Genomic DNA, 227,563 nt, shown 5'->3' with positions numbered 1-227,563 from the left:
CTTCATCGAATGCGATGATCTTGGCCATTCGGGTGGTTCCTCCCACGCGAATCGTGTGCGGCGGCCAGCGGGCGCCCGCGACGGACGGACCGGCTCGCACGGCTCACGTCGCCGTGGTCCCCGGACCTCGCCTTGACTGGCCAGGATTGTCACTCTCAGGCTGAGAGTGCTAACGCCATTATTGGCACTCTCGGGGGGAGAGTGCAAACGGCTCCCACCCCTGACTGCGGCGCCCTCGATGGCGCCGGCGCACGTGCCGGCGCAGGCTGGCGGAACGGCATACCGATCCGTGGGCAGGATCGTCCGGGTCAGGACACGGACGAAGCTGCCCACGGCGCCGCTTCGGTCAGGTCGGCGGAGCCGCCGGGTCGAATGCCGACGGAAAGGCGTCGCGGTACGACCGCAGCTGCACTTCCCCGATGTCCACCGACTCGGCGGACAGCATGGCGTGCCCGACGGCGCGGGTGACGCACTCACTCGCCGCCACCATCACCGCATGCAGGGCCGGCAGGTCGAGGGGCGAGCCATCGCCCACCGCGAGGGTGAAGAGCGTGTCGCCGTCCAGCAGGGTGTGCACGGGTGCGATGGCTCGCGCCAGACCGTCATGGCCCAGCCCACTCACCTTCTGGCACTGCGCCTTGGTGAGGGGGGCGTCGGTGGCGATGACCCCGATGACCGTCGCCATTCCGGGTCGCACGGGGTCCTCGGCGTATGCCGCGAGCGCGCGTTCGCGTGCCGCCTCGGCCTCGGGCGGGCTCGGGACCCCCACCTGGTCGAACTCACCGGCGAGGCCGTGGCGCCGGGCGAGCAGCTCACCGGTCCGCACGTCGCAGGCATCGCCGAAGGCGTTCACCACCACGAGTGCCGCGACCGTGGTGCCGTCCTCGAGGACGACGCTGGCCGAGCCGATCCCGCCTTTGAAACCCCCGGCTCTCGCGCCGGTGCCCGCGCCGACACAGCCCTGCTCCACGGGACCGTCGCCGGCTGCATCGAAGGCTGCACGGCCGTCGGCAGCGGTCGGCACGTGGCCGAAGTCGCCACCGCGGCCAAGGTCGAACACCACGGCGGCGGGCACGATTGGGACCACCTGCCCGGGTTCGCCGACCGGCCACCCCAGCCCGGCGGCATACAGGGCCTGCATCACCCCGTCCGCTGCGGCCAGCCCGAACGCGCTGCCGCCCGTGAGCACCACGGCGTTGACCCGGTCGACGAGGTTACGCGGGTCGAGCAGGTCGGTCTCACGCGTGCCGGGAGCGCCTCCGCGGACGTCCACCCCGCCCACCGCACCCTCAGGTGGGGCCACGACCACAGTCGTCCCCGTCAGCCAGCCGGGCTCGCGCCGAGTGGCGTGCCCGACGAGCAGACCGGGTACGTCGGTGAGCGAGTTGTGCGGCCCGGGCCGCATCTCAGGCACCACTGGCATCGATGACGCAGAACCGGTTGCCGTCCGGGTCCTCCAGGACGACGAAGTCGTGCGCCTCCGCGGGGTAGGGCCAGTCGTCGACGCGGCGGGCACCCAGACCAACGAGCCGGTCGACCTCGCGCGCCTGGTCACGGGCATAGAGATCCAGGTGGAGGTGCGGCGCGGGCGCCGGGCGCGTCTCGCCGAGGTTGAGGGACAGGTTGGGCCCGACCTCGCCACGGGGCTGCAGGATCGCCCAGTCCGGCTCCGGCTCGTAGCGCGGCTCGTAGTCCAACGCGGGCATCCAGAACGCCATCGCCCGGGCCACGTCGCTGACGTTCAGCACGATCGATCCGATCCGCAGGTCGCTGCTCATGACCAGCGCAGCTCCATGGCAGCGTCCGCAGGCGTGAAGCCGACGCGCTCGAGCATCGGCCGAGTCCGCAGGCCCGCGGACATGGAGACACCACTGAGGCCCGAGCTGCGCGCCCACTCGATCGCCGCGCTCACGAGCTGTTCACCGATGCCGTGGCCCCGGTGCTCGGGTCGCAGGTAGAACGTCTCGACCACGAGCGTGCCGGCGCCCGCGGGGCGCCCCGGCCAGGGCAGTGTGTCGATGACGGCCGCCTGGAGGTGTCCGGCGTGCTGGTCTCCAGCCTCGGCGATCCAGACCGGGTGGGCGTGGTGCTGCGCGGCCCACGCCCCGGCGAACCGGTCGAGGAAACCCGGCTCCCCGCTGCCGCCCCGGTCGCGGGCGCACTGCAGGGTGAGGGCAGCGACGATCAGGGCATCGTCGGGCCCCGCCATCCTGATCCGTGCGTCAGCCACGCCCGAAGTCAAGCACGTGGGCGCCTCGCCCGTGCAGAACTGTCGACCCCGGACGTGCCGACGCCCGCGCCGTCAGCTCGACGCAGGCGTCGGATGACCCGTGGGCCTCAGAGCTGGATGCCCAGGCGCCGGGCGCTGCGGGCGCGCTGGCGGGACGCGCGCAGGCGGCGCAGTCGCTTGATCAGCATGGGGTCGGCCTCGAGGGCGACGGGCGAGTCGATGAGGCCGTTGAGGACCTGGTAGTACCGGGTCGCACTCATGTCGAACAGCTCGCGGATCGCCTGCTCCTTGGCGCCGGCGTACTTCCACCACTGGCGCTCGAAGGCGATGATCTCGCGGTCGCGCTCGCTGAGCGACCCCGTGGCGGCGCCGACGTGCTCCTGCTCGTGTGCGACGTTCACTCTCGACTCTTCCCTCGGCTGGCTGTTCCCCCTGTGCTGCGCCTCCACTATAGGGACCGAATCACATGCTTGTCATTCCCTTGCCCGAAGGCCAGGGAGGTGTTCAGAGTCGTCGTGTCCCAGCAGTCCCAACGGCCACAACAGGGGTCTTACGCCTCACGCCATCGTGTCCAGGATCGCGCTGATGTCGTCCTCCGAGGTGCGGGGGTTGACGATGGCGAACCGGGTCAACGTCTCTCCCGCGTGGGAGGTCGGCACGACGAACGCGAACTGGTCGGCGAGCAGCCGGTCCGACCACTCCTGGTACTGCCCGGCGCTCCAGCCGAGCCGCCGGAACACCACGACCGACAGGTCAGGCTCACGGACGACCTCGAGGTAGTCGCGTCGAGCGATCTCGGCGGCGGCGAACCGGGTCACCTCGAGGGTCCGCTCGACGGCCTCGGTGTAGGCCTTCGTGCCGTGCGTGGCCAGGGAGAACCAGAACGGCAACCCGCGCGCCCGGCGGGTCAGGCCCACCGAGTAGTCCGTGGGGTTCCAGTCGGGGGCGTCGTTGAGCACGTCGAGGTAGGACGCGTGCTGGGTGTGGGCGGCCCGAGCGAGGGCCGGCTCGCGGTAGAGCAGCGCGCAGCAGTCGAACGGCGCGAAGAGCCACTTGTGGGGGTCGACGATGAACGAGTCGCAGTGCTCGATGCCGGCATACCGGTCGCGCACCGAGGGCGCAGCCAGACCCGCCCCGCCATAGGCGCCGTCGACGTGGAACCAGATCCCGAACTCGCGACACACCTCCGCCACGGAGGCCAGGTCGTCGATGATGCCGAAGTTGGTCGTGCCGCTCGTCGCGACCACGGCGAAGAACGTCTCCGGGCCGTGCGCGACGAGGACCTCGCGGAGGTTCTCGCCCGTCAACCGCGACTTCGAGTCGACCTCGACGCCGACGAGCTCGGCGTCCATGACGTCGCACGCAGACTGGATCGAGGAGTGCGCGCCGTGCGTGGCCGCGACGCGGAAGGGACGCGCGCCCGGGCCTGTTCGGTCCTCCCGGGCTGCCCGCATCCGAGCCGTATGCCGCGCGGCGACGAGCGCGGACAGGTTGCCGATCGTGCCGCCCGGCACGAACACGCCCCCGGCCTCGGGCGGCATACCGGCGAGGTCGGCGATCCAGCGCAGGGCCTGGTTCTCGGCATACACCGCTCCCGCGCCCTCGAGCCAGGAACCGCCGTAGATGGAGGACGCGCCCACGACCAGGTCGAACATGGCGGCGGCCTCGGTGGGGGCGCACGGGATGAACGAGAGGTACCGCGGGTGGTCGGTGGAGATGCACGCCGGTGCGAGGTCCTCCTCGAACAGCTTGAGGGCGGCAAGGCCACCGATGCCGTCGGTGGTGATGGTCGCGCCGGCCGCGGCATCGAGCTCGCCGAGGGTGCGAGGTCCGTCGAGCGGGACCGGATCGAGCTTCAGCCGGTCGGCGGAGTAGGCGAGGATCGCGTCCCCGAGGGCTTCGAGGGTCTGGTCGCTGTAGCCGTGCACGCGGCGAGTCTAGGGCCGCTCGCCGGGGAGCAGGATGGCGCGCAGCTCGGCGACGTCGCCGACCAGCGCATCCGGCTCGGCAGCCTCCAGCGACGCGGTCTCGCCAGCGCCCCAGGTCACGGCGACCGCTCCCATGCCCGCGGCGCGAGCGGCCTGGACGTCGACCACCGCGTCGCCGATGTAGACGCAGTCGCGGGGCGCGACGCCGAGCTGCTGCGCGGCGTAGAGCAATGGGGCAGGGTCGGGCTTGTGGCGGTCGGTGTGCTCCTGCCCGGCGATGACGTCGATGCGGGTGTCGAGCTGGACGGCGCGCAGCCCGAGGCGGACGGTCTCGGCCTTCTTGGACGACACGACGCCGGTGCGCGCCCCACCGGCATGCACCGCGTCGAGCAGGGCGGGCATGCCCTCGACCTCGAGGATGAGGTCGTCGTGGTTGGCGAGGTTCCAGGCGCGGTAGACGTCCGTCAGATGGGCTCCGCGCCCCGGGTAACGCTCCTCGAGCACGGGCTGCAGCGGGCGGCCGATCCACGACCGCACCTCACGCTCCTCGGCCCGCTCACCGAGGGTGCCGATCGCGTGGTGGTACGAGGCGACGATGAGGGGGGATCGTGTCGGCGAGCGTGCCGTCGAAGTCGAACAGGACGACGGGCCACCGAGGAGTCACGGGCACCGAGGCTAGCGGTCGGCGCGGTCGGCCGGCTCGACGCCGCCCTCGATCGGCCCCACGCCGAGCTCGCGCAGGAGCGTCTCGACCCGCCTGCGGATCTCGTCGCGGATCGGGCGGACCGCCGCGAGACCCTGGCCTGCCGGGTCGTCCAGCACCCAGTCCTCGTAGCGCTTGCCCGGGAAGTACGGGCAGGTGTCGCCGCACCCCATCGTCACGACGACATGGGACTCCTGGACGGCCTCGGCGGTGAGGACCTTGGGCACCTCGGCGGCGATGTCGATGCCCTCCTCGGCCATCGCTTGGACTGCCGACGGGTTGACCTGGTCTGCGGGCGCACTGCCCGCCGACCTCACCTCGACCGCGCCGCCGGAGAGCTGCGAGAGGTAGGCCGCGGCCATCTGGGAGCGCCCCGCGTTGTGGACGCAGACGAACAGGACACTCGGGCGATCGGTCATGACGCAATCCTGTCTGGGTGGGGGTCCGGTTGGGGGGCTGGTCGTGGGACGAGGGCCGCGGCGACGAGGACAGCCGCGCCTGCGCCGACGAGCTGGGCGAGCACGAACGCGGGCGCGGAGGCGGGCGCGATGCCCGCAAAGGTGTCGCTGAGCGTGCGGGCCACGGTCACGGCCGGGTTGGCGAAGGACGTCGACGAGGTGAAGAAGTAGGCCCCGAGGATCCAGGCGGGAATGACTAGCGAGGCACGGTCGCCACCCTCGCGCACGAGCGCGATCGCAAGGACCAGGCCGGCGGTGGCCACCGCCTCGCCCAGCCAGAGCCCCACTCCGCTGCGGTCATGGCGTGACCAGTACAGAGCCGGCAGACCGAACATGAGGTTGGCCAGGGCGGTGCCCGCCACACCCCCGGCGAGCTGGGCGGCGAGGTAGGGCGCGACGTCGCTCCAGGGGTGCTCACGGCGCACGGCCTGGGCCAGGGTCACCGCCGGGTTGAAGTGGGCTCCACTCACCGGGCCCAGCGAGGAGATGAGCACACCCAGCACGGCTACGGTGGCCACCGCGTTGACGAGCAGCTGCACGGCCACGTCACCGGTGAGGCGCTGGGCCATCACGCCGGAGCCGACGACGGCAGCGACCAGCCCGGCGGTGCCGAGGAACTCCGCACCGATCCGGGCTGAGGGGGTGGCCTTCAGCAACACGCGGCCCCCTCGCGCTCGACCACAGGGTTGTCGTCCGTGACGGTGTAGACCTCCCACGGCGCCCCGGCAGGGTCGTGCACCCACACCTTGTCCTGCAGCGCGTAGCAGCAGGTGGTGTCGCGCTCGTCGAAGGTCGCCAGGCCAGCGTCACGCAGCCGCGCCGCGCCGGCCTCGACCTCGGCCGTGCTGTCGACCTCGATGCCGAGGTGGTTGAGGGCTTGGGCGGTCCCCTCGCCGCGGGCATCCGCAGGCACCTCGATGAGGACCAGTTTGAGCGGGGGCTCGGCCACGGCGAAGTTGGCGTACCCCGGGCGGCGCTTGTGGGGCTGGGTGCCGAACAACGTCGAGTAGAACGCCACCGACGTGTCGAGGTCGGCCACGTTGAGCGCCAGCTGGATGCGTGACATGGGACCACTCTTCCTTTCATCGACTATTGTCTATGCAGGAAGTGAAACCGTAGCATCGACGTTTGTCAATATCGAACCTTATCGATGTTGAGGAAGGACCGCACCATGTCCCCGCCCACGCTGCTGGCGACCCTCACCACCGACTCCGCAGGCGTCGTCTGCTGCGGGTCGCTGGCCGCGGACGCCGCCATGAGCCGCGAGCAGGCGGAGGCTACTGCGCAGCTGCTCAAGGCCGTGGCCGACCCGGTGCGGCTCCAGCTGCTCTCGCTCATCCGCACCTCCAAGGACCACGAAGCCTGCGTCTGCGACCTCACTCCAGCGGTCGGCCTGTCCCAGCCCACGGTCAGCCATCACCTCAAGGTGCTCACCGAGGCAGGTCTGCTCACCCGCGAGCGCCGGGGCACCTGGGCGTGGTTCCGGCTGGTGCCGGGGCGGCTCGACGACCTCGCCGCCATCTTCCGCTGAAGGCACGTTAGTTTTCGGGTATGCCGGCCGCTGCCCTCACCGCGCTCGTCCACCCCTCGTGGGCGGCTGCCCTCGAACCGGTGACCGAGACGGTCGCCAGCCTGGGCGAGTTCCTGCGCGGCGAGGTCGCGGCCGGGCGGGGATACCTGCCGGCCGGCGGCCACGTGCTCCGGGCGTTCGAACAGCCCCCTCGACGCGGTGCGCGTCCTCATCGTGGGCCAGGACCCCTACCCCACGCCTGGCCACGCCGTGGGGCTCTCCTTCTCGGTTGGTGCTGAGGTCCAGCCCATCCCCCGGAGCCTGGCGAACATCTACCAGGAGCTGCACGCCGACCTCGGCCTGCCGAAGCCGTCCACCGGCGACCTGTCACCATGGGCGGACCAGGGGGTGCTGTTGCTCAACCGCGTCCTGACCGTCGCCCCGGGCAAGCCCGCAAGCCATCGCGGCAAGGGCTGGGAAACCGTGACGGCACAAGCGATTTCGGCTCTGGTCCAGCGTGGCGGTCCGCTGGTGGCCATCCTGTGGGGCAGGGACGCGCGCAACCTCGTGCCGCACCTGCACGGCATACCGGCGGTGGAGAGCGCGCACCCCTCTCCGCTCTCGGCACACGCCGGGTTCTTCGGCAGCAGGCCGTTCAGCCGGGCCAACGAGCTCCTCGCCCAGCAGGGCGCCACCCCGATCGATTGGAGACTGCCGTGAGCGAGGCGATGACCGCCAACAACCTCACCCACCTGCCCGAGCGAGGCAAGGTCTGGCACCGCTACGTCGCGATCGGCGACTCGTTCAGCGAAGGGATGTCCGACGAGGACCCCGCAATGCCTGGCGTGTACGTCGGGTGGGCCGACCGGCTCGCCACCCACCTCGCGGGAATCGCCCACGCGGCGGGCGGAGAGTTCGCCTACGCCAACCTCGCGGTGCGGGGCCGGCTGCTGGCAGATGTCGTCGGGCCGCAGCTCGACGCGGCCCTCGGCCTGGGTCCAGACCTCGTCTCCATGGTCGGCGGCGGCAACGACATCCTGCGCCCTAAGGCTGACCTCGACGCCATCGCCGCCCGGCTCGAGCAGGCCGTGGTGCGGTTGCGCGAGGGCGGTGCCGACGTGCTGCTGGCGACGCCGACCGACCCGGCCGGGGCGCCGCTGCTGCGTCACCTGCGCGGGCGACACGCGATCCACTCGGCCAACCTGTTCAGCATCGCCCAGCAGCACGGCTGCTACGTCATCAACCAGTGGGGTATGCGCGCCCTGCGCGACTTCCGGCTCTGGTCCGAGGACCGCATCCACATGACGAGCGAGGGACATCGCCGGGTGGCGCTCAACGCCCTCTCGGCGCTGGGCCACGACACCGACCGGGCCGACTGGAGCACCCCGTTGCCGCCGGCTCCCCCGCTCGCCCGCCGCGAGGCGGCCGCTGCGAACGCCGCGTGGGCGCGCACGCACCTCGCGCCCTGGGTGCAACGCCGGCTCCGGGGTGAGTCCTCGGGAGACACCGTAATGGCCAAGCGGCCCGAGCTCACCCCGATCGACCCCGCCTGACCTCTCCCCGGCTCCCCGCCTCCGCGCTGCCTGGGTGACCTGCGCGATTCAAGTAGTAGGACGTCCTACTACTACCATCGAGACCATGCCCGCGACCCGACTCATGCCGACCGAGGAGGGCCACGACCTCATCGACCTCACGCGCGAGATCTGTGACAAGGAGCTCCGCCCCCGGGTCGACGACGCCGAGCGCGCCGCCGCCACCACCCCCCCAGCTGCCCCGCGATGCCTTCCGCACGCTCGGTCGGGCTGGCCTGCTGTCGCTGCCCTACCCCGAGGAGTTCGGCGGCGGCGGCCAGCCCTACGAGGTCTACCTCCAGGTCGTCGAGGAGATCGCCTCGGCCTGGATGAGCGTGGCCGTCGGCGTCTCGGTGCACTCGCTGACCTGCTACCCAGTCGCCCAGTTCGGCTCCCGGGCCCAGCAGGAGGCGCTGCTGCCCGGCATGCTCTCCGGCGACCAGCTCGGCGCCTACTGCCTGTCCGAGCGGGGCGCCGGATCCGACGTCGCCTCGATGAGCGCGCGGGCGACGCCAGACGACGACGCCGCACCCACGGCATACCGGCTCAAGGGCACCAAGGCCTGGATCTCGCACGCCGGGCACGCCGACTTCTACACCTCCTTCGTGCGGACGTCCGACGACGGCCCCCGCGGCTTGTCGTGCTTCGTGGTGCCGGGTGACGCGCCCGGCCTCGCGTTCGGCGCGCCCGAGAAGAAGATGGGGCTGCACTGCGACACGGTGAGCGAGGTGCACTTCGAGGGGGTCGAGGTCGACGCGGACCGCCTTGTCGGCGAGCGCGGCCAGGGCATGACCATCGCGCTGTCGGCCCTGGACTCCGGCCGCCTCGGCATCGCCGCGGCCGCCACCGGCCTCGCCCAGGCAGCGCTCGACCAGGCGGTCGCCTACGCCCAGGAGCGTCAGCAGTTCGGCCGCCCGATCGCCGAGAACCAGGGGCTCGCGTTCCTGCTCGCCGACATGGAGGCCGCAGTGACCTCCGGCCGCGCGGCCTACCTGCACGCAGCACGCCTGCACGACGCCGGGCGCCCGTTCACCAAGGAGGCCGCGGTCGCCAAGCTGGTGTGCACCGACAACGCCATGCGGGTCACGACCGACGCGGTCCAGGTGCTGGGCGGCGCTGGCTACACCCAGGACTTCCCCCTCGAGCGCTACCTTCGCGAGGCGAAGGTGACCCAGATCTTCGAAGGCACCAACCAGATCCAGCGGCTCGTCATCAGCCGCCAGTTGCTCCGCTGACCGAAAGGCCCACCCCAGTGCAGATCACCGACACGACCGTCGCCCTCGTCACCGGCGGCGCATCCGGGCTCGGCGGCGCCACCGTCCGCCGACTCCACGCCGACGGGGCTGCCGTGGTCATCGTCGACCTGCCGTCCTCCCCCGGTGCGGCCCTCGCAGACGAGCTCGGCGACCGGGTCAGGTTCGCCCCGGCCGACGTCCGCGACGAGGCGCAGGTGCAGGCTGCCATCGACACCGCCCGCGAACTGGGCACCTTGCGAATCGTCGTCAACTGCGCGGGAATCGGCACACCTGGCCGCGTCGTGGGCAAGCGCGGGCCGCTGCCGCTCGAGGACTTCGCCACCGTCGTCACCATCAACCTGATCGGCACCTTCAACGTGCTCCGGCTCGCCGCCGCGGCGATGCTCGAGAACGAGCCGCTCGACGGTGACCGGGGTGTCGTGGTCATGACCGCGTCGATCGCCGCCTATGACGGTCAGATCGGCCAGGCCGCGTATGCCGCGAGCAAGGGCGGCGTCGTCGGCCTCACCCTGAGTGCGGCGCGCGACCTCGCCGACAAGGCCATCCGGGTGATGACCATCGCCCCCGGGACGTTCATGACGCCGATGCTCGCGGGACTGCCGCCCGAGGCGACCGCAGTGCTCGAGGCGCAGGTCCCGCACCCCTCGCGCCTCGGCAACCCGGTCGAGTACGCCAGCCTCGTGGCCCACGTCGTGGACAACCCGATGCTCAACGGCGAGGTCATCCGCCTCGACGGCGCGCTGCGCATGCCCCCGCGCTGAGGGACCTGCCGCAAGGAGCTACCGGACCAGCCGCTCCTCAGCGATGCTGTTGCCGCCGTCGACGACGATGAGCTGACCGGTCACGTACGCCGCACCCGGGCTCGCCAGCCAACCGATCGCCGACGCCACCTCATCTGGAGCGCCGGATCGGCCCAGCGGCGTGACCTGCGCCTCGACCCGCTCGCTCTCGGTCTGGCTGCCCGTGGCGATCCACCCGGGCGCCACGGTGTTGACGGTGACCCCGTGCCGCGCCTCGTCGACGGCCATGGCCCTCGCCAGCCCCAGCATCCCCGCCTTGGCCGCCGCGTAGGCCACCTCGCCGCGCATCGCCATCACCGGGCCGGTGACGCTGGCCACCATGACGACCCTGCCCGCGCCACTGCTGCGTAGCTGCGGCAGCGCCGCCCGGCTCACGAGGTATGCCGTGTCGAGGTTGCGCCGCAAGGACGCGTTCCACCGCTCGGGGGTCGTGCCAAGCAGGTCGCCCTCGAGGTAGTCGGGGTCGCTGGTCGACACCATCCCGGCCGCGTTGACGAGGATGTCGAGCCGACCGAACTCGCCGTACGCCTGCGCGACCAGGGCGTCTGCGTCAGCCTCGAGGGTCAGGTCGCCGACCCACCCGCGCGCGTCGGTCCCTGCGTCCTCGAGCTCTCGCGCCCGGTCGTGCACCCGGCCAGTCGTGGCCGCCACCACCACCTTGGCGCCGAGCGCACCGAGGTGGCACGCCGCGGCATACCCGATGCCCGTGGGGCTGCCCGCGCCGGTCACCACGGCCACGCGCCCGCTGAGATCGAGGATCCTTGGCAGTGTCATGACGGGCAGTCTGTCAGCGCCGAACCCGGTCGGAGCTCCCATTGCTGGCCCTCAGGGGCGGGTGTAGCGTCCAAAAGTCAGGACAATCCGGGCCGACGACGTCCCCCGCTGGCGAGATTTGCCATCGACCTGGTTCGCACGAACAGCTGCCCCCTCAGCGTCGAGTGCGGCAGCAGTGAGGTCGAAGACATGTCTCGCAGACTCATCACCGCGATCTCGGCTGTGGCCCTCGGCACCTCCATGGCTGCTTGGCAAGTGCCCGCCAGTGCAGGTGTCCAGGCAAGAGCGGGCACCGCGACCCAAGCCACAGCGACCCCCTCCGAGCTCTCCGAGACAACGCGCCTCGCCGACCGCCGCGAGGTGGCCGCGGGCACGAGGGCGTACTCCATCGGTTTCGAGGACGGGGGCTTCTACGCCAACGGCTGGCACATCACCGGCGAGATGGGCGGCGTGTGGACCCCTCCGATGAAGATGCTCGACGGCGTCTGGTTCGGGGTCGACGGCCAGTGGCTCGGCGCGGCCACGAAGTTCACCAGCGGCTGGGGTTACACCCACTACGACTTGCCCAGCACGACGTCCGGGCTGCAGGTCCAGCGCACGGACTTCGTCCCCGACGGCACCCGGGCGGCGCTGTTCGGCATCACGGTCACCAACCCGGGTGCGGCGCGGACCACGTCCCTGTCGGTCGACGCGCACTCCGAGCTCATGGGCCAGTACCCCTGGGGCTTCTCCACGACGCCCAACGCCAAGGACAACCTGCCCGACTCGGGCTCCTTCGACGGCAAGAACCTCGTGTTCACCGACGACGGCCACCTGCCCGGCACTCCTGACCACCACTACGCAGCGCTCGTGGGCACGGCGGCCACTCCTGACTCCCACGCGCTCGGGCAGGGGTTCTGGGGTCCGCGCTCGGGCCACGTCTGCACCGGCACCGAGCCCGGCGCGCCGGCGGAGCCCAAGCCGTCACAGTGCGACGACGGACCGTTCGGTCGCGGCACCGGCGGCGAGCTGACCTACTCCCTGTCACTGCCTGCCCACGGCTCCACCACGGTGTGGCTGGCAGCCGCCGGCTCCGACGCCGGCACGGCCCAGGCCCAAACCGAGCTCACGAGGGCCCTCGCCGACCCGGCCGGCCAGCTCGCTGCGAAGAAGGCGGCGCGCGCCCAGCTGGCCTCCATGACGCAGCTCTCACTGCCCGGTAACCCGTTGGTGCAGAACGCCATCGACTGGGGAAAGCAGAACATCGCCGACCTCACCCAGACCGCCGACAACCTGCAGATCCGGTGGACCAACCAGGGCAAGCAGTTCCCCGCCGCGCTGGGCACCGTCGCCAAGGCGAGCTGGATCGGCGCCGGCTACCCCGACTACCCGTGGATCTTCGGCACGGACGCCGAGTACACCGCATTCGCCGCTGTCTCGGTCGGTCAGTTCGCGGCCATCGAGGACCATCTACGGGCCTTGCGCGACGTCTCCGACATCCTCAACAACCGCTCGGGCGTGGTCACCCACGAGGTGGTCTCGGATGGGTCGATCTGGTACGGCCATGACTCGCGACAGACCGACGCCAAGGGCGTGACGACCTACGACTTCAACACCGATGAGACGGTGAAGTTCCCCAGTGCCGTGGCCCTGTTGTGGCGGTGGACCGGCGACAACGCCTTCCGCGACGAGATGTACGACTTCACGGTGCGCAACCTGCACTACGTCGTGAACCAGCTCGACGCCGACCACGACGGTTGGCCCGAGGGGCTGGGCAACGTCGAGCGCACCGGGATGGGCCAGGAGAAGCTCGACAACACCGTGTACTTCATCCGCGGGCTCTACGACCTCGCCGACATGGCCCGGTCCAAGCGCGACGGCGCAACCTACGCGTGGGCGACCAACCTCGCCCGCATGCTGAACCAGCGCTTCGACGGCACGTGGTGGTACCAGGCAGCCCAGCAGTATGCCGACTCGCTGAACGACCCGGGCAACGTCCAGTCCTTCCAGAAGCACTGGATCGGGCAGACGCCGATGGAGGCCGAGCTGCGGATCGCGGGTCAGAGCGTGCCCGGTCTCGCACCGTTCGACCACGGCACTGCGGCGCTCGCCGGTCGTGAGGACCCGTGCTACAGCGGCACCCCGCCATTCAACCCCGGGCTGTTCCACACCGCCTGTGGTGGTGGGCCCGAAGGCAAGGGTGAGAGGGTCATCTTCGGCCTGACCACCTCGATCCAGTCGATCGGCGAAGGCAACTACGGACGGCTCGGGGCGACCCAGCAGGGTCGGTACCTCCAGGCGCTGGCCGAGCCGATGTTCAGTGAGCCCGCCACTAACGGCACTCCCGACGAGCAGCCGGGCGCGATGCCGGAGATCTTCCCCTCGCCCGACCAAGGCGCCAACATCGACCGGTGCTGGACCTGTCGCTCGATGTTCATGCAGGCCTGGGGCAACTACGGCACTGCCTGGGCGGTCGTGCACCAGTGGCTCGGTGTGCAGCCTGACCTCGGGAACCAGCTCGTCGCGTTCGTCCCCCAGGTGCCCGACGGGCAGAGCACCGTGCAGGGCACGTCGATCCGCCTCGGGGCGGGCACGGGCGACGTCACCGCGACCCACACCGGCAACGTCTACCAGACGGTGATCGACACCCAGCGTGTCGGCGCCCGGACCGTCGTCATCGGCCACACGTTGCCCCGCGGGACCAGCCCGGTGACCGTCGTCCTCGACGGGCGCCAGGTGCACAACTACACGGTGCGCCAGACCAACCGCGGGACGGAGGTCACCATCGCGACGACCGCGGGCGCACACACCCTCACCATCACGACCTAGACAGGAAGCATTTGACCCGGCCAACTCATACTTGGCCGGGTCAACTCTGTTCTAACAGGGCTGACCCACGCCGCGGATGAGCGACACGCAACCACCTGATGAACAGTGAGGTCACGAACAGTGAGGTCACACAGACTGGGCGAACGCGTCCTCGAGGATGTCCAGGCCCTCTGACAGCAGCTCATCGCCGGAGGACAGCGGCGGCAGGAACCGGAACACGTTGCCGAAGGTGCCACAGGTCAGGGTCACCAGGCCCTGCGCATGGCAGGCCTTGTTGATGCGCCCCGTGAGGTCGGCATCGGGAGTCTTGCGCTCGAGGTCCGACACGAGCTCGACGGCCAGCATCGCGCCACGGCCCCGGATGTCGCCGATGACGCCGTACTTGTCGGCGAGAGCCTCGAGGCGCGGACGGAACAGCGCCTCCACGGCGCGCGCCCGCCCGGCGAGGTCGTCGGCCTTCATCGTCTCGATCGCGGCCAGGGCGCTGGCGCAGGCGACCGGGTTCCCGCCATACGTGCCCCCGAGGCCACCGACGTGGATGGCGTCCATGACGTCCGCGCGCCCGGTGAGGGCTGCGAGCGGCATACCACCGGCAATGCCCTTGGCCGTCGTGATGAGGTCGGGCACGACGCCCTCGTGCTCGGACGCGAACCAGTCACCGGTGCGACAGAAGCCGGTCTGCACCTCGTCGGCGATGAACAGGATGCCGTGCTCGCGGCACCAGTCGGCAACGCGCTTCGTGAAGCCGGGCGCTGGCACGATGAACCCGCCCTCGCCCTGGATGGGCTCGAGGATCACGGCCGCCGTGTTGTCCTCGCCGATCTGGGCGTGGACGTCGGACACGAAGGCCTCGAACGCCTCGTCGGCGCAGCGGTCGGGACCGGTGGGCCAGCGGTACGGGTAGGCCATCTGCGCGCGGTAGATCTCGCTGGCGAAGGGGCCGAAGCGGTGCTTGTAGGGCATGTTCTTCGCGGTCAGGGCCATCGTCAGGTTGGTGCGCCCGTGGTAGGCGTGGTCGAAGGCGACGACGGCCTGGCGCCCGGTGAAGTGGCGGGCGACCTTGACGGCGTTCTCCACCGCCTCCGAGCCGGAGTTGAACAGTGCCGAGCGCTTCTCGTGCTCGCCGGGGGTGACCTCGGCGAGAGCCTCCGCGACCTCGAGGTACTCCTCGTAGGGCGTCACCATGAAGCAGGTGTGGGTGAAGTCGTTGATCTGGGCAGTGACGGCGTCGATGACCCGCTGGTTGCCGTTGCCGACCGTGGTGACGGCGATGCCCGAGCCGAAGTCGATCAGCTGGTTGCCGTCGACGTCGCGCAGGATGCCCCCGGCGGCCTGCTCGATGTAGACCGGGAGCCCGGTGCCCACGCCCGCAGAGACCGAGGCCAGCTTGCGCCGCTGGAGGGCCTCGGACTTCGGGCCGGGGATGCTGGTGGCCAGGACGCGCTTCTGCTCGAGCATAGGGCGAGCATAGTTGCGGCCCGACCTGACCGCGATGGGGTAGGTCGTCCCGGCTCAGCCGAGCCCGGCCATGAGGTACGGGGCCAAGGACACGGCGAACTGGTTCGTCATGTGGTCGAAGTCGTAGTACACCGGGACGCCGCCCACGACGGCGTAGCAGGTCGACCGGTCGCAGAAGTACCGGGTGAGGTCGATGAGCTCGACGGGTCGGCCCGAGTCCGCAGCCAGTCGCACGGCCTTGTGCAGGTCGTCGTCGACCACCGCCACCCTGCGCGGGGTCGAGCAGGCGATCGGGTTGTCGGGGTGGATCGACAGGCACTGCGGCCCGTGCTTGCCCCCCGTGGTGGGGATGTCGCTCACTGCGACGACCTTGGTGAACCGCTGCCACTGCCGCCACACGTCGACGAAGCCCTGAGGGCCAGACCCGACGGGCGCGAACACGCTCGCCCGGACGAAGGCCGTCGTGAGAACCATGGCGGGCCGTAGCTGCGCCAGACGGGTGGTCACGCCTTGGGTCCAGACGCGGCAGCCGCCAGGCTCCTCTCGCGGGTGCCCCTCGAACTTCACGATGTCGGCGTTGATCGCCGGGCAGCCGCCGGCATACATCTCGACGAATGCCCAGTTGCGCTGCTTCGCCACCACCTCGAGGGCGTGCCGCCAGTGCTCGGCATGGGAGTCGCCGACCAGGGCGACGGTCTTGGCTGGCGTGCCCTTGCCCCAGTAGCAGCGCAGGGCCGCCGGGAGCCCAGGCAGAGGTCGGCAACCGGCCATGGGCGCCCACGGGGCATCGGTCTTCACCACCGGGGTGAGCGCGGGTGCGGTGAGCGCGGCGGGGCACTGTGCGCCGTCGGCGCGGGCCGCAGCGCCGACGCAGGGCGCCACCCTGCCCTGCGTCAGCGCGGCCAGCTGGTTCTCCTGGTGCTGGACCAGGGCGATGGCACCGCCAGAGCCGGCCGCCAGCACGAGCATGCCCACAACGGCGGCTGACAGCGCCAGCCGCGGGCTGCGGACCAGGGCCGGCGCGAACCGGGTCGCGTCCTCGACGTACCGCTTGCTGAGGTGCGCGAGGACGAGGGTGATTGCGACGATGGCCAGCTTGCTGCGCCACGTCGTGGTGTGTCCGAGCAGGTAGGGGGCGAACACGATGAGCGGCCAGTGCCACAGGTAGACCGAGTAGGACACGTCGCCCAGCCACTGGATCGGACGCCAGCGGAACAGCCCCGTCAGGGGGTCTCGGCGCCCGGTGTCACCGGCGAGGATCACCGCGGCGGTTCCGAGGCACGGCAGCGCCGCGGCATACCCGGGGAAGGGGGTCGCCTCGGTGAAGGTGACGCCGGCGTAGACCACGGCGGCCAGCCCGGCCCACCGGAGCACGAGCGGCAGCGGGCCGGTGGGGACCCATCGGCGCATGCCCAGGACGACGAGCGCCCCCATGCCGAACTCCCAAGCCCGGGTAGGGGTGATGAAGTATGCCGCGGCGGGGTGGGTGGCCGTCGCCCACACGGAGCAGCCAAACGAGGCCACGGTGAGCACGACCAGGGTCACGCCGATGGTCGTCGTCGTTCGGCGCCGCAGCCAGCGTCGGGCGGCCACCACGGACCCGATGATCAGACCGGGCCAGACGAGGTAGAACTGCTCCTCCGCCGACAGCGACCAGAAGTGCTGCACCGTCGATGCGACGTCGTTGGATGCGGAGTAGGTCACGGCCTTGGTGGCCAGGTAGAGGTTCTGGACGTAGAAGGCCGAGGCCAGGATCTCCTTGGCGTTCGCGTCGGCCAGCTCGACGGGGAGCAGCACGGCAGCCGCCACGAGGGACACCGCCAACACCGTGAAGCTGGCGGGGAGCAGTCGGCGGGCGCGGCGTGCGTAGAACGCCGCGAGCCCGAGCCGGCCGGTGGCGTCGACCTCGCGCAGCAGGTGGCTGGTGATGAGGTAGCCAGAGATGACGAAGAACGCGTCGACCCCGACGTAGCCGCCGCCGACGCGGTGCGGCCACAGGTGGAAGAGCACGACGAGCCCGACCGCGAGGGCGCGCAGCGCCTGGATCTCGGGGAGGAAGCCTCGATCGCCGCCACTGACTGAACGGGTGCGAGACACCACGCGGTTGATCCTCCTCACGACGACGCCTGGGACTGGCCTGCTGACCAGGCGGCGGGGAAATGGTAAGGCAGGCGGGCTATGTTGGGCACATGCCGGGGCCCAAGGCGAGTTCTCCAGCGGTGGAAGTCGAGGTCGGCGACCGGGACGTGCGGATCAGCAACCCCGACCGCGTCTACTTCCCGGCCCGGGGTGAGACCAAGCTCGACCTGGTCAACTACTACCTCTCCGTGGGGGACGGGATCGTCAACGCGCTGCGGGAGCGGCCGTGCATGCTGCACCGGTTCCCCGAGGGCGTGGCCGGCGAGAAGGTCCACCAGAAGCGCGTCCCTCAGGGCGCGCCGCCGTGGCTGGAGACCGTGCGGGTGCACTTCCCGCGGTACAACCGCAACGCCGACGAGCTGTGCGTGACCGAGCTCGCGCACGTGATCTGGGCCGTGCAGATGTCGACCGTCGACTGTTCTAAACCGCTCCCGGTGGCCGTCCTACCGCACTCGCTCGACCGGGCGACCGTGCCCTACCAATGGAGGGCCTGCGCGCGGACCTCAACCGACCTCATCTGACTTTCGAGTAGCGCTGCGTTTGGAAGCAGGTTCTGACTACGGTACGCAAATGGGACGAACCGAGAGATGGCCAGAAGCGACCCAGATCAGGCCCGTGTTGAGCAATCCGAAGGCCAACCCAGCCCTGACAGCCGCGCTGCACGAGGCAATGGCGAAGGCTGACCTGCCAGATTCGGGGGTCCAGAATGAGATCATTCAAGCTGCTCGTGAGTTGATCTTCTGGGAGGAAGACGACGGGATTCACTTCGAAGTCATCGGCTTCAGTCTTGATATGGCGACCGGGTGCCTCATGTTAGGGAGGTCGTTTGAGGTTTACGGGTTCGCTAACGATGAAGACGCAAAGCGAACTCTTGCAATCGCGGTTGCCGCTGATGTTCCTATTTACCCCCAGGATGAGTCCAACGTCCAGCGCCTTGTCGAACTTTACGAATCGCTTTTCACAGACGGCATCAAAGTCCCGGACGGGGAAGGAAACGAGGTGACGCTGCTCCCGAGATTCAAAGCCGCACATAGCGTCGAGGCAACTGGCATGGCCAACGCGAACGCCAGGTTCCAACCCGCCGATCTCTACATGAGGGAGCATTCCTATCAGGAGCGACTTCGCCAACTCGTCGAGGCCGAGCGAGTCGTCACAAACCTCCGGCACGCGATCCGTGCGTTAGAGGTCGAGTTAAATAGGGGCGTCCGGGATGAGAATGCCCTTCAACGCATACTTACGGAGCGGCCCAGTCTTCTAGGCATTGAGTACCGCCAGATACTTCCGAAGCACTCCCTTGGCGGAGAGTATGAACTTGACTACGCGGCCGTAACCAACAATGGCTTCGTGCACTGCATTGAAATCGAGCCAAGTAGTCTTTCGCTGTATTCCAAGGCCGGGAACCCGCGCGCAGAACTGGTGCACGCTGAGCAACAAGTCCTTGACTGGCTGGACTGGCTCGATCGTCACTCCGAGTACGCCGCCTCGAAACTCCCGACGTTGCTGCGGCCAACGGGTACCGTCGTAATTGGAAGGCGTCCCGACCTAAGTGATGCAGACGTCAAGCGCCTCGAGCGCCGGAACGCGGCATGGGGCGGCACACTGCGGGTTCTCACATACGACGACCTCCTGGAGCAAGCGCGAGCGATCCTGCTCTGGCTGACTGGAGGTTTCGGTCATGAGAATGATCTCCGGGAAGGGACCCCCGAGACCCGTTCGCAAGTTTGAGTCGACTTAACAGGAGCGGGGGCGGAGACATCGATTCGCATAGCGTTAATAGCGCCGGTTGGCGAGTCGTTCAGAGTGTGCGGAATCCTTGGGGCCAAGTTCCGATGACCGGCGGCGGCCGAGCACTATCCCCAGCCGCCGAGGAATACTTTGATCGGCTGCTGACGGAGGCGGGGAGGGCCGACTCGCCGAGCCGCCGCCATCATTACGTGCCACGCACATATCTGCGGCAATGGGCCTATGACGAACGGCGCATTTGGGCGCTGAACACGTCCACTGGCATCGCGAAGCCATTGGGTATTTCGGATGTCTGCGTGAAGGAGAATTTCCACCGCGTCGTTGGGCCCGACGGCCCTCACAACCGAGTTGAATTAATGTTCGGCGTCGTCGATTCCGAATTGCGCCGAGTTCAAAGCGTGCTGCTCAGACTTAGCGATCCAGACGACCTGTCATTTGACGATTACATGGCACTCGGCGTAACCATGGCCGTCCAGCGAATGCGGACGCTCCAGCAGCGACGCTTGCACCAACAGCAGGCGGCCTGGCTCGAAGCCCAAAACCCCAACGACTTCCAAAGGCTGCAAGATACCCCGAACAACCCCCATCTTGTCGCGGGATTTCATACTGAGACCCTCTTCCGAGCCATGTGGGAGGCCGCCGATGTCCTAACGGGCCGCCAACTCGAGATATGGGACGACTCGCAGGGACGGATCGTCACCTCGGACGTACCAGTGGTTGTTCCGTTCCGCGCTGGCGCGCGCCCCAACCTCCTGGCCGCCCCCCAAATCTTCTGGCCGATCAGCCCGGACCGGGTAGTTGTCCTCTCCAACGAGGATCGTGGCGAGAAGGCGGTCTTCCGAAGGGTCACGGCGGCGATGGCAGCGGCCCTCAGGGGCCATGTCATTCAGGGGCGGGAACAGATGATCTTCGCAGGCGAGAGCCAACTCCGCTACCTGCCGGTCGGCAAGACGCTCCCTCGCCGTGCCCAGGCACGTCTGCGCTGTTCCCAATGGTCGCCGCAAGGTGAGTACGTGCCGCCACCTGGATGCGTAGTCGAATGGACGGACGGTTACGGAGCGACGCCAGACGTGCAGCTTTGCGACCAAGGGTGGCATCGCAACGCGCCCGGAATGCTGGATTACATATGAACCGATGACATGCCCCAGTGCGTCGACTGGCGATCTATGCCGGAAAGAGGTCCCTCGCACGCACGGCGAGCGCCTCAGCCAGCGCATAGATGTTCTTCAGGCTCACGTTGCGTTCGCCGCGCTCGACAGACCCGACGTAAGTCCGATGGACACCTGCGCGCTCGGCTAAGACTTCCTGTGACCAGCCACGTTCCTCACGGAGTTCCCGCACTCGCGCCCCGAAGTCGACCAAGCGAGGCTCGCGGGTAGAGGGAGGCACGCCCAGAGGTTGCCAACGTGCATCTCTTGAGTCGACAGACTATAAGTAGCATCCTGCTTGCATGACCAAATGGGTTCAACGGAGACGAGGTTGCGGGCCGCCGCCCCTGGAGACCGGACCTGACTTGCCAACCAAGGAGGAAGCATGGGCCGAGTTCTGGGACATCCTGGTCCCAGCGCTCGTCCAAGCACATCGTCGCGGAGAACTCCCGCAGGACCCTGTCGAGTACGCCGCCCTCAGGGCCCAGAGGGAGGAGTCGAGCCGCTCGCGCCTTCAAAAACTTGGATACTGCAGCGCGGACATCAGGGCCTGGTTGGCGGCCCAAGGCCGCCCGGTTCATCGCGTGGGTCGGTTGTCCAACGACTTGCTCGCTGAATACGAGGAGGCGATGGGTCACTCGGTCTCGAAGTCCGCGCCCACCGATGCCCAGCCACCGTAAGGGGAACCCGGCTATGTTGGCCCCGTGGCCGGATCCAAGGGCTCTCCCGCTGTAGACATCGAGGTCGGGGAGCGTGACGTGCGAATCACCAACCCCGACCGCGTCTACTTCCCCGCTCGGGGTGAGACGAAACTCGACCTCGTTAACTACTACCGATCGGTGAGCGACGGGATCGTCAACGCGCTGCGTGATCGGCCGTGCATGCTGCATCGCTTCCCTGAGGGGGTCACGGGCGAGAAGGTGCACCAAAAGCGCGTGCCGCAGGGCGCGCCGCCATGGATTGAGACGGTGCGGGTCAAATTCCCCCGATACAACCGCACAGCCGACGAACTATGTGTCACCGAAATTGCACAAATTGCGTGGGCTGTGCAGATGAGCACCGTGGAGTTCCACCCCTGGAACTCACGCCGTGCCGACGTCGAGAAGCCCGACGAGTGGCGCATCGACCTCGACCCCGGGCCGGCCTGCCCGTGGTCGAGGGTGCAACGCGTGGCGCACGTGGCCCACGAGGTGCTCGACGAGCTCGGCGCCGTGGGGTGGCCGAAGACCAGTGGCGGCTCCGGAATGCACATCTACGTGCGCATCGCGCCGGAGTGGGGTTTCAAGGACGTTCGCCGCGCGGCCCTGGCATTCGCTCGAGAGGTGGAGCGGCGGATGCCCGACGACGTCACGACGACGTGGTGGCGCAAGGACCGCGACCCTGCCGACCTGTTCGTCGACTACAACCAGAACGCCCGGGACCACACCATCGCCAGCGCGTACTCGGTGCGCGGCAACCCCGAGGGCACGGTGTCGACCCCCATCCAGTGGTCGGAGGTCGACGACGTGACGCCGGGCGACTTCACGATCGCCACCGTTCCCGCTCGGTATGCCGAGCTGGGCGACCTCCACGCCGGCATCGACGATGCGGTCTTCTCCATCGATCCCCTGCTGGAGTGGGCGCAGGGGGACGAGAAGGCCGGGGCCGAGGAACCGCCCGACCCCGCAGAGGCGGGCTGAAACTCACGCCACGACCGCATCTGCGGATCTATGCTTCACTCTGTGACGCAACTACGGATTAGGGATGCCGCTTCCTTCCTGGGGGTCAGCGACGACACCGTGCGCCGGTGGGTGGACAGCGGGGCGCTCCCCGCCGAGGCCGACGACGCCGGTCGCAAGGTCGTCGACGGCTATCAGGTCGCCCTGCTGGCGCGCGACCAGGCGCGCACCGCCACCGACCCGACAGGCGTGGGCCGGTCGGCGCGCAACCGGTTCGTCGGACTGGTCACCGACATCGTCCAGGACAAGGTCATGGCGCAGGTCGAGATGCAGTGCGGGCCGTTTCGGGTGGTGTCGTTGATGAGCAGCGAGGCAGTCCGCGACCTCGGGCTAGAGCTGGGCTCGGTGGCCATCGCGGTGGTCAAGTCCACCACGGTCATCGTCGAGACGGCCGAGGGCGTGTCATGACCCGCCGTCTCGCGGCGATGACCGCCGTCGCGTCCCTGAGCTTGGTGTTCGGCACGTCCGCGTGTGCGGGATCGAGCGGGTCGAGCGCCTCTAGCGGGTCGGGGTCGAGCACGTCAGGGTCCGCCGCGGTGACCGGTGAGCTCACGGTGTTCGCGGCGGCCTCGCTCAAGAAGACCTTCACCAGCATCGGCGCCGCGTTCGCCAAGGCCCACCCGGGCGCCAGGGTCATGTTCAGCTTCGCCGGGTCATCCGACCTGGTGGCCCAGCTCCAGCAGGGTGCTACCGCCGACGTGTTCGCCTCAGCCGACACGGCAAACATGGCCAAGGCAGTCCGCGACTCCCTCACCGCCGCTCCCCCAGTGGCGTTCGCGACGAACACGCTCGAGATCGCCGTGCCGCCCGACAACCCTGCCAAGGTCACCGCACTGGCAGACCTCGCGAAGCCTGGGGTCAAGGTCGTCCTGTGCGCGCCCGTCGTGCCGTGCGGCTCGGCGGCGGCCAAGGTGGAGGCGGCGGCCGGCATACGGATCAGGCCGGTGAGCGAGGAGCAGTCCGTCACCGATGTCCTCGGCAAGGTGAGCTCGGGCGAGGCCGATGCGGGACTCGTCTACGTCACCGACGTCAAGGCGGCTGGGTCGACGGTCCACGGTGTGCCGTTCGCCGACTCGTCGAGAGTCGTGAACACCTACCCCATCGCGCCGCTCAAGAGCAGCCGGAACGCCGCCCTCGCCCAGGCCTTCGTCGATGCGGTGACCGGCGAGCTGGGTCAGCGGGTGCTGGCCACCGCGGGGTTCGGCAAGGCCCCGTGACGCTGACCCGCACGACGACTGGGGAGCTGACCCGGGCCCCACGGCTCGGCTTGCCTTCGTGGGTCTTCCTGCCGGCCGCGCTCGGCGGCCTGTTCGTCGCCCTGCCGCTGGTCGCGATGCTGACGCGGGTCGACTGGGCACGGTTCGGCGCCCTGATCTCGAGCGACTCCTCGCGGGCTGCCCTCGCGCTGAGCCTGCGCACCTCGGTCGCCAGCACCCTCCTGTGCGTGCTGTTCGGCGTCCCCATGGCCTTGGTGCTGGCGCGGACGAGCTTTCGTGGGCAGTCCGTCGTCCGTTCGCTGGTGCTGTTGCCCCTCGTGCTGCCTCCCGTCGTCGGCGGCATCGCCCTGCTGTACACGTTCGGGCGACGTGGGCTGCTGGGGCACACCATCGAGGTACTCGGCCTGCAGATCGCCTTCTCCACGACTGCCGTGGTCATGGCGCAGACCTTCGTCGCACTCCCGTTCCTCGTGGTGAGTCTCGAGGGCGCACTGCGCACCGGCGGGCAGCGCTTCGAGGAGATCGCTGCAACCTTGGGGGCGAGCCCGACCAGGGTGTTCCTCCGGGTCACACTGCCGTTGGTCGCGCCGGGGTTGGCCTCGGGTGCAGTCCTCGCTTTCGCCCGCGCCCTCGGTGAGTTCGGCGCCACGATCACGTTCGCCGGCAGCCTGCAAGGAGTCACCCGGACCCTGCCGCTCGAGATCTACCTCCAACGCGAAACCGACCCGCAGGCAGCGGTGGCGCTCTCGCTGCTCCTGGTCGCCATCTCCGTCCTGGTCATCGGGCTGACGAAGCGTGCCAGGTGGGCGTTGTGAGCCTCAACGCCCACCTGCGACTCGCCACGAGAGATCTTGAGGTCACGCTGGCGGTCCAGCAGGGGCGGACCGTCGCGGTGCTCGGCCCCAATGGCGCGGGGAAGTCCTCCTTGCTCGGCTGCATCGCGGGACTGCTCCGGCCGGACGCGGGACGGATCGACCTCGACGGCCGAGCGTTGTACTCCGACGAGGGCGTCTGGGTGCCGGCCCACCGGCGCGGAGTCGCCCTCCTGGCCCAGGAGCCGCGGCTGTTTCCTCACCTGTCCGCAGCAGACAACGTGGCCTTCGGCCTGCGCAGCGCTGGTATGCCGCGTGCCCAGGCTCGCGATCGGGCGGCGCACTGGCTCGGCGAGGTGGGCGCCAGCGAGCTGGCGGACCGCCGGCCGCATCAGCTCTCCGGCGGCCAGGCGCAACGGGTGGCTGTTGCACGGGCGTTGGCGACCGACCCACGACTCCTGCTTCTCGACGAGCCGTTGTCGTCGCTCGACGTCGAGGCCACGCCCGCCGTGCGCCAGCTCCTGCGGCGGGTCCTGGCTGGCCGCACCACCGTGCTGGTCACCCACGACATCCTCGACGCCGTCCTCCTGGCTGACGAGGTGGCGGTGGTCGACCAGGGCCGGGTCGTCGAACATGGGCCGACGACCCAGGTGCTGACCCGGCCGACCAGCGCCTTTGCGGCACGCAGCGCCGGACTGAACCTCGTGCGCGGCACCGCAGACCGGTCGGCCGTCGTCACCTCGGCCGGTCTGCGGGTCGAAGGCCTGCACGACGATCCGCTGGTCGACGGCCAGGCCGCGGTGGCGGTGTTCAGCCCGAGCGCGGTGAGCGTCTTCCGCCAGGCCCCGTCAGGCAGCCCCCGCAACACGATCAGAGCCGTGGTCACCGAACTGGAGCCGCACGGACACCAGATCCGCGTGCGCACGGCATACATCGCCGCCGAGGTGACGCCGGCCGCAGTCGCGGAGCTCGATCTGGTGCCCGGAACACCGGTCGTGCTGTCGGTCAAGGCCAGCGAGGTTGCCGTCTACGCCGCGTGAGATCGCCGCCTCGAGGCGAGCACCGCCCGTGTCACCAGCGCGAGGCCGCCCACGCCGAGCAGGGCCAGCGCGGTGACGACAACCGGCCACGGGGCCGCACCGGTGAATGCGAGGGCCGAACCCGTCACCTCAGCCGCCGCGGAGGTGGTGCTCTGGACGGTCGGCGTCGAGGTCTGCGCGCTGGGAGTGACCGGCGGATGGGTCACCGTCGGCGCAGCCCCCGAGGGCGTCGTCGTCGCGGTGGTACTCGGCGTTGGGCTGGTGCTGGGCGTTGGCCTGGTGCTCGGCGTTGGGCTGGTGCTCGGCGTTGGGCTCGGGGACGGAGTCTCACCCGAGGCCGTCCCGCCACCGTCGGTCCTGGCCAGCTCACTCTGCACCGGCACCGTGACCCCGTTCAGCGTGACGACGCCCGTGTTGGTGTAGCGCGCCAGGGTCGGTTCGGTGATGGCGCTCTGGACGTTGACCTCGGTGTACTCGCCTGCCGGGACGCCCGTCCAAGTGACGCTCAGGCTCGTCGGGCTGCACACCACCTGCGGCGGATAGAGCCCTGCGTCGCCCGGTTGGATCACAAGTCCGTCCGCGCCCAGCGATCGCCCGATGCGTGGGACGACCGTCGCGCAGTCCAGGGCCAGCCCCGCTTGCGGCGTGTCCGTCAGGGTCACCGTGGTGACGTCGCCCGTCGTGGGCGGCGCCACGATCCGCGATTCCGCCCGCTGCTGGGTCCCGTCACTCCACCAGGTCGTCTTGAACGCCTGGGTGTGGCTGGGGACGCAGTTCTGGGTACACGGGGCACCGGTCTTGATCACCAGCGGGATGACCGTGGACCCGACCGCGAACTGCACGGTGACGTCGTGACCCGTGCCCGCGAGGACGTACTGCGTCGAGAAGGCGCAGTCGCCGTGCACGTTCAGCGGATGGGTGCGCACGAAGTCCGTGAGCGTGAAGGTGACCAGACCGCTCGGGCTGGCCTGGGCAGTGGCGACGACCTCACCGGACGGCGCTTTGAGGGCAAAACTGGACGACCCGAACCAGCGGAGCTCAGGCGGCAGCTGCATCGTAAACGTGTCGCCTGGTGACGAGCCGTCGGGCACCGCCCACGTGCAGGCGATGTCCACCCGGTCGTACTGCTGGGTGTTGGTGGACGTGGTCGTCAGCGAGGTGATTGCGCCGGCGATCACGGACGCGCGGGCCGGCACGGCGAAGACGCAGACGGAAAGGACGGCCAGAGCCACCCCGAGCGCCGCCAACACCCCACCGCGCGGACGCTCGCCGGATGGTCGACGCGAGGCCCGTCCCGCACCCGCGGCAGGCAGAGATGAATGATGCATGGTCTTTCCCCCGTTTGCTGTGGTTTGAATGTGTTCCCCTAGTGGAGGGAGCCCACAGCCACGGAATCGTGACGCGGAGAGTCCAGCTCGTTACGGCAGGAGGCCCCGGCCTCTCACGCGCATCTGCCAGCGTCCGTCATACACGCCGGTGCGAGTCGTCTCCAGAGTGTGAGGTGGTCAGGCGTGTCGTGACCCCTGGCCACCTCACCCGAGAGGGCGACATGCCGGAGCAGCACGGGTTCGGACGCTGGGCACGCCTCACCGGATCTCGGCATCCTCACGGTGACGCGTCGCGTCAGCGAGGGCAGCGCCTTCCGATTCGGCAGCCGCGCCCTTCCATCCGCAGTCGGCGCATGGACCAGCCGCCCACCAGTGGTCGCCGTAGGGTCCGCGCCACCTGCGCACGGTGGTCTCGTGAACGATCCCACCCGGGGTCGCGTCGGCCGCGCTCATCCGTGCCAGCCAGTGCCCGCGGCTACTTGGTGCCTGTCACGACGGACGGGATGCACAGCAGACCATCACCGGATCCGGTGTAGAGGTGGTCGAACTTCACGTCGACCGACTTCCCGGCCTCGAGCACGAAGTCAGCCTGCTTGGTACCGACGACCGTGAAGGACTTGGCCTTCACCACCGCCACCCGGACCTGGTAGGTCAGGGTCGACTTGCCGGTGTTGGAGAGCTTGCCAGTGGCGTTCCACGACTTGTCCGTGGCCTTGCACCTGAAGTCCGAGAGCGATGTCGCCGCGCCCTTGACATTCTTCAGGCTTGTCGAGCTCGCCGATGCCGAGGTGGACGGCGACGAGGTCGAGCTAGGCGAGGATGACGAGCTACTCGAGGGCGAGGACGTGGTGCTCGGTGCAGGCGCGCCCCCTCCCCCTGAGCATGCGCCAAGCGCGAGGGATGCGGCGACGAGGGCGCACCCCATCATGGAGGTACCCGAGCGAAATGAATGAGAATTCACAACCAACCTTCAATCTGTGCTGCGTGATGATCACTGCGTGAGTGTCAGGAACGGTGCTTTCCGGCCCCCTGCGGTCGACGCCCGATCCAGACGAGGAGCAGGCCCATCAGGAGGGCCACTAGCCCGACCAGGCCCGCCATGAAGAGTCCCGGGGAGACCCCGGTGAAGGCCAGGACCGTGCCGATCGCACTGTTCGCCGGTGGATCCGAAACCACAGGCGTCAGCGTGCTGTCGGGGGGCGAGACCACCGGTGTCCCATGAGGAGTCGTGCCGCGGCTCACTGCAGTGTTGGCCACGTGGCCTGCGTCCGCGTCGGCCTGGGTGATGGTGTATGCCGCGCTCGCGCAGGTCATCGCCTCTGCCGGCGCCAAGGTGCTCTTGGGGCACGACACGACGATTCCTGCATCCGTCAGCAGTCCGTCGTTGATCGCGACACCCCGCAAGGTCACATTGCCGGTGTTGCGGACAGCAAACGTCCACTGGATCGTGTCGCCGACGTCGGTCAGGTGATTGTGGTTCGCGTCGCTGATTGCCGAGACCTTCTTGTCCAGGGACAGACCTGGGTCAATCAAGGCCGGGGTGGTCGTGGTCGACGGCGGGGTCGTCACCGGCGGACCGGTCGGCGGGGTACCCGACGCGGTGGCCGAGTTGGCCACGGACCCGGCGTTCACGTCGGCCTGGGTCACCGTGTAACCCGAGCTGGTGCACGTCATCGAGGCGCCCGGCGCCAGGGTGGTGCCCGGGCAGGACACGGACACGGCCGGACCGGCGGGAGCCACCAGCTGGTCGGCCACGGACACGTTGTGCATCGTCACACTGCCCGTGTTCGTCACCAGGAACGAGAACGTGATCGCATCCCCGACCCCGGCCTTGCCGTCGTTGTTCGCGTCCGTGGTCAGGGCAGCGGACTTGGTCAGCGACAAGCCGGTCGTCGTGGGCGTGGGCGTCGTCGTGGTCGACGGCGGGGTCGTGACCGGCGGACCGGTCGGCGGGGTACCCGACGCGGTGGCCGAGTTGGCGACCGACCCGGCATCCACATCCGCCTGGGTCACCGTGTACGGCGAGGACGTGCAGGTCATGCTCGCGGCCGGCGCGAGGGTGGTGCCCGGGCAGGTGACACTCACGGCCGGACCCGCGGGGGCGACCAGCTGGTCCGCCACCGCGATCCCACTGATGGTGACGTCACCGGCGTTCTGGACCACGAACGAGAACGTGATGACATCGCCAACGCCGGCCTTGCCGTCGTTGTTCGCGTCCGTGGTCAGGACAGCAGACTTGGTCAGCGACAAGCCGGTCGTCGTGGGCGTGGGCGTCGTCGTGGTCGACGGCGGGGTCGTCACCGGCGGACCGGTCGGCGGGGTCCCGGACGCGGTGGCCGTGTTGGCGACGGACCCGGCGTCCACGTCAGCCTGGGTCACCACATACGGCGAGGACGTGCACGTCATGCTCGCGGCCGGCGCCAACGTGGTCCCCGGGCAGGTGACACTCACGGCCGGACCCGCGGGGGCCACCAGCAGGTCCGCGACGGACACGTTGTGCATCGTCACGCTGCCCGTGTTCGTCACGAGGAACGAGAACGTGATGACGTCCCCAACGCCGGCCTTGCCGTCGTTGTTTGCGTCCGTGGTCAGGGCAGCGGACTTGGTCAGCGACAAGCCGGTCGTCGTGGGGGTGGGAGTCGTCGTGGTCGACGGCGGGGTGGTCACCGGCGGACCGGTCGGCGGGGTCCCCGAAGCGGTCGCGCTGTTCGCGACCGACCCGGCGTCCACATCCGCCTGGGTCACCACATAGGGCGAGGACGTGCAGGTCATGCTCTCGCCGGGCGCCAACACCGTTGCCGGGCAGGTGACGCTCACGGCCGGACCCGCAGGCGCGACCAGCTGGTCCGCCACGGACACGTTGTGCATCGTCACGCTGCCCGTGTTCGTCACGAGGAACGAGAACGTGATGACATCGCCGATGCCGGCCTTGCCGTCGTTGTTGGCGTCCGTGGTGATCGCCGCGGACTTGGTCAGCGACAGGGTCGCCCCGTTCGGGGTGGGGGTGGTCGTGGTCGACGGCGGGGTCGTCACCGGCGGGCCGGTCGGCGGGGTCCCGGACGCAGTGGCCGTGTTGGCGACCGACCCGGCATCCACATCCGCCTGGGCCACCACATAGGGCGAGGACGTGCACGTCATCGACGCACCCGGCGCCAACACCGCAGCCGGGCAGGTGACACTCACGGCCGGACCCGCGGGGGCGACGAGCTGGTCCGCCACGGCGATCCCACTGATGGTGACGTCGCCGGTGTTCGTGACCGCGAACGAGAACGTGATGACATCGCCAACGCCGGCCTTGCCATCGTTGTTCGCGTCCGTGGTCAGGGCAGCGGACTTGGTCAGCGACAGGGTCGCCCCGTTCGGGGTGGGGGTGGTCGTGGTCGACGGCGGGGTGGTCACCGGCGGACCAGTCGGCGGGGTCCCGGACGCGGTGGCCGTGTTGGCGACCGACCCGGCGTCCACATCCGCCTGGGTCACCACATAGGGCGAGGACGTGCAGGTCATGCTCGCGGCCGGCGCGAGGGTGGTGCCCGGGCAGGTGACGCTCACGGCCGGACCCGCGGGCGCGACCAGCTGGTCGGCGATGGCGATCCCGGTCATGGTGACGTCGCCGGTGTTCGTGACCGCGAACGAGAACGTGATGACATCGCCGATGCCGGCCTTGCCGTCGTTGTTGGCGTCCGTGGTGATCGCCGCGGACTTGGTCAGCGACAGGGTCGCCCCGTTCGGGGTGGGGGTGGTCGTGGTCGACGGCGGGGTCGTCACCGGCGGGCCGGTCGGCGGGGTCCCGGACGCAGTGGCCGTGTTGGCGACCGACCCGGCATCCACATCCGCCTGGGCCACCACATAGGGCGAGGACGTGCACGTCATCGACGCACCCGGCGCCAACACCGCAGCCGGGCAGGTGACACTCACGGCCGGACCCGCGGGGGCGACGAGCTGGTCCGCCACCGCGATCCCACTGATGGTGACGTCACCGGTGTTCGTGACCGCGAACGAGAACGTGATGACATCGCCAACGCCGGCCTTGCCATCGTTGTTCGCGTCCGTGGTCAGGGCAGCGGACTTGGTCAGCGACAGGGTCGCCCCGTTCGGGGTGGGGGTGGTCGTGGTCGACGGCGGGGTGGTCACCGGCGGACCAGTCGGCGGGGTCCCGGACGCGGTGGCCGTGTTGGCGACCGACCCGGCGTCCACATCCGCCTGGGTCACCACATAGGGCGAGGACGTGCAGGTCATGCTCTCGCCAGGTGTCAACACCGTTGCCGGGCAGGTGACGCTCACGGCCGGACCCGCGGGCGCGACCAGCTGGTCAGCCACGGCGATCCCGGTCATGGTGACGTCACCGGTGTTCTTGACCACGAACGAGAACGTGATCACATCGCCGATGCCGGCCTTGCCATCGTTGTTCGCGTCCGTGGTGATCGCCGCGGACTTGACCAGGGACAGGCCGGTCGTTGTGGGCGTCGGGGTGGTGGTCGTCGAGGGCGGGGTGGTCACCGGCGGCCCGGTCGGCGGGGTGCCCGACGCGGTCGCGCTGTTCGCGACCGACCCGGCGTTCACGTCGGCCTGGGTCACCGTGTACGGCGAGGACGTGCAGACCACGGTCGCGCCGGGAGCCAGACTCCCCGGCGGGCAGGTCACCGACACCGCCGGCCCGGAGGGGGCCACCAGCTGGTCCGCTACGGACACGTTGTGCATCGTCACACTGCCCATGTTCGTCACGAGGAACGAGAACGTGATCACGTCCCCGACGCCGGCCTTGCCATCGTTGTTCGCGTCCGTGGTCAGGGCAGCGGACTTGGTCAGCGACAGGGTCGCCCCGCTCGGGGTGGGGGTGGTCGTGGTCGACGGCGGCGTGGTCACCGGCGGACCCGTCGGCGGGGTCCCCGACGCGGTGGCCGTGTTCGTGACCGACCCGGCATCCACGTCAGCCTGGGTCACCGTGTACGGCGAGGACGTGCACGTCATGGACGCACCGGGCGCCAACACCGTTGCCGGGCAGGTGACACTCACGGCCGGACCGGCGGGGGCGACGAGCTGGTCGGCGATGGCGATGGCCGACATGGTGACGTCACCGGTGTTCTTGACCGCGAACGAGAACGTGATCACGTCCCCGACGCCGGCCTTGCCGTCGTTGTTCGCGTCCGTCGTGATCGCCGCGGACTTGACCAGGGACAGGCCGGTCGTTGAGGGCGTCGGGGTGGTGGTCGTCGAGGGCGGGGTCGTCACCGGCGGACCCGTCGGCGGGGTCCCCGACGCGGTCGCGCTGTTCGCGACCGACCCGGCGTTCACGTCGGCCTGGGTCACCGTGTACGGCGAGGACGTGCAGACCACGGTCGCGCCGGGAGCCAGACTCCCCGGCGGGCAGGTCACCGACACGGCCGGACCGGCCGGGGCGACGAGCTGGTCGGCGATGGTGATGGCCGACATGGTGACGTCACCGGTGTTCTTGACCGCGAACGAGAAGGTGATCACGTCCCCGACGCCGGCCTTGCCATCGTTGTTCGCGTCCGTCGTGATCGCCGCGGACTTGGTCAGGGTCAACGCAGGGTTGCTCGCTACGCAGGTGGTGTGTGCCGACGTGTCATTGCTAGCCGTGGGGTCGCTCTCGTTGCCCAGCACGGAGGCCGTGTTCGTGAGGCAGCCATTGGTTGGCGGCGCGTTGGCGGTGAGGGTGATGGTCGCGCTGGCACCGACACCCAGCACTCCGCCGAGGCACTGGACGGAGTTACCGGTCACGGTGCACCCTGGGGTGCTGCTGCTGACGTTGGTGTAGCCCGCCGGGACCTGGTCGTTGACGACGTAGCCTGAGCTGATGTTGGGCCCGTTGTTCGTCACGGTGAGCGTCCAGGTGACCTGTCCGCTCGGCAGAACGGTCGCGGGGCCAGTCTTGGCGATGGACAGGTCGACCGGGCCAGGGACGCATGAGGTGCCATCGTTGGCGGTCGAAGCGGGTCCTGAGCCGGACGCGACGAGGCTGAAGGTCGGAGCGGCCGCGCTGGGATTGGTGACGGCGATCTGGAACACGCCACCGGAGTTTCGATCGAAACCCAGGTTGCCATTGCCGTAGGTCCACGCGGCGCCATACCGGTCGAAGGGGAGCCCGAGGCTGGCCATGCTGAAGCTGCTCACGACCTTGTTGACGGGGTCGATCCGCACCATGACCATCGCGCCGGAGGCGGGCTGGTTCAGACCCCACAGGTAGCCGTTGGCGAAGGTGAAGTCGAACATGTTGAGGAATGGGTTGTTCATCACCAGCGTCGCGACCCGGGTCGCCACATTGACCTGGTAGATGTTGCCCGAGTTCACATCCTCGATGTAGTAGTTGCCGGAGGCGTCGATCGCACCCACGACGACGTTCGGGGTCGCCGGGAGACCGCTGATGACGCCGGTGTTCGTGACGGCACCGGTGGAGTCGATGATGAGCAGCTGCGCGCCGCTGACCGCATACATCAGTCGACTCGCGCTGTCGAAGCCGATCGCGTTGTAGACGCCACCCGCCCAGGGCGGTCCGACCGCGGTGAAGGTGGACCCGGTCGGGGTCTGGGTTTGTGCGAACAGTTGGGTGTTGGGCGTGCCTGCAGCGTCGAAGACGGTCGGGGTCGTGCAGGCGAAGGGTGCTGGACCTGCGACTGCCAGGAGGTAGTCCTCGACCTCGCCGGCATCCGATGCCCCGATCGGGCTCTGCGTCTGGGCGGCGTTGTACCCGACCCGGAACCGCGCGTAGGTGTTGCCTGCGGTCAGCCCGCTCAGCCCGGACCAGGTGAGGGTCGCGCTGGTGGCGCCGGCCGCGAATGCGGCGCAGGCGCGTTCGCCGGTGTCGAACACCCCGTTCTTGGTGAAGTCGATCCACCCGCACGCGGTGCCGGGCTTGCTTGCTCCGCTGATGGCCACGGTGGTGCTGTAGCTGGTCATCGAGGTGCTGAGCGGGCCCAGGGTGACTCCGTTGTCAGCGCCGTCGAGGGCAGCGGTCGCGCTGGCGTTCGGGGACACCGTCCCGTTGGCCACCGTCGCGTTGTCCTCGGTGACGCTGGGGCCGAGCTGCACGTCGGACAGCACCGCGCGGGCAGCGTTGCCCTGGTCGTAGGACGAGGGGGAGTCGCCGAAGTCCTCAGGCGCGGTGACCGCAATCGCGAAGCCGTCCGCGTTGTGCGTGGGGTCGGAGCTGGTGTTGTTGGTGTATGGCGGCACGCTCGCCGTCGTCTGGGTGAAGATCGCGCTCACGCTGAACGTCACCGAGGTGACCGTGCCGTTGATGCGCACTGACCCGCACGCCGCAGTGGCTCCCGCGGACGGCAGGGTCGTCCCGGTAGGACCGTCGGTCTGAGCTGTCGTTTCACACCGGTAGCCGGTGCTGGCGTTGTTGGCTGTGATCTGGGTGCCGGAGACGGCGAGGTTGCCACCGCTCAGATCGGTCAGGGTGACGCCCGGCGTGGTCAGGGTGAGGATGTCGTGGAGCTGAGATATCGCCGTCACGACGTTGCTCGAGTCGAGGTGGTGGACCTCTCCCCCGATGCCGGCGAGACTCAGCACAGGATTGGTCACCGGCTGGCTGAACGTGATCGTGACAGTGCCCAGCCCGGAGCAAGTCCCCACCGAGGGGCAGTTGTTGGTCGCGTCCGTGAGCACGTTGACGGCGGGCGTGGTCGTCGCCAAGCCGGGGGTGTAGTCGCTGGCGACGTAGCCGCGGCCACCGAGGGTGGTGCCACCGGTCACCGAGGTGAGCCCCGATGCCGATACCGATGCGGCCAACCCGGAACCGGGCATGGTGAGCGTGCCCACGCCGCCCGCGACGGTCGGGGCCGAGGTTGCCACCTGGTATGCCGATGCCGGTGCGGCGATCGCCACCACGAAGGTCGCGAGGTAGACGAGGACGGCGAAGATCGACAGCCCCTTGTGCCCGCGTGAGCCCACGTCGAAAGCTCGGGCCGTCGTCGACTGCTCCGTGTACAAGCTCCACACCCTCTATCGCCACAGCTGGGCGCGACCCATCGATGCGAAGGTCGCCTTCCTAGATGGGGAGAGCGGTGACTCTTCAAATCGTGACGCTGGGGGAAGGACAAACTTGAGGGACCTCGACGGCTCGCGGCATTCGTCCTGGTTAGTGCTCCCGTCCGCGGCGATGGGCCCAGGCGATCAGGGTTCACGCGTCATCATCTCGGGCCGTCGGTCTCTCATCACCAGGCGCCGGACCGCGGTCCTCGAGCGCCCCTTCGACCCACACCTGCGAAAGAGAGCCCAAACGGTGTCGCCTCGGCCTGCCGCGCCTGACCTGGACCCGCGCATCTGGCGCAGCCGCCGCAATCGCAAGCTCGCGGCATTCCTCTGCCTGCCCGGTCTGACGTTGGGCACGGTCACCTTGGTGGGTGCGAATGCCGCCGGACTCCTTGACAGCAGGGTCGACCGGATCTGCACCGCCTCAGCGCACGTCCTCCCGAAGGCCGGCTCCGTGAGGGTGGGGGTCTACAACGCCTCGGGTGTTGCCGGAATGGCCTCGCGCACGGCTGCGCAACTGGCAACGAAGGGATTTCGGGTCGTGTCCATCGGCAACGCACCGGAGACGCGGTGGTTCACGGGCGCCCCCCGGGTCATCCACGGCACAGGTGGAACGGACCAGGCTGCCCTGGTTGCCTCGAGCCTGCCGGGCGCGGTGCAGGTGTCAGACGGCCGAGGCGACAGCAGCGTGGACGTGCTCCTGGGTGCCGGCCCGGCGGTCAGCGCGATGCGCCCTGCCGCCACACACTCAACTGCCCCCGCCTGCGGCTGACCCGCTCCGCGCCATTGCGGGGCCCCCACCCCTGTGAGGACCCCGCAACCACCCTGCATATGGGAGACGCCGTGACGGGGCGTTTGTGACGCGATCGGCCGACATCAGCCCACGGTTCCGCCCACGGTGCTCGACTCGCGCTTCACCAATCGTTGGGATGCCGCGTAGACGTCGCACAAGGCGTCGAGGAGGCACATCGGATCACCGCCCTCCGCCCGGGCCTCGCTCTCCGTGCCCAGCCACTGCAGCCGCTCGACGGCGACAGCAAGGTCGTCGAGGTAGTCGGCTGGCACAACAACCATCCCGTGAAGCATCGAACCTCCTCAAAGTGGAAGGAGACGTCGGCCGAAGCCCAGCCGCGGACCCCCGCGCACCCAGTCCGTCACGGGGGTGGCCACCGAGTCGCGGCCCTCGCGGAGGCCGCAGACCCGGATCGATACGTGCCAGTGACGACGGCGCTCACGGCCCCACTGGCTCCGGCGGCCCACCGCGTCGAGATCGTTCCGGACCACGACTGACCGGTCGCTGCCGGAGCCGCCGATGCAGTACACGTGATGGTCGTGCCGCTCTGGGCACACCCGTGCCACGATCCGGAGGAGCTGACCAGGACGACGCCTGTAGGCACCGACAGACTCAGGCTCAGGCCCCCGGCCACTTCCTGCCCAGAGGCAGAGACCTGGATGAAGGGGGACGTCGTCGGGCCGCCCATCGCCAATCCGGCGGCGAGCTGCCCCAGGGGCTGCGTAGTCGTCGAGGTCGTGATGGAGGTCGAGGTAGCCGACGGCACCGACGGAGGAGGCGCAACCACCGGCCGCGGAGTAGTGCTCCGTGGAGACGGTGGGCTGGACGGGCGCCGTGACGGTGTGGGAGCCGGGGGCCGCGTGCTGGTGGGCGGCTGCGTGGCCGTGGTGGGAGGGCTGCTGGTCGGCGTCGAGGTCAGCGTCCGCGTCTGTGCCGCCTTGACCTGATCGACGACGGGCCGCTCTGGCCACAGGGCCCAGGTGAGCAGGCTCCCGCCGACGACCGCGGCCGTGGCCAGCGCAACCCAGTTGGCGGAGCCCGACGCGGCAGGGCCGCTCGTGGCAGGCCCGCTCGTGGCAACTCCGCTCGTGGCAGCTCCGCTCGTGGCAGCGCCCGCGCCAGCGGGAGCGGCTGCCATCAAGGTGCCCAGGCCACCCGGCAGCAGCGCGAGCAGTGCCGGGCTGAGCACGCCGGCGAGGTTCTGGTCCACTCTCCTCAGTTCGGCGAGCCGCTCGGTGCAGCGCGCGCAGCCGCGGACGTGCTCGGCAGTGGCCGTCGTCCCCTCGGACGTCGTCAGCATCGCCGCCAAGCCCCCGATGTAGGGCGCGCACCCGGGCTCGACCGCCCCCCGTGAGACGTGCACCTGCACGTATGCCGCTCGCAGCCCTTGTCGGGCACGCCGCGCCAGCGCGGCCACCGCGTTGGCACTGACCCCCAGTTCGGTGGCGACCGCGATGTTGGACTCGTGGTCGACCGCGGTCCGCCACAAGACGTGCTGCCAGCGCGTCGGCAGGGTGGCGAACGCTTCACGCATCAGGCCTAGCTCGCCAGCGGCCGCGACCGGATCCGGGGGCACCCTGGCGGCGTTCTCGAGGACGGAGTCCTCGTCGGTGAGGATGTCGGAGGCGTTGGCCCTCCGGGCGCGCGTCGTCACACCGTTGCGAACCGAGGTCAGCAGGTATGCGCGGACGGACCCGGTGGGACCTCCGCCCGAGCTCAGCGCCGCCAACATGCCGGAGAACGCGTCGGATGCGAGCTCCTCGGCGTCGCGCGGCTGTCGAGCGACGCGACGAGCCGTCGTCAGGGCCGCGGGATAGTGCCGCGTCCACAGCTCAACGACGGCGCGCTCGTCGCCCTCGCGGGCGCGAGAGGTGAGCTCGACGTCGTCGACCTCGGAGAGATCAAGGGGCACGGTCATGCTGGTCGCTCGCCCGACGCCGGGCGCAGAGCTGGGTAGAGGGCCGCGACGTGGAAGGTCAAGGCGTCAGAGCCGTCAGCCTCCGCCTCGATGCGCTGCTCGAGGTCGGCTGCGACGAGGGCCTCGATCGCTGAGGGGTAAGGCCCCGAGAAGGATGCCGTGGTTCCCCGGCGGTCCTTGCACAGCACGATGTGCGGCAGGTCCATCTCGGCGACACCCATGTCGACCACGAAACTGCCCAGGGCAGCGGGCACCCAGCCGTTGTCGGAGTCATCTCTCCAGGCCTCGACGCTCATGCCCATCCCTTCACCATTTGCCGGCCCACTACAGCCGGCTCACTACAAGGGGACGTCTAAGCAGGCCGGCCGTGACGCGGGTCCAACCAACCGCGCGAGCCGTTCGTCGCAGGACGCCACATCGGCGTCCGAAATGTTCGGGTCGACCCGATCTGAGTGGACGGCGCGCTGGGGAACGTCACCAACCAGGCAGCCACGCCTCACATAGAAGGACGCCCAGGGTGACAGAGCCTCCTGGGCCAGAAACCGACTTGGAGACCCGTGGCGAGCCTCACCCGACTTTTCACGACCATCGACGAGGCGATGCGAAGGCCGGGGGCCAAGGCGCCGTGCGCCGACCAGGACCCCGGGCTGTGGTTCTCCGAGAACTGGCAAGACATCGAGCGCGCCAAGCGCTTCTGTCGGGCTTGTCCGGTCCGCGAGGCCTGCCTCGACGGGGCTGTCGAGCGCCGCGAGACGGGGGTCTGGGGTGGCCAGCTGCTCGACCGCGGCCACCTCTCGAAACGATTCGCGCTGCGCCGGTCAACCGGCTAGCTTCGCGCCGGTCACCCCCCGTCCAGCTCACCGCTCAGCGCCGGGTACAGCGCTGCGATGTGGAACGAGAGGGCGTGGCCGCTGTCGACCTCGCGCTCGATCTGTTGCTCGATGTCCGCCGCCACGAGGGCCTCGAGCGCGGTGGGGTACGGCCCTGAGAACGAGTCCATGCAGCCGCGCGCATCGCGGGAGAACACGATGTGAGGAAGGTCCATCTCGGCACGAGCCATCTCGACCATGAAGCCAGCGAGCCTGGCGTGCAAGGGATCTGGCTCTGCGTCATCTGCAGGGATCTGCACGATCGGCCCCTCCTGTCCGCCACCGTTGACCCACACCGTGAATGACTGCATAGGGCTGGAATTGTGACGATGAGGGGCACGCTCGCGGGCGCCTCGCGTCCTGATTTCGAGTGCGCGTCACGAATCGCATCACGTTCTGGGCGTGTCGGAGTCCCTACAGAGAGGAGCCCACAGCAGTGGACACGCTCCGTGGCGATCACGACAAGGCAAACCATGGAACTGGCCGACTACCTCAGGGTCGCGCGGGCGTACTGGCGCGGGGTTCTCGCGTGCGTCCTTCTCGGCGCAGCCCTGGCCGTCGCAGTCAGTCTCGTCCAGCCCAAGGTCTACCAGGCTGACGCGAGCGGCTTCGTCAGCACCGGGACGAGCACCAGTGCCTCCGACGCGTCGATCAGCGACCTGCTGGCCAAGTCGCGGGCTGCGTCCTACGTCGACCTTGCCACCTCGCGGCCGACAGCACAGACCGTGATCGACGCGCTCCACCTCAAGGTCGACCCCGCCGCCCTCATCACGATGGTGACGGTGACTCAGCCACTCGACACCGTGCTCATCAAGGTCAGCGCGAGAGCCGACACGCCGCGCGCCGCCCAGGCCCTGGCCGACGCCTGGGTGGAGGCAGTGAAGACCCAGGTCGACGCCGTCGAGAACCCCTCGGGCGCGGCGTCGCAGGCGCTGCACATTGTTCCGATCGAGTCCGCAGAGCTGCCCACCTTCCCGATCTCGCCGAATCCCACCCGGAACGTCGCCGTGGGGAGCACGGTCGGCCTGCTGCTGGGTCTGGGGTATGCCGTGGTGCGCAGTCAGCTGGATCGAAGGCTGCGGCGCGCGGAGGATGTCGAAGGAGCCTTCGGCGTGACCGTCGCGGCCACCATCCCCACCAGCCCGGCGATGGTCCGACGGGTCGGATCGCGGGTCTCCCTCGTCGTGTCCCGGGGGTTACGGCACGCCGACGACCCTGCCCACTCCGCCGAGGCCTTTTTCAAGTTGCGCACCAATCTGCAGTTCATGGATGTGGACAACCCGCCGCGGGTGATCGTGGTGACCAGTCCACTTCCCGGGGACGGCAAGTCCACCATCGCCGCCAACCTCGCCGCGGCCCTGTCCCTTGCCGACCGCGACGTCGTCCTCATCGACGGCGACCTGCGGCGTCCCGTCGTCGCCGAGTCCTTCGGCCTGGTCGAGGGCATCGGCCTGACCGACGTGCTCATCGGGCGGGTCGAGTTCGACGAGGTCGCGCAGCAGGTGGTCGGGCTACCCCACCTGCGGGTACTCGGCGCCGGAGGCACGCCTCCCAACCCGAGCGAGCTGTTGGGCTCGCGCGCGATGCAACGTCTCCTCAAGAAGCTGGCCGAGCGCGGCCTCACCGTCATCATCGACGCGCCCCCGCTCCTGCCGGTTACGGACGGCGCGCTCCTGACCGCATCCGCCGACGGCGCCCTGGTCGTGGTCTCTGCGGGACGCACCCTCGACACCCAGCTCCGCGACGCCCTGACCAGCTTGACCGCCGTCCAAGGACACACCCTGGGGGTCGTCCTCAACCGCGCCGCGCCCAACTCGTCCGCGACCGGCTACTACGGCGCGTACTACGGCGCCGATACCCGGGCCTCACGGATCCGTCTACGGCGGGCCGCGGGGTGAGGACGCCCGATCACCACTCGCCGCCACAGCAACTGACCGCATTGTCCCAAGGGGTACGAATGGCAACGGATCCACCTGGCCTGTCGAGGCGGTTGGTGGTCAAGGGCGCAGTCTGGACGACCCCAGCCGTCATCCTGGCCACCGCTGCCCCGGCCGCCGCGGCGTCAAACGCCTGCACGCCGGCCCAGCTCGTGACCGACTGGACGTCCGCGGCATACACACGGACGAGCCCCACCACCGGCGTCTACACCTGGGTCAACCCGCTCGGAAACGGGTCGGTCCCAGTTCTCACCTTGACCGTGACCGCGACGATCGTCGGGCCGACCTTCTCCACCGTGAATCCCAACAACCTGTCGGGTACGGCTGGGCCGATCGGCGGGACACCCGGGCCGGGCCTCGACCTGGGTCTGACCCGGCTGCGGAACACGACGAACACCACGGTGACAGGCGCCGACTACAGCTTCGCCTTCAGCCAACCGGTCCTCAACGCCTCGTTCACGATCGCCGACATCGACGGGACGGCGTTCAACGGCAACAGCAACAACGCAGGCGCCGAACGCGTCTTTCTGACCTCAACCTCGGCGATGGCGGGAACCGTGCAAGACACGGCGTACCTCACCGGCACCGGCACCTCCGCTGATCCGTGGCGACGGCGGCCCAACTCCGTCCCCACCATGGCCTCGCTGCCCAACACCTCCACGGCGGGCGACGTCCCCGTCACCGCGGCCGCCCTGTCGCAGTTCACCGTTGGCTACCGGCTGCTCGACAACACCTCAACCGGCGCGGCCAACTACAACGTCTGGCTCACTCCCATCCTCGTCACCTTGCCCTGCCCCTGAGCCAGAAGAACGAGTCCGGACTTTCCCGGAAATGGGTGGCGGCTTCCTGTGGATTCTGCCGATACCCGCAGTCGAGCCACGCGGCCACCGCGATACTCGGTGAGCGCCTGGACTGGCGCGCACGCGCAGGGAAGACCGCAAGGGGATGGCCATGGTCCAACTCACCTTCACGGAGCCCGGGCAGGCGGCGACCGTTGAGCAACTGATCGAGAATGCCCGCTGTGGCGACCGCGAGGCATTCGCCGAGCTGTATGCAAACCACGTCCGGCAGGCGCGGCGCTACGCACGGCGGCTGGTCCTCGATGACCACCTCGCTGAGGAGCTGGTCGCCGAGGCGTTCGCACGGACGTGGCAGCAACTAGCTGCAGGCGGCGGCCCTCGGGTGGCCTTCATGGGTTACCTACGGGCCGTCGTGCTACGCCTGCACGTGAACCGGCTCCGCGCTGACCGCCGCCTGCGCTGGGTCGCTGACATTGAGGACGCGGCCCTCGCCAACCCCGACCTCGCAGCCCGGATCCTCGAGGAGTCCCCGGAGCACCTTGTGCTCGAAGCACTGTTCAACCAGCGGATGCGAGAGGCCTTGGCGACGCTACCTGAGCGGTGGCAGCGGGTCCTGGTGATGGTCTACGTGGAGAACCTTCCCTACCAGGACGTCGCCGACGAGCTCGGACTCAGCGTGGGCGGCGCGCGCCAGCTCGGCCTGCGGGCCAGGCGCGGCATGCGCAAGGCGTTGACGGACCTCGCCGATCAGGTCGCCGCTGCCGCCTGACGATCCCGCCCACCGACCCGAGTGCACCGGGAAGCGGACGGCAGGCAACCCGTGTGGCCTGCCGGTGGGGCGCCTGCCGTCCGGTGACCGGTCATTCCCCGACCAGTCACCGGTGAGACGCGCAGGCGCCGACATCGTGACGCGGCGATGAGCCGGTGAGCTCCGCACCTCGTGTTCCGATGGCCGCACGGCGCGTTTTTGCTGGTCAGAGAGCCGACGAGGGGACTTGAACCCCTAACCCCCTGTTTACAAGACAGGTGCGCTGCCAATTGCGCCACGCCGGCGAGCCCGCCTCAGGCGGGCGGGGACGATCGTACCCAAGGCGACGACGCGGCATACACACGCCGGTGGTGCCCGGGCGCGCGATGGCCCGGCGTCCGTGAGGGAGCCGGGCCATCGGAGCTACGGGGTCAGTGCGAGTTGAGGTACCTCTGCAGCGCCATGACCGTCGCGCGGTCGAGCGAGTGCGAGCCGTTCGCGCGCGCGCCGATCTTCGCCTGGAGGGCCCGCACCGTCTTCGGGCCGATGACGCCGTCGGGGACTGAGCCGACCTTGCGTTGCAGCGCCTTGATGTCGGCCCGCGACAGGTTGCCGTCGACCGACCCGCCGACCCAGCGCTCGATCGCGGCGTTGGTCTTCGGGCCACGGATGCCGTCGACGACGAGCCTGCCGACCGCGACGGAGGAGTGGTGGACCACCGAGGAGCGGTAGCTGGGCGGAGCCGTCCGCACCGCCGACCGAGACGCCTCAGGTGCCGAGGTGCGGGCAGCGGCAGCCACGACACCTCCGCCACTGGCGCGGCTCAGGCCGGCGCGGGCTCCGCACGTCGGCCACGCGCCTGGACCCTGTGAGGCCAACACGCGCTGGGCCACCGTGATCTGCTCGCTGCGGCTCGCGAGGTCGGCCCGCGGGGCGTAGGCGCCGCCGCCGTAGGCACGCCAGGTGGAGCCGGAGAACTGCAGTCCACCGTAGTAGCCGTTGCCGGTGTTGATGGACCAGTTGCCGCCGCTCTCGCACGACGCCACGCTGTCCCAGACGCTGCCTGCGGCCGACGCAGAGTTCGCGGCGGCCAGGCCACCCGCGACGCTGGCGACACCGGCCGCGGCGCTGCCGACGATGCGGCGCTTGACGGGGTTGATGCTCCGGGCAGAGTGCTTGGGGGCATAGAACATGTGCCTAGGTCCTTTCCTGACCTGCGCCTGCGAGGTGAGCTGTCGGGTTCGGGCTGTCAGGTGCCCGGCCGGCGGACCGGCTTCACCCCAAGGCCGCATGCGGCCGCATTGGGTCCCCCGCCCTCGTCTGCCCGGAGCCATTCCGGCGATGTCACCCGCCTGACGAGGCTCGGCGCTGCGGGTGTGCGTGTGGGTATGCCGTGTTCAGTTGTGGGTACCGGACGGCACCAAGGGTCCACCGTAAGGGCGGTGTGTGATCGACCACAAGAAAAACGGCAGAAATGGCACCCGTCAGCGGCGGCGAGCGCGTCGCTTCTGGACGATCCCGCGGTCGAACGGCGCGGCGAGGAACTCGCCCAGCACGCTGCCCGCCGCGATCGCCAGCAGCACGGCCATGGCCCCGAGCAACGTGGTGATACCGCCTTGCAACGACAAGGACCCGGCCGCCTTGGAGGACCCGTTCACCATCTCGTAGAGCCCTCGGAAGATCGCCAGCCCGGGCAGCAGGCCGTACGACGCCGGGACGACGAGCACCATGGCCGGGGCGCCGAGCCGCAGGGCGATCAGCCGCCCAGCGAACCCCAGGACCATGGCGGCGCACCCTGCGGCCGCCAGTGGTCCCAGCCGGTCGACCCGCGCCACCGCGAGCGACACCCCCACGCTCACTGCGCACAGCACCCCCGCAGGCAGCACGAGCCGGCGCCGACTGCGGAGCGAGACGGCTCCCGCCACACCGACGATCGTCGCACCGACCAGCGCGAGGTCGACCGGTGCGTTCAGCGCCCTGGTGGCGACGATCGACGGCGAGGCCAGCTCCAGTCCGAAGACCTCGGTGAGCGACAGGGTGAGCGACAGCCCCGTCGCCACGCCCAGGATGATCCCGGCCGTGGTGAGGAAGACAGCGAACATCCGGCCGGCACCGGTGACCGAGTAGCCGGAGATGGCGTCCTCGAAGGCCGACGCGACCGTTCGTCCCGGCAGGAGCACGGTGATCCCACCTGCCACGATGAACGCGAACTCCGAGGAGCTGACCGGCAGCCAGCCCCGCGCCCCGAGGCTGAACGCACCCCACGCGATCACCGTGGCGAGAAACCCACCGATGGCGCACTGGTAGAACTCGGGCAGTCCGCGGCGCCCCAGCGAGCGAGCCGCCAGACCGACCACCAACGCCGAGACGCCGGCGACGAGCGCCGCGACCAGCCCGGCCCCCAGCATCGTCGCGATGGCGGCCGCGACGACCCCCAGGGAACCGCGCACGGCCCAGCTCGGCCAGAACCGTGGCGCCCGGCGAATCTCGCGCAGTCGCGCGGCCGCAGCCTCGCGGTCGTACCCATCGGTCACGAGCGTCTCGACGAACTCGTGCACCGCCGTGAGCCGGGCGAAGTCGCGGCTGGCCGAGCGCACCACGCGCAGCATCGTGATCGGAGCGCCCGACGCGGTCGTGCACTGGACCAACAGCGACTGCAGGGTGATGTCCACCTCGAGGTTGTCGAGCCCAGCGGCGGCGGCGACCGCGATGACCGAGGACTCGACCTGGGGGGCACCGGCGCCGCACCGCAGCATCAGCTCGCCCACCCGCAGGGCAAGGTCGAGCGAGGCCCGAGCCTCTCGTTCCTCCGCAGCAGCCTTGCGGATGCGCACGTTGCGGTAGGGCGTGTGGCGCAGCGACTCGACCATCGGGAGCGTCTCGGTGAGCTCCTCCCCGCGCCAGATCCGGCTCCGTCGCAGGTCGGGGCGGCGCGAGTGCGGCGGACGCGGGGTGGGGTCCCCTTGGTTCATCCGGTCAGGCCAGTGACGGGCACCAGCGACGTCGGCGCCTTGGACGGCCACCACTGGGGTACGCCGGAGTGCTGGGCCGCCCACGCGGCCAGTCCCAGCGCGAGCACCAGGGCGATGCCGACGGCGATCCGATGGGCCGTTGGACCGGGGCTCGTGCCCCGGACGATGCTGCGGGTGCCTCGTCGCAGGCCGGAGCCGCCAGGACCCCACCAGGCCATCAGCACGGCGATCACGCCCCCGACGGCCAACGCGGGCGAGGTGTCCGGATGCGGCGATCCGCCGGTGACCGCCACCATCGCCAGAGCAGTGCTGAACACGGCACACACCCCGACCACCAGCGGCAGGATCGCGCTGACCACGGTGGCCAGGGCGCCCACGACGAGATGCCACGGACTCGCGACCACGGCCACCGGCACGTCGCTGCGGCGCCGCCCGCGGTGATGGCGGCGCAGCACCAGCGAGGTCACCGACCGGTCGACGGTTCGAGCGACCCAAGAGATGAGCACTGCCACCGCAATGGCGACGATCGGGAACGCTGCGACACCCGCCACCAGCGCCAGCATCAGGGCGATGAGCGTGCCCGTGCGGTTGGGGCGCCCGATGCGCGGGTCCGGCTCGCCCGGTCCACCCTCCCAGGCCGCCTGCCAGTCGGAGACCTCCTCTTCCGGCGCGTCCCAGGGCAGCACGTCGTCCTCGGGCGGCGCGGGCGCAGCTGCCACGGGTGACCGGTCCCAGTGCGCGGTCCCGGACCGCTCGATGACCTGGGTATGCCGAGTCGTGACCGGCAGCGCGCCCGTGACGGGGCGACCGTCGGCGTAGCGCCCCAGGGCTTCGACGACCTCCTCGGCATCGGGGCGCTCGCTCGGCACGGGCGACAGCGCGGCATACAACAGGGGCGCGAGCCGCGGGTCGACGCCGGACAGGTCGGCGTCACCACGACTCACCCGCGAGAGCACGACGTCCATCGGGCCGCGACCGAACGGTGGGGCGCCACTCGCGGCGAAGGCGAGCGTGGCGGCCCATCCCCACCAGTCGGTGGCCACGGTCACCGGCGCACCCTCGACCACCTCGGGCGAGAGGTAGCCAGGCGTGCCCATCACCAGCCCGGTCAGGGTGATTCGCACGTCGTCGGCCACGTGGGCGATGCCGAAGTCGATGAGCACGGGGTCCCCGTCGAGCATGAGGACGTTGCCGGGCTTGAGGTCGCGGTGGATCACCTCGGCGTCGTGGATGGCGTGCAGGGCTGCGGCCAGCCCGTCGCCCAGACGCAGCAGGTCCTGGCCACGCATGGGGCCGTGCTGCTTGACCACCTCGTCGAGAGCGGGCCCGGGGACGTAGCGCGTGACCAGGTAGGGGCGGTCCCCGTCAAGGTCCGCGTCGACGACAGCCGCTACTCGTGGGTCGCGGATGCGGGTGAGCACGTCGACCTCGCGCCGCAGCCGCGTTCGGGCGTCACGGTCGTGCGCCACGTGCGGACGCAGCAGCTTCAGGGCGACGGCGCGCCCGTTGGGGTCGAGGGCGAGGTGGACCACGCCCATGCCGCCCTCACCCAGCTGCTGGATCAGGCGGTACGGACCGATCTGGGGCCCGCCGGGCGCGCCGAAGCCGCCGTCGTTCCCCTCGATGGCCTCCGTCGTCATGCCCCTACGGTAAGTGAACGGCCTGTGCGAAGCCGGGAAGGCTACTGCTGGATGTACCCAACAAGTTGGTCACGCTCGGTCTGGAGCTCGTCGATCCGGTGCTTGACGATGTCGCCGATGCTGACGATCGCGCGCAGCCGGCCGTCCACCACCACCGGCACGTGGCGGATGCGCAGCTCGGTCATCGTGCGAGCCAGCTCGTCGATGGGCTCGTCGAGGTCACAGGTCTTCACGTCAGCCGTCATGATCTGCGAGATGGGCGCCAAGAGCACTGCCGCGCCATCGCGGTGGAGATGGCGCACGACATCGCGCTCACTGACGATTCCCCCGACGGTCTCGCCGTCCTCGCTGACCACCAGGGCGCCGATCCTGTGTTCCTCCAGCAGGGCGAGGAGCCGCTCCACGGTCTCGTCCGGCTTCACCGTCACCACCATGTCGCCCTTGCGGCGAACCACATCGGAGATCCTCATGCACCGACCGTAGACCGGCCCGGGGGTCGCCGCCAGAGGGATGCGCTTTAGGCTGGGGTCGTTGACCACCCGTGGAGCTGATTGCCCGTGCACCGAACGCCCGAGACTTTCGACCTGGTCATCGCCGCCAACCGGCTGCCGGTCGACCGCGTGGTCGACCCATCCGGCGAGGTCTCCTGGCGGACCAGTCCTGGCGGCTTGGTCACCGCGATGGAGTCGGTCATGCGCAGCCGCGAGGGCGCTTGGGTGGGCTGGGCCGGTGAGCCCGGTGAGGCTCCGGAGCCGTTCACCCAGGACGAGATGTACCTGCGACCGATCGCGCTGTCGGACGAGGACATCGCCGACTACTACGAGGGCTACAGCAACGACACCCTCTGGCCGATCTACCACGACGTCATCGTGCCGGCGACCTTCCACCGGTACTGGTTCACGGCATACGAACGGGTGAACCGGCGGTTCGCCGAGGCGGTCAGCGAGGTCGCCGCGCCGGGCGCCACGGTGTGGGTCCACGACTACCAGCTCCAGCTCGTGCCCGCCATGCTGCGCGAGCTGCGCCCGGACGTGCGGATCGGGTGGTTCAACCACATTCCGTTCCCCCCGGTCGAGCTCTTCGCCCAGCTGCCCTGGCGTCGCGCCCTGCTCGAGGGCTTGCTGGGCGCCGACTACCTCGGTTTCCAGCGGGTGGCCGACGCCCAGAACTTCGTCCGAGCCTGCCGTCAGCTGCTCGGCCTGCCCACCAAGGGTGACACCGTGTCGGTGGCCCGTGGCGAGAACGCGCGCCGCGTCCGCGCCAGTGCCGTGCCCATCTCGATCGACTTCGTCGGGCTCCAGGAGCTCGCGATGCTGCCCGAGACCCAAGCTCGCGCCAAGGAGATCCGGGCCTCGCTCGGCGACCCCGACACCCTGCTGCTGGGGGTCGACCGGCTCGACTACACCAAGGGCATCGGCCACCGCATCAAGGCCTACGGCGAGCTGCTCGAGGAGGGCAACGTCGCGCCCCCGCGAGAGACGTTCGTCCAGGTGGCAACGCCCAGCCGCGAGCGCGTCGCGGCATACCGCGAGCTCCGCCAGGAGATCGAGGGCGAAGTCGGGCGGCTCAACGGCGACCACAGCCGCATCGGCTCGCCCGCCGTCCACTACCTGCACCACTCCTACCCTCGTCAGGAAATGGCCGCGCTCTACCTGGCCGCGGACGTGCTGCTCGTCACGCCGCTGCGCGATGGCATGAACCTCGTGGCCAAGGAGTACGTCACCTGCCGCCACGACGAGGGTGGAGCGCTGGTCCTGTCGGAGTTCACCGGGGCCTTCCACGAGCTGCACCAGGCCTTCGTCTGCAACCCCCACGACATCGAGGGCCTCAAGCAGACGATCATGCGCGCCATCGAGACACCAGCCAAGGACAAGCGCCGGCTCATGCGCGCGATGCGCCGCCGGGTCGCCGACCACGATGTCCAGCGGTGGGCGCACCGGTTCCTCGAGAACCTCGCCAACGCCCCCGAGCGACCGACCCGCTCCACCCGCGAGCGGGAGGACGACGAGGTGCTCGCGAGCGCCGACCGCCAGGCAGAGGACCTGCACCACGCCGCCAACCCGGGCGGGCAGCGCTGATGGTGCCCGAGACCGTGGCCGCCGCCCTTGGCCGCGCGGCCACGGCGCCAACCCTGCTCGTGGCCACCGACTTCGACGGTGTCCTGGCCCCGCTCGTCCTGGACCCGTCGCAGTCCCGGGCCCTGCCGGGCACGCTCGAGGACCTCGAGTCCCTCGCCTCGCTGCCCTCGACCCATGCGGCCGTCGTGTCCGGGCGGGACCTCTCGACGCTGACCCAGCTCACCGGCCTGGCCGACAGCGCCGTGACCCGGATCGGTAGCCACGGCGCGGAGTCCAGCGCCGACACCAGTTCGAACGACCTCGACGGCTCCCGCGCCGACGCCCTGGCCGCCTTGGTCGACGATGTCGCAACGGTCGCCGCCGAGCACCCCGGGTCGGGGGTGGAGCACAAGCCCGCAGCGGTCGTGCTGCACACCCGCGGCATGGAGGCCGGCCCCGCACGGGCCGCCGAGGACGCGGCCATCAAGGTGGCGGCCCGGCATACCGAGGCGCACGTGATGCACGGGAAGCACGTGGTCGAGATGAGCGTGGTCCGCGCCGACAAGGGCACTGCCCTCATGGCCTTGCGCGATGCCGTGAGCGCGGATGCCGTTGTCTACTTCGGCGACGACGTCACCGACGAGGACGTGTTCCGACTCCTGTCCGAGGCCGATGTGGGCGTGAAGGTCGGTGACGGACCGACCGCGGCGGCGTATCGCGTGGACACCCCCGAGGACGTCGCAGACGCCCTGTCGATGCTCGTCGCCCGACGCAACCCCACGGCCTAACGCGAGGGCACCGCTCCTGTCGACGCCCGGACCACGAGCTCGGGGCGAAACACGAACTCTGCCCGAGGGGCCGGCTCACCGGCGATCTCGTCGAGCAACGCCCGGACCGCGGCCTCGGACATGGCCTGGACGCTCTGGCGGACCGTCGTCAGCGGCGGGTCCGTGAACGGGATCAGCGGCGAGTCGTCGTAGCCGACCACCGAGAAGTCCTCGGGCACCCGCAACCCTGCCCGACGAGCCGCGCGGATCGCGCCGAGGGCCATCAGGTCGGAACCGCAGACCACCGCCGTGCAGCCCTTCTCCAACAGTCGGGCCCCGGCGGTGTCGCCACCCTCGACCGAGAAGAGGGTGCGCTCGATGAGCTCCTCGACATCCTCGCGTCCCAACAGGCTGCGCATGGAGGCGCGGAACCCGGTGATCTTGCGGATGACGGGGACGAACCGGTCGGGGCCGACGGCCAGGCCGATCTGGGTGTGCCCGAGCTGGACCAGGTGGGTCAGGGCGAGCTCCATCGAGGCCACGTCGTCGTTCGAGATGAAGGGGGCGTCGATGGCCTCGTGGTAGCCGTTGACGAGCACGATCGGCAGGCCGCGCTCGCGCAGCCGCAGGTAGCGCTCCGGGTCGCTGGTGGTGTCGGCGTGCTGCCCGGAGACGTAGATGATGCCGGCGACGCCCCGGTCGAGCAGCATCTGGACGTAGTCGTCCTCATGAACGCCCCCCGGCGTCTGGGTGCACAGCACCGGGGTGAACTGGTGGCGCGCGAGCGCGGTCTCGATGATCTGCGCGAACGCCGGAAAGATCGGGTTGGTCAGCTCGGGCACGATCAGCCCGACGAGGTCGGCGGTGCGCGGTCGCAGTCGAGAGGGCCGGTCGTAGCCGAGCACGTCGAGGGAGTTGAGCACGACTTCGCGGGTGGTCGCCGCCACCCCGGGCTTGCCGTTGAGCACGCGGCTCACGGTCGCCTCGCTGACGTCGGCGTGCGCCGCGATGTCCGCCAGTCGTGCCTTCACAGGGTGACCGTAGCAAGAAATTGCAGCGTGCTCGGACCGAATGCGCAAGATCTTTCACACAGCGCGGACGGGCTATGGCGCAACGGCGTGGTGTGGGCCAGACTGACCCCACCGCGACACCGACGTCTGCGGCGGCACCACCTTTACAACGGATCGTCCGGCACGTTCCTGCCGGTGAAGGAAAGGCAACGAAGCCATGGCAACAGTCAAGTTCGACGAGGCAACCCGGCTCTACCCGGGCAACGACAAGCCCTCCGTGGACAAGCTCAACATCGACATCGAGGACGGCGAGTTCCTCGTCCTCGTTGGCCCGTCCGGGTGTGGCAAGTCCACCTCCCTGCGCATGCTCGCGGGCCTCGAAGAGGTCAACGCCGGCAAGATCTGGATCGGTGACCGCGACGTCACCAACCTGTCACCCAAGGACCGCGACGTCGCGATGGTCTTCCAGAACTACGCGCTCTACCCCCACATGACGGTCGCCGACAACATGGGCTTCGCGCTCAAGATCGCCGGCGTCGACAAGGCGGAGATCCGCAAGCGCGTCGAGGAGGCTGCCAAGATCCTCGACCTCGAGCAGTACCTCGAGCGCAAGCCGAAGGCCCTGTCCGGTGGCCAGCGCCAGCGTGTCGCCATGGGTCGCGCGATCGTGCGCTCCCCCCAGGTGTTCCTCATGGACGAGCCGCTGTCGAACCTCGACGCCAAGCTCCGCGTGCAGACCCGCACCCAGATCGCGTCGCTGCAGCGCCGCCTCGGTGTCACCACCGTCTACGTCACCCACGACCAGGTCGAGGCCATGACCATGGGTGACCGCGTCGCCGTGCTCAAGGACGGCCTGCTCATGCAGTGCGACACCCCGCGCCGCATGTACGACCACCCGGACAACGTCTTCGTCGCCGGCTTCATCGGCTCGCCCGCGATGAACCTCCTCGACGTCGACGTGGCCGACGGCGGCATCAAGGTGGCCGGCAGCGTGATGCCCGTCGACCGGGCCATCCTGGCGGCCGCGCACGGCAAGTCCATCACGTTGGGCGTGCGCCCCGAGGACCTCGAGCTGACCACCGAAGGTGGCGGCGGCATCCCGGTCAGTGTCGACGTCGTCGAGGAGCTCGGCGCTGACGCCTACATCTACGGCTCGGCCAAGGTCCACCAGCACGTCGAGGCCGACGAGGACAGCGACGCCCCCGAGCGCCCGTTCATCGCCCGGGTCGACGGTCGGCGCCCCCCGAAGAAGGGCGAGACGGTGTTCCTCGCGCCGAAGCAGGGTCACGTGCACCTGTTCGACGCCGAGAGCGGCCTGCGCCTCGCCGACTGACAACCGCCTTTCCCGTATGCCGCGTGGCCGGCACCCCTCCCGGGGTGCCGGCCACCGGCGTGTGCGGCCACCGGCGTATCCGCGCTGTGGGGTCGGGCGGCGCTGACACGGACCACCGGGTTGACCCGTGATCTGGGAGCATGAAGTCGTGGCCCTCCAGATCACCGCAGCGCGACCCGACCCGGCCCTGCTCGACCTGCCTTGGGAACTGCCACTCGAGACTTGGCCCGAGGAGGTCCTGGCGGCTCTCCCCCGAGGCATCTCGCGTCACGTCGTCCGTTTCGTCAAGCTGTCCAAGCGCGTCCTCGCGGTCAAGGAGATCAAGGCCGACATCGCGGTGCGCGAGTACCAGATGCTGCGAAACCTCAACCGGCTCGAGGTGCCGTGCGTCGAACCGTCCGGGGTCGTCAGCGGACGCGTCGGGGTCGACGGCGAGCCGCTGGACGCCTGCCTGATCACCCAGCACCTGCAGTTCGCCCTGCCCTACCGCGCCCTCTTCAGCCAGTCGCTGCGCCCTGACACGACGACCCGCCTCATCGACGCCCTGGCCGTCCTGCTCGTGCGCCTGCACCTGATCGGCTTTTGGTGGGGCGACGTGTCCCTGTCCAACACCCTCTTCCGTCGTGACGCCGGCGCGTTCGCGGCATACCTCGTCGACGCCGAGACCGGTGAGCTGCACCAGTCGCTCACCACGGGGCAGCGCGAACACGACCTCGAGATCGCCCGGGTCAACATCGCCGGCGAGCTGATGGACCTCGAGGCGGGCGGTTACCTCGAGGCCGGCACCGATGCGATCGACACCTCCAACCGTCTGGTGTGCCGCTACCGCGACCTGTGGGACGAGCTCACCGGACTCGAGCGGTTCGAGCGGGGCGACCGGTGGAGGGTGGACGAGCGCATCCGGCGGCTCAACGAGCTCGGATTCGACATCGACGAGCTCGCGATCACCACGGACTTCGACGGCACGCACATCCAGATCCAGCCGAAAGTCGTTGATGCAGGCCATCATTCGCGACGTCTACTGCGGCTCACCGGACTCGATGTCGAGGAGAACCAAGCCCGCCGGCTGCTCAACGACCTCGACTCCTACCGCGCATCCCAGGACCGCCAGAACGACGACGAGGAGATCGTCGCCCACGACTGGTTGTCGCGCATCTACGAGCCGATCACCCGGACCGTTCCGCGCGAGCTCGCGGGCAAGCTCGAGTCGGCTGAGCTGTTTCACGAGGTGCTCGAGCACCGGTGGTACATGTCGGAGCGCGCGGGTCACGACGTCCCGATCGAGGACGCCATCAGGGACTACGTCGCAACCGTGCTGCCGGGCAAGCCCGACGAGGCGACCGTAGTCGGCGTCGACACAGTGGAGATGCCCGTCGTCGCCATGTTCGACGACTGAGGTGTTCGACCGTCAGGCCGCGCCTCCCGTTGGCTAGCACACCCGGCCGGCCCGGGTCAACGAGCCATAGGAACCTCGAATAGCCGTAGCGACGGCGTCGGATCGCTCGCTAGCGTCACCCCGGCAGCAACCGATCCGCGGGAGCTGTCGGGTGTGGAGGCTTGGGGAACATTCCGAGGGGAAGGGCGGCCTTCTTGCGACGTAACCCGCGCACGGCGCTGACGCGCGTTGCCTTCATCCTCACGGCCACCGGGCTGGCAGCGGTGATGGCGCCGGCCGTCTCCGGAGCCGTCAGTCGAGCAGGGTCGCCATCGGCCACAGCGCTGGACGACGGCTCCGCCCGCAGCGGGCTGCAGATCGACTCGGTCGACTCGCGTGGTACCGGCAAACCCTTGACCGCCAAGGCAATCGCTGCGATGCGCGCGATCCCCGGTGTGCAGGACGTGAGACCCGCTGCGCAGTTCGGGATCTCGATTGTCGGCGCCGCGGGGTCGAGCCCGGCCGGAGCGTTCTGGGCGACTCCGCGTACGCCGTGGATACAGCCGCGCGTGACGACCACCGTCCCGGGGATCCCCCCTGAGCACCTGCCCGTTGACGACGAGATCTACCTCCCGGACTCGCATGGTGGCGCGACCACAGCGGCTCTACTCGGCAAGCACCTGACCATTCAGTACACGAAGGCAACAGGCCCCTCACGGGGCGAAGCGGCAGAGACGACGGTGCGTGTCATCGGGCTCTTCGACAACTCAACGCCGGGGGCCGATGGTGAATCGGCCATCTACATCAGCGATTCGCTGTTTCGCACGTTGCTCTCGGCACAGCTCGGGTTGGCGCGCGGGAGTTCGGTTCCTGATCGATACGCATATCCCACGGTCTATGTGAAGGCCTCCTCCACGCGCGACGTAGCGCGGGTTCAGGCGGCGCTTGCGCGGATGGGCTTCAACGCCCGAGGTCGGGCCGCCGGGGTCCACGAGATCCTCGGCGCTCTGCTGCTCGTCTTCTGCCTAGGAGGCTGCCTCACGGCGCTTCTCCGCTTCGGGCTGCGGTCAACGCGGCTAGGGCCTGCTCTCTCCACCCGTCCGACCACGAGCTCGACGATCACAGGGGAGGCTGGGGAAGCTCGCTGAGGGTGTGGTGGTACCAGCCCCAATGTCGACCCAATGATGCGTCGGTTGACCCATCAACCTGAGGCCCCCGAGGTCGTGACCCAGATGGCTCGTCGTCAGACACGCCGTGGTGTCCATTCGGAGTTCGCCTGCTACTCCCCCCAATCGGCCCGGCAGGACGACACGCTCGCGGACCCAACCCCGTCGGGACTCACGCAGGTTGCAGCCGATCGGTGCGCTGCTGGCGTTCGGGCTGCCACCCTCAGGCGGGCGACAGCCAGGTCCAGCCGGGCACGTTGCGCAGCACCCAGAAGGCGATGACCATGCCCAGCAGTCCGTAGAGCAGCCATGGTGGCGCGGCCCAGGTGCGCGGCTGCCCGCGCCAGAGTCGCCTGGTCCAGGCCAGGTATCCAGCCACCAGGGCGGCCACGGCAATCACCGCCAGCGGGTTGCGGGCCAGTGCCCCTGTCAGGTCGCCGTGGGCCAGGTCGTGGACCGCCCGCAGCGAGCCGCACCCCGGGCAGTAGAGCCCGGTGAGGGCGAGGAAGGGGCACGTCGGGTAGTGGCCCGGCTGGTTCGGATCCACCACCGCCACCACGCCCACGGCGCACGCACCGGCAAGCGCGACGAGGGCGGGCAGCACCACGGCCTGGCTGCGGCCCCCTGGCCGCAGCGCGACGCGGTCACGCACCAGCATCGATCCTCGCCTCGTCACGCGCACCGGGTGGTGCCGGTGTCCAAGTCTGGCACGGCCCGAGACGCGCAAGCGCGCCACCCGCTCGGCGGGTGGCGCGCTCAGCGCGATGCTCGCTACCGGTCGGCTAGACGCGCGGAGCCGACTGGGCTGCGTAGTACTGCGTCGACTCCGGACGGTAGAGCAGGTAGATGATGTAGGCCCCGAGGACCAGGGAGATGATGCTGACGACGAGGCTGAGCACCGGGGGGTGCTGAGCGAGCGAGCCCAGGGTGCTGAGCACACTGCACGCGAAGAAGATCGTGGCCAAGATCCGAGCCCACTTGCGACCCTTACCGTTCGCCGCAGCCATCCAGAGCCACAGCGCGACGCCAACGAGGCCCGACACGACGCCCAAGCCCACGGCCACGCCGACAGCAGCATCGACCTGGGAGCTGGTCAGGTGGGTCGTCGAGGTGTCGGACGCCTTCTGGACGGCATCGCGGATGGTGCCGCGCATGAGGAAGGTGCTCAACAGGCCGACGAGGCTCAGGGCCGCACCCACGTACATGAGCTTGACGGCCATCGCGATCGAGGCGGGTTGTGCGACCGGAGCTCCAGCGACGGGGGCCTGGTAACCCGGCATGGACTCCATGCCGGAGTACTGCCCAGGACCGTCGCCCGGAGGCGGTGGTGGCGGAGTGCCGTAGTCAGACATGCGGTCGTCCCTTCAGACGGTGAGCCGCTCCCCCTTGGGCGCGACGGGGCGAACCTACCGGACTCGCCCCGCTTTCGTGCTCAGATCGCCCGTCGCCGCGCCACCTCGTAGAGCACGACCCCGGTCGCCACGCCTGCGTTGAGTGACTCGACCGCGGACGACATCGGGATCGACACGATCTGGTCGCAGGTCTCGCGCACCAGCCGCGACAGGCCCTTGCCCTCGGACCCGGTGACGATGACGATCGGCTCGGTCGCCAAGGCGAGATCCGGCAGCGAGACGTCGCCGTCCATGTCGAGACCGAGGATGAAGAAGCCCGCCTTGCGGTACTCCTCCAGGGCGCGCGTCAGGTTCGCGGCCATGGCCACCGGCACCCGCGCGGCTGCCCCGGCCGATGTCTTCCAGGCACTGGCGGTCAGGCCCACCGAGCGGCGTTCCGGCACGACGACGCCGTGCCCGCCGAAGGCCGCGACGGACCGCACGATGGCACCGAGGTTGCGGGGGTCCGTGATGCCGTCGAGCGCGACGACCAGTGGTATGCCGGGTGCCTGGGGGTCGATGAGGTCGCTGGGGTGGGCGTACTCATAGGGAGGCACCTGCAGGGCGAGCCCCTGGTGCACTGCGCCGTCGGTGAGGCGGTCGAGCTCACCGCGTGGGGTCTCGAGGATGGCGATCCCGCGCTCGGTGGCGATCTTGAGCGCCTCGCGGACGCGGTCGTCCGTATCGATGCGCCCAGCCACGTACATCGTCGTGACGGGTACGTCAGCACGCAGTGCCTCGACCACGGCGTTGCGGCCCGCGACCATCTCGCTCGATGCCTTGCCACCACGCCGCGACGGTCCTCGTGACCCGGACCCGCGGCCGCCGGTGGCGGTAGCCGGACCGCCGCGCTTGGCGGCGGCCTTGGCCAGCTTGTGGGCCTTGTGGTTGGGGCGCTCCTCCGCCTTGGGCGTGGGACCCCGACCCTCGAGGCCACGTCGTCGCTGCCCGCCCGATCCGACCGAGGCGCCCTTCTTGGAGCTGCCCTTGCGGACAGCGCCGCGGCGCTGGGAGTTGCCTGCCATGAGTGTGCCTCTCAGCTTTCGCGGCGGGCGAGCGACCAGTTCGCTCCCGACGCCGTGTCTTCGATGACGATGCCTGCCGCACCGAGGTGGTCGCGGATGGCGTCCGCGGTCGCAAAGTCTCGTGCGGCCCGCGCCTGGGCGCGCGCCTCGAGCTGCACCTGCACCAGCGCGTCCAGCGCCGCGTGGACGTCGTTGCCGCTGTCGCTGCCGTGACCCCAGTGTGGGTCCAGCGGGTTCACGCCGAGCAGGTCGGTCATCGCCACGACCTGGGCGAACGTCGTCGCCACGGTCTGCTCGTCGCCGTCGTCGAGCGCGGTGTTGCCCGCGCGCACCGTCTCGTGGACCACGGCGAGCGCGCCCGAGACGTTCAGGTCGTCGTCCATCGCGGCGGCATACGCCTCGGGCACGACAGAGGGGTCAGGCGTCACCGAGGTGCCCTCGGGCAGGACGCGCAGCGCCCGGGTGAGGAACCCCTCGATGCGCTCGACGGTGGCCTCGGCCTCAGCCAGCGAACCCTCGTGGTACTCGATCGTGGAGCGGTAGTGCGCGGCCGTGAGGTAGTAGCGCAGCGTGAGCGGACGCGCGACCTTGGTGATCTCGGAGACGATCAACGAGTTGCCCAAGGACTTGCTCATCTTCTCACCGCCCACGGTGACCCAGGCGTTGTGCAGCCAGTAGTTGGCGAAGCCCAGGCCGGCCGCGTGTGACTGCGCCTGCTCGTTCTCGTGGTGTGGGAACCGGAGGTCGACACCACCACCGTGGATGTCGAAGGCGTCGCCGAGGTACTTGCGAGCCATGGCGGAGCACTCGAGGTGCCAGCCGGGGCGCCCGTCGCCGAAGGGAGTGGGCCACGATGCCGTCTCGGGCTCCGACTGCTTGTGTCCCTTCCACAGCGCGAAGTCGCGGGGGTCGCGCTTGCCCCGGGGGTCGGCGTCCTGCGCCGCCTCCATGTCGTCGAGCTTCTGGTGGGTCAGCGAGCCGTACCCGGGGAAGCTGCGCACGTCGAAGTACACGTCACCGCTCGAGTCGGGCGCGGCATACGCGTGGCCCTTCTCCACCAGGGTCTCCATGAGCGTGACCATCTCGGGGATGTGACCGGTGGCGCGCGGTTCGTAGGTGGGCGGCAACACCCCCAGGGAGGCGAGGGCGGCGGTCGTCGCCAGCTCGTTGCGGTAGGACAGGGCGAACCAGGGCTCACCCGCGTCGGCGGACTTGGCGAGGATCTTGTCGTCGATGTCGGTGACGTTCCGCACCAGGGTGACGTCGTAGCCGTAGCGGCCCTCGAGCCAGCGGCGGAGGACGTCGAACGCCACGGCGAAGCGGACGTGCCCGATGTGGGGAGCCGCCTGCGTGGTGAGCCCACAGATGTAGATGCCCACGCGACCCGGCTCCAGGGGGGTGAAGTCGCGCAGCTCGCGCGCGGCGGTGTCGTACAGGCGAAGGCTCACGGGCGCAAGGCTACCTGCGGGGGTCCCCACCGACCGAAACGACGACGCTCCCCCCGGTCACGGGCTGTTCGACTCTGCGCCCGTCGTCGTCGCGCGACGCGCCGTCAGCCGTCGAGGGCGAACACCAGGGCCGTCGCGACCGCGGCGACACCCTCGTGTCGACCGGTCAGCCCCAACCCGTCGGTCGTGGTCCCGCTGACCGACACGGGCGCCCCGGCCGCCTGCGTCATCGCGGCCTGGGCCTCATCGCGCCGGGTGCCGATCTTGGGGCGGTTGCCGACGACCTGGACGGCGACGTTGCCGATCGCGAAGCCGGCCTCACGAACCAGCCTGGCGGCCTCGGCCAGCAGGTCGAGGCCGCTCGCCCCTGCCAGCTCGGGGCGGTCGGTGCCGAAGTGGGCGCCGAGGTCGCCCAGACCCGCAGCCGAGAACAACGCGTCGCAGGCCGCGTGACACGCGACGTCGGCGTCAGAGTGCCCCGCCAGACCAGGCTCACCCGGCCAAGCCAGGCCGGCCACCCGCAGCTCGCGCACCGGTGCGTCGGCGAAGGCGTGCACGTCGACACCGATGCCTGTGCGCGGCATACCGGGAAGCACCATGGCGCCCATCCAACCACCGGTCGCGACGAAAACCCCGTGGGCCCGCGCCGCTGCGCGCACTAGCGTTGCGCCGCATGAGCGAGCTTCTCGCGGTCCCGGTCCTCGACGGCACGCTGGTCACGCTGCGACCGCATCGGGTCGAGGACGTCGATGCCGTGCTCGAGCGCTGCGTCGACCCGGACAGCCGACGGTTCACGACCATCCCGCTGGACTACACGCGGCAGATGGCCGAGGAGTACGTCGCTGGGCAGCTCGAGCCCGTCGCCCACCAGGTGTCGTGGGCGATCGAGGTGCGCGGCTCGTATGCCGGCACCGTCGACCTCCGGGTGCTGCCGATCGACGCCGGTGGCGGCAGCCTCGGGTTCGTGACCCACCCTGCCTACCGCGGGCGGGGCGTGATGTCCGACGCGGTGCGACTCGTCGTGGCCCATGCGTTCGACACTCTCGGCTGGCAGCTCGTGCAGTGGAGGGCGCACGCCGGCAACTGGGGCAGCGCCAAGACGGTGTGGCGCAACGGGTTTCCGGTGCCGACGTTCGTTCCCGACTTCCTGGTGGAGCGCGGCCGCATGGTCGATGGGTGGATCAGCACGCTGCACACCGGGCAGCGCCGCGAGCCCGTGGCCGCCTGGGAGCAGGTGTATGCCGCGCTGGCCGCCGCCTCCGCGAGCTAGCGATCCGACAGGTGACGTTCGGCGAGGGCGAGGTCGTCGGGGGTCGTGATCTTGAACGCCAGCGGCTCGCCGGGCACCACCCGGACGTGCCCACCGACCGCCTCGACCAGGGCGGCGTCGTCAGTCGCGTCGGCCCCCGTCGCGTGGGCGTGCTGGAGCACCTCACGCAGGAAGGCCTGCGGGGTCTGGACGGCGCGCAGGCTCGAGCGATCCGGGGTCGAGACGACGACGCCGCGGGCATCGACCTGCTTGATCGTGTCGGTCACCGGCAGGCCCGGCACGACGGCGGGGTGTCCCGAGCGGACCTCGTGGACGAGCCTGGAGTACAGGCTGGGTGGCGCCAGCGACCTGGCCGCGTCATGCACGAGGACTATGCCGTCCTCGGGGCGTAACGCGGCGAGTCCAGCCGCCACGGACTGGGTGCGCTCGGCGCCGCCGGGGACGACGTCGACGTCGGCCGGCCGCGCGCTGCGGGACGCGATCGCGCCCGCCTCCGACAGGTGGGAGGCGGGCGCGACGACGACGATGTGCGAGACCTCGTCGGCCTCGAGCGCGCGGCGAACCGCGTGCTCGAGCAGCGAGACCCCGGCCAGCGCAACGAACGCCTTGGGCTGGGCCGCGCCGAGTCGGGTCCCCTGGCCAGCGGCCACGAGGATGACGGCGACGCTCAGGAGGCGAGGACCTCGTCCAGGATGGCCTCGGCCTTGTCCTCGTTCGTCTTCTCGGCCAACGCGAGCTCGGAGACGAGGATCTGGCGGGCCTTGGCGAGCATGCGCTTCTCGCCGGCGGACAGGCCACGGTCCTTGTCACGACGCCACAGGTCGCGGACGACCTCGGCCACCTTGATCACGTCGCCCGAAGCGAGCTTCTCGAGGTTGGCCTTGTAGCGGCGCGACCAGTTGGTCGGCTCCTCGGTGTGGGGGGCGCGCAGGACCGAGAAGACCTTGTCGAGGCCATCCTGGCCCACGACGTCGCGGACACCGATGTCCTCGCAGTTCTCCGCGGGGACCTCGATGGTCAGGTCGCCCTGAGCCACCTTGAGCTTGAGGTAGATCTTCTCCTCGCCCTTGATCGTGCGGGTATTGATTTCTTCGATCAGTGCAGCCCCGTGGTGGGGGTACACGACCGTCTCGCCGACCTTGAAAACCATGTGCTGTTTTCCCCTTTCGCGACTACCAGAATAACACGACACGCCGATGTCGGGAAAGCGGAGAAAACCGCGTTTGCGCTGGTCAGAGGCTCGAAAAGGCGTTGCACTCCAAGGAATTCGGTCTTGACAGCGGGCATGCCTTCGTGCAACGCGCAGGGGTGCGCGCGCTCCATGACGGTGCCGCTAGGCTGTCTGGCGTGATGCGCCGAGCCCTGCAGGCCCCCTCCCCCAGCGGTCGATCCACCACGATGCGACGCCCCTTGCGCGCCGTGCTGCCCCTGGCAGCACTGGGCGCAGCGCTCGCGCTGTCCGCGTGCCAGACCCAGTCGCCGATCCAGACGAACGTCTCCTACGTCCCCCTCGGACGGCGTGCCGGCCGACCTCGGGGCGGTGCAGTTGCGCGACCTCGTCGTCATCAGCAGCGGCAAGGACCAGCCCGGCGTGATCAGTGGCGCGATGAGCAACTCAGGGGGCAGCGAGGCGCGCGTCGGCTTCGCCACCGACACCGGTCAGGCCGTGTACGCCTCGGCGCAGCCACACTCCGCGCTGCAGCTGTCCGGTCCCGGCCAGACTCAGGTGCAGCTCGCGAGCGTGCCCGCGCCCGGTGATGTCGTGCGCCTGACCGTGCAGACGTCCTCGGCCCCGGCCGTCGTCGTGTGGGTGCCGGTCCTCTCGCCGCACGGGTACTACGCCACGTTGGCGCCCACGAGCTCATCGACCAGCTCGACCAGCGCGCCAACCAGCTCGTCGACCACCTCGACGGCGACCCCGAGCCCGACGACCACCGCCACCCCCTGACGACAGTCGAGCTCGGTCAGTCGACCTCGAACTTGTAGCCCAGCCCGCGCACCGTGACGATGTGGCGCGGCTCGGCCGGGTCCGGCTCGATCTTGGCGCGCAGCCGCTTGACATGGACATCGAGGGTCTTGGTGTCCCCGACATAGTCGCTGCCCCACACCCGGTCGATGAGCTGCATCCGGGTGAGCACCCGGCCGGTGTTGCGCAACAACATCTCGAGCAGCTCGAACTCCTTGAGCGGCAGCTGGGTCGCCTCGCCCGCCACGGTGACGATGTGCCGCTCGACGTCCATGCGCACCGGGCCCGCCTCGATGGTGGCCGGCAGCAGGTCCTCGGGCTCGGCCAACCGCCGCAGCACCGCCTTGATGCGGGCCAGCAGCTCGCGCGAGGAGTACGGCTTGGTGACGTAGTCGTCGGCCCCGATCTCCAGCCCCACGACCTTGTCGATCTCGCTGTCCTTCGCCGTGAGCATGATGACCGGCACGTTGGAGCGCTGTCGCAGCGCACGGCATACCTCGGTGCCTGACAGGCCGGGCAACATGAGGTCGAGCAGCACCAGGTCGGCACCGGCGCGGTCGAAATCCTCGAGCGCCTCCGGCCCGGTCTCGGCGACCGCCACCTCGTAGCCCTCCTTGCGCAGGAGGTAGGACAGCGGGTCGGAGAACGACACCTCGTCCTCCACCACCAGGATGCGGGTCATGCGCGGTTGTCTCCTCGAGTGGGTGGAGCGGGGTATGCCGGGGAGCCGGCGACGGGCGCCGGTCCCGATGGGGCGGGGGCGCCGGGTTCGCCGGCCTCCGCGGAGGTGGGCGTGCCGGTGCGGTCGGCGGCTGCGGGAAGCCGGATGGTGAAGGTCGAGCCGCGGCCCTCCTCACTCCAGACCGCGACATCGCCACCGTGGTTGGCGCAGATGTGCTTGACGATGGCCAGCCCCAGGCCGGTGCCACCAGTGGCCCGCGAGCGCGCTTCGTCGACCCGGTAGAAGCGCTCGAAGATGCGCTGCTGCTCGGACTCGGCAATGCCGTGCCCCTGGTCGGTGACGGTGATCTCGACGACGTCACCCGCACGGCGACCCGCCACGGCGACGCGGGTGCGGGGGCCGGAGTACGCGACCGCGTTGCCGATGAGGTTGCGGACGGCGGTCACGAGCAGGTCCTCGTCACCGAACACCTTGAGGTCGGGCGCGCACGCCTCGGCGATCTCGATCTGCTTGGCGTCCGCCCCCACCCGGGAGTAGTCGATGGCCTCGTGGATCGCCGCGGTCACGTCGACCAACCGGGGCTCGTGCAACGTGTCGGCCACCTGGAGCCGCGACAGGTCGACGATCTCCTTCACGAGCTGGGCGAGCCGGTGGCTCTCGACCTGCATGCGGCTCGCGAACCGGGCCACGGCCTCGGGGTCGTCCTTCGCGTCGAGGATCGCCTCGGCGAGCAGCCCGAGCCCACCGACCGGGGTCTTGAGCTCATGGCTGACGTTCGCGACGAAGTCCCGCCGAACCTCTTCGACCCGCCTGGCCTGGGTGTTGTCCTCGACGAGGAGCAGGACGTGGCTGCTGCCGAGAGGGGCCACGCGCGCCTGCATGATGGACCGGCCCCGACCCAGCGGACCCCGGGCGAGCTCGAGCTGCGCCTCGCGGATCACCCCGTCACGACGGACCTGGCGCGCCAGATGGCGCAGCTCGGCGTGCACGAGGTCCTTGCCGCGCACCAAGCCGTAGGCCACGGCCGACGGGGAGTTGTTGATGACCTCGTCGGCGGAGTCCACGACGATGGCGCCCGAGCGCAGCACCGCGAGGACGTCCGCCACCCCAGCGGGTAGGGGCGGAGGCGTCACCGGATCGGGGACGTGCTTCTGCTGGCGTTCGGAGTAGCGGACGGCCACGACGGCCACGGCGCCGGTCAGCAGGCCGGCGAACCCGGCCAGGACTGCTGCGCTGGTGGCATCCACGTGGTCAAATGTACGCAACGGACTGGACGCCTCTGCGCAGGTTGGGGCAGGCTCCTGCGGGGCCGTTCCCAGATGTTCACCTGGGTTCCCCCGACCGTTCACGCCATCGTGCGAGCCTCTGGCTCGTACAACTCCGGCACTTCGCGTGCCCCCACCCAGAGGAAGCAATGCGCGACGCCTTTCATGAGGACCTCGACACGATCTCCGACCAGCTCGTCGAGATGACGCGGCTCGCGGGGTCGGCGATGTCCAGGGCCACCACCGCACTCCTCGACGCCGACATCCAGGTCGCCGAGTCCGTGATCGAGGCCGACAAGGAGCTCGACCGCCTGCGCGAGCAGCTCGACGCGTTGTCGATCGACCTGTTGGCCCGCCAGCAGCCCGTGGCCACCGACCTGCGCATGGTCGTCACCTCGATGCGCATGAGCGCGGACCTCGAGCGCATGGGCGACCTCGCGCGCCACGTGGCCAAGGTCGCGCGACTGCGGTACCCGGAGTCGGCCGTGCCGGCCGACATCAGGGCCACGATCCTGCAGATGGGCCAGGTCGCCGAGCGCATCGTCGCCAAGTGCGGCTCGGTCATCGCCGCCAAGGACGTCGAGGACGCCAAGACCCTCGAGCGTGACGACGACGCCATGGACGAGCTGCACCGCACGCTGTTCAGCCACCTCATCGACGGCACGTGGAAGCACGGCACCGAGGCCGCAGTCGACATGACCTTGGTGGGCCGGTACTACGAGCGGTTCGCGGACCACGCGGTCTCGGTCGCTCACCGCGTCGTCTACCTCGTCACCGGCGAGTGGGATGTCGCCGAGGACCACGAGGACCAGGAGGACGGCGCAGCGCCGCTCGGCTGACCTGGTTCCAGCCCGCCTGGGCTGACCGGTCCTAGCGCCCCTGCGCTGCCACGGCGGCCGCGGCCTCCGCGGCGGCCTCCGGGTCGAGGTACTCGGCCGGCTGCGCCGGCATGAAGTCCTCGTCCAGGGTGTAGACCAACGGCTGGCCGGTCGGGATGTTGAGCGCCGCGATGTCGTCATCGCTGATCTGGTCGAGGTGCTTGACCAGCGCGCGCAGGCTGTTGCCGTGCGCGGTGACCAGGACGGTCTCGCCGGCCCTGAGGTCGTCCTGGATCGGCCCCTCCCAGTACGGCATCATCCGTGCGATGACGTCCTTGAGGCACTCGGTGCGCGGAACCTCGACACCGTCGTAGCGCGGGTCGCCGGTCTGGTCGAACTCGCTGCCGACCTCGATGGGCGGCGGTGGTGTGTCGAACGACCGGCGCCACAGCATGAACTGCTCGTCGCCGTACTTCTCCCGGGTCGCGGCCTTGTCGAGACCCTGGAGCGCGCCGTAGTGCCGCTCGTTGAGGCGCCAGTCACGCCGCACCGGTATCCAGTGACGGTCCGCCGCGTCGAGCGCGAGGTTGGCGGTCGTGATCGCACGGCGCAGCACCGAGGTGTGCACGACGGTCGGCAGAACGCCCTTGTCCTTCAACAGCTGTCCACCGCTGACGGCCTCGTCGCGACCCTGGTCGTTCAGGTCGACGTCGACCCAGCCGGTGAAGAGGTTCTTGGCGTTCCAGTCGGAGTGCCCGTGACGGAGCAGGATGAGCGTGTAGGCCATGGCGCCAGCCTACTGAGCCTGCTCCGGACCCGGGTCACCGTCCCGCTGGAGGATCGACCGGAAGGCCTCGAGGTTGCGCAGCGACTCGCCCCGCGAGACGCGCCAGTCCCACTCCTTGCGCATCGAGGAAAGGGAAGCCGATCGCCAGCAGCTCGTTGAAGTGCGCGTCCGCCGCCTCGAGCAGCGCGCCCAACAAGCTGGTCGAGGTATGCCGCGTCGACGGCGGCGGCGGGCAGCCGGCCGGTGACGTAGACGTCACCGGTGGTGTCGACGGCATACGCCAGGCCGGGGAGGCGGAGGTTCTTGCGCAGGAGGTAGCGGTAGAACGTCTCGTGGTTCTCGTCCGGGTTGCGGATGACGAAGGCCGACACGGACAGGGTGTCGGCGCCGGCAACCAGCGAGGCCACGGTCTTGAGCTTCTTGTCGCCCGGCAGCGTGAGCACGAACTCGCCGTCCCGCGCCCCTGGCTCCCACTCGATCTGGGCGTCCGCGAGGTAGGACTCGATGGTCATCCCGAGCCCGGCGGCGTGACCGTTCGCTGCCCCGCTCACGGCGTGACCGCCGCGGGGATGCCGGCCAGGGACCCGTTGGGTGATGGGGTGTCCTTGGTGAGCGCACGGGCCCGGCAGGCCTCGACGTACACCTCGTAGAGGCGCTCCGTCGTGCGGTCCCACCCGAACAGCGCGGCGTGCTCGACCGCCTTGCGCGACAACGCCTCGCGACGCTCCGGGTCGTGCAGCAGTGCATCGAGGGTGTCGGCCCAGACGTGCGGGTCGTGACCGTCCACCAGGACACCTGCCTCGCCCACAGCGGTGGGCAGGCCACCCACCCGGGCCGCGACGACCGGGGTGCCACAAGCCTGGGCCTCCACGGCCACCAGACCGAAGGACTCGGAGTGCGAGGGCACGACGACGAGGTCGGCAGCTCGGTACCACTGCGCCAGCTCGGTGCGAGGCACCGGCGGCACGAACCGCACCTGCGGCGCGACTCCCAGCCCGTCTGCGAGCTCCTGCAGCCCCTGCGGGTGGGCCAGGCCCGACCCTGAGGGGCCTCCCACCACGGCGATCACGAGCTCGCCGCGCCAGTTCGGGTGGCGCGCGAGGAGCTCGGCCCCGGCCTTGATGAGCACCTCGGGCGCCTTGAGCGGCTGGATGCGTCCGACGAAGAGCAGCACCTTCGCGTCCTGGGGCAACCCGGTCGCCGCTCGGGCAGCGCGCGTGTCGCCGGGAGAGAAGAGCGAGAGGTCCACCCCTGGGGGGACGACGACGACCTTGTCGGGGTCGGCGGCATACAGCTCGATCAGCTCGTGACGCTCGCCCAGGGTGTTGGCGATGAGGCGGTCCGCCGCCTCGACGACCTGCACCTCACCGATCTCGCGGCCAGCGGGCTCCGGGGTGTCGCCCTCGGCAAGATGGAGGTTCTTGACGCGCGCCATCGTGTGCATCGTGTGGACCAGCGGCACCTGCCAGCGGTCAGCGGCGAGCCATCCCACCTGACCCGACAGCCAGTAGTGCGAGTGCACGAGGCTGTAGTGCCCCTCGGGCTCGTGGGCGCCGGTGCGCATCACCCCCGCTGCGAACGCGCAGAGCTGACCCGGCAGGTCCCCCTTGCCCAGGCCCTCGTAGGGCCCGGCCGTCACGTGGCGCACGAGCACGCCCGGCTCGAGCTCGACGGTGGGCGGCAGCTCGGCCGTGGTCGTGCGGGTGAAGATCTCGACCTCGACGCCGCGGCGCGCGAGCTGGCGGGCGACCTCGACGACGTAGACGTTCATGCCGCCCGCGTCACCGGTCCCGGGCTGCTCCAGCGGCGAGGTGTGCACGCTGAGCATCGCGACGCGGTCGATGCGGTCGCAGCAGCCCATGTCGCGAGTCTGCCACGCCACGATGCGGGCGCTACGACGTGGTGGGGCTCGGACGCGGCCTGGCCTGGGAGGACACCGTGAGGAATCCCGAGTCGGTCCAGATGTGGACGTCGGTGCGACCCGCCGAGAGCAGGTCGACGCCGCGCGCCACCCGTTGCGGACCGGCTCCCACGTCCGTTCCGAGAACCGTCGTGAACGCGGCTCGACCCTCGGGCGTGCTGGGCGCGATCCAGGCAGCACGTCCCCGCAGGTTGGTTCTGCTGATCGCCGGCCGCAGCCCCGTCGTGCCCGTCTGGCGGTTGAGGTGCCAGACCACGGCGTCGGCGCCGTTGATCGAGGCTCCGATCCGGATCGACGAGCCAGCGAGCTCGATGCGGAGGGTGAACGGCACGGACCCCGCGTCGTCGTAGGCGTGGCCGAAGTACGTCGCGCGGCCGGGCAGGAACACGAGCTCGTCGATGGTGACGTTGTCGAGCTGTCGGTCGACGTGTTCGCGGGTGTCGGCGCCGGTGCCGGTCGTGTGGCCCTGGACGGCGGACAGCATGGAGCCGCCGATGACGGTCTGCAGGAGCATGTCGTTGTCGCGGGTGATCCGCATGCCGTCCGAGTACAGCGACACCGCGACACCACCCCCGAGGGTGGCGACCCCTCTCGCCTCGGGAGCCACGGTCAGCAGCCCGGGTGCCACGTTGGCGAACCCCTCGTCATGGCCGAACCACCGCGGTGCGTGGGTGGCCAATCCGAGCAGGGCCAGCGCACTGAGCGAGGTCACCAGGGCCACCATGCTGCGGCTGATGTCACGCCCGCGCCAGATCACGCCCTCACCCTAGAGCCGCTGCCGCCGCGTAGGCTGCCCGCGTGGCTGGACCGCGGCCGGTAGGCACCATCACCCGGGGAACGACCAACCCCAACCGCCTGCGCCGGGTCGACCGTTGGCTGGCCGGGCCGCAGTCGTGGCGCCTGGTGCGCAGTACCGAGCCGCCCGTCGTCGTGGACCTGGGGTACGGCGCGTCGCCCGTCACCGCCGTCGAGCTGCACGACCGGCTCCGACGGGTGCGGGCCGATGTCGAGGTCGTGGGGATCGAGATCGACCCTGACCGGGTCACCCGCGCCGCGTCCCTCGAGCGCGAGGGCCTGTCCTTTCGGCGCGGCGGTTTCGAGGTGCCGCTGCCGGACGGGCGGCAGGCGACGGTCGTGCGCGCCTTCAACGTCCTGCGTCAGTACGACGAGTCCGAGGTGGCGGGCGCCTGGTCGACGGTCCAGGCCCGTCTCGCGCCGCACGGGGTGCTCGTCGACGGCACCTGCGACGAGCTCGGCCGCCTGAGCACATGGGTCGCCGTGGACCGCTCCGGGCCGCTCTCGCTGACACTGTCGTGGCGGCTTCGCGGGTTGACCAGCCCGTCGGCGATCGCCGAGCGTCTGCCGAAGGCGCTCATCCACCGCAATGTCCAGGGGGAGCCCGTGCACGCGTGGCTCGGCGCGCTCGACCGGGCCTGGGCGCATTCGGCGCACCACGCGAGCTTCGGCGTGCGTCAGCGCTTCCTGGCGACCGTGGCGGCTGTACGCGACGAGGGGTGGCCCGTCGTCGACGGCCCCGCACGGTGGCGGCTGGGAGAGGTCACCGTGGCCTGGGACGCGGTGGACGCGGTGCGTCGTCAGCGCGCGTAGTCGTCCTCGAGGCGCACGATGTCGGCCTCGTCGAAGTCCCCGAAGGCGATCTCGAGCAGGCGGCCCGGGCGGTCGCCCTTGTTGGCCATGCGGTGGATGGCGGTGCAGGGCACCCAGACGGCCTCACCGGGCTCCGCAGTCCAGGTGCGCTCCCCGACCGTGACCTCGATCGGCACGTCGAGCACCTGCCAGAACTCACCCCGGTGGTCATGGGTCTGCAGCGACAGCCGGTGACCCGGGTCGACGGTGATGATCTTGACCGTCACGCGCTCGTTCGACACGAACTGCTGGAAGTTCCCCCAGGGCCGCTCGACGGTGAAGATGCCCTCGCGCGGGTCAGTCAGCTGCGGCACCTCGGTGGCCTCCCCCATGTCGTTCACCATGGTCCGTAGGGTCCCATGTGCTGGCCTCGGCCCGTCCCCCGAACCTGCTGCAGCGCGGGGCGCACGTCCGCGAGGTAGATCCCCGAGCCCACGATCGCGATGATGCCCACGGAGAACAAGCGTGATCGAGTTGGCGATCGAGATGAACCCGAGGACGACGGCGACCGCGTTGACGATGGCCCAGAACTTCTTGGTGCGCTTGCTCGCGGCCACGAAGGCGTCCGGGCGCGTGCGCAGGGTGTCGACCAGCGCGAACACCTCGGCCGCGAAGGCGGCCACCGAGAGCAGCAGGATCACGATTCCCTGTGCCGAGCCAAGTGCGTAGAACATGCAGACAGCCTAAGGGTCAGACGTCGACGACCACCGTCACTGGGCCATCGTTGACGAGTTGGACCTCCATCATCGCGCCGAACCGCCCGGTCGCCACCTCGACACCGAGCTCTCGCAGACCATCGACCACCGCCTCGACCAGCGGCTCGGCCACGGAGCCGGGCGCGGCGTTGCTCCAGGACGGGCGCCGGCCCTTGCGCAGGTCGGCATACAGGGTGAACTGGCTGACCACCAGGACGGGAGCAGCGTCGTCGAGCACCGACCGCTCCTCCCGCAGGATGCGCAGCTCGCTGATCTTGCGCACCATGGCGGCCACCTCGACCGGGCCGTCCGAGTGCGTGACGCCGACGAGCGCCAGCAGACCTGGTCGCTCGATCGCTCCGACGACCTCGCCCGCCACCGACACCGAGGCCGTGGTGACCCGCTGGAGGACCGCGCGCACGGGTCAGATGCCGACGGCGACGATGGCCCCGACAGGTTCGCCGTGGCCGAGCACCGGTGCGTTCTCGAGCTGCGCGAGCGCGTCGGACTCGACCCCCAGGCGGCGCAGCACGGCGGCGAGGATCACCGGTTTGGCCCGGGGGTAACCGTCGGCGACCTTCAGGGCGATCCCGCGGCCGTCGGCGAGCCCCACGGCGTACACCGACTCGGCGCCGTCCTTGGCGATCAGACCGGGCGTCTTGGCGATCAGGGCAGTCACGTCGCGACCGGTGCCCCCGAGGTAGGCAGGGTGGGCGCGGATCGCGTCCGCGACCTGGGCCTCGACGGTGCCAGGCGCTGCGGAGGCGAGGCGACCGAAGGCGCGGGCGAGGCCTGCGAGCGTGATCGCCATGACCGGTGCGCCACAGCCGTCGACCGCCACCGCCCCGATCTGGTCCCCCGTGAGCTCGCTCAGGGTGGCGGCAATGGCCTGTTGGAGCGGGTGGGCGCGGTCGAGGTAGGTCGTGGTGTCCCAGCCGTTCGCGACGCAGGTCGCGAGCATCGCGGCGTGCTTGCCGGAGCAGTTCTGGGTGACCCGGAGCTTGCTGCCGCCAGCGCGGATCACCGCCTCGCGGGCCTGGTCGTCGACGGGGTAGTCAGCGGTGTTCTGGAGGTCGGTCTCGTCGAGGCCCGCCGACGCGAGCATGGCCCGCACCCCCGCGACGTGAAAGTCCTCGCCGGAGTGGCTGGCCGAGGCGAGCGCAAGGTGCTCCGGCGGCAGCTGCAGCCCGGCGCGGACCATCGCGACGGTCTGGATCGGCTTGTTCGCCGAGCGTGGGAACACCGGGTCGTCCACGGCACCCAGGGCCAGCAGGTGCTCGCCGTGCGGCGCCGTGGCGACGACGGACGCGCGGTGTGCCGACTCGACGAAACCGCCCCTGACGTAGTGGGCGAGGACCGGCGCCTCGCCGAGAGCGGGTGGCGTCGTGGTGGTGGTCGTATGCCGCGTAGTCACCTGACAACCCTAGCGACGCGAACGGCCCCCGCCGGGAGGGGCGGGGGCCGTTCGGGTTCAGCGTGAGGGTCAGTCGCCGACCTTGGTGGCAGCCGCCTCGGTGGCCTTCTTCGTGGCGGACGCGGTGTTCTTGGCACCGGTGGTCGCGCGCTTGGTCGCCGTCTTGCTGGCGCTCGTCGACTTCTTGGCCGTGGTGGCCGTGCGCTTGGCGGCCGTGCGGGTGCGCGCAGCGGACTGCTTCACCTCGGCGGCCGTGGTCGCCGTCTCGCCGATGATGGAGCCGGCGACGGTCTGGGCGGTGGTGGCGGCCTCGCGACGGCCCGTGGTCAGGGTGGCCTTGGCGGAGCGCTGGATCTCGCTGGCCGAGTGGCGGACCGTGGTCACGGCACCCTTGCCGAGGGCGAAGGTCGCCTCGGCCTGGGCGATGAGGTCCTTGGTGGACTTCTGGGTGCGGACGCGCTTGACGAGGCGCTCGCCCCGGGCGGCCACGGACTCGTAGGACTCCTGGGCCTTGACCTGCAGCTTGGCGGGCTCGAGCTCGAGGCGAACCGCGGCAGCGCGGACGCGGGCGTCGCGGACCTTCTCGACGGCCAGGTCGGTCAGGCCGACGGCGGCGAACACGGGAGTGGTGTCGGTGACGGTCTTGCGGATGTCGGCAACGAGTGCCATGGGGATCTCCTTCATTTGCGGGGGGTTGGGGTGGTCTTGGCGGCCTTGACGGCTGGACGCTTGCGGTCCGGCGCTTCCTGGGCTGCCACGAACGAGTCGTAGATGTCCAGGAGGGCGGCCTTCTGGCGTGCGGTGAGCTGCGGGTCGGCGCCGATGACGGCCCTGGTGTCGAGCGGCTCGGCGTCGTGCCCCTGCCGCTCGTCGAGAATCCCCGCCCGGACGTAGAGCGACTCTGCTGAGACCTCGAGGCCCTTGGCGAGCTGCTGGAGGATCTCTGCGCTGGGCCTCTTGAGGCCACGCTCGATCTGCGACAGGTAGGGGTTGGAGATGCCGGCCAGCTCGGAGAGCTGACGCAGCGAGAGCCGGGCGGTCTGACGCTGCTCGCGCAGGTAGTCGCCCAGGTTGTTGCCACTGAGGGGTCCCAGCGGAATTCGGCTCATGCCCCCATACTGCTTGCTCTAGTTAGCAACATGCAAACTGAAGGCAGCGTGTTCCCCATCACACGGCAAACTCTGGCCACCTGGCGGGGTCAGGCGCGACGGTCCTTGACGCCCAGAAGGGTGCGGGCGGCCTCGGTCGACAGGGCGGGACGTTGCATCACCTCGGCGAGGTGCGCGGCCCGCTCGACGAGCTGGCGGTTGTGCTCCACGGGGACGCCCCGCGCGAAGACCACGTTGTCCTCCATCCCCACCCGCAGGTGGCCCCCGGCAGCGAGCGCCGCCGCCGCGATCGGCAGATGGGTCCGGCCGATGCCGGTCGCCGCCCAGGAGGTGACCTCGGGAGGCAGCATGGCCACGCCAGCCAGCAGCGCGGCCGGCGTGCCCGGCATACCCCCTGGCACCCCCGTCACGAAGTCGACGTGCACCTTCCCCCCGAAGGGCAGTCCGTGCGTGTCGACCAGACGGGCCAGCGAGGCGACGTGGCCGAGGTCGAACAGCTCGAACTCGGGGACCACCTCACGCTCCTGGGCCTGGACGTAGAGGTCCGACATGAAGCCATAGGGGTTGAGGAACACGTCGTCGCCGAAGTTCGTCGTGCCGCACGTCAGTGAGCACGAGTCGGGCTCGGCGTCGAGCACCGTGAGCCGCTGGTCGAGCGGGTCGTGCACGCTGCCGCCGGTCGAGAGCTGGATGACCAGGCTGGTCTGCTCGCGCAGGGCCTGGACGGCCGCCTTGAGGTAACCGTGATCGAGGGTGGGGCGGTGGTCCGCGTCGCGGATGTGCAGGTGGATCATGGCGGCACCGGCCAGCTCGCACGACTGAGCCGTCTCAACCAGCTCGTCCAGGGTCGTCGGCAGCTGGGGAAAATCGGACTTCGCCAGCTCAGCGCCCGTGGGCGCAACGGTGATGAGTGTTCCGGTCGTGCGAGCCATGGGCGTCATCATGGCAGCCACGCTCCGCACCAGTGCGCCCAGCCTGTGAAAGACTGTCGCGGTCCACGCGTGCGCTGGCAGCCCGTGGCGACTCCATGCAACAGCAAGTGAAAGCAGGACCGTGGACCTTCACGACTACCTCCGCGTGGTGCGTAAACGGTGGCGCGCCATCACCGTGGCGACTCTCCTGATCGTCGCGTTCGCGGCGCTGTTCACCCTCTGGAGCCCCAAGGTCTACGAGGCCCGGACCCAGCTGTTCGTGTCGACGTCGGGAGGCCAGGACTCCAGCCAGCTGCTGCAGGGCAACACGTTCACCCAGCAGCGGGTGAAGTCGTACTCCGACCTCATCTCCACGCCGACCGTGCTCGATCCCGTGATCAAGCAGCTCGGGCTCAACACCACCCCCGATGACCTCGGCCAGCGCATCACGGCAAGCGTGCCGCTCGACACCGTGCTCATCGACGTCTACGTCGACGACGCCAGCGCCCAGCGCGCGGCGGCCATCGCCGAGGCGGTCGGCAAGCAGTTCTCCACGAGTGTCGTCGACCTCGAGCGCGTGTCCGACAAGACCCCGAGCCCGGTGAAGGTGTCGGTGGTGCGACCAGCGTCGGTCCCGACCACACCGATCAGCCCCATGCCTGCCCGCAACCTCGGCCTCGGCCTGGTCCTCGGCCTGCTGGTCGGCCTCGGCGTGGCCCTGCTGCGCGACACCTTCGACACCTCGATCAAGAGCGAGCGGGACGTCAAGGACCTGAGTGACGAGACGATCATCGGCACCATCGCCTTCGATCCCGACGGCGGCAAGCACCCGCTCATCGTCCAGTCCGACCCGCACGGCCTCCGCGCCGAAGCCTTCCGGTCGCTGCGCACCAACCTCCAGTTCGTCGACGCAGCCAACCACCCCCGTTCGATGGTCCTGACCAGCTCGCTGCCCGGCGAGGGAAAGACCACGACAGCGGCCAACCTCGCCATCAGCATGGCGGCCGCCGGAGCGCGGGTCTGCGTCATCGAGGGTGACCTGCGTCGACCCCGGCTGCTGCGCTACATGGGCATGGAGGGGTCCGTTGGGCTCACGAACGTGCTCATCGGTCAGGCCGAGCTGCTCGACGTGCTGCAACCGTTCGGTGACAGCGCGCTGCAGGTTCTCGGCGCTGGCCAGATCCCGCCCAACCCGAGCGAGCTGCTGGGCTCCGAGACGATGGCCCGGCTGATCGGCACGCTCGAGGAGATGTTCGACTACGTCGTCATCGACGCGCCCCCGATCCTGCCGGTCACCGATGCGACCGTCCTGAGCACCCTCACCGGCGGCGTCGTGCTCGTCACCGGGTGCGGCGTGGTCAACCGCGAGCACGTGACGCGCTCGCTCGAGGCCCTGCGCGGAGTCAAGGGCAACATTCTCGGCATCGTCGTCAACCGCGTCCCCACGCACGGCGCCCACGCCGAGAGCTACTACTACAGCGACGGCTACGCGCCCCTGCCCGAGGACCGTTCGCGCCGGGAGCGTTCTCGCGAGCGACAGTCCGCATAGCACTGAGCCTCCGCGGCGACGGGCGGCACACGGCTGCGGCCGTTACGGCGCGACGACCTCGTCCTGGGCGGCACTGATGCCGCCGATGGCCAGGGCCGCGTCGACCGGAGTGTTCCGCTTGACCAACGCGAGCGCGATCGGGCCGTCCACGTGGTGGCGCGCGACCGAGGTGAGCTGACCGACCTGCCGGTCGCCGAGCATCACGGCCTCGCCCGCCCCCGGGAGCGTGTGACCGGACCCGTCGAGGTGCAGGAAGACCAGACGCCGCGGCGGGCGCCCGAGGTTGTGCACCCGTGCCACCGTCTCCTGACCGCGGTAGCACCCCTTGTGCAGGTGCACCGCCGTGCGCAGCCAGTCGACCTCGTGCGGGATCGTGCGGTGGTCGGTCTCGAACCCGAACCGCGGCCGCCACGCAGCGACACGCAGGGCCTCACTGGCCCAGGTCCCGGCGAGGTCCCGCTCGCCGACGGCTGCCGCCAGCTCGGGACGGGGTACCAGGAGCTCGCGCCAGGCCCGGTTGGTGGCCGGGTGCCCCTCCACTGGGCCGTATGCCGCGGTGTCACCCACGAGACCGGGCCACGGGTCGCGCCAGGCCAGCGGCTCGCCGGGCTGGGACTCCTGGCCGGACGGCTCGCCGAGCACGGCCCAGTCGGCAGTCACGTCGCTCACCTCGACCCGGAGCATGAAGCGCATCGAGTCCAGCCACCTGACGAGGGCAGGAGCATCGCCCGGCTCGGTGGTGATCCACGTGGCCACCCCGTCGTCGACGAGGTGCAGGCTGTGCTCGATGTGCCCCTTGGGCGTGAGGACGAGCGACTCGGCGGACACCCGTGGCGCCAGGGCCGTGAGCTGTTGGGTCGTGATCGAGTGGAGCCAGGACAGTCGATCTGGACCCGTCACCGTCACCACCCCCCGGTGCGACAGGTCGACCACGGCCAAGCCCTCGGAGAGCAGACGCTGCTCGCGCAGCGGATCGCCGTAGTGCGCCGCCACACCCGCGTCCACACCGTCGCCGTCCACCGCGCCCGGACGGGTCAGCAGGGACGACCGTTCTGTCGTCATCTCTGTCGTCATCGTCTCGTCGCGCACGAGCTGCACCGTCCGTGGATCGCCATGTGTGTCACATCAGCAACAAAGCCGTTGAGCCGCAGAACATTCCCCGCGAACGGGTCGGCGAGCTCGCGCGGGCACTGTTCGACTCGCCCACAGTCGCGACAGACGAGGTGGATGTGGTCGGCGTGGTCGGCCAGGTGATAGCTCGGCGCCCGGTGGTCGAGGTGGGTGTGGCTGACCACACCGAGCTCCTCCAGCGCCTCCAGGGCGCGGTAGACGGTCGATGGTGCCAGCCCCGCGGCGCCGTCGCCGGCGACGGCCGACACGACCTCCTCGGGGGTGGCGTGACCCAGGCGTGCGATGGCGTCGACGACGCGCTGGCGCTGCTGCGTCATGCGCCGCCCGTGGGCCCGCATCTGCTCGCCGACGTCGTGCACCACCCCACTCTACGGTTGCGTGGGCAGCGCTCAGCCGCTCTCCCTACACTGACGGGGTGCTGGAGACCTTTGACGAGATCGACGAGACCGACGCCGACCCGCCCCGTAGCCGCGGCTCACGGGTGCGCCGCGCCATCGCCGCCACCGTCGCCCTGGTGCTCCTGCTCCTCGTCGGTGCGGTCGCGGCATACCTGCTGTTCCTCAACCACGAACTGACGTCGAACGTCAAACACAGCGCCCTGCTGCCCACCCCCGGGGTGAGCGGCGCCGCCGCACCGCCCGCCCGGAAGGCCGCGGCCAAGGACGCCCAGAACATCCTCTTCATCGGGTCCGACTCGCGCACCACCGTCGCCGACGGTCGCTCGGACGTCATCGTGCTCATGCACGTGGCCGCCGACCGCAAGACGGTGACGCTCGTGCACTTCCCCCGCGACCTCTACGTCAGCGTGCCGGGGCACGGCAAGGACAAGATCAACGCCGCCTTCGCCTATGGCGGCGCCCCGCTGCTGGTCGAAACCCTCCAGAACCTGGTGGGCGTGCCGATCGACCACGTCGCCGTCGTGGGCTTCGAGGGGTTCAAGCGCATGACGGATGCCGTGGGCGGCGTCAACGTCTACGTCGAGGAGGCTGGCAGCACCTCGGAGTTCACCTTCCACAAGGGCTACCAGATGATGAACGGCGAGATGGCACTCGCGTTCGTCCGCGAGCGCCACGCCCTCAGCCAAGGGGACATCTCCCGCGGCAAGCGGCAGGAAGCGTTCATCAAGGCGCTTCTGCTCAAGTCGCTGAGCCGCGACGTCCTCGCCAACCCGGTGCGGCTCGCCCAGTTCGTCGATGCCGGCACCAAGAACCTCACGGTCGACCAGGCGTTCAGCATCGGTGACATGCGCTCAGAGGCCTTCGGCATGCGCAACCTGCGCGGCTCGGACATCGCCTTCGTCACGGCGCCGTTCACCGGGTTCGGCACCGCCCCCAACGGCGGGTCGATCGACATCGTCGACGAGCCGGGGATGCGGCTGCTCGGCGATGCGCTCCAGAACGACGCGATGAGCGGCTACAAGGACCAGACCCACACCCCCTGAGGGCCCGCCGGTCGGGTCAGGCGGCCTTCCACGTCGCGAGCGAGCTGTCGGCCCGGAACACGCGCTGACCCACGCGCAGCCAGCCGCTGTCCGCGGACATGCTCAGGGCGACCGAGCCCGGTCTGACGCTGCCCAGGTCGACCTGGACGCAGCCGACGACGGTGCCCGGCGAGTCCGGCTGGACCACCGCGAGGCCGGCGCACGAACCGGCCCCGGGCAGCACGGCATACGGGTTGGCCTTGCCGTCGAGTGCGACGGCAAGGGCTCCGGGCACCATGCCGGCGCGATTCCACTGCGCCCCGCTCGTGCTCACCAGCACCGCGCCGGTGGCACACAGGGCGCCGGCGCCCGCGTCCACGACCGCGAGGTCGATGACCTTGGCGCCCGGGCACGGCGTGCCCGTACCGCCCTTGGCGAGGCCGATCGTGTCGGGCTTCTGCGGGTCGCGGAACCAGACGTCGGTCGCCGCCACGGCGTCGCCCCACGCCTTCGTCAGCCCCGGGGCCTGGCGGATCGCGGGCGCGCAGCCGCTGCTCTGGTTGGCGCCAACCGCGAAGGTCGACTTGTCGGCACGTACCCGAATCCGCATGACGGCGTCGAAGGGCGCCGGCCGCGTCTTCCACGTCGAGCCACCGTCCGTGCTGACCTCGACGCTCGATCCGGCCTTGGCGCAGGACCCGACGGTGAACCGGATCGCGGTGCTCTGGTCGACCGCCGCGATCCCGACCGCCAACGGCGCGACCGCCACCGTGGGCTGCGGCGCGCTGGTGGTCTTCGTGGCAGTCGGCGACGTCGACCCGGTCCCGGACGTCGACTGCGCGCCGCCCGTGTGGACCGTGGGCGACAGGGCGGCCCCGTTGACCGAGGCCCGGGTGCTGTTGAGCGCCATGACGACGAGCAGCACGTCGATGACGAGGAAGGCGGCCAGCCCGATGATGCCGACCCGGCTCGAGACCTGGCGCATCAGGGGCGCCCGAGAGCCCGGGCCACGGTGGGGAGGGCGGCCATGATCTGTCCGGTCATCTGGTCGAAGACCTCCGCTGCGCGGCGATACGGGTCGACGATGTCTGCCTCACTGTCATCCAGTGGCGGCCTGGCACCGCGCTGGGCAGCGGCCAGGGCGACGACGCGGCGGATGTGCTCGCCCGCGTCGGCACTCGGCACCTGCAGGTCGTCGTCCGAGACACCGGTGACGAGGTCCGCGAACTCCCGGAAGGCGAAGACGTAGCGCAGGGCCCGGGGGTGCACTGCCGCCACCTTGCCCCGGTGGGCGCGGGTCGCGGTGAGCACGAGGTCTGCCCCAGCCACCAGGTCCGCGGTCAGGTCACGAGCGACGAAGCCGTTCGCGGCATACCCCTGGGCTTCGAGGCGCGCACGCGCCTCGGGGTCCATCGCCGACCCGGTCAGCGCACCCGTGCCGGCGCTGTGCACCTGGACCTCGCCCGGCCCCCAGGAACGGTCGAGCTCGGACTGGAGGGTGCGCTCGAGGAAGGGCGAGCGGCAGATGTTGCCGGTGCAGACGGTGAGGATGCGCGCAGAGGAGCTCAAGGGTGCCTACGCGACGCGCTTGAGCTCGGCGGAGACGTGGCTCTGCAGCGACTGGCCCACAGCCGCCATGTCCATCGCCCAGAGCAGGTTGGAGTTGACGAGGCCGTAGAGCCGGGTTGCGGCGTTGTACTCCTTGGCACGGGGGCTGCGGAGCACCCCGTCGGTGCGCAACGCGATCTTCGCAGGCTCGGCCGTCCCGTAGTAGAGCTCGACGATGCCGGTGGGGTGGGCGAGCAGCAGCTCGACCTCGCCGCCCTCGACCGGGCGCCAGAAGCCCGTCTCGGTGGCCAGCGGTCGCACCTTGTCACCGGCGTCGTTCAACAGCCAGGTGCGACTGTGCCACTCCAGGAACGGGCGCCCGTCGTGGCTGACCTCGACCTCCTGACCGAAGTTGGCCGACTCGATCGTGGGGTAGCCCACGACGCCGGCACCCTCCCAGCGGCCGACCAGCCACGCCAGTGGCGCGAGCTCGGGGGGCAGGTCGAGGTCGAGGTTGAAGACCATCAGCGGGGCGTCTTCACCAAGCGGTAGACGACGAACCCGGCGAACCAGGTCACCACCACAGCCGTGAGGACCAGCAGGGACAGGAAGAACGTGTGCACGGCCCAGATCGTAGCCTGTGCCCATGCCCGATCAGCGCGCTCGTCTCGTCGTCAAGGTCACCTGTGGTGTCGAGGCCCCCGAGCGCCTCAACCAGGCGCTCTCCGTGGCGGCGACCGCGCTCGCCGCCGGAGTGGAGGTGAGCCTGTGGCTCACCGGCGAGGCGACCTGGGTTGCGGTGCCCGGGCGGGCCGGGGACCTCGACCTGCCGTATGCCGCGCCGCTGGCGGACCTGCTCGACGCCCTGCTCGCCGAGGGCCGGGTCACCGTCTGTGGTCAGTGTGCGGCGCGGCGCGAGCTGACCGAAGCGGACCTGGTCGGAGGAGCGGAGATCCGGGGAGCTGCGGCCTTCGTCGAGGAGGTCATGGCCGAGGGGGCCCGCTCCCTCGTCTACTGATTGACCACCGTGGTGGCTCAGGCGACGAAGCGGCGGACGACGACGTAGGCCACCACGCCGATCAGCATCGACGAGGAGGCGGCCACTGCCAGCTGGGCCCGGGCGCCCCCGGCCGCGGGCAGCGCGGCCATCACCCGGCGCGCCGCGTGCGACACCCCGGCAGCGAGCAGGCCTAGCAGGGCTGCGGTCGCGGTCTGGGGGTGGCCGGTGATGAGCGCGACGAGGAAGGCGGCGAGCCCACCGAGCACCATGGCCACGAACAGGGCCCACTGCCGCAACCGCCCGATGCCGATCATCGGGTCGACGAGGGCCGAGACCGCCAGACCGGCCATGGTGGCCGCGAGCGCGTCCGCACCACCGAGGACGTGCGGCAGCGGCGCGAGGGCCACGCCGGAGGAGATGATCGCGAGACCCGCCGTGGTGGCTGCCACCGACTCGGTCAACCGCGGCCGGCCGTCACGACGCAGCAGCTGGTGGAGGAACGCCACCACCACGGCCACGGCCATGCCGGCCGGGACCCACGCGAGGAACGGGTCGTCGCTGGTGAGCACGACGGCGCCGGCCATGAACACCGCTCCGGCGGTCAGGACGGTGGTGGTCCCGCGCGGGCTGGGCAGCCCCAGGAGCGCGGGCCAGCCCCAGGCGAGCACGAACCCCCCGAGGGCGATGGCGACCGCGACCAGGGCGGGGCCGGCGTAGCCCGTCAACGCCACCAGGCCGGCGAACGCGACGGTGGCGATCATGGTGATCGTCCTCGGGACGTAGACCCGGCCCGGGAACCGCGAGGCAGCGGCACCCACGGCCCGTCGCTCGCGACGGGTCAGGGGCGCAGGGGTGCTGGGCGCCTGCTCGGGGAGGTCGGACACAGCCCGCATCCTCCCATCACCCACCGGCGAAGGGCGGCAGCACCTCCAGGACGGCCCCGGCAGGCAACGCGGTGTCCCCGCTCGTGGCACGACCGTCGAGCAGGAGAGTGCTCACCGGGACGACCGCCACCAGCCCCGGGTGGAGGCGCACCACGGCGGCAGCAGCCTGGGCGACGGTCGCGCACCCGTCGAGGACGTCCTCGTCGACCCCGGCAACCGCGCGGGCACCGGCCCAGTACCGCACGGTGACTGGCGACCTGGTCTGCTCACCCGGCATACGGCATCCTCCGACACTTGCTGTTGGTGAGACAACGGTCTCATCATGTGTTCACCCACCCGGCACCACCCTCGGCGCCGTATCCTTCATGGGCATGGCCCGTCTGCTGCTGCTGACCAACTCCCTGGCGCCCAGCGCCGAGGTGTTGCCTGCGCTGGGCCTGCTGAGCCACCACGTGCGCATCATCCCCGCCGAGCCCACCGCGCTGGTCGACGCACCCCCGTGCGACGCCGTCCTGGTCGACGCGCGGCGCGACCTCGCCGTGGCGCGGTCGCTGTGCCGCGTGCTGCGCGTCTCGGGCATGTCGGTCCCGCTCATCGCGATCCTCACCGAGGGCGGCCTGGCGGGTCTGACGGCCGAGTGGGGCATCGACGAGGCCCTCCTGGAGTCCGCAGGCCCGGCCGAGGTCGAGGCGCGGTTGCGGCTGGCCGCGGGGCGGCTCCAGGGCGAGCCCGAGGCCGAGGACGTCCAGATCACCTCGGGCGACGTGACCATCGACGAGGCGACCTACTCGGCCCGCGTGCGCGGTCGGCTGCTCGACCTCACGTACAAGGAGTTCGAGCTCCTCAAGTACCTCGCTCAGCACCCGGGCCGCGTGTTCAGCCGAGCCCAGCTGCTCCAGGAGGTCTGGGGGTACGACTACTACGGCGGCACCCGCACCGTCGATGTCCACGTCCGCCGTCTCCGGGCCAAGCTAGGGTCCGAGCACGAGGTCCTCATCGGCACCGTCCGCAACGTCGGCTACCGCTTCGTGCCGGCCGAGCACACCCCGGTCGACGCCTGACGGAACCCCGGGGCTGCACAGGTCCGTGATCCAATGTCTGCCGTGCCCCCACCATCCGTCGAACAAGCGCGCGACCCTCACCCCCGAGACCGCCGAGCAGGTCCGTGACCTGAGCGCTGCGGCCGCGCGCACGGACGGTGTCGCCCCGCTGTCCGAGCAGACGCTGCTGTGGCTGGGCGACGCCGAGGGGCGCGCCACCCACCTGCTCACGTATGCCGAGCACACCCTCACGGGGTACGCCCAGCTCGCTGAGCTGGACCCTGCAGAGCCCTCCGCCGAGGTCGTCGTCGACCCCGCCCACCGCCGCCACGGCCTCGGACGGGCCCTGCTCGAGACGGCGCGGGAGCGGTCCCCGCTGGTCCGGGTCTGGGCTCACGGCAACCTCGAGCCCGCGCGTTCCCTCGCGGCCACGGACGGGTGGACGGCCGTGCGCGAGCTGCACAAGATGTCCCGGCCGCTCTCCGCGGCCGACACCGACCCGGCGAGGTCGGCCCTGCCGCCGGGGTTCGCGGCGCGCGCGTTCGAGCCGGGCCGCGACGAGCAGGCGTGGCTCGAGGCCAACGCGGCGGCGTTCGTCCACCACGCGGAGCAGGGGCGCATGACGCTGGCCGACCTGCGCGAGCGCGAGGCCCAGCCGTGGTTCGACCCGGCCGGCCTGCTGCTCGTCGAGGCACAGGACGCACCGGGGCGGGTCGTGGCATTCCACTGGACCAAGGTCGACCCCAGCCAGGCGTCGAGTGTGGACCCGGGCGCAGCGGCAGGCGAGGTGTACGTGGTGGGCGTCCACCCGGCATACCAGGGGAAGGGGCTGGGCCGGCCCGTCACCGCCTTGGGCCTGGCCCACCTGGCCGCCCAGGGGCTCCCCGAGGTCGTGCTCTACGTCGACGGCGACAACGAACCGGCGATCCGGACCTACACGGGGCTGGGATTCCGCAGCATCATGGTCGATGTCATGTATTCGCACCCCGTTCATCAAGCACTGTCAGGATGACCGCATGAGCGTCACCACCCGCGCCGACACCGACACGGCAGTCCCCGACGGCGACCTGCCCGGTCAAGAGGTGTCGATCGCCAGCGCCCAGCCGAGGGCGTCGAACGGCCGGTTCATGCGCGTGGTGCCAGCCGGTGCGGGGGTGGAGGCCGACGGGCTGCCCAACGACCGGTTCCTCGACCGCGAGATCTCGTGGCTGCAGTTCAACGAGCGGGTCCTGCAGCTGGCCTCTGACGAGTCCGTGCCCCTCCTCGAGCGCGCCCGGTTCCTCGCGATCTTCACCTCCAACCTCGATGAGTTCTTCATGGTCCGGGTCGCCGGGCTCAAGCGCCGCATCGCCACCGGGCTCGCGGTCCGGTCGGCCTCCGGGCTGGAGCCGCGCGAGGTGCTCGAGCAGATCTCGCTGGTCGCCCACGAGCTGCAGGCCATGCAGTCGACCGTCTACAAGGAGCGCGTCCAGCCCGCCCTCGAGGACGAGGGAATCTCGATCGTCCGCTGGGACGAGCTGAGCGACGACGAGCGGACCATCCAGTCCGAGCTGTTCGCCGCCCGGGTCTTTCCCGTGCTGACCCCACTGGCCGTGGACCCGGCCCACCCGTTCCCCTACATCTCCGGGCTGTCGCTCAACCTTGCCGTGCTCCTGGTCAACCCCAAGACAGGCAAGGAGCACTTCGCGCGAGTCAAGGTGCCGCCCCTGCTCCCCCGCCTGTTGCACATCGAGCCCGAGGTGGGCGAGCCGGCCACCGCCGACCTCTTCAACACCCGCTTCGTCCCGCTCGAGGACGTCATCGCGGCGCACCTCGACATGCTGTTCCCGGGGATGGACGTCCAGGAGCACTTCACCTTCCGCGTCACCCGCAACGAGGACCTCGAGGTCGAGGAGGACGACGCCGAGAACCTCCTCACCGCCCTCGAGAAGGAGCTCACCCGGCGCCGCTTCGGACCGCCGGTCCGGCTCGAGGTGGACGAGTCGATCGACGACCACGTCCTCGACATGCTGGTGCGCGAGCTCGGTGTGAGCGACAGCGAGGTCTATCGCCTTCCTGCTCCCCTGGACCTGCGCGGGCTCAACCTGGTGGCGGACCTCGAGCGGTCCGACCTGCGCTACCCGGCGTTCCGCGGCATGTCCCACCCCGACCTCGCGCCCGCCGAGTCCTCGAAGGCGTCCGACATCCTGTCCGTCATCCGCGACAAGGACGTCCTGCTCCAGCACCCCTACGACTCGTTCTCGACCTCGGTCCAGGCCTTCATCGAGCAGGCAGCGCTCGACCCCAGCGTGCTGGCCATCAAACAGACGCTCTACCGCACCAGCGGCGACTCGCCCATCATCGACGCCCTCATCGACGCCGCGGAGACCGGCAAGCAGGTGCTCGCGATCGTCGAGATCAAGGCCCGGTTCGACGAGCAGAACAACATCTCCTGGGCACGCAAGCTCGAGCACGCCGGGGTGCACGTCGTCTACGGCATCGTCGGTCTCAAGACCCACGCCAAGCTGTGCATGGTGGTCCGCCAGGAGAACGACGGGTCGCTGCGGCGCTACTGCCACATCGGCACCGGCAACTACAACGGCAAGACCGCCCGCCTCTACGAGGACTTCGGCCTGCTCACCTCCGATCCGCAGGTCGGCGACGACCTGGCGCGGCTGTTCAACCAGTTGTCCGGGTACGCCCCGCGCAGCAAGTTCAAGCGCCTCCTGGTCGCCCCTCGCTCCGTGCGCAGCGGTCTCATCGAGCGCATCGAGGCCGAGATCGAGCACGCCGAGGCCGGGCGTGGGGGGCTCGTGCAGCTCAAGGTGAACTCCATCGTCGACGAGCAGCTCATCGACGCGCTCTACCGGGCGTCCGAGGCCGGCGTGCACGTCGACATCTGGGTGCGCGGGATCTGTGCGCTGCGCCCCGGGGTCGAGGGGCTCTCGGAGAACATCGAGGTCCACTCGATCCTCGGACGCTTCCTCGAGCACTCCCGGGTGTTCCTGTTCGGCGGCGGGGGTGAGCCCGAGGTCTACATCGGCAGCGCCGACATGATGCACCGCAACCTCGACCGCCGGGTCGAGGCACTCGTCCGCATCGTCGAGCCACGCCACGTCGCCGACCTGCAGTCCCTGCTCGCCCGGGGCATGAGTGCCGACTACTCGCACTGGCGCCTCACCAGCGACGGCCGGTGGACCCGCGTCCACCTCGGGGCCGACGGCGAGCCCCTCGCCGACCTGCAGGCCACGATGATCGAGACGCACGGCAAACGACGCCGCAAGGCCCGCCGACGTTGACGTCGCCGATTCCCGCCGCGGGAACCGTTCCGTGGCGTCGCCGACGTGGGCAGCTCGAGGTCGCGCTCGTCCACCGACCCAAGTACGACGACTGGTCCTGGGCCAAGGGCAAGCTCGACCCCGGTGAGCAGTGGCCCGTCGCAGCGGTCCGCGAGACCCACGAGGAGACCTCCCTCGAGGTCACCCTCGGGCGGCCGCTGCCGGGAGCCGAGTACACCGTGCTCGACGGCACCGGCCAGCCCGCCACCAAGGAGGTCCGCTACTGGGCTGCCGAGGCGAGCAAGCCGGCCGGCCCGCTCCGCAACGAGATCGACGAGGTGCGCTGGCTCGACGTCATCAGCGCGTCGGACCGCCTCGACTACGCCCGCGACCGCGACCAGCTGCGGGCCGTGGTGCGTGCCGACAAGGCCGGCACCTTGACGACCTGGCCCCTCGTCCTGGTGCGGCACGCGCACGCCACCGGTCGGGGGTCGTGGTCCGGCGACGACCAGCTCCGGCCGCTCACCAGCTCCGGGCGCCAGCGCGCCGCGGCGCTCGCCCCGGTGCTCGCGGCATACGGCGTCACGCGGCTGGTGAGCTCGCCGTCGCTGCGCTGCGCCGACACCCTCCGACCGTACGCCGCGCTCATCGGCGCCCCGCTGCGCACCAAGGACGGGTTGAGCGAGGAAGGGTATGCCGCCGACCCGGCCCGCGCGACGCACCACCTCCACCGGCTGGTCGAGCGCGGGAAAGCCGCGGCGGTCTGCAGCCACGGTCCGGTGCTGCCCGACCTCCTGCGCGGCCTGTTCGGGCTCGTCAATCTCGACGAGCCCACCGGGCCAGCGACCGCGCAGGCGCTGCGCGACGCGGCCGACTGCACGATGGCCAAGGGTGAGGCCCTCGTGGCGCACCTCGCAGGCAGTGGCGACACGGCCCGGGTGGTGGCGGTCGAACGCCACCTGCCCTGATCGGCCCTGATCGGCCCTGACCAGCCCTTGACCGCCCCGAGAGCAGCCGTTAACCGGGCGCTCGCCACGCGGACGCAGGGGCGTCGGGGAATGTCAGGCTGGTGTTCACCTTGCGTTCACCCGCGACGGACCGCCGCGTCATGAACGCTGCCTAACTTCGCACCGTCGGGCACACCGCCCGCCACCGATTTCCCCTGATTTCCCCCTGTGGAGAGGTTTGACACCGTGAAGATCCAGCGTCTTGGCCAGCTGGCCAGCGTCGCCCTGGTCGGCTCTCTTGCGCTGACCGCGTGCGGTTCCGACAACAACAACGGCAGCAGCGCTGGTTCGGGCAGCGCGTCCAGCAGCGCGTCCAGCAGCACATCCGCCTCCTCTGACTGCCCCAAGGGCGGCACGCTCAACGGCGAGGGCTCCTCGGCCCAGAAGAACGCCATCGAGGAGGCCATCAGCTCGTTCCAGAGCCAGTGCGCCGGCACCACCGTGAACTACAACCCGACCGGCTCCGGCGCGGGCATCAAGCAGTTCATCGCCGGCCAGGTCGACTTCGCCGGTTCGGACTCCGCGCTCAAGACCAAGGTGGTCAACGGCAAGGTCGAGGCCGACGACGCGGCCAAGACGTGCGGCTCCCCCGCGTGGGACCTGCCGATGGTGACCGGCCCGATCGCGGTCTCCTTCAACGTCAAGGGCGTCAGCAAGCTCGTCCTGACCCCCGCGGTCATCGCCAACATCTTCAACGGCAAGGTGACCACCTGGAACGACCCCTCGATCGCCAAGCTCAACTCCGGCGTGACCCTGCCGAGCGAGCCGGTCAAGGTCTTCTTCCGCTCTGACGAGTCGGGCACCACCGAGAACTTCACCAAGTACCTGGCTGCGGCCGCTCCCACCGACTGGACCGCCGCGCCGGCCAAGAAGTGGACCGGCAAGGGCGAGGGCAAGGAGAAGTCGGCCGGAGTGGCCAACGCGGTCAAGACCACCGAGGGTGGCATCACCTACGCCGAGTGGTCCTACGCCAAGGACAACAAGCTGAGCGTCGCCCAGGTCGACAACGGCGCGGGCCCCGTCGAGCTGAGCGGTGACGCCGTCGGCAAGGCCGTGGCTGCGGCCAAGATCTCCGGCATGGGCAACGACCTGAGCCTCAAGCTCGACTACGCGACCAAGCAGGCCGGCGCCTACCCGATCCTCCTCGTGACCTACGAGATCGTCTGCTCGAAGGGCAAGGACGCGGCCAAGACGGCGCTGCTCAAGTCCTTCCTCAAGCACTTCGCCTCCTCGGACACCCAGCAGTCCCTGGAGAGCATCGGCTACGCGCCGCTCCCCGACGCGGTCCGCACTAAGGTGGACGCGGCGATCGCCGCACTGTCCTGACACCCTGTATGCCGGGGGGCGGGCTCGTGCCCGTCCCCCGGCATACGCCGTTTCTGACCCTGCACGCACCGAGAGGCGCACCACGTGAGCTCCGTGACCGGCCGGTCCATCGCTGACCAGGTTCCCGGCCCCCACGGCGAGGCGCCGCTGAGCGGCGACCGGGCCGGGACGGGCCGGCTCGGCGACCGCCTCTTCGGTGGCGCGGCGCGCGGTGCCGGCATCCTGGTCATCGGGCTCGTGACGCTCGTCGGCGTCTTCCTGCTCTGGCAGGCGGTCCCGGCCCTGGCCAAGGACAACGTCAACTTCCTCACCTCGCGCGCGTGGTCTGTCGACGGACCAACCCCGAGCTTCGGCATCACCGAGCTGCTGTGGACGACCGTCATCACCGCCGTAATCGCGATGCTGATCGCGGTGCCCGTGGGCGTCGCCGTCGCCCTGTTCATCACCCAGTACGCGCCCCGCTGGCTCGCCAGGCCGGCCGCCAGCACGATCGACCTGCTGGCCGCCGTTCCCTCCATCGTCTACGGCCTGTGGGGGCTGCGGACCCTCGGCCCGGCATACCAGCCCGTGCAGGACTTCCTCCAGAGCAAGCTGGGCGCAGTCCCGATCTTCAGCAAGACCAGCGTGAGCGGCTTCGGCACCATCCTGTTCATCGGGATCGTCCTCGCCATCATGGTGCTGCCCATCGTGACCGCCCTGTCCCGCGAGGTCTTCGCCCAGACGCCGGTGACCCACAAGGAGGGCGCGCTCGCCCTCGGCGCCACCACCTGGGAGATGATCCGCACCGCGGTGCTGCCGTTCGGTCGACCCGGCGTCATCTCCGCCTCGATGCTCGCCCTCGGTCGCGCGCTCGGCGAGACGGTCGCCGTGACCATCATCGTGTCGACGCTGGCCGACGGCACGGCCTGGTCCTGGTCCCTGCTCAACGGTGGCGAGACCTTCGCGTCGCGGATCGCCAACAACGCCGCCGAGTTCGACACCCCTGAGAAGGCCGGCGCCTTCATCGCCGCCGGGTTGGTGCTGTTCATCCTCACGTTCATCGTCAACGCGATCGCCCGCATCGTGATCGACCGCCGGAAGGCCTTCACCGAATGAGCGCCATCGACACGACCGGGCCCGCCCGAGGCGCCGCGCCACAGAGCGCGACCCCCTCGCCCGCCCTCGGCCACCCGGCTCGGGCGCGAGAGGTCAAGGACGTCCTCGCCCGGGTCATCGTCTGGTGCGCGTTCCTGCTGGCGCTCGCGCCGCTCGTCTGGATCCTGTGGACGGTCGTCTCGCAGGGCTACCACCTGCTGCTGCAGGCCTCGTGGTGGCTGAACTCCCAGAAGGGCATCACGGCCCGGCACGAGGGCGGCGGCGCCGTCCACGCCATCCAGGGCACCCTGATCCAGGGGCTCGCCACGTCCGTCATCTCGGTGCCGATCGGCGTGATGACCGCGATCTACCTCGTCGAGTACGGCCGGGGGCGACTCGCCCGCGCCGTCTCGTTCATGGTCGACATCCTCACCGGCATCCCCTCGATCGTGGCGGGACTGTTCATCTACGCCGTGTGGGTGACGACGTTCCACTTCCAGCGGGTCGGCTTCGCGGTGTGCCTCTCGCTCGTGCTGCTCATGATCCCGGTGATCGTGCGCTCCACCGAGGAGATGCTCAAGCTGGTGCCCAACGAGCTGCGCGAGGCGTCGTACGCGCTCGGCGTGCCCAAGTGGAAGACGATCGTCCGCGTGGTGCTGCCGACCGCGTTCTCGGGCATCATCACCGGCATCCTGCTCGGTCTCGCCCGAGTCATGGGTGAGACCGCGCCGCTGCTGATCCTCGGCCCCTACACCAAGTCGATCGCGACCGACCTGTTCAGCGGGCTGATGCCGACGCTGCCCACCATGATCAACCAGGACCGCACCGAGAGCCTTCAGCCGGCCGTCGACCGCGTCTGGGCTGCCGCGCTCACGCTGATCCTCCTGGTGCTCCTGCTCAACCTGGCCGGCCGCCTCATCGCGCGCTTCGGCTCCGTCAAGAAGTAACCGGGCCACCCGGCATACCCCTGAGAAGGACGAACCCACACCATGGCCAAGCGAATCGACGTCAGCGACCTGAACGTCTACTACGGCGCGTTCAAGGCCGTCGAGGGCGTGACGATGACGGTGGAACCCCGCTCGGTGACCGCCTTCATCGGCCCCTCCGGCTGCGGCAAGTCGACGTTCCTGCGGACCCTGAACCGCATGCACGAGGTGATCCCCGGTGGGCGCGTCGAGGGCAAGGTCATGCTCGACGACCAGGACCTGTATGCCGCCGGCGTCGACCCCGTGGCCGTGCGCCGGACCGTGGGCATGGTGTTCCAGCGACCGAACCCGTTCCCGACGATGTCCATCTACGACAACGTCGCGGCGGGGCTCAAGCTCAACGGCGTCAAGGGCAAGAAGCGGCTCGACGAGGTGGTCGAGAGGTCCCTCAAGGGCGCGAACCTGTGGACCGAGGTCAAGGACCGGCTGAACAAGCCCGGGGCCGGTCTGTCGGGCGGCCAGCAGCAGCGCCTGTGCATCGCCCGAGCGATTGCCGTCGAGCCGCAGGTGCTGCTCATGGACGAGCCCTGCTCTGCGCTCGACCCGATCTCGACCCTCGCGATCGAGGACCTGATCAGCGAGCTGAAGAGCAAGTACACGATCGTCATCGTCACCCACAACATGCAGCAGGCGGCCCGGGTGTCTGACCGCACGGCGTTCTTCAACCTCGCCGCCACGGGCAAGCCCGGTCAGCTGGTCGAGATCGACGACACCCAGCGGATCTTCAACAACCCGTCCGTGAAGGCCACCGAGGACTACATCTCCGGCCGCTTCGGCTGACCCGACCCCCCTCCCCTTCCCCTCCCCCGACTTATTGCCCTGAATCCACCTGTTTGGGCGGCTCGGGGCCCTCAGACGGTGGATTGAGGGCAATCAGTGAGGTCGAGTCGGTGGCAGACGCAGAGGAACTGCGCACGAACCCGGCTCGGATCGGCGACCCACGCCGCGTTCTGCCACCGTCTGACGACCCGGTGCGGGCTGGAGACGATCTCGGTCGTGTCCCATCGAACGACCTGCAGGCCGAGGTCGCGTAGCCGGGTCTCCCGCTGCGCCGCGGCAATCACTCGCCGCGCGACGTCCTCAGGCTCGCGGCCGAGCCCATCCTCGAACTCGCCGAGATACTTCCCCTGACCGTCTGCCTCGCCCACCACGCCGCGATCCGGCCACGCCACGTCGACCCGGGCGACGAACTCGCCGGCCCAGTCGAGGACGATCACCTGGGGCACGCCAACCGGGATGTCCCGCTGGAAGAAGACGGCCGCCGAGTACGACTCGAGCCAGCTCTCGCGGCGCCCGTCGATGATCGGTATGCCGCGTGCGGCCTTCCGCACGCCGGGCCAACGCCGCTCGTGGTTGCGCAGCTCGACCAGTTCGGGGACGGTGACCAGGCCCTTGCGAACTGCCCCGTCCGCGATCGCGACGCCGTCGGGGAACGATTCCTCTCGAAAGCAGTCAATGACGGTGCGCGCTGGCGTGGTCAGCCGAACCCCAGCGATCTGGACGTGCTCCGGGGGTGTCTCGCCGCGGTGGAACTGCACCCAGGCTTTCGTCCGGCTCGTTCGGTCGTCATCACGAAGGGTCATCCGGGGAGCGCCGAGCCGACCGCGCGGATGGGGCAGGCCGAGAAGCAGGCCGGCACTGCGATGACTGAGCGTCGCTTCGGGGAACGCGCGGGCGGCGGCCCGCGCCAGCGCACTGTGCTGCGCGCGAGGTGAGAGCTGCGACCACGCCGCCGAGGCGGCATACACCCCCCGGGCCAGACGGAGGACTTCACCGCGCCCCACGGCTCCGGTCAGGACCCGGTGGGTGATGGCTGCCCCCGAGATCTCGGCGGCGAGGAACGGCTGGGGCAGGTCGTCGATACGGCCGGACATGACGCCACCGTCGCGGAGGACGCCTCAGCGCGCCGCAGGACTGGGAGGGCCCTGTGGACGGCCCTCGCGGGAACCACAACCTCTGTGGACCCGCCTCGACTTCTTGCCCCGAATCCACCATTTCCGGGCCTCCAGGGGCCGGATCCGGTGGATTCGGGGCAAGAAGTCGGGTCAGAGGAAGAGGTGGATTACCCAGAACGTCGCGGCGGCCACCAGACCAGCGCCCGGGAAGGTCAGCACCCACGCGCCGACGATGTTCCCGGCAACACCCCAGCGCACGGCCGACAGGCGCTTGGTCGCGCCGACGCCCATGATCGCCGAGGTGATGGTGTGCGTGGTCGAGATCGGCGCGCCATAGCCGATGCCGGCTACGTAGAGGATCGCGGCCGCCGTGCTCTCGGCCGCGAAGCCGTGCGGTGGGTCCAGGTGGATGATCCGGCGGCCGAGCGTGCGCATGATGCGCCAACCACCGGCATACGTGCCCAGGGAGATCACCACCGCCGACAGGACGAGCACCCAGAGCGGAGCCTTGTCGCTCGTGTAGTGCCCGCCCACCGTCAGCGCGAGCAGCACCACGCCCGCGGTCTTGGCGGCATCCTGGAACCCGTGCCCGACGGCCATGGCGGCTGCAGAGATCGACTGAGCGTAACGAAAGCCGCGCGACACCTTGCCGGGGTGGGCGCCCCTGAACACCCAGAGGATGGCGGCCATGACGACGTAGCCGCCCAGGATGCCCGCGATCGGCGACAGGACCATCGGGATGATGACTTTGTCGAACACGCCCGCCCACTTCACCGCGGCACCGGCCGCCAACGCGGCGCCACCGAGGCCCCCGATCAGGGCGTGCGACGACGACGACGGCAGGCCGTACCACCAGGTGAGCAGGTTCCAGCCGATCGCGCCGATCAAGGCCGCGGCACAGATGGCCAGCCCCTCGCTACCTTGTGGCGCAGCGATGATGCCCTTGCCGACCGTCGTGGCCACCTGACCGAACTTCCAGACGATGAGACCGCCCACGAGGTTGGCGACAGCGGCCATGCCCAACGCGACGCGAGGCGTCAGGGCGCGGGTCGAGACCGAGGTGGCGATCGCGTTGGCGGCGTCGTGAAAACCGTTGGTGTAGTTGAAGCCCATCGCCAGGGCGATGACGACTGCGATCGGGAGCCAGTCCATGAGGCGACTCAGGACTCCTTGACCGCGATGCTCTCGACCTTGTGAGCGACCGCCTCGAAGGCATCCGCGGCGGCCTCGAGCTCCTCGATGACCTCCTTGAGCTTCATGATCGTGATGGCGTCGGTGCCGAACTCGCCGTTGAACAGCCCAGCCAGCAACCGGCGGTAGACCTGGTCGGCCTGGTTCTCGAGGCGGTTGATCTCGATCCAGTACTCGGACAGGTCCTTCATCGAGCGCAGTCGCGGCATCGCATCGGCGGTGAGCTCGGACATGCGCGAGAGCACCTCGACCTGGTCGGAGACGCCAGCCGGGAGGTCCCCGATGCGATAGAGCACGATGAGGTCGACGGTCGCGTCCATGAGGTCCATGCAGTCGTCGAGCGCCGACGCCAGGCCGTGGATGTCCTCACGGTCGAACGGCGTGATGAACGAGCTGTTGACCTTGCGGATGATCGCGTGGGTCGCCTCGTCGGCGTCGTGCTCGATCTCGCGCATGCGTTCGGCGATGGACTCCCGCTCACCCACGCCTGCTCCGAGGATCTTCGTCAGCTCGCGCGAGCCCTCGATGAGGTGCCGTGCCGACGTCGCGAAGAGGTCGTAGAAGCTGTTCTCCTGGGGGGTGAGGCGAAAGCCCACGGTTCTCTCCGGTCAGGCGGGGGGATGGCCGTGGACGATGCTACGGCCATCTACCGCGCCCAGCGCAACCTGGTGTTCAGGTGGCGTCCGCAGGGGAGCCATCCCCGGCTCACTGCCCGGTCACTGCCCGGTCACCGCCCGGTCACGGCAGACCGACGGCGCTCAGGCGTCCTGCCGGCGCAGGGACCGGTGCGCTGCGACGTCCCGGTGCTCGTCGTGGCGCGCACCCTCGATCCCGAGGACCCGGTCGATCTCCTCGTCGGTCAACGGCCGTTCGCTCGCGGAGGCAGCGACGACCAGCTCACCCACGAGCTCGATCTCGTCCTGCAGGGCGCCATCGGTGAGCTCCCCTCCGCCCGTGCGCTCCGTTGCCATGGGAAAACGCTAACGGAGCATGCACGTGATCGGACCACCTGTTTGCGATCTCTTGACCGCGCGGCGTCACGAACTACCCATCTGGGTCATGCCTGGACCATCCGGACTAGTCATTTGGACCTATGCCCGATGATGGTTTCCATGGTCCACCCACCAGTCGGCGCCGAGTCGGGCGCCGACGTGCCGCGCGAGTCCGACGTCGGGTCGGCCATCATCGACAAGGGTTCCTTCAGCCATGCCGTATGCCGTGCCTGCGGCTGGCGTGGGCCGGGCCGGCGGTCGCGGCGAGTGGCCGGCGTGGACGCCTCCAGCCACGTGGCTCACTGCCCGGGGCGCGTCGCGGTCACCTAGAAGGAAGGTCAAACGCACAGGGCGGGACCCGCCACCGAAGTTGTGCGTCGGGCCGGGAGCGCCTCACGGCGCGTGGCCGCTCGTAGCGGCTTCAGTTGGGACCCGGGGCTACCGCGGCCCGACGCACGTCCGACTGTAACCCGCGATGGTGGTCGGATGTTCCCGATCCACAGGCTTGTCGGACCCGATTCAGAGCAGGTCCGCCGTCAGCCACAGGCGCGCGCTCGCCTCGAGGTCCTCAGCGGTGGTGAGCATGGACGCTGCCCGGCGTGTCTGGGCGGCTGCGGCGTCGGGGTCCTGGACGTCGGTGGTGTGGGCCCGATCGGCGCGTCCGGCGGCCACGACGCGGCAGAAGGCGGCTGCACGCTGCAGCGCCACGGCCAGGTCCCCCTCGAAGACGCCGCGCAGGATCGCATCGGTGAGCTGACGCAGCTCGTCCGGGCCCGGCGGTTCGGCGACGCCGGCGACCGCGTGGTTGACATCCGTGAACCGCATGCCAGCGGCGTAGTCCGCGCTGGCCTCCTCAGGGCAGCGCTGCACCCATTCCCGCAAGGCGTAGAGCCGCCAGAGCGCACCCGGCAGCGAGCGGGCGGGCCGGTCGGCCCACAGCTCGGCCACGGTCGACAGGCCGAGCTCGTCGACCAGCGCGACGAGGCGGGCGGTCAGGACCGGGTCCTCGGCGGCGCGCCCGGTGCCGACCAGCACCGAAGCCGTCTCGTGGGCGATCTCGGTGACCTCGGCGGGATCGGGCACGGTGCCGCCCTGCGACTCCATCGCCGCAGGGCTGAAGAATGCTGGACGGCGGGGACCGGGGCGCCCGCTGGGCTCGTTTCTCATCGGCTCCAGTGTCTCAGCGTTCGCTGGTCGGCGCGCTACCCGAGGCACTCGTCGTGCGAAACAGCTCGGGCGGCATCGCGTAGTGCAGGACATCGGAGCCCCGACGGGCGCACCATGGAGGTTGAGCACCAGCAGCGGAGGAAGTGGTTCCATGGCAGAGTTCACCGAGGCTGAGCGGGCCTACCTCAGTCAGCAACGCCTCGCCCGGGTGGCCACCGTCGGCGCCGACGGCATACCGCACGTGACACCGGTCGGCATGTGGCGCCTCTCGGCGGACGCCAGCCACGTCGACATCACAGGCCGGGACTTCTCGGCCAGCAAGAAGTGGCGCGATGTGGCTGCGACGGGACACGCCGCGCTCGTCGTCGACGACCTCGCCTCCACCGACCCGTGGCGACCCCGAGGTGTGGAGATCCGCGGTACGGCAGAGGCACTCACCGACCCCGAGGAGAGCATCCGCCTCCACCCGACCCGAATCATCAGCTGGGGCCTCGACGACAGCCCGTGACGACAGCCCGCGGTGACGGTCAGGCGCGTGAGCGTCAGGCGCGAGACGGAGGAGGCACCGTCGCGGTCACCCTGGTCACCTCCACGTAGGCGGAGCCGTAGCAGGCCATCGCCGCGATGAACCCGGCCGCCATCACGAACGAGAGCCATCCGCTGCCCGACATCAGGGTCCCGACGCCGGCCAGGAACGTCACGGCCACCGTCGCCAGCCCCACGGTCGTCATCCGGGCGACCAGCTGGACCCGGCGCGCGGACGTGTACGCGATGACCGCGACGGTGACGATGCCTAGCGCCAGCAGTGCGTGGAGCCCGATCAGCGTCAGCGTGGCGACGCGTGAGCTGCCGCTGACCTCAGATGGCAGTCCGATGAGGTTCGCGCCCATGCCCAGCAGGAACTCGGCGCCCAGCATGGCCAACAGCTGCCGCAATGTGCTGCGCAGGCGCAGGGTGGTCGCCAGTGTTTCGCCCTCGGTCATGGTGGTTCCCTTCTCGACGTCGTCTGGTCGTTCCCGAGCATGTCAGGTATGCCGTGCGGTTTCGTCATCCCGGGGGCGTCACCGCACGTACTCTCGTCAGACGGGCACAGCGAAGACGACGACGTTGTCGAGGTAGCTGCGGGCCGTCGCATCGAACGGGCCGCCGCAGGTGATGAGAACCAGTCGCGGCGGGCCGTCCGCGCGGAAGAGATCAGGCGGCAAACCTTGGCGCTTGAGGAAGCTCCGCCGGGCGGTGACGACGTAAGACCGGACCTGACCTGAGGTCGTGGTCACCCGGACCACTGCACCGGGCCGCAGGTCGGTGAGGTGGAACAGTGCCCCGGCGCCGGTTGCGGCGGAGTCGACGTGACCGTCGATGGCGACCGTTCCCGTGACAGCACCCACCCGCGCGCCGTCCGCCCACCAGCCCAGCTGCTGCGGATCAGCCGGCACGCCGAGCACACCCTCGACCGCGTGCACGGGCAGCACCACGGCCCGGACGCCCAGCGCCGGGATGTCGACCCGAACCGGAGCAGCCGGTGCGACTGCGGTCGGCGCGACCGTCGCTGAGGGGGCCGAGGATGGCACGACCGCAGGAGGTGCGACCGTGGCTGGCGGTGGTGCGAGGGCCCCAGTGGAGCCGAAGTCGGACGGCGCGGGTCGACCCTGCCCTGCCAGCGCAGCCGCGACGACGAGGGCGGCCCCGACGGCCGCGACCACGACCGATCCGCGCCGCACCAGCTGGCCAGACCGGCCTGACACGACGGCCGTCGCCCTACCGACGGGTCCGCTGGCGCGCGATACCGAAACCGCCGAGCAGCACCAGCAAGCCGCCCACCGCCGCCAGGCCGAGCTGAGGGGCTGACCAGCCGGAGCCAGTCGCCGCCAGGCCGCCGGTCCCGGCAGGGACTCGGGTGGGCAACGACGATGCCGAGGTCACCACGAGGGTCGCGGTCACGCCGAGGTTGCCACCACCGCAGCGGGCCGACACGGTGTAGCTGCCGGGTGTCCTGCTGGCGGGGATCGTGGCGGTCGCCGTGAAGGCGCCCGTGCTGTCGGTCGTGAATGCCACCGCGCCCACGCCGGCGAAGTCGTGGGCCGAGTCGTGCAGGAATGCCGGCGAGATCGCGAACCCGGAGGTGTTGGCCTCACAGGTCCCGTTCACCTGAACGGACCCTCCCGCCTGCTGCGTGGCGGGCGAGACTCGCAGGGACGCTGCGGGCGCTGCGTGTGCCGGTGCAACCATCCAGAACGCCGCGACCGTGGCGATCGCCAAACCCAGAACCTTGCGCATCGCTTCCTCCTCAGAAATGGATGACATCCCATAGACGAAGGAGGGGTCGCATCGGTTGGTCCCCGGGCGCGCCGCTCTGCGGACACCGGGCCGGTGAGCCGTTACAGGACGCATCCCCCTCAACCGTGTTTGGGGGGCGAACGGGAGGGGGCGCGCCCAGGCTGCCTCGAGCCTGACGACCCCCGAGCGCTTCGAAGCCCCGGCGGGTCAGGCGACCAGGGTCCGGGGCAGCGACGCCACTCTACGCCCGCCCGCCGGCGATGAGAAGATGCATGCCGCGGCCGCCCGGACGGCGTGAAGACTCGGCGCTAGGGGGCGCTGGGAGCCGGCGTGGTCAGGATGGGGTGGCTGGCCGGGTCGTGCAGAACCGCCACCGCAACGTCGCTCAGGCGGTAGTGGTGCTGCCGGCTGTAGTTGCGCAGCATGTCGAAGGCGGCATCGGGGTGGGTCGAGTGGATCTGCGCCAGGGCGCCCTTGGCCTGTTCGATGGTGATCCTGCTGTTGAGGGCGCGCTGGAGCTGCTCGGTCAGCACCTCGCCACGTCGGATCGCGCGCTCCTGAAGGATGCCGATCGTGGCCACGTCGGCGAGGGCCTGCAGGACGTTGGTGTCAGAGTCGGTGAACTGCTGGGGCGTCGTGTCGAACAGGTTGAGGGCCCCGATGATGGTCTGGTTGTGGCGCAGCGGAAAGGCGTGGACGGATCTGAACCCGGCCGCAACGGCCTGCGGGGCGAACAATGGCCACCGGTCACCGGCCTGCCCCAGGTCGGGGTGTGACACCGGGCGACCCTCCCGGAAGCAGTCCTGGCACGGACCTTCCTCGCGCTGGACCTGGAACAAGCTCGAGGATCCTGGCGGACTCCTGCGATGCCGCCATGAACTGCAGGTGGCCGTGCTCGTCGCTCAGCAGCAGGCCCGACGCCGACGACCCGGCCAGCTCGGCCGCGCGTTCGGTCAGCAACGTGAGGAAGTCGATGAGGTCGAAGTCGTCGACCAGGGTGTCGGCAACCTGGACAAACGTGACGGCCAGCCGTTCGCTGGAAATGGTGCTCATATGGTGACTCCCGTCGATTTTGCCAGGACGATCGACCTTGCCCTGCTCACAGGTCATCCCCTGCAAAGGCAATCGTACCGTCGAGAACGTCGCGTGCGACGTCCATGATCGGTCGGTCGGTCGCATAGGCATGGGCCCGAAGACGCACCATCGCGTCCGCGAGAGAAATTCCCAGCTGCACCATGATGGCGCCCTGCGCCTGGTACGCCTCCGAGCTGAGTGCGAAAGCGGCGCCCAGACCGTCGGCCAGATCGCCCCCGGACCGGGCGACGTCCGCACCGAGGAGCGTGTCGAGGCAGATCCGGGCCAGACCCAGGGCGTCGGCCAACGCCTCCGGCGCGAGCGGGGCAGCCTCGAACCGGTACAGGTCGAGCACACCGAGCCGAGCCGCCCCGATCTGGATGGGGAGGGCGAACACCGCGTTCACGCCTTCCGCACAGACGGCCGCGGCATACGCGGGCCAGCGACGCATGCCGCTGCCCACCATGTCGGCTTCGAGGATCGGGCTGCGCGCGGCATACGCCTCGACACAGGGACCTTCGCCCACCGTGAACTGGACTTCCTCGAAGCGGCGGAACCGTGCGCTGGACGCGGCGATGGTGCCAGCGGGGCGACCGTCGTTGTTCATGATGGTGATGCCAGCGCCGTCAGCGGGCACGCGCCGCACCGCCGTCCGGCAGATGCGGTCGAGCCGACCCGCGAGCCCGTCGTCGGCGGCGTCCGTCGGCTCCGCGTCGACGAACGCGAGCAGCCGGCGCAGGCGCTCCTCCGTGTCGCTCATGGGGGGTACCACGCTACCGCTGGGCAGGAGTGCATCGGCCTCATCCCCTGTCACTTCGGCTCATCGTCCTCGTCTTCGCGCGAGCCTACTTTGGCCAAAGGCCCGGGACTCGGTTCAGGGCACGGCTGTCGCTTCAGCCATTCCGAGGTAACGCGGCATACGTTGGGCGGGGTCGAGCACCTCGAACACGCGGCGGACCGGACCGCTCGCCCCGGCGATGGCGAGCCTGGTCGTCGCGCCGGCCGCGAGGATCAGCTGGGCGCAGTGGACATCGCAGAACCTCAGCCGGCTGAGGTCGAGGACGACCTTGTCCCGATCCATCCGCGCAGCACGGTCCAGCTCCTCCTGGAGGATGTCCCAGGTTGCGAGATCGGCCTCGCCGAGAAGGTCCACCACCCAGACCGGCCCGTGGTCCGCGTGGGTGGCCCGCAGTGGGCTGGGCCCACGGGCGTCCGACAGGTGATTGACCCAACTCATGGAGACCTCCGGTGGCAGGTGGGGCACCGAGGTCCAGGGCGGCCACTCACCACAGTACGCGCGAAGACGCCTTCGACACAGCACCACAACCGATCAGGAATCGAGAAGCGCCCCGAGGTGGGCCCGCATAGCCTTTCCACCGAAGGCGCGGCCCGACGCCGATGCCCTGATCTGCACGAAGGGAAGACCCGAGAATGTCTGCACAGAACACGGCGACCGAGACCGATGGCTTCACCGCCCAGGAGCGCGCCGCCATGAAGCAGCGCGCCGCCGAGCTGCGCGCCGAAGGCAAGAAGGGCGCCAAGAGGGCCGACGGCCTTCAGGACCTCCTCGACAAGATCGCTGCGATGGCGCCGGAGGATCGCGCCCTGGCTGAGCGCGTCCACGTGACCGTCACGGCGACGGCTCCGGAGCTGACACCGAAGACCTGGTACGGCATGCCCTCCTACGCCAACGAAGAGGGCAAGGTCGTCCTGTTCTTCCAGGACTCGGGCAAGTTCAACTACCGGTACTCGACGCTGGGCTTCCAGGATGCCGCGAACCTCGACGACGGCGACCTGTGGCCGGTGTCGTTCGCACTCGCCCAGTGGAGCCCCGCCGTGGAGAAGAAGGTCATCGAGCTGGTGCGAGCGGCGATTTCCTGAAGCGGACGGGTCGGTCAACGCCGGACGGCGAGCGCCACCCGACCGTTGCGCAGCGACCCGTTGTTGTCTGACGGCAGTTCCAGCCCTGCTGAGAGGGTCAGGAGGTCGCTGTCCCATACCGTGTCAAACTCGTTGTCGCTCAACAGGTTTCGTATGCCGTCTGGACGCCACTGAGAACGCCACGGCTCACCTGCCATCGGGTCTGGGTGCCGCGAGACCCGCAGGATGAGTCGCATCGCCGCACGCATGACGGTGGTCGGCAGTGACTTCAGCTGGTAGTTGACGACGAGCCGGCTGCCCGCCGCCGAAAGAGCGGCGACCTGGGCGGTCGTCGCGCGCACCTCGGCGGGCGTCAGGTAGGGCACGACACCCTCCCACACCCACGTCGTCCGGACCTGCCGGTCGAAGCCAGCAGCTTCGAGGCCGGCGGCGAGGGGTTCCTTGCTGAGGTCGACGGCCACCCAGGCGACCCTGCCGGCCCTCGGCGCGAGAGCACCCACCCGCCGCTGCTTGTCTCGTTGTGACGCCGGGTGGTCGACCTCGAAGACGGTCACCTCGGCCAGCTCGAGCATGCGCCAGGCCCGCGCATCGAGGCCAGCGCCCAGGATCACCAGCTGCTCGGCACCGCTGCCGCGGATCGCGTCGTCGATCGCGATGGTGCGCGGGACCATGGTCACCGCGACTCGACGCACCATCTCGTGTGCCACCCGGTCGGTCCCCTCCGTGGGCGGCTCCGTGGGCGGCTCAGTGGGCGGCTCGGTCGGCGGCTCCGCCGCTCGGACGCGATCGACCACCAGGCGCTCGCTCGAGTCGAGCAAGTCCGCGGCGATCGGGTCCGAGAAGCGCCCCACGGCATACCGGCCATCGGCGGCGGCGCGGCCCTGACACACGAGGACAGCCGTCGAGCTGGCAGCACGCTCGGTCACGAGCCCAGTCTGTCAGCGTCGATCGTCGTCACTCCAAGGAGCGCGCAGTATCGTGCGCCCATGGGTCGCGATCCGCACGAGACGCTCGGCGAGTACTTCGCCGCGATCGGCGCCCTGGACGCGCACCGGGTAGCCCAGATCTTCGCCGCGAGCGGCGAGATCGAGGACCCCGTCGGCAGCCCCGTGCGCGGCGGTCGTCATGACATCCAGGCGTACTGGGAGCAAGGCCTGCTCAGCGCAGTGTCGCGCGTCGACATCACTGTCCTGGCGGCGCTGACCGCGAACCGTTCCATCGCCGCACACTGGCGGATGGAGGCAGTGAGCAAGACCGGCATCGAGGCGACCGCCGAAGGCATCGACGTGCTCCACCTCGACCCTGACGGGCTGATCCGGCGCGCCGAGGGTTACTGGGACCAACAGGGCTTTCGGACCCGGCTCTCCGGCGGCTGACGGCGCGCAGCGGCCTACGATCTCGGTCATGCCCTCTCTCACCGATCGGCTCACCCACACCACCATCGCCGCGCACGGGAAGGTCTATGCGCGGACCGGTGGCCGCATCGGTCACCGACTGCTCGGCGTGCCGTGCCTGCTCCTGCACACGGTCGGCGCGAAGTCCGGCCTCCCACGCATCAACTCGCTGACCTACGCGATGGATGGCCCCGCCTACGTCGTCGTGGCCTCCGCCGGCGGTGGGCCCAAGAGCCCCGGCTGGTACCACAACCTGCGCGCGAACCCGCAGGTCGTGGCACAGGTCGGCACCCGCCGGGTGCCGGTCACCTCGCGCGTGGTCATGCCGGGCGAGCACGACTACGAGCGCCTCTGGCGCCTCGTCAACGACCAGAACAAGCAGCGGTATGCCGCGTACCAGCGCCTGACGTCCCGCCCGATACCGGTCGTGGTGCTTTCGCCCAGCTGACTCGACGCTCAGACGCGCGCCAGCACGGCCGCCAACGGCTCAGGGACGCAGGCGGGCTCCAAGGCGTCGACCAGCAGCGCGGCATACCGGGCCTTGCGACCGGACCTCACGCCGAGGAAACGCCGGAGCACCGCCTCGCGCGTCCACCCTCGCTGGGCGGGCATGCCGGTGAGGAGACGAAGCGAACGCTCATCCCCCGCGGCGGCGATGACCTCCTCGACGCGCTCGACGCCGAGGGCCCGGATGAGCTCGTCCTCGAGGTCCGCTGAACACCGGTAGAAGCCCAGATGGGATGGTCCGTCAGGGTCGAGTGCCTCGACCAGACCGGCCGCCGCCAGCCCGCGCCGAAGCTGGGCCTCCTCGGCACCGTCGTAGAGCCCGACGAGCGGGACGCCGAGCCCGTCCGGCCCAAGTCGCGACACGAATGCGCGCACGTTGGTGATGCCGCCCATTGGCAGCACCTGAACACCTTCCCCGGCCAGGTCCCGCCCGGCTCGCCGCGCCAACGTCAGCAGGGCGACCCGGTCGCTGTGACCCTCGACCAGCACGATGGCGCGCGGGGTGGTGGTCACCTGACCATTGGGCCCGTGTTCACGACCGAGGGTCAAGGCATTTGTCGGGCCGTTCGCATCGGGCAGAACGGGAGGAGGTTGCAGTGGGGGCTGGGGCGATGGCGGCGGGCATCTGCGGCATACTGGCGCGGCGGCGGGCGGACCGGCCGAAACGCGCGGGAGTCGCCGCCGCGGTTCGTGCCAGCGCGGACCACACCCCCGGGCCTCTAGCTCAATGGCAGAGCTGCGGACTTTTAATCCGTAGGTTGTCGGTTCGAATCCGACGGGGCCCACAAACGCGCAGGTCAGGCGATTGGCAGGACGCTGCAAGGCGCATCCGCTCACACATACGCTCACACATGCGTTTACTCACTTCGGATCTGCATCTCCGCCGGCGACTTGCGGGCGGCTGACGTCGGGGTTGGCAGATTCGAGTGCGGCGGCAACCGAATGGTGCACGGCCCGTCGACCCATATAGACGTCCTGGGTCATCGAGACTCGGGCATGGCCGAGCTGGTCGGCGATCATGCGGGCGCTGGCGCCTTGGTTGTCTAGGATTGTCGCGACCGTCTTGCGGTAGGTGTGCGGCTTGACCCACTCGAACGGTGTTCCGGTTCGGGCCCGGCGGAAGGCGGCACCGACGTTGCTCTTGTCCCGGTAGCCGCCCTTGGCATCGGGGAAGATGGGGCCATCGAAGGCTCCGAGCTGTTGGCGTCGGGTCTTGAGCATCGTCAGACACCAGCCGGGCAGGACGAGCACCCGGATCGAGGCCTTCGACTTGGGCGCCGATTCGACGATGCCCTTGCCCTTGAGTCGTAGGAGGGTCCGCTGCACATTGAGCAAACCATGGTCGAAGTCGATGTCAGACCAGCGCACCGCCAAGGCTTCGCCGATGCGCAGTCCCGTGGCGAGGATGAATCGTGCCAGTGTGGGGAGGTCGTTCCGCTGGGCTTCCTCGCTGGCGTCGAGCAGGGCTAGCCAGTGGCGAACCTCGACCGGGGTCAGGGCCCGAGGAGTTCGGTCGCGGTCGGCTTCGAGGCGGCCGGCGTCCCTGACGGGATTGAACTGCAGCGCTCCCTGTCGGGAAAGGTATCCGCAGACGCCGGAAAGCACGGTTCGGGTGAGCTTGGCCGTCGCGTACCCCTTCGAGCGCAGGATGGATCGAAGAAATCGGTCGACGCGGGCAGTGGTCAACTCACCGATCCTTAACCCTCCAATCGCCGGGATCAGATGTCGCTCGATGGCATCGCGATAAAGGTCAAGCGTCGAGGGTGACCGCGCCCCCCGAGCTACCAGTTCCGCGAAGTCGTCGAGCCACGCCCGCGCGCCTGCCTCGACGGTGGAGGTGGAGGAGAACTCGCCATCCGAGCCGCTGGCGATCGTGTTCTCGACTGCCCGGACCACTGCACGGCGAGCCTCCGCCTTGGTGCGACCGGATGCCTGGAGTCGGTGCCTGACGCCGTTGAAGTCACGGTAGTTAACCATTGCTACCGGCCGGCCGTATCTCACCGTGTAGCGGACCTCCCCAAATTCGCCGAGGCCGAGGCGTCTCATGCGACGTCCGTCGACAGCGCTGCGACCCACTCTCGAACGTCTTCTGGTCGGTATCGGAGGCGCCGACCGACGAGCCGGCCCTTCGGACCCCGTCCTTGACCTCGCCAGGAGTAGACGGTCTGCACGGGAACGGCGAGGAAGTAGGCGACGTCCATCACCGACCAGAGCCGATCTTCGGGCAGGGCGTGCTTCGCCGCCCTCTTGGCTTTGTGAGGCCGCACCTCTTGCTTGCTTAAGGCGCGTGGCTGATTCACGGGGGCGTGTGGGGGTCGGTCGATGGCTGTCACGGCTCCTCCTCCGGGTTCGGGCATTTCGTCTTCGTGCAGCAGGGGCCGTCATGAGTAGCGCTGGACTGATGTCACAGAGTTCGTTCGACGGGGTGCAGGGCGTACAGCTGGTGGGGCAGCCGGGTGGTAGTGATGTGGTGGAGCTGGGTGGCTGCACCGTGCGCGGTGTAACCGGCGTCAGCCCAGGCTTTGGCCAGGTGGGTGATGTCGTCGGCGGTGGCGGGGCGGGTGGTCCGGCGCTGCCGGCTTCGCAGGTCGATGAGGGTGGTGCGGTTCTTTGGGGTGTGCAGGAGCTGGGAGCGGGCGAGCCGGTCGGGCAGGGTGCGGGTGGTGGCCATGAGGTCGGCGATGGTGGCGGCGGTGCCGGTGAGGTCGGCGAGCGCGCGGCGGATGTCGAGAGCTTCGGTGCTCCCGGGTGCGGCGACGGCGGCGGTGACGGCGTCGAGGACGGGGATGAGCGCGCGGCTGGCCGTGACGTACTCAAGGGTCGGCCGCTGCAGGGTGGTCAGGTTGGCCCACAGCGGACCGGCGTTGCGGGCGGCGCGTGCGGCAGCGGCCAATGCGGCAGTGGTGGCTTTGTCGAGGTCGAGGTTCAGACCCGAATCCAGGGTGATGACCTGGTGGGTGACGGCATAGAGGTGGACCGCCTGGGTGGACAAGAACCGGACGCTCTCGGCGGCGGGGACGGGGCGGCCGAGGTCGGCGCGAGCGGCGGCGTTCCAGGTGTGCAGTGCTGCTTCGAGGCGGTCGCCGAGGTCGGTAGATGCCTGGTGCGGGGTGACGATGCGTAGACGGTCCAGCCCGGCCGGTCGGGCAGTGGCGTCGGCCAGGGTGTCCAGGACCCGCTCGGTGTACTGGGCGATGGCCAGCGGCCGGTCGGCGTCCGCGTACGCGATGGCGGTGAGGGTGTGGCCTGCGGCCACACGTCCGATGGCGAGCAGGTGCCGGGCGGTGGCGGCGGCCTCGCCGGGTTCGTCCAGTACCGGCTGCCCGGTGGTGCGGGCGTTGTGGAGCAGGTCTGCCAGGGCGCCGAGGGTGACGCTGAGTCGGGCGAGGGTGTGCAGGTCGAGGGGGTCGGCGGGCGTGATGTCCGGACGATGGTCGAGGTCCCGGGCGTGCACGGCGACTGCGTTCCCGTCGTGCACGGCCCTGAGGTGGCCCGCCTGGATCCTGCTGCGCAGACCTTGTGGGGTGAGGTTCAGGAGGTGGGCCGCCTGGGCGGCGGTGAGCGGGATGTCAGCCGGTGGACGAAGCGGTGTGGGGTAGGTGCGGATAGCCGACAGCAAGGCGATGCGGTGCGGGTCAGTGCGGTGGATCGAGCTGGCGGCGGGGCCGAGGGTCTCGTGTAGGGCCCGGTGGAGGGTAACGTCGAACCGTTCCCACTGCGCGAGCGTGGCGGGGTGGTGGCTGTCGCGCAGCTCGATGGCCAGGCGGTTAGCGCGGGCCAGTAGGTCTGCTGCGGTGGTTGCGGTCACGGCTGCGCCGCCTTGCGAGCCTCGAGGATCCGGATCAGGTCGGCTACCTGCCAGGACCAGGCCAGCAGGTCCGGTGGACCGTCGAGCGGGCCGATGGTGTCGAGGGCCGCCAGGGCGGCGTGCAGGCGTCCAAGCGTGGAGGCCGGCCCGGGCGTGGGGCCGACATCCTCGAGGGCGCCGGGGGCAATGCCGGCTCTGGTGAGCTCGATGACCCCGGCCACGGCGTGGGAGCTGGGGATGTCGTCACATCGGGTAAGGCACGCGGCGGCGGTCAGGTGGTCGGCGGCCCGCTTGAGCAAGGTTTGGGTGTCGGTCATGGTCGCTCTCCGTTGCGGGTGCGGATCGTCACAAGGAACGGCTTGCCGGGTACGGCAGGGTTCGGGCGGCGGTGCGCCATGCAGAGGTGAGGCTGCGGGTGAAGGCGTCGTCGGGGTTCCAGCCCCGCCTGGTCATCTCGGTGACCGCCCCCGCGGCCAGCTGCTCGGCGTGTTGGGCGGGCAGCGCGGCCAGGAGCGGCCCTAGCGCCTTGCTGACCTCGACGGCGGGGTCCCGGCGGCGGGTGGACAGGATGGCGCGGACGATCTCCGGGCCAGGCTGCCGCGGGCCGCCCGAGGCGCCGGGCCGTGCCGGATCCAGCAGCGCGAGTCCTGCGGGGCCGTGCTGGGCGAGCCAGTCGGCCGGGTCCCGCCCGTGGGGCAGGTCGGTGACCAGGACCGGCCTGCCGGCCTGCACGGCGAGCAGGTCCACCCAGCGGGTTGCACCGTCCTGTCCGGGACGGTCGCCGTCCATGGCGACGACCAGCGCCCCACCGGTCAGGTGGGCGGCGCGGGCGGCGTGGCTGGGTGTCACGACGACGCCGCCTGTGGCCAGGGCGGTGAACTCGCTCAGGCGCCCCGCCGTGGCGGCCGTGGCGGCGACGGCGAGGGCGTCGAAGGGTCCTTCGACCAGGACGACGGTCGCCCGGGGGTGTCGGGTGGGCGCGGGCTGGTAGCACGTGATGGCCTTGTCGTAGGTGACGGTGCGGGTGGGGTTGCGGTACTTCGGGGCACGCGGGTCGCCGCTGGTGTCCCGGCCCAGGAGCCCGGCGATCCGGCAGTCCGGTGTGGTGGCCGCGATGACGAGCCGGTCGCGCAGGGTGTCAATGAGGGTGCCGCGGCGGGTGGACTGGGCCAGGTCCAGTGCCAGTAGCTCCTGGTCGGTGACACCGGCGGCGCGCAGATGGTCGGTGAGGGTGGTCCACCCGTGGCCGGTGTGGCCGACGACCGGTGCGCCGAGCTGTTCCTCCAGTGCGGTCACGTCGATGCCCCGGCGGCGGCTCAGGTGGCTCACCGCAGTGGCGTGGGCGACCGGGCGGGTGTAGTGCGCCCAGGCGAGGGCGTTGACCTCGTACGCCCGGTCCCGCGGTGGCCAGCTAGGCGAAGGACCTGGGCGCAGCTGGTGGTGGGATGGTGTGGCGGGGCGGGGGTGCGGGGTCCGGGCCTCCAGGTGTGCGACCGCTTCGGTGAACGTGAGGCCGTGCAGGCGCTGGACGAAGTCGATGACGTCGCCGGAGGCGCCGCAGCCGAAGCAGTGGAACCGGTCGGGGACGCCGTCGACGGACAGGGAAGCGGTGGTGTCCTCGTGGAAGGGGCAGCAGCCCATCCACCCTCGGCCTCGGGCTTGCAGCTCCACCCCGGCGGCGGCAACCACGTCCGTCAAGGGGTGCGCCGCCCGCAGCCCGAGAACGTCGACCCGGGGCCCGGTCACAGCTGCACCTCCGGCCATGTGGACTCGATGGCCATGGGTGGGTTCGCGCGCAGCAGGGCGACGAAGTCGTCCAGGGCAAGATTGGGGCCGGGGTGCGAGGCCTCACGGACGGTGGCGGCGACCGTGTCGACGTGTGCGGCCGGGTCGAGGATCGCGTACTCGTCCCAGGTGCGGTCGTGGGCGTACAGCAGGCCCTTACTGGCGCCGGTGGTCAGGCGATGGAAGATGCGGATATCTGCGAGGGCGCCCCAGCGCGAACCGGTGTCGTGGTCGATGCCAGCCAGGCCGCGGGTGAGCCGGTCGAACGACAGCTGGCCCACCCAGGTGAGCCCGGTCGCCGGTCGGCAGGCTTCCAGGGTGCTTTCCATGAGGACGCCGAGGTCGGTGACCTGTTCCCCCAGGAGGTGGACGACCCGGTCGGCCGCGGCCTGGACGGCCTCCCCCGGCTGGCCCGTGAGGTGCATCGCCGCCGCGTACGCGTAGGCGTCGCGGGCGCCCTGCTGGTACCAGAAGTCGGCCGGGTCATCCAGGTCTAGTTTCTGCTGCGCGGCGATCGCCAGGCCAAGGAGCGCGGCTTGGGTCACGTTCCGGGTTTCAGGACTGTCCACCATGGCTGGCCTTTCCCGGGCGGGACGCTCCCACCTCACCCGGGTCTACGCAGCCAGCGGGGTCACTACCGGCCCAGCTCCGTTGAACCGCAGGGGCTCTCGGGGAGCGCGGTGGGCTGTGTCGTCGGGGCTGGGGCCGGCCCCGCTGCGGCCGGGCTGGGCGGCCGGTGTGGGGGGTCCCGGTGCTGCTGCACGGTGCACTGGGTCAGCGCCGCCTGCTCAAGCAGCAGGGTCCGGACCTCGCGCAGCGCGTGCAGCCAGTCCACACCGGCGCGAGGGTCTGCGTCGGGCGCATACGAGCCGCGTTCGTGGTCCCGCAACGCCGACAACGCCTCGAGCATCCCGTTGTGCGCCTCCCAGCAGGGTGGGACCACGCGGGTGTCCAGCGCGAACCGGTCCGCGAGCCGCTCCACCCACACCCGCAGATCCGCCAGCACCGCCTGCCGCTCCGTCGCGGTCAGAGACGGGACGTGCAGCGGTCCAACCTCACGCAGTCGCGGCATCGTGGATGTCAGCTTCGACCAGGCGACGGTCCGCGGTCAGGGCGGCGGCGTCCGGCCGCTTGGTCCAGGCTCTGAGCGTCAGCGCGATCGGACGCGCCGCCCTCAGGAGCAGGACCGCGGTCCCGAACGGCAGGGTGCGCAGCTGCGCCGGCTCCAGGATCGGGACCTTCGTCGAAGTGGTCGACCTGCTGGGGTGGCCGTCGCGGCCGTGGCTGGTCGTGGTGCTCGTCTGGTCACGTTGCCCGATCAGGGTGGACAGGTCCTGCAGGTCGCGGGCGTTGGAGCCCCCGCCGAGGATGACCTTGACGATCGCGGCGTCCCAGATCGCCGACGCGGCGTGCTCACCCCACACGTGCCGGGCCTGAGCCAGCGACTGCAGGACGACCACGGTGCAGATGCCGGTGCCGCCGCCGTCGGACATCAGCGCCGGCAGCGACGGGAGCGGGTAGTTGGCCGCCTCGTCCAGTACCAGTGTCAGCGGGGGGTCCAGCCGCGCCCCGGCGGACCGGGCCGCCAGGCGTCGGGCGACTTCGGCGACGTCCTCGACGAAGGCGCCCACCAGCCCAGCCGTGGCCGCGGACCCGGTGGCGGTCCCCAGCAGGTAGATCGTCCCATTCCCGGTCAGGAACGCGGCAGGGTCGAACTGCTCCCCCGGCCCGGGTGAGACCGCGTCCAGCACTCTGGGGTCGGCCAGGGCGGCGAACGCGATCGTGACCATCGCCCACACCGAGTCCCTCTGCCGTGGGTCGGCGTTGATGACGGCCTCCAACGCCTCTGCCCACGCCTGCGCCGCCTGCGGGTGCGCGGAGAGGATGACGACCGCCTCCCGTGCCTGCGCCGCCGAGAGGGACCACCGGTACAGGTCGGCCGAGGTGCACCCACCCAACGCGGCCGCGTGCAACAACACCCGGACCGCTTGCTCCGCGGAGGCCTGCCAGAAGTTCGAGTCCGTCGTCCCGTTCGCGGCACCCGTCGTCAGCGCCTTCGCGCGCAGCATGGCCACCTGCGGGTCCTCACACCCCCGGATCGGGGACCACCGGGTCGCCGACCGCATGCCGGGCGCCAGGCCCTGCGGGTCGAACACGGCCACAGGGCCTGATCGGGCACGGCGGCGCATCGTCACCGCGAGGTTATCCGGTCGGGTGCTCGTCGTCAGCACCGGACCCGGAGCCTCCAGGATCATCGGGATGGCCAGGTGGATCCCCTTCCCAGAGCGCGGCGGCCCCAGGATGACCATCGAGTCCTCCACCGTCGCGTACGCCCCCACCCCGCGGGACGACCCCAACCAGAACCCCAGATCCGTCAACGACGGTTTGGACAGTGCCGGCCGCAGCGTCGAGGCGCGCGAGGAGAGAGTTGCCCGACCCGCGCCAGCCCGCACCTCCCGACGTGAAGCACATCCCCGAAGGTCAAGCTCCGACCCCGACCGCCCCAGCAGTTGCCGCCACAGCAGTGCACTGATGGCTCCTAGGAGCAGCACCACGGCCAGCGTGCAGCCCCAGTACACGCCCGGCGAACGAGCACCTGCCCAGCGCTCCCCCGCCAAGTCACCCGGGTGCGCCAAGACCTCGACCGGTGCCGCCAAAACCATCGCATTTGGCCTGCGACCAGTCAGGATGAAAGCAAACCATGCGCCCAGACCGAGCACCCCCCACACCGAACCAATCCCGAAAACGGCGGCGGCGAAAAGGCGGTCGCTACGGCCCAACCCTTCGTGCATGATGCTCCTCCTCACAATGAAGGGACTACGCCAGCCGGCGGGCCACCATGAGTATCGGCAAGGTGGGCGGGCGCTCCCGGCCCTGCGCCACGGGCTTCCAGCAGAGGTCGGGCGGGGCTACCGTCGGTGAGTGGGTCCGTCTGCGCTGGTGGGCGTTGCCGGTGCGCGCGAGCGGGTTCGCCTCTCCCACGCGCTGGAGCTGTTCCTGGTGCACTGCGCCGCGCAGCACGCGAGGCGGACCGTGCGGGCGTACCGGGACACGAACCGGTCGTTCCTCGCCTTCACCGGTGACCTCTACGCCGACGAGCTGCGGGCCACCCATGTCGAGGCCTGGTTCGCGCACCTGCGCGGTCCGCACGTGGACTCCAAGGGTCGGCTGCGGGACCCGATCGGGGCGGGTGGGTTCAACCCCTACCTGGCGCGGCTGCGGCCGTTCATCACCTGGATGTACCTCAACGACCTGGTCGACCGGGACTACGGCAAGGCGCTGCGGCGCATGCGGCGGCCGTTCAAGGTGAAGCTGCAGCTGGACCGGGAGCAGATTCGGGCCCTGCTTGAGGGGGCCGGGACGCCGCGGGACCGGGCCCTGCTCGCGCTCGGTTTCTTCACCGCGATGCGCAAGAGCGAGCTGAGGACCATCCTGGTCGGCGACCTGGACCTGGACCGCGGCACGGTGTTCTTCCACGTGTGGAAGTCCGACGTCGAAGACGTGCTGCCGCTGTCCCCCGAGCTGCGCGCGGAGCTGGACCGGTGGCTGGCCCAGTACGAGCGCCGCGTCCGCGCCGACCTGGGGCGCGGGCTGCTGCCCTCGGACCACCTGATCCCGGCCTATCAGCCGCGCCGGTACGCGCCCGTGTTCACGGTCGTCGACGGCCAAGCCCAACGCAACTTCACCTTCGGGGCCTTCAACCCCGCCCGGCCGGCCGCCAAACCCAGCGAGGTGGTGACCGACGGGCTACGCCGGCTCGGGCTGCCCACCCAAGGGCAAGGCCTGCACACGCTGCGCCGCTCCGCCGCCCGGCTGATCTTCGACGCCCTGCTCGAGACCCGCCGCTACGACGGCGCCCTACGGGTCGTCCAAGCCCTGCTGCACCACCGCAGCATGCAGACCACCGAGGAGTACATCGGCCTGAGCACCGAAGCCATCACCCGGGACGAGTTCCTCCGCACCGCCGTCCTGCTGCACCTCCACGACGTCGACCCCGCATCGCCACGGGACCGCCCCGGTCTACCCGACGCCCTCGACTCTTCGATAGGTGAGCGCGCCCTCAGTGGGCGCCCAGCCTCAGATCATCCGACAAACGACGAGGTAACGAGATCCTCGGCGTCGGGCCGTCCCGGCGTCAGCCCGAGGAGGATGTAGTTCACACCTCACGGTGGCATCCTCGGTGCATGGGCAAGGACCCTGAGCTGGAAGCAGGCCGGCGCTTCCTCGACGAGATGGATGCCGCGGCGCTGACCGCCGACGCGGATCAGCCGCACAGCGTTATCGCCTACGACCCGTTCACCGACTCCTACACGGTCACCGGCCCCTACCCAGACGGGCACACCGCGACCGTGGCAGCCGAGCACATCAAGGAACAGCTCAACTCAGCGGCCGGAGCGCTCGGCTACCCGGAGATCCAGACGCGCGTAGCTCTGCACTTCCCGGTGGGCGACGGCGACTAGTCCCCTAGCCCGGATGGGCACCTTCAGTTGCGGGGCTGCGGTTCCCATCGCTCGAGGTCCTTGCGCACGGACAACGCGGCGCGCGCCATTGACGACGACCTAAGGCCCGCGGCCGGCCCAATCGACCCAGCCGGCCCGGGCATAGCGATCGAGGAGGTCACCTAGGTCGGTGGGACGGGTCGAGTCCAGGGAGGCGGTACTGCCCCATTGGCGCAGGGTAGGCGCCGCATGTGATGGCATCCCAAGCATTGGCCCGAACTCGGTGGATGACCGCTCGTCTGGGTGGCGACTTCCTGAGGTGATCACGCGATCAGGCCTCCCCCATTCGTCATGGGAGTCGGAGCCTGACCCGATTAGCCGGAGCGCCTATAAGCCGTTCCATGGATGTATGTACGCAACCGCAGAAAGCTGAGCCCGGTGTTCCAGGACACGCAAGAGCAGCCCAGTAACCGAGTGGCGGCCTGCACGGTCGACGCGGTCCATCGTCGCGACCACCACCATGGCACGGAAGAGGCGTGCAACCCCCATCGGATCGAGGTCGTGCACCTCGGCCGACGAGCCGTTGTCGTCTGCCACGACTGTCGACGGGACTCCGGCTTCCTCCCAAAACGCGAGGCCGACAGCCTTGCCTCCGCCACCTCGAGGAGACCGGTGCCGGCGCCCACTCGAGAGTCGCGATACGGGCGGCATGAGCCTTGGCTTTTTGCACGGTTGGAACCACACGACGTTCCGCGGAAGGGTCACCGCCACCAGAACGTCAACACTGGCATCCCGAGACGACAAGGCGAGCGCAAGTGCCTGGCGTACCCCTCAGGAACTACTGGTTGGCGTCGTATGCGGCCAGAATGTCTGCACTGACCCGGCCGCGGTCACTCACCGCGTGCCCGTTGTTCTTCGCCCACTCACGCACCGCAGCAAGGTCCCTGCGCGACTTGGACCGAGATGAAGAACGTGTGACCTTGCTACGACTTCTCCCCCGGCCTTGTTCGACGGCCTTGGCAATGTAGGGCTTGAGGGCCTTCTCTAGGGCTGCGCGATTCTTCGCACTGAGATCAATGAGCCACGTCCTCCCATCAAGGCTGAAGGAGACCTCCTTCGCGTTGGCCGAACCGTCAAGGTCATCAGTGATAGTCACCGTCGTCTGCTTCGCCATGCACGAATGATGTCGCGTATCGGCCCACAACGTCTAATCACGCGCCCGACTTCTTTCTGTCGCAATCCAACACAGTAGGCATCGGTGGGCCGGCCGGCCGCTAGAGAGCCTGAGCATTCCCTGGCGCGGCCACTGAGCCTGAGCTCTCTTCGAAGCTCACAGAGTCCCATGCTGAAAGTCGTCAGATCCAGCCGCACAGGCGGCGGATAGACGCACCATGGCCGCAACAGTGGAGGGGCCGGCAGCATGGTCTGTCTAACCGCGTTCACGCGTTGGGCCAGACGATTGTCTCGCCCATTTCTGTGAGGAACGCAGCGAACTCGGCGACGCTGAGATCACCCCTAACAGCGGCTTCGGCAACAGCGTCCCGCCGAGACCAGAAGAATGTCGAGCCGTCCGGACGTACAACTGAATAGATCGACATGTCCATGCTGCTGAGCTTCTTGGCCGGTCCGTTGGAGCCAGCGGACCCTCCCCGAGCGACTGCCCTCTGAACGTCAAGGCGAGCCACCTCGAATCCCTCCATCGAGAGGGTGCGCGATACTCCTCCGTGCATTCGAGTGCGCGGATCGAGGGCGGTGAGCATCAGGGTCAGGGGGCTGGGCGCACCACCGGCCATGCGGTTCAAGCAGAAGCGTCGGTCGGCTGCTTTCTCCGCACGGTGCTCCACGGCGTACGAGTTGCTGGAGGGTGCGGCGTAGATCCGGGTGGTGTCGAAAGCACGCAGCTCGTCCACCGGGAAAATCGAGTCGTACTTGCTTCCCCAGATCAGCCGGTCGAAGCTCTTACTGCGACTCCAGTGCTGCTTGATCCGCTTACGTATGTCATTGGCTTGCCCAATGTAGAACTGCCGGTACTCATCGAAGACCATGACGTAGGCCCCAGGCACACCGTCCCAGTCGGGTAGGTACTGAACGGGCTTAAAGAGTCTCCCCCTGGCAAGGACGTACTGCAGCGCGTCCTCGAACTGGTCAGTGTCCAGGCCCTCGAAGTACCTCATTGACAAGTCGAAGTTGGTCAGAGCGGCATCGCGCTGCACCAGCAGGTACACATCCGAATGCTGGGTATGCGCCTCGTCTCGGTAGGCCCAGCCCAAGCCCTCCCAGAATCCTTCATCGAACTGGTCCCGGTTAAACCGCTGGTGCGGCGACCGGTGGGGGTAGGCATAGAACTCGCGCGTCATCTTGTGACCAAACACCGTGTTGCGCAGGCGCTCACCGAAGTGCTCAAGGCGGGGAGCCAGCGGGCGGCCTGAGGTCGTCACGGTTCCAAGGCAATCATGGAGGGGTCGCTTTCACATGTCGAATTCGGCTTCCAGGCCCCCCCTGGAAGCTGCCGATGGTGCAGACCCAGAAGCAGTGCTGGGGCGGTAAGGCATACCTCCCTCATGGGGAGAGTGTCGACCCGGATGACGAAGTGCGTGTCGGCGGCGGTGTGACCCACTCGGGGCCGCGACGAGGGCGACGCTTACCGGGAGCGCGAGTCGGCCCACGACCGCGGAATCGTGGAAGCTCCAGAAGTGGGACGCGACGGTCCGAGGTGAAGGGTCGCTGCGAATAGCTCCGAAGCCGGCGACTGGCGCCGAGTCCGTCAGAAGGCACGCCGGGTGTCGACCGGATGAATCAGTGGGGCGGTTTCGCCGTGAGCTACTGAACCGACAACGACACAAATCGCACCTACGGTTACCTCGGGCGCCCGGCGACGACAGTTGCAGCATCCCGAGCGCGAACCCGCCGCAATTCGGGTGAACTCCGGCGGGACAGCCCTCGGAACCATAGAGTGCCTGCGGAGGTTTTCGATCTGCGTGGGGGCATCAGGTGGGGGAATTCGCGAAAGTCGTGCGGTGGACGGCGCCAGGGGCCACCGCAATCTTGGTGGCTGCTCTCGTCGTTGCGGCGGGACGTGCCCTGCTTCGACTTGGGGCTGGCTACCCGGGGGCACTCATCACAGTCGACTCCGGCCTTGTGGCGCTGCTGGTGGCCGCTGCCGTGCCGACGGGGTTCTTGATCTACCAGCTGTACTTCTACCTGCATTCGCGCGTGGAAGGCGTGATCTTCCAGTTCGTCCACGAAGACGTGGGACTGAAGGTTCTCACCGACCTGGGGCTCGGCGACCAGGCCGTCCAGTCGAACTGGTTCACGGTAGCCCGCCCCGGGCTCTACCTGCGGTTCCCCAGGGGAGCCAGCATCCCACTAACTGGTGAAACCAACTCGCTGTGGCTACAAGAACCAAGCAATGGCCCTTTGCTCGGCTACGCCAGAGCCGGACGGCGACGGGCACTGGCGGAATACCGGCGCTGCCGGGAGCGCAACTGGCAGACCCTGGAAACCGCGATCAACACCCGACCAGTGGCTGACGAGAAGGCGCGTGAACGGGCCTTCGCCAACCTCGATCGCCTGGCCGACATCTATCACACCCTCGGTGCGACGAAGCTCGCGCTGGCCACCGGCTGGTTCGCCGGAGTGGTCTGGCTATGGTCTTCACTGGATCCGATGCGCCAAATCAGGGCACGGGACGCGCTTGCGCTGACCCTGGGCGCCGCAGTCACCGCCGTGGGCCTGGGCGTGATGGCCATGGTCCTCCACGAGAATCGCCGCCACTGCCTGAAGCGCCGCATCACCGCCCTTGAGGATGCCTGCCGACTGTGAGGGCTACCGCCGCAAGGCCTGAGCCGTGTGCGCCGCCATTTGTGCGTTGACTTAGCCGCCGATTGGGGAGGCCGGCGATCGCCCGACGCGCGGAGCGTCGCGCAGCCCACATGCGGCGGAAAAGCCGCACCTAGCAATCGCGGCATGACCGTGCGCTAACAACAGTGCCGAGCAACAATGCCGTTCATGAGAGATGAGGTGGACTGGTCGGCGCTCCATGCGTGCTACGGCCCGGCCGAATGTGCCGAATTGGTTGCAACACTTGGCCAGCTCGCTGCCAGATGAGCGTCGGAAGGCCATATCTGAGCTATGGGCCAACCTCTGCCACCAAGGGACGGTTTACGAGGCATCGGCGGTGGCGATCCCCTTTCTGTTCGAGGCCGCCAAGGTGCCAGGGCTTACGCCCGCCGAGCGGGATCAGGTGCTGGCCCTAGTAGTGCACATCGGCCTGGGCGAGGACACGACTTGGCGGGGCTACACCAGCTGGTCTGTTGTGCAGGACTGTGCACAGGCCGCCGAAGCGGTGCTGCCCGGGCTAACGGCCTGGGCACTCGAAGGCTGCCGTGAGGCCCGAACTTGGACCCTGGCCCTGGCCGCGCACCACCCGACCGCCTGGGCCTCCCTCGGCGTCGATTCGGCCCAACTGATGCCTAACGAAGCCGCCGCAAAGACCGAGCTTGTCCACCACGCCGTCTCCGGCACCCTTCCCAGCAAGCGCCTCGTCGCCGAGGTCCTTGCCACGGAGCCGGAGCTTGGGGAGTACTACGAGGAAGTGATCTCCGAGAGTCCTGAATATCGGCACGCACGCATGATGGTGTTGGAACTCGCCGTCGCCGGGCGCCTGTAATACGCGTTCGACAGCTCAGCGCGCGGGCGCATCGGTTGTGCGTTTACGACGTTGTCACCGCTCGACTCCGACCGAGCGGAACTCGGCATCTGAGTCGGATGGGCACCCAACTCGCGGCGGTGTGGCGCAGGTGTGACTGCAGCTGGCTGGCCCGCAGCTTCCCGCCCCCGAGGTGTCGGCAGTGCCATCTACCCTGCCAGTCATGTGGGAGAGCCCTCAAGGGTTGTGGCGTCGCCTGAAGTTGGGTCGTGAAGAGTTCCTTCAGCGCGTGCTGACGACGCTGATTGTGGGTGGTGAACCACCTCCCTGGAATACCGCGCGGAGACCGAGCGAGCAGGGCGTTCGTTTCATACACCTATTGGATGCCTTGGCCTACGGCGAAGCGGGGCAAATTCCAGCCACGAGTAGTCCGGATGCCTTTGTCGATGAATACCTACTTCCGAAGGTTGAGGAGTCAGCTGTGAACGGCTGGCCCGACTGGGCGGTGCTTTGGCCGGACCGGGTCTGGGTGATCGAGCTTAAGTCGGAGGCGGGCAGTCACCGAGCCGACCAGCTTCCGTACTACTTGCGCCTGGCGGCGGCGGCGCATCCCTCGTGTCGAGTCGACCTGACGTACATCACTGGGCCACTGTTGAAGCCCGCGCCGGATCTGGGTGACGGTCAGCGATACAGCCACCTGCAGTGGGCTCAGGTGCTGCCGCTGGTTGAGGACGTGTGGGGCAACGATGGGCGCCCAGAGGTCGGTCCCTACGTCGGGGCCGCTCGCGCCGTGATCGAGAACCTTGGCGTGCTGCGACCTTCCGAACAAGCGGGAGGCGATCACGGGCGTCATGCCGACCGCCGCTCTGCTGGCTGAGCAGCCCCCGCCCCATGCGCTGAAGTCGCCGGGCATCACGTCGCCCGCGCCATCAGCCATGGCGGAAGGCACCAACGTGGACGGCTTGCTTGCTCTAGCTCAAGAGACGGCTGCCGATGGCCGCCAACGCGGTAGAGGAGCCACGAGCCCATCCGATCTCGAACTTCTTCGCGACCAGGCCCGAACCATGATCGATACCCTCCCGGACGACGACGCAACACGGTTCGTCATGCCCTGGCTATGGAGGGCGGGCAGCACGACGGGCAAAGCGCTCACGCCTGAAGGCGAGGAGTTTGGATATGAACTGAGGTTCTCGCGCTACAAGACCGTTCAGGTCAAGCCGTGACCGCATGCGGATAGCCGTCAGGCGGCGAAATGACGCCGGTTCTTAGCCGAACGGTCGAGGCGGCCCGAGCCGGGGCGAGTGGCGCAAGGCTCACGGCCGCGAGGGTGACGAGCGCCACGACTGCACGGCCGGCCCGGGTGGTCAGGTGGAATGCGCGCGCGGGGTCGGGCATGGGTACTCCTCGACGTGCCAGGGGATGTCAGCCATGACTGTCCTCGGCGCGTTGGGTTCAGGGATCGCGCATGCGCTGTGGGTGCTCAATCACCCCGGACTCCATGGGCGCGGAGGGGCAGGGGAGGTGCCCAAACCCGCTCTGCGCTGAAGCGAGCCGAGCCCTATCGTGGTCATGTGTCGACGTCGCGTCACAACATGTACCGGCCCGAACAGGAGTGGAGTGTCGCGCTGGCCGTGTGCGCGTGGGCGCCCACAGCTCTTGCTGCGGCAAATCTCAGGGGTTGGATCGGCCATCATGAGGTCGCTAACGAGCTCAGTTCGCTCTATTTCCTCAGCCTTCCCTTCACGTTGGCCTTTTCAGCTTGGGCTCTCGTCAGGTCAGTTCGGACACTCCGTGACTTCAGCCCGGCTCCCCCTTCGCGAACGCCTCCTCGCCCTGGTGGCGTGCGTCCTCAGTGCTCCGGCCGTCCTCGTCAGCACGCTCGGCTTGTTCGCTGTCGGTGGCGGTGGCGGCTAGCCAGTCGGCCAACCTGCGCCACGTTGCGTCGCGGATTGTGGCACTGAGGGTGGCCTCACCCCAGTCGTCGGGGCGATCCGCACCATGCCGCCCAGGCGCCGACATGAACGATGCAGCCGCGCCCAACAGAAGGGAGCCTGTATGACGCGAGCTCCAGATAGCGCCATTGCTTGGGGCCCTATGCCTGCCTATGGTTCAAGGGTGGCGGTGGCGCACGGGAACGGACTGGGCTACGCGGCGATGGCGTTGGACATCGCAGCCCTGGGCGTTGTGGGGATCGCTTTCATCCCCGACCTGTTCAAAGAAGCGGCAACCGTAATGTTGGTCATTGGGGTCGCGCTGATCATGTTCCTGTTTGCGGCCATCGTGGCCATCATCGCCATCAACGCCAAGCGGCGGGAAAGGGAGCGCCCTTGGGTCGCGTCGGCAGCTTTGCTGTTGGGCCTCATCCCGCTCCTGCTGGGATTGTGGGTGGTGGCCGGGTCGGTCTATTGCATGACCGGCGGTGACTGCGGGGGGGACCGGATGACCCAGCCGCCTGCTCGGGACGGGGTGAGAGCGCTGGGCCCGGACGTGTCTCCTGGCGCGTCTCTGTTGCCCTCTCCGGAATGGGGCTCGCCGCCTCACTCCCCTTCACCACCACGCTGACCAGAATGCACAGAGGGACGACTTTCACGCGGTCGAGTTTGGGACTGCTGCACGAACTGGTGACAGGTTGGGTCACGCAGCCTGAGTGGCTGGCGCGGTCACGAAGCGACTCGCGATGGCCTCGGAGGCTCTGGTCCCAGGCTCGTCGGTTCCGGTTGTGCGACGGCGCGATCTGGGGATAGTTGTTTCAGCAGGGCAGGCAGCCTGGAGGCCACAGTGACCGAACTCTTTGTCGGGCGCGAGGAGCAGCTGGCCGAGCTCGATGCCCAATGGGCGCTGGGATGTGCGGGGTCCGCTCGGTTGGTGCTGCTCACAGCCGAGGCGGGGATGGGCAAGAGCGCCTTGGTCAGGGCGTGGGCCGCGACGCTGGCCCCGCCGGCTCAGGTGGTCATTGTGGCGGGCGAGGAGGACGAGCAGGCCTTGGAGTTCGCCCTTCTAGAGCGAATCATGCGCACCCCGGTAGCGCGAGACCTGGATCCGTTCGCCGCCGGTGCCCGCTTGCTCGGCTGGTTCGGGGAGCGGAGCGAAGCCGGCCCGGTCGCGCTCGTGGTGGATGACATCCAGGCCAGCGACCCCTCGACGGCGCGGGCGCTGCTCTTCGCCCTGCGCCGCCTGGATCAGGACCCGATCGTCGCGCTTGTCGCCACCCGCCCGGTGCCCAGCGGCGGCCCGGTCGCGGGGCTCGACCGCTTGTGCGTCGACCGGGGTGCTCGGATCACCTTGGGCGGCCTCGAGGCCACCGAGGTGTCAGCCCTGGCAGGGGCGACGGGCCGCGGCCCGCTCCCGCCGCGCGCCGTTGAGCGGCTTCGCGCGCTGACCGGCGGCAGCCCGCTGCACCTGCGTGCCCTTCTTGCCGAGCTGAGTACCGCCGACCTGACTGACCCGCGCATCGAGCTCCCCGCGCCCCGGTCGTTCGCGATGCTGGTCGCCAGCAGCCTCTCTCGGCTGCCCGAAACCGCTCAGCGACTCGGGCGAGCCGTGGCAGTGCTCGGCAGCGACGTCGACGTGGCCTCCGCGGCGACGGTGGCCGCCCTTGACGGCGACGGGGCAGCAGCGGTGCAATCGCTCGAGCAGGCCGGACTGCTGGTGGCACAGCAAGTCACGGGCGGATGGTCGCTGCGCTGGGCACATCCGCTGGTCCGTTCGGCGATCCTGCACGACCTCGGGGCCGGAGACCGGGCAGCCCTGCATCGGCGCGCCGCGGGCGTGACCGGGGGCACCGACCAGCTGCGGCACTTGGCCGCTGCGACTCTCGGCGTCGACGAGGTCCTCGCGGAGCGTCTGGAGGCCCAGGCCGAGGTGGCGCTCGCGCAGCACGGTCTCGGAGCGGCCGCGGAGCTGCTGCTCGCAGCTCGCCGCCTCAGCGGAAACCGGGACGCGGCCGGGACGCGGCTGGTCAAGGCTGTCAGCATCTTGCTGCTGCGGGGCGATGTCGCGGCCGCGCAACCTTTCGCTGACGCTTTGGCCGACCTTCCCGAAACGTCGGAGTCGTTGCGGGTCCGCGCCCAGCTCGCCTGGATGGCGGGCGACGCGGCCACTGCTCGTAGCCTCGGGCAGAGGGCGTGGGACGCGAGCGAACCTCACGACATCGCGTTGCGGGTCGGGCTCGCGTCGATGCTTGCCCAGCTTGAAATCCTGGCAGGACGGCCGAAGACCGCCGTGGCCTGGTCCGGGCGCGTCCTGTCGACGCCGTCGCTGTCCGAGGCTCAGCGCAGTGCGGCCCGGACCGGACTGGTGCTGGCGCTGACGATGACTGGACGTGTCGACCTGGCCCTGGCGCAGGTCGCCGACCTCCCGGAAGACCCGGCCGCAGTCCCGCTGGCCCGGCACGGCGAGCTCCGGGCGCGCGGGTTCGCGAAGCTGATCGGCGACGACATCGGCGGCGCGGTGCACGATCTGCTCACGGTTGCAGCGCTGATCGGACGCGACCCCGCACCCGAGCGTCTGTTGGCTCTGGCCGGTGCCGCCGAGGGCGAGTACCGGCTCGGCGAATGGACTGCGGCCATCGGACATGCAGAACAGGCGGTCTCGCTCGGCGAGGATGCCGAGCAGATGTGGCTGCTCGTATTCGTGCACTTCGTCCCCGTCCTGATCTTGGCGGCGCGCGGTCAGTGGGCTCAGGCCGAGCACCATCTGGCCCGCATCACCGAAGTTGCCCGGCTGATCGACGACGAAGCGAGCCACGCCTATCGCGCGGACGCCCGCGTGCACTTTGACCTGTGCCGCAACGACCCGGCTGCTGCGGTACAGCACGCCCAGCCAATAATGCAGGGCCCGCACGCCGCGCCCCGTGAACCCGGCGTGATGCGACTGCCGGTCAACTACACATCGGCATTGGTGAGCCTTGGGCGTCTCGATGAGGCGGATCGAACCCTGGGCGAGCTGGATGCTCGTGCTCGGGAGACGGGACGGGTGTCCCGGTTGTGCGCCCTGGCCCGGGTGCGAGGCGAGCTGGCGGCGGCTCGCCGCGACACTCCCGGTGCTCGTGTGGCGTTCGAGGCGGCGCTGGAGATGCAGGGCTGCGCAGACGCGCTGGAAGCCGGTCTGGTTCACCTGTCGTTCGGCCGGTTCCGCCGGCGCCGTGGCGAGCGCCGAGCCGCTACCGAGCAGCTGACTCTTGGGCGAGAGGTGTTCGAGCGCCTCGGCGCCGTGCCATGGGTGGAACGCTGCGACGCCGAGCTGGCCCTGGCCGGGATGCAGACAGCCAAGGCGACCGCTAGCCCTCTCACGGCGCTCACCCCTAAGGAGCAGCTGGTCGCAGAGCTGGTGTGCCGCGGCCGCACCAACCGGGAGGTGGCCGAGGACCTGGTCCTGAGCGTGAAGACTGTCGGCTACCACCTCGGCAACGTGTACACCAAGCTGGGCGTTCACTCCAGGACCCAGCTGGCCGCGCACCCGGCGATGCCAGCCGGACGCTCCCAACCAATCTGAGCCAATCCCGGGTATTTGCCCGGGGCGCAGTCCACTGGCTCGGGACTATGTTTCCAAAGAGCAGGGAGGCGAGGGTTGGCAGGGGGAACGCCTCAGTTGGCATCGGCCGTCGGGATCGGCTCGTCGTTCCTCGGCCGGTCCCGAACGCACCACACGCATGCACGGTTCGGCGGAAGGAGCCCACGTGGCCTCGAACCCGGACCGGCGCGCCGCCGACCGCCCGTCTCGGGTCGTCCTCGACCTCGCGCCCGACCCGTCCGGCGACGCGCTGCACGGCACCGCCCTGGTGCCCGGCTGCGACCAGCCGCAGCAGTTCTGGGGCGCACTGGACCTGCTGCGGATCCTGGAGTCAGCGGTGCGGCCCACCACGACGGCGGAACGCGCCGACCCATAGTCGCACTCAACCCGCAGCCGCCACCAGCGCCCGGCCCAGGCCCGGAACCGCTTGACCTGCGGAGGGAGAGGGAGACGATGAACACAGCCTTCACCTCAAGGCCCAAGCCGAGCTTCCGGCGAATGGTCGCCGCGGCGCTGGCCGTCGGGGTCAGCGTGGCCTTGGGCGCGGCCCCAGCACAGTCCGCCGGAACTGTCACAGTCCGCGCGATCCTGCGCACCCAGGCCGCCGTGACCGACGCAGTGGGCTCGACGGTCAGCATCATCCAGGCGTGCCCCGTCGGAGCAACGCTGGACCGGCGGATGACGCGCGCGCTCGTCTCGCCCACGCCGTCCAACTACCGCCTGCTTAGTCGTGAGCTGTGGCCGCGCGGCCTGGTCACCCGATGGCGCCAAACCCGACCCCGCCCGCAGGTCGACAACTTCCCGCTGCCGACCCAGACCGTCGTCTGCGTCCAGGGCGTACCCGCGGCCGCCACAAGGCACACCATGGCGATCAGCGCCATCGTGCGGCTGTGGGGACCCGCCCCATGGAAGGCCGAGCTCGACTCGATCCACGACCCGGCCGGCACCTGGGGCGCCCGGCAGGCCAAGGCGACCATCGGGTTCCGTGGCCTGACCTCGCGCCGGATGGTGTTCGCCACGGGCGCGGCGGACTTCCCCGACCAGGCGTTCGCGGGCGGCTTCATCCTCGGCCCCTACCCGGCCGGGCGGTACGCCGAGCTCACGGTGTTCCTGTCGGTGACCACCTACCGGCCCTGACCCACTGGGACCGAACATGACCAGTGCGAAAGCCAAGTCGGGGCGCCTCATCGGCGTGCGCGCGGGGGCCACGGTTGCCGCCACGCTGCTGATCTGCTCCTGCGGGGCCAAGCCGACGCCGACCACTGCCGACCACATGCCCAGACCCACCACCGCCGCCGCCGGTCAGACCGCCGGGAAACCGACGGCCACGTCCAACGTGATCCACGTGCGCTACGAGTCGGTGGGCTCCGGCGGCGACTCCGCCGGGGCCACCATGCTGGTCGACGACCTGATCGACGGCGTCCGGGTGCGCACCACCGTCAGGGACAAGTCCGACCCCAGCCGGGTCGTGTCCGTGATGGTTTGGGACGGCCACACCCTCCTTTACACCGAGCCTGGCGCCGGGCCACCCAGCCGGGTGGAGGATCCACCCGCGGACCAGCGCCCCGAACCGGCGTTCATGCACCCCGGCGACACCGCGTTCACCCACGTCTGTCCCGGAGGCAAACCGGCCGGCCACGCCACCGTCGCAGGCCGCCCGGGCACGACATACACCTGCCCGGCGCACACCGTCGCGGGCGAGCCGGCGGAGAAGACCCAGCTCGCCCTCGACGACGCCACCGGGCTAATGCTGCGCTGGCTCGGCGGCGGGCACCATGATGTCGCGCTCGAGGTCACCGTCGGCGTGCCCACGGACTCGACCACGTTCTCCACCGACCTGCCCGCCAGCGCCCAGCGCTCGCCCGGGCCCTTGACCGCGGTCGCATCCGTCCCCAAGGTCGGCGGCGGCACCCTGCTCATGGCCGACCTCCGCAAGGGCCCCTCGCTCATCGTGATCGGTGAGCTCAGAGGACTCAAGGCGATGCTGCGCGTGGTCCTGCCAGCCACCGGGAACGGGACCCATCCGCACGTGTACGGACTGCTCAACGCGATCCCCGGGCCGAACTGGAAAGGCAGTCTGCTCAACCCCAAGGACGTCACCCGGTTCGACGCCGAAACCAGCGCCCAGGTCGGGACCATGCCGGTGCCGGTCGGCATCGACATCAAGGGCGGCGCCGCCGGTGAAGAACTGCGCTCCTTCGACCAGATCATGGCCGGCACAACGGTCCTGGCCGCGATCAATGCGGACGGGTCACTGGCCTGGCGCATGACCGACGCCGAGCTCAGCAATACACCTCGCAAGCTCACCGATTGGATCGCCAACAACCCATAACCCGCGGTCCCGGAGCCGCCCACCGTCCTAGGAGCAGCCATGAGAGCACCATTACGAATCGTCGCGACCATTGCCATCACCGCCCTGGCCGCCCTCTCCATCGTCCCGGCCGCATCCGCCGGCCAACCCACCCGCGAGGTCTTCACGGTGAACTCCGACGACGTGTTCACCCACTGGTGCTCGTTTCCGGTTCGATTGCAGGAGACCGGCAGCGTCATCGTCATCACGTATGCCGGGTCCGGCGATGTGGTCAAGGAGAGCGACATCGCCACCAACTACCGCGGCACGCTGACGAACCAGAGCACCGGGGTACAGATCTCGCTCGCCTACCCGGGCGGGCTGCACATCAGCTACTACGCGGACGGCTCATACACCACCCGCGGGACTGGACCCACGATCATCGCCCCACCGATCCCCAACCCCGCGACCGGAGCGCTGGGACTGTGGCTGGTGCGCGGGCAGTTCCGGTTCCACGTCGACGCCGCCGGCACCATCACCTCCTCCAGCCTGACCGGCACCGAGCAGGATCTCTGCGCCGAACTGGCCCGATGACCGCAACCAGCACACCCACCCGGCGCGTCCCGAGGGGCCGAGCCCCGGCGATGCTGATGACGCTCGCCGGGCTCATGCTGGCCATAGTGATCTGCATTGTTGTCACAGTTGGCGCAATGTTCACCGTCGGCTACGTGAGCCAGTCGGTCCCCGCGACCGCCCTCACAGCGGCCATCGGCATCACCCTCGTGGCGGGAGGTCCCGCCTACGCTTTGCGAACCAGCCGCAAACTCCGGGTCAGGTCGTTGGCCCTGGGGATGGGTGCGGGCACCATACTGGCCCTGCTCGTTGCGCTGGCGCTGGGCGGCTGGTCCCTGTACGGACCGTACGGCCTGAGCCAGCAGATCGACCGGCAGCTGTACCCCCTCGTTCAGGCGCACCGCGAAGGGTTCTTCCTCGGCGCCGACGGCGGCGGGCACCTGGCGACGCTCTCCGACGACCAGGGAAGTCTGACTTTTCAGTACGGCCGCTGCATGGACACCGCGGAGGACGGCTGTACAAGGCCAGTCGAGGTCACCAGCCAGCCAGCGAAGGCCTGGCCGGCCCTCGTCCAGGGCGGAGGAGCGTGCCAGCGCCTGCAGCCCATGCTCGGCGTCCCCGCCGTCATTGTCGCCCGCCAGGTCACAGTCTTCACCGGCTCATCAGCCGTGAGCATCCTAGTGTGGCAGGCCACCACCGAGGGGTACATCGGATCCCCGCCCGCCGAGCTCGAGCTCCTCAAGGAGCTACGCCGCATCGGCGCACACCAGTCAGCCCAGGCGCTGCCGCCGCCCACCGCCGGAACAGTGCAGATCCTGCGCAACCGCTGCGGGGGCTAGTCCCGTCGCTGACACTCGCAGTGTTTGCTCGGCGTCATCGCGCAGGACTCGGCCCCACCCACGCTGCCGGACTTGCCACCCTCAGACCGCGGCCCTGCCGACAGAAAGCCTGCGAATGATGTTGAAAGAACAGGTGTCGGCGCCCTGGACGCACGAGTGGCGCCTGAACTTGCCGGCGCTTCTGTCCATGGCGTCGACAGGAATGGCAGGCCTGGCCGGCGCCGTTGCGGCGCATAGCGCTGGCCCCAGCCCGGTGCCCGGAGACGGCAAGTCGATGATCGCCGCGAACCTCGCTGCCGCGTCCACGCACCCATGGTTCATCGTCCCAGTGGCCGTGTTGTGCTTGCCCATGATCATCGCACCGGGGCGGCAGTCATGCGCCTGTCGTCGGGCCGGCTGTATCTGCGCGAGGTCATCCGGCAATCGACGATCCCGCTGTCCGACGTCGCGGAGGTATTTGCTTCCCCCTCCTGCGCGCTCCACATCGACCACCGACGGACGTCACCTCACTGCGAGCAGAAGCGGGTACTTCGGAATAACACGCTGGTCGCGCACGCGCGCCCGCCTCGCCGTGACCAGTCGATCAGCCAGCGAGAGAGCCACTTGGTATCACTTGGCTCGAAGACCCCAGCCGATCCTCGCAGGCCGAGTCATGGAGTTCATGCAGCGCATTTACCTCGATCAGAATGCTTGCATCGAGCTCTCTCAGTCTCACCACGGCCTTACGCAGGATGATCGCGCGCGAACGGCGCTGGAGGTTGTCCAGGAATCGGTGCGGCTAGGCGTTGCCTCGTTTCCACTATCGGGGATCCACTACTTCGAGACCTACAGAAGACGCGATCCAGGCGCACGTCGTCGGCTCGGACGATTCATGGCCGAGACGTCACGCTTCCACACAATCGCAGGAGCAGATGCCCTCCTTCCGTACGAGATCGCCGCTGCAGTTGAGCGACTTCGAGGACATGAGCCGAATCCCGAACCGCCCATCTTTGGCCGCGGAAAGACACAGCTCTCCCGAAACCCTCGCGGTAGGCGTGCGTGCGCCTGTCAGGGGAGCTGAACCTCCTCAATGCGCTGCCGCAGACGATCCAGGCCAGAACGGATATGAGCTCCGTATCCGTCGATCGAGAGCGTGCTCTCGGCTTGCACGCCGGCATCGAGTTGCGCCCTCGCATCGTCGATGCGGCCTTGTCGTCGATAGCCGTCACCAAGGTTCAGACGCAGGCTTGGCGCCCAAGCGGCGGCCGAGGCGATACCCACAGACACGAGATCCTCGTCGACCACATAGGCATGCTCGGACAAGGCCACTTCGTCCCAGGCCACCTCCTCGTCGAGCGACGACTGCTGGTCAGCCAGGTAGTGCGCCAAGACGCACCGTTGGGCATGGTCACGCTGTGCAGTGGCTTGCCAACAGGCCAACAAGGCCTCGCGTCCCCGCTGTCGCTCGCCACTCAAAGCGAGTCCGATCGCGGTCGTGATGGCACCCCAGTCGGTCATGGCGTGACACTACGACCGAGGTCCGACGTCGGATCGGCCTGGGAGGAGCAGGTCCCCTGTTGGGGTGGACCCAGCCCCACCGCCTGGGCACCCCTCCTCCGGTCGACAGGCCAGCCTGGGGGTCCGATGACGGTTGCCACCGTGCCCGCAAGCGGCGGATAGACGCAGCTCAAACAGGCGGGGTCTCAGCCAGTCCAATCAACATCGACATCGTCCGGCCTTGGGTCTGTCCCGGCCCACATCAGCGGTTCGGCGACGATGAGCACCCCACTGGTGCGCTCACGCGCCCACGCGACTACCTCCTCTAGGGTCCCCTTGTCAGAGCGCTCGATCATGCCCACGGGGTAGTTGATTTCGACGTGGGCATACCAGCGGTCGGTTGCGTCCTCGGGGGATCCAGCCACGAGCCCGACGAACGCGCGGGGGCTGGGCCACGGGGCCCCACCTCCCAAGGGGAGATCGCTCGGCATCAGCCCCTTTGGCACCTCGGGGGCATTGCCGCCGTCGTTCACTTCGTCGATCCATCGTCCGCCGACGAACATCGCCCATCCGCGTTCACCGGGTGCTTCGTCTTCTCGTTCCACTCCGGTCCCGACAGCGCTTCGGCGCGGTTCTCTTCCGTGATGGGCTCGCGCTCGACCCGCACCTCCTCACGAGTCACCGGAACACTGACACTCTGCTGCTCGGTGACCACGTACTTGCGCAGGCGGGCACGGCCCACCTCCTGCGACGCCGTGCCCACGTTGAGCCGCTCCTTGGAGCGGGTCATCGCGTCGTCGGTGGTCGGCCCGGAGGTGTCCGTGCCGACGGTCCCCTCCTCAAGGTCAGGGGCGTCGCCGTGGCGATCGGCGTCAGTAGTCGCCTTGGAGTAGTTGAGACCCGACGCAGGGTGGCGATGCAGCGAACATTCACGGCCGCTGGGAACCTGGCTTCCCATCTGTCGTCCATCAGATCCCAACAAGTCCACGCGGCCCCATGCGCTTCGGGCCGGGAGTGCGACCCGCCGCCGCGGGCGGTGGGGACGTGCTCGAAGCAACCCTCGCCCGGCTCAACGACTTCCGGAAGATCGACGAGAACGCCCTCAATCCTCCCCGCTGCGCGTCGACAGCCCTCCGGTCATCATCCACGCTGCCACCCCGCGCGGGAAGCGGCACGACCCGCGTCGACGGGCTGCAGAGCAGTCTCGGTGTGCCCCGACTTCGTGGTAGGACTGGTGTACGGCGCGCCGCCGACCCCTCAGTCCTCCGACAAGTCCGTCCTCGATCCGGTAGGCGACGCGCTGCGTCAGAGGGTGTGAGCCTTGTCAGTAGAGACAGTGCCGAGGCGCTGATGTGAGGATGTCGTCATCAATGATCGCAGGGGCTACGCATTGGTCCGCTTGGCGGAGTCAACGGCCGATGGCCGACGGACAGCTCCGCACTGGTCTCCCGTTGTGCTCCGTCACGACTGGGAGTCGTCTGACGCGTGCATCTGCACCGGGAAGGCAAGCATCGACCGTGTTGCTGAGGACGCGGAGCCAGTCGGTGGCTGAGGCGATCGACGGCCCGAGAAGTCCAGCATGAGCGCTGCTGACTCGACGAGGACCGCGCCGAGCTCATGGCTCTACGTTCCCGCTACCGCGGCGCATATGTTGGCTTCGGCACCCACCCGAGGGTCCCACGCCGTCATCGTAGACCTGGAGGACGCCGTCCCTTCCTCGGCGAAGAGTTCTGCTCGCACCGCCGCGAGCGATTGGCTTGCCAAGATCCATCCCGACCGTTCGCCCCATTCGCAGCCCGAGATCTGGGTGCGCGTCAACGCCGGCGACGAAGGGATCGATGACCTGGTAGCCCTCGGCTGTCCCGACTCTCTCACAGGTGTGGTGCTGCCCAAGGCAGAGAGAGCTGGCGACGTCCACCGGTTAGCCGGACGTCTCGAGATCATCGAGCGCTCCGCCGGACGCGGTGAGCCCGTCGCGATAGCGGCACTGATCGAAACCGTCGCAGGCGCCGAACGCGTCCGTGAGATCGCCAATGTGCCACGGGTGCGGTTCCTCCACCTTGGCGAGGCGGACCTCGCAGCCGACCTGCGCGTGCAGGCCACCGACGAGGAGGCCTTCGCCGGCTATCGCCAGCTGCTGGTCCACGCCAGCCGGCTGTCTGGCCTCAGCGGACCGGTCGGGCCGGTCTCGACGGTTATCGACGACGCGTCGACACTCCGCACGTCTTCTGAGCTCCTGGCTCGGATCGGATACTCCGGCCGAGCCTGCATCCACCCCAACCAGGTGAGCATCGCGAACCTTGCGTTCGGTCCCCAGCCCGAGGACGCCAGCTGGGCACGAGATGTTCTGTCCCGACTCGAGCAGGCGGCCCAAACAGGATCGGGCGTGGCCCGCGACGAGCAGGGTCGGATGATCGACGAAGCCCTTGCCCGCCGCGCTCGCCAGATCCTCTCGTCGGCCGCCGGCACGGCGTAAGACGATTGGCAGAGAATGGCCTGACTGCGGAGCTTGCCCAGGTTCCAGGTAACTCACCCCCGAGGGGACGTGCCAGATACGACGCCGAGGGTCAGTCTCCCCTGGGAGCGGTTGACTGACGTTTCCGCGGAACCCATGCCGCCAGCATCCCGGCGGCGGCGACGCCGAGGGCGCCGTTGGCGAACACGCCAGCCGAAAGGCTGAGAGCGGCCACTATCCCGGACAGCGCGAGCGGACCAGCGAAGGCGCCGACGTCACTGAACAAACGCCACACCCCAATGAAGGCGTGGCGGCCGGCGATGGGAGCGAAATCGGCGCCCAAGGTCGAGACGATGCCCGACCCGATGCCATTGCCGAGGCCCAGCAGCATCGAAACGACAGCCACCCCGGCGAAGGATGTCGTGAATGGAAGGGCGATCAGCGACAACCCCATGATCGCCATGCACGGGACAGCAACCCATCCTCGGCCCTTAGCGTCCATGAGCTTCCCGGACGGGTAGAAGATCGCCACGTCAAGCGCACCGGCGAGGCCGTAGACGATCGACGACGCCTCACTGCTCAGCCCCACGTGCAGGCACCACAACGGGATGACGACTTGGCGCGATGCGCGCACGGCGCTGATCAGCAGGACGGTGAGTCCGACCGTGCAGAAGACCCTACGTTGGGCGCTGACAACGCGCGCCACGGTTGCCAGGCCGACCGCGTCCGACTGGACTCTTGCTGGTGTCAGATCTGGGGAACAAAGCCCGATGAGCGCTGCCATTACCGCCGCCACGAAGCCAACCACGTAGGCGCCGTCGCTCCCGATGGCAAGAATCGCACCTGCGCTCAGGAAGGGCCCTGCGAAGATGCCGATGCGGTTCGACCCGCCCGATGTCGAAAGCGCCCGAGCGCGCAGGTCGCACGGCACGACCTCGATGAGGTAGGCCTGGCGGGCGACGCTGAAGACCGAGTTTGCGAAGCCGACCATCAACATGGCGATCCCGAGGACCCATGGCGAGGAGGCGGTGAGCCCGACGATCATCGCTGCTGCACTCACGGACCCGGCTCCGACGATCGCGCGGCGCTCGCCGAACCGCGACGTCAGGATCGCCGCGGGGATGTTGCCGGCCAACGAACCGATTCCGATGGCCGCGACCACGAGGGTGGCCACAGCCACAGTGGCTCCCAGCCCGATGGCGTCGCGCGGGACGAACGGGAGCACTGCGCCCTCGGACACACCGAACAACGCCGATGGTCCAAAGGCAGGCACGGCCACGCTGCGCAGTCGGAACCCGACAGCAGCGGGCGTCGGGCGTTGCCCTCTCATCGAAGCCGGCGACGGTGTGCCGAGCCCATCGGGAGCTTCAGCGCCACTGCGTGGTCGCGGTGGCCGTCGGTCGCGCCCGACCGTCGCTGACCGCCCCGACGACCCGATGGCTCGACAGCCGGGTCGCGGATGCGACCAGGACAGCGTCGGCGACCACCGGTGCCAGGATCCGGTAGTCGAACCACGTCGGCCCCATCGAGTCCTTCAGGAGGGGGTGTGCTGCTTGCGCCAAGGCGATCGCCTGCAAGGGGCCGTGGACGACGAGGCCCGCGTAGCCCTCGACCGTACGGGTGTAGTCGGCGTCGTAGTGGATTCGGTGAGAGTTGTACGTCAGCGCCGAGAACCGAAACAACACAACTGGATCCACCCGAAGGGTCCACAGCGCATCGGGCGAATCGCTGCCTACGGCGGGCTCATCCAGTGCCCCGCCCCGCCCCAGGTCGCGGGCGCCCGGATCACCGGCGCCCTGGCCGCCCGGGCGGGCAGCCTCGAGATAGACGAGGTCCTGCTCTTCCGAGATAACCACCCGACCAGCCTGAGAGACTTCGTGGGTCACCGTTACAAAGGTAAGCGGCCCACTCCGGCCCTGCTTCTCGGCGACCAGGCTTGCCGACGTGCGGCGTTGCGCCGGCTGTCCGACCAGGAGCGGATGCCGGACCTGGACCCGTCCCCCGGCGAACATCCGCCGCAACCCGGGTCGCGGCGGCTCAGGAACGGCGTCCTGGGCTCGGTGACCATCTGGGCCCAGGTCGGCTTGAGCGGGACGATCGAGCAGGTAGACCCAGTGCCATAGCAACGGAATTCCCCTGTTCTCCAGGTCCGGAAGCGGGACCCCTAGCAGCCCGGCCAACGCCTCGGCGGGCCCGGCGGTGATGAGCTCTGTGCGCGCACTCCCCTCAGCGCTTCCGGCGTTCGCCCTCCGGCTCACGTCGGCGGGTTCCGCTCGTCCGAATCCGGTTGAACAGCAGGCAGACGCATTTCGTGCCGAATGAGCTCGGTGTGCTCACCGAGCGCAGGCACGGGGCCCATCGGGGCTTCGCGCCCCAGCACCGAGACGGGCGGGAGCAGCGCACGGATCGGACCGCCCGGGGTGTGCACCTGACGCCATCGGTTCCGCGCCAGCAGCTGTGGGTGGCCGGCTAGCTCTGCCGGTGTGCGGATCTGAGCGTTGGCGATCCCGGCTGTGTCGAGCCGCGCCATCACCTGGTCAGCCGAGTCGAGGCACAGCGCCTCCTCGATGATGTTGGTCAGCTCGTCGTCATGGGTGACCCGCACCGCGTTGCTGGCAAAGCGCGGGTCCAGAATCAGGTCCGGCCGCCTCAGGATCCGCTCGCAGAACGCCACCCACTCCCGCTCGTTCTGGATTCCGATGAAGACCGCCGAGCCGCCGCGACATTCGTAAGGTCCGTACGGCGAGATCGAGGCGTGCCGGGCACCGGTGCGCCTCGCCGGCCCACCGTCGTACATCGCGTAGTAGAGGGGCTGGGTCATCCACTCCCCGAGAGCCTCGAGCATCGAGATCTCCAATGTGCTTCCACATCCGCTGTGCTCCCGCTCGTAGAGAGCGGTGAGGATGCCGGAGTAGGTGTACATACCGGCGGCGATGTCGGCCACCGAGATGCCCACTTTGGCCGGCTCGTCCGGCGAGCCGGTGATCGACACCAGGCCGGCCTCGCACTGGATCAGCAAGTCGTAGGCCTTCCTCGAGCCGTATGGACCGCCGGATCCGTATCCGGACAGGGAACAGACCACGAGACGGGGGCATCGAGCACGCAGCGTCTCGGCGTCGAGCCCCAGACGGTCGGCCGCGCCCGGCGCCAGGTTCTGGACGAACACGTCGGCCTGGTCGATCAGCGCCTCCAAAAGCGCCCGGTCGCCGGCCTCCTTGAGGTCGAGCGTCAGGCTTTGCTTGCCGCGGTTGAGCCAGGCGAAGTAGCTGGACTCGCCGAGCACAGCGTCGTCGTACCCTCGAGCGAAGTCCCCGCCTGTAGGGCGCTCGACCTTGACGACCCGGGCCCCGAGATCAGCCAGCTGTCGCGTGGCGAAAGGTACCGCCACGGCCTGCTCGAGTGCGACGACCAAGAGCCCGGCCAACGGCTGCCCGTCCGCTCCGGAGTCGCCGGCCGCGGTCATGGAGCGACCGTGTTGCGCTTGACCAACTGACGAGCGATGATCGTCCGCTGGATCTCGTTGGTGCCTTCGCCCACGATCATCAGCGGCGCATCCCTGAAATAGCGCTCGACATCGAATTCGGTCGAGTAGCCGTACCCGCCGAGGATCCGCATCGCATCGAGCGCGACCTGCATGCCGACCTCGGACGCGAACACCTTGGCCATGCCGGCCTCAAGGTCCGCCCGCGCCCCGGAGTCGTAGCACCGGGCGGCGTGAAGAACCAGCTGCCGCGCAGCGGTCAGCTTCGTGGCCATGTCGGCCAGGTAGTTGCCGATCGACTGGTGCTTCCAGATCGGTTGGCCGAACGTCTCACGCTCCTGGGCGTAGCGCAGCGCATCCTCCAGTGCAGCGCGACCAACGCCGACCGCCCGGGCAGCGACCTGGATCCGGCCGACCTCGAGGCCGCTCATCATCTGGCTGAAGCCGCGGCCCTCGATCCCTCCGAGCAGTGCTGAGGTAGGGACGGCGAAATCGGAGAAACTGATCTCGCAGCTCTCGACCCCCTTGTACCCGAGCTTGGGCAGGTCTCGGGACACGGTGAGGCCCGGACCCTTCTCGACCAGCAGAATGCTCATCCCTCGATGCTGCGGCACCGCGTCCGGGTCGGTCTTGCACAACAACGCGATCAGGTCTGAGCGTCGTGCGTTCGTGATCCACGTCTTCGACCCGTTGACGACGTATGCGTCCCCCGCCCGGCGTGCCGTCGTGCGCATGGCCTGCAGGTCCGAGCCCCCTCCTGGCTCGGTCAATGCCATGGTGGCGCGGACTCGCCCGGTCGCCATGCTGGGTAGGTAGCGGTCGCGCTGCTGCTCGGTGCCGAAGTCGCGCAGGAGCTTGGCGACGACAGTGTGGCCACCCATGGCACCGGCCAGGCTCATCCACCCCCGGGCCAGCTCCTCTGTGACCAAGGCGTAGCACTGCATGGAGACCTGAGCCTGGCCCCAGGGTTCCGGCACCGCCAGGCCGTAAATGCCGAGCTGCTTCATCTGCTCGATGAGGCGTTCCGGATAGGTGTTGTCGTGGTCGAGGCGGCGCACATCCGGCTTGACGTCCCGGTCGACAAAGTCTCGGACGACGAGGACGATCGAGGACTCCTCCTCCGAAAGCCCTTCCACGTCGCTCAGAGCTCCGCGATTACTGCAGACGTGACGGCAGCCGTCGAGGCGGATCCGCCGATGTCGGGCGTTCGCGTCGTCGGAGAAGACAAGGTCACGGTCATCGCACGCATCACGTCGGCGGCCGCCTCGGGCTGCCCCAGATGTTCGAGCATGAGGGCCGCAGACCAGATCTGCCCGAGCGGGTTGGCCACGCCGAGCCCAGCGATGTCTGGCGCCGAGCCGTGGACCGGTTCGAACATCGATGGGTAGTCGCGCTCCGGGTTGAGATTGCCGGACGGTGCGATCCCGATGCTTCCCGCGATGGCCGCTCCCAGATCGGACAGGATGTCACCGAAGAGGTTGGACCCGACCACGACGTCCAGCGACCCAGGGTCCAGCACGAACTTCGCCGCGAGAGCGTCGACATGGAACAGCCGATGTTCGACCGACGGATAGTCAGCGGCCACCTCCTGGGCCACCTCGTCCCAGAACGGCATCGTGTGGACGATGCCGTTGGACTTCGTCGCGATCGCCAAAGTGCCACGGCGGCTGGCTGCCAGCTCGAACGCGTACCGCAGGATGCGTTCACATCCCCGGTAGGTGAAGATTGACTCCTGCACGGCAAAGGCGTGCGGGGTCCCGTCGTTGACCCGTCCCCCCCACCTGGGAGTACTCACCCTCGCTGTTCTCACGAACGATGACGAGGTCGAGGTCCTTGGCTTCTACCCCGCGCAGGGGGCTGGACACTCCGGGCAGCAGGCGCACCGGGCGCAGGTTGACGTACTGCTCGAAGGCGCGCCGGATCGGCACGAGCAGGCCCCACAGCGAGACGTGGTCGGGCACGTCCGGCCGTCCCACTGCGCCGAGCAGGATCGCGTCAACGTCGGCCAATAGACTTAGGCCGCTCGATGGCATGAGCTCGCTGTGCTGCTGGTAGTAGTCACAACCCCAGGGCAACAGTTCGAAGTCGAACGCGATGCCGCGCGCGGCGGCGACCACGGCCAGCACCTGCAGGGCGGAGTCCATCACCTCGCTCCCGATCCCGTCTCCGGGGATCACCGCGATCCGGTACGTGGACGAAGCAGACTCTGTGTTGGGCATGGACCTTCTTCTCTGTCTGTCGGAATCTGGCGCCGCCCGTCAACAGTTTCTCCGCCCGTCCGATCTGCCACGAGCAGCCGCTGCGAAACCGGCTCACGGTCAGGTGCTCTTGGAGTCCAGCTCGCGGATAGGAGGCTCGCCGGTTGCCGCGAAGTTGCTCGCGACGATGCGGCCAAGGTTCTGGACATGTCCGGCCATCGTGTGGCGAGCCTGATCCACGTCACGCTTCTTGAGCGCTGAGAGGATCGTCTTGTGCTCGCGAATGGACAACGGCTCCCACCCCGTGATGTTGGCGTAGAAGCGACGCGGTTCGTAGCGGCCACTGATCTGCATCAACCACACGAGCTTCGGCCGGTCGGCCGCATCGAACACAACCTCGTGGAACTCATGAGCCATGGCCTCTGCGCTAGCAGGATCACCTCGCTTCATGGCCGCCTCGAGATCGGTCAGGATGGCCTTCAACCGTGCGATCTGCTCGTCGGTGATGCGCTCGGCCGCATGCGCGGCGAGCTCCCCGGCGACAAATGCCTGCACGGCGAAGAGGTCGAGAATGTCGTCCTCGCGCAGCTGGGCGACTTGGAAACCTCTGCGCGGCTCGAGCTGCACGAAGCCCTCCCCGCGCAGTGTGACCAGCGCCTGACGGACCGGGGTGACACTCATCGAGAGAGCAGTGGCGAGCCGGTCCAGCCGGATGAACGTGCCGGGACGCAACTGCCCCGAGACGATCAGCTCGCGGACATACACCGCTGCCTCATCGCTCAGCTGCGGCCGGTCCTCCCGGATCACCTCGCTCACCGCTGCGCCAGGGGGGAAGCAGCCGACCAAACGTCGAGGATGTCCTGGACTGTCTCGACCGTGGCGTACCTCGTGGCGGCCGTGCGCAATGCGGCTTCGTGCAGAGACATGTCCCAGGAAGCGCAGGCGTCTGCGGCGTACACGGTGTAGTACCCGTGATGGAAGGCGTCCCACGCCGTGGCCTCGACGCAGACATTGGTCGAGGTTCCGGCCAGCACCACCGTGCGCCGATCCAGACTGCGCAGGATGAGGTCGAGGTTCGTCCCGACGAAGCCGCTGTACCGATACTTCCTGACCAGGTGGTCCTCGGGCTTGGGCGTGAGCTCGTCGATGATCTCCTGACCCCAACTGCCCTCGAGACACATGTCCACGCCGGAGTAGCGCGCCCGCGACCGCGCCTCGATCCAGACGTCGGAGTTGCTGGCACCAGCGGGCAAAGTCGTCTGCATGACGAACACGACCGGAACGCCTGCCTGTCGAGCGGCGTCGATCAGGGCGGCCTGGCGCGGCACGATCTCGACCATCGGACCGAGATCCCGGTTGCCCTCCTTACGGGCCTTCCCCTCCGGATGGAGGAAGTCGTTCTGCATGTCGATGACCAGCAGTGCGCAGTGCCGCGGATCTGCCTTCCCAGCGCTGGTCGTGAGGATATTCGTCGTCAACGCGGTCACGCGCGGCCTCCCTGAGGTGGACGGTGAACAAGTTCCCCAACCATATACGATGTTCGACATTGACGGTGGGCCGGCACCCGGCGGCCGGCGAACGCGGCATCGGACCGAGCGACATGACACGTCGGCTTGTGCCTGTGCGTGCGACGAGACGGCCCACGGCCACCGATGCCGGCGAGCCCGACGGTCTTCTCTTCCAGGTTGAGCCATTGCCACCGCCCTCTCCCATTCGATTCGGCTGGCAATCAGACAGGGGTTGTCAGAGTGACCAAATCATGTATGATGCACGATTATAACGTATACGATACATGAAAGGACGAGGATGACTCAGCCTCTCAGCCGGGCACTTGCCGGCCGCGTGCGGAACGCCGTGCGCGACGGGCTACCCGACCCGGTAGCTGAGGCGACCTCCCTGTTCCTGCTCAACTCGCTCGGCACCGTCATCGCCGGAAGCCCCCGACCCGTCGTGGACCGCCTGGTCGGAACGGCGCTGCGGCTCGGTTGCAGCTCCGGCTACCGGGTCTCCGGCCGCACGGAGACGGTGGATCTCAACTGGTGTGCCGTGGCCACCGGAGCGGCAGGGCACGTCGACGACTTCGACGACACGCAACCCGTGACCTATATCCACGCCGGGCCCACCCTCGTCGCGACCGCCTTGACCTTGACCCAGCTGCTCGACGTTTCCGGACCTCGCCTTCTCGAGGCGCTCGCACTCGGCTACGAGGTCCAGTTCCGTGCCGGCCTGACCATCTCTCCGGAGCAGTACGTCGCCGGATGGCACAGCACCGGAGTGTTCGGAGTCATCGGTGCGGCCACCACCGCCAGCGTCCTGCTCGACCTGGACGAGGAGGCGACCGCCGCCGCCATCGACCTGGCCGCGCACCTCATCGTCGGCCACCAGGAGGGTCTGGGGACGATGAACAAGTCGTTCCACGCAGGGCGCGCCGCGGCCAACGGCCTGCGCATCGCGCTCGCGGTGCGGGCCGGCTTACGCCCATCGTCAGGGGCCGCTGGTCTCGAGTCACTGCTGAGCGCTATGGCTATCGGCTACTCACCTCGCCTCGAAGCGGCCGTCGGCGACGCGGGATGGCGCCTGCTGGAGAACCGCACCAAACCGTTCCCGTGCGGCGTCGTGGCCCATCCCGGCGTTGAAGCCGCCCTGTCGGCCGCCGCTGAGCTCAGCGGCACAGTGGAGTCCGTCCAGCGGATCGTGCTCCGGTGCTCCCCGCTGGCCACGACCCTGACCGGGATCGCCCAGCCCTCAACGGAACTCAACGCCAGGCTCAGCCTCCCTCACGCCGTCGCGGCCGCCCTGGTCAGGGGTCGGGCCGGGCTGGCCGAGTTCACCCGCGAGGCGATCGCCGACCAGGCGATCGCGCGACTGCGCGCCCGGGTCGAGCTCATCGCCGAGCCCCGCCGCTCTGAGTTCGGCGCACGACTGACCCTCGAGCGCGAAGGTCTTCCAGCAATCGAGCGCGAGGTGACCTCCGTGACTGGCAGCCAGGAGCACCCCATGACTTACGACGCCGTGGCTGACAAGTTCACTGCCCTGGTCGAACCGGTCCTGCCCGGCCGCAGTGAGTCTCTCCGGCTGTGTGTCGGCTCGCTCGATGCGTCCAAGTCGGTCAGCAGGTTGCAGAGCCTGACCCGCCCAGAGTTCGAGGTGCACTCGTGAGCGCCGTCGCGGATGAGGTCACCTGTGCCCTCGCGGAGTTCGCCGAGCGGACGCGCAGCACCGGGCTGGCCGCCCCAGTCCGGGACTGCGCCCGGCAACTGGCTCGACTCTGCATCGACAACGGCCGGGCTGCCGCCGGCTCGAACGTCGGAGGGCGACTCCACGCGATCGTGGCCGCGGCCGAAGGGCGGCCGCTGGGCGCTGCCGAGCTCGGCGCCGTCTTCGCCCCGCTACCGGCGATGTCCCGATCCGGTGCGGTTGCTGTCAACGCCGGCCTTATGTCCCTCGGTGCGCCGACCGACCGAGCTCGAGGACACTCAGAGCTGCTGGCTTCGGCGCTCGCCGCCGGCCTCGCGGCCGCGAATCTCGATGGGGCAGACGGATCCCGCGTTCTGACGGCGTTCGCGAGCGGCGCCGAGGTCGGCCTGAGGTTGGCGCTCGCGGTCGACCGGTCCCGACCGGGCTCGGGGTGGGCCAGCCCGCAGGCCGCCAGTGTCGTCGCCGCGGCAGTCACCGTCATTGCTCTCCTGGACGGCTCGGCCGCCGAGCTGCATCAGGCCATCGCGCTTGGTGCCACTCAGGCCTCGGGACTCGATGGGTCTCGCGGGTCGGCCGACTCCGCGTTCGTCACCGGGGAGCTTTCGAGCCGAGGCTTCGAGTCCGGAGTGCTGGCCGGCACGGGCTGGGCCGGCCCGGCGCGACCGCTCGACGGCCCTCGCGGCTACTTCCACCTGCTGACCGGAGCGCCGCCCCCCGCGGCGGTCACCGAAGGTCTCGGGACCGCCTGGCTTCTGCTCGGCGTCGCCGGAGCGAGGCCCACCTCTCCGAGCTTGGCGGTCGCTGCCGACGAGCCTCTCGACGCGCTGAGCTCTGCTGAGCTCACGCTGCTGCTAGGACGGTGATCACGAGAAGAGCTTAAGCGACCACCTCGGGCCCGGATTTCGTTTCACAAGGCTTCTCCACTCGATGCTGAACCTTCAGAAGGGAACTTTCCATGACACGCCGAAGAGGACTGCCTGTTGCCCTGTTGGGAATGGCCGTTTCGACAGTGTTAACCGTCACCGCGTGCAGCAGCGGTGGGGGTGCTTCGACAGCGGGCAACGGCCAAGGGTCTGGCCCGACCGCAGCGCAGTTGCAGAACGCGCAGTCTCTGGTCAGCGCCTCCACCCCGGAGCCCGCCTTCGTTGCTCCCGGCCCGAAGTTCGACCCCTCGAAGGCAAGAGGCAAGACGGTCTACGCCATCCCGGTCTCGGCCTCCGTACCGTTCAACGTCTACGTGGGCAAGTACCTCACCGAGGCGCTCTCCAAGTTCGACATCAAAACGGTCTACTACTCCACGACCGGCCAGTCCTCGCAGTGGGTCGCGGGCATGAACACAGCGATCTCGCAGCACGCCGCCGCGATCGACCTGATCGGCCTGGACCCTGCCGCCCTGCAACCGCAGATCGCGGCTGCGAAGGCAGCCGGCATCCCCGTCATCGTCGACCACTTCCTCGACACGTCTCACACCGACTACGCGGGCTATAAGGACGTGGCCGGCATCGTTGGAGCGCCTTACAACCTCGCCGGGCAGCTCGAGGCGGCCTACGCGATCAACGACACCAAGGGAAGCGGCACGTTCCTCCTGGTCGAGTCTCCCGACCTGCTCTCGTCCACTGACGTGGCCGTCGGCATCGAGGCAGAGTTCGCGAAGGACTGCCCTTCCTGCCATGTCGTCAAGGTGGACGTGCCGTTCAACGACTGGTCGACCAGGATGCAGACGGCCGTCTCGTCGGCCCTCACGAGGTACCCCGACACGACGTACGTGCTCCCGGTCTTCGACGGCATGGTGCAATACGTCATCCCAGCCATCACCGCTGCCGGCAAGACCGACACCGTCAAGCTCGCCTCGTACAACGCCACTCCGTTCGCGCTGGACTTCCTGGCCAAGGGCAACGTCGTCACGATGAACCTCGGTGAGAGCTTCTCCTGGCTCGGCTACGCACTTGCGGACCAGACCCTTCGGCTGATGGTCGGCCAGCCCGCGCTGAGCGACGAGAAGGTCCCGGTGCGAGTGTTCACCTCGGCCAACGTCAGCCAGACAGGTAACCCGCCAGCCATCAACACCGGATACGGCAATGCCTACCTGGCCGGCTATCAGGCGCTGTGGGGACTGTCGGGCTGACGTCCGATCGCGCACGATCGGTCCGTCGTGGGGCCTCGGCGGGACCACGACGGACCGTTCACCCGACCAGCAAGAGGAGCCAAGATGAGCGACACGGAAGATGACCGGGCAAGCGCGCGGCCCAGTCGCGCGGCCGGTGATCCTTGGGATGGCCGCGGCGACACCCTGATGATCCGCAATCTCTCCAAGAGGTTCGCCGACACCACGGTCCTCGACTCCGTGGACCTCCGGATCCGCAGGGGTGAGGTCCACAGCCTGCTGGGCCACAACGGGTCTGGAAAGAGCACCTTGATCAAGGTCCTGGCCGGCTTCCACGCGCCGGAACCGGGATCAGCGATGGAGTTCTGCGGCGAGTCCATCGATCTACCACTAGCGCCCGGCCGGGCCAGCGAACTGGGGATCGCGTTCGTCCACCAGGACCTCGCACTGCTCCCAAGCCTCACGGTGCTCGAGAATCTCCGGATCGTCGAATGGTGCGCCGGGAAGGGCCGGATCCATTGGCGAGCCGAGCGCGTGCGCGCTCGGGCCGACCTCGAGGCGCTGGACATCGACGTTGACCTCGACGCTCAGGTGAGTTCGTTGGACCAGGGCCAACGTGCATTGATCGCTGTCGCCCGAGCGGCGTCGACGCTCGGGGTCACGCGGCAGCGGGAGGGTGGTCAGGCCCGTGGCCTCTTGGTCCTCGACGAACCGACCGTCTTTCTGTCCGAGGCTGGCCGCGAACAGCTCTTCGCGCTCATCCATCGGGTCGCCTCGCTGGGCGTAGGCGTGCTGTTTGTGTCCCACGACCTGGACGAGGTTCTGGAGAACACCGATGCGGTGACGGTGCTCCGAGACGGCAAGGTGGTCGGAAGCAAACCAACATCGGCCACGAGCTATGACGAGCTCGTCCGGCTGATCATCGGCAAGGCCGAACTGCCGGTGAGCTCGCGTACGTCGCAGGCGGATCCGGACATCGTGGTCGCCGGGGTCCGCAATGTGTCCGGCGGCAGGGCCGGTCTGTCCGATGTGGACTTCGACATCTTCAAGGGCGAGATCCTCGGCCTGACGGGCCTGCTCGGATCCGGGTTCAACGAACTGCCGTATCTGCTCTTCGGCGCGTCGGCGGAGTCGGGCACCGGCGGAGAGATCCAGCTCGATGGAGACGTGTACCACTTGTCCTCCCTGGACCCGACCGACGCGATCCGCCGCGGACTGGCGCTGATCCCGTCCAACCGCCCGCGGGACGGCGGCATTCTCACTCTGCCGGTGGCCGAGAACATCACCATGCTCTCCTTTCGCCAGTGCATGGTGGGGCCCCGGCTCTCTGGTCGCCGGATCGTCAAGCTCGCCGCCGACCAAGCCGACGAGTTCGACGTCCGCCCGCGCGACGTACGAATGCAGTACGGGCGGCTCAGCGGGGGGAATCAGCAAAAGGCGCTCATCGCGAAATGGCTGCTGACCAAACCACGCCTGTTGCTCCTCGACGAGCCGACGCAGGGCGTGGACGTCGGCGCCCGCCAACAGATCATCAGCCAGCTGCGACGGGTCTGCGCCGACGGGGGTGCCGTCCTCTACGCCAGTGCCGATCACGCGGAGCTCGCCGAGGTATGCGACCGGGTGCTGGTCTTCCGCCACGGCCGGCTCGCACGAACCCTCGATGGCGAGCAGTTGACGAAGGACACGATCACCAGCGAATGCATTGGACTTATAGAGAGCGAGCAGACCGATGACTCACGCTAAGCCCGAGGCGCACGACGCGAAGGGAGGCCCCGGACCGGGATCGGAGGCAGTCGTCGGGTCGAGACGTCCCGATCTGATCCAGCTCTTCGAGCGGTTCGGCATTCTGCTCGTCTGGGCCGCTGTGGCGATCGGCTTCTCGATCGCCGAGCCCAATACCTATCTCACCGTCGGCAACCTCGCCAACATCTTCGGCTCCCAGGCCGTTCTGGTCGTCGTGACGCTGGCTCTGATCATTCCGTTGACCGCAGGCGACTACGACCTTTCGGTCGGTGGGGTCGTCGCCGTGAGCTCGATGACGATCGCCGTTCTGAACGGGCAGCACGGGTGGCCGATCGTCCCGGCCGTCGTCGCGGCGATCCTGGCCGGCGTCGTCGTCGGGCTGTTCAACGGACTGGTCATCACGATCTTCGCTATCGACTCCCTGATCGTGACCTTGGGATCCCAGACCGTCCTGTCAGGTCTGGTGCTCTGGATGAGCGACTCCCAGACAGTCAGCGGCGTCTCCAACAGCCTGGTGAACCTGGTTGTGGTGCAGAAGCTGTTCGGCATCCCACTGGCGTTCTACTACGCCATCGTGATCACCGCCGCGATCTGGTATCTCTTCGAGCAAACGATCTTCGGCCGCAAGCTGCTCTTCACCGGACGCGGTCGCGACGTGGCTCGGCTCAGCGGTGTGCGAGTGAACCGACTCCGCGTCGCGGCGCTTGTGTGCTCTGGTGTCGTGAGTGCGATCGCCGGTGTGCTGTACGTCGGAACGACGGGTGCCGCCGATCCGAGTTCGGGCTTCTCCTTCCTTCTACCGGCATTCGCAGCCGCCTTCCTGGGGTTCACCGCCATCCGACCGGGCCGGTTCAACGCCTGGGGGACGTTCGTGGCCGTGTACTTCCTGATCTCCGGCATCACTGGCCTCGAGCTCAAGGGCGTGCCCCCGTTCGTCCAGCAGTTCTTCTACGGCGGCGCTCTGATCCTCGCCGTCGTCCTACGGCAGGTCGTTCGCGGCCGAACCGAGACCTCCGCGGAATGAAAGACACAACGAGCGATCCCGGAGACGGGTTCAGAAACGGACGGCAAGTGAGCGACCGCAACTTCAGCAATCCGTACGGCGACAACGACCAGATCGGTCGGCTCAACGAGCTGGCCGGCGGGCAGCTCATGAACGTCTTGCTGCGAGTCGATCCCGGCCGGGTCTACGACCTGTCAGTCGAGTACTTCGTCGGGATGCCCAACTGGACCATCACCGGCGACCCGGCGTTCCAGATCTGGATGACGGCTCGACCCTCGGGCGAGATCCTCGACGACCCGATGCACGTAGGCGAAGAGTCGAACAAGACGGTGAGCCGCTCGGGCGACGCCATCATGATGTACACCCACAGCGGCACCCACGTGGACACGCTCAACCATATGGGCCTTCACGGCCGGATCTACAACGGCTACACCGAGGACGAGCATCTCGGCAGCCGGCATTGGCGTGTGTGCGGCGCGGAGCAACACCCGCCGGTCATCACCCGTGGGGTCCTGCTCGACATCGCCGCCCTGCACGGTGTGCCGATGCTGCCGGACTCCTACGGGATCGGCCGCGCCGACATCGAGGGCGCCATGGAGCGCCAGGGCGTCCGCGTGCAGCGCGGCGATGTCGCACTCGTCCGCAGCGGCCGGATGAGCACCTGGCCCGACTCCGAGCGACTGATCCCGAACGAGCCCGGGCTCAACCTCGAAGGCGCCAAGGCCCTGGCCGACCTGGGCGTGATCATGATCGGTGCCGACAACATCGGCTTCGAGCAGGGGCCCTCCGAGGACTCGGTGAACTGGCAGACGGTACACACCTTCCTCTTGACCGAGTCGGGCATCCCGATCATCGAGCTCGTGAACATGGAGGAGTTGTCAGCCGACAACGTCTACGAGTTCGCCTTCATCGCGGCGTGCTTGAAGATCCGCGGCGCCACGGGCAGTCCGATGCGGCCGCTCGCCATCCCCCTGAAGCCGCTGCGGTGAACGGTCGACAACGCGGATCGTCCCCGTTGCAGGGCAGGGTTGCCGTCGTGACCGGCGCAGCAACCGGTCTCGGGCTCGGTATCGCCGAGCGCTTCGTCGCCGACGGGTGCGTGGAGGTCCACGGCCTCGACATCACGCCCACGCCGGACCGCGTCGTCCCCGGACTGCAGCATCGGACCGTGGACGTGGGCGATGCTCAGGAGGTCGACGATTGCGTCGAGGCGATACTGACCGCGGCCGGCCGGATCGACATCCTCGTCTGTAACGCCGCCATCATGCAGGACCGGCACGAGGTCCTGCAGACACCCGACGAGCTTGTGGAACGCGTGTTGCGAGTCAACTTCGGTGGCGTCTTCAACCTGTGCCGGGCGGTCGGACGTGCGATGAAGGACGCAGGCTCGGGACGCGTCGTCACGGTCTCGTCCCAGGTCGCCGAGACCCCGTGGCCAGGGATGGCGGTGTATGCCGCGTCGAAGGCAGCGGTGACGACGTTCACGCGGGCGTTCGCGCTCGAGATGGCGCCGTACGGCGTCTACGTCAACACGATCCTTCCCGGCACGATGGACACCAACCAGATGCGCGACAGCTTCGCCGGACTGGGCCGGATGACCGGCGCGGACCCCGAGTCGCTGATCGCGGCCAAGCGGACGAGCATGCCGTTGGGCCGCATGGGAACTCCGCAAGACGCGGCGAACCTGGCGTCTTGGCTGGCGAGCGACCAGGCATCCTTCAGTATCGGCGGCGTCTTCGACCTGACCGGCGGCGAACTGTGGTCACGGTCGTGACCGCCGACCATGTCGTCGAGGTGGACCTGGAACGTTCACTCGTCGAAGACCCACGGTCGGGCCACAACCGGTGGCACCCCGGCATCGCGCCGATCATGACCATCCGCCCTGGTGAGGTCGTACGCGTGGACTTGCGCGACGGTCTGGACCACCAGATCACCAGGGCCAGCACCGACCGGGACATCCTGGACATGGACATGCTCCGGGGCCACCCCCTCAGCGGCCCGTTCCTGGTCGAGGGCGCCCGGGCCGGCGACCTGGTCGAGATCGAGATTCTCAGCATCGAGCATCACGGCTTCGGCTTCACCTGCGTCCGGCCTGGCGCCGGCCTGCTCGCGGCCCACGTCCCGGGGCCGTTCTTGGCGACCTGGGAGCTCGCCGAAGGTCGGGCCACCTCGCCTCAGATCCCGGGTGTCACTGTGCCCGCTGACCCATTCCTCGGCATCGTAGGCGTCGCACCCTCACCAGAGCGCATGCGGGAGTATGCCGCCCGCGAAGAAGCCCTCGCGCGGCCCGGGGGCGCAGTGTTACCGCCGACCCAGCAGAGCGCCATCCCGCTGGACGCCGGCATCGCATCTGTCGGCCTGCGCACAGTGCCGCCGCGCGAGAACGGCGGGAACCTCGATGCCAAGTATCTACGAGCCGGCAGTCGGCTGCTCGTCCTGGCCCAGGTCGATGGTGCGTTGGTGTCATTGGGTGACGCGCACTACGCACAGGGCCATGGAGAGGTCTGCAGCCAAGCGATCGAGATGTCGGCCACTGTCGAGTTCACCTGCAGGGTCCGCCCTAGGGACGCACAGTCCTGGAGGCCAACGATGCCGGTCATCCTGTCCGCCCCGGCGCCTGCACCCCAACGCCGTCTGGTCACTACCGGCATCCCGGTTGAGGCCGATGGCACGAACCGCTCGATGGACCTGAACGTCGCCGCCCTCAACGCTTTGCTCGCGATGCAGGACTACCTGACCTCGGAGCGAGGTCTGAGTGCCGAACAGGCCTACGCGCTGTCCAGCGTGGCCGTGGACCTCGAGATCCTCGAGATCGTCAATGGGGCCAACGTCCTCGTCGGCGCCGCCGTCGACCTGACCATCTTCGACGACGACCGGGACGGCGTCGCACGCCCGACAGGGAGAGGTACGGATGACGCTCGCAGGTAGAACCGCTCTCATCGTCGGCGCAGCCGGCGGGATCGGCAGCGCCATCGCCTACGCGTTCGCCGCCGAGGGCGCGACCCTCGTGCTCGCTGATCACGAGCAGCGGCATCTGGCCGAGGTGGCCGAAGGCTGCCGTTCCGTAGGCGCAGCCGCACGCACCGAGTTCGTCGACCTCCGGGACGAGACTTCCGTCCGCGATCTGGCTCGTGCCGCCGAGGGTCCCGATATCTTGGTCAACTGCGCGGGCCTCCTCCTCGAGGCGCCCCTGGAGGAGATCACCACCGAGGACTTCGGCCGGCTGATGGACGTCACCCTGCGCGGCGTCTTCCTCAGCTGCCGAGAGGTCGCCCCAGCGATGAAGGTCCGCGGCTCCGGCCGGATCATCAACGTCGCCAGCCAGCTGGGCATCACCGGCGGGGCACGGCTCAGCCACTACGCCGCTGCCAAAGCAGGGGTGCTCGGCTTCACCAAGTCGATCGCCAGGGAGCTGGCTCCGCACAACGTGCTCGTGAACGCCATCGCGCCGGGCCCGATCGACACCGCGATGACGGCGTCGATCACCGGGGAGTGGAAGGACGCCAAGTTGCGTGAGCTGCCGCTCGGCCGCTTCGGGCGGCCCGAGGAGGTCGCACCATCCGCCGTCCTGCTCGCGAGCGACCCCGGCGGAAACCTCTACGTCGGCCAGACCCTTGGCCCGAACTCCGGCGACGTCATGCCCTGATGAGAGATCGCCTCCAGGACCATCATCCAGAAGGGAAGTTCATGCCCACGTCGACGAGTACACCGCCCCTCCAGGTCACCCGTGACCTTGTCCGAGCGGTGCTGGACCACCAGCGGGACGACCTGCCATCCGCCATCGACGTCCACGCCCGGATGCATCTGCTCAACGTCCTCGCGCTGACCGTGTCGGCCGCACGCCAACCGGCCGTTGAGGCCGTCGTTCAGCTGCAGAGTGCCGTCGGTGGCGCCGGTGTCACCGTCGTTCCCGGCCGCTCGGAACGCCTCGACCGGCTGCTCGCGCCCGTCGCCATCGGGGTCGCCGCACACCTCGACGACTTCGACGACACTCACCTGGCCACGGTGATCCACCCTTCGGCGGCGGCACTGGCGACCGTTCTGCCGGTCGGCATCATGGCCGGCTCCTCCGGCCGCGATGTGTTGCATGCCTTCGCGTGGGGATGCGAGGTGCAGTTGCGCGTTGGCCTCGCGATGTCGCCGTCCCACTACGACGCTGGCTGGCACATCACCGGGACGGCCGGCGTCATCGGATGCGCCGTCGCTGCAGGCCTTCTGCTCGGGCTCGACGAAACTGCCCTGGGCTGGGCTGTGGGCCTGGCGGCCTCATCCGCCGTCGGGCACCGTCAGGCATTCGGCACGATGACAAAGCCGCTACACCCTGGCAAGGCCGCGAGCAACGGCGTCCTCGCCGCGCTGCTGGCCCGCGACGGCTTCACCGGCCCGGACACGGTCTTGGAGGCACCCCGCGGCTACTTCGAGGTGCTGTCCACTCACACTGAGCTCAGCACCGTGCTCGACGGAATCGGCGAAAGTTGGCACTTCTCTGACAACGCAGTCAAGCCGTATCCATGCGGAATCGTCGCCCACCCGTTGATCGACGCCGGCCTCGAGCTGCGGCGGCTCGGTGTCGAACCCAAGCGGGTCGTGGGGCTTCGCGTGTGCTGCAATCCATTGGTACCGGACCTGATGGGACACCGGGATCCTATCGACGGCTTGCAGGCGCGCTTCTCCGCCGTGCACGGCATTGCCTCGGCCCTTCTGGACGGCGAGGTCGGCCTGCCGAGCTATGAGACCGAGCGGGTCCGATCGGACGACGCCATAGCCATGCGTGCGCTGGTCGAACTCGTGCCGACGACCACCTGCGCTCGTGACGCGGCCATGGTGAGGGCGGAGCTCGACGACGGTTCAACCGTGATCGCGGATGTGGCTCACGCCCGAGGCAGCATCGCGCGACCCCTGTCAGCCCAGGAGGTCCGGGCCAAAGCCGAGGCGCTCCTGGCACCAGTGCTCGGCAGGGCGTGGCTTGCCGTACCGGAAGCGGTCGACGGCCTCCCACGCGCGCAGGATCTGGAGCAGCTCTGCCTCGCCACGACCCTTTCGGAGGATGGCCGATGACCACGCCCACCATCTCGGTCCCGCCAGTGACCCAGCTGTTCGCGGATTTCGCCCTGTCGCGTCTCGACCTTCCAGAGTCGGCCCGCCGCGCCGCCAGGATGACCTTGGCCAACGGCGTCGGCGTGATGGTCGGAGGCAGTCGCGACGAGGCGGTGAGCCGCGCGGTTGCCGCAATGACGGCTGCGGGTGAGCCGACGAGCTGCGCCGTGTGGGGGCGGACTGAACGCACGTCGATGACCGCCGCCGCGCTGGTCGGCGGGATTGCCGCGCACGTGCAGGACTTCGACGACACCGATCTGCGGACGGTCATCCACGCCGCCGCCCCCATCGTGCCCGCGGCGCTCGCCGTCGCGGAAGCCGAGCAGGCCTCGTTGGCGGAGGTTATCGACGCTGTCGCGGTTGGTGTGGAGATCACGCTGCGAGTCGGACTCGGTCTTGGCATGACCCATTTCGCCCGCGGCTGGCACATCACCGGGACGACAGGTCGGATCGGCGCGGCCGCCGCTGCCGGGCGACTGCTCGGTCTGACCCCGGACCAGATGGTCAACGCGCTGGGCATCGCAGCCACTGAGGCCGCCGGGCTGCAGGCGGCCTTCGGAACCATGGCCAAGTCGTTCCACGCCGGCAAGGCGGCGTACGACGGGGTCGAGGCAGCGCTGCTCGCGTCGTTCGGATTCACCGCAGCACGCGACGCCATCGAAGGCCGACGCGGACTGGCCGCGGTGATGGCCGATGACGCCGAGCCGGCGATCATGGTCGACGGGCTGGGCAGCACGTGGGAGATAGAGCACAACGCGTTCAAGCCCTACGCCTGCGGCATCGTCTCCCATCCTGTCATCGACGCCGGAGTCGAGCTACGGGACGCCGGCGTCACTAGTCAGGACGTCGATTCGGTCCGCCTGAGAACCAACCCGGTCGTGCTCCAAGTGATGGGCGTCGCGGACCCCACCGATGGGCTCCAGAGCAAGTTCAGCGTCTACCACTGCTTCGCAGTCGGTCTCCTCGACGGCGCCGGCGGACCCGTCCAGTTCAGCGACGAGCGTGCAGTAGCGCCAGAAGTCGTCGCCCTGCGCAGGCTGGTCATGATCGAGCCGGACCCGGCTGTGGCCAGGGACGAATGCTATGCACACGTGTCAGGCCGCACGTCGCGAGAGGTGCACATCGAGCACGCGACCGGCAGCGAGGCCCGGCCGTTCACCGAGGGGCAGCTGGTGAACAAGTTCGTCCAGATCGGTGAACCGGTCCTCGGTGCGGACCGCGCCCGCGAGCTCGTCGACGCCTTGATCCACGGCGACGACCGCCCTGTCGCTGATCTCATCAACCTCGCTGCTGTCACCGAAGGCTGAACATGTCCGCACCTCGCATCCGATACGAGCTGGCCACGGGGCGAGAGCCGTTGACCCCACCCGCGCCCGGCAAGAACGTCATCGTGAGCATCGTGCTGAACGTCGAGCGCTGGCCCTTCGACCAGGCGATGCCCCGCGCCATTCTCAACCCCCCACACGGCGCGCAGCCGGTGCCAGATGTCCCAAACTTCAGCTGGGCCGAGCAGGGCATGCGCCTAGGCCTGCCCCGACTGGTCGAGATCATCAACGCGCGGGGCTTGCCTGCCGGTGTCAACCTCAACGCAGCCGCAATCGATGCCTATCCGCAAGCGGCAGAGCTGTTGTTGCAGAGCGACTTCGAGTTCATCGGTCATGGCGTCAGCCAACGGATTCTGAACACCACCGACGAGAGGTCGGTTGTCCGCGAGGCAGTCGACATCTTGACGAGCTATTCCGGCCAGAGGATCCGCGGGTGGCTCGGCCCCGGGTTGCAGGAGACGTTCCACACGCCCGACGTGCTCTCCGAGTGCGGACTCGACTACGTGTGTGACTGGGTGGTCGATGAACAAGCCGGTATGGCTGGACGCGAAGCCCCGACGGCTCGTCGCCGTGCCGTACTCCCTCGAACTGAACGACAGCGTCATCTACGCGGTGGAGCATCACTCCTCACCCGAGTTCGAGCGACGTGTGGTGGACACCCTTCGGTCTTACGACGCCGAAGGTAGCCGCACACCCTTCGTCTTGGCCCTCCCCCTGCACCCGCATCTGATGGGCGCCCGACACCGGTTGCCGTACTTCACCTCGGTTCTAGATCTGCTCATGGGGCGGACCGACACGGTCTTCATGACCGGATCCGAGATCTGCGACTGGTTCGTCGGTCAGACTGCCAACGTCAACTGAGACCGCTACGGCCCGCCGAGAAGGCGCGGGCTTCGGCACGCGTGCGCCGACCGGGCAACGGTGACCTGCTACTGGGCGCCAGGCATGCCAGACCGGCGCACGCGCTGTCCATGACCGATGCCGAAATGCCTTCATCGGCGCGTTCGGTCAGGCAGGCACAGACCGCGGCCGGGGCGGCGGTTAGCGGTGTGATGCCGCGGCCGGCGCACCAACGTTCCCACCGATGCCAGCTGTGGCCGGGCGGTGCGGGTGGACTCGGTAACGGCGACCCGTCACAGACCCGGGAGTCACGCTTCCGCTTCTTCGGCACCGAAGGAGCATGGAGCAGCTGGCCACCGTTGCCTTCTGGCAGGACAAGCGCGGTGTCGAGGAGATCAGCCGGCATTGGACCGATGCAGTTCAAGCGCGGTGGTTCCAGCTGCCCTCCACGGAGATCGACCGGCTTCTCCTTACCCGCCGCTATTGGGCTCTCGCAGCGTTTCGGTGAAGACGAGGTCCACGGCCTTCGTGATCGCCACCCGGTAGGCGTTGGTGATGTTCTTCGGGTTGGTCATCTGCTCGGGCTGTAGGCCGGAGTGGTCAGGCCCCTTGTTGGCCTCGTAGAGCTTCGGAGTCGCCCGTTCGATCAACTGGAAGTAGCGCAAGCTCAGCAGGTCCTGGACTCGGTGCCACTCTTGGCGCGGCGCATCACTAGCGAAAAAACCAGACAGCCGATGCTCGATCGCGTCGCCCGACGTGCGGCTTTGAAGGTACCTGCTATCCAACTCGGGGCGGAGTTGCTCCAGCTTGGTTCGCGCTGCCTGGTCGCCGGCGTTGTTCTCGACGAACTCCTTCGCCCGCATGTAGTGCTGCGTCATGAGGTACAGGGAGGCCGCGGAGTCCGACATCTCGCCGACAAGCTCATGGCGTAGCGCGTCGTCACGAGCCCGCTCTTCCCTGGTGCGCTGTGCGTCCTCGCGTGCCTCGGCGCGCTGCGTCTCGGCCTCCTCGCGTGACTCCGCGCGAGCACGCTCCGCCTCGGCCCGATCGATGGCACGATCCGTCTCTGCCCTCTGGCGCCTGTGCTGGATCGTCGACGTGATCCACCAGACCACCAGACCGCCGACCAAAACTGTGACGGCCGGCCCCACTGCAGCGACGACGATGCGCTCCCAGAGCGGGTCGGTCGATGCGGCCTCCAGGATCAGCAGACGCATCTCGGCCTCCCACGATGACGGTCCACAGGCCCTCCCAGGCGGAGGGTCGGACAAGTGTCCCGCAGCGATCGCACTCGCGCGATCCGGCGTACCCACATATGGGCGGAATAGCGTGCGGTCGGGTCAATAGTGTGCGCCCACTGTGTCGCGAACGCGGCGGTGTGACACACACCCATGACGGCGCTGCACGTCTCGGTCATCGCACCAGCCTGCCCCGGCGGTCTCGGTGCTCGCGTGAAGGCGATCGAGGGATGCCACGAGGGATGAGGGACGCCTGCGGCTCTCCCCACCGTCAGTAACGAGCAAGGCCCTGACCGCGTCTCCGTAGGTCAGGGCCCCGATCGTCTGTCTCAACGCAGCGTGCGCCCGAAGGGATTCGAACCCCTAACCTTCTGATCCGTAGTCGAAATCCCGGCTGTTCAAGGCGTCGATCCGAGCGAATTGGAGCACCATAACTGCGGACCGCGTCCGTCGAAATGTGGATGGTGACAGCCTGCGGTTAGCAGTGCCGTTAGCAAATCGCCGGAGCGTCTGTGATCGCAGACGCGTCGCGTTCGTTGCACGGTGGCTGCACGTGATGGTGGCTAGGGCCTCGCAATGCCACATCACGCATCAACGTGATGCGTTACGTTCCCCGCATGACGTGGGGTTGGAATCCAGACACGATCGCGGCGTGTGCCACCGGCGCCGCGACCGTCTTTGCTGCTCTGGCCGCACTGCTCGCAGTGTTGGACGTGCGTTCGCGGCGCATTCTTGGTCGAAGGGCGCAGGCTGACCTGGTTGCGGCATGGACCATGCTGGAGGAGGTTGAAGAGCACGAGTACCCCGGGATGCACATCTATGAGTGCGTCCTTCGAGTGGCGAATCGTTCGGACCTCCCCGTCATCAACCTGCACGTCACCTCGATGCCATCGAACACGAGTGGCGAGCCTCTTGACCCAGCGGTGCGACGCTGGCACAGCCTGGGTCCCGGGCAGGTTGATCGAGTCAACTTGGGTCGGACCGACGGACATGATGCGCTTGGTTACCCCGGCAGAGTCTTGGCTGTTGAGTTCACCGATCACGCGGGGCGGCGATGGACCCGTAATGAACAGAATGGTTTGCAGGAGGGCCGAGGTCCGGCCCGTTGAGCGATGCGCACTGCGATGTGGCGAACCTCTGGCTCGGCGACGACAGGAGGGTCTGATGACCAAGAAACGCAAGCCGAAGGCACCGACCAATCCGCGGCGGGGGCGGCTCCGGATCCTGGGTCCCGCCCTCCCGCCTGGGATTGTCGTTGACACGTACGAGATGACGGATCTACGAAAGTACGACACCTCAACTGAGTCGGGCGAAGTAAACCATTACGTCTATGTGTGGACAACACTTCGAGACAGACTGATCGACCGCTGGCTCGATGCCGAGCGGATCCTGCGGACTGCCTGCGTTCTTCTCCTCAGCCCATCAGACGAACTTCGCCCGCGAGTCTGGACCCTCGTGGGACGTCAGAGCGGCGATGCGCTGATCGATCTTCTGGGCGACCTACTGGTCGCGAAGGGACACGAACCCCCAGATGATTTTCGAAGGAGCCTGAAGGCTCTCGTTGGCGTGCGAAACCTGCTTGCCCACCAGCCGTCCCGACCCCGTGAAAACAAGCGCTCCGACGGTCTCGTGTTCCTCAAATCGACAGGCTTCAAAGAGGGTGTCTACGTCGAGATCTCGTATTCAAAAATCGAGCAAGCAATGTTGGACGTGCAGCCAAGCATGGACTGGCTCGTCGAGGAGATTCCGGAGTCCGACGGTGTGGTGGTTCAGTTCGACGATGAGGTGTTCGATTTGTTGGCCGCCCAGTCCGATCCCCAAAATGGCCTTGAATGACTCGTCGACCCAAATGCTGAAGCGTGAATGACACAGTTCTGTGAGCGGTTTCGTGGCCGACCTCGCGTCGGTTATCGTGGGGATTCGACGCGCTGGCGCCAATCTTGAGTGGTGACGTGCGGGATAGCCGGGTGCGCTGACTTGACCGCGTAGGGCTGGCTCCGCATCGGCGCGAGCACCCTGAAGGTTTCAGGATTTCGAGCGCGCGATTAGAACCGCGTCTCGCCAGTCTAGGAATTCGAGCATCACCTCGGTGGTGAGTTGCTTCAACGCGTCGTCTGCCGCCCTGCTTACGCGTCCGCGGCGCTCAAGTGCCTCGCGCGCGACTAGCAAAGAGAGGCTACGGGGGTAGCGCCGAACCTTTGCCGCAAACCGGGTGCCGACACCTTCGATAAGACGGCGATGGGCGTCGCGCGCAGCCTCGGCCTCCTCACGCGTAGGCGACTTGCCCGCATGCGCCACCTGGTGACGCATCTGAACAAGATTTGCACGCCACTCGGCCACAGCTGATCGTCCTTGCGGTTGCCAATTCCCTCCGAGACGGGTGTGGTATTCCGTGCGCACACGCACGAGAAGCGGAGGATCGAAAACCAGGGCGGCCTCACTCGCCGCTTTCCCCTCCTCCCACAGCATCAGCATGAGGGCGAGGTCCAAGAAGACCTCGCCGGCGCTGTAATAGAGCATGACCGACGATCTGAAGTCGCCTGCTATCTCAAGTGCGGCCTCTCCGTCGGCCTGAAGCTCGAGCACGGCAGTGATCGGGTACCTCCTGGCCTTTTGATGAAGGTACGTACTCATACGTCGAATTTCGGCCTCGGTTGCCGTCCGGCGAATTCCGGGCTGGCCGGCAAGTGCGAACACGTTCAGGACTTGGTACGGAGGGTGATCCCACGAATCTCCGGATAGTTCTGCAGGCCGTGTTCCAGCCAGGATGAAAGGCCCTAACCGCTCTCGGGCCGGAGGTCGCATGACCGTCTTCGTCACAAGGCGGTATGCGTCTAGCAGGTGCAGTAACGCCTCGATGCACATGGTGAGGTTCTCGCCCATGACTGAGTCTTCGACGCTTGCCGGCTGCCACTGCTCATGGTCGAAGGGCTTTACGAGTGGGATCGCCATCTCAACGACGGTGTAACTTGACCAGGTGTCATCGGCGTCATCCTCGTCCAGAGCAGTTCGCGTGGCGGGACCTTCGTCAATAGCAAGGTTTGGAGCCACCTGGCTAGCGACTAAGTCCAGCTCGTCCATGGCGGTATCAACGACAGATCTACTCTTCTTCCCGCGATGGAAACGAACGGATACGAACAGCTGTTGCATCTGACTTGATGGGACGGTCAAGAATGGAGTTTCACCTGTCCAGTGAATGACCGACTCTCCGAAGCCGTGCAACTGTCCTGACAGATCTACACGGTGGGAGCGGTCGCCATTGAGGCCCACAGGGTCGGCATAGCAGGCGAAGTAGGTCGCAACTCGAGGTCTCGCATCCGACATTCGTTCCCCCAGGTTCACCACGGGACTGCCCGCTCGCATTTCACTTACGCGAACATACCCGGGGACTGCTCCCGAGCCGTCTCAATAGAGCCTGCTGCGTCAGCCTGAGCTCAGGGTCTTGGGGTCGGCCAGGGAGAGCCACCGACCCGATAGCGGATGCATGGAGGTAGGCCGGAGAGACTGTCAAGCCCTCCGTGTCCCTACCCGAGGCGACTTGGCGGCACACGGAGTGTGCACCTGGATGGGCCTACGACCGAGGGCTTGACCGACTCGGAGGCCTGCCGGATGCTGCCGCGCCGGGTCGGCGACTCGGAGGTGAGTGGACGCGGACGCTCAGGAGTGGGTCAGCGGCTTCTATTCAGGGAGTATCAGTCGGTCGGCAAGGTCGGGGTGCGGTGGGGTGCGCGTGGCGCGAAGCGCCTAAGCGCGGGGCCCCATCGCGGGGCCCCGGGCGTTGCGGCGCGGAGCGCCGCCTTGATCCCTTAGGAGCCGGAAGCAGCAGAGCCGCAATCAGGGTCATCGTCTCCGTCGGCGGATGCGCGACATGGGGTTCGCGACTTGCTCCTTCTTGGCCGATGCCGGCTACTTCTTGAGGTGGATGGTCTTGGTCGTGCCGAGCATGGACATCTTGAAGGTGATCTCGTTGTCCTTGATGGTGAAGACCTTCTCGGCGTCCTGGGACCCGAGCATGGAGGAGGACAGAGCCTCCTTATCGGCGACCGACGTTACGGTGTCGCTGCCCGTCGGGAACGTGCCCTTCCAGTACAGCGAGCTCGTGTCCTTGTCCACGATGTGTATCTCCACGCTGTTCTCGGCGATGACAGCCTCAAGGCCGTCAGCCTTCCAGGTTCCGTTGAGCGACACCGCTTTCTCAGCCTTGACAGGGCTGTTGGTCGGCCCGCACGCCGAAAGGGCGAACGGAAGGACCAGGAGAGCGGTGAGTACTGCGATGAACTTGCGCATGATGCCCTTCGGGGAGTTCTGTGCCTGCGACGCAGACAAAGGAGAGACCGATCAATCCACTGCGGAGGTGGGTTGGGTTTGTCTTGGCATTCAGCGGCTGCCGCTCGATCCGACACTGGATGACAGCGCCACGAAGTCCACTGGCGGATCCTTGCATGGCTCAGCATGCTCCGCTGCCGAATCGTAAGAACCCCATCCAAATCGGACGCTGAACAGCCTCTTGCTCACTGCCCGCAGCGGAGCATGACAAATGCCTCGCGCCCGGCTGCGAGACGAGACCAAGTCTCGGGCCTTGCCACAGCGCGGCCAGTCGGGGGGCAGTCGACCGCGGCGGTATGACGCGGTCAGCACTACGTTGCCTAGTCGCGGTCTCCAAGGCGTGAGGATCTATTCTGCGCGGACCTGCGCGGCAAGGCAGAGGCGGGTGGCGCCTAGGCATCCAACAACCGAGGATTGCCTAATGGAGGACGACTCGACAAGCCGTGGGCTCATCTACGTCGCTTACGGCGAGCTCATGCACAAGCTGCAGGTGATGGAGATGAGCCTCTGGGAGATCCAGGCACTGCGGATGAAGAAGGGCATGACTGATGCTCAGGCCTTCTCCCAAGTAGAAAAATGGGACGGCACAACATTCGGGGCGTTGTACCGGGGCATGAAGTCGCAGCCGCACTGGACCGAGGAACTGATCTGGAAGGTGGGACAAGCAGTTCAGTTGCGCAACCACCTAGCTCACAACTTCTTGCGCGAGTTCTTTCTGGCGGTCGAATCCCAGATCAACTTTGAGGCAGGGGTAGAGCAGTTGCTGGAATGGCACGGGGCGGTGGATGAGCTTGCCGAGCAACTCGACGAGCACATCAAGACGCTTGGCGGAGCCCAGTGTGACGAGCTGGACGACATGACAAGGGCTGAGGTCGAGGCGCTACGGCCGAAAGCATGGCCCCTCAATAGGCAAGGCCAATCCGAATGACGTGAGCAGCAATCAGTCCTGTTCAGCACTCATCCCGCCCTAGTGCCGGCGCCCGCCTCGCGGCGATGTGACGCAGCCCGGGTTGCGAATATGTGGACGGAACCTGGGAACATGTGGCATCGAGATCCATAGGGTGTTGTGGGTGCACGGGTGCCTTTCCGCTACGCAGACCTTGTGAGCCTGGCCGATGTGATGGCAACACAAAGCAAGGGAGAGCTTCGCAATGACTGACGCGCCGGCCAGGGCACGGGTGGAGGAACTCCGCATCTTCGGCGATGCGGCCGAGTTCCGCCGGGCTCTGAAGAAGCGGTTGGTCGCGGCCGACGGGTTGCGGGCTAGGGCTTTGGCCCTACGAGACCAAGTTAGGGTCCTTCCTCCCGTGCCGCATAAGAGTCAGAAGATGGGCTTTGTAGCCGCTCTGACTCGGGCGCCGGTTCTTCAGGGCGCCTTCAGCCTTAAGTCCTCGACTGATGCCTGGCGACGAACGAACGATGTGGTGCTGGCCCGCTATCTCGGCGCTGCCGCCGCCGAGTTCAGGCTCGGGCCGGTGGACAAGGCGCTGGTGGCGAGGGCTGTACAGCAGCTTTTCGCCGGGTTTTCGTCAGTGGAGCACGCTCTTGCGACGCTGCGAAACGACGTTGGCACTGGGCATGGTCGCGCCCAGCTCCCTCCGGGTTTGCGGGCGCGTCACGGCCAGCTCGCCATCGATGCAGCAGACACCTACACCCGGTACATCGTCGAGACCCTACGTGACCTGAAGCTGCTCTAGAACGTGATGAGCTCAAAGGGCGGCCTTGGCGACGATGGTTGGCTGAATTACGTAGAGGCAGCGCTGGACCGATAGCGCACGTCCAACCAGGATCCTGAAGTGACTCCGGCACGCAGCGAAGAAACGCACCGCCCGCACGCGGCAAACCAAGGGCCTTGCCGCCAGGATACGACTGCAGATTGTTCTCAACCCACGTCACCCTCACGGTGGGCCAAGCGCCCCATCCCGGACCCGCTCGTGTTCCATGTGCAGATGAAGATGTCGGTCTCAACGTTTGCGAGATCTTGCCTCAAGCGACCGAGCTCCTCCATCGTCCACGCCCGCACATATTGCTTGGATCGGGTCGTTCGTTGACCGTGGACGCGGCCTGGGTCGACATTCGCCAGCCAGACTGAATGCACCACAGCGTCCCGACTAGCCAAGAGCGTCTCTGCGCTGGATAACGCTTCCTTGAATGCCAGCGTGTCTTCGGCCGAGATCAGGCCAAGTCTCGAGGACCTTCCTGAGGTCTCATCCTGCAGCGATGACCCGATACCCCTGTCGAGAAGGCGCCTGGCCATGCCGATCAGGGTGCTTCCTCGTTCGCCCTGAACGAGGATGGAAGTCAACGGCGATCGTGACAGGGACGTTACGGCGTTGGCGAGTTGCAGTTCGAGACTGGTCGCATTGGCAACGATGGCGCCGATCGCGCGGTGCAAGTCGCTTACATCTAGGCCTTCGGTCTCCGTCACGGTGTCAGGCTAGTGACCAGTAGCCCATGCACAGCCGGCAAGGCGATTGTCGGCACGAGCGGATCGCGGCGGATTGGGGCGGCCAAGCCCGGCCGTGCGACCCGGATAAGGCTCGCCCCGGCGCAGTCAGGGATTCGCGAAGCCTGCCTGGCGCCCCGCTCTCATGGCAGGACGCAGGACGCCCCCGCAGCATTCATGTCACGATGTCAATCAAGTCGGCCGGTGTCCCGGCCGCGCGCGCCCAGAGCGGGTGCGCGGCTATCAGTCGGTCGAAGGGCTCTTATGGAACCGCTATCTCCCGAGATACTCGACATGCTCGATTTCACCGCTGCCGCGTCGGCTGAGTCGCAGTCTTGGCGAAACTTGCTACCTCCTGAGCCCTGGTTGCCAGTGGTGGAGAAGTACCCGAAACTATTGGGGACTACACGCGCCACCGTCTTGAGGCGGGAATCTCAAGCGCACCGACCGTGATTGTGCGCGCTCGCAAGTCCCACCAGCAGGTACGCCCTGTCCCCGTCGTTGGGATCCCCGAACGAATTGCCTACCGCGCTTTCACCACGAAGGTGCTTGATGGCCAGCCCCGGCTGGACCGCTCGCAGGATGCATATCGACAGTTCATCATCGAACCCATCATGCATCTGATGAGGGGGCGTCGAAAACTCCGGTTCGGGCAGATTGACGGTTACGTCGTCGAGTCCGACTTCGTTGCATTCTATGAATACATCGGGCACGTACCACTGCTCGCCGAGGTTGAACTCCGGACGTCAAGCGTTCTTCTCCCCCGCATCCTTGTCAGGTTTTTGACGGAGTTGCAAGGGCGCCCGTTTGGGCTGCCACAACTTCTCGATCCGTCCGATGACCTCTCTGAGGTCTATGGCCGGATCGTAGAACGCGAGCTAAAACGGCGAGGCTTGGAAGTCTGGCGATATAACGACGACTTCCGGATGGTCGCTAAGGGTTACGACCATGCCCAAGCCGCGGCTGAGGCACTTTCCGAGGAAGCGCGAACAGTTGGGCTAGTCCTCAACGAACCTAAAACGCGCATCGTCAAGTTCATCAATTACTTCTGGTCCAACGTCACCGAGCCGCGAACAGACGCTGATGTGGAGTTCAAGCCGGAACTCATTGAGGTCTTCAGCGAATATGGCGAGTCAGAAGGGGATGCCGCGACCGAGTTCGCGCATGGTGTCATCGACCGCCTGGAGGCCGATAGCGACCCCGCTACGCACCTCGACCCGAAGAAGATGACCAGGAGTGAGGCGCGCGAGCTTAGTAGGGCTATAAGCGTGCTTACCAGGGAAGCTGACTCGTATGGTCTGCACCACGTGCCGGACCTCTTCGAGTTTGTTGCCCAGCTGGGCCATCGGTTAGGCACGTATATGGCCGAACTTCAGAAGAGCGGCGAAGACATCTCCAGCGTGTGGGACAACCTCGTGGGACGTGCACACCAGTTCAACGCTTGGCAACGCATCTGGCTTGTGTACGTCGCCCGCATGGGGTCCCTCCTCGGTGTCGCTGCGCGCCGAAACTGGGTGACCTCACAACTGAATGACCCGGACCCACTTCTGAGGGCCGAGGCCACGCTCGCGCTCGCTCCATACAAGGCCATCAATTTCGATGCGATCGATCGCGCGGTGCGCCTCGAACCGGAAGCACTGCTCCCGTGGTACGCACTCGCAGCTCGTTCCATCCCCAACGTCAATCCAAGCCGGCTGAGCTCGCTCAAGGAGAGTCACAAGCTCATCGAACTCGTTCTGCACAAACCGAAGAGGGCTACGACGAGTTCACCCAAGCGGAGCGCCGGGGCCAAGCCCACGGACGCAGCCACGTGAGCAGCGAACCCGAATGGGCGCTCACTGACGAAGCTCTTGTCCTAGTCCTCCATGCCGAAAGCGACATGACGCGGGCTACTGCTACCTCGGGCTCAGAACTCTTTCGGGAGCCGCCCCGACGAGACATGCTCACGGCCGCGCGGGTCGACGTGCTGTGGTTGCGTGAAACCGCAGTCCTTAGGCTCGTCTCCACGGTCGAGGCCTACACTGACGCCGCTTCTAGACGTTGCGCAGACTTGAAGGGTCTTCAACCGCCAGCAAAACCGCCATTCTCGTGGGATCAACGGATCAAGCATTATTCTTCGACGCATGCCATCGATCTCTCTACTTGCGCGGGATGGCGCGAAGTCCAAGCGGGCGTGAACCTGCGCAATTGCCTGGCACACGGGCTGGGCGCGCTCACCCCTTACCTCCTCGCGGACCCAGACATCGGACAACAGATGCTGTCCATCCACGTAGACGTCCACAGTGGACGAATGCACTCCCGAACGACCACCGTGCCCCTCTTGGCAGCCGCATGTCGCGAGTACATTCTTGATCTCGAAAGTCAACTACTTGGGACGCTGTAGCCCCCTCTCACCATGGGCCAGGAGGCACGTCAAATGGTGAAGATTTGCATGGGATGTGAAACAGATGAGAAGGGCGCAAAATGGCAGGATGGGAAGGTGCGGGTGGGAACCAATTCGTCGCCCAGTGGCTCCCGCGTGCGCCTGCCCCGCCTACTGGATTGCTTCCACATAGTCGGGTAACACGTCACCGGCAAAGTAGGCGGTCGGGTGCCGGGCTAAGTGGTGAAGTGGGCGCCCATAGTGGGCGGTAGGCAGCACATCGATCAGGGCATACTCGTGATCTGAGTCGAGCGTGACAGCGCGCCACGGAAGGGCCCACTAGACCGCAACTGCCCGCCCCTAAGATTCGGCAAAGTTGCCTGGCTATTCGACCCAGACGCGCGCGGCCGGCTGCCAGCGAAGGGATGAGTGTGCTTGTTTGGCGCAGTCTCCCGCCGACCAGCGATACCAGTCGCGCTCGGCCAGCACGGTCAGCGCAAGGTCACCACTGTCAGTCATGCGAAGTGGGCTGACCGCCCTGAGGTCCGTCTCGATGGTGTCCGCCACGATGACTACCCGGCGTCCGACCAGGTCTGGATGTCCTTCAGCCATTTGGAGAGGACGCAGCTCGGGCGTATTCGGGTTGCGGTTGAGGTTGTCGAGCCAGGGCTGTGTATTCATCACTGGTGGCGCGTCCCGCGTTGACACGTACTGCTCGACCCACAGGCGTGAGAGGCCGACGGCGAAGCGGTTGGTGGTGAGGCGATCTTGGTAATAGTCCCGCTCTTCTTGGATCCAGATCCCTGGCTCTCCTAGGCCGTCTACGTGGTCGCTGGCTTCGGAGGCGATTCGCAGACCGTCCTTCCAGCCGTGGGCTGTGATCTGGCCGTCGTGGTCGTGGCTGGTCATGAGGTATCGCGCGCGCCGGCCCAGGAGAGGCTCGTGTAGTCCGCTCGCTCGCCGAATCAGCAGCGCCGGGACGCTGACGTCATTGGCCCTCGACACCCGTTGGGAGGCGAGGTCTTGGTACTCGTCATCGCAAGAGTTCGGGATTGGACGATCATCCATGGTTGCCTGCCGCCCTGACCTGGGTGGACTGCGTGGCCGGCCGGGCGACGAGCGCCAGCTGGGACTTGAAGTAGGGGTCGCTCAGAACGTCGTGGACCACCTCGACAGTTGCGCCGGTGCGCGGTGCGTGGACCATGCCGCCTTGCCCGTCGTAGATGCCGACGTGGTGGTAGGTGCCCGGCGGGTCTCCTGGCGCGTGGAAGAACAGCAGGTCCCCGGCCCGCAGCGGTGATCCGGGTGGCACGTGCGGGAGAGCGGCGGCCTGGGCATCAGTGACTCGGGGCAGCATCAGGCCGGTGGCCTGGTGGTAGGCGTACTGCACGAGAGATGAGCAGTCGAACCCGACGGTGGTACCACCGAGTCCGATTCCCAGGCCTGGGCCACCGATGCCGCCGCCGCCCCAGCTGTAGGGTGTGCCGAGGTATTGCAGGGCGGCGGCCACGACGTGGGAGCCGCTGGTGCCGTCGCCGTGGTAGTCGGCGGCGGTGTAGCAGGTCGCGGACAGGACGCTGGGGTCGGCGACTATCTGCTTGGCTATCGGTTCCCAGCGGGCGTAGGCGTCGGGGAAGGCGCTGTGCTGCACGGACTGCGCTGCCTGGGTGAGGGTCATCGACTGGAAACCGGGGACCTGGAGCAGGCCCTTCTGGCCGCCTTGCCCGCCCTCGTAGAACATTCGTGCCGCTGTTTCGGGGTTCAGTCGCGCGGCTGCGGGCCCCCAGCCGGTGCGCTGTTGGAAGAGCCCGACGCTGTCGAGGTCGCCACCGGAGAGGTTGGTGAGGCTGGACTCCTGCAGGGCTGTGGCCACGGCGATGACCCACCCGTATGCCGGAACCTTCAGCTGCCTGCCGACGGCGACGATGGTCTGTGCGTTCGCGAGCTGCTGAGCGTTCAAGCCGGCTGCCGTCTGACGTGAGCCAGCCATCAGGGTCGAGCAGCCGTTGCCCCTCGGGGCTGTGGTGGAGTCGTCGCCTCCGGACGAGCTCACCAGGACGGCGAACACCGTTACCGCGGCACCGCCGACCAGCACGACCGGCAGCGCGATGAGTGTGAGCCTCGCTAGTCGGCGCAGGACCACCTTGCGGGCGACCTGCCCGGCGGCGAGAAGGATCGGCGCCGGCATGTTCAGTTCCCGGTCGCGGACTGCCCTGGCACCAGCGATGGCGTGGGTGCGCCGGGGGGTGCGTCATCGGGCGCTAGCGCGTTGGCCTTCCACGTGCCGCCGGTGCGGACCAACGTGATGTTTATGCGGCCGCCGTCGGTGGGGACGGTGACCGTTGCTGACGTCGGAGTGGTTTTCACGAGTGCGGCATCGCCGGTGACACGCGTGGCCGGCACCTGCCGGGGATCTGTGCCATCGAGCGAGCTGAGGAGGGATGCGGTGGCCCAGGGCTTCAGGCCTGCCAGCCATGCCGGTCCGCTGAGCGTCGTCCGCGCCCAGGCCGCAGCGAAGGCAGCCGCTGAGGCGACGGGCGAGTGGACGTCAGACGGTGGCGCTGGCGCGGCGCTGGGCGCGGAGGAGGGAGATGCGGGGGTGGTCGGGGTGGCGCTGGCAGGAACGGTCGGGCTCGCCGTAGCGGTGGCCGTGGTGGCCGATGCCGTCGTGGACGCGCGCGGGGATGCGGTGAGGCGTCCGAGGCTGGCCATGACCGCCAGGACCACCACGGCGGTGATGGTCAGGTTGCGCCAGGACCACAGGGGCCAGCGCAGGGCACGACCCCAGGTGGCGGGGTTCATTCCACGCTCCGGTCCTGCACACTGGGGACCGTGCGTCGGGTGTCGGGGTCGTAGAGGCGGGGACCGATCCCGTCGCGGCGGAACAGTGTGTGCGAGTCGTGCGCGAGGTTGTCGAGGGCCCGGGCGTTTTGGGGCACCTCGTCGACCAGGACGCCGCTGAGCACTTGACCGCGTTCCACCAAGGGCTGCCGTTCGGTCCCGGGCGTGACGGTTGCGTCGACACCTCCGGCGAGGACGTATGCCGGATCCTCGCGCGTGGCGTCAGCCGAAGGGAATGCATCCGAGGCCGAGACGTCACGCGCACCGCCGCCGTGATGGGCCCGTGGGTCTTCGACGGATGAGAGTTGCATGTGGGCGGGTGCACGCAGGAATCGTTCGCCGTCCCTGAGGTCAGGGAACCCCGATGCCGCTGGGCGCGAGAAGGTCTCGGCCGGGAGGTTGACCAGGCGAACGGTCCGGCTCGGCGTGGTCGAGGTGGTCGGGACTGGCATCTGCTGCTCCTCGAGCTCGTGCTCTCCCGCCGTGATGCCGTCCTTGGTCGCCTGTCGGCGCAGCGCGTAGTTCCAGACTTCGCGGCCTCCCCGGCGTAGCAGCCGGTGCCCTTCGCCGGACTGGCCCAGGATGCTGGTGAAGCTGAGCAGCGGGTAGAGCACGACGAACGCGGCGGCGGTGACGACCAGGCACAGCACCAGGCCGAGCACGCCCATTCCGGCGTTGGTGGCGCGGCTAAGGACGGCGGAGATCACGGTGGTGTGCACGGCGGAGCCGGCGGAGAACGCGATGACGTTGATGATGGCGGCGCCGCCCATGGCGAACACGCGGCGCACGATGGCGGCCATGGGTGCCATCACGCCGACGACGGCGACGGCGGGGAACAGCATCACCAGCAGGCGCAGCATGACCAGGCCGGCGAACAGGAAGATGTCGGCGACCAGCCGGAACAGCAGGCTGAAGGTGGATCCGAGCGCGACCATGAGGCCGGTGCCGGTCCGTCCTCCTGCTTTGCCCTGCAGGGCGCTGTAGGCCACGGGGTCGTTCTGCTGGATGTCCGCGGCAGTGGCCTTCCATTCCTCGGCCTTCTTCTCGGCCATCCGCCGCCCGGCTTCGGGGTCCTTGGCGGCCTGTGCGGCTTCGGCCCAGGTGAAGGCGCTGGCCTTGAACAGCGTTGGCCCCCACCGTTTCGCGGCCGGTGAGTCGCTGGAGCCGAGCTCTCCGCGCAGCCAGTTGTCGTAGAGGACCCGGTCTACGACCAGAGCTCCTTGGGCGCGGGCGGGGTCTGAGGAGGCGGGCAGGTTGGTGAGCCCACCCACGCCGGAGTTAATGGCCGAGATGCTGGACGTGACGGTGCCGTCGAAGAAGGTCGCGACCCGGGTGGGGTACTGACCGATCCCGGCAACAACGGTCAGGACCAGCAGCGCCCAGGCAGCGGCCGAGGTGACAGCCGAAAGGCGTCCGTGCAGTGAGTAGAACAACAGCAGCGCACCCACGCCGAGGAGCGCGGCACCACCCCAGGGACTCCAGATGGAGTCGTGCAACCGCTGGGTGACCGCGGCGACAACGTCGTCCAGGGGCGCCATGTACTGCTCGGGGTGAGCGACCTTGTTGTGCAGCCCGTTGGTGGCAGCCGTGCCCCAGGTTGCGGCCGAGAGGAGAAGGTTCCCGGTCGCGGTGTCCATGCTGGCGTTGATGTCCCGCAGACCGCCGCCGCAGCCGAGGTCATAGGTCTGCCAGGACAGCCCGGCGTACCCGTACTGCTCATAGACACTCGTGCGCGGGTGCGCCACGAACGGATCCATGGGAGCGGGAGGTGTCTTCGGCCCCTCGTCCAGGAACCCGGTGATGCCGCTGCCGGGCAGTTGCGCGGTGGGCGCGTCCTTGCAGTCCGGGATCCCCGGAAACGATGGTGACGCTGACGCCGACCCGGACACTGCCAGGCATAGACCGGCCGCGATCGCGATGAGGGCGAGGACGCGGCATACCGTCCGCCGGGTGGTGTCCATGTCAGGCGCTCTCCCGATCGGCGTCGTCGTCGTCAACCGCGTTGCCCTCACCCGTGGTGTCCTCAGCTGAGGCGTCTTGGGCGGTGAGCTCGGCGCGGGCGACCCGGTTGAGGGCTTTGGCCGGTTCGGCGGTGGTGTTCAAGGCTTCGAGCAGGCGCGGGTGCGCGGACAGGTCCATCCGTATCCGTTCGATGCCACCGGTGCCGTCGGAGAAGATGAACTCACGGGCGCCGCGTCGGCCCTCCCTGGTGGGGCGGGACAATGTGCCGAAGATCTGCTCGTACCCCATCCCGTCGCGGATCCCCGGAAGGAACCGCAGCGCGTCCCGTTGCGCATCCTCACCGGTGAGGCGGCCGATGAAGGCGGCGGAAATGAGGTTGGCCAGGTCGAGCCGCAGGAGGTCGGCGGGGTTCTGGGAGGCCATCAGCACGCGGGTGTTGTGCTTGCGGGAGTCGCGGGCTGCGCGGTCGATGAACCGTCGGCCGGTGCTGAACGTGGACAGGGCCCAGGCCTCGTCGATGAAGATGCCTTTGCGGGCGTTGACGTCTCCGAGGTACATGCCGCGCTGGGTCAGCCACGCGGCGAGGTAGAGCACGCACATGGACAGCCGCTCGTCCAGGTCCTCACTGTTGGCGGTGGACTCGTCCGGCAGCGCCAGGCCCCGAAGGCTGTACACGGTCAGCAGCGGGTCGGTGCGCCCATAGTCCAGCTGGTACCCGGCCGGGAAGATGAGCCGCCCGTGGCTGGTCTTGGCTGCCTCGAAGAGGAAGTCGGCCATGTACCCGGCGTGGCGGCGCAGGTCCGGGTCCCCGTCGAGGCGGCGCAGCTCGTTGACCACCTCGACCGTGGACGACGTCTGGTTCGCGGACACGGCACCGACCGCCCGCATCAGCGCCACCTCGGTCAGGACGTGGTCCTGCAGCTGGCGGGGCAGCATCGCCCGCAGGACGCTGGAGGTCAACAACCGGCGGGTGTCCTGCGCCTGGTCCTTGGCCACTTGCCAGTCCAGGTCGGAGGCGTAGTGCGCCCGGCGCGGTTCGGCGATCACCCGGTAGGTACACAAGGCGCCAGGTGGGGCGTCCAGCAGGTCGATCGCCTGGGACACCTCCGCCAGCTCGGGCAGCCGGCACAAGGCAGTCAGGCGCCCGGAGGGGTCGAGCACGGTCCACGGGACGCCCTGCATCACGGTTCGGTAGATGATGTTGCCGCCCGCCGTGGACTTGCCACCGCCCAACCCGGCGCACAGCACCGCCAGCCCGGACTCCTCCCGCGCCTCGGTGGTTTCCCAGGGCTCCCAGGTGACGACGCGGGCGCTCGTCCCGGACGTCTCCCCCAGGTGGATGCCCACGCGGTCTCCGACCTTGGCGGTCGCGGCGGGCACGGCGGCGGCCAGGGTCGTGACCGGCATCCGTCGCTTGTATGCCGTAGAGCCCAGCTTCTCTCCGGGGATGAACTCGCGCGCCACGGCGTACTGGTCCGCCGGGCGGGAGATGGTGATCTGTGGGGCATAGAGCTTGCGCAACAGGCTCGCGCGCTCCAGCGCCTCCTCCTCCGAGTCGCCGGCCACGGCGATGCGGTACCAGCCCGAGGTCCTCGTGGACAGACCGGACAGACCCATCGAGATCTCGTCCTCCACCCCCAGGGCCTTGTCAGCCTGACGGTCCAGCGCGCCCGGCGCCGGTTCGTGGTGCTCGAGCTCGTAGTGGTCCTTCTGCGCGCGGATCTTCTGGATATTGCGTCGCATGGCCGCGCCGACCTTGGCAGAGTCCTCCACGTTGACCCGGGCCGACCACTCCACAGGGAAGCCGAGCTGGTCGGTGCGCTGGATCCAGGGGACCCCCGCGGGGATCTCCAGGTCGGTCATCCGGCCCAGGGACAGGACGCAGACGTGTCGCTCGATGCGCTGGTTCTCGTTCTCCCCGATCACCCGGATGGGCGGGCATAGGGCTCGGCGAACCACTGCACGTGGTCGGTGAACTCGTGCAGGTCCTCCTCCTCCCACCGCCCGTCGTCCACAGCGCCCAGAGTCAGCGGCGCGGGCAGGCCCAGGGAGCAGGAGCGGTGCAGCAGCCACTCCAGCTCGCGGGGGGTCGCCGGGGCACCATCCATGCCCGGGGAGGACATGACCTGGTCGGTGGCGCGGATCTGCTTGGACAGCGCCGCGACCTCGCGGTCGGAGAAGGTCCCGGCCAGGCCACCGAGGGCCTTGTACAGGCCCTTGCGTGCCGGGATCTCGACCCCGAGGTACACCTCCTTGTCGGCCATGCTCCGCCCCGAGAGGTGCCGCTGGTCGGTCAGGAGGTACTCGCGCCAGCCGGGCAGCGGGGCAGGGGCGTTCGCGTCGTGCGCGGCAGCCCAGCTGCTGACCGGGTACGGCCTCGTCGTCACCCGCAGGTGCAGGCTCCGCTTGGCGAGCTGGGCGTAGACGTCGGCGCCGTCGATGATGACCTGCTCGCGGATGCTGTCCGGTCGGAAGGACCAGCCCTGCGGGTCGAGGCGGTACCAGGCGTAGATGCGGTCCGCGGTCACGGTGCAGTGGCCGCTGATCCTGCGTAGAGCCAGACCGGTCTTCCCGCTCACGACCCCTCCGGGGGAGTTGGTACCGGTGTCGCCGCCGCGGTGGCTCGGGCCGCCTTGCGTTGGGCCCGGCTCAGGCGTGTGGGGACAGCACGAACCCGAGCCGGGTGAACGTGGCCAACGGTGGGCTTGGAGCGCTCTCGTGGCGCGCCGACCTCATGGGCGAACGCCGCAACAACGGAGCTGACGGGCCGATCCGCGTCGACCACGGACAGGATCAGCCGGGTCAGCCCGACGGTGGCGAGCACGCTGTAGGCCAGGCTGAAGAACCCCAAGCCGATGCCCAGCCGCCGCTCAATGATCTGCAAGAGCACGAAGACCAGTGCGCCCACCGCGTAAGCGACATACCGTGCCCGGAACGGCAACGTCTTGTGCGGCGGGCCGAGCCAGACCGCGTCGACGTTGTAGATCTCGTCATCGACTGGGAGGCGCATCGGCTCAGCCCGTGACCAGACCGGCCATCCACGAGCCTAGGTTGTCGGCGTTTCCGCTGCTCGCCAGCCCCAGCACAGCCAAGGCGATGATGACGCCTGCCACGACCTTCATCGCCTTGGCGTTGTCGCCACGCTGGGCCAACACGAAGAGCATGACGGCTATGAGCAAGAGCAACAGTGGGATGATGTTCGACCGGATCCACGACTGCAGGCCGCCGGTGTTGGCAGCCGCCGCCAGGGCCGTGTTCAACGTATGCATGATCGTCCCCAATCGGTTTGGTGCGAGCGACCACCCACCCGCGGCCCAACCATTAACGCCGCCCCTAGCACCTCAGTCCAGGGATTGTTGGCATTTGGGATCATTACTTACGATCTGTTTACCTTCAGCGTCCCACCGAGAGACTTTCCGACAAGAGCGGCGGGATGCCTGCAACCCGACAGCCGGGGAGGCGGTTCAAGCGATTTCGCCCCCGGGACCAGGGAACCCGTTGGTTGCCGCGCCCATCCTCGACCCGGTCTCAAAGATCGCCTTTTCGGCCGCCGTCGCGACGTGGCGCACGATGTATGCGTGGCCGCCTACCCGCCACAGGCCTTCGCCTTGCTGGAGGTCGGGTAGCTGGTCGCGTTCGACGCTGGTGAGGCCGAGCTCGGTTGCGGTCCGGACTGATTCGCTGTATTCCTGCTGGTAGGTGATGGTGGTGGAGCAGTCGGCGAGTAGGCCGCGGGCGAGGTTGCGCGACTGGCTGTCGGCCTCACCGACGGCGTCGAGGTCGGACAGGCGGTGCACGATCAGGAGATTGGCGATGCCCAGACCCCTGGACAGCTTCCATTGGGCCTGCATTCGTGCAAGCAGCGCTGGCTGGCGCATGAGGCGCCACGCTTCGTCATAGACCACCCAGCGTTGCCCTGCGCCTGGATCGGCCAGGGCGGCTTCCATCCAGGTGGACGCGCAGGTCATGACCATGGCGATCAGCTCGTCCGAGCCCTGGATTGCGGAGAGGTCCAGGGACACCAGGGGCAGGGACGGGTCGAAGCCCACCGTCGACGGCCCGTCGAAGAGCCCGGCGAGGTCCCCGGCGACCAGGCGCCGCAACGCGTGCCCCACATCGCGGCCGTCCCGCGTGAGCTCGGCGGTGGTGGCACCGGCGATCGCGACCCGCGGCTCGAGCAGGCCGTCGACCACGGCGGGCAGCGTCGGCGCGGACGCACGGGCGACGGCGTGGGCCAGCGCGGCATCCAGGGCGGTGTGTTCCACGGCCACCAGCGGCCGGCGCAGGGCCGCCTCGGCCAAAGACCGCAACAGGGTGCGGCGCCGCCGGGTCACCTCGGCCCGCCAGGCGTCTTCGCCTATTCCGGGGACGCGGGGGCCGGGGTCGAGCGGGTTGAGCCGGTTGCAGCTTCCACCCCCGAGCGTGATCGCGGCCCCGCCGACCGCGCGCGCGACGGCCGTCCATTCGCCCTTGGGGTCGCCGGGCACGTAGACCCGCCGCCCGAACGGAATCGACCGCGTGGTCAGGGACTTGGCCAGGAACGACTTGCCCTTGCCGACCACCCCGGCGAGGAGGCAGTTGGGGTTGGTCAGGACGCCGTCGGCGTACAGGACCCAGGGGTCGAAGCAGAACCCGCCACCGGACCAGGCATCCTGGCCCACGTACACCCCGCGGTTGCCCAGGCCGGCCTCGGCGAGGAACGGGTACGCGCCGGCCACCACGTCGGTCGTGGCCCGGTGGGCCGGGACGCGGAACCGGCGCCAGGACCGCAACGCCTCGGCGCCCGGTTCCCCACCCGCGGGCAGGGACGCCGGTTCTCCACCCTCGCTATCGACACCGGGTCGTGAGCGGCGCATTAGCTGACCTTTCGGGCCAGCGGAAGCGCGGCCGCGGTGAACGCTCGGGCTTGCTGGCCGTGCAGGCGGCGGGTTTCGCAGCCGCAATGGATCGCCGCCCGGGCGACCTCGGCGACGGCGGCTTCGAGGGCGTCCCGGTTCGCGGCGGTGATGGTGATCAGGCCGGTGAAGCGGACGTCGGCGTGCCCGGCCAACAGGGCCCGTTCGCGGTCGAGGACGTCGCAGTGTTCTTGGGCGTCGGCGGCGTCGGCGAGGGCACCCAGGCGCGCCTTCTGGGCGGCGTCGGTGACGTACTCGACCTTGGCCCTGCGGATGTCGCGCATCGCTTGCTCGACCGGCAGCGGCTCCAACGTCAGTGAGATGGTCTTGCGGACGCCGGGCTGGAACACCAGGGCGTGCAGGAAGAACGTTGGCGCGTCTGTGCGCGGCCACTGGCAGACCCACAGCACCGTCGAGTAGCCGGTGTCGTGCCGCAGGTGGTCCCAGTGCTCGTCGACCGCGACCGGGCCCGCAGTCGCCAGCCGGCCTCGTGCGCCCTCCCCAGTGGCGGCCCGGCCATCGTCGGTGTCGTGGTTCGTGTCGTGGTCGGGGTCGTACGCGGCGCGGAGTACCCCGGCGAGTCCGGGCTCGTCGAGCCACCCAGTGAGGGTGAGGTCGGCGGCGCGCAGGCCCCCCTCGAACGCGGTCATCTCCTGCCGCAGGAACGCCGCGGACGCCTCAAGGCCCCGCCCTGCCTGCCACCGGTGGGTGCGGGCTCGGCGTAGGTCGAGGCTGATCGTGACAAGGGTGCGGTGGGTGGCGGTCGTGGGGACCACGGTGCGGATCAGCTCCTCGTACTGTTCGGCGGCCCAGCCGCCGTCGCGGCGTCCATGCGCGGCCCACCAGGCGGTGATGCCCGCGCCGGAGTCGGGCAGCGTGGTCTCCAGGACCTGGATGCGGGTGCCGGTGCCGGTCGCGGCGAGTGAGGCCAGCGCGCGTCCCCAGGCGTGCACCAGCCGGGTCTGTTCGTCGGCGGACAGGAGCACGAAGGCCGGGTGCCGGACGTGGGCGACCGCGGTCAGGGTCTGGGTGTGCGGGTCGTGCATCATCGCGGCGCCGGTCAGCTCGTCGAGGTGGAACCGCAGCGCGGCGGCGTCTCCGGGCAGCGCCAGGGTGCCGGCCGGTCGAGGTCGGTCAATCCTGGCCCGGTACCGCGTCTGGCCCATAGCCTGGCGCGTCAGGTAGTGCACGGCGGTGGGAATCGCCTCGACGGCGGGTCGACCGTTCCAGCGGCCGAACGCCAGGGCCAGAAGGGCGCAGCAGAGTGGCCCCATGAAGGCGAGGGCGAGCCCACCCCCGGTGAGGAGCGCGATCACCAGGAGCGCGCCCGCGCTAGCGAGGCAGGCGACCCGGATCCCGGACAGGCCCAGAAGGAGCCCGCGCCGGGGCAGGCCGGCGAACCGGACGGTGGGCACACGGCTGGTGGTGTCGGTCACGATCGACTCCTTCGACTGGGCGGCTGATGCTGCGCCGTGGCTGACGGGACCGGCGGAGACTCCGGACGCCCCGCCTCGGCGGCGGACTCCGCGCCCGACCTCGCGGCACCGGCCGCCGCGCGAGCCGCGGCTGTGCCCACCTGGGCGGCAGAGGCTGCCGCCATGACCGGGGCGGCCGGGGGGGCGGCGGCTGCGGCGGCGCCAGTAGACCCGACCGCCCCGGCGATTGAGCCCCCGCCAACGGCTGCCTGTCTTGCGGGAGCTGCCTGTCCACCGCCGTCCGCCTGACCGGCTGAGGTGTTCCGCGTCCGAGCGACGGCGGCCACGCCTGAGGCCGGGTTGGGCTTGGCGAAACCGTCCGGGTCGCTGCCTAAGGACCCGCTATCTGGGCCAGTGCGAGGCGAAGGCGCCGCCACCGCTCGCCGCGGCGCGGACCCGCCTGAGGCGATCGACCGAACCTGAGCCCCGATGGCCGCGGCCTTCTGCGGGGCGGCGATGGCCGCCCGCGCACCGGTGGTGGCGTGCCCGGTTGTCAGATGCGCGGCATACAAGGTGTCGCCGGCGAAGTGGAACATGCGGATCGCCACCCACGGCGAAAACCCGCCCAGCAGAATCACCAGCGCACCGCCGGCGAGCTGCGTCGTGGTCTGGGTGAGGCCGTGCCCGGACTGACCGGCGCCGTTCACCATGGACAGCCCGATGCCGAGGATGATGACGAGCAGCAGCTTCGAGACGACCATTGCGGCCACGAACTCGACCCATTTGCGGACCCAGCCTCGGGTGATGTCGGCGGTCGCGCCGGCGAACGCGAGCGGCGCCAGGACGGCCGCGATGAGGACCATGACTTTGCGCAGCATCATCGCCGCCCAGACGATGACCACGGCGGCTATAACCACGATCGCCAGCAGCAGGCTGACCGCCGGGTTCTGGTTGGTGGCCAGCTCTCCGAGGGCTAGCTTCGCGCCCAGGCCGGTCATGTTGGTGTGCAGGGTGTATCTCAGCAGGCCGGTGCTGAGCGCGTCGACCGCGACCAGCAGGGCCTGCGTGGCGCCCAACGCGAGGGCGGTGCCGACGAAGCTGACCAACAGGCCGCTCAGGGCGCGGCCCAGGCCGCCGGGTTCGCGGCGTAGCGTCGCGGTGATCACCTGGATCAGGAACAGCCCCAGGCACAGGACGGTGGCGATGGCACCGGTGGCGGCGAGCTGAGTGCGCAAGCCCGGCAACGTCAGGTCCAGGGTGGTAGCGGTGTCGAGCTGTCGCCACAGCCACGTGGCGGCGCTCTGCGCGGCGAGGCCGAACCAGCCCGAGACCCGCGAGAAGGCGCTGTCCGCAACGCTGCTGGTCGCGGATGAAGCGACCGCGCCGATGAGGCAGACCGGGTTCATGGCGGATGCCCCGACGCAGCTCACGACGCACCACCGGCTGGGATGATCGTGTAGGTGACTGCGGTGACGAATCGCCAGTCGGCTGTGGTCGGTGGTCCTTCCAAGTCGAGACTGAGCGCGACGCTGAACTGCGCGGTGCTTGTGTGGTCACCGGTCCTCTGATGCAGGGTGACCGTGGCGGCGACGAGTCGCGCTGTGGTGCCTGGGTCGGTGATCCGGCCTGCCTGGATTGCGTTGGTCCAGGCGGTGGGCTCAATGACCCGGTCGACCTTCACGGTTCTGTACGCGCCGGAGGCGGCGAGCGCCGTCCATTCGCCCCGGCTGGGCACTGCTGCAGGTCCGACGGTGGTGTCGGTGACCGAGTCGACGGCGAAACGGTCCCGCAGATCGGGCGGGACGAGGCCAATGACGAGCGGGTCCGCGAGCGGGGAAGACTCCGCCTGCACCCATGACAGCACGTCCTCGCGCGGCCGCCGGTAGTCCTGGGTGAGCAGCCGACGGACGAACTCCGCCGCGTACAAGTCCGGCTGCCGGGTCGCCTCCCCGGTGATGACCGCCTCCCGCGGACCGCCGCTGGGGACGTCGAGGCGACGCATGCGGTCCAGGTCCCGCGCCAGGTCGATCGGGTTGGCTGAGGCCGCCTGTACGGATGTTGCGGGTGCGGAGCCCGGAGTCGACTGCGGTGGCTTGGTGACCGTCCGTGTGGGGGTGGCTGGGGGTGCTGGGTCGCTCGGGCCCTGTGTGGCGACGGCATACCAGCCGATGGTGCTTGCGCTGCCCAGAAGTGCCGCGATGACAGTAGCGACCACGATCCGGGGACGGCGGCGGTGTGGGCGCATCAGCGGACACCTGCACCGGCGTGGCTGAAGAATGTGACCAGCGTGCTCGCGGCGCCGACGAGCATCGCTGCCCCGCTCGAGACCAGGACACCGCTCTTGCCGCGGCCAGCGACGTGGGGGTTGGACGAGTGGGAACCGACCGCCCACGCAATCGACGAGAGGGCGATCCCGGCGACGGCGGCGATGAGCCCGAACGTCAGGAGTGCACCGACGATGTCTTCCAATACGGCGATCCCGGGCAGGCCGGTCGTGTTCGGGCCGATGTCGATCGAGGTCATGAGAGAGCCTTCCGCAGCACGATGGCGTCAAGATGACGTCACGCGTACGACTACGGCCAAGGACGGGGCAGCATTGGGCCGCCACTTGTGTTCATGATCCGTGGGCCTCGAGATGGAGGGAGAAGTCGCCGATTGGTCCTCGAGCAGCTCAGGCGCCGTAGGCCCGAGCAACATGTGGGAATCGTTGAATTAGCGCTCTGCGAAGTCCGTCTGCGCGCTCCGTCTCGGGCATGCTCGAAAGAGTGTGCGGGTTCGCGGTCGGCGTGGCACCCAGGAGAGGATGCGGCGGCGTGCTGGCGTCGAAGGCGTCCGCGGACCTGTCAGGCGATGTGGCGCAGGGCTGAGATGCCGCTCCCGGCGAAGGAGCCATACGTGACGACCTTAACGACGTCGCCGGTCTTGGGCGCCACGACCACGAGACCTTTCCCGATGTAGAGGCCGACGTGGCCAGGGACGGCGAGGCTACCGTCGCTGCCTGGAGTGAGGACCAGGTCGCCGGGTTGCAGGTGAGCCGGGTCGGTCGCCACCCCGTCCCGCATTTGGTCGTACGTGGTGCGGCTGATCGACACGCCCGCGCGCAGCCACGCGGCTTGCGTGAGTCCGGAGCAGTCGTAGCGGTCCGGTCCGGTGGCGCCCCATTGGTACGGCTTGCCGAGCTGGGCGAGGGCGAACTGGACCGTGGTAGCGGCTGCCCGACTCGCGAAGGCCGGGATGGTCCAGTCGTGCGGCAGCCCGAGGGTGTCTTCCGCGCCTGGCGCCAGGGCCTCTTTACCGCTGCCGCAGTCGGGGCCTTGCCCGGCGGGCTGGATCTGACCGAGCAGCAGCGCAGCCTGACCCTGCCGGGCCAGGTAGTTGGCGCCGACAGTCGCCGAGAAGTGATTGGCGGGGCTCGGAATGCCATCGTAGGCCGATCGCTGGACGAGCTGCGCCACATATGCCGGCGGTAGCGACGACCACGCAGGTGTGGCGAGCAGCCTGTCCAGGAAGAGCTCGGTGGACGTCGCCGGATCCATTCGCTGCGCGGCCGTCCCCCAGCCGGGCCGCTGCTGGAACAACCCCAACGAGTCGTGGTCGTACCCAACTCCCTGGTTCGTGTACGCCGCGCCCGCCGGGTCGTGAGGATTGACCAGGACGAGCAGGTTGGACTCCGCCAGGGCCACCATCAGGGCAATGTGCGCCGCTGGGTCTCCGCCGCGGGCGGCTGCCACGGCCACGACAGTCCTCGCGTTGGCGGCCTGCGCTTGCGAGAGCCCGCGCACCGGGCGGGTGCTCGTGCAGGTCGGCGCGTCCCCGAACGCGGTGTCGCCGCCGAACCCGACCATCACGACACCGACTAACCCAGTGACGGCACTGGCCACGCAGACTGCGGCCGCGACCACCCCTCGAAATGACATGGTTAGGTCACGTGCTACTCGGGGGCACCATCGTCCCGCGGTTGCGCTGTCGGTGGGGAGCGAGACATTGTGAGCATGACGATGCCCGAGAGGCAGGCGCAGACGCGTCCTCAGGCCAGTGCGAGTGATTCGGCGCCGGCCGCACTGACGATGGCGGCGGAGGATGCGCGAGCCCTTGCTCTCGAGCTCGCCGGCCTGCGACCGCGGCAGATCATCGACCCGGCAGCGCTCGGGATCGTTCTCGCGCCCGACGAGGCCGCACTGCGGGTCCTCGACGTCTGGCTGCGGTGGCTCGTCGACGGGCAGTGGCAACCGGCGCAGCGCTGTCCGGCATTGGTCACCGACCGTCGGCTCGTAGCGCGGTTGCCTGCCTCCGGGCTGCGCTCTTTCTGGTGGGGCGCCCTAGTCGGGCTCACGGTTGACCTCGACGGTGGGCATGTCATCCTCGATTGCGGCGACGGCCATCCCCGGGCCCTGTCCGGCGTGGCCACTCCGATACTGGCAGTCGCCGCCATTGCGGGCGCCTATGGAGTGCAGGCTCTGGCGACTCATGAGGCGATTGCACCTTTGCGGTCCTGAAGCGAAGGGGACCTGAGCAGCGCGCGGAGCTGACGCCTGGCATACGCCTGCTCCGCAGCAGTGAGGTCCCTCTGGGTGGCGAAGATGGTAAGCAGCCCTGGCCAGCCCGACGGCGACCCGCCGAGAAGTCGCTGCATGACTCGGAGCTGGGCGCCGGTATAGCCGAGGTGCCCAAGCATCCGTCGGGTGGCGGCCCGCGAGTTTCCGCCGGCTGTCGAGTTCCGCACGACCGCCAAGGGGTCATCCGCCTTGCGGCGGGCGGCGTCCTCGACCCGGCATACCAGGACCGCGAAGGCGTCGCCGACCCGTACCCTGGCGAGCTCCTCGGCCCCACAACCCAGCTGGGTCGCCATCCAGCCGACAAACGATGTCGTCGTCACGAGGCGACCCTCTCTTGGTCGACCTCGGCCCATCGGACCGGAGTGCCGGCGGGCACGTCGACTAGACCGCGCAGTTGGTCTGCTCGAGCCGCGCGCCCGGAACCGTTCATTCCCAAGGTCGCCACCGCTCGCATCGTCCGGTAGAGCTGGGCCGGCGGAAGGGCCCGCGCCTCGTCCTCGTGTAGGCGAAGCCAGTCCATCACGGCGAGGAGCTCGGTGGACGCGTAGTCGCTCGAGATGGCCACTGGCGCCACTGATCCCATAGGTGTGACGGTGCGGCTGCCGCAGGTGCATACCGTGGACCAGATCGCCATCATGAGGTCTTCGCGTTGCTGCGAGGGCTCGGTTACCGAGGCGCACGCGGCCAAGGTGTCGACCAGGCCGAGGTGAGCCGCGGTGGTCGTGGTGCGCGACACTGCGGTGGTCATGCGATCCTCCTCATGCCGCTGCGAAAGGTGATGGGCGCCTCGGCTCCTTGCTCCAAGACAACAGACGCCAGGGGGCACCCAGCGGATCTTCTTGCCGCGCTGTGGATGACGGAGACACTCGTCTCCCTTGTCCACAGGGCGCTCTTCAACGCGCCACGCTCCCCCATCCCCGGCCATAGTGGTGGAGTCGCCGTGAGTTGGGAGGTGGTGCCGATGTGGCGACGCGAGCAGAGGTCAAAGACGCGCACGGGAGATCGGATCTCGTTGGAGGAGAATGGGTCTGGGACGGAGTTTGGGATCATGTCTGCCAGTCAGTCACCGATGCTCCAGGGCCGACATGACCGCACGATGCACCGACGGTGCACCCGCAGTGCACTCATGTCGATCGAGCGGGATGGCCATGAGTGACATCGTGGGGGAGTGGTCGGCCGCCGACGCCCGCCTCCTGCAGCGCGCTCAACGAATGACCAATGAGGCGTTCGCCGAACGCCTCGGCGCCGCAGTGCGTACCGTCGCCAAGTGGCACGCGAACCCCACGATGCAGCTCACGCTGGAGATGCAGCAGGCGCTCGATGTCCTGCTCGCCCAGGCCTCGGATGACGAGCAGAAGCGGTTCCGGGCACTGCGCGTCTCGGCGTCGTCCACCCCACAGAGCACTGACCCCGACCTCGAGGAGTGGCGCCGGCGACTCGCGGAGGCACGAAACCTTCATGCCGCGATTCAGTGGCTGCAGCGGCGCTCAGAGCAACCCGGCCCACCGGTCGCCGAGCGCGTTGTCGCGTATGCCGCGCGGCGAGCCCGTGGAGCACTGTCGCGGCGTGCGGGCGCGATCGAGAGTGAGCCGTCCACGAGTGCGGTCGAGCTTCTCAGGTCCTTCTACCGCCGCGCGGACGGCCCCCACGGGTTCCTCGACGTCGTCGTTAATGGCACTCGACTGTCCACGTCGATGCTCGTGGACGATCAGTGGCTCGGCCTCGACCAGAACCTCGACCAGCCGGCGACCGGATTCCGCTACGACCCAACCCCTCCCCCCGTTCCACCTTCAGATTCGGTCCTGACGGCCGTCGCGGCGGAGCGCATCGGTGACATCCTGGCCAACGGAACCCGCTTCTACGACGGCGAGCTCTACCGGCTCACGCGCGTCGCTGTCGGCCCAAGTGGACTCACCGCGGACTTCGGCACAGGCTCGTTCGCCCAGTACGCCCTGACCTGGGACCTCCTGGAGTCCGAAACCCTCGCCGCGACCGGCATTGGCAAGACCGGAGACATGCCGCTGCGTCAACGCCTGCTACCCGACATCCCGAGCGTCCTCAACCCAGCGTCACGGCTATGCATGGGTGGCGTCCTGTCGCTCACTGCGTTCGCCCGGTCGGCGACCCACCGCCACCCAGCCGACTATGTCTTGCTCGTTCAGGAGCGCGGCGACCAGGTTGTCAACGCCTCGCGCCGCCTCGCTGTCGTGCCGAAGTGCTTCCACGAGCCGGCCGGCGACCCGGTCGAGGACGTCGACATCCGGCAGTCGCTGGTCCGCGAGTTCGAGGAGGAGCTGCTCGGCCGCGCAGAACTCGACACCACCATGGCGGGCGCTGCGATCGCGGCACCACTGCACCTGAGCCGACTGACCGAGCCGATGCGGTGGCTTACGGAGCACGGGGTCGCACGGATGGACCTGACCGCCTTCGGATTCAACTGCATGTCCGGCAACTTCGAGCTGCCCTGCCTCGTGCAGGTGGCCGACGATGATTTCTGGGAGGGCCATGGGGGCGCGGTCGTCGCCAACTGGGAGGTCGCTCGGCTGCGCCGCGTGTCGAGCATGGACGCCGACGGGCTCGCCCGCCTCATTCAAGATCCAGCCTGGTCCAGCGAGGGACTCTACGCTTTCGTGGCAGGCTTGCTCAGGCTCGCCAAGGTCGACCCGAGCCGGGTGCGGCTGCCCCGCCTCGAGATGGGAGTTACGCGTTGAGCATCGCTACTGGAAACGCCTACGACGACGGTGACAAACACCGCGGCTGGCTGGTCGGAAACTTCATCGAACCGGCCGACAGCGTCGCCAACTCCCGCGACGTCGAGATCAAGTGGGGAATTCACGAGGCCGGAGATGAGCGCGCCGAGTGGACGACCGGCGAGACCCGGACTTCGTTCATGGTCCTGATCTCCGGCCGGTTCGTGCAGCGGCTGCCCGACCGGGAGGTAGAGCTCGCCCGGCCCGGCGACTACGTGATGTGGGGGCCCGGCGTGGTTCACGCCTGGCGGGCCGTGGAGGACTCGGTGATGCTCACCATCCGTTGGCCGTCCACCTGATCCGCCTGATCCGCTTGGCGTAGCCGTCGCCGCAGCTCGGCGCCGCCCATATCGAGCAGGTAAGCCGCGCGGTCGAGTCCCGAGCTCACCACGACCGCCGCTTGGGCTCTCGCCAGCTGGGTGTCCGCATCGCTGAGGCTCTCGGCTAAGCGGGCTCGGGTCCTGGCCGCGGCGTCGACGTTCTTGAGGGCGCGGGCCTCGGCCTGCTGCGCCTCACGCAGCCGGGTCCTGGCCGCTTGGCTCGCGGGTGTCGATGTCATGGGTGCTCTCCTCGTTCAGCGAGTGCGTGTTCTGCGGTGCGTACGCGGGGAGTCGGGGCAGGATCGGCGCCGCCCAAACGTCCCGAGCCCTCCCGCCGCGGCACGGCCGAATCGCCCCTGAGGCCCGCGGCTCGACTTGCCGGTGTTCCGACCCCAGCCATCGGAGTCCGGATCGCGACCCCACGCGACCATGCCTCACCGGGCTCCAACCGCCCCCCTCCTCCATACCCGGCCCCTACGTCCATGCACCGGTTCCTCGCCACGCGCTCCCTAGGGCGCCCATCCGCCGCCCTCCTCCAGCGGCCCCGCAAGTAGACCCACCGTTTCCGCCCTTCTCTGACTTCCACACCTCTGGCACGGTCGCTGCGCTCCGTGGGCGCGTGGTGCCCCGCGCCGGGGCGTAGGCCTCTTCGTGACGATGTCGATCAGGCGGATGACGCTCGGGTCTGGGTACGCGTACCTGATGTCGTCGGTGGCCCGCGCCGACGAGGCACGGGTTGTGTCCGGGCTGACCGCGTACTACGCCGCGAGCGGCACCCCGCCGGGTCGGTTCCTGGGCGCCGGGCTCGCGGGTCTGGCGGGCGGTACCGGCATCGCGGCCGGCTCGCCGGTGAGCGAGGAGCAGCTGTGGCGCATGCTGGGGATGCTGCAGGACCCCCTCACCGGGGACCCGCTGGGCAGGCCACCGGTCCCGGACCGGGCCCAGCTCATCGGTCCCACCGGGCGGATCCGCAAGGCAGCCAGGACGGTGGCGGGGTTCGACCTGACGTTCTCCGCACCGAAATCCGTCTCGGTCGTCTGGGCGTTGGGCGACGAGGCCACCCGGGAACGCATCCACGCCGCCCACCGGGCCGCGATCGAGGACGTCATCGCGTATGCCGAACGGCATGTGTTCGCGACCCGCACCGGCGCCGGTGGCCTGATCTCCCAGGACGTCCGCGGGGTGGTCGCGGCGGCGTTCGACCACTGGGACTCCCGCGCCGGGGACCCGCAGCTGCACACCCACGTCGTCGTCCTGAACCGTGTGCAGGCCGTCTCCGACGGAGGCTGGCGAACCTTGGACTCCAAGGCGCTGTTCCGGGCGACCGTGGGTCTGTCTGAGCTGTACAACGCGGTCCTCGCCGACCGGCTCAGTAATGAGCTCGGGTGGGTGTGGGAGCCCCGGCAGCGGGCCCGGTCGGCCGCGCCGGCGTGGGAGGTCGCCGGCGTACCGGAGGCGCTGCTGGACGAGTTCTCCCAGCGCGCGCACCAGATCGAGGCGGCCACCGAAGACCTCGTGGAGGGGTTCGTGACGTCGCACGGTCGGCGCCCGAGCACGGACGAGGTGTTGCGGCTCCGGCAGCAGGCGACCCTGTCGACCCGCCCGGAGAAGCAGCGGCACAGTCTGCACGACCTGATCGCCGGATGGAGGGTCCGGGCCGAGCGCATCATCGGTCACGACGGTCCCGGCTCGGTTCACGGGCTGGCCTGCGCGGCCATCGACTCTGCGTCGCGACAGGTCGGTGTCGACCATGCTGGCATCGGGGCAGCCGCGGAGCGGACCCTGGCCAGCGTCGGGTGGAAGCGGTCCGTGTTCACCCGGGCCAACGTGTTCGCCGAGGCGGTCCGGCAGTTGCACGGCCAGCGGTTCACCACCGCCGCGGACCGGGTGGCCGCGGTCGAGGACGTCACCGGGCTGGTCCTGGACGCTGCTGTCCGGCTCACTCCCGACGACCACGTCGAGTCACTGCCGGCAGAGATGGTGCGCGCCGACGGGTCGTCCCGGTTCCGCCCCCGCGACGGGGTCACCTTTACGACGAAGGAGACCCTGGCGGCCGAGGAGGCCCTCGTCGACGCCGGCCGCGCCACCGACGGACCACTCGTCGGCGAGGTCCTCGCCGAGGCCGCGGTCGCGGCGCCGCTGCCCGGGTCGGACACGGTCCTGGGACCGGACCAGGCGGCCGCGGTCGTCGCCGTGGTGTCCTCCGGCCGCGCTCTGGACGTGCTCGTCGGGGCCGCCGGGACCGGGAAGTCCACCGCCATGGCGGGGGTCCGCGCCGCCTGGGAGTCGGTCTACGGGGCCGGGTCCGTGGTCGGGCTCGCACCGTCCGCCGCCGCAGCCGAGGTCCTCGGCGACGCTGTCGGCGTGGCCACCGAGAACACCGCCAAGTGGCTCACCGAACATGATCGCCAACCGCAACGCGAGGCAGAGCTGGCACGCCTCGACCGCCGGCTGCGCTACGCCGCCCCATCCCTGCGCACGCGGGCCCTGCAGCGGCGCCGCGCCCGCCTCGACGCCGACCACCACCGGTGGGGACTCGCGCCCGGGCAGCTCGTCATCGTCGACGAAGCGTCCATGGCCTGCACCACCGACCTGCACCGCATCACCACTGCGGCCCGCGCCGCCCACGCCAAGGTCCTGCTCGTCGGCGACCCCCGCCAGCTCTCCCCCGTCCAGGCCGGCGGAGCCTTCGCCCTGCTCGTCGCCGACCGCGGCCACACCCCCGAGCTCGGCATAGTCCGCCGGTTCCAGCACGAATGGGAACGCGAAGCCTCCCTCCACCTGCGCGCCGGGCGCCGCACCAGCATCGACACCTACCACGCGCGCGGCCGGATCACCGGCGGCCCCCGAGACGAGATCCTCGACCGGCTGTATGCCGCGTGGCGGGCCGACATCGACACCGGCCGGACCGCGATCATGATCGCCGCCGACGCCACGACTGTTGCCGAGCTCAACTCCCGCGCCCGCGCCGACCGGGTGGCATCGGGCCTCGTCGGCGACGGCGGTGTCATTACGGCGCACGGGACGCTCATCGGGGTGGGAGACGTCGTTGTCACCCGCCGGAACAACCGCGACCTGACCATCCCCGGCGGGTGGGTGAAGAACGGTGACACCTGGACCGTGTCAGCGCTGCGTCCCGACGGTTCGGCGACGCTCACGCGGCCCGGCAGAGCGGCCGGCGCGCCCGATTCGGTCGAGCTGCCCGCCGCATACGTCGCCGACCATCTCGATCTTGGCTACGCGATGACCGCGCACCGTGCCCAAGGCCGCACCGTCGACGTCGCCCACGCATACATCAGCGCCACCACCACGCGCGAACCGCTGTATGTTATGGCCACCCGCGGTCGCGAGGCGAACCTGCTCTACGTCGACACCACGTCTGACCCCGACCACGCCACCTTGCACGAAGATCTTCCGGAGACCGACCCAGTCGCAGTTCTGCGCGAAGTGCTGGCCAGCAGCGGCGCCGACATCACCGCCGTCCAGACACGCAGGCACGAGGCCGAAGCAGACATCCGGCCCCGGCAGGTGGCTGCTGAAGGCGCGGCTCTGCAGGCCCTGGCCCGCGAACGCCGCTACACCACGGCACTGCTCGCGACTGGCCACCGTGAGCACGCCATCGAGGCCGCCAAAGAGGCTGACCAGTGGCGCCCTCTGCTCGCCAAGTTGGCCATGACCGAACGTGCAGGGCTCGATCCCGCATCGGCCGCGGACCTCGACCGCTCGGCACGCTCCCTGGCGGATCTTGATCACGTCCTCGACCTTTGGCTCGAACGTGTACGCCGGCAGAGCCGGGTTGCTGGCAGCAGACACAGGTACTTGTCGGTCAACGGAACAAGGCAGGGCGTCCGACTCGAGGCCTGAGCGAACGCCCCTAACCAGGTTGGCCCCCGCCACACGCACATCCATGGAGGACCAGCGCATCTGGGCATGTTGCACAAGAGCACCACCGTAAGAATGGGTCGTCGCAGGTCACCGACCGGCTGGCCAGGATCCGTGACCCGATGCCAGCGACGTAGGCTGAGTATGAGTTCCCTCATGGCGTCGTGTCGTGCGCTGAAGGGGTGAGAGCCAATGCGGCAAATGGTCCGTCGCGCGATCACCGAGCCCTTCGCGAACGGATAGCCGTGCGAGCTTTTCGCATGATCAATCCACTGGCTCGGCGGATGATCCCGGTCGGTACCGACAAGAACCCCCAACGTCCTGCTGTTGGTCCCCGGCCGCCGCTCCGGCATCGAGCGCACGATGCCGGTCACGCTGCTCAACTGCCCTGATTTCGGTGGCTAGAGACTCGAGGAAATTCATCGCCAAGTTGCCAGCCGCTTCGCGATTTGCCCGAAGTTGCAGCGAATGACATTTGAGGCCGATAGACCGACAGGTATACGATGCGTTTTTCCGTGATTGATCTGAACACCGAGCATGAAGTGCCCCTGGCAAGCTGTCTCGGCGATCCGCCACAGCACCGAGTCTGAGGCATATGTGGTCGGCCCAATGAGCACTATGGTGCCTTTGGTCCGGCTAATCCGTTCCTTGCATTGGGTCTTGTACGATGAATCCCAAGGATTTTGGACGAAGTAGTCGACGAACTCGATGTCATTTCGCTTGGCTCCCGCCTGAAGGCCGCACCGACGTTGCTCTTGTCCCGGTAGCCGCGCTTGCGCGTCCAGCCCAGATGCCTAGACCGACGTGACGGCGTACTTGGCGCCCCCAGTCGGTGGCCCAACCGTGGTCTTGGATGATCAGGACGGTGGTGCTCGCCACCTTCTCCACCAAACCGACGAGGGCCTCAGAAGCGCTCCTCCGCGATCGAGTTGCCACCGTCGACGACTAGGCATTGGCCGGTGACGTACGCGGCGCCAGGAGAACAAAGGAAAGCGATGGCCGCCGCCACCTCCCCACAGGTGGCGCTCCGCCCTATCGGCGTGCCCTTCGCCTGGTCCACCTCGTGTGCCGTCTGGCTGCCGGTACGGACCCAGCCCGGCGCCACGGCGTTCGCGGTGATTCCTTTAGCAGCGTGGTCCAAGGCAACGGACCGCGCCAAACCGACCATGCCCGCCTTCGCTGCGGCATAGGCCGCCTCTCCGCGCATGGCCATGACCGGGCCTGTCACGGACGCGACCATCACCACGCGGCCCCATCCTCGCTGCCGCATCCCCGGCAGCACAGACGCGGTAGTGAGAAACGCGGTGTCGAGGTTCCGGGTCAGCGACCGACGCCACTGGTCAAGGGTCATGGTGCCGACACCCCCAGACTCCGCGCCCCCTGAGGCCGACACATCAACAGCCGGGGAGCTCACACTCGTCATGCCGGCGTTGTTCACGAGCACCGTTGGGGCGCCGAGGGCTGCGGTTACCTCGCCGATGGCTCGCCCGACCTCCGCTTGGTCTGTCAGGTCGACCACAACACCAAGAGCCTGGATCCCCGCATGCTCGAGCTCGTCGGCGCGCTGGTACACGCGCGCCGTGGTGGCTGTCACTGCGACGGCGGCGCCCATGCCACCAAGCAGCCTGGCCGTGGCGAAGCCGATTCCATCCTCGGAACCTGCCCCTGTGACGAGGGCGACGTGACCACGAAGGTCGAAAGGGTTGGCCTGCATGGCATGACCCTGACCTGTATGAGGGGTCTGGTCAAGAATGCACCATGTCGACTGCGGTGGCCTCGACGACGACGACAACGGTCCGTCTGTTCATGCCGGTTTCGGGAAGCTCTCGCGGACCATGTCGATGAAGGCGTGCGCGGCGGCTGATACCGGCCGCGTCGGCGTCACCAAAGAAACGACGAACTGCGGATGCGGGCGAACTCGTCGCAGCACAAGGCGGCGAGGGTTGGGGAGCGTGGATGGGCTCACGAAGGCGAATCCGAACCCTGAGCGGACGAGCTCGGATACGGTGGGGATGTCTCCGACCTCGACGGTGATCTCGCGCTGCAGGCCGGATTCGGCGAAAAGCCGGTCGACGCTCACTCGGGTACCCCAGCCGGGTGGGTTGTCTACGAAAGTCTCGCCGTCGAGCTCGGTCAGGGCGATTCGTCGGCGTCGGGCCAGTGGGTGGCCGGGCGGGCAGGCCAGCAGCATCTCCTCGGACGCGAGAGTGCGTAGGTTCACTCCCTTTGGGTGACCCGTGGGCAGGCTGGCAAGCGCGAGGTCGAGCTTGCCAGCCTGGACATCCCGGGCGAGATCGGCGGATCCGCCCTGGGCCGGGCGAGGGACGAGCCTGACGTCGGGGTACTCGCGGTGGTAACGCGTCAGCAGCGCGGCCAGGTCGATCAGGGCCAGCGAGTGCATGATGCCCACGTGCACTGAGCCACGAAGCCCACCCTTGACAGCGGCTACGGCGTCTCGCGCGGCCTCGGCCGCGGCGAGGGTGCGCCGAGCCTCGACAACCAACGCCGTCCCGGCATCAGTGAGCTGAACACTGTGTGTGGTCCGGTCGAACAGCTGCGAGCCGAGTTCACGTTCGAGACTCCGGACCGAGACCGACAACGCGGACTGGACCAAATGGAGCCGTGCCGCCGCCCGCGTGAAGCTGCGCTCCTCCGCCACCGCCAGAAAATGCTCAAGGTGTCGAAGCTCCACGTCCAGCTCTCTCGTCTCATGCACCAAATCGATGACAGATATCAAATGATTTCGTTGGACAGCATAACCATGTTGGGCGAGGCTGGAAATACCCAGACAAGGAGCCCGCCGTGACCAACTCCATATTCGCTCCCACGACGACACGTTCCCATCAGCCCACTGCCCGTCCCAAGAGGAGCAGAGGCAGCACTGAGCAGTCCTTCCTGCTCCAACGGGTGCAACCGGCTATGGCTGGCTTGATGGACGGCTCCCTCTCGACGCTCGCGCCCATCTTCGCGGTCGCGCTCGCCACCCAACACCCTCGATACGCATTCTTTGCTGGACTGGCGTCCGCCATCGGCGCCGGTGTCAGCATGGCCTTCTCCGAGGGGCTTTCGGACACGGGCGAGGTGACTGGTCGCGGTAGTCCGTACCAGCGCGGCTCGATCGTCGGCGCAGGCACCTTCGTCGGCGGCGTCCTGCATACGTTGCCGTTCTTGATTCCGGACCTGCACGTAGCGCTGATCCTCGCGATCGTGATGGTGGCCTTCGAGCTCCTGACCCTGTCCTGGATCCGCTGGTACTTCTTTGAGACCGGCTTTGTCCGTTCGTTCGTCTCCATCACGCTGGGCGGTCTCGTCATCGTCGGTATCAGTGCCGCGATTGGCTCGGCCGGCTGACGCCCGTGACCAAAGGCCCAACCCACCACGCGCAGGTAACCCCCACGATTACGACATCCACAACCAACCCTGAGAGGGAGATATGGCACAGCTCGCATTCCTCGGCCTAGGACAGATGGGGGCGCCCATGGCCGCGCGCCTTGTTCAGGCCGGTCATGACCTCACCGTCTGGAACCGGACCCCGGCCAAGACCGAGCCGCTGGTCGCTCTCGGCGCGGCAGCGGCTGCCTCACCCGCCGATGCGGCGGCCGCAGCCGACGTGGTCATCACGATGCTGGCGGACCCGCTGGCGCTGGAGCGAGTGCTGTTCGACGAGGACGGCGTGGCTGGCGTCCTCACGGGGGGCCAGCTGCTCATCGACATGTCGACGGTCGGGCCGGACACGATCCGCTTGGTCCGAGGTCGACTGCCCGAGCATGTCACGCTGGTCGATGCCCCGGTTCGCGGTAGCGTTCCCGAGGCGACCTCGGGCCGGCTCTCCATCTTCGTCGGCGCGACGGCGCCCGACTTCAAGCACGTCCAGCGGCTGCTCGCTCCCCTGGGCACCCCCCACCATGTGGGCGGACCGGGCGCCGGCGCAGCCGCGAAACTGGTGGCAAACCTCGTCCTCGGCGTGACTATCGCCGCGCTCGGTGAGGCACTGGCCCTCGGCGACACGCTCGGCCTCCAGCCGAGCACCACGTTGGACGTGCTGGCCGAGACAGCGATCGGTGCCACCGTCACCGCCAAGCGCCCGAACATCGAGTCGGACCAGTACGAGCCCAGCTTCAAGCTTCGTCACGCACTGAAGGACCTCCGCCTGGCCCGCGAGACCGTCGAGGGCACGAAGCTCGATCTCACCGGGGCAGCCTATGAGTGGCTCGTGCGGGCCGCTGGAGACGGTGCGGCAGACCTCGACGTCTCCGCTGTCGTGGCTACTATCCGCGCCGCCATCCCCGGCCCGGACAGTGATGCCCCGCCGGCCCCCACACCATGAGCCCAGGCCCGTCCTCTGGGATCACGACGTTGAGCGAAGTCAGCCGCAGCGGGTCGACGCGCCCCGCCCAGGCTCACGGACCGCTGCGCCCTCTGCTCGTCGGGCTCACGGTGGTGACGGGACTGGTGGATGCCTTCAGCTATCTGAGCCTGGGGCACGTCTTCGTGGCGAACCTGACCGGAAACGTGGTCTTCCTCGGCTTCGGGTTCGCCGGTGACCGGAATATCTCCATGGCAGCCAGCCTGTCAGCGATCTTGGCCTTCGGGTTCGGTGCCTTCGTCGGGGGCCGATGCGCAGCGCACCCCGGGCTGCATCGCGGGTACCTGCTGGCCGCAGCGTCCGGGACGCAATCTGGGCTGGTCGTCGCAGCGAGCATCATTGCGGGCGCTGTGGGAGTTGGGCGGCCTGCGGCGCAGCTGTGCCTTGTCGCTCTGCTTGGCGTGGCGATGGGGGGCCAGAACGCGGTCGCACGAAGGTTGGCCGTGCCCGACCTGACCACCTCCGTGCTGACGCTGACTGTGACCGGCCTCGTGGCCGACATGTCCGCATGGTCGATCCGCCGCCAGCGTCTGGTGCCGGTCGCGGCGATGCTCGCTGGAGCCGTCGCTGGCAGCGCTCTGGTGCTGCGGGTGAGCACCGCGGCGCCCCTCTGGCTGGCTGCCGCCTTGTTGGCCACGTGCTCACTGATCGCATATGCCTCAGCCCGCCAGCCGCAGTCCCAAGTCTGGCGATAACGACCGGCGTGAAAGCAGGCAGGCTTATGACTGTTCAAGCCTGCTGAGCTGTTGTGGTGTGAGCCGAAGCTCGACCGCCGCCGCCGAGGCTTGGATGGTTTCCGGTCTGCTGCACCCCGGGATGGGGACCACGACGGGCGACCGGGCCAGGAGCCAGGCGAGAGTGACCTGCTGCGGGGTTGCGCCAACCACCTGGGCGACCTGCCCGAAGGCGCAGAACGCACTGCCGAGGGCGGCCGCGTTCTTGATGCCTCCGAGTGGGCTCCACGGAAGGAAGGCGATGCCAAGCTCTTCGCAGAGCCTTAGCTCCGGCTCGCTGGATCGGAACGCCGGCGAGAACTGGTTCTGGACCGACGCCAGCCTGCCGCCCAGGATCCCTTGGGCCGTGCGGATCTGGTCTGGGTTGGCATTGGAAATGCCCACCATGCGGATCTTGCCTTCGTCGAGCAGGTCGCGCAGCGTCCCGATGGAGTCCTCGTAGGGGACCGCGGGGTCTGGACGGTGGAACTGGTAGAGCCCGATGGCGTCCATCCGAAGGCGCCGCAGGGACGCCTCGCATGCCGCACGAAGATGTTCCGGGGAGCCGTCTAGCGTCCAGGTGCCGTCGCCGGGGCGCAGGTGTCCCCCCTTGGTGGCGATGAGGACGTCTTCGGTGTCGGCGCCATATGAGGCCAGCGCTCTGGCGATCAGGAACTCGTTGTGGCCGACGTCATTCGCATCCAAGTGGTACGCGTCGGCCGTGTCGATCAGGGTGACGCCGGCGTCGAGGGCTGCGTGGATGGTGGCGATGGACTGAGAGCTTTGGGGCCTGCCCTCGATGGACATGGGCATGCCGCCGAGACCGATGGCGCTGACCTTGGTATTGCCTATCCGGCGCATGTGCATGGGTAGTGGTTCCTTGCTGTCTCGGTTCAGGACGCCAGCAGGTCGACACATTCGTCGGCCGTGACTCTGAAGGAGTGGAGAGCCTGTTGACGTTCACTCTGCTCGGGGTCCGATGGGGCAGGGTGTCCTACCTTGGGTCATCGGCGTTGCCTGAGGACCCTCCGGAGGGTGAGTCGAGCCGCGGCGACCCTCGTCGGAGCGATGAGGCTGTCGTCCCTCTCGTAGGGGACGGGAAGATGCGGACTGGCGTTGATGGCGGCGCGCTCCACCGCAGCACGAACCAGCATGGCTCGGGAGAGGTAGGTCATGAAGGTTTCCTTGGGGGGTGATGGTGGTGGCGAAGGCGGTGGGACGCTGGCTGGCGTCAGCTGCCCTCGGCCATGCTCCACATGGCCCAAAGGGTGGTACGCATGCGCCTCGGCTGGCGCAAGACGGTCACCACGGCCGCTCCGATGTCTTGCGGCTGAAGAAGCGCATCCAGCGCCGGATCACCTTCCGTACGGCCAGTTCCGATCGCGAACCCGGTGTGCACGCCTGCCGGACAGATCGTGCTGACCCTGATGCCCTCTGGGCGCACTTCCCGGTCGAGCGACCCGGCGAGCCCAACTTGGGCAAACTTCGTCGCGGCATAGACCGCCTCGTTGCCGCCGCCGCGCAGGCCGGCCACGGAGCTGATGACGACGATGTCGCCACCTGCGCCTTGGGCTCGGAACTGCCGAATGGCGGCCCGAACACCCCACACGGTGCTGTCGACATTGGTGCGCATCATCGTGATGAGCTCGCCGTCCGAGGCGTCGAGGATTCCGCCGTAAGCGCCGATACCGGCGTTGACCACGATGCTGTCGAGACGACCAAAAGCCTGGACCGCGGCCCCCACGAGGTCACCCGCCGCCTCGGGTTCTTGGACGTCGCCGGGTACGACAACAACCCTTTCCGTGCCGAACTCGTCCGCGAGCTCCTTGAGTCGGTCCTCGCGACGGGCCTGGACGGCTACTCGCGCGCCAGCCTCGAGCAAGAGCCGGGCAGCCGCAGCTCCGATTCCTGAACTGGCCCCTGTGATGGCGACGACGGTGGATGTCAAGTCTCTGGTCTCTGCGGGCATGGTCGTTGTCCTTTGTTGGTGAAGGTGAGTCATCGGTAGGTTCAGATCGAGAGGGGAGAGGACGTTCTTGGGGCCGGAAGGCCTACGTGCCAGGCACTTTCGGGGGGTGCAGGGTGAGTTCCGAGCTGCGAGCTCTGGCGCACGACAAGCTGCGGCTCGAAATAGCGCTCGCGCGGCGGCCCCTGGTGACCGGCGATCCGCTCCGCGAGCATCTCCCCGGCGGCTCTGCCCATGTCGTAGGCAGGTTGGGATACGGCAGTGACTGTCGGATGCGAGAAGGACCACCAGGGCAGGTCATCGAAGCCAGCCACTGCGACGTCGTGCGGCACGGCCAGACCTTGGCTGGCAAGGGCTTTCAGGACGCCGAGTGTCATCTGGTTGTTCGCAACGAAGAAGCCGTCGGGGCGCGACGTTGGATCGGTGAGCAGCTCGAGTGCGGCCGCGTGAGCGCCCTCCTCCTTGAAGTCGCAGTAGCGCTCCAAGGCCGGGTCCACCTGCATCCCTGCCTGACGAAGGGACTCTCGATATCCTCGAAGCCGCTCTTCACCAGTCGTGGTGTCGTGTCTACCCGTGATGCAGGCGATCCGGCGACAACCCATCGCGATGAGGTGGCTCGTCGCGACCTCGGCCCCCTCGTGGCTGTTCACGAGCACTGTGTCCACCGGCTGAGAGAGCTTGCGGTCAACGGAGACCACCTGCACGCCTGCGCGGGCCAGTCCGCTGATGTCGACGTCGGTACGCGTGGCGGAGATGATGACGCCTGCCATCTGCTGGGCATCGATGAGGCGGAGGTACTCCGCTTCCCGCTGGACGTCCTCATCGGTGTTGCACAGGACAACCGAGTAGTCCGCCGCTCGCGCCACGTCTTCCACGCCGCGGACCAGCGCGGTGAAGAACTGGTTCTCAATGTCCGAGATCACACACGCCCAGACCCTGGATACCTGCTTGCGAAGGCCTCGGGCGATGAGGTTGGGCCGGTATCCCAGCTGGGCGATCGCCCGGTCGACGTTCTTCTTGATCTGCGGACTGACATTGCTGCCGTTGAGGCAGCGCGACACCGTGGCTGGTGAGACGCCCGCAAGCCTTGCGACGTCGGCCATCGTCACGGCGCGCTCATTCGGCGAGCTTGCCCGGCTGCGCGGTTCCGTCACGAGCGCTCCCATCCCGGATAGGTGTGCTGCCACGGGGAGTGGGCCTCGAAGGCCGCGCTGGCTGCAAGCACGCCGGCATCGTCGTGCCGATGTCCGACGATCTGCAAGCCGACCGGGAGGCCGTCTACGAACCCCGCCGGCACGGAGGCCGCTGGGTGCCCGGTGAAGTTGAAGGGATAGGTCAGGCACCAGCCGATCGACGGATCGACTTGCACGCCCTCGACCGTAGATGGACCCGTGGTATGACCGTCGTCGCGATTCGCTACAGCAGTCACGGCCAAGGTGGGGGACACGAGGAAGTCGTAGCCCTCCAGGGCGTCCTCTACGGCATCCAAGACCGTCGTGCGAAGTCGCTCATCGGCGCGTGCCTCCATGGCGGTGCGAGACTGCGCCGCCACGACCATCGTCCGGAACGCCGGCGTGAGGTCCTGCAGGTGGTCGGCGAGAATGTCCGTCCCCCATTGCTTGACGGCCTCGAAGCTGTCCGAGTAGAGGACACCCATCAGCCGGTTCCACAACGCGGCCAGCTCCAGCTGGTCTGCTGGGAGCTTGAAAGCGATCTCCTCGACCACAGCCCCAGCCTGCTCGAGGACGATCAGCGAAGCCTTGATCGTCGCGCTCACAGCTGGGTCGACCGGGAAACCCCCGAGGTCGGGGCTGAAAGCCACGCGCTTCCCGTGCAGCCCGCCTCGCGCCACGTCCGCGAGGTTGGTCATGCTGGCGGGAAGGCTGAATGGATCTCGGGCGTGGGGACCAGCCATGGCCGCGAGCATGAGCGCCGCGTCTGCCACGCCGCGCGCCAAGGGACCAACGGACACGAAGGGGCTCGATGAGATGAAGGCGTCAGGTCGTGAGACATCGGCCACCCTCCCGAATGAGGGCTTGATCCCGTAGACCCCGCACCACGAGGCCGGGATCCGCACGGAGCCCCCACCGTCCGTCCCCTGCGCCAGTGGCACCATCCCCGCCGCAACGGCCGCGGCCGCGCCCCCGGACGATCCACCGGCGTTGCGGCTGAGGTCGAACGGGTTGCGGGTCGGCCCGGAGACCAGGTTGTCCGTGACGCCCTTGTGACCGAATTCCGGGGCGTTGGTCTTGCCGACGATCACCGCACCGGCATCTTCGAGCCGTTGGACATAGAGGGCGGTCTGCTGTGGAACGTGGTTGCGCAGTGGCACTGAACCGAACGTGCTGCGCACGCCGGCCCTGAGGTCGAAGAGATCCTTGATCGCCACAGGCAGGCCGTGGAGGACGCCCAGGGGCTGCCCACTGGCCGCGCGGGCATCGAGGCGACGGGCGGTTTCCAGTGCCAGGTCATGCGTCACCGTGGTGAAGGCATTGACTCTGGGGTTCTCTGCGTCGATGCGTCGAAGAAACGCCTCGGAGACCTCCACCGCACTCACGTCCTTGTTGCGTAGGCGGCCGGCCAGCTCGACCGCCGACTCGAAGAACAGATCCTGACTCATCGTTCGTCTCCCTTGCTCTCCCGCGCGAACAAGGTCTCCGCGGGGTTCGTGGTCTCAATCATCGGGAAGCCGCTCTCCTGAAAGTTCTTGATCTCGGTGTCGTGGCACATGAGTATGCGATCGGCAAGCCCACGGATCCTCTGCACGCTGGACAGTCCGGCCGCAGTCGACCACAACAGCCCGCAGGGAACACCGTCAGCAAGGCTCTCGCGACTGTTGACCGCGTCGCCGCTCACACACAGCACCCCCTCGTCGGTGTTGACCAGCAGGGACTGATGCCCGGGAGTGTGCCCCGGGGTTTTCACCAGTCGCAGTCCCGGGAGAACGTCGAAGAAGTCGTCCTGCACCAAGGTGTAGTCGAAGAGCCCCAACGGAGGCGCGAGCCACGAGTTGTTGTACAGCACCGTTTGAGTGCTGAGCGGCGCCTGTGCGTACTCCCATTCGGCAAGGCTGACAAAGAACTCAGCCTGCGGAAATGCCGCGTTGTTGGCGCAGTGGTCATGATGGAGGTGCGAGTTGATGACCATGTCGACGCTGTTCTTGGCCCATCCCAGCCGCTCGAGAGCTCCGTCGATGGTTTGCTCCGGGGCCTGCCAGGCTGGGCACATCAGCCGGGCGACCCACTGAGGATCGCTGATGCCGGTGTCGACGATGATGCGCTTGCCATTTCCTTCGATGGCCGCGCACCAGACCGGAATGTCGACCTTCGTCCCGTATCCCCGCCCGTACGACATCTCGGAGGCATCGACGCGCATATTGCCGACGTTGACGGCTGTGACGCGGTACCGCGGCGTCTTGGACGCATGCCGCTTCAGAGTCGCCTCGTCCGTCGCCGGTAGCGCCGGACCGTCAAGCGCGGGCATAGCGCCTCGCCACGGTGCTGAGGGCAACCGCCACAATGAGCAGCCCACCGGAGAAGATGTACTGGAAGAATGTGGGGGCGCCGAGGATCGCGAGGCCGTTGAAGCCAAAGCCCACCGTCATGACACCGATCAGGGTGCCGAGGATGTGGAACTCGCCATCACGCAGTGCCGCCGACCCCAGAAACACGGCTGCGAACGAGTTGAGCAGGTATGCATCGCCTGCCGTCAGCTGACCGCTGCCGACCCTGGACGAGAGGAGGACTCCGGCGCCAGCGGCTGCAATGCCGGCTATCACAAAGGCCCAGACCCGCACCCGCTCCACTCGCACACCTGACAGTCGGGCAGCCTCATGGTTGCCGCCTACGGCCTGCATCTGCTGTCCGAGGACGGTGCGGTTCAGCAACACCCACAAGAAGCCCACGGCAAGAACCATGAAGATGATCGGGTTGGGGATCCCGGCGAACTTGCCAAGGGCGAGATCAAGGAATCCCGCACTGGTCGGTGGCAGGGTGATCGGGACACCATTCGTATATGCGTAGTTGAGGCCTACGACGACCGTCCCCGTGCCCAGAGTTGCGATCAGCGCGTTGACGCCCAGCTTGGTGACCAGGAGCCCATTGATCATGCCGACCGCGACGCCGACGGCAACGGAGAGGGCCACTGCCAGGGGAATGGAGAGCCCATCATGGCTCATCAGGCCAACGCACAGCACTCCCGCGAAACTGGCCTGATATCCAACGCTCAGATCAAATTCTCCGACGACGAGCGGCAGCGTCATGCCGCACGCCACGATGGCGATGAGCGAGTTCTGGGTCAGCACGTTCACGAAGTTCGACATCGAAAGGAACGTGCCAGGCGCAGCTATCGACAGCACGGCGATCATGACAACGAGTCCGATGATGGTTCCGTACTTACCGGCGATGGTGAGCGCGGCGGAGAGGGCGCGTCGCTCACCCGCGCCTGGCGCCAATGTGGAGGTGTCTTGGGCAACAGACGCCGTCTGGGTCATTGTGGCTCCATAGTGATTGAGTGGGGTTGTCCCTGATGGTGATCGGCGAACGACGCCTCCAAGACAACAGATTCGGATGCTTGGGACGGAGTGAGATTGGCCGTGATCCGGCCCTCTCGCATGACGACGACCCGGTCACAGCTCTTGAGTTCTTCGAACTCCGAGGAGATGACCAGCACGGCCGTTCCGGTGGCAGCCTGCTGGCGGATCACGCGGTAGATCTCCGCACGGGCGGACACGTCGACTCCGCGCGAGGGCTCATCGAGCAGCAGCACCCGACATCCGTCCACCAGCCACTTGGCCATGACCACCTTTTGTTGGTTACCTCCGCTGAGCTGCCTTACCAACGTGTCGGTAGACCGAGTCTTGATGTCGAGGCTGCGGACCATGGCCTGTGACCGCTCAACCCGCTTGCGGGTCGACAGGAGCCGCAGCGGGCCCCTGATGGACTTCAAGGTCGGCAGGGCCACGTTGAAGTCGATGCTCTTGTCCAGGAACAGGCCCTGCGATCGACGCTCCTCGGGAACGAGCGCCACGCCATGACGGATCGCCTCGACCACGGACCGAGGACGGTAGGGCCTCCCGTCAATCCGCATCTCGCCGCCATCAGGCCTGTCCGCGCCGAAGACCATACGTGCCACCTCGGTACGGCCACTGCCCACGAGTCCGGTGAGCCCCACCACCTCTCCAGGCATCAGATCCAGGTCCACTCCATGCACCAAGGGGGCCCGGCGCAAACCACGAAGGCTGAGAACAGGACCTTGGCCATCCGGGAGCGCCGCCGCAGGCTCGTCGGCTGCAACGGGGACCGAGCGGCCCCCGACGATTCCCTTGACGAGCGCTGGTCGGTCGATCGCTGAGCCGGTGAGGATGTCGACGACCCGTCCGTCACGGAAGACCGTGACCCGGTCGCACAGCTCGACGACTTCGTTGAGTCGGTGTGAGACGTAGAGAACACAGACGCCGCTGGCACCCAGACTGCGAACGACCGCGAACAGTCGCTCACACTCCTCAGCCGACAAGGAAGCGCTGGGCTCGTCCATGGCGATGAGTCGCGTGTCGCTCATCAGTGCCCGTGCAATGCTCACCAACCACGCGTCCGCGACACTGAGCCTTTCAGCCGGAAAGTCCAGCGGCTTCTCCAGGCCGATCATGCCGAGGACCTCCTTCGCCCGAGCGCGAAGGCCGGCCCAGCGTAGAAGCCCGGCTGGCGACGTCTCCCAATGGCCCATCGCAAGGTTCTGCAGTATGGAGAACTTCGGTACCAGGGAAAGCTCCTGATAGATGAAGCCAAGCCCCAAGCGTTGCGAGTCGCTCGTTGAGCGGAGGGTGACGGGTGACCCGTCGATCTCGATGGCGCCACTATCAGGGAGGTGGGCCCCGGCGAGAATCTTGATGAGCGTGGACTTGCCGGCGCCGTTGGCGCCGACGAGCCCGTGTACCTCACCGCGACGGAACTCCACGGTCACGTCTTCGAGTGCCGTGATGGCACCGAACCGCTTGGTGATCCCCGATGCCCGAACGAGTGGCTGCCGGTCCATGGCTCGGGTCAGCTCGCCTTGACTGCGTCCGGGTGGGCGGCCACGAACTGGTCATAGTTGGCCTTGGTGACGAGCACCGACGGCGCTGGGACCTGCTGGGACGTGCTCGACGGACCCGTCTTGATGGTCTTGGCCAAGACGTCCACGAGCGTGGAACCCACTGCCGACTGGTCGAACCACAGCGTCGCCGTCATCGCGCCATCCTTCACAGCCGCAAGTGCTGGCGGGATTCCGTTGAAGGAGTAAACCTTCACGTCATCGCGGTTCGTCTGCTTGAGGGCGGCGACAGCCCCCAGGGCGGGGTCATCGAAGCAGGCGTAGATGGACAGACTGGGTGCCGAGCCTTTGGGGTGGGCAGCGAGCCACGCGAGGGTCGCGTTCGTGGCCGACTCCACCTGGCCCGGCACGGTGATCGCCTGACGAGTCACCTGCAGGCTGGGCGCCCCGGAGCCCTGGGTCTTGTTGAACGCCGCCAGTCTCAGCTGGCAAGGTCGACCACCCAAGTAGGTCAAGGTCAGGACGTCTCCCCCATGCGAGCTCCCATCAATGAGAGCCTGCGTGACCTTCTCTCCCTGGCTATCGTCGACATTCACTGCGACGCCGTCGCCTGTGCCACCGCCGGACGTGACGACGGGGATGCCGGCCTGCTTGGTGCTCGCCAGTCCAGCAGCGAGGGACGACACCGGGAAAACGGTGATGGCGATGCCAGCGACCCTGCGCTGCACGAGGTTCTGCATGGCGGCGTTTGCTTGGTCAACCTGCCCCTGGGCATCGACGACAACGACGTCGTAGCCAGCCTTCTGCGCCGCCTTCTTGGCACTGCTGATCACGATATTTGCCGAGGGGTCGGTCGCGGAAAAGGTGATGAGGCCGATGGTCTTCTTGCCGCCGTTGGCAGCCGCCTGCGGCACCACTTGACTTTGGGCCTGCTGAGCAGACGTGCATGCCGTCAGTCCGAGGCCTGCCGCAACGACTGCGGCAGCTGCGAGTTTGAGTTTCATGGACTACTCCTCTGAAATCGATTTCACGAGACTAGGGATGGGGCTAACGTTCTGTCAAGGGTTGCCGGTTAAGACTTTTCGCGGCACATACAGGCAGTGGTGAGGACTGTCCGGAATCGATTTCTCCCCTGCACCTTGGCCGCGACCTGCGACGTGACGACCTCAGGCTGCGACTGAGAGGGCGTGGTAGAGCGCACCGACGAACGCCTCATGCCACGTGAAGGGGCACGAAGCAGTCCGGCGCGAGGCGCCCCCGCAACCGCACCTCCAGGTCCAGGTGCCCGAGGCGCTACGGCAGACTCTCGGGTGGTGAAGGTCGGTCCTGGCAACTAGGGCGAAGTGGTGCCAGGTGGGGTGGTTCCTGTTCATGCGCACCACGATCCGCCGCCATCACGCGCCTGGAGTGTTCTACTTTGGGACACGAACGTGGGTCGTGAAGTCGGGCTCGGTGCGCTCGCGGACCTCGTCCTCGGTGACGCCGGGGGCGAGCTCGCGCAGGACCAGCCCCGCGTCGGTGACGTCGAGGACGCAGAGATCGGTGATGATCCGCTGCACCACGCCGCGGCCGGTGTAGGGCAGCGAGCACTCGTCGACGATCTTGTAGGCGCCGTCCTTGGCGTTGTGCTCCATGAGGACGATGACGTGCTTGGCGCCGTGGACCAGGTCCATCGCCCCGCCCATGCCCTTGACCATCTTGCCGGGGATCATCCAGTTGGCGATGTCGCCCCTGGCCGAGACCTGCATCGCCCCCAGGATCGCGGCGTCGACCTTGCCGCCGCGGATCATCCCGAAGCTGGTCGCGGAGTCGAAGAACGAGGCGCCCTTGCGCAGCGTCACGGTCTCCTTGCCGGCGTTGATGAGGTCGGGGTCCTCCTCACCGTCGTAGGGGTAGGCGCCGACGCCGAGGATGCCGTTCTCGGACTGCAGCACGATCTCGACGTCGTCCGGGACGTAGTTCGGGACCAGCGTCGGCAGGCCGATGCCGAGGTTGACGTAGGCGCCGTCGGTCAGCTCCCGGGCGGCCCGGGCCGCCATCTGCTCACGGGTCAGTGCCATCTCAGGCCTCCTGCTGGGTCGGGCCGGCGGCGGGGCGGGGGCGGACCGTGCGGCGCTCGATGCGCTTCTCGCCGGCCTGCTCGGGGGTCAGGGCCAGCACCCGCTGCACGTAGATACCGGGCAGGTGGACGTGGTCGGGGTCCAGCTCACCGGGCTCGACGAGCTGCTCGACCTCGGCGACGGTGACCCGCCCGGACATCGCCGCGAGCGGGTTGAAGTTGCGGGCGGACTGGTCGAAGACCAGGTTGCCGTGCCGGTCGCCCTTCCAGGCGCGCACCAGGCCGAAGTCGGCGACGATCGCGCGCTCGAGGACGAACTCCTTCTGCACCCCGTCGACCTCGAACACCTTGGTCTCCTTGCGGGGGAGGACTTCGCCACGGTGCCGTCCGCGGCATACAGCCAGGGCAGGCCACCCTCGGCGACCTGGGTCCCGGCGCCGGTCACGGTGTAGAACGCCGGTATGCCGGCCCCGCCGGCGCGCAGCCGCTCGGCCAGCGTGCCCTGCGGGGTCAGCTCGACCTCCAGCTCACCGCCGAGGTACTGGCGCTCGAACTCCTTGTTCTCACCCACATAGGACGACACCATGCGGGCGATGCGCTTGTCGCGCAGCAGGATGCCCAGCCCCCAGTCGTCTACCCCGCAGTTGTTGCTGATGGCCTCCAGACCGGTGATCCCTGCATCGTGGATCGCCCGGATCAGCACGCTCGGGATGCCGCACAGCCCGAAACCACCGACTGCCAACGAGGAGCCATCGACGATCCCGTCGATGGCCTCGGCCGCTGAGGAGACGACCTTGTCCATGACCGGGACTCCGCTCAGTCGAGGGTCGCGAGGCGGGCGAGCACGCGCTCCGGCTCGACGTCCGCCGGCACCTCGGCGAAGAGGAAGTCGCCCTCCGGCACGTCGCCCTCGCTCGTCCAGAAGCTGTCTGGCACGACCGCTCCCCGCGCCTCGGACGCGCGCAACACGACCTGCTGGTCGGTTCTCAGACCGAGCTCCCAGCGGAAGTGATCTGCCACGTTGGCCAGAGGGGCGTACGAGCTGAGATCATCGGCGGGAAGCCCTGCCAGCGTTGACCGGTCCGCCCGTCGGCCATCGAGGACCAAGAGCGTCACGGGAAGTGTGTCGAACCTGCGAAGCCAGTCCGCCAGGTACATCGACGCCTGCTCACCGTGTTCGGTGTCGATCGTATCCAGCGACGTGGCGCCCGAGGTCAGCTGCGCCCGAGCTAGCCAGCGCAGTGGTGATGGCACTTCGAGCACCAAAGGCTGGCGGCTGGTCTCCGACAGCACCCGAACCAGCTTGCCGACGGCCTCCGCGATGTCATCGTCACCCAACAGCGTCTTCAGCGCGAAGCCCGTCCTTGAGCGTGCCCCCATGGCGGCGATCAGTCCTGGCCGGGACGCCAGGTGCTGGGCATAGGCCGCTCCAACGTCCACCAAGATCGCGTCGGGGCGAAGTAGGCCCTGCACCCTGCCGAAGTAGCTCGCGCAGTCAGGTGGGCTGCTCCATGGCACGGGCGCACCGCGCAGCAGGACCCGGGAGCCGTATGCCGCGTGGTCGAGGAGGAGCGCGGTCCTCCGCCCGGATGGCGGGTTGGCGCGGAGTGCATCGAACGGGGTGGGCATGGCAGCAGCTCCTGGCTGAGGTGGTGATGTGTCGATACAGCCTGTGCGGGTGGGTGCACCACGTAGTCGTCGGGTGCACCCACCCGGGCTGGGGTCAGGCGAGCCGCGAGGTGGTCTCGCCGTACTTCTCCTCGAGCTGCTTCACGCGAGCCTCGAGCTTGGAGATCGCGACCTCACGCCGGTCGGGGATCATGATGATCGGCATCTCGTCGATCGTCGCCTTCACCCGTCGGGGTCCGTCGATCTCGAACACCGTGGCGGTCAGCTCGTCTGTGTCATCGCCCCAGGAGCCGTAGTAGAGGAGGTCCTGGGGAGGCTCCGCCGTGACCCACTCATCGACGAACTCCTGGTAAGGACGACCTCGGTCGAGGCGCGCCTTGCGTGCCTCGGCTCGTAGCCGGCCGGTGCCTTCGAGGTCCAGGAGGAACGTCGCCGCGTCGTAGGCGACCGCGAACATCTCTCGGGCGACCGTGGCGCTGATGCGGCCGAGCTCGACATCCTTGACGACCGCTGCAGGATCTCGCTCGAGTGGATCGCCGTAGCCACCCCCCGCCCCCTGGGAGATCATGTACAGCTCGCCGTCCTTGGCAACGTCGAACTGCAGGCCCATGTGAGACGTCTGGTACTGGCCACCCTCGAAGGGGCGCTCGTTCATAACCTTCTCCATCGAGAGGTCGAACTTGCTGGCATCCTGACGGATTGCCTCGTAGACGTTGGTGCCCTTGACCATTGCCAGGGGATAGGTCCCGCAGCCGTAACCGCCGAACATGCCGTAGACGGAGGAGAACTTCGCGCCGGACGTCACTGTCATGAATCCCCAGTGCGGCGTGCCCTCGCTGGCGACAATCATCTCGTAGCCCATGCCGCCCGTGAACTTGCCGAAGCCCATGTTGTCGCGGACGAGACGCTTGGAGACGAGCTGCATGAAGGGCACCTCCTCCTCCATCACCTCCTGCTCGGCCGTATCTGCCATGGCGCAGAACAGCGGTGACACGGCGTCCTCCCCGTCCTTGAACGGCTTGGCTCCGCCCGGCATACCGTTGAGATCGGCGCAGAGGTTGCCCACGGTGTCGCCGTGCTGCGTGATGCCGCCCCAGAGGAAGGTGTTGATCTGGTTGAACCAGTTCGCGACGACGTTCGAGTACTTGTTCGGTGTCGAGAACTGCATCTTGCCGTAAAGGGACTGCAGGGCCGAGAACGAGCGGAACGAGGCCTGGAGCGACTGGCCCATCGGCGCGTCATAGCTGGCGTCCGCCCACGTGCCCTCGTCGCTCACGATCTCGATGCAGCTCATGGCCGAGGTGCACCTCGGCAGGTCGGGCCACCAGAACGCCAGGATGGCCTGCATCATCATGGACTTCACCGAGCACAGCGGCGAGTTGATGGCACGGTTGAGGATCTCCGGTCCCGTACCGCGAAGGTCCACAGTCATCTGGTCGCCCTTGATGTGGATCTTGCACGCCAGCTTGATGAGGATGTTCTCCTTCAGCGTGCTGTCCATGAACTGGTTGAAGCTGACCGTCCCGTCAGGCAGCTCTTTGATCCGGCGGCGCACCTCGACGTCCACGTCCTCGACGGTGACCCGGAGGGCAGCGACAAAGGTATCCACACCCACCTCGTCGATGAGGGCGTCGACGCGCTCCATGATGCGGCGGACCGAGCCGATCTTCACCTTGAGGTCCGCCAGCTGCAGCTTCGGGTCACGCACCGAGTGCTGCAGAAACGTCAGCAGGTCGCGTCGCAGGTGGCCGCCCTCGACGATCTTGAACGGACTCATCCGCAGGCCGTCGTCGAAGGGTGTCTCCGAGCCCGAGGGCATGCCACCCGGCTCGCAGGCGCCGTTCTCACCCTCGTGGATGGTGGCCGCAACCCAGGCGATGATCTGCCCATCGCGCATCACGGGCATGATCATCGACTGGTCGGTGTTGTGGACGTTGCCGTAGCGGGCGTCGTTGTGGATGAACCCGTCACCCTCGTGGATGCCAACGGTCGGCTCGTCCTTCCAGTACTTCATGATGTAGCGAATTGGGTGGTGCAGGATCGCCGAGAAGGCAATGACGCCATGGCAGGACAGGTACGAGACGTCGCCGGCGGCGGTGTAGATCGCCGTCGTCAGGTCACCCCACTTCGCGCCGGGGGCGGCGCCCTGGGCCTCGCACATCTCGTACCCCTCGTCAAGGGCCCCGGCGATCCGCTTGCGAATGCGCTCGACCGTCAGCCGGTCGACGCCCTTGGAGATGCAGGCGTCCTCGTACACCGATCGTTCGGCGATGCTGTGCGAACGCATGATCTCCCGGTCTGGTCCAAGAAACAGGGTGGTCTCGTCCATGAACTGCGCCACCCACTCCTGCTCCTGCGGGGTGAGGGCTTGGCTCTTGGACTCATGAATAGCGGTCATGGTGGTGGTCTCCTTGGTATGCGGTGCCGTCAGTCCTGCAGGAACCAGACGGCTCCCTGCGGTGTCGGCTCCAGACGCCATCCGGGCTCGACGAGGAAGGTGGTGTTCTCAGTGGTGACGATGGCCGGCCCTGTGATCACGTGCTCGGCGGTCAGGGCGGCCTGGTCGTAGACGGGCGTCTCCAGGACGTTGGGGTGGTCGACGAAGTGGACCAACCTGTGACTTGTCGGGACCGGGCAGCTGCGCGTGCCGCCGGCCTCCAGGGAGTCGAAGCTGACCACGTCACCCTCGACGTAGGCGGCGACCCGGATCGTCTGGACACGAATGCCCGCCTCGGGCGCGGCGGAACCGGAGCCGTAGCGGTGGCTGTAGACGTCCGAGAACGTACGGATCGTGTGCAGCACGTCCCCGACACCGTTCAGCCGGCTGATGTCCAGGACGACGGCGGTTGTCACGAGCTGGTTGCCGTACCGCATGTCCATCTCGAGGCGGTACCTCACGTCCTTCGTGGCGAAGCCCTGACGAACCAGGTCCTCAAGACCTCGAGCCTCGAGCTCCGCTACGACGGCGTTGAGCTCGTCGTACCGATCGAAGAGCGCCCGAGTCGTGGCGTTGTAGAGCACGACGTGGGCTCCGCGCTCGTGGAAATGCAGCTGGCGCATGTTCCCGGCGCCGCACGCCGAGAACACAGACGAGAACGGGGGAGCTAGCACTCGCTTGATGCCTGCCTGCTTGGCGATGCCACAGGCGTGCAGTGGCCCGTTCCCGCCGTAGGCGAGCATGGTGAAGTCCTCAGGCAGGTATCCGCGCACGCGCAGCTCCTTGCCTATCCCGATCGCCATCTGCTCGTCGACGCCCCTCTTGATCTCACGCGCGACGTCGATGACGTCCATGTCGAGCTCGTCGCACAGCTGGTCCTCGACGGCGAAGACTGCACGCTTGGGGTTCAGCTTGATGTAACCGTTGGCGTAGTTGTCGGGGTCGAGGTAGCCAAGGAGCAGGTCGGCATCGGTGACGGTCGGCTTCAGACCACCGCGGTCGTAGCAGGCTGGCCCTGGGCTCGAACCCGCGGACTCCGGGCCGATCTTGATGGCGTTGTGGATCCGGTCGTAGCTGGCGATGGATCCGCCGCCGGCACCGAGGGTGTCGAGATGGACCATCGGGACCGACACGAGCCAGCGGTCGATGGTGGGCAGGAAGTCGTAGTGCTTCACGCCCCCCTCCGGGACCAGGCCGATGTCGAACGAGGTGCCACCCATGTCGGTCGAGATCACGTGGCCCAGACCCGTCTCGCTCGAGAGGTGCTCGGCGGCACCGACGCCGGCGATGGGCCCCGAGTGGATGGTCTGGAGGGCGTCGGTGGAGTTCATCTGGGCCATCCCGCCGGAGTTGTGAATCACCAGCATCGGCTTGTCATACCCGTAGTCGCGCAGGTTCGTGGACAGCTGGCTCAGCGCATGGAACATGATCTCGTGCAGGAAGGCATCCACGATGGTCGACGTCGCGCGGACATACTCCCCCTTACGTCCCGAGACCTGATGACCGAGCAGGACGGGGATGGCGCCGAGCTCATGGGACGGGAACTCCTGGAGGAGGATCTCCTGGATCTGCAGCTCGTGTTCGGGGTTCTCGGTAGCGTTCGTGAGCGAGACCACGACGGCCTCAGCGCCCGCGTCCACGAGATCGCGAAACACCGTGCGCACATCCTGCGGGTCCAACCTGGCCACGACCTTGCCGGCCGAGTTGATCCGCTCCTTGACCGACCTGATCAGCGCGCGCGGCACCAAGGGCTCAGGCCGCTCGGCCGCGGGGAGGTTCTGTTGCATCGAGTTGTCCAGCCCCTCCCCGTAGCCCCGACCACGAGACAACGGGATGGTGTCCTCGAAACCGTGCGTAACGATGGCCCCGACCTTCGGACCCTTGCGCTCGATCAGCGCGTTGGTCCCCAGGGTGGTGGCGTATCGCACCGAGTCGACCTCGGACAACACGGTGCCGCGGTCGAGCTCGGCTCGTTTGCAGGCGAGGTCGAGCGCCTCGTTGAACCCCAGGGCCAGGTTGTGGTGGGTGGTAAGGGCCTTCGCCTCGACGTAAATGTCGTCCCAGACGAAGAAGCAGTCGGTAAACGTGCCGCCGATGTCGACGGAGATGCGCTTCATGGTGTTCGGCTCCTTCGAGGGTCAGCGGATGTGGCCGGTGGCCTTGTGGTGTGCGGTGTACTTCTGGGCGTCTTCTCCCGGCCCGTAGTTGAAGATCTCCTCCGGGTCCACCCCGCGTTCCTCCCACTGCCTGCGTAGCGCGTCGACGTCCCACACCATGTCGACCGTCGGCGGGTGGCCCGGCGGGACGTACTCTGTCTCGAGCTGGGTCGCACATCCGGGGCAGTAGAACTCGAGGATCCGGCAGTAGGTCGGGTCCGGGGAGAAGGTGAACTCGTACCGCTCCGGGTCGAGGATCGGTTGGTGGATCTCGCGCGGGTCGCGGTCGTAGACCAGGGTTCCCGGCTTGTAGTTGGTGTGGGCGTCGCCGAGGTCGTGCTGGCACACGCGGCATACCCACCGTTCGGTATCGAGGTCGATGAGCAGGTACTCGGTCATCGGAACTCGCATGTCGTCATTCCTTTCGTGGCCACGAGGAGTGCTCAGTGGGTGTCGGTCAGAATCAGGTCGCCGTTGGAGGTGACGTCGAGGCGCCATCCCGCGGGGACACGGGTGGTGAAGAAGGGGCCCTCGACGATGGCTGGGCCGTACGCGCAGGCACCGGCCTGCTGCTCGTCGAGCACGAATACAGGCACGTCCTCGACCACCGACGCGCTGGACCGCACGGCCCGTGATCCCGAGAGGACGGCCGCACGCTCAACAGCGACGTCGCGGTTCCCAAGGTTCGGATGGGGCAGGTCCGCGGTGACGTCCAACAGCAGCGAGACGTGGCCCTCGCGACCGTCAACCGCGTCCCCGCGCCGGTAGGGCCTGGTTGTGAGGGCACCACCGGCGTCCTCGACCCCGATCGACCAGGCCAGGGTGCAGTCGGCGATGTCATACCCCTCTTGGAACAAGTCGCGTTCAGCGCGGACGAGCATCTGGTCGTGCGTTCGGAGGGCGGACTCCTCGCCGGTCTCCGGAACGCTCACCTCGTACGACTTGCCGATGTCGGAGAAGCTGATCCCAAAGGCCGAGAACACGGCAGCCATCCGCGGGACCAGCACTCGCTTGACGCCAACCAACCGGCTGGCTCCGCAGGCGCTCATGGGCCCGGCTCCGCCGAAGGCTGCGAGAGTGGTGTCCTCCTTGACCAGCGAGGAGAACGAGCCGGCGATGGCCTCGAAGTAGGCGTTCTCCATCCGCACCAGTGCCTCCTCCAGGGTGATTCCCAGGGGGATGGCAACGGCTTCGGTGATCACAGCGGCCGCGCGCTGGGCATCGAGCTGCAGCTGACCCTCCAAATAACTGTCGGGGTCGAGCACCCCAAGCAGGAGGTTGACGTCGGTGATTGTGGCTTCCGTCCCACCGAGGGCGAAGCAGGCCGGCCCAGGAGCGGCACCCACGCTTCGGGGGCCCACCCTGATCTGGCCGTCTTTGACCCCGATCACCGAGCTTCCCCCACACCGGCGGAGTGCACGTCGCTCATGGGGAAAGACGTCGGCACGCCTGCGATGGTGCCGCGGTGGCTGGTCGTGATGGCGCCATCGTCGACGATGCCGATGTCGGTGGTTGTTCCACCCACATCCATCATGAGCACGTGAGCCAGCTCGTAGCTGCGAGCCAAGGCGAGCGTTCCCTCCAGCCCACCCCGAGGCCCGGACGAGTACGTCTTCAGAGCGACGGCCTTCGACACCCGCGAGGATGCACCGTCGTTGCGGTAGACCAGCAGCGGGTTGGTCACCTTGTGCTCGCGGAGGCGGTGCTGGGCCCCGTAGAGGAACCGTTCCATGACCGGGTGGAGGAAGGTATTCACCATGCCCGACCACGCTCGGCGACCTCTGTTGCCGTCGCCCACGAAGTCCCAGCTGTAGAGCAGCGGGACCGATCCGAGGAGGTGCCGCGGGAACTTGCGCAGCAGCACGTGACGCATCCGCTGCTCGGACTCGGGCGACTCGCCGACGACGACGATCCGCGCAGCACCCTCGGTCGTGAGCTGGTTGACCTTCTGGACGAGGTCGAAGGCCAAGTCGTCCTGAGACTGGCTGAGGTCCACCACCGCCACCCGGGGGCCGACAAGGTCGTCGAAGAGCTCCGTGGCCGCGGCTCCCTCGCGCAGTTCCTCGACGACGGCGGGATCCTCGACCACCAGGCCGATGGAGGGGCCCTTGCGCTCGACGAGGGCGTTGGTGCCCTGCGTGGTCGAGTAGCGGATGTGCTTGGTCTCGTGGAGGAGGCGTACGAGGTCCTGCTCCCCGTAGATCGTCGCGGAGGCCTTCTCGATCCCATCGAAGAGGCATTGCGACAGGTCGAACGGGGTGGTCAGGGTCTTGGTGAAGTAGAACCCTTCACCGTCCCAGACACAGATATCGGTGAGGGTGCCACCGTTGTCGATGTTGATGAGGTGATTCATGACTCTCCCTTGAGTCGTGGGCCGGTCTCGGGGGCCGGCGTCAGCCCGTTCGGATCACTGTGGCCGCTGTCCCAGGGGGGCCGGGTGTCCCACTTTGAGACACCGGGGTCGGGTTCATCGGGGCGGTAGTGCGAGAGGATGTGACGAGCGGACGCACAAGGAGGTGCACTCCCATGGACGACTCGAGAGTCTCGGGAGATACCGGCGATCGGCGGCTGACCATCGCGGCCGCGCGCGCTGACTTCCTCAGTACGGGCGAGCGAAGCTTGGCTGGGGTCCCGGACCACGTCGCCGCCTCGTGGCGTCGCAGCGCCTCGGCAGGACTCACGAGCCACGGGCTGAAGGTCAGGTACTTCCAGGATCTCGACGTCCGGTCGCGGCTCGTCCGCTGTGCCGAGCCGATCATCCAGAGGATCAGCGAGGAGACCGCAGACCTCGCTTTGAGCATCGTGCTCACGGACAGTCGTGCGCGGGTCATCAGCCGCGTCGACACCTCTCGCACCATCGGCCTCCTCCTCGACCGCGTGTCGCTGGCCCAAGGTTTCGGCTATGCAGAGAACGAAGCCGGGACGAACGGCATCGGCACCGTGCTGGAGTCAGGCGCGTCGGTCCAAATTGTGGGTGCCGAGCACTATGTCGATGTCCTGCAGCCGTTTGCGTGCGCTGGAGCCGCCATTCGCGACCCTGTAACAGGTCGCGTCGAAGGCGTGCTGGACGTCACCTGCCTCACCGAGCACTCCAGTCCGCTGATGCACTCGCTCGTCCGATCCGCGGCCCGAAACATCGAGCAGAGCTTGGTGGCTGACCACAGCCAGTGCCAGCAGGCGCTCTTCGAGACCTACCTGCGGGTGGACGCCCGTTCCCACGAGGCTGTGATGGCAGTTGGCCAGAGCCTCGTCATGATGAACGCCGCCGCCCAGCTGCTCCTCGACACTGAGGAACAGGCAGTCCTTCAGGAGCACGCGCGTTTCCTGATGGTCCGGCACGACGCGCCTGACGACCGCGTGGAGCTCGACTCCGGAAAGTCGTTTAGGCTGCGGGGCTCGCGGATCATGGTCGGCAAGGACATCGCTGGCATGGTGCTCGTCATCACCCTCCTGACCGACCTGCCGGCGACCGGCCCGAGCCTGCAGGACTACGTGCTGCCCGCCCCTGGCGCGCTCAGCTGGCCTCAGGACCGTGGGCTCATCGAGCGTCTCCCGCTCAAGCGCACCCCCATCGCTGAGGGGAGGACACCGTCATGGCGGGTGGCAGTTCACAAGATCGAGGGCGCCCTCCGCGAACGAGCACCGCTGTTGGTCATGGGCGAGTCAGGGTGCGGCAAGCTCACGTTGCTGACCGAGCTCTACCACGCCGTCCACGACGGTGGACGGAGCTTGCGGTTCGACGCGGCCCAGATCTCCCGCACGGGGTATGTCGAAGCGGAGGAGGCGCTGCAGGTCACGACAAGGCCGACGCTCTATATCTTCCGCAACATCGACGAGCTGACCACCGAAGGCGTCGAGCGCCTAGCGACTTTCATGATGGCGGCCGTCGAGACCGACCTGCCCGTGTATGTGGCGGCCACACTGTCGGACGCGAGCCTCGACTCGGAGCTGCCGTTCCGTGAGCTGCTGCCGTTCTTCCAGACGGCGGTCACGGTGCCCCCACTGCGTCATCGGACGGCTGACATTGGCTCCCTGGTCGAGCGGTTGCTCGCCGACCTGGCCCCCCATCGCGACGTGCGCCTGACTCCAGTCGCGCTGCGCCTGATCACACGGTATGCATGGCCACGAAACGTCAGTCAGCTCTCCGAGGCGCTGTCGAGCGCCCTCCTGAAGAGGCCGGTTGGTGCCATCGAAGAGCAGGATCTCCCCGGGTACTGCCACACCACCGCCCGTCGCACGCTGACCACCATCGAGCAGGCGGAGCGGGACGCGATAATCGCCGCCCTCCAGGCCGCCGGCGGAAATCGGCTGCAGGCCGCCAAGGCGCTCGGTCTGGCACGCTCGTCGCTCTACCGAAAGCTCAAGCAGTTCGGCATCACCACCATCTGACGCCCCCCCGCCGCCGACGGCGGGGCCTGGTGGCGGCGTTTTCATGCTTGTGATAGATGACAGATATCTAATATCTTCGTTGGACAGCATAACTGGAGCCCTGGATCGTGGAAGGAACCACGACCAAGGGAGCCCTTGTGACCATCTCGGCACCGTCCACATCTGGGACGAGACGTCCCCCCGCCTCCGCACGCCACCACTCGTTCGGCTTCTGGGTGGCTGCCGCTGCCTTCTTGGTCAACATGGGCTTCTCGGCCGTCCCAGCCCCGCTCTATGTGCTTTACCAGCAGCGCGACCACTTCTCGACTATCACGATCACCGTCGTGTACGCGGTCTACGCCGTGGGCGTCATCGGGAGCCTTTTCCTCGGAGGGCACATCTCGGACTGGGTCGGCCGCAAGCGGGTCTTGGTCCCGTCCCTCCTGGCGAACGTTCTCGCCGCAGCGATCTTCGTCGTGGCACCGAGCCTGCCAGGACTTCTTCTGGCCAGGGTGATCTCCGGTCTGTCGATAGGGCTGACCACGGCGACTGCGACGGCATACATCTCCGAACTGCATGTCGGCACGTCAGCCGCACAGCGCGGCGAACGCCGCGGGCAGGTGGTGGCGACAGCCGCGAATCTCGGCGGCATCGGCGTCGGCCCACTGATCGCCGGGCTCCTCGCTCAGTTCGCGCCACAGCCCCTGCGGCTGCCGTACTACGTGTTCGGAGCCTTGCTGCTCATGCTCGCACTTCTGGTAGCGCTGTCACCGGAAACCACCGACCGACCGGTGCCCGCGCCCCGGTGGCGGCCCCAGCAGATCGCGGTGCCAGCTGCCGCGCGGCGCGTCTTCTTCGCGGCGACAGCCGGCGGCCTCGCGTCGTTCGCGGTCTTCGGAGTGTTCAACTCCCTGGTGCCCAGTTTCCTCGCTGGGACGCTGCATGAGACCTCGCATGCACTCGCCGGTGCGATGGCGTTCGTGGTCTTCGCCTCCGGCGCCGTGGCCCAAGTGGCCCTGAGCCGTCTGGGACTACGGCACATGCTGCATGTCGGCCTGTCCCTGCTCATCACCGGCCTCGTGATGCTGGTCGCGGGGATGTGGCTCCCGAGTCTGGGGCTCTTCGCGGTCGGGGGCGTCGTCACCGGAGCTGGCGGCGGCCTGGTCTTTCGAGGCGCGTTGACCGTTGCCGGGTCGAGCGCTCCACGCGGGGCACGTGCCGAGGTACTGGCGGGCTACTTCCTCGGCGCATACGTCGGCCTCTCGGTGCCTGTCCTCGCCCTGGGGGTCGCCACGCAGTTCGTGGCCGCCCGCTACACCATGCTCGCCTTCGTCCTTCTCGTCTCAGTCGCACTCGTAATCAGCGCGCGGATGGTCCTGCTTCTGACTGAGCGCGAGGGCCACCGGACCAGCACGGCTGCCGGCGGAGAGCTTCGGTCCAGTCGAGCGTGAGCACATCTCGATTCAGGGCTCTGGCACTGCTCCCAGCGCGCTGAGCACCAGCAGCCTCGAGTCTGCATCACAGCGTGCGCACAGACCGCACCGGGACGTGCTCTCCCGCTCCTCACAGACGCTGCACCACGTGATGTGTCGAACCTGCCACGCGAAAACCTGGCCATCCATAAGCCCGTAGGCGAACCTGTTCACGATCTCTCCCGACGTCTCTCTAGCCGTAACTCGGCCCTTACTGTTCCGCCCGTCTCCCGGGGAGTGCCTATGCACCGTGTCACCAGTGTGGGAATGGACTTTAGGATCGAGGTGTCCCAATTTGAGACCCGTACGGGCGCGTTGCCGAAGCCGAGGCGTACGTCGGCCGCACCATCGAGGCCCTTACCCGAGACGACTTCCTCTGGACAGCCGTGCTACTCCTGAGCTGCGTGGCCCTGCCGCCGGTGCCACCACCATGTAGGGGCCATTTGACCGTCGCGTCCGTCTGGGAGGATCGATAGCCGTTGAAATCCTCGTTGGGGTCATCGGGATCGATGCCCTAATGCCGATATGAGATCGTAGGTCAGGGCGTAACGACCAATTGGCGTATAGCCCATTCCTGGGCTTCAGCGACGTTGGATGTTCAGCGTTGGCCTCGGTTCTCAAGCAATCGCCGACCCCGCACGTTTCACGGTGCTCACAAGGCGCAACTGAAATGGGAAGCCGGTTACAGGAACGAGCGGATGGCGTCGACGACCGTGTAGTCGTCGTTGACCAAGGGGACGAGACGCCAGTTGTCGAAGGATGTGCACGGGTGGGAGATGTGACAGCCAACGAGGTCGCCCACCCGTAGCTCCGAGGGATGGGGCGTACGGAGTCGGGCGTGAGGGTCGTTCAGATGGAGCACCTCGTACTCGTTGGGGCTGAGCGTCTGGAAGAGCTGTCGGATCCTTCCCGCGAAGGGGATGGGAAAGCCACGATCATGCGCTGCGTCCCGCTTCCCGAAGTCGAGAATCGCTAGACCGGGCTCGGGCGTGGACATGACCCGCGCCCAGAGCTCAAGGCCCTGACGCAGGGCGCCTTCCCCGATGTTGCGCCTCCCCAGCGGTGAGTACTCCGCGTAGTTGGCCGCATCGTGGGTCAGGTACGCGCCCGCTCTCAAGACCTTCCGCACGGGTTTTGACAAGGAGTGCAGGTCGTCGAGGCCCTCAACCACAAGGTCGAACCACATGCTGCCGCCACCGGTCAGGAGGATCTCGCTCCTTGACGTGAACGCACCGCGTTCATCCAGCCGCCGTGTCAGCTCGCGGAACTGTGACATCAGGGCGGTGATGTCTGTGATGTTGTGATCGACGTTCCCGAGGGGAAAGAGGTTCTCGTATACCTCCACTCCGGCCAGTGCCAGGGTGTCTAGCGTCGCCACCGCGTCAGCGACATGCAGGGCGTCGTCCACGGTCCGACAACCACAACGGCCGCCGGGTATGCCGAGCTCAAGGAGCACAGGGAGCGGTCGCCGTGGTCTCCACGCGGCTAGCTGTTCGTGTAGCAGGCGAGCGCCCTCCACGGAGTCGACGAGACAGAACATCTCGAGGTTAGGGTCGCGACGCATCTCCTCTGCCAGCCAGTGGGCCGACGCCTTGTCCACGACCTCGTTGGCGATGAGCAGTCTGGCGACTCCAGTCCGGCGGAGAACGCGGGCTTGGTCGACATTCGCAACCGTGAGGGCCCACGCGTCAGCCTCCAACTGCAGTTGAGCAAGTTGCGGGGACAGCGGGGTCTTGCAGTGGGGTGCGAGGCTAAGGCCGTGCCGCGCACAGTAGTCACGCATCACGTGGATGTTGTGCCGAAGAGCATCGTTCTTCAACACCATGAGCGGCGTGCTGAACGGCGCCTCCAACGCGTTCCATTGCTGCGTTGCAACGTCCGAGATGCGTAGCGGCGGGTCGGTGCGCGGGAAACCCTTGTACTGCTCGTCGATGGGCAGCTCCAGGATGCGCCGCAGGTCCAATCGCTGCTCGGGACTCACGGTGTCACCCGGCTGGGGACCTCCATTACTCATCGCTACGCCTGGGCAGCCAGTTCGGGTCTCGCAGCTCGGCGACCTTGGCCGCTGCCTTGAGCCCGAGTCGCCTCTCTGGACTTCGCCGAGCTCCGCGAGGTGTACCGAATGCGCGAGGCACTCGAGCCCATGGCAATGGCGCTTGCCGTGGAGCGAGTGACGGAGTTCGACATCGCCACCGCGGAGCAACTGTTGCAGAAGATAAGCCACGTCCCGGACGGCAGCCCGGAGTGGTTGAAGTTGGACCGAGAGTTCCATTGGTTGTGGTACAGCCTGCTCCCTATGCCGCGACTTCTGCGCACGATCGAGCAACTTCTCGACGTCGCCCAGCGCTACCGGGCGGCCTTCAACCTCACCCCGGGAATGCGGAACGTGTCCGATCTGGAGCATTGGATGCTTCTCGAGGCGATGAAAGGACGCCAGGCAGAGGATGCCAAGGCGCTGCTCCAGGTCCACCTGCGCCACGTGCCTACCTCGCTCGAGACACCCACCGCTGCCAACTTCTTCCGTACCGACCCTTCCGACACTGCCGATTGAGACGTTCGTGCCGCCGTCACTTCATCGGCGAGGTTCACCCTCCCGGCGGGTCAGGCGGAAGTGACTACGGCCCCCACCGGGGTCGAGAGAGCAGTTTCCGGCCAGCCGCCGGCGTCCACGATGGCCAGACCACAGCGCATCGTGGCCAGTCGCATCCTCAGGCTGCGACTGACAGCGCGTGGTAGAGGGCACCGGCGAACGCCTCATGCCACGTGAAGGGGCACGAAGCAGTCCGGCGCGAGGCGCCCCCGCAACCGCACCTCCAGGTCCAGGTGCCCGAGGCGCTACGGCAGACTCTCGGGTGGTGAAGGTCGGTCCTGGCAACTAGGGCGAAGTGGTGCCAGGTGGGGTGGTTCCTGTTCATGCGCACCACGATCCGCCGCCATCACGCGCCTGGAGTGTTCTACTTTGGTACACCAACGTGGAGCCGCCCAGCCGCACCCGCATCTGAGCTCGTACTCCCAGGTCCTGCGGTCGAGCACGTCACCCTGTCAGTGGCCGTCGTAGGTGTACAGACGAAGGACAGCCGGGCTTCCCTCGTCAGAACGACCCCGGAGCTGACAGAGCGATTTCTCCCGCACAGCCCACAAGGGCATCGACGATGTGGTCGACGCGATCATCGGTCAGCCGGTTCAGCGGCACGGAGCAGCTGATCGCATCGATCGCCGGGTGACGGCCCGGCACGGCCACTGCCACACAGCCCAGTCCGGGCGTGTTTTGCCCCCGCTCGATGGCCCATCCGCGTTCTCGGACTGCAGCCAAGGCTTCGATGAGGCCTTGCGGGGACGTCAACGTGTCCGCAGTCAACGGCGTCATGGACTGGGGCAGTAGCCCCCTGACGATGTCGATCGACCGCTGCGCCAACAGAACCTGCCCCAAGGACGTCGCGTAGGCGGGCTGGCTACGGCCAATCCGGGAGACGCTGCGCAAGTGATGCTTCGACTCCTGGCTCACCAGGTAGACGACATCGGGACCGTCGAGGCGCGCCAGGTGCACCGTCTCGTCCAGTTGGTTGCGCAGATGTGCAAGCAGAGGGCTGGCCGCCATCACTACAGGGTCTCGTTCCAGGTAGGCCGCGCCCACCCGAAGCGACCGGGGGCCAACGCCATACATCCCGGTCCGCGCGTCAATGGTGACCCAGTTGGCGGCCACCAGGGTGCCGAGCAGACCGTGGAGGCTCGATTTGGGAACGCCCAGCTGAATCCGGAGCTCGGTGAAGGCCATCGGGCCTGGCGCTGCGGCGAGCGCCTCGAGGATGAGCAGGGTGCGATGGCCCGACTTCACCTGGTCCGCGGTTCGCCCTTCCGGTGCTGCGAGTTCGGCGCCGTTCTCGGCGAGTTCTGCCATGACCGATCTCCCCTGAACGAGGTCTTGACGCGTCGTGAACCACGAACTTACCATCGGGCTACTAGTTCATCATTGCGGGCTCCGGTTCATGTATACGAACCACGCCGGTGAACGAAAGCTCCGTCTCACACGAAGAGGAACAACCATGGAGCACGCCATCTTGGAAGGTCTTCGATGATGAACAAGCCTGGGTAGCGCTCATGCCTGGCAGGCAATCGAGCCCCTCCTCGCTCCTCCCGGGGACCTCTTCGCCGAGTATGAGCAGCTCCGCGCGAGGTCGGTATGACGGCGGTCCAGACGACCTCGGGTCCTGTCCAGGCAGAGGACCTGGGGATCGTGTTACCACACGAGCACATCTTCATTAACGAGCTGAGCGAGGACCGGGCCAACGGTTTGCTCAACGACCACGCGGTCATGGCCGCGGAGCTGGCGGCATTCGCCAGCGTGGGCGGGACCACGCTCGTCGAGCTGACGACTGCCGAGCTCACCGCTGGGGCCTCCCCTGACCCGCGGGGACTGTATGGCGGTGCCAGCGCGAGCGGTTGTCCCGACGGCGGGAGTCGCTCGGTCAACAACGTGCTCGGGCTCGCCGACCTCGCGCGCCAGACAGGGGTCAACGTCGTTCTGGGCACGGGCCATTACCGAGACCCGTACCTCAGCGCCGATCCGCTGGACCGCCACGGGGTGGACACGCTCGCCGAACGAATCATGCTGGACCTCACGGAGGGGTTCCCGGGAACCTCGGTCCGGGCGGGCGTGATCGGGGAGGTGGGTGCCGACAAGTGGTTCGTGTCCGCTCGGGAGGAGCGCTCGATCCGCGCCGCTGCACGTGCGCAGGTCCAGACGGGTGTCGCCGTCACCACCCATGCGTCCAAGTGGCCGGTGGGGGGCGACCTCTTCGAGCTGCTCACCGCGGAAGGGGTAGCGCCGGACCGCATCATCATCGGCCATTGCTCCACGATCGACCTCACGGAATACCATCTCGACCTCGCGTCCCGCGGAGCCTATGTCCAGTTCGACACGCTCCGAGGCGGGCCGCCCATGACCGTACAGCGCTCGGTCCGCCAGATCATGGCCCTCGTCTCTGCGGGATACCTCGGACAGGTGCTCCTGTCCCAGGACGTGTGCCTCAAGGACCACCTGCGGGTCAACGGCGGGTGTGGCTACACCTACCTGCTCACGGACTTTCTTCCGCTCCTGGTCGAGGCCGGGCTCGACCCCGCCGAGGTGGACCAGTTGGTGCGCGCAAACCCCCAGCGCGCCCTCTGCTCATAGGGGGAGTCCTGAGGCAGACACCATCGCCGATCTGCCAAGGCGTGTGGCCCGACCAATCAGCCAACGGCCACAGCGCTAGTTTGCTTCCTTGGCCTGGGTGTACTCCACCTGCCCACTGGCGATCGAGCGCTCAGCAGCATCCAGTGCCGCATAGCTGGGGAGAACGCTGCGACCCGACGAACGGAGGGCGGCAATGCCAGCAATGGCATCGAGGAGGTTGGCCAGCTCGGCAGTGAAGGCGGCCTGGAGCATGTCGTCCTCGGGCAGGTCGAAGGCCGTCTCGCCGTTCACCCTGACCGTTCGGTAGCAGGAGAAGTCGAGGGTCGCATCCTGTCCGATGAGCACGATGTCATGGACCGGCGCCCGTGAGCTGAACGACATGTGGATCCCCGTGCGTGCGCCCCGGGAAAACCGGAGCTGCAGGTTGAAATCGTCGACGATCCCGAAGTCGCTGACGACCGACGCAGCGTCACAGACCGCCGTTGTGACTGTGTCGTCGATCAGGTACGAGATGAGGTCGAGGGAGTGTGAACCCCAGTGCGCCACGAGAAAGTTTGGCAGATCCTTCCACCAGGGAAAGTTGTCAAGCCGGTGTGTGAACCGCCGCTCGATGGCCTGGATGGGCGTCCCCAGGTGTCCGGCATCGATGAACTCCTTGGCCCACACGAACATCGGCATGAACCTCAGGGTCTGTCCGCTCATGAGCTGCACGCCGGCGTCCTCCGCCGCACGAACCATCTGTTCCGCCTCACCGAGCGACGTCGCGAGCGGCTTCTCGACGAGAACGTGCTTGCCGTGGGCGATGGCAAGGAGGGCGATCTCGTGGTGCCGGGCAGTGGGCGCACAGACGATCACTACGTCGACGGCCTCCAGCGCACACACAGGGCCCAGCTGCGTGGTTGCGGTCTGCGCTCCGAACTGAACCGCTAGCGCCTCCGCTGCAGCCAGGTCATGGTCAACGACGGCGACCAGGTGCGCACGCGGCTCTCGGTCGACCGCCAGCGCATGCCATTGCGCAATGCGCCCGGCACCGACGATCGCGATGCCCGTCATGGGTTGAGCTCGCCGAGTTGCTGGAGCAGCGTGTCGATATCCTCGGTGGTGTTATACACGTGCGGCGAGATTCGCACCCTGCCCTGCCTGGCCCAGACGGTCGTCCCCAGTCGAGCAAGGTGTCGGTCGATCTCCGCGAACCTCTCCGTCTCGAACGCAACTATCGATCCAGTCGCCGAGGCTGCGCCACCCAGGACGGCGATCCCGAGGTGGCCGAGCCCTTCTTGGGTACGGGCGACAAGAGCAAGGTTGTGCTCCTCGATCTCCGCCACCCCGACGTCGAGCACGAACCGAAGTGCGTTCGCGAGGACACAGATGCCTAGATGGTTGGGCATACCCTCTTCGAAGCGGCGAGCATCCGGCCAAAGCGCGACCGTGGACGGCCCTCCGCTGGGGAAGAGCTCCTGGACGCCGCGGTAGCCGACGTATGGCGCGGACAGCGAGCCGGGAAGATCGGGGCTGGCGTAGAAGATGGAGACTCCGTGGCTACCGAGCAGCCACTTGAAGGTACCCGCGGAAAGGAAGTCGAGTCCTCTCGCCGACACCTGGACCGTGCCGAGTGCTTGGACCGCGTCCACAAAGACCAAGGCACCCCGTTCATGGGCTCTCTCGGTGATCCAGTGCACGTCGAGTCGTTGGCCGTTCTTGTAGCTCACGAGGCTGACGACTACCAACCGGGTGTGTTCGTCGATGGCGGCCACGATGTCGGCCTCCGTGATGATCTCGCCCTGCATCGCGACAACGCGCTGCTCGACCCCACGGGCCGCGAGCAGACCTGCGGCGAACGCGACTGTGGGGAACTCTCCGTCGCCGAAGACCACGTTGTCGCCGGGCTTCCAGTCGACCGACCGGAGCGCGACATCCATGCCGCGCGACGTGCTCGCCAGGAAGGCGATGTCGCGACTCTCCACGTCCAGCAGTGACGCGGCGAGCCCACGTGCCTGGTCCTCAATCGCGCCGAGAGCAGGCCGGCCGATCGAGCCCTGACCCTTGAGCGAGGCATAGAGCTGCATCGCCTGCAGGTGAGAGGTGAGGAACAGCCCCTCCGCCGCAGAGTTGAGGTAGACCCCCTCAGCGGCGGCCGGGAAGAGCGAAGTGACGTTCTGAGGCAAGCTCATCGGCGGAGTCCCGGGTCCGGTAGGGCCGGGCTCCCCGGCGTCGCGGTCCCCTTGACCAAGCCGGCGTCGGCGAGGCCCGCGTAGTGCGGCACGTCCTCGGCGAAGTGGCACTCGACGACGTGGTCCGGAGACGGAGTGGCGGCCAGGGTCAGGGCACGGGCTGGCGGACGCTCGCTCGCGCAGCGCTCTGGGTTGCCGAGTTGCTCGCGCAACCAGCACCGTGGGGCGAAGATGCACCCACCTTCAGGGGGCGCGGCGGCGCCGAGCTCACTGCTCACCCAGGGCCGGGTTGAGCGCACCTCCGGGTCACCGTTGGGCGCTGCCGACATGAGCATGCGAGTGTAGGGATGCCAGGACCGGTTGATGACCTCGTCACGCTGCCCGACTTCCACGAGTCTGCCGAGATAGAGGACGGCGATCCGGTCGCAGAAGAAGTTCACCACCCGCAGGTCGTGCGTCACCATCACCACGGTGAGGCCGAGGTCCCGCTGCAGGGCCTTGAAGAGGTTGAGCACCTGTGCTTGGACTGACACGTCGAGCGCCGAGACCGGCTCGTCGGCGATGAGCACCTCTGGCTGCACGGTCAGGGCCCGGGCGATCACGATGCGCTGGCGCTGGCCCCCGCTGAACTGGTGGGGATAGCGGTCCAGCATCGACTCATGCATCCCCACCCGGCCGAGGGTCTCAACGAGGCGCGTGCGGAGCTCGGCCCGCGGCAGCCGTCGCGGAAACGAGCTGGAGAGGACGTCCCGGACCGTACGGAAGGGGTTGAGCGACGCGAATGGATTCTGGAACACCATCTGCACCGTCTGGCGGAATCTAGCCCGCTCGGCTCGGCTTTGACGGGCCACCTCCTGACCCTCGAACTGCACCGAGCCCGTTGTGGGCATCTCGAAGCCGACCAGGAGCCGCCCCAAGGTCGTCTTGCCGGAGCCACTCTCCCCTACGAGGCCGAGCGCCTCGCCACGACGAACCTCGATCGAGACGTTGTCGAGCGCCCGGACGCGGCCATCGGAGCGACCGCGGCGCGCCCGGCCATAAACCTTGCCCACGTTGCGGACCACGAACACTGGGTCCGCAGCCCGCTCCGACGATGTCGCTTCCATGGCTCAGACCTCCTGGATCGCAAAGTGGCAGGCGCCCCAGTGCGGGAGCGACTCGTCCACTCCCGGGTCGGTCTGGGCACACACGTCTGGCTTCCCGAGACGCTCGTACAGCGGACAGCGCGGATGGAACCGGCAGCCTGACGGCCAGTCCTCGGGTCGAGGCGGCTGACCCGGCAGGGCGTCCAGCTCCTCGGGGGGCTCGCCCACGAGCGGCAGCAACCCGCTCAGCAGAGCTCGCGTGTAGGGATGCTTCGGCTGCTGGAACACCTCGCGCACCGTGCCCGCCTCCACGATCCTGCCCGCGTACATCACCATGACCCGGTCGCAGATTTCGGCGACGGTGGCCAGGTCATGCGTGACGAAGACGATGCTCGTGCCTCGGGTGTCGCGAACCTCCTGCAGCAGAGCGAGTATCTGCGCCTGGACCGTCACGTCGAGTGCAGTCGTGGGCTCGTCGGCGATGATGAGCTTCGGCTCCAGGATGAGACCCTGTGCGATGGCGACGCGCTGCTGCATCCCTCCGCTGAGCTGGTGTGGGTAGCGCCGCAGGTTGAGCTCGGCGTTCGGCAGGTGCACGGAGCGCAAGGCCCGCAGCGCACGAGTCCTGAGGTTTGCGACGTCAAATGGCGTGTCACCAGCGTGGTCCCGCACGATCTCGACGATCTGCTCCTCGATCCTCGTCACCGGGTTCATCGTCGCCAGCGCGTCCTGCACGATGAGCGCGAGCTCGTTACCCCGAAGGGCGCGCATCTGCCGCTCGCTCAGCGTGCCGAGCTCCCGGCCGTCGAACACCACGCGACCGGTGCTGACACCGGGGGCCGGCACGATCCGCAGGAGGGCGAGGCCGAGCGTGCTCTTGCCCGAGCCGGACTCGCCCACCAACCCGACGATCTCGCCCTGACCGATGCTGAACGAGACGTCGTCGACCGCCCGGACCGCGCGCGGCCCCGACCCGAAGGCGACCGACAGGTGCTCGACCTGTATGACGGGCCCACCGCCGCTCGCGGCAGTGCCGGGCTCGACGTTGTCCGACGGCTGGGCCTCGCTTGTCCTTCTCATGGCTGTCACTTCTCTCCCGTCCGCGGATCGATGATGTCCCTCAGGCCGTCCCCGAGAAGGTTCACCCCGAGAACGGCGATGACGACCATCGTGCCGGCGCCCAACGGCAGCCAGGGGGCGTCGTAGAGGTACTCCCGGCCCTCGATGAGCAGGGATCCCCAGGACGGCGAGGGTGGCTGTACTCCGAGACCAAGGAAGCCGAGGTTCGCCTCGTCGAGGATCCCCCAGGCCAGCGCCGTGGTGATCTGGACTACGAGAATCGGGACAACGCTGGGAAAGATGTCCTTGGCAATGATCGCGGCAGCCGGGACGCCGAGGCCGCGCGACGCCTCGACATACGTCTTGTTCCGCACCGAAATGACGATGCTGCGGATGACCCGGGCGAACTGCCACATATACACCACGCTCAGGGCCACCGCGACGGACTGCGCCGATGGTCCGAGGAGCGCGACAATGCCCAGCGCGAATACCAGGGCGGGGATGGCGAGCATGAGGTCGACGACGCGCGTAGCGATGAGGTCGACCTTGCCGCCGACGAATCCAGAGACGACGCCGATGACCGAGCCCATGACGGCGGCCGCCATGACGGCGATGCAGGCAACCGCAATAGAAGCCTGTGACCCGGCCATGATGCGGGACAGGATGTCCCTTCCATAGACATCGGTGCCGGCCAGATGCCGCCAGCTGGGTGCGGTGAACGCAGGGCCGGCATGCGCCGCGATGGGGTCGTATGGCGTCCAGACCAGGCTGAGCAGCGTCAGCGCCAGAACTGCGGCCACGGGGATGGCGCCGCATAGCGCACGCTTGTTGTGGAGGACTGCGCTCAGGGTGATCGCCCGCACGCCGCCCCGCGGAACATCGAGGAGGACTCGCCGCGCAGTCACGCGCTCCCGCAGGGCTTTCACAGCCGCACCCGGGGGTCGAGCCATGCGTGGAGCAGTTCCACGCCCAGGTTCACCAGAACGTACACGGCGGCGAGGACGAGAATTAACGACTGGACCATGAGATAGTCCCTCTGCACCGCACCCTCGACGAGGAGCCGTCCGATGCCGGGCCAGTTGAAGAGCTGTTCGACGATGACCTGTCCTCCGATGAGAGTGCCCAGTTGGAGCCCGATCACGCTGAGCACGGGCAGGATGGTGTTCCTCGCGAGATAGCGCCTCAATACGGTGCTGGGGCGAAGTCCCTTGGCCGTCGTCTGGACGATGAACTGCTCCTGGAGTAGCTCGACGGTGGCGGCGCGGGTGAGTCGGGCCAGGAACGGCGCGAGGGTGAAGCCCAGGGTGAACGCGGGCATCAGGGTGAGGCGCAGGCTCTGCACAGGCGACTCGTTGAAGGGTACGTAACCGGCCGTGGGGAGCCAGTGCAGTTGCACCCCGAGGAGAAGGAATAGCAGCGTGCCCACCCAGAAGACCGGCATGGACAGGCCGACAAGCGCCACCGGCGAGAGGATGCGGTCGAGCCACCTGTCCTTGTATACGCCGGCGAGAAACCCCGTGGGCAGGCCGAGGAGCAGGGTGAAGAACAGCGCGCTGAGCGTGAGGTGCAGCGTGGCCGGAAGGCGCGCAATCACGATTGGCGCGATCGGCAGATTTGACACGAGGGAGACACCCAGGCTGCCGTGGAACAGACCCCCAAGCCAATTCCAGTACTGCACCGGAATGGGCAGGTCGAGCCCCCGCGCGTGGCGGAGCTGCTTGACGAGCTCCGGGCTGCCGTTAGGGCCGAGCATGCCTGCTACGGGGTCGCCCGGGACCAGGTGGATGTAAAGGAAAAGGACGATCGACAGTGCAAGCAGGAGGGGCACAGCCACAGCGATTCGTCGCATCGCATATCGGAACAAAGCTTCCTCCGGACAGTTGGGAGCTGGTCAATAACCCGGGTGGTGGACCGGTGGGACCGGCGGCGTGGCGGGCGGCCCCACCGGTCCCACCGGGGCTAATTGCCCATCGAGGCGTAGATGAGCCCACGGTTCGAGACGTCAGCCCTCGGGTAGTAGCCCTGGAGCTTCGGACTGGTGCCGATCACGGCATACTGCGAACCGATCACGATCATGGGCTGCTGGTCGAGGATGATGTCCTGGACCTGCCGGTACAACGTTGCGGCCTTGGCCAGGTCGGGCTCCTGCTGGGCGCGGGCGATGAGGGCGTCAACGTCCTTGTTGCACCACTTGGCCATCAGGTTCGTCACCGAGCCGTTGCATGTGAACGACTGCGAGAAGTACGAGTCAGTTGTCGCATAGGCGTTGCCGGCGTGGTACATCTCAAACTTGCCCTTCGCGACATCACCGTAGAACGATGCCGAGTCGTAGGCCTGTGGCGTGATCTGGACGCCTAGCGGCTTGAGGCTCTGCTGAAGCATCTCGGTGTTGCATCGGGCCTGCTGCCAGGTGTTCTCGTAGGGCACGTTGACCGCAAGCTTCGTGCCGTCCGCTGCACCCTTGACACCCTGGGCGACACGGACGCCGTCAGAACCGGTCTTCCAACCGGCCTGATCGAGAAGGGCGCTCGCCTTGGCGAGGGCGTCCGTCGATGACAGGCCGAAGCGCTGCTCGCCCGCCTTGTACAGCGGGTCTCCGGGGTAGATCAGGTCACCGGTAGACGCGTGACCGCCGACCCCGCTCCAACACGTGTCGATGGCCTGCTTACGCGGGACCATGTACGCGAGCGCCTGGCGGACCCGGACATCGTCGAACGGTGCCTTCGATTTGTCCATCCCCCACATCACGAGACCGGCACTCGGAGCCACAAAGTACTGAATCGCATTCGACTTCTTCAGGCGAACGGCGTCCGCCGGCTTCATGTTGTAGGTCATGTCGATGGTTCCCGACTCGAGCGCCGCAGCCATGGCCGTGATGTCCGTGCCGAAGGAGTAGGTGATGTTCTTGATCTTCGGAAAGCCCTTGTTCCAGTAGTGAGGGTTCGCGGTGAGTGACGCGTGGTCCTTCGGAACCATCTCCGTCAAGGTCCAAGGCCCAGAGGTCGCCGTCGGATTCGTGAAGTAGCTCGGGCTCGACTCCACTGCCTTCTCTGAAAGGATCGCTGCGCTCCCCGTCGTCGCCAGCGCGTTGAGAATGACCCGCGACGGCTTGGACAGGGTGATCCTTACGGTGTTCGGCGCCGTGACAGTCACACCGGTGAGGTCGGCGAGAGCCGTCTTCAGCGCCGCGCCCTTCGCCATCCGTTGCACTGAGTACTTCACGTCCTCGGCGGTGATCGTCGAACCATCGCTGAAGTGCGCATTTGGCCGGATGCTGAAGTCGTACGAAAGACCGTCGGCGGCACGTTTCCACTTCTCGGCGATTGCCGGCTGGAGTGTTCCATTCTTGTCGTAGTCGATCAGCGGCTCGTAAATCAGCTCGATGAGCCGCAACGAGGCCTGGGTCACGGCTGTGGCAGGGTCGAAACCGGTGGTGGGCTCGGTTGCCTGGATGGTGAGCCGACTAGTACCAGCGGAGGCCGACGGAGCCCCGGTCGAGCATGCGCTGAGCACGAGGGTTGCGCCCGTCGCACATACGGCAAGGCTGGCCCAGCGGGTGCGGTGGAAGAACTTCAATGGTCTACCTCTCTAGGGGGTGCTCGAAGAAGCACCGCGGTGCCCAAGCACAGGGTTGTCATGCGGATGGCCTTTGGACGTGGCCGCTATGGGGGCCGCGTTGTCAGAGGCCGATAGGTCACGGGGCGGGTTGGGCTGTTCAGTCATGAGATCGCCATAGGCGAACAGCGCCGGCAGGCCGCCCGTGTGCACGAAGACGACGTTGGCACCAGGCGCGAGCCTCCCGCTGCGAACGTGCGCCAGGAGGGCGGCGAACGCCTTGCCCGAATAGACGGGATCGAGCATCGTGCCCTCGGTTGAGGCAACGGTGCGGATCGCCTCGATAGCACTGGCTGTGGTGAAGCCATAGCCATCGCCGACAAACTCCTCGGTCGTGAGGATGTCGTCCAAGGTCAGCGCGGACTCGTAGCCCAGCAATCGGGCGGCGCCATGTGCCAGCTCCAGAATCTGCTGCCGACTGAGGTACGCCTCGTGGCTGTCGTCCATGGGGCAGACCCCGAGCACCTGTGTGGACAGTCCCAGGATCTCGAAGCCGACCAGCAGCCCTGCCTGGGTGCTCCCCTGGGACGCGGTGTAGATCCAGTCGGGCAGCTCAGCCTCGTGGAGCGCCTCGACAATTTCGAAAGCGGCCTCCACGTACGCGACCGCGGCAAGCACGAGGCTCTCGTCTGCCCCCATGCCGGTGACGTACGGATGCCGACCCTGAGCGCGAAGTTCCTCGACCAGCCTGGCCTTTGCCTCGATCGTGCTCGCGCTTAGGTCAATCGGTGTGATCTTCGCGCCGAGGAGGTGGTCGACCAGGTAGTTGCCTTGGACCGGGCTGCTCATCCGGTCACGCTTGGGGAGCAGGTAAGTCTCCACACCCAGTCGCGCTCCGGCTGCGGCGAGCTGCCGTGAATGGTTGGACTGTGATGCGGCGCCCTGGACGAAGCAGTCCGCACCTGCGGCGAGTGCCGCTCCCAACACGAACTCGTGCTGGCGAACCTTGTTGCCGCCGAATGCGAGCCCGGTGCAGTCGTCCCGCTTGATCCAGATCCGAGGTCCGCCGAGCGAGGCGGTGAGGTTCGCGCAGGCGTCCAGTGGCGTCGGGAGGGTTGCCAGGTCGACGCGGGGCAGCGTCTCGAGGCGTGTGCGATAGGTGCCGATCTGCTCGTCGAACCTCGTCGTACGGTTCTCTTCGTGCCTCATGCTCGCTCTTCCTCGTGTTCGGTCAGCTGGATGACTGCGTCGAGCTCGACGGTGGCGTTGCCTGGAAGCACGGCAACGCCTATCGCTGTCCGCGCGTGGTGGCCGGCCTCGCCGAGGACGTTGACGAGCAGACGAGATGCGTGGTCCACGACCGCCGCCTGTTCGGAGAACTCCGGAACGCTCGCGACGAAGCCGGTCAGCTTGAGGATGCTGCGAACCCGCTCGAGCCCTACGGCGAACTCCACCGCAGACATCAGGTTGATGGCGCAGAGCCGGGCCGCGTCACCCGCCTGCGCGGGCGTCACATCACGACCCGCCTTGCCAGTGACCGAGAGCAAGGATCCTGGGACGATCGAGGTCTTGCCCGAGAAGTAGGCGATCTCCCCCGACACCGTGAACGCGACGTAGCTATAACGCGGGGCAGAGGGCTCGCTGAGCTCGACGCCTGCCGTGGCGAGCCGGGCTGCAATAACTGGGTTCATCGCCGACACCGCTCAGGTGGCGCGTTCACAGTTCGGCTCCAACTATGGCCAGGGCGCTGCGCATCAGTGCCTCGAAGTCATTGAGGTCGCCGGCGGCGGGGTCGGCTAGTGGCGCTCGCACCGGTCCCATGTCCTCGCCCCGCAGTCGCGCGCCCGCCTTGACGAGGGCGACGGCGTAGCCGACCTGTCGGTCTCGTAGTTCCACAAAGGGGAGGTAGAACTCGCGCAGCAGCAGCTCGACCCGCTCAGTGTCGCCGTCGCGGAGGCTGCGGAAGAAGGTCGTGGCGATCTCAGGCGCAAAGCCGTGCACTGCCGAGGAGTAGGCCCCAATGCCGATGCTGGCGTATTGCCTGGCCTGCATTTCGGCGGTCTGGGCCCCGTTGAACATGAGGAACGACTCGGGCATCACCAGGCGGAGCCGCTGTAGCTGGTCGAGGTCGCTGTGGCCGTCCTTGAGACCGATCACGTTGGGGACGCTCGCCAGCTCCTGAAGCGCCGAAGCCGAGTACCAGACCTGCTCGCGTTGATAAACGACCACGGGAAGCTCGGTGCGGTCCGCGACCTGGCGAACGTGGGCGACGAGACCCGACTGCGGCGCGCGCACGAGGTAGTGAGGCAGCAAAAGCAGGCCGTCGACGCCGGCCTCTGTGGCGCGCTCGGCGAATCTCGCCGCGCTCGCCCAGCCATAACCCGTTCCCGCGATGACCGGGACCTCGCCCGCTGCCTCGTCGACGGCGATGCCGACAAGGGTGCTGTACTCATCCTCGGTGAGCGAGAAGAACTCCCCGGTCCCGCAACACGGGAAGAGCGCCGCAGCGCCCGCGTCGATCTGCCGACGGACGTGCTTGCGGAATGCATCTGGGCGGATGGCCGAGCCATCGTCAGAGAACGGCGTCAAGGGAAAGGACATGACTCCGTCCTGCGCCCGCTGACGGAGCCGCAGAGAGAAGGCCGTCGCGCGTTCCCCGATCGACCCTGGCGGATCGCAGGTGCCGGTCAGCAAGTCGACATCCGAGAGTTGTCTTTATATGTAGACGACGTCTTCGTACTCATGCTGCTATGCTAGCCACGAGACAGTGATTGTCAATGAAAACTCAGAAGAGAGGGGGGTCACCCATGACGGACAAGTCGATCTCTGCGCTCGAACCCGCTGTCGACGCCGAGGGACTCATCGAGGGGGGCGTGCTCGAGGTCAAGTCCGCGGCCAGGACGGTGCTGGTTCTCGAATTCCTGGCCGCACGACAGAACGAACCCACCCGCCTGCGGGAGATTTCCGAAGCCCTCAGCGTGCCGAAGAGCAGCTTGTACGCCCTTCTGCGAACGCTGTGCCAGTACGGCTGGGTGCGGACCGACGCATCCGGAACGCTTTACGGCATCGGTATTCGCGCTCTGATGACAGGCACAAGCTATCTAGACGCCGATCCCTACCTGCGACTCGTGCAGCCGTCGCTCGACTACGCCAACGAGCAGCTCAACGAGACCATTCACTTCGGACGACTCGACGGCCGCGACATCGTCTACCTGGCCACCCGGGAGTCGAGCCAGTACCTGCGCCCGTACAGCCGGGTGGGCCGTCGGCTGCCAGCCTCCACCACCGCCATGGGGAAGGCGCTCTTCGCGGAGCGCTCCGGGGCGGCACTCGAAGCCCTCCTGGCCGAACCATTGCCGCGGTTGACCCCCAACTCGATCACCGACGTAGGTGCACTCAAAGCCGAGTTGGAGGCCACCCGTCAGCGGGGCCACTCGGTGGACCTCCAGGAGAACACGCTCGGTTTGCAGTGCTTCGGCTTCGCCCTGCGCTACGCCAATCCGGCCATGGACGCGATCAGCTGTTCCGTGCCAGTCGCCCGGCTCAACCCGGAACGCTGCGAGACAATCGTCGCGGTCATGTCCGACGTGCGCGACCAGATCGAGCGGTTCGCGCCGGCTCCTTTGCGCAGTGGCCGCGACGAGCTGCTCGTGGGACCCGTCATTCCCTCGGCTCCTAGAATCTGAGGCGGGCCTGGTGACCGTCAACCATGCCGGGGCCGCAGGGAGCAGTCGACCGCGGATTCAACAAGCTCAACGATGCGCACACCCACGTCGGCATGGCCACGGGCGCTTCCCCCGGCAGCGAAGCCAGGGCCCTCCTCCATGCTATGGAGGGCTTGGGTGTGGCAAGGGCGGCCGTCATCACCCCGTCCAACGTTGGCGGCGACAACTCGGCGACCTTCGATGCCCTGACCGCCCACCCCACCAGGTTCGTGGGCATCGCACTGGTTGATTGGTCCCGACCCGATGCGGATCGCGCTGTTGCGAAGGCAGTCGACGCGGGCGCGAGGGGCATCCGTATCAACCTGGTGTCGGAGCAGGCAGCGGGAGCGGTCCTCGAGGCGGGGCTTGAGCCCCTCTGGCGGATGCTCCGCGAACGAGGCGCCGTCGTCGTCGTCCACGCCCATCCGCAACAGCTTGTCATGGTGAGGCAGCTCGCAGTGCGGCAGCCAGAGCTCACAGTTCTCGTCGACCATCTCGGCAGGCCCGATGTCTCAACGAGCCCGGACTCTGCAGGCTTCATGGCCTTGCTTCAGCTTAGCCAGGCGCCCAACATTTCGGTGAAGACGCCCAACAGCAGCTTCTTCTCCGGTGTCCCGGCGCCGCACGCCGACTTGGTGCCATTCCTCCGGGCGGCACTGGACACGTTCGGAAGCCACCGCGTCCTTTGGGGCTCGGACTGGCCAGTGTGCGCACGCGACGAGCCGTACTCGGCCTCCGTCTCCCCCACCGACCTAGCGCTAGCGGGCGCGAGCGATGCCGAACGCCACGCAGTGTTCGCAGGCAACTTCGACGACATCTTCGGCCCTGATTGACCCGACACCGG

At 68.4% G+C, this 227,563-nt stretch carries 220 protein-coding genes, 2 tRNA genes, 5 pseudogenes and 1 riboswitch (1 of these 228 cut by a window edge); of the genes and pseudogenes, 90 read left to right on the top strand and 137 right to left on the bottom strand.

Going from position 1 to position 227,563, the window contains the following annotated elements; translation table 11 throughout:
- The 10 genes from groL to GKE56_RS15065 all read right to left on the bottom strand — a co-directional run.
- Window positions 1-28, bottom strand: partial view of a chaperonin GroEL gene (gene groL, locus GKE56_RS15110; RefSeq protein WP_154685247.1) — the 5' end (the start) only. The gene continues 1,598 nt to the left of window position 1, outside the view; 28 of the gene's 1,626 nt are visible here — the first part of the coding sequence; the start codon lies at window positions 26-28; its stop codon lies off the left edge, out of view.
- A 318-nt stretch (window positions 29-346) separates the two neighbouring features.
- Window positions 347-1,405, bottom strand: coding sequence for a P1 family peptidase (locus GKE56_RS15105; protein WP_154685827.1), 1,059 nt, complete (start codon window positions 1,403-1,405; stop codon window positions 347-349).
- 1 nt (window position 1,406) lies between these two features.
- Complete coding sequence (locus GKE56_RS15100; RefSeq protein WP_154685246.1) at window positions 1,407-1,778, bottom strand: VOC family protein; 372 nt, start codon at window positions 1,776-1,778, stop codon at window positions 1,407-1,409.
- The gene (locus GKE56_RS15095; RefSeq protein WP_154685245.1) at window positions 1,775-2,230 is read right to left on the bottom strand and encodes a GNAT family N-acetyltransferase; all 456 of its coding nucleotides are present in this window, start codon (window positions 2,228-2,230) and stop codon (window positions 1,775-1,777) included. The genes GKE56_RS15100 and GKE56_RS15095 overlap by 4 nt, the downstream gene beginning before the upstream one ends.
- 107 nt (window positions 2,231-2,337) lie before the next feature.
- Complete coding sequence (locus GKE56_RS15090; RefSeq protein WP_195908157.1) at window positions 2,338-2,631, bottom strand: DUF3263 domain-containing protein; 294 nt, start codon at window positions 2,629-2,631, stop codon at window positions 2,338-2,340.
- Window positions 2,632-2,787: 156 nt separating this feature from the next.
- Window positions 2,788-4,158, bottom strand: a complete 1,371-nt coding sequence (locus tag GKE56_RS15085; protein WP_154685243.1) for a pyridoxal-dependent decarboxylase — start codon at window positions 4,156-4,158, stop codon at window positions 2,788-2,790.
- A gap of 9 nt (window positions 4,159-4,167) precedes the next feature.
- On the bottom strand, window positions 4,168-4,731 hold the full coding sequence (locus GKE56_RS15080; RefSeq protein WP_230209345.1) for an HAD family hydrolase: 564 nt from the start codon (window positions 4,729-4,731) through the stop codon (window positions 4,168-4,170).
- A 102-nt stretch (window positions 4,732-4,833) separates the two neighbouring features.
- Window positions 4,834-5,280 (bottom strand): arsenate reductase ArsC, encoded by a 447-nt coding sequence (locus GKE56_RS15075; RefSeq protein WP_154685242.1) that lies wholly within the window; start codon window positions 5,278-5,280, stop codon window positions 4,834-4,836.
- The gene (locus GKE56_RS15070; RefSeq protein ID WP_154685241.1) at window positions 5,277-5,978 is read right to left on the bottom strand and encodes an MIP/aquaporin family protein; all 702 of its coding nucleotides are present in this window, start codon (window positions 5,976-5,978) and stop codon (window positions 5,277-5,279) included. Before GKE56_RS15070 ends, GKE56_RS15075 begins: the two co-directional genes overlap by 4 nt.
- Window positions 5,969-6,385: an ArsI/CadI family heavy metal resistance metalloenzyme gene (locus tag GKE56_RS15065; RefSeq protein ID WP_154685240.1), complete on the bottom strand. Its 417-nt coding sequence runs from the start codon at window positions 6,383-6,385 to the stop codon at window positions 5,969-5,971. The genes GKE56_RS15070 and GKE56_RS15065 overlap by 10 nt, the downstream gene beginning before the upstream one ends.
- A gap of 105 nt (window positions 6,386-6,490) precedes the next feature.
- Here GKE56_RS15065 and GKE56_RS15060 point away from each other — a divergent pair, with 105 nt between their 5' ends.
- The 5 genes and pseudogenes from GKE56_RS15060 to GKE56_RS15040 all read left to right on the top strand — a co-directional run bounded on the left by GKE56_RS15060 (window position 6,491) and on the right by GKE56_RS15040 (window position 10,417).
- A complete protein-coding gene (locus GKE56_RS15060; protein ID WP_154685239.1) occupies window positions 6,491-6,850 on the top strand; it encodes a metalloregulator ArsR/SmtB family transcription factor in 360 nt (119 codons plus the stop codon).
- A 20-nt stretch (window positions 6,851-6,870) separates the two neighbouring features.
- Window positions 6,871-7,549, top strand: a pseudogene (locus GKE56_RS15055) (uracil-DNA glycosylase).
- Window positions 7,546-8,382 carry an SGNH/GDSL hydrolase family protein gene (locus tag GKE56_RS15050; protein WP_370518417.1) on the top strand — a complete coding sequence of 279 codons (837 nt, stop codon included), beginning with the start codon at window positions 7,546-7,548 and terminating at the stop codon, window positions 8,380-8,382. Before GKE56_RS15055 ends, GKE56_RS15050 begins: the two are co-directional and overlap by 4 nt.
- Before the next feature lie 85 nt (window positions 8,383-8,467).
- Window positions 8,468-9,635: pseudogene (locus tag GKE56_RS15045) on the top strand (acyl-CoA dehydrogenase family protein).
- A gap of 17 nt (window positions 9,636-9,652) precedes the next feature.
- The gene (locus GKE56_RS15040) at window positions 9,653-10,417 is read left to right on the top strand and encodes an SDR family NAD(P)-dependent oxidoreductase (RefSeq protein ID WP_154685238.1); all 765 of its coding nucleotides are present in this window, start codon (window positions 9,653-9,655) and stop codon (window positions 10,415-10,417) included.
- 18 nt (window positions 10,418-10,435) lie between these two features.
- On the opposite strand, the gene GKE56_RS15035 is transcribed toward GKE56_RS15040, so the two are convergent.
- Window positions 10,436-11,230 (bottom strand): SDR family NAD(P)-dependent oxidoreductase, encoded by a 795-nt coding sequence (locus tag GKE56_RS15035; protein WP_154685237.1) that lies wholly within the window; start codon window positions 11,228-11,230, stop codon window positions 10,436-10,438.
- A 189-nt stretch (window positions 11,231-11,419) separates the two neighbouring features.
- On the opposite strand from GKE56_RS15035, the gene GKE56_RS15030 reads away from it, so the two are divergent.
- Window positions 11,420-14,038, top strand: coding sequence for a glycogen debranching protein (locus GKE56_RS15030; protein ID WP_154685236.1), 2,619 nt, complete (start codon window positions 11,420-11,422; stop codon window positions 14,036-14,038).
- Window positions 14,039-14,164: 126 nt separating this feature from the next.
- Here the strand turns inward: GKE56_RS15030 and gabT are convergent, their stop codons facing one another.
- Complete coding sequence (gene gabT / locus GKE56_RS15025; protein ID WP_154685235.1) at window positions 14,165-15,496, bottom strand: 4-aminobutyrate--2-oxoglutarate transaminase; 1,332 nt, start codon at window positions 15,494-15,496, stop codon at window positions 14,165-14,167.
- A 54-nt stretch (window positions 15,497-15,550) separates the two neighbouring features.
- Entirely contained in the window at window positions 15,551-17,596 is a 2,046-nt protein-coding gene (locus GKE56_RS15020) for an acyltransferase family protein (RefSeq protein WP_195908156.1), read from the bottom strand.
- Window positions 17,597-17,685: 89 nt separating this feature from the next.
- Between GKE56_RS15020 and GKE56_RS15015 the strand changes: the two are divergent.
- The 3 genes and pseudogenes from GKE56_RS15015 to GKE56_RS15005 all read left to right on the top strand — a co-directional run.
- Window positions 17,686-18,051, top strand: a pseudogene (locus tag GKE56_RS15015) (ATP-dependent DNA ligase); the annotation flags it as partial.
- Window positions 18,052-18,205: 154 nt separating this feature from the next.
- On the top strand, window positions 18,206-19,360 hold the full coding sequence (locus GKE56_RS15010; RefSeq protein WP_154685233.1) for a Shedu anti-phage system protein SduA domain-containing protein: 1,155 nt from the start codon (window positions 18,206-18,208) through the stop codon (window positions 19,358-19,360).
- A 104-nt stretch (window positions 19,361-19,464) separates the two neighbouring features.
- Window positions 19,465-20,508, top strand: a complete 1,044-nt coding sequence (locus tag GKE56_RS15005) for a DUF4238 domain-containing protein (RefSeq protein ID WP_154685232.1) — start codon at window positions 19,465-19,467, stop codon at window positions 20,506-20,508.
- A 34-nt stretch (window positions 20,509-20,542) separates the two neighbouring features.
- Here the strand turns inward: GKE56_RS15005 and GKE56_RS15000 are convergent, their stop codons facing one another.
- The gene (locus tag GKE56_RS15000; protein WP_154685231.1) at window positions 20,543-20,767 is read right to left on the bottom strand and encodes a helix-turn-helix transcriptional regulator; all 225 of its coding nucleotides are present in this window, start codon (window positions 20,765-20,767) and stop codon (window positions 20,543-20,545) included.
- A 463-nt stretch (window positions 20,768-21,230) separates the two neighbouring features.
- Between GKE56_RS15000 and ligD the strand changes: the two genes are divergently transcribed.
- From ligD to GKE56_RS14970, 5 genes are read left to right on the top strand one after another with little or no spacing between them, the layout of a single operon-like run.
- On the top strand, window positions 21,231-22,205 hold the full coding sequence (gene ligD / locus GKE56_RS14990) for a non-homologous end-joining DNA ligase (protein ID WP_154685229.1): 975 nt from the start codon (window positions 21,231-21,233) through the stop codon (window positions 22,203-22,205).
- 42 nt (window positions 22,206-22,247) lie between these two features.
- Window positions 22,248-22,652, top strand: coding sequence for a molybdopterin-binding protein (locus tag GKE56_RS14985; RefSeq protein ID WP_154685228.1), 405 nt, complete (start codon window positions 22,248-22,250; stop codon window positions 22,650-22,652).
- On the top strand, window positions 22,649-23,461 hold the full coding sequence (gene modA / locus GKE56_RS14980) for a molybdate ABC transporter substrate-binding protein (protein WP_154685227.1): 813 nt from the start codon (window positions 22,649-22,651) through the stop codon (window positions 23,459-23,461). Before GKE56_RS14985 ends, modA begins: the two co-directional genes overlap by 4 nt.
- Window positions 23,458-24,276 carry an ABC transporter permease gene (locus GKE56_RS14975; RefSeq protein ID WP_230209006.1) on the top strand — a complete coding sequence of 273 codons (819 nt, stop codon included), beginning with the start codon at window positions 23,458-23,460 and terminating at the stop codon, window positions 24,274-24,276. The genes modA and GKE56_RS14975 overlap by 4 nt, the downstream gene beginning before the upstream one ends.
- Window positions 24,273-25,313 carry a sulfate/molybdate ABC transporter ATP-binding protein gene (locus GKE56_RS14970; protein WP_154685824.1) on the top strand — a complete coding sequence of 347 codons (1,041 nt, stop codon included), beginning with the start codon at window positions 24,273-24,275 and terminating at the stop codon, window positions 25,311-25,313. The genes GKE56_RS14975 and GKE56_RS14970 overlap by 4 nt, the downstream gene beginning before the upstream one ends.
- Here GKE56_RS14970 and GKE56_RS14965 read toward each other — a convergent pair.
- Both GKE56_RS14965 and GKE56_RS14960 read right to left on the bottom strand, forming a co-directional pair.
- Entirely contained in the window at window positions 25,301-26,560 is a 1,260-nt protein-coding gene (locus GKE56_RS14965) for an Ig-like domain-containing protein (RefSeq protein WP_154685226.1), read from the bottom strand. The genes GKE56_RS14970 and GKE56_RS14965 overlap by 13 nt on opposite strands.
- Window positions 26,561-27,116: 556 nt before the next feature.
- Window positions 27,117-27,269, bottom strand: coding sequence for a hypothetical protein (locus GKE56_RS14960; protein ID WP_154685225.1), 153 nt, complete (start codon window positions 27,267-27,269; stop codon window positions 27,117-27,119).
- A gap of 40 nt (window positions 27,270-27,309) precedes the next feature.
- Here GKE56_RS14960 and GKE56_RS14955 point away from each other — a divergent pair, with 40 nt between their 5' ends.
- Window positions 27,310-27,594 carry a hypothetical protein gene (locus GKE56_RS14955; protein WP_154685224.1) on the top strand — a complete coding sequence of 95 codons (285 nt, stop codon included), beginning with the start codon at window positions 27,310-27,312 and terminating at the stop codon, window positions 27,592-27,594.
- Window positions 27,595-27,646: 52 nt separating this feature from the next.
- On the opposite strand, the gene GKE56_RS14950 is transcribed toward GKE56_RS14955, so the two are convergent.
- Window positions 27,647-34,594 carry a DUF11 domain-containing protein gene (locus GKE56_RS14950; RefSeq protein ID WP_154685223.1) on the bottom strand — a complete coding sequence of 2,316 codons (6,948 nt, stop codon included), beginning with the start codon at window positions 34,592-34,594 and terminating at the stop codon, window positions 27,647-27,649.
- A 292-nt stretch (window positions 34,595-34,886) separates the two neighbouring features.
- On the opposite strand from GKE56_RS14950, the gene GKE56_RS14945 reads away from it, so the two are divergent.
- On the top strand, window positions 34,887-35,408 hold the full coding sequence (locus tag GKE56_RS14945) for a LytR C-terminal domain-containing protein (RefSeq protein ID WP_195908155.1): 522 nt from the start codon (window positions 34,887-34,889) through the stop codon (window positions 35,406-35,408).
- A 104-nt stretch (window positions 35,409-35,512) separates the two neighbouring features.
- Here the strand turns inward: GKE56_RS14945 and GKE56_RS14940 are convergent, their stop codons facing one another.
- The 3 genes from GKE56_RS14940 to GKE56_RS14930 form a co-directional block, all read right to left on the bottom strand.
- A complete protein-coding gene (locus tag GKE56_RS14940) occupies window positions 35,513-35,710 on the bottom strand; it encodes a hypothetical protein (protein ID WP_154685221.1) in 198 nt (65 codons plus the stop codon).
- A gap of 80 nt (window positions 35,711-35,790) precedes the next feature.
- Window positions 35,791-37,347 (bottom strand): RNA polymerase sigma factor, encoded by a 1,557-nt coding sequence (locus GKE56_RS14935; RefSeq protein WP_154685220.1) that lies wholly within the window; start codon window positions 37,345-37,347, stop codon window positions 35,791-35,793.
- Complete coding sequence (locus GKE56_RS14930; protein WP_154685219.1) at window positions 37,344-37,643, bottom strand: hypothetical protein; 300 nt, start codon at window positions 37,641-37,643, stop codon at window positions 37,344-37,346. Before GKE56_RS14930 ends, GKE56_RS14935 begins: the two co-directional genes overlap by 4 nt.
- Before the next feature lie 261 nt (window positions 37,644-37,904).
- Between GKE56_RS14930 and GKE56_RS14925 the strand changes: the two genes are divergently transcribed.
- Window positions 37,905-38,177, top strand: coding sequence for a WhiB family transcriptional regulator (locus GKE56_RS14925; RefSeq protein ID WP_230209005.1), 273 nt, complete (start codon window positions 37,905-37,907; stop codon window positions 38,175-38,177).
- An 11-nt stretch (window positions 38,178-38,188) separates the two neighbouring features.
- On the opposite strand, the gene GKE56_RS14920 is transcribed toward GKE56_RS14925, so the two are convergent.
- On the bottom strand, window positions 38,189-38,476 hold the full coding sequence (locus GKE56_RS14920) for a hypothetical protein (RefSeq protein WP_154685218.1): 288 nt from the start codon (window positions 38,474-38,476) through the stop codon (window positions 38,189-38,191).
- A 213-nt stretch (window positions 38,477-38,689) separates the two neighbouring features.
- Between GKE56_RS14920 and GKE56_RS14915 the strand changes: the two genes are divergently transcribed.
- The 3 genes from GKE56_RS14915 (at window position 38,690) to GKE56_RS14905 (ending at window position 41,722) form a co-directional block, all read left to right on the top strand.
- The gene (locus GKE56_RS14915) at window positions 38,690-40,114 is read left to right on the top strand and encodes a polysaccharide biosynthesis tyrosine autokinase (RefSeq protein ID WP_195908154.1); all 1,425 of its coding nucleotides are present in this window, start codon (window positions 38,690-38,692) and stop codon (window positions 40,112-40,114) included.
- 59 nt (window positions 40,115-40,173) lie between these two features.
- The gene (locus GKE56_RS14910; protein WP_154685216.1) at window positions 40,174-40,953 is read left to right on the top strand and encodes a hypothetical protein; all 780 of its coding nucleotides are present in this window, start codon (window positions 40,174-40,176) and stop codon (window positions 40,951-40,953) included.
- Between the two features lie 151 nt (window positions 40,954-41,104).
- Window positions 41,105-41,722, top strand: coding sequence for an RNA polymerase sigma factor (locus tag GKE56_RS14905; protein WP_195908153.1), 618 nt, complete (start codon window positions 41,105-41,107; stop codon window positions 41,720-41,722).
- Between the two features lie 211 nt (window positions 41,723-41,933).
- On the opposite strand, the gene GKE56_RS14900 is transcribed toward GKE56_RS14905, so the two are convergent.
- From GKE56_RS14900 to GKE56_RS14880, 5 genes are all read right to left on the bottom strand, one after another.
- A tRNA-Thr gene (locus GKE56_RS14900) sits at window positions 41,934-42,006 on the bottom strand.
- Between the two features lie 126 nt (window positions 42,007-42,132).
- Window positions 42,133-42,894 (bottom strand): transglycosylase family protein, encoded by a 762-nt coding sequence (locus tag GKE56_RS14895; RefSeq protein ID WP_154685214.1) that lies wholly within the window; start codon window positions 42,892-42,894, stop codon window positions 42,133-42,135.
- A gap of 9 nt (window positions 42,895-42,903) precedes the next feature.
- Window positions 42,904-43,079: riboswitch (cyclic di-AMP (ydaO/yuaA leader) on the bottom strand.
- A gap of 106 nt (window positions 43,080-43,185) precedes the next feature.
- A complete protein-coding gene (locus tag GKE56_RS14890; RefSeq protein WP_154685213.1) occupies window positions 43,186-44,673 on the bottom strand; it encodes a threonine/serine exporter ThrE family protein in 1,488 nt (495 codons plus the stop codon).
- Window positions 44,670-46,313, bottom strand: a complete 1,644-nt coding sequence (locus GKE56_RS16960) for a serine/threonine-protein kinase (protein WP_195908152.1) — start codon at window positions 46,311-46,313, stop codon at window positions 44,670-44,672. Before GKE56_RS16960 ends, GKE56_RS14890 begins: the two co-directional genes overlap by 4 nt.
- A gap of 41 nt (window positions 46,314-46,354) precedes the next feature.
- A complete protein-coding gene (locus GKE56_RS14880; protein ID WP_154685212.1) occupies window positions 46,355-46,783 on the bottom strand; it encodes a CBS domain-containing protein in 429 nt (142 codons plus the stop codon).
- Between the two features lie 87 nt (window positions 46,784-46,870).
- Here GKE56_RS14880 and GKE56_RS14875 point away from each other — a divergent pair, with 87 nt between their 5' ends.
- Window positions 46,871-48,391 carry a trehalose-6-phosphate synthase gene (locus GKE56_RS14875; RefSeq protein ID WP_154685211.1) on the top strand — a complete coding sequence of 507 codons (1,521 nt, stop codon included), beginning with the start codon at window positions 46,871-46,873 and terminating at the stop codon, window positions 48,389-48,391.
- Window positions 48,391-49,158, top strand: a complete 768-nt coding sequence (otsB, locus tag GKE56_RS14870) for a trehalose-phosphatase (protein ID WP_154685210.1) — start codon at window positions 48,391-48,393, stop codon at window positions 49,156-49,158. The genes GKE56_RS14875 and otsB overlap by 1 nt, the downstream gene beginning before the upstream one ends.
- On the opposite strand, the gene GKE56_RS14865 is transcribed toward otsB, so the two are convergent.
- Window positions 49,155-50,168, bottom strand: a complete 1,014-nt coding sequence (locus GKE56_RS14865; protein WP_154685209.1) for a LacI family DNA-binding transcriptional regulator — start codon at window positions 50,166-50,168, stop codon at window positions 49,155-49,157. The two genes, otsB and GKE56_RS14865, sit on opposite strands and share 4 nt — an antisense overlap.
- A 196-nt stretch (window positions 50,169-50,364) precedes the next feature.
- Between GKE56_RS14865 and GKE56_RS14860 the strand changes: the two genes are divergently transcribed.
- The 3 genes from GKE56_RS14860 to GKE56_RS14850 all read left to right on the top strand — a co-directional run bounded on the left by GKE56_RS14860 (window position 50,365) and on the right by GKE56_RS14850 (window position 54,003).
- On the top strand, window positions 50,365-51,480 hold the full coding sequence (locus GKE56_RS14860; RefSeq protein ID WP_154685208.1) for an ABC transporter ATP-binding protein: 1,116 nt from the start codon (window positions 50,365-50,367) through the stop codon (window positions 51,478-51,480).
- A gap of 148 nt (window positions 51,481-51,628) precedes the next feature.
- Window positions 51,629-52,876, top strand: a complete 1,248-nt coding sequence (locus tag GKE56_RS14855) for a DUF4032 domain-containing protein (protein WP_154685207.1) — start codon at window positions 51,629-51,631, stop codon at window positions 52,874-52,876.
- A gap of 194 nt (window positions 52,877-53,070) precedes the next feature.
- Entirely contained in the window at window positions 53,071-54,003 is a 933-nt protein-coding gene (locus GKE56_RS14850) for a hypothetical protein (protein ID WP_154685206.1), read from the top strand.
- A 241-nt stretch (window positions 54,004-54,244) separates the two neighbouring features.
- Here the strand turns inward: GKE56_RS14850 and GKE56_RS14845 are convergent, their stop codons facing one another.
- The 5 genes from GKE56_RS14845 to ispF form a co-directional block, all read right to left on the bottom strand.
- A complete protein-coding gene (locus GKE56_RS14845; protein ID WP_230209004.1) occupies window positions 54,245-54,673 on the bottom strand; it encodes a DUF2752 domain-containing protein in 429 nt (142 codons plus the stop codon).
- A 130-nt stretch (window positions 54,674-54,803) separates the two neighbouring features.
- Window positions 54,804-55,373, bottom strand: a complete 570-nt coding sequence (locus GKE56_RS14840; RefSeq protein WP_154685204.1) for a hypothetical protein — start codon at window positions 55,371-55,373, stop codon at window positions 54,804-54,806.
- An 80-nt stretch (window positions 55,374-55,453) separates the two neighbouring features.
- Complete coding sequence (gene rlmB / locus GKE56_RS14835; RefSeq protein WP_154685203.1) at window positions 55,454-56,437, bottom strand: 23S rRNA (guanosine(2251)-2'-O)-methyltransferase RlmB; 984 nt, start codon at window positions 56,435-56,437, stop codon at window positions 55,454-55,456.
- Window positions 56,438-56,448: 11 nt separating this feature from the next.
- A complete protein-coding gene (gene cysS, locus GKE56_RS14830) occupies window positions 56,449-57,885 on the bottom strand; it encodes a cysteine--tRNA ligase (RefSeq protein ID WP_154685202.1) in 1,437 nt (478 codons plus the stop codon).
- A gap of 104 nt (window positions 57,886-57,989) precedes the next feature.
- Complete coding sequence (gene ispF / locus GKE56_RS14825; RefSeq protein WP_230209003.1) at window positions 57,990-58,493, bottom strand: 2-C-methyl-D-erythritol 2,4-cyclodiphosphate synthase; 504 nt, start codon at window positions 58,491-58,493, stop codon at window positions 57,990-57,992.
- Window positions 58,494-58,558: 65 nt separating this feature from the next.
- Between ispF and GKE56_RS14820 the strand changes: the two genes are divergently transcribed.
- A complete protein-coding gene (locus GKE56_RS14820) occupies window positions 58,559-59,155 on the top strand; it encodes a GNAT family N-acetyltransferase (RefSeq protein WP_154685201.1) in 597 nt (198 codons plus the stop codon).
- Here GKE56_RS14820 and ispD read toward each other — a convergent pair.
- Both ispD and GKE56_RS14810 read right to left on the bottom strand, forming a co-directional pair.
- Window positions 59,152-59,805, bottom strand: coding sequence for a 2-C-methyl-D-erythritol 4-phosphate cytidylyltransferase (gene ispD, locus GKE56_RS14815; RefSeq protein ID WP_230209001.1), 654 nt, complete (start codon window positions 59,803-59,805; stop codon window positions 59,152-59,154). The genes GKE56_RS14820 and ispD overlap by 4 nt on opposite strands.
- Window positions 59,806-59,822: 17 nt before the next feature.
- The gene (locus GKE56_RS14810; protein WP_154685199.1) at window positions 59,823-60,305 is read right to left on the bottom strand and encodes a CarD family transcriptional regulator; all 483 of its coding nucleotides are present in this window, start codon (window positions 60,303-60,305) and stop codon (window positions 59,823-59,825) included.
- A 369-nt stretch (window positions 60,306-60,674) separates the two neighbouring features.
- On the opposite strand from GKE56_RS14810, the gene GKE56_RS14805 reads away from it, so the two are divergent.
- Window positions 60,675-61,103, top strand: coding sequence for a hypothetical protein (locus GKE56_RS14805; RefSeq protein WP_154685198.1), 429 nt, complete (start codon window positions 60,675-60,677; stop codon window positions 61,101-61,103).
- 16 nt (window positions 61,104-61,119) lie between these two features.
- On the opposite strand, the gene GKE56_RS14800 is transcribed toward GKE56_RS14805, so the two are convergent.
- Together GKE56_RS14800 and GKE56_RS14795 are read right to left on the bottom strand one after the other, a co-directional pair.
- Entirely contained in the window at window positions 61,120-61,803 is a 684-nt protein-coding gene (locus GKE56_RS14800) for a response regulator transcription factor (protein WP_154685197.1), read from the bottom strand.
- Window positions 61,800-63,050 (bottom strand): cell wall metabolism sensor histidine kinase WalK, encoded by a 1,251-nt coding sequence (locus GKE56_RS14795; protein ID WP_154685196.1) that lies wholly within the window; start codon window positions 63,048-63,050, stop codon window positions 61,800-61,802. Before GKE56_RS14795 ends, GKE56_RS14800 begins: the two co-directional genes overlap by 4 nt.
- 167 nt (window positions 63,051-63,217) lie before the next feature.
- Here GKE56_RS14795 and phoU point away from each other — a divergent pair, with 167 nt between their 5' ends.
- A complete protein-coding gene (gene phoU / locus GKE56_RS14790; protein WP_154685195.1) occupies window positions 63,218-63,907 on the top strand; it encodes a phosphate signaling complex protein PhoU in 690 nt (229 codons plus the stop codon).
- 31 nt (window positions 63,908-63,938) lie between these two features.
- Here the strand turns inward: phoU and GKE56_RS14785 are convergent, their stop codons facing one another.
- From GKE56_RS14785 to GKE56_RS14770, 4 genes are read right to left on the bottom strand one after another with little or no spacing between them, the layout of a single operon-like run.
- Window positions 63,939-64,673, bottom strand: coding sequence for a phosphoglyceromutase (locus GKE56_RS14785; RefSeq protein WP_154685194.1), 735 nt, complete (start codon window positions 64,671-64,673; stop codon window positions 63,939-63,941).
- Complete coding sequence (locus GKE56_RS14780; protein ID WP_370518416.1) at window positions 64,586-65,224, bottom strand: YbjN domain-containing protein; 639 nt, start codon at window positions 65,222-65,224, stop codon at window positions 64,586-64,588. Before GKE56_RS14780 ends, GKE56_RS14785 begins: the two co-directional genes overlap by 88 nt.
- On the bottom strand, window positions 65,221-66,534 hold the full coding sequence (mshA, locus tag GKE56_RS14775; RefSeq protein ID WP_154685821.1) for a D-inositol-3-phosphate glycosyltransferase: 1,314 nt from the start codon (window positions 66,532-66,534) through the stop codon (window positions 65,221-65,223). Before mshA ends, GKE56_RS14780 begins: the two co-directional genes overlap by 4 nt.
- Before the next feature lie 31 nt (window positions 66,535-66,565).
- A complete protein-coding gene (locus GKE56_RS14770; RefSeq protein WP_154685193.1) occupies window positions 66,566-67,351 on the bottom strand; it encodes a hypothetical protein in 786 nt (261 codons plus the stop codon).
- A gap of 41 nt (window positions 67,352-67,392) precedes the next feature.
- Between GKE56_RS14770 and GKE56_RS14765 the strand changes: the two genes are divergently transcribed.
- Window positions 67,393-68,202, top strand: a complete 810-nt coding sequence (locus tag GKE56_RS14765) for a class I SAM-dependent methyltransferase (protein WP_154685192.1) — start codon at window positions 67,393-67,395, stop codon at window positions 68,200-68,202.
- On the opposite strand, the gene GKE56_RS18370 is transcribed toward GKE56_RS14765, so the two are convergent.
- From GKE56_RS18370 to GKE56_RS14730, 6 genes are all read right to left on the bottom strand, one after another.
- Window positions 68,190-68,915, bottom strand: a complete 726-nt coding sequence (locus GKE56_RS18370; protein WP_370518415.1) for a DUF2516 family protein — start codon at window positions 68,913-68,915, stop codon at window positions 68,190-68,192. The genes GKE56_RS14765 and GKE56_RS18370 overlap by 13 nt on opposite strands.
- A 16-nt stretch (window positions 68,916-68,931) precedes the next feature.
- Window positions 68,932-69,357, bottom strand: coding sequence for a D-aminoacyl-tRNA deacylase (gene dtd / locus GKE56_RS14750; protein ID WP_154685190.1), 426 nt, complete (start codon window positions 69,355-69,357; stop codon window positions 68,932-68,934).
- A gap of 3 nt (window positions 69,358-69,360) precedes the next feature.
- Window positions 69,361-70,350 (bottom strand): asparaginase, encoded by a 990-nt coding sequence (locus GKE56_RS14745; protein WP_154685189.1) that lies wholly within the window; start codon window positions 70,348-70,350, stop codon window positions 69,361-69,363.
- Window positions 70,351-70,419: 69 nt separating this feature from the next.
- Window positions 70,420-71,019: a hypothetical protein gene (locus tag GKE56_RS14740; RefSeq protein WP_154685188.1), complete on the bottom strand. Its 600-nt coding sequence runs from the start codon at window positions 71,017-71,019 to the stop codon at window positions 70,420-70,422.
- 11 nt (window positions 71,020-71,030) lie between these two features.
- Window positions 71,031-71,459 carry a helix-turn-helix domain-containing protein gene (locus tag GKE56_RS14735; RefSeq protein WP_154685187.1) on the bottom strand — a complete coding sequence of 143 codons (429 nt, stop codon included), beginning with the start codon at window positions 71,457-71,459 and terminating at the stop codon, window positions 71,031-71,033.
- Window positions 71,460-71,548: 89 nt separating this feature from the next.
- Window positions 71,549-72,391 (bottom strand): 3-keto-5-aminohexanoate cleavage protein, encoded by an 843-nt coding sequence (locus GKE56_RS14730; RefSeq protein WP_154685186.1) that lies wholly within the window; start codon window positions 72,389-72,391, stop codon window positions 71,549-71,551.
- Between the two features lie 121 nt (window positions 72,392-72,512).
- Here GKE56_RS14730 and GKE56_RS14725 point away from each other — a divergent pair, with 121 nt between their 5' ends.
- Entirely contained in the window at window positions 72,513-73,919 is a 1,407-nt protein-coding gene (locus GKE56_RS14725) for a polysaccharide biosynthesis tyrosine autokinase (RefSeq protein ID WP_154685185.1), read from the top strand.
- 42 nt (window positions 73,920-73,961) lie between these two features.
- Here the strand turns inward: GKE56_RS14725 and GKE56_RS14720 are convergent, their stop codons facing one another.
- Together GKE56_RS14720 and GKE56_RS14715 are read right to left on the bottom strand one after the other, a co-directional pair.
- Window positions 73,962-74,981, bottom strand: a complete 1,020-nt coding sequence (locus tag GKE56_RS14720; protein WP_154685820.1) for a folate-binding protein YgfZ — start codon at window positions 74,979-74,981, stop codon at window positions 73,962-73,964.
- A gap of 8 nt (window positions 74,982-74,989) precedes the next feature.
- A complete protein-coding gene (locus tag GKE56_RS14715) occupies window positions 74,990-75,409 on the bottom strand; it encodes a Fur family transcriptional regulator (RefSeq protein ID WP_230209000.1) in 420 nt (139 codons plus the stop codon).
- Window positions 75,410-75,465: 56 nt separating this feature from the next.
- On the opposite strand from GKE56_RS14715, the gene GKE56_RS14710 reads away from it, so the two are divergent.
- Window positions 75,466-76,491: an LCP family protein gene (locus GKE56_RS14710; protein WP_195908151.1), complete on the top strand. Its 1,026-nt coding sequence runs from the start codon at window positions 75,466-75,468 to the stop codon at window positions 76,489-76,491.
- A gap of 16 nt (window positions 76,492-76,507) precedes the next feature.
- Here the strand turns inward: GKE56_RS14710 and GKE56_RS14705 are convergent, their stop codons facing one another.
- Genes GKE56_RS14705 through GKE56_RS14695 form a run of 3 tightly spaced genes read right to left on the bottom strand, consistent with a single transcriptional unit; the run spans window position 76,508 to window position 78,543 of the window.
- Complete coding sequence (locus tag GKE56_RS14705; protein ID WP_154685184.1) at window positions 76,508-77,455, bottom strand: hypothetical protein; 948 nt, start codon at window positions 77,453-77,455, stop codon at window positions 76,508-76,510.
- Entirely contained in the window at window positions 77,455-78,039 is a 585-nt protein-coding gene (locus GKE56_RS14700; RefSeq protein ID WP_154685183.1) for a low molecular weight phosphatase family protein, read from the bottom strand. The genes GKE56_RS14705 and GKE56_RS14700 overlap by 1 nt, the downstream gene beginning before the upstream one ends.
- A 6-nt stretch (window positions 78,040-78,045) precedes the next feature.
- On the bottom strand, window positions 78,046-78,543 hold the full coding sequence (locus GKE56_RS14695) for an FABP family protein (protein WP_154685182.1): 498 nt from the start codon (window positions 78,541-78,543) through the stop codon (window positions 78,046-78,048).
- A 121-nt stretch (window positions 78,544-78,664) separates the two neighbouring features.
- Here GKE56_RS14695 and GKE56_RS14690 point away from each other — a divergent pair, with 121 nt between their 5' ends.
- Window positions 78,665-79,036, top strand: a complete 372-nt coding sequence (locus tag GKE56_RS14690) for a DsrE family protein (protein WP_154685181.1) — start codon at window positions 78,665-78,667, stop codon at window positions 79,034-79,036.
- Window positions 79,037-79,053: 17 nt separating this feature from the next.
- Here GKE56_RS14690 and GKE56_RS14685 read toward each other — a convergent pair whose 3' ends face one another.
- Both GKE56_RS14685 and GKE56_RS14680 read right to left on the bottom strand, forming a co-directional pair.
- On the bottom strand, window positions 79,054-79,902 hold the full coding sequence (locus tag GKE56_RS14685; RefSeq protein ID WP_154685180.1) for a hypothetical protein: 849 nt from the start codon (window positions 79,900-79,902) through the stop codon (window positions 79,054-79,056).
- A gap of 16 nt (window positions 79,903-79,918) precedes the next feature.
- Window positions 79,919-80,179: a MoaD/ThiS family protein gene (locus GKE56_RS14680; protein WP_154685179.1), complete on the bottom strand. Its 261-nt coding sequence runs from the start codon at window positions 80,177-80,179 to the stop codon at window positions 79,919-79,921.
- Between the two features lie 94 nt (window positions 80,180-80,273).
- Here GKE56_RS14680 and GKE56_RS14675 point away from each other — a divergent pair, with 94 nt between their 5' ends.
- From GKE56_RS14675 to pstB, 8 genes are all read left to right on the top strand, one after another.
- Window positions 80,274-80,963, top strand: coding sequence for a response regulator transcription factor (locus GKE56_RS14675; protein WP_154685178.1), 690 nt, complete (start codon window positions 80,274-80,276; stop codon window positions 80,961-80,963).
- Window positions 80,964-80,988: 25 nt separating this feature from the next.
- The gene (gene mshD / locus GKE56_RS14670; RefSeq protein WP_154685177.1) at window positions 80,989-81,954 is read left to right on the top strand and encodes a mycothiol synthase; all 966 of its coding nucleotides are present in this window, start codon (window positions 80,989-80,991) and stop codon (window positions 81,952-81,954) included.
- A 4-nt stretch (window positions 81,955-81,958) separates the two neighbouring features.
- Window positions 81,959-84,220 (top strand): RNA degradosome polyphosphate kinase, encoded by a 2,262-nt coding sequence (locus tag GKE56_RS14665; protein WP_154685176.1) that lies wholly within the window; start codon window positions 81,959-81,961, stop codon window positions 84,218-84,220.
- Window positions 84,217-85,167: an NUDIX hydrolase gene (locus tag GKE56_RS14660; RefSeq protein ID WP_154685175.1), complete on the top strand. Its 951-nt coding sequence runs from the start codon at window positions 84,217-84,219 to the stop codon at window positions 85,165-85,167. The genes GKE56_RS14665 and GKE56_RS14660 overlap by 4 nt, the downstream gene beginning before the upstream one ends.
- A 225-nt stretch (window positions 85,168-85,392) precedes the next feature.
- Window positions 85,393-86,532, top strand: coding sequence for a phosphate ABC transporter substrate-binding protein PstS (gene pstS, locus GKE56_RS14655; protein ID WP_154685174.1), 1,140 nt, complete (start codon window positions 85,393-85,395; stop codon window positions 86,530-86,532).
- 84 nt (window positions 86,533-86,616) lie between these two features.
- Window positions 86,617-87,627, top strand: coding sequence for a phosphate ABC transporter permease subunit PstC (gene pstC, locus GKE56_RS14650; RefSeq protein WP_154685173.1), 1,011 nt, complete (start codon window positions 86,617-86,619; stop codon window positions 87,625-87,627).
- Window positions 87,624-88,553, top strand: coding sequence for a phosphate ABC transporter permease PstA (pstA, locus tag GKE56_RS14645; protein WP_154685172.1), 930 nt, complete (start codon window positions 87,624-87,626; stop codon window positions 88,551-88,553). Before pstC ends, pstA begins: the two co-directional genes overlap by 4 nt.
- Window positions 88,554-88,595: 42 nt before the next feature.
- Window positions 88,596-89,372 carry a phosphate ABC transporter ATP-binding protein PstB gene (pstB, locus tag GKE56_RS14640; protein ID WP_154685171.1) on the top strand — a complete coding sequence of 259 codons (777 nt, stop codon included), beginning with the start codon at window positions 88,596-88,598 and terminating at the stop codon, window positions 89,370-89,372.
- Window positions 89,373-89,443: 71 nt separating this feature from the next.
- Here pstB and GKE56_RS14635 read toward each other — a convergent pair whose 3' ends face one another.
- The 4 genes from GKE56_RS14635 to GKE56_RS14620 all read right to left on the bottom strand — a co-directional run bounded on the left by GKE56_RS14635 (window position 89,444) and on the right by GKE56_RS14620 (window position 92,649).
- Window positions 89,444-90,466, bottom strand: a complete 1,023-nt coding sequence (locus tag GKE56_RS14635) for a hypothetical protein (protein ID WP_154685170.1) — start codon at window positions 90,464-90,466, stop codon at window positions 89,444-89,446.
- A gap of 171 nt (window positions 90,467-90,637) precedes the next feature.
- Complete coding sequence (locus GKE56_RS14630; protein WP_154685169.1) at window positions 90,638-91,639, bottom strand: inorganic phosphate transporter; 1,002 nt, start codon at window positions 91,637-91,639, stop codon at window positions 90,638-90,640.
- 8 nt (window positions 91,640-91,647) lie between these two features.
- Complete coding sequence (locus GKE56_RS14625) at window positions 91,648-92,274, bottom strand: DUF47 domain-containing protein (protein ID WP_154685168.1); 627 nt, start codon at window positions 92,272-92,274, stop codon at window positions 91,648-91,650.
- 162 nt (window positions 92,275-92,436) lie between these two features.
- Window positions 92,437-92,649, bottom strand: a complete 213-nt coding sequence (locus GKE56_RS14620) for a hypothetical protein (RefSeq protein WP_154685167.1) — start codon at window positions 92,647-92,649, stop codon at window positions 92,437-92,439.
- Window positions 92,650-92,790: 141 nt separating this feature from the next.
- Between GKE56_RS14620 and GKE56_RS14615 the strand changes: the two genes are divergently transcribed.
- Complete coding sequence (locus GKE56_RS14615) at window positions 92,791-93,000, top strand: hypothetical protein (protein ID WP_154685166.1); 210 nt, start codon at window positions 92,791-92,793, stop codon at window positions 92,998-93,000.
- A 189-nt stretch (window positions 93,001-93,189) separates the two neighbouring features.
- Here GKE56_RS14615 and GKE56_RS14610 read toward each other — a convergent pair whose 3' ends face one another.
- Window positions 93,190-93,837 carry a hypothetical protein gene (locus GKE56_RS14610; RefSeq protein WP_154685165.1) on the bottom strand — a complete coding sequence of 216 codons (648 nt, stop codon included), beginning with the start codon at window positions 93,835-93,837 and terminating at the stop codon, window positions 93,190-93,192.
- A 151-nt stretch (window positions 93,838-93,988) separates the two neighbouring features.
- Between GKE56_RS14610 and GKE56_RS14605 the strand changes: the two genes are divergently transcribed.
- Window positions 93,989-94,345, top strand: a complete 357-nt coding sequence (locus tag GKE56_RS14605; protein WP_154685164.1) for a PPOX class F420-dependent oxidoreductase — start codon at window positions 93,989-93,991, stop codon at window positions 94,343-94,345.
- A gap of 34 nt (window positions 94,346-94,379) precedes the next feature.
- Here the strand turns inward: GKE56_RS14605 and GKE56_RS14600 are convergent, their stop codons facing one another.
- The 7 genes from GKE56_RS14600 to GKE56_RS14580 form a co-directional block, all read right to left on the bottom strand.
- Entirely contained in the window at window positions 94,380-94,820 is a 441-nt protein-coding gene (locus tag GKE56_RS14600; RefSeq protein ID WP_154685163.1) for a hypothetical protein, read from the bottom strand.
- A 96-nt stretch (window positions 94,821-94,916) separates the two neighbouring features.
- Window positions 94,917-95,582, bottom strand: coding sequence for a class F sortase (locus GKE56_RS14595; protein WP_195908150.1), 666 nt, complete (start codon window positions 95,580-95,582; stop codon window positions 94,917-94,919).
- Window positions 95,583-95,595: 13 nt separating this feature from the next.
- Window positions 95,596-96,114, bottom strand: coding sequence for a hypothetical protein (locus tag GKE56_RS16955; RefSeq protein ID WP_195908149.1), 519 nt, complete (start codon window positions 96,112-96,114; stop codon window positions 95,596-95,598).
- Between the two features lie 308 nt (window positions 96,115-96,422).
- On the bottom strand, window positions 96,423-96,953 hold the full coding sequence (locus tag GKE56_RS14590; protein WP_230208999.1) for a GAF and ANTAR domain-containing protein: 531 nt from the start codon (window positions 96,951-96,953) through the stop codon (window positions 96,423-96,425).
- Window positions 96,862-97,167, bottom strand: coding sequence for a hypothetical protein (locus GKE56_RS17660; RefSeq protein ID WP_230208998.1), 306 nt, complete (start codon window positions 97,165-97,167; stop codon window positions 96,862-96,864). Before GKE56_RS17660 ends, GKE56_RS14590 begins: the two co-directional genes overlap by 92 nt.
- A gap of 46 nt (window positions 97,168-97,213) precedes the next feature.
- Window positions 97,214-97,948, bottom strand: coding sequence for a GAF and ANTAR domain-containing protein (locus GKE56_RS14585; protein ID WP_154685161.1), 735 nt, complete (start codon window positions 97,946-97,948; stop codon window positions 97,214-97,216).
- A gap of 114 nt (window positions 97,949-98,062) precedes the next feature.
- Window positions 98,063-98,425, bottom strand: a complete 363-nt coding sequence (locus tag GKE56_RS14580) for an STAS domain-containing protein (protein WP_154685160.1) — start codon at window positions 98,423-98,425, stop codon at window positions 98,063-98,065.
- Window positions 98,426-98,619: 194 nt separating this feature from the next.
- Here GKE56_RS14580 and GKE56_RS14575 point away from each other — a divergent pair, with 194 nt between their 5' ends.
- Window positions 98,620-99,069, top strand: coding sequence for an iron chaperone (locus GKE56_RS14575; protein ID WP_154685159.1), 450 nt, complete (start codon window positions 98,620-98,622; stop codon window positions 99,067-99,069).
- 14 nt (window positions 99,070-99,083) lie between these two features.
- Here GKE56_RS14575 and GKE56_RS14570 read toward each other — a convergent pair whose 3' ends face one another.
- Window positions 99,084-99,995: a class I SAM-dependent methyltransferase gene (locus GKE56_RS14570; protein ID WP_154685158.1), complete on the bottom strand. Its 912-nt coding sequence runs from the start codon at window positions 99,993-99,995 to the stop codon at window positions 99,084-99,086.
- Window positions 99,996-100,055: 60 nt separating this feature from the next.
- Here GKE56_RS14570 and GKE56_RS14565 point away from each other — a divergent pair, with 60 nt between their 5' ends.
- A complete protein-coding gene (locus GKE56_RS14565; RefSeq protein WP_154685157.1) occupies window positions 100,056-100,445 on the top strand; it encodes a nuclear transport factor 2 family protein in 390 nt (129 codons plus the stop codon).
- 28 nt (window positions 100,446-100,473) lie between these two features.
- Entirely contained in the window at window positions 100,474-100,911 is a 438-nt protein-coding gene (locus GKE56_RS14560; protein ID WP_154685156.1) for a nitroreductase family deazaflavin-dependent oxidoreductase, read from the top strand.
- An 8-nt stretch (window positions 100,912-100,919) separates the two neighbouring features.
- Here GKE56_RS14560 and GKE56_RS14555 read toward each other — a convergent pair whose 3' ends face one another.
- A complete protein-coding gene (locus GKE56_RS14555; protein WP_154685155.1) occupies window positions 100,920-101,483 on the bottom strand; it encodes a TOPRIM nucleotidyl transferase/hydrolase domain-containing protein in 564 nt (187 codons plus the stop codon).
- Window positions 101,484-101,683: 200 nt separating this feature from the next.
- Between GKE56_RS14555 and GKE56_RS14550 the strand changes: the two genes are divergently transcribed.
- Window positions 101,684-101,755 (top strand) — tRNA-Lys (locus GKE56_RS14550).
- 76 nt (window positions 101,756-101,831) lie between these two features.
- Here the strand turns inward: GKE56_RS14550 and GKE56_RS14545 are convergent.
- The 8 genes from GKE56_RS14545 to GKE56_RS14510 form a co-directional block, all read right to left on the bottom strand.
- Window positions 101,832-103,016, bottom strand: a complete 1,185-nt coding sequence (locus tag GKE56_RS14545; protein WP_230209343.1) for a site-specific integrase — start codon at window positions 103,014-103,016, stop codon at window positions 101,832-101,834.
- The gene (locus tag GKE56_RS14540; RefSeq protein ID WP_154685816.1) at window positions 103,013-103,171 is read right to left on the bottom strand and encodes an AlpA family transcriptional regulator; all 159 of its coding nucleotides are present in this window, start codon (window positions 103,169-103,171) and stop codon (window positions 103,013-103,015) included. The genes GKE56_RS14545 and GKE56_RS14540 overlap by 4 nt, the downstream gene beginning before the upstream one ends.
- A 203-nt stretch (window positions 103,172-103,374) precedes the next feature.
- Window positions 103,375-104,778 (bottom strand): hypothetical protein, encoded by a 1,404-nt coding sequence (locus tag GKE56_RS17885; protein ID WP_154685154.1) that lies wholly within the window; start codon window positions 104,776-104,778, stop codon window positions 103,375-103,377.
- Entirely contained in the window at window positions 104,775-105,095 is a 321-nt protein-coding gene (locus GKE56_RS14530) for a hypothetical protein (RefSeq protein ID WP_154685153.1), read from the bottom strand. Before GKE56_RS14530 ends, GKE56_RS17885 begins: the two co-directional genes overlap by 4 nt.
- Before the next feature lie 28 nt (window positions 105,096-105,123).
- A complete protein-coding gene (locus GKE56_RS14525) occupies window positions 105,124-106,524 on the bottom strand; it encodes a CHC2 zinc finger domain-containing protein (protein ID WP_195908148.1) in 1,401 nt (466 codons plus the stop codon).
- The gene (locus GKE56_RS14520) at window positions 106,521-107,108 is read right to left on the bottom strand and encodes a hypothetical protein (RefSeq protein WP_154685151.1); all 588 of its coding nucleotides are present in this window, start codon (window positions 107,106-107,108) and stop codon (window positions 106,521-106,523) included. Before GKE56_RS14520 ends, GKE56_RS14525 begins: the two co-directional genes overlap by 4 nt.
- An 89-nt stretch (window positions 107,109-107,197) precedes the next feature.
- Window positions 107,198-107,569, bottom strand: a complete 372-nt coding sequence (locus tag GKE56_RS14515; RefSeq protein WP_154685150.1) for a hypothetical protein — start codon at window positions 107,567-107,569, stop codon at window positions 107,198-107,200.
- A gap of 49 nt (window positions 107,570-107,618) precedes the next feature.
- Window positions 107,619-108,902, bottom strand: coding sequence for a type IV secretory system conjugative DNA transfer family protein (locus GKE56_RS14510; RefSeq protein WP_230208997.1), 1,284 nt, complete (start codon window positions 108,900-108,902; stop codon window positions 107,619-107,621).
- Between the two features lie 583 nt (window positions 108,903-109,485).
- On the opposite strand from GKE56_RS14510, the gene GKE56_RS14505 reads away from it, so the two are divergent.
- The gene (locus GKE56_RS14505) at window positions 109,486-110,718 is read left to right on the top strand and encodes a tyrosine-type recombinase/integrase (protein ID WP_154685148.1); all 1,233 of its coding nucleotides are present in this window, start codon (window positions 109,486-109,488) and stop codon (window positions 110,716-110,718) included.
- A 29-nt stretch (window positions 110,719-110,747) separates the two neighbouring features.
- A complete protein-coding gene (locus GKE56_RS14500; protein WP_154685147.1) occupies window positions 110,748-111,023 on the top strand; it encodes a hypothetical protein in 276 nt (91 codons plus the stop codon).
- 817 nt (window positions 111,024-111,840) lie between these two features.
- Here GKE56_RS14500 and GKE56_RS14495 read toward each other — a convergent pair.
- Window positions 111,841-112,176, bottom strand: coding sequence for an Lsr2 family protein (locus GKE56_RS14495; RefSeq protein WP_154685146.1), 336 nt, complete (start codon window positions 112,174-112,176; stop codon window positions 111,841-111,843).
- A gap of 265 nt (window positions 112,177-112,441) precedes the next feature.
- Complete coding sequence (locus GKE56_RS14490; protein ID WP_154685145.1) at window positions 112,442-113,440, bottom strand: GIY-YIG nuclease family protein; 999 nt, start codon at window positions 113,438-113,440, stop codon at window positions 112,442-112,444.
- Between the two features lie 700 nt (window positions 113,441-114,140).
- On the opposite strand from GKE56_RS14490, the gene GKE56_RS14485 reads away from it, so the two are divergent.
- The 11 genes from GKE56_RS14485 to GKE56_RS14435 all read left to right on the top strand — a co-directional run bounded on the left by GKE56_RS14485 (window position 114,141) and on the right by GKE56_RS14435 (window position 124,863).
- Complete coding sequence (locus GKE56_RS14485; protein ID WP_154685144.1) at window positions 114,141-114,824, top strand: hypothetical protein; 684 nt, start codon at window positions 114,141-114,143, stop codon at window positions 114,822-114,824.
- A 355-nt stretch (window positions 114,825-115,179) separates the two neighbouring features.
- On the top strand, window positions 115,180-115,671 hold the full coding sequence (locus GKE56_RS14480) for a hypothetical protein (RefSeq protein WP_154685143.1): 492 nt from the start codon (window positions 115,180-115,182) through the stop codon (window positions 115,669-115,671).
- Between the two features lie 202 nt (window positions 115,672-115,873).
- Window positions 115,874-116,527 carry a hypothetical protein gene (locus GKE56_RS14475; protein ID WP_154685142.1) on the top strand — a complete coding sequence of 218 codons (654 nt, stop codon included), beginning with the start codon at window positions 115,874-115,876 and terminating at the stop codon, window positions 116,525-116,527.
- Complete coding sequence (locus GKE56_RS14470) at window positions 116,502-116,873, top strand: hypothetical protein (protein WP_154685141.1); 372 nt, start codon at window positions 116,502-116,504, stop codon at window positions 116,871-116,873. The genes GKE56_RS14475 and GKE56_RS14470 overlap by 26 nt, the downstream gene beginning before the upstream one ends.
- A gap of 892 nt (window positions 116,874-117,765) precedes the next feature.
- Window positions 117,766-118,212 carry a hypothetical protein gene (locus tag GKE56_RS14465; protein WP_154685140.1) on the top strand — a complete coding sequence of 149 codons (447 nt, stop codon included), beginning with the start codon at window positions 117,766-117,768 and terminating at the stop codon, window positions 118,210-118,212.
- A gap of 216 nt (window positions 118,213-118,428) precedes the next feature.
- Window positions 118,429-121,143, top strand: a complete 2,715-nt coding sequence (locus tag GKE56_RS14460; RefSeq protein ID WP_154685139.1) for a LuxR C-terminal-related transcriptional regulator — start codon at window positions 118,429-118,431, stop codon at window positions 121,141-121,143.
- Window positions 121,144-121,327: 184 nt separating this feature from the next.
- A complete protein-coding gene (locus GKE56_RS14455; RefSeq protein WP_154685138.1) occupies window positions 121,328-121,537 on the top strand; it encodes a hypothetical protein in 210 nt (69 codons plus the stop codon).
- Window positions 121,538-121,614: 77 nt separating this feature from the next.
- Window positions 121,615-122,298: a hypothetical protein gene (locus GKE56_RS14450; RefSeq protein ID WP_154685137.1), complete on the top strand. Its 684-nt coding sequence runs from the start codon at window positions 121,615-121,617 to the stop codon at window positions 122,296-122,298.
- Between the two features lie 16 nt (window positions 122,299-122,314).
- Window positions 122,315-123,493, top strand: coding sequence for a hypothetical protein (locus GKE56_RS14445; protein WP_154685136.1), 1,179 nt, complete (start codon window positions 122,315-122,317; stop codon window positions 123,491-123,493).
- Between the two features lie 39 nt (window positions 123,494-123,532).
- Window positions 123,533-124,045: a hypothetical protein gene (locus GKE56_RS14440; RefSeq protein WP_154685135.1), complete on the top strand. Its 513-nt coding sequence runs from the start codon at window positions 123,533-123,535 to the stop codon at window positions 124,043-124,045.
- A gap of 50 nt (window positions 124,046-124,095) precedes the next feature.
- The gene (locus GKE56_RS14435; RefSeq protein WP_154685134.1) at window positions 124,096-124,863 is read left to right on the top strand and encodes a hypothetical protein; all 768 of its coding nucleotides are present in this window, start codon (window positions 124,096-124,098) and stop codon (window positions 124,861-124,863) included.
- A 1,047-nt stretch (window positions 124,864-125,910) separates the two neighbouring features.
- On the opposite strand, the gene GKE56_RS14430 is transcribed toward GKE56_RS14435, so the two are convergent.
- The 3 genes from GKE56_RS14430 to GKE56_RS18365 form a co-directional block, all read right to left on the bottom strand.
- Window positions 125,911-126,360, bottom strand: coding sequence for a hypothetical protein (locus tag GKE56_RS14430; protein WP_154685133.1), 450 nt, complete (start codon window positions 126,358-126,360; stop codon window positions 125,911-125,913).
- A gap of 185 nt (window positions 126,361-126,545) precedes the next feature.
- Window positions 126,546-126,902 carry a hypothetical protein gene (locus tag GKE56_RS14425; protein WP_154685132.1) on the bottom strand — a complete coding sequence of 119 codons (357 nt, stop codon included), beginning with the start codon at window positions 126,900-126,902 and terminating at the stop codon, window positions 126,546-126,548.
- Window positions 126,869-127,297, bottom strand: a complete 429-nt coding sequence (locus tag GKE56_RS18365; protein WP_154685131.1) for a YsnF/AvaK domain-containing protein — start codon at window positions 127,295-127,297, stop codon at window positions 126,869-126,871. Before GKE56_RS18365 ends, GKE56_RS14425 begins: the two co-directional genes overlap by 34 nt.
- A gap of 621 nt (window positions 127,298-127,918) precedes the next feature.
- Between GKE56_RS18365 and GKE56_RS14415 the strand changes: the two genes are divergently transcribed.
- On the top strand, window positions 127,919-128,815 hold the full coding sequence (locus GKE56_RS14415) for a CoA ester lyase (RefSeq protein WP_154685130.1): 897 nt from the start codon (window positions 127,919-127,921) through the stop codon (window positions 128,813-128,815).
- A gap of 91 nt (window positions 128,816-128,906) precedes the next feature.
- On the opposite strand, the gene GKE56_RS14410 is transcribed toward GKE56_RS14415, so the two are convergent.
- From GKE56_RS14410 to GKE56_RS14380, 8 genes are all read right to left on the bottom strand, one after another.
- Window positions 128,907-130,124 carry an MFS transporter gene (locus tag GKE56_RS14410; RefSeq protein WP_154685129.1) on the bottom strand — a complete coding sequence of 406 codons (1,218 nt, stop codon included), beginning with the start codon at window positions 130,122-130,124 and terminating at the stop codon, window positions 128,907-128,909.
- 37 nt (window positions 130,125-130,161) lie between these two features.
- A complete protein-coding gene (locus GKE56_RS14405; protein ID WP_230208996.1) occupies window positions 130,162-130,806 on the bottom strand; it encodes a hypothetical protein in 645 nt (214 codons plus the stop codon).
- 242 nt (window positions 130,807-131,048) lie between these two features.
- Window positions 131,049-132,206, bottom strand: a complete 1,158-nt coding sequence (locus GKE56_RS14400; RefSeq protein WP_230208995.1) for a CaiB/BaiF CoA-transferase family protein — start codon at window positions 132,204-132,206, stop codon at window positions 131,049-131,051.
- 47 nt (window positions 132,207-132,253) lie between these two features.
- A complete protein-coding gene (locus GKE56_RS14395; RefSeq protein ID WP_154685126.1) occupies window positions 132,254-133,411 on the bottom strand; it encodes an acyl-CoA dehydrogenase family protein in 1,158 nt (385 codons plus the stop codon).
- A gap of 5 nt (window positions 133,412-133,416) precedes the next feature.
- Window positions 133,417-134,013 (bottom strand): isocitrate/isopropylmalate family dehydrogenase, encoded by a 597-nt coding sequence (locus GKE56_RS18360; RefSeq protein ID WP_370518411.1) that lies wholly within the window; start codon window positions 134,011-134,013, stop codon window positions 133,417-133,419.
- On the bottom strand, window positions 133,979-134,494 hold the full coding sequence (locus GKE56_RS18355) for an isocitrate/isopropylmalate family dehydrogenase (RefSeq protein WP_370518410.1): 516 nt from the start codon (window positions 134,492-134,494) through the stop codon (window positions 133,979-133,981). The genes GKE56_RS18360 and GKE56_RS18355 overlap by 35 nt, the downstream gene beginning before the upstream one ends.
- A 99-nt stretch (window positions 134,495-134,593) precedes the next feature.
- Entirely contained in the window at window positions 134,594-135,289 is a 696-nt protein-coding gene (locus tag GKE56_RS14385) for a GntR family transcriptional regulator (protein WP_195908147.1), read from the bottom strand.
- Window positions 135,286-135,960 (bottom strand): cysteine hydrolase family protein, encoded by a 675-nt coding sequence (locus GKE56_RS14380; RefSeq protein ID WP_195908146.1) that lies wholly within the window; start codon window positions 135,958-135,960, stop codon window positions 135,286-135,288. Before GKE56_RS14380 ends, GKE56_RS14385 begins: the two co-directional genes overlap by 4 nt.
- 319 nt (window positions 135,961-136,279) lie before the next feature.
- On the opposite strand from GKE56_RS14380, the gene GKE56_RS14375 reads away from it, so the two are divergent.
- The 13 genes from GKE56_RS14375 (at window position 136,280) to GKE56_RS17645 (ending at window position 149,804) form a co-directional block, all read left to right on the top strand.
- Window positions 136,280-137,632, top strand: a complete 1,353-nt coding sequence (locus tag GKE56_RS14375) for an MmgE/PrpD family protein (RefSeq protein ID WP_154685123.1) — start codon at window positions 136,280-136,282, stop codon at window positions 137,630-137,632.
- Entirely contained in the window at window positions 137,629-138,534 is a 906-nt protein-coding gene (locus GKE56_RS14370) for an MmgE/PrpD family protein (protein WP_154685122.1), read from the top strand. Before GKE56_RS14375 ends, GKE56_RS14370 begins: the two co-directional genes overlap by 4 nt.
- 230 nt (window positions 138,535-138,764) lie before the next feature.
- Entirely contained in the window at window positions 138,765-139,796 is a 1,032-nt protein-coding gene (locus GKE56_RS14365) for a substrate-binding domain-containing protein (RefSeq protein ID WP_195908145.1), read from the top strand.
- A gap of 84 nt (window positions 139,797-139,880) precedes the next feature.
- Window positions 139,881-141,518: a sugar ABC transporter ATP-binding protein gene (locus GKE56_RS14360; protein ID WP_154685120.1), complete on the top strand. Its 1,638-nt coding sequence runs from the start codon at window positions 139,881-139,883 to the stop codon at window positions 141,516-141,518.
- Complete coding sequence (locus GKE56_RS14355) at window positions 141,505-142,542, top strand: ABC transporter permease (RefSeq protein ID WP_154685119.1); 1,038 nt, start codon at window positions 141,505-141,507, stop codon at window positions 142,540-142,542. The genes GKE56_RS14360 and GKE56_RS14355 overlap by 14 nt, the downstream gene beginning before the upstream one ends.
- A gap of 47 nt (window positions 142,543-142,589) precedes the next feature.
- Window positions 142,590-143,510 carry a cyclase family protein gene (locus GKE56_RS14350; protein WP_230208994.1) on the top strand — a complete coding sequence of 307 codons (921 nt, stop codon included), beginning with the start codon at window positions 142,590-142,592 and terminating at the stop codon, window positions 143,508-143,510.
- Window positions 143,511-143,557: 47 nt separating this feature from the next.
- Window positions 143,558-144,295, top strand: coding sequence for an SDR family NAD(P)-dependent oxidoreductase (locus GKE56_RS14345; protein ID WP_195908144.1), 738 nt, complete (start codon window positions 143,558-143,560; stop codon window positions 144,293-144,295).
- Window positions 144,292-145,449: an acetamidase/formamidase family protein gene (locus GKE56_RS14340; protein ID WP_195908143.1), complete on the top strand. Its 1,158-nt coding sequence runs from the start codon at window positions 144,292-144,294 to the stop codon at window positions 145,447-145,449. The genes GKE56_RS14345 and GKE56_RS14340 overlap by 4 nt, the downstream gene beginning before the upstream one ends.
- Window positions 145,433-146,167, top strand: coding sequence for an SDR family NAD(P)-dependent oxidoreductase (locus GKE56_RS14335; RefSeq protein WP_154685115.1), 735 nt, complete (start codon window positions 145,433-145,435; stop codon window positions 146,165-146,167). Before GKE56_RS14340 ends, GKE56_RS14335 begins: the two co-directional genes overlap by 17 nt.
- A 98-nt stretch (window positions 146,168-146,265) precedes the next feature.
- Complete coding sequence (locus tag GKE56_RS14330) at window positions 146,266-147,579, top strand: MmgE/PrpD family protein (RefSeq protein WP_195908142.1); 1,314 nt, start codon at window positions 146,266-146,268, stop codon at window positions 147,577-147,579.
- The gene (locus GKE56_RS14325; protein ID WP_154685113.1) at window positions 147,576-148,925 is read left to right on the top strand and encodes an MmgE/PrpD family protein; all 1,350 of its coding nucleotides are present in this window, start codon (window positions 147,576-147,578) and stop codon (window positions 148,923-148,925) included. The genes GKE56_RS14330 and GKE56_RS14325 overlap by 4 nt, the downstream gene beginning before the upstream one ends.
- A gap of 83 nt (window positions 148,926-149,008) precedes the next feature.
- Complete coding sequence (locus tag GKE56_RS14320; protein WP_230208993.1) at window positions 149,009-149,629, top strand: polysaccharide deacetylase family protein; 621 nt, start codon at window positions 149,009-149,011, stop codon at window positions 149,627-149,629.
- A 16-nt stretch (window positions 149,630-149,645) separates the two neighbouring features.
- Window positions 149,646-149,804 carry a hypothetical protein gene (locus GKE56_RS17645; protein WP_230208992.1) on the top strand — a complete coding sequence of 53 codons (159 nt, stop codon included), beginning with the start codon at window positions 149,646-149,648 and terminating at the stop codon, window positions 149,802-149,804.
- A 449-nt stretch (window positions 149,805-150,253) separates the two neighbouring features.
- Here the strand turns inward: GKE56_RS17645 and GKE56_RS14315 are convergent, their stop codons facing one another.
- On the bottom strand, window positions 150,254-151,000 hold the full coding sequence (locus GKE56_RS14315; RefSeq protein ID WP_154685112.1) for a hypothetical protein: 747 nt from the start codon (window positions 150,998-151,000) through the stop codon (window positions 150,254-150,256).
- Window positions 151,001-152,185: 1,185 nt separating this feature from the next.
- On the opposite strand from GKE56_RS14315, the gene GKE56_RS14310 reads away from it, so the two are divergent.
- The gene (locus tag GKE56_RS14310) at window positions 152,186-152,857 is read left to right on the top strand and encodes a hypothetical protein (RefSeq protein ID WP_154685111.1); all 672 of its coding nucleotides are present in this window, start codon (window positions 152,186-152,188) and stop codon (window positions 152,855-152,857) included.
- A 189-nt stretch (window positions 152,858-153,046) separates the two neighbouring features.
- On the opposite strand, the gene GKE56_RS14305 is transcribed toward GKE56_RS14310, so the two are convergent.
- Together GKE56_RS14305 and GKE56_RS14300 are read right to left on the bottom strand one after the other, a co-directional pair.
- Window positions 153,047-154,102, bottom strand: a complete 1,056-nt coding sequence (locus tag GKE56_RS14305; protein ID WP_154685110.1) for a hypothetical protein — start codon at window positions 154,100-154,102, stop codon at window positions 153,047-153,049.
- Between the two features lie 825 nt (window positions 154,103-154,927).
- Window positions 154,928-155,308 (bottom strand): hypothetical protein, encoded by a 381-nt coding sequence (locus GKE56_RS14300; protein ID WP_154685109.1) that lies wholly within the window; start codon window positions 155,306-155,308, stop codon window positions 154,928-154,930.
- Between the two features lie 514 nt (window positions 155,309-155,822).
- On the opposite strand from GKE56_RS14300, the gene GKE56_RS14295 reads away from it, so the two are divergent.
- Both GKE56_RS14295 and GKE56_RS14290 read left to right on the top strand, forming a co-directional pair.
- Window positions 155,823-156,275, top strand: coding sequence for a hypothetical protein (locus GKE56_RS14295; protein ID WP_154685108.1), 453 nt, complete (start codon window positions 155,823-155,825; stop codon window positions 156,273-156,275).
- 223 nt (window positions 156,276-156,498) lie between these two features.
- On the top strand, window positions 156,499-157,044 hold the full coding sequence (locus tag GKE56_RS14290) for an abortive infection family protein (protein ID WP_154685107.1): 546 nt from the start codon (window positions 156,499-156,501) through the stop codon (window positions 157,042-157,044).
- 185 nt (window positions 157,045-157,229) lie between these two features.
- Here GKE56_RS14290 and GKE56_RS14285 read toward each other — a convergent pair whose 3' ends face one another.
- Entirely contained in the window at window positions 157,230-157,775 is a 546-nt protein-coding gene (locus GKE56_RS14285) for a hypothetical protein (protein ID WP_154685106.1), read from the bottom strand.
- Between the two features lie 467 nt (window positions 157,776-158,242).
- On the opposite strand from GKE56_RS14285, the gene GKE56_RS14280 reads away from it, so the two are divergent.
- Window positions 158,243-159,607, top strand: a complete 1,365-nt coding sequence (locus GKE56_RS14280; protein WP_154685105.1) for a hypothetical protein — start codon at window positions 158,243-158,245, stop codon at window positions 159,605-159,607.
- Between the two features lie 932 nt (window positions 159,608-160,539).
- Here GKE56_RS14280 and GKE56_RS14275 read toward each other — a convergent pair.
- The 13 genes from GKE56_RS14275 to GKE56_RS14215 form a co-directional block, all read right to left on the bottom strand.
- Window positions 160,540-161,064, bottom strand: a complete 525-nt coding sequence (locus GKE56_RS14275; protein ID WP_154685104.1) for a hypothetical protein — start codon at window positions 161,062-161,064, stop codon at window positions 160,540-160,542.
- A gap of 151 nt (window positions 161,065-161,215) precedes the next feature.
- Complete coding sequence (locus tag GKE56_RS14270; protein ID WP_154685103.1) at window positions 161,216-162,343, bottom strand: C40 family peptidase; 1,128 nt, start codon at window positions 162,341-162,343, stop codon at window positions 161,216-161,218.
- Window positions 162,344-162,953: 610 nt separating this feature from the next.
- Complete coding sequence (locus GKE56_RS14265; protein WP_154685102.1) at window positions 162,954-164,957, bottom strand: hypothetical protein; 2,004 nt, start codon at window positions 164,955-164,957, stop codon at window positions 162,954-162,956.
- A gap of 1 nt (window position 164,958) precedes the next feature.
- Entirely contained in the window at window positions 164,959-166,884 is a 1,926-nt protein-coding gene (locus GKE56_RS14260; protein ID WP_154685101.1) for an ATP-binding protein, read from the bottom strand.
- On the bottom strand, window positions 166,881-167,537 hold the full coding sequence (locus tag GKE56_RS14255; protein ID WP_154685100.1) for a hypothetical protein: 657 nt from the start codon (window positions 167,535-167,537) through the stop codon (window positions 166,881-166,883). The genes GKE56_RS14260 and GKE56_RS14255 overlap by 4 nt, the downstream gene beginning before the upstream one ends.
- Window positions 167,534-167,968 carry a hypothetical protein gene (locus GKE56_RS14250; RefSeq protein ID WP_154685099.1) on the bottom strand — a complete coding sequence of 145 codons (435 nt, stop codon included), beginning with the start codon at window positions 167,966-167,968 and terminating at the stop codon, window positions 167,534-167,536. Before GKE56_RS14250 ends, GKE56_RS14255 begins: the two co-directional genes overlap by 4 nt.
- Before the next feature lie 4 nt (window positions 167,969-167,972).
- A complete protein-coding gene (locus GKE56_RS14245; protein ID WP_154685098.1) occupies window positions 167,973-168,227 on the bottom strand; it encodes a hypothetical protein in 255 nt (84 codons plus the stop codon).
- Between the two features lie 195 nt (window positions 168,228-168,422).
- The gene (locus GKE56_RS14240) at window positions 168,423-169,814 is read right to left on the bottom strand and encodes an ATP-binding protein (protein ID WP_230208991.1); all 1,392 of its coding nucleotides are present in this window, start codon (window positions 169,812-169,814) and stop codon (window positions 168,423-168,425) included.
- Window positions 169,814-171,289, bottom strand: a complete 1,476-nt coding sequence (locus GKE56_RS14235; protein WP_154685097.1) for an SCO6880 family protein — start codon at window positions 171,287-171,289, stop codon at window positions 169,814-169,816. Before GKE56_RS14235 ends, GKE56_RS14240 begins: the two co-directional genes overlap by 1 nt.
- On the bottom strand, window positions 171,286-172,674 hold the full coding sequence (locus GKE56_RS14230) for a hypothetical protein (protein ID WP_154685096.1): 1,389 nt from the start codon (window positions 172,672-172,674) through the stop codon (window positions 171,286-171,288). Before GKE56_RS14230 ends, GKE56_RS14235 begins: the two co-directional genes overlap by 4 nt.
- 20 nt (window positions 172,675-172,694) lie before the next feature.
- On the bottom strand, window positions 172,695-173,513 hold the full coding sequence (locus GKE56_RS14225) for a hypothetical protein (protein WP_195908141.1): 819 nt from the start codon (window positions 173,511-173,513) through the stop codon (window positions 172,695-172,697).
- Window positions 173,513-173,791: a DUF6112 family protein gene (locus GKE56_RS14220; RefSeq protein WP_154685094.1), complete on the bottom strand. Its 279-nt coding sequence runs from the start codon at window positions 173,789-173,791 to the stop codon at window positions 173,513-173,515. Before GKE56_RS14220 ends, GKE56_RS14225 begins: the two co-directional genes overlap by 1 nt.
- 320 nt (window positions 173,792-174,111) lie before the next feature.
- Window positions 174,112-175,113: a C40 family peptidase gene (locus GKE56_RS14215; protein WP_230208989.1), complete on the bottom strand. Its 1,002-nt coding sequence runs from the start codon at window positions 175,111-175,113 to the stop codon at window positions 174,112-174,114.
- A 147-nt stretch (window positions 175,114-175,260) separates the two neighbouring features.
- Here GKE56_RS14215 and GKE56_RS14210 point away from each other — a divergent pair, with 147 nt between their 5' ends.
- Window positions 175,261-175,764: a hypothetical protein gene (locus tag GKE56_RS14210; protein WP_154685092.1), complete on the top strand. Its 504-nt coding sequence runs from the start codon at window positions 175,261-175,263 to the stop codon at window positions 175,762-175,764.
- A gap of 376 nt (window positions 175,765-176,140) precedes the next feature.
- Here GKE56_RS14210 and GKE56_RS14205 read toward each other — a convergent pair whose 3' ends face one another.
- The gene (locus GKE56_RS14205) at window positions 176,141-176,572 is read right to left on the bottom strand and encodes a hypothetical protein (protein ID WP_154685091.1); all 432 of its coding nucleotides are present in this window, start codon (window positions 176,570-176,572) and stop codon (window positions 176,141-176,143) included.
- Between the two features lie 400 nt (window positions 176,573-176,972).
- On the opposite strand from GKE56_RS14205, the gene GKE56_RS14200 reads away from it, so the two are divergent.
- On the top strand, window positions 176,973-178,535 hold the full coding sequence (locus GKE56_RS14200; RefSeq protein ID WP_154685090.1) for a transcriptional regulator: 1,563 nt from the start codon (window positions 176,973-176,975) through the stop codon (window positions 178,533-178,535).
- A complete protein-coding gene (locus GKE56_RS14195) occupies window positions 178,532-178,873 on the top strand; it encodes a signal peptidase I (RefSeq protein ID WP_154685089.1) in 342 nt (113 codons plus the stop codon). Before GKE56_RS14200 ends, GKE56_RS14195 begins: the two co-directional genes overlap by 4 nt.
- Here GKE56_RS14195 and GKE56_RS14190 read toward each other — a convergent pair.
- Entirely contained in the window at window positions 178,813-179,133 is a 321-nt protein-coding gene (locus tag GKE56_RS14190) for a hypothetical protein (RefSeq protein ID WP_154685088.1), read from the bottom strand. The genes GKE56_RS14195 and GKE56_RS14190 overlap by 61 nt on opposite strands.
- Before the next feature lie 433 nt (window positions 179,134-179,566).
- On the opposite strand from GKE56_RS14190, the gene mobF reads away from it, so the two are divergent.
- Window positions 179,567-182,758, top strand: coding sequence for a MobF family relaxase (mobF, locus tag GKE56_RS14185; protein ID WP_154685087.1), 3,192 nt, complete (start codon window positions 179,567-179,569; stop codon window positions 182,756-182,758).
- A 437-nt stretch (window positions 182,759-183,195) separates the two neighbouring features.
- On the opposite strand, the gene GKE56_RS18350 is transcribed toward mobF, so the two are convergent.
- The 3 genes from GKE56_RS18350 to GKE56_RS14170 form a co-directional block, all read right to left on the bottom strand.
- Entirely contained in the window at window positions 183,196-183,417 is a 222-nt protein-coding gene (locus GKE56_RS18350; RefSeq protein ID WP_370518497.1) for a TIR domain-containing protein, read from the bottom strand.
- Between the two features lie 263 nt (window positions 183,418-183,680).
- Window positions 183,681-184,490, bottom strand: coding sequence for an SDR family NAD(P)-dependent oxidoreductase (locus GKE56_RS14175; RefSeq protein WP_154685086.1), 810 nt, complete (start codon window positions 184,488-184,490; stop codon window positions 183,681-183,683).
- Between the two features lie 90 nt (window positions 184,491-184,580).
- A complete protein-coding gene (locus tag GKE56_RS14170; protein ID WP_154685085.1) occupies window positions 184,581-185,468 on the bottom strand; it encodes a LysR family transcriptional regulator in 888 nt (295 codons plus the stop codon).
- Window positions 185,469-185,707: 239 nt separating this feature from the next.
- Here GKE56_RS14170 and GKE56_RS14165 point away from each other — a divergent pair, with 239 nt between their 5' ends.
- The 3 genes from GKE56_RS14165 (at window position 185,708) to GKE56_RS14155 (ending at window position 187,837) form a co-directional block, all read left to right on the top strand.
- Window positions 185,708-186,127 carry a hypothetical protein gene (locus GKE56_RS14165; protein ID WP_230208988.1) on the top strand — a complete coding sequence of 140 codons (420 nt, stop codon included), beginning with the start codon at window positions 185,708-185,710 and terminating at the stop codon, window positions 186,125-186,127.
- An 82-nt stretch (window positions 186,128-186,209) separates the two neighbouring features.
- The gene (locus tag GKE56_RS14160) at window positions 186,210-187,103 is read left to right on the top strand and encodes an NAD(P)-dependent oxidoreductase (RefSeq protein WP_154685083.1); all 894 of its coding nucleotides are present in this window, start codon (window positions 186,210-186,212) and stop codon (window positions 187,101-187,103) included.
- A 29-nt stretch (window positions 187,104-187,132) separates the two neighbouring features.
- The gene (locus tag GKE56_RS14155; RefSeq protein WP_230208987.1) at window positions 187,133-187,837 is read left to right on the top strand and encodes a YoaK family protein; all 705 of its coding nucleotides are present in this window, start codon (window positions 187,133-187,135) and stop codon (window positions 187,835-187,837) included.
- Between the two features lie 24 nt (window positions 187,838-187,861).
- On the opposite strand, the gene GKE56_RS14150 is transcribed toward GKE56_RS14155, so the two are convergent.
- The 15 genes and pseudogenes from GKE56_RS14150 to GKE56_RS14080 all read right to left on the bottom strand — a co-directional run bounded on the left by GKE56_RS14150 (window position 187,862) and on the right by GKE56_RS14080 (window position 206,485).
- Window positions 187,862-188,722 (bottom strand): aldo/keto reductase, encoded by an 861-nt coding sequence (locus GKE56_RS14150; RefSeq protein WP_154685081.1) that lies wholly within the window; start codon window positions 188,720-188,722, stop codon window positions 187,862-187,864.
- A 364-nt stretch (window positions 188,723-189,086) separates the two neighbouring features.
- On the bottom strand, window positions 189,087-189,824 hold the full coding sequence (locus tag GKE56_RS14145) for an SDR family oxidoreductase (RefSeq protein ID WP_154685080.1): 738 nt from the start codon (window positions 189,822-189,824) through the stop codon (window positions 189,087-189,089).
- Between the two features lie 41 nt (window positions 189,825-189,865).
- A complete protein-coding gene (locus GKE56_RS14140) occupies window positions 189,866-190,924 on the bottom strand; it encodes a LacI family DNA-binding transcriptional regulator (RefSeq protein WP_230209342.1) in 1,059 nt (352 codons plus the stop codon).
- A gap of 47 nt (window positions 190,925-190,971) precedes the next feature.
- Entirely contained in the window at window positions 190,972-192,441 is a 1,470-nt protein-coding gene (locus tag GKE56_RS14135; protein ID WP_154685078.1) for an amidase, read from the bottom strand.
- Window positions 192,438-193,304 carry an N-acyl homoserine lactonase family protein gene (locus GKE56_RS14130; RefSeq protein WP_154685077.1) on the bottom strand — a complete coding sequence of 289 codons (867 nt, stop codon included), beginning with the start codon at window positions 193,302-193,304 and terminating at the stop codon, window positions 192,438-192,440. The genes GKE56_RS14135 and GKE56_RS14130 overlap by 4 nt, the downstream gene beginning before the upstream one ends.
- The gene (locus GKE56_RS14125; RefSeq protein WP_154685076.1) at window positions 193,291-194,313 is read right to left on the bottom strand and encodes an ABC transporter permease; all 1,023 of its coding nucleotides are present in this window, start codon (window positions 194,311-194,313) and stop codon (window positions 193,291-193,293) included. Before GKE56_RS14125 ends, GKE56_RS14130 begins: the two co-directional genes overlap by 14 nt.
- Entirely contained in the window at window positions 194,310-195,782 is a 1,473-nt protein-coding gene (locus GKE56_RS14120; protein WP_195908139.1) for a sugar ABC transporter ATP-binding protein, read from the bottom strand. Before GKE56_RS14120 ends, GKE56_RS14125 begins: the two co-directional genes overlap by 4 nt.
- 80 nt (window positions 195,783-195,862) lie before the next feature.
- Window positions 195,863-196,855, bottom strand: coding sequence for a sugar ABC transporter substrate-binding protein (locus tag GKE56_RS14115; protein WP_154685074.1), 993 nt, complete (start codon window positions 196,853-196,855; stop codon window positions 195,863-195,865).
- Between the two features lie 408 nt (window positions 196,856-197,263).
- Complete coding sequence (locus GKE56_RS14110) at window positions 197,264-197,911, bottom strand: CoA transferase subunit B (protein ID WP_154685073.1); 648 nt, start codon at window positions 197,909-197,911, stop codon at window positions 197,264-197,266.
- 1 nt (window position 197,912) lies between these two features.
- Window positions 197,913-198,712 (bottom strand): annotated as a pseudogene (locus tag GKE56_RS14105) (CoA transferase subunit A).
- 14 nt (window positions 198,713-198,726) lie between these two features.
- Window positions 198,727-199,383: a hypothetical protein gene (locus tag GKE56_RS14100; RefSeq protein WP_195908138.1), complete on the bottom strand. Its 657-nt coding sequence runs from the start codon at window positions 199,381-199,383 to the stop codon at window positions 198,727-198,729.
- A gap of 250 nt (window positions 199,384-199,633) precedes the next feature.
- Window positions 199,634-201,937 carry a hydantoinase B/oxoprolinase family protein gene (locus GKE56_RS14095; protein WP_154685071.1) on the bottom strand — a complete coding sequence of 768 codons (2,304 nt, stop codon included), beginning with the start codon at window positions 201,935-201,937 and terminating at the stop codon, window positions 199,634-199,636.
- A gap of 29 nt (window positions 201,938-201,966) precedes the next feature.
- On the bottom strand, window positions 201,967-204,093 hold the full coding sequence (locus GKE56_RS14090; protein ID WP_154685070.1) for a hydantoinase/oxoprolinase family protein: 2,127 nt from the start codon (window positions 204,091-204,093) through the stop codon (window positions 201,967-201,969).
- 21 nt (window positions 204,094-204,114) lie between these two features.
- On the bottom strand, window positions 204,115-204,543 hold the full coding sequence (locus GKE56_RS14085; RefSeq protein ID WP_154685069.1) for an acetone carboxylase subunit gamma: 429 nt from the start codon (window positions 204,541-204,543) through the stop codon (window positions 204,115-204,117).
- Window positions 204,544-204,575: 32 nt separating this feature from the next.
- Window positions 204,576-206,485, bottom strand: a pseudogene (locus GKE56_RS14080) (hydantoinase/oxoprolinase family protein).
- A gap of 173 nt (window positions 206,486-206,658) precedes the next feature.
- Here GKE56_RS14080 and GKE56_RS14075 point away from each other — a divergent pair.
- Window positions 206,659-208,521, top strand: a complete 1,863-nt coding sequence (locus GKE56_RS14075) for a sigma-54-dependent Fis family transcriptional regulator (protein ID WP_154685068.1) — start codon at window positions 206,659-206,661, stop codon at window positions 208,519-208,521.
- A gap of 215 nt (window positions 208,522-208,736) precedes the next feature.
- Window positions 208,737-209,951 (top strand): MFS transporter, encoded by a 1,215-nt coding sequence (locus GKE56_RS14070; protein WP_154685067.1) that lies wholly within the window; start codon window positions 208,737-208,739, stop codon window positions 209,949-209,951.
- Between the two features lie 703 nt (window positions 209,952-210,654).
- Here GKE56_RS14070 and GKE56_RS14065 read toward each other — a convergent pair.
- Window positions 210,655-211,953, bottom strand: coding sequence for an alanine racemase (locus tag GKE56_RS14065; RefSeq protein WP_195908137.1), 1,299 nt, complete (start codon window positions 211,951-211,953; stop codon window positions 210,655-210,657).
- 141 nt (window positions 211,954-212,094) lie between these two features.
- On the opposite strand from GKE56_RS14065, the gene GKE56_RS14060 reads away from it, so the two are divergent.
- Entirely contained in the window at window positions 212,095-212,523 is a 429-nt protein-coding gene (locus GKE56_RS14060) for a GntR family transcriptional regulator (protein ID WP_154685065.1), read from the top strand.
- 540 nt (window positions 212,524-213,063) lie between these two features.
- Here GKE56_RS14060 and GKE56_RS14055 read toward each other — a convergent pair.
- Window positions 213,064-213,870, bottom strand: coding sequence for an IclR family transcriptional regulator (locus GKE56_RS14055; protein WP_154685064.1), 807 nt, complete (start codon window positions 213,868-213,870; stop codon window positions 213,064-213,066).
- 282 nt (window positions 213,871-214,152) lie between these two features.
- Between GKE56_RS14055 and GKE56_RS14050 the strand changes: the two genes are divergently transcribed.
- A complete protein-coding gene (locus tag GKE56_RS14050) occupies window positions 214,153-215,145 on the top strand; it encodes a phosphotriesterase (protein ID WP_154685063.1) in 993 nt (330 codons plus the stop codon).
- Window positions 215,146-215,220: 75 nt separating this feature from the next.
- Here GKE56_RS14050 and GKE56_RS14045 read toward each other — a convergent pair whose 3' ends face one another.
- The 10 genes from GKE56_RS14045 to GKE56_RS14000 form a co-directional block, all read right to left on the bottom strand.
- Window positions 215,221-216,198: a Gfo/Idh/MocA family protein gene (locus GKE56_RS14045; RefSeq protein WP_154685062.1), complete on the bottom strand. Its 978-nt coding sequence runs from the start codon at window positions 216,196-216,198 to the stop codon at window positions 215,221-215,223.
- Window positions 216,195-217,211, bottom strand: coding sequence for an aminotransferase class V-fold PLP-dependent enzyme (locus tag GKE56_RS14040; protein ID WP_230209341.1), 1,017 nt, complete (start codon window positions 217,209-217,211; stop codon window positions 216,195-216,197). Before GKE56_RS14040 ends, GKE56_RS14045 begins: the two co-directional genes overlap by 4 nt.
- Before the next feature lie 101 nt (window positions 217,212-217,312).
- Window positions 217,313-218,422, bottom strand: a complete 1,110-nt coding sequence (locus GKE56_RS14035) for an ABC transporter ATP-binding protein (RefSeq protein ID WP_154685060.1) — start codon at window positions 218,420-218,422, stop codon at window positions 217,313-217,315.
- 3 nt (window positions 218,423-218,425) lie between these two features.
- Window positions 218,426-219,481 carry an ABC transporter ATP-binding protein gene (locus GKE56_RS14030; RefSeq protein ID WP_154685059.1) on the bottom strand — a complete coding sequence of 352 codons (1,056 nt, stop codon included), beginning with the start codon at window positions 219,479-219,481 and terminating at the stop codon, window positions 218,426-218,428.
- A 5-nt stretch (window positions 219,482-219,486) separates the two neighbouring features.
- Window positions 219,487-220,386 carry an ABC transporter permease gene (locus GKE56_RS14025; RefSeq protein ID WP_195908136.1) on the bottom strand — a complete coding sequence of 300 codons (900 nt, stop codon included), beginning with the start codon at window positions 220,384-220,386 and terminating at the stop codon, window positions 219,487-219,489.
- Entirely contained in the window at window positions 220,383-221,294 is a 912-nt protein-coding gene (locus tag GKE56_RS14020; protein ID WP_195908135.1) for an ABC transporter permease, read from the bottom strand. The genes GKE56_RS14025 and GKE56_RS14020 overlap by 4 nt, the downstream gene beginning before the upstream one ends.
- 125 nt (window positions 221,295-221,419) lie before the next feature.
- On the bottom strand, window positions 221,420-223,036 hold the full coding sequence (locus tag GKE56_RS14015; RefSeq protein ID WP_154685056.1) for an ABC transporter substrate-binding protein: 1,617 nt from the start codon (window positions 223,034-223,036) through the stop codon (window positions 221,420-221,422).
- A 12-nt stretch (window positions 223,037-223,048) separates the two neighbouring features.
- On the bottom strand, window positions 223,049-224,224 hold the full coding sequence (locus GKE56_RS14010) for a pyridoxal-phosphate dependent enzyme (protein WP_154685055.1): 1,176 nt from the start codon (window positions 224,222-224,224) through the stop codon (window positions 223,049-223,051).
- The gene (locus GKE56_RS14005) at window positions 224,221-224,706 is read right to left on the bottom strand and encodes a RidA family protein (protein ID WP_154685054.1); all 486 of its coding nucleotides are present in this window, start codon (window positions 224,704-224,706) and stop codon (window positions 224,221-224,223) included. The genes GKE56_RS14010 and GKE56_RS14005 overlap by 4 nt, the downstream gene beginning before the upstream one ends.
- A gap of 25 nt (window positions 224,707-224,731) precedes the next feature.
- Window positions 224,732-225,709, bottom strand: a complete 978-nt coding sequence (locus tag GKE56_RS14000; RefSeq protein WP_255424971.1) for a 5-dehydro-4-deoxyglucarate dehydratase — start codon at window positions 225,707-225,709, stop codon at window positions 224,732-224,734.
- Between the two features lie 113 nt (window positions 225,710-225,822).
- On the opposite strand from GKE56_RS14000, the gene GKE56_RS13995 reads away from it, so the two are divergent.
- Together GKE56_RS13995 and GKE56_RS13990 are read left to right on the top strand one after the other, a co-directional pair.
- Window positions 225,823-226,701 carry an IclR family transcriptional regulator gene (locus GKE56_RS13995; RefSeq protein WP_154685052.1) on the top strand — a complete coding sequence of 293 codons (879 nt, stop codon included), beginning with the start codon at window positions 225,823-225,825 and terminating at the stop codon, window positions 226,699-226,701.
- 23 nt (window positions 226,702-226,724) lie between these two features.
- On the top strand, window positions 226,725-227,552 hold the full coding sequence (locus tag GKE56_RS13990) for an amidohydrolase (protein WP_154685051.1): 828 nt from the start codon (window positions 226,725-226,727) through the stop codon (window positions 227,550-227,552).
- The last annotated feature ends 11 nt before the right edge of the window (window positions 227,553-227,563 follow it).

It is taken from the genome of Nostocoides sp. HKS02, from assembly GCF_009707485.1.
In the GTDB taxonomy this organism is placed as follows: Bacteria; Actinomycetota; Actinomycetes; order Actinomycetales; family Dermatophilaceae; genus Pedococcus.
This window is presented reverse-complemented; position numbering and strand designations above follow the sequence as displayed.

What these genes read in the sequence shown, in the direction of transcription:
- GKE56_RS14440 (WP_154685135.1), top strand. Translation starts at nt 123,533, where the DNA reads ATGAGAGCACCATTACGAATCGTCGCGACCATTGCCATCACCGCCCTG.
- GKE56_RS14005 (WP_154685054.1), bottom strand. Translation starts at nt 224,706, where the DNA reads ATGAACCCAGTTATTGCAGCCCGGCTCGCCACGGCAGGCGTCGAGCTC.
- GKE56_RS14740 (WP_154685188.1), bottom strand. Translation starts at nt 71,019, where the DNA reads ATGGCACTCGTTGCCGACATCCGCAAGACCGTCACCGACACCACTCCC.
- GKE56_RS14690 (WP_154685181.1), top strand. Translation starts at nt 78,665, where the DNA reads ATGCCCGATCAGCGCGCTCGTCTCGTCGTCAAGGTCACCTGTGGTGTC.
- phoU (WP_154685195.1), top strand. Translation starts at nt 63,218, where the DNA reads ATGCGCGACGCCTTTCATGAGGACCTCGACACGATCTCCGACCAGCTC.
- GKE56_RS14545 (WP_230209343.1), bottom strand. Translation starts at nt 103,016, where the DNA reads ATGAGACGCCTCGGCCTCGGCGAATTTGGGGAGGTCCGCTACACGGTG.
- GKE56_RS13995 (WP_154685052.1), top strand. Translation starts at nt 225,823, where the DNA reads ATGACGGACAAGTCGATCTCTGCGCTCGAACCCGCTGTCGACGCCGAG.
- GKE56_RS14325 (WP_154685113.1), top strand. Translation starts at nt 147,576, where the DNA reads ATGACCACGCCCACCATCTCGGTCCCGCCAGTGACCCAGCTGTTCGCG.
- GKE56_RS16955 (WP_195908149.1), bottom strand. Translation starts at nt 96,114, where the DNA reads ATGCGCAAGGTTCTGGGTTTGGCGATCGCCACGGTCGCGGCGTTCTGG.
- GKE56_RS14045 (WP_154685062.1), bottom strand. Translation starts at nt 216,198, where the DNA reads ATGACGGGCATCGCGATCGTCGGTGCCGGGCGCATTGCGCAATGGCAT.
- GKE56_RS14610 (WP_154685165.1), bottom strand. Translation starts at nt 93,837, where the DNA reads ATGAGAAACGAGCCCAGCGGGCGCCCCGGTCCCCGCCGTCCAGCATTC.
- GKE56_RS15065 (WP_154685240.1), bottom strand. Translation starts at nt 6,385, where the DNA reads ATGTCACGCATCCAGCTGGCGCTCAACGTGGCCGACCTCGACACGTCG.
- GKE56_RS14705 (WP_154685184.1), bottom strand. Translation starts at nt 77,455, where the DNA reads ATGCGCCAGGTCTCGAGCCGGGTCGGCATCATCGGGCTGGCCGCCTTC.
- GKE56_RS14275 (WP_154685104.1), bottom strand. Translation starts at nt 161,064, where the DNA reads ATGACCAGCCACGACCACGACGGCCAGATCACAGCCCACGGCTGGAAG.
- GKE56_RS18365 (WP_154685131.1), bottom strand. Translation starts at nt 127,297, where the DNA reads ATGGGAAGCCAGGTTCCCAGCGGCCGTGAATGTTCGCTGCATCGCCAC.
- GKE56_RS14425 (WP_154685132.1), bottom strand. Translation starts at nt 126,902, where the DNA reads ATGTTCGTCGGCGGACGATGGATCGACGAAGTGAACGACGGCGGCAAT.
- GKE56_RS14475 (WP_154685142.1), top strand. Translation starts at nt 115,874, where the DNA reads ATGTGGGAGAGCCCTCAAGGGTTGTGGCGTCGCCTGAAGTTGGGTCGT.
- GKE56_RS14565 (WP_154685157.1), top strand. Translation starts at nt 100,056, where the DNA reads ATGGGTCGCGATCCGCACGAGACGCTCGGCGAGTACTTCGCCGCGATC.
- GKE56_RS14240 (WP_230208991.1), bottom strand. Translation starts at nt 169,814, where the DNA reads ATGCGCCGCTCACGACCCGGTGTCGATAGCGAGGGTGGAGAACCGGCG.
- pstA (WP_154685172.1), top strand. Translation starts at nt 87,624, where the DNA reads ATGAGCGCCATCGACACGACCGGGCCCGCCCGAGGCGCCGCGCCACAG.
- GKE56_RS14605 (WP_154685164.1), top strand. Translation starts at nt 93,989, where the DNA reads ATGGCAGAGTTCACCGAGGCTGAGCGGGCCTACCTCAGTCAGCAACGC.
- pstB (WP_154685171.1), top strand. Translation starts at nt 88,596, where the DNA reads ATGGCCAAGCGAATCGACGTCAGCGACCTGAACGTCTACTACGGCGCG.
- GKE56_RS14335 (WP_154685115.1), top strand. Translation starts at nt 145,433, where the DNA reads ATGACGCTCGCAGGTAGAACCGCTCTCATCGTCGGCGCAGCCGGCGGG.
- GKE56_RS14265 (WP_154685102.1), bottom strand. Translation starts at nt 164,957, where the DNA reads ATGGACACCACCCGGCGGACGGTATGCCGCGTCCTCGCCCTCATCGCG.
- GKE56_RS14575 (WP_154685159.1), top strand. Translation starts at nt 98,620, where the DNA reads ATGTCTGCACAGAACACGGCGACCGAGACCGATGGCTTCACCGCCCAG.
- GKE56_RS14540 (WP_154685816.1), bottom strand. Translation starts at nt 103,171, where the DNA reads ATGGACGTCGCCTACTTCCTCGCCGTTCCCGTGCAGACCGTCTACTCC.
- GKE56_RS14675 (WP_154685178.1), top strand. Translation starts at nt 80,274, where the DNA reads ATGGCCCGTCTGCTGCTGCTGACCAACTCCCTGGCGCCCAGCGCCGAG.
- GKE56_RS14445 (WP_154685136.1), top strand. Translation starts at nt 122,315, where the DNA reads ATGACCAGTGCGAAAGCCAAGTCGGGGCGCCTCATCGGCGTGCGCGCG.
- GKE56_RS14085 (WP_154685069.1), bottom strand. Translation starts at nt 204,543, where the DNA reads ATGCGAGTTCCGATGACCGAGTACCTGCTCATCGACCTCGATACCGAA.
- GKE56_RS14055 (WP_154685064.1), bottom strand. Translation starts at nt 213,870, where the DNA reads ATGGCAGAACTCGCCGAGAACGGCGCCGAACTCGCAGCACCGGAAGGG.
- GKE56_RS14600 (WP_154685163.1), bottom strand. Translation starts at nt 94,820, where the DNA reads ATGACCGAGGGCGAAACACTGGCGACCACCCTGCGCCTGCGCAGCACA.
- GKE56_RS14215 (WP_230208989.1), bottom strand. Translation starts at nt 175,113, where the DNA reads ATGGTCGGGTTCGGCGGCGACACCGCGTTCGGGGACGCGCCGACCTGC.
- GKE56_RS14860 (WP_154685208.1), top strand. Translation starts at nt 50,365, where the DNA reads ATGGCAACAGTCAAGTTCGACGAGGCAACCCGGCTCTACCCGGGCAAC.
- GKE56_RS14785 (WP_154685194.1), bottom strand. Translation starts at nt 64,673, where the DNA reads ATGGCCTACACGCTCATCCTGCTCCGTCACGGGCACTCCGACTGGAAC.
- GKE56_RS15075 (WP_154685242.1), bottom strand. Translation starts at nt 5,280, where the DNA reads ATGACCGATCGCCCGAGTGTCCTGTTCGTCTGCGTCCACAACGCGGGG.
- GKE56_RS15005 (WP_154685232.1), top strand. Translation starts at nt 19,465, where the DNA reads ATGACCGGCGGCGGCCGAGCACTATCCCCAGCCGCCGAGGAATACTTT.
- GKE56_RS14560 (WP_154685156.1), top strand. Translation starts at nt 100,474, where the DNA reads ATGCCCTCTCTCACCGATCGGCTCACCCACACCACCATCGCCGCGCAC.
- GKE56_RS14030 (WP_154685059.1), bottom strand. Translation starts at nt 219,481, where the DNA reads ATGAGAAGGACAAGCGAGGCCCAGCCGTCGGACAACGTCGAGCCCGGC.
- GKE56_RS15105 (WP_154685827.1), bottom strand. Translation starts at nt 1,405, where the DNA reads ATGCGGCCCGGGCCGCACAACTCGCTCACCGACGTACCCGGTCTGCTC.
- GKE56_RS14470 (WP_154685141.1), top strand. Translation starts at nt 116,502, where the DNA reads ATGCCGACCGCCGCTCTGCTGGCTGAGCAGCCCCCGCCCCATGCGCTG.
- GKE56_RS14125 (WP_154685076.1), bottom strand. Translation starts at nt 194,313, where the DNA reads ATGACCCAGACGGCGTCTGTTGCCCAAGACACCTCCACATTGGCGCCA.
- otsB (WP_154685210.1), top strand. Translation starts at nt 48,391, where the DNA reads ATGGTGCCCGAGACCGTGGCCGCCGCCCTTGGCCGCGCGGCCACGGCG.
- GKE56_RS15060 (WP_154685239.1), top strand. Translation starts at nt 6,491, where the DNA reads ATGTCCCCGCCCACGCTGCTGGCGACCCTCACCACCGACTCCGCAGGC.
- GKE56_RS14935 (WP_154685220.1), bottom strand. Translation starts at nt 37,347, where the DNA reads ATGACCGTGCCCCTTGATCTCTCCGAGGTCGACGACGTCGAGCTCACC.
- GKE56_RS14295 (WP_154685108.1), top strand. Translation starts at nt 155,823, where the DNA reads ATGCACAAGCTGCAGGTGATGGAGATGAGCCTCTGGGAGATCCAGGCA.
- GKE56_RS15010 (WP_154685233.1), top strand. Translation starts at nt 18,206, where the DNA reads ATGGGACGAACCGAGAGATGGCCAGAAGCGACCCAGATCAGGCCCGTG.
- GKE56_RS14075 (WP_154685068.1), top strand. Translation starts at nt 206,659, where the DNA reads ATGGACGACTCGAGAGTCTCGGGAGATACCGGCGATCGGCGGCTGACC.
- GKE56_RS14530 (WP_154685153.1), bottom strand. Translation starts at nt 105,095, where the DNA reads ATGACCGACACCCAAACCTTGCTCAAGCGGGCCGCCGACCACCTGACC.
- GKE56_RS14095 (WP_154685071.1), bottom strand. Translation starts at nt 201,937, where the DNA reads ATGACCGCTATTCATGAGTCCAAGAGCCAAGCCCTCACCCCGCAGGAG.
- GKE56_RS14300 (WP_154685109.1), bottom strand. Translation starts at nt 155,308, where the DNA reads ATGCGCAAGTTCATCGCAGTACTCACCGCTCTCCTGGTCCTTCCGTTC.
- GKE56_RS14220 (WP_154685094.1), bottom strand. Translation starts at nt 173,791, where the DNA reads ATGACCTCGATCGACATCGGCCCGAACACGACCGGCCTGCCCGGGATC.
- GKE56_RS14270 (WP_154685103.1), bottom strand. Translation starts at nt 162,343, where the DNA reads ATGCCGGCGCCGATCCTTCTCGCCGCCGGGCAGGTCGCCCGCAAGGTG.
- GKE56_RS14430 (WP_154685133.1), bottom strand. Translation starts at nt 126,360, where the DNA reads ATGACCGACTGGGGTGCCATCACGACCGCGATCGGACTCGCTTTGAGT.
- GKE56_RS18355 (WP_370518410.1), bottom strand. Translation starts at nt 134,494, where the DNA reads ATGCCCAACACAGAGTCTGCTTCGTCCACGTACCGGATCGCGGTGATC.
- GKE56_RS14940 (WP_154685221.1), bottom strand. Translation starts at nt 35,710, where the DNA reads ATGGTTGTTGTGCCAGCCGACTACCTCGACGACCTTGCTGTCGCCGTC.
- mshA (WP_154685821.1), bottom strand. Translation starts at nt 66,534, where the DNA reads ATGGGCTGCTGCGACCGCATCGACCGCGTCGCGATGCTCAGCGTGCAC.
- GKE56_RS14450 (WP_154685137.1), top strand. Translation starts at nt 121,615, where the DNA reads ATGAACACAGCCTTCACCTCAAGGCCCAAGCCGAGCTTCCGGCGAATG.
- GKE56_RS14110 (WP_154685073.1), bottom strand. Translation starts at nt 197,911, where the DNA reads ATGGCACTGACCCGTGAGCAGATGGCGGCCCGGGCCGCCCGGGAGCTG.
- GKE56_RS14820 (WP_154685201.1), top strand. Translation starts at nt 58,559, where the DNA reads ATGAGCGAGCTTCTCGCGGTCCCGGTCCTCGACGGCACGCTGGTCACG.
- GKE56_RS15035 (WP_154685237.1), bottom strand. Translation starts at nt 11,230, where the DNA reads ATGACACTGCCAAGGATCCTCGATCTCAGCGGGCGCGTGGCCGTGGTG.
- GKE56_RS14060 (WP_154685065.1), top strand. Translation starts at nt 212,095, where the DNA reads ATGCGCGAGGCACTCGAGCCCATGGCAATGGCGCTTGCCGTGGAGCGA.
- GKE56_RS15100 (WP_154685246.1), bottom strand. Translation starts at nt 1,778, where the DNA reads ATGAGCAGCGACCTGCGGATCGGATCGATCGTGCTGAACGTCAGCGAC.
- GKE56_RS14635 (WP_154685170.1), bottom strand. Translation starts at nt 90,466, where the DNA reads ATGTCCGGCCGTATCGACGACCTGCCCCAGCCGTTCCTCGCCGCCGAG.
- GKE56_RS14210 (WP_154685092.1), top strand. Translation starts at nt 175,261, where the DNA reads ATGACGATGCCCGAGAGGCAGGCGCAGACGCGTCCTCAGGCCAGTGCG.
- GKE56_RS14245 (WP_154685098.1), bottom strand. Translation starts at nt 168,227, where the DNA reads ATGCATACGTTGAACACGGCCCTGGCGGCGGCTGCCAACACCGGCGGC.
- GKE56_RS14175 (WP_154685086.1), bottom strand. Translation starts at nt 184,490, where the DNA reads ATGCAGGCCAACCCTTTCGACCTTCGTGGTCACGTCGCCCTCGTCACA.
- mobF (WP_154685087.1), top strand. Translation starts at nt 179,567, where the DNA reads ATGACGCTCGGGTCTGGGTACGCGTACCTGATGTCGTCGGTGGCCCGC.
- ispF (WP_230209003.1), bottom strand. Translation starts at nt 58,493, where the DNA reads ATGGGCGCCATGGTGCTTCCCGGTATGCCGCGCACAGGCATCGGTGTC.
- modA (WP_154685227.1), top strand. Translation starts at nt 22,649, where the DNA reads ATGACCCGCCGTCTCGCGGCGATGACCGCCGTCGCGTCCCTGAGCTTG.
- GKE56_RS14290 (WP_154685107.1), top strand. Translation starts at nt 156,499, where the DNA reads ATGACTGACGCGCCGGCCAGGGCACGGGTGGAGGAACTCCGCATCTTC.
- GKE56_RS14910 (WP_154685216.1), top strand. Translation starts at nt 40,174, where the DNA reads ATGGCAACGGATCCACCTGGCCTGTCGAGGCGGTTGGTGGTCAAGGGC.
- GKE56_RS14230 (WP_154685096.1), bottom strand. Translation starts at nt 172,674, where the DNA reads ATGAACCCGGTCTGCCTCATCGGCGCGGTCGCTTCATCCGCGACCAGC.
- rlmB (WP_154685203.1), bottom strand. Translation starts at nt 56,437, where the DNA reads ATGGCAGGCAACTCCCAGCGCCGCGGCGCTGTCCGCAAGGGCAGCTCC.
- GKE56_RS13990 (WP_154685051.1), top strand. Translation starts at nt 226,725, where the DNA reads ATGCCGGGGCCGCAGGGAGCAGTCGACCGCGGATTCAACAAGCTCAAC.
- GKE56_RS14895 (WP_154685214.1), bottom strand. Translation starts at nt 42,894, where the DNA reads ATGTTCTATGCCCCCAAGCACTCTGCCCGGAGCATCAACCCCGTCAAG.
- GKE56_RS14115 (WP_154685074.1), bottom strand. Translation starts at nt 196,855, where the DNA reads ATGAAACTCAAACTCGCAGCTGCCGCAGTCGTTGCGGCAGGCCTCGGA.
- GKE56_RS14415 (WP_154685130.1), top strand. Translation starts at nt 127,919, where the DNA reads ATGAGCGCTGCTGACTCGACGAGGACCGCGCCGAGCTCATGGCTCTAC.
- GKE56_RS14150 (WP_154685081.1), bottom strand. Translation starts at nt 188,722, where the DNA reads ATGCACATGCGCCGGATAGGCAATACCAAGGTCAGCGCCATCGGTCTC.
- GKE56_RS14665 (WP_154685176.1), top strand. Translation starts at nt 81,959, where the DNA reads ATGAGCGTCACCACCCGCGCCGACACCGACACGGCAGTCCCCGACGGC.
- GKE56_RS14315 (WP_154685112.1), bottom strand. Translation starts at nt 151,000, where the DNA reads ATGCGTCTGCTGATCCTGGAGGCCGCATCGACCGACCCGCTCTGGGAG.
- GKE56_RS14165 (WP_230208988.1), top strand. Translation starts at nt 185,708, where the DNA reads ATGGACGGCTCCCTCTCGACGCTCGCGCCCATCTTCGCGGTCGCGCTC.
- GKE56_RS14880 (WP_154685212.1), bottom strand. Translation starts at nt 46,783, where the DNA reads ATGAGGATCTCCGATGTGGTTCGCCGCAAGGGCGACATGGTGGTGACG.
- GKE56_RS14810 (WP_154685199.1), bottom strand. Translation starts at nt 60,305, where the DNA reads ATGGTTTTCAAGGTCGGCGAGACGGTCGTGTACCCCCACCACGGGGCT.
- GKE56_RS14205 (WP_154685091.1), bottom strand. Translation starts at nt 176,572, where the DNA reads ATGACCACCGCAGTGTCGCGCACCACGACCACCGCGGCTCACCTCGGC.
- GKE56_RS14135 (WP_154685078.1), bottom strand. Translation starts at nt 192,441, where the DNA reads ATGAGTCAGGATCTGTTCTTCGAGTCGGCGGTCGAGCTGGCCGGCCGC.
- GKE56_RS14890 (WP_154685213.1), bottom strand. Translation starts at nt 44,673, where the DNA reads ATGAACCAAGGGGACCCCACCCCGCGTCCGCCGCACTCGCGCCGCCCC.
- gabT (WP_154685235.1), bottom strand. Translation starts at nt 15,496, where the DNA reads ATGCTCGAGCAGAAGCGCGTCCTGGCCACCAGCATCCCCGGCCCGAAG.
- GKE56_RS14585 (WP_154685161.1), bottom strand. Translation starts at nt 97,948, where the DNA reads ATGAGCGACACGGAGGAGCGCCTGCGCCGGCTGCTCGCGTTCGTCGAC.
- GKE56_RS14915 (WP_195908154.1), top strand. Translation starts at nt 38,690, where the DNA reads ATGGAACTGGCCGACTACCTCAGGGTCGCGCGGGCGTACTGGCGCGGG.
- GKE56_RS16960 (WP_195908152.1), bottom strand. Translation starts at nt 46,313, where the DNA reads ATGACGACGGAGGCCATCGAGGGGAACGACGGCGGCTTCGGCGCGCCC.
- GKE56_RS14720 (WP_154685820.1), bottom strand. Translation starts at nt 74,981, where the DNA reads ATGACGACAGAACGGTCGTCCCTGCTGACCCGTCCGGGCGCGGTGGAC.
- GKE56_RS14410 (WP_154685129.1), bottom strand. Translation starts at nt 130,124, where the DNA reads ATGAGAGGGCAACGCCCGACGCCCGCTGCTGTCGGGTTCCGACTGCGC.
- GKE56_RS14680 (WP_154685179.1), bottom strand. Translation starts at nt 80,179, where the DNA reads ATGCCGGGTGAGCAGACCAGGTCGCCAGTCACCGTGCGGTACTGGGCC.
- GKE56_RS14145 (WP_154685080.1), bottom strand. Translation starts at nt 189,824, where the DNA reads ATGCCCGCAGAGACCAGAGACTTGACATCCACCGTCGTCGCCATCACA.
- GKE56_RS14695 (WP_154685182.1), bottom strand. Translation starts at nt 78,543, where the DNA reads ATGGTCTTCAACCTCGACCTCGACCTGCCCCCCGAGCTCGCGCCACTG.
- GKE56_RS18370 (WP_370518415.1), bottom strand. Translation starts at nt 68,915, where the DNA reads ATGTTCTACGCACTTGGCTCGGCACAGGGAATCGTGATCCTGCTGCTC.
- GKE56_RS15030 (WP_154685236.1), top strand. Translation starts at nt 11,420, where the DNA reads ATGTCTCGCAGACTCATCACCGCGATCTCGGCTGTGGCCCTCGGCACC.
- GKE56_RS14090 (WP_154685070.1), bottom strand. Translation starts at nt 204,093, where the DNA reads ATGAAGCGCATCTCCGTCGACATCGGCGGCACGTTTACCGACTGCTTC.
- GKE56_RS14305 (WP_154685110.1), bottom strand. Translation starts at nt 154,102, where the DNA reads ATGGACGAGCTGGACTTAGTCGCTAGCCAGGTGGCTCCAAACCTTGCT.
- GKE56_RS14130 (WP_154685077.1), bottom strand. Translation starts at nt 193,304, where the DNA reads ATGCCCGCGCTTGACGGTCCGGCGCTACCGGCGACGGACGAGGCGACT.
- GKE56_RS14040 (WP_230209341.1), bottom strand. Translation starts at nt 217,211, where the DNA reads ATGCAGCTCTATGCCTCGCTCAAGGGTCAGGGCTCGATCGGCCGGCCT.
- GKE56_RS14360 (WP_154685120.1), top strand. Translation starts at nt 139,881, where the DNA reads ATGAGCGACACGGAAGATGACCGGGCAAGCGCGCGGCCCAGTCGCGCG.
- GKE56_RS14355 (WP_154685119.1), top strand. Translation starts at nt 141,505, where the DNA reads ATGACTCACGCTAAGCCCGAGGCGCACGACGCGAAGGGAGGCCCCGGA.
- GKE56_RS14405 (WP_230208996.1), bottom strand. Translation starts at nt 130,806, where the DNA reads ATGTTCGCCGGGGGACGGGTCCAGGTCCGGCATCCGCTCCTGGTCGGA.
- GKE56_RS14840 (WP_154685204.1), bottom strand. Translation starts at nt 55,373, where the DNA reads ATGTCTGACTACGGCACTCCGCCACCACCGCCTCCGGGCGACGGTCCT.
- GKE56_RS14225 (WP_195908141.1), bottom strand. Translation starts at nt 173,513, where the DNA reads ATGCGCCCACACCGCCGCCGTCCCCGGATCGTGGTCGCTACTGTCATC.
- GKE56_RS14495 (WP_154685146.1), bottom strand. Translation starts at nt 112,176, where the DNA reads ATGGCGAAGCAGACGACGGTGACTATCACTGATGACCTTGACGGTTCG.
- GKE56_RS14010 (WP_154685055.1), bottom strand. Translation starts at nt 224,224, where the DNA reads ATGAGGCACGAAGAGAACCGTACGACGAGGTTCGACGAGCAGATCGGC.
- GKE56_RS14375 (WP_154685123.1), top strand. Translation starts at nt 136,280, where the DNA reads ATGACTCAGCCTCTCAGCCGGGCACTTGCCGGCCGCGTGCGGAACGCC.
- GKE56_RS14730 (WP_154685186.1), bottom strand. Translation starts at nt 72,391, where the DNA reads ATGGCTCGCACGACCGGAACACTCATCACCGTTGCGCCCACGGGCGCT.
- GKE56_RS14310 (WP_154685111.1), top strand. Translation starts at nt 152,186, where the DNA reads ATGACCAAGAAACGCAAGCCGAAGGCACCGACCAATCCGCGGCGGGGG.
- GKE56_RS14140 (WP_230209342.1), bottom strand. Translation starts at nt 190,924, where the DNA reads ATGGCCGACGTCGCAAGGCTTGCGGGCGTCTCACCAGCCACGGTGTCG.
- GKE56_RS14735 (WP_154685187.1), bottom strand. Translation starts at nt 71,459, where the DNA reads ATGAGCCGAATTCCGCTGGGACCCCTCAGTGGCAACAACCTGGGCGAC.
- GKE56_RS14190 (WP_154685088.1), bottom strand. Translation starts at nt 179,133, where the DNA reads ATGACATCGACACCCGCGAGCCAAGCGGCCAGGACCCGGCTGCGTGAG.
- GKE56_RS14160 (WP_154685083.1), top strand. Translation starts at nt 186,210, where the DNA reads ATGGCACAGCTCGCATTCCTCGGCCTAGGACAGATGGGGGCGCCCATG.
- GKE56_RS14035 (WP_154685060.1), bottom strand. Translation starts at nt 218,422, where the DNA reads ATGGAAGCGACATCGTCGGAGCGGGCTGCGGACCCAGTGTTCGTGGTC.
- GKE56_RS14615 (WP_154685166.1), top strand. Translation starts at nt 92,791, where the DNA reads ATGGTCCACCCACCAGTCGGCGCCGAGTCGGGCGCCGACGTGCCGCGC.
- GKE56_RS14050 (WP_154685063.1), top strand. Translation starts at nt 214,153, where the DNA reads ATGACGGCGGTCCAGACGACCTCGGGTCCTGTCCAGGCAGAGGACCTG.
- GKE56_RS14620 (WP_154685167.1), bottom strand. Translation starts at nt 92,649, where the DNA reads ATGGCAACGGAGCGCACGGGCGGAGGGGAGCTCACCGATGGCGCCCTG.
- GKE56_RS14500 (WP_154685147.1), top strand. Translation starts at nt 110,748, where the DNA reads ATGGGCAAGGACCCTGAGCTGGAAGCAGGCCGGCGCTTCCTCGACGAG.
- GKE56_RS14250 (WP_154685099.1), bottom strand. Translation starts at nt 167,968, where the DNA reads ATGCGCCTCCCAGTCGATGACGAGATCTACAACGTCGACGCGGTCTGG.
- GKE56_RS14930 (WP_154685219.1), bottom strand. Translation starts at nt 37,643, where the DNA reads ATGAGCGTCGAGGCCTGGAGAGATGACTCCGACAACGGCTGGGTGCCC.
- GKE56_RS14630 (WP_154685169.1), bottom strand. Translation starts at nt 91,639, where the DNA reads ATGGACTGGCTCCCGATCGCAGTCGTCATCGCCCTGGCGATGGGCTTC.
- GKE56_RS17660 (WP_230208998.1), bottom strand. Translation starts at nt 97,167, where the DNA reads ATGAGCACCATTTCCAGCGAACGGCTGGCCGTCACGTTTGTCCAGGTT.
- GKE56_RS14435 (WP_154685134.1), top strand. Translation starts at nt 124,096, where the DNA reads ATGCTGATGACGCTCGCCGGGCTCATGCTGGCCATAGTGATCTGCATT.
- GKE56_RS14200 (WP_154685090.1), top strand. Translation starts at nt 176,973, where the DNA reads ATGAGTGACATCGTGGGGGAGTGGTCGGCCGCCGACGCCCGCCTCCTG.
- GKE56_RS14905 (WP_195908153.1), top strand. Translation starts at nt 41,105, where the DNA reads ATGGTCCAACTCACCTTCACGGAGCCCGGGCAGGCGGCGACCGTTGAG.
- GKE56_RS14580 (WP_154685160.1), bottom strand. Translation starts at nt 98,425, where the DNA reads ATGAGTTGGGTCAATCACCTGTCGGACGCCCGTGGGCCCAGCCCACTG.
- GKE56_RS14800 (WP_154685197.1), bottom strand. Translation starts at nt 61,803, where the DNA reads ATGACCCGCATCCTGGTGGTGGAGGACGAGGTGTCGTTCTCCGACCCG.